The sequence below is a fragment of the Longimicrobium sp. genome, from assembly GCA_036389135.1.
In the GTDB taxonomy this organism is placed as follows: Bacteria; Gemmatimonadota; Gemmatimonadetes; order Longimicrobiales; family Longimicrobiaceae; genus Longimicrobium.
The window spans coordinates 1-174000 of the sequence record DASVQP010000076.1; the positions used below are offsets into that span (position 1 = coordinate 1).

Below are 174000 nucleotides of genomic sequence, written 5' to 3' on the forward strand. Positions count from 1 at the left end.
GTGTGGCGGAGCCGCGGTGGATTTTCTCGTCCGCGGCTCCGCCTCTTCGCTTCGGGTTCATCGTCGTCAGTTCCTGAAGAACCAGCGCACCCCATACAGCGCGCGCGAGCCGGCGATACGGGTGCCGGGGATGTCGAGGCCGGGCGCGTTGAAGGCGTTGTCGAGGCGGTAGAAGACGCGCACGTCCACGATGCGGACCTGCACGAAGAGGTTGAAGACGGTGTAGCGCGGGGTGAGGACCGTCGTCTCCTCGGTGTCGCCGGGGAGGGTGCTGCGGCCGCGGCCCACCGCCTCGATCCGAAACAGCGGCTCCAGGTTTCCGTCGCGGTAGACGTTGCGGAACTCCAGCGCGCCCCGGCCGAAGTAGGTCGGGAGGTAGCGCCGCGTCACCGTATCCAGGCGGCGGACGAACCAGCCGTCGAAGCGCACGGTCTCCCAGAAAACCGGCGCGGACGCGTACCCCTCCAGCGCCGTGACCGCGCCGCCGTCCGCGAGGCCCGCGCCTCGATCGAACGAGAGGCCGTAGGGCGCGACCGACTCCACGTCGTGCGCGACGAACGCGGCGCCGAGCTGGTACGGGCCGCGCGCCAGCTCGGCCCCCGCGCGAAGGCCGGCGAGCGTCGGCTCCAGGAGGCGGATCACGCCGATCGTGTCGGGCACCTCGAGCGGGGGGCGACCCACGAGCCCGCCAAAGGTGCGCAGCGAGAGCGCGGTGTCGGCCAGGAACGGGATGGCGCGCACGCCGGCGCCGATCTGGCCGAAGACCGTGACGCCGGCGAAGGGACCGGCCCGCACCATCGCGTCCGTCTCGGTGCCCGCCTCGCCGCCGAGCGTGCGCAGGCGCACCTCGCCGCGCGCCGTCAGCCAGGGGAGCGGCGCCAGGACGGCGCGCGCGGAGAGCTCGCTGGCGTTGGGCGCGTACGACCCCTCGTTGCCCCGGTGCAGGCGGAACGCGCCGGAGACGTTGCCGATGCCGATGTCCATGGTCGCGCGGCCGAACCCCTGCACGGAGCTGACGTCCGCGTTGATGGAGTCGGCCGCGGCGGGCGACTCGCGGCTCTGCCCGATCCCCGCATCCACCCAGAGGCGGTTCAGGAAGCGTCCGCGCCCGCGCAGAACGATCTCATTGCGGTCGAGGCTCTCCTGCAAAAAGATCGCGCTCCCCGCCTCCTGCTCCGTGTCGATGGCGGAGCGGCGGTAGTCGAGCTGAAGGCCGAAGTCGGGGCGGAACTGGTAACTAAGGCGGCCCATCAGCGTGTTTATGCTGAATGGGTCCAGCCGTCGGAATCCTGCGCTCTGCGACAGGTCGAGCCCCGCCTGCATCATGAACCGCCGCCCCAGCGGGCGCGAGAAGTAGCCGCGCAGGATCCGCGAGTTGAAGTCGCCGTCCGCGCCCTCGATCATCGCGAAGGCGCGCGCGTCGGGGAGGCGAAAGGTGGAGATCTCCACCCGCACCTCGTTCAGGTCGCGCTCCACCCGCAGCGCGGTAACGTCCACCAGCGGGATGCGCTGCAGGTCGAAGGAGGCGCCGTTCAGCGCGCGCATCTCCCAGCCGTCCAGGAAGACTCGGAAGCGCCCGCCGCCGCCGCCCAGAAGCGCCACTCCCGCCGGCCGTCCGAAGTTGCCCGACCGGGTGATCAGGATTCCCGAGATGCGGTCGAGCAGCTCCAGCAGCGTGAGGCTGTGGTAGCGGCCCAGCTCCTCGCGCGTGAACTCCCACACCGCAGCGCCGAAGCTGGGCGCTCCCGCCGCGACCGGGAACTCGGGAAAGTTGGGCGCAGGCGTGAGCGTGTCCGCCGCCGCCGAGTCGCGCGCCGTGCTGTCGGGGCGCGGCCGGTCCGGCAGGGTGTCGGCGCGCAGTGCCTCGGGCGGCACCGTCACCTGGATGGTGTCGCGGCGCGGCGGACGAGGCACGGTGTCGCGCGGTGCCGGGCGCGGAACGGTGTCGCGCGGAACCTGCGCGGCGAGTGGAGACGCCGCGAAGTGCGCACCGAGGGCCGCCGCGATGATGGCGGCGGCCCGGAGCGGGGCGCAGGGGCGGAGGATCCGCGTCAACCCGTCCCCGCGCGCGCCAGCACCCAGTCTACGAAGAGGCGCGTCGGCACCCCGGTGGCGCCTTTCACCTGGTACGACAGCTTCCCCTCGCCCCACGCGGTGCCCGCCACGTCCAGGTGGGCCCACGGGTACGACACGAACTCGCGCAGGAACCAGCCGGCGGTGATGGCGCCGGCCGGGCGCCCGCCGCTGTTCTTGATGTCCGCGTAGTCGCTGCGGATCTGCTCGCGGTACTCCTCGTACATGGGGAGCTGCCAGCAGCGCTCGCCCGTGCGGTCGCCCGCGGCGCGCACCTCGGCGATCAGCGCCTCGTCGTTGCCCATGACGCCGGTGGCCTGGTGCCCCAGCGCGATGACGCAGGCGCCGGTCAGCGTCGCCGCGTCCAGCACGGCAACCGGATCGAAGCGGCGCGCGTAGGAAAGGGCGTCGGCCAGGATCAGCCGCCCCTCCGCGTCGGTGTTCACCACCTCGAACGTCTTGCCGGAGTGGGCGCGGAAGATGTCGCCCGGCTTCATGGCGCGTCCGCCCAGCAGGTTCTCGCTGGAGGGGACGATCCCGATCACGTTCGCCCGCACCTTGAGCTCACCGATCGCCTGCATGGCGCCGAGGACGCCCGCCCCGCCGCACATGTCGAACTTCATCTCCTCCATCCCCTGCCCCGGCTTGATGGAGATGCCGCCCGCATCGAAAGTCAGCCCCTTACCGACAAGCACCAGCGGCCGGTCACCCTCGGCACCGCCGCGGTGCTCCAGCACGATGAAGCGGGGCTCCTCGTCGGTGCCGCGCGCCACGGCCAGGAGGGCGCCCATCCCCTCAGCCTCCATCTCCGCCGGGCCCAGGATGGTGACGTTCATCCCGTGCTCGCGACCGATCCGCTCGGCCACATCCGCCAGGTAGGTGGGCGTGGCGATGTTGCCGGGGAGGTTGCCCAGGTTCCGCGCCAGGTTCTCCGCGCGCGCCGCGATCTCGCCGATGCGCGCACCCTCCGCCGCGGCGCCTTCATCCGCGCCGTCGGGGAGGAGGATGGTGACGGAACCGAGCTCGACCGGCGCGGACTGGCCTTCGGGGAGCGCCTTCAGCTCGGTGAAGGTGTAGGCGCCCAGCACCACGCCCTCGGCAACGGCGCGAGCGGCCTCGTGCGCACCCACCGCGCTCGCGGGAAGGAGGACGGTGGCCTCGGCGGCGCGCGCCTTCGCTGCCTGCTTGGCGGCGATCCCGCCCAGGCGGCGCAGCTTCTCCGCCGTCAGCGCGTCCGCCTTCCCCACGCCTGCCAGCAGGATGCGCTCGGGACCGGAGGCGGGGTAGAGGAGGACGCTCTCCCCTTCCTTGCCGGTGAGATCGCCGCGGGCGTGCGCGGCGGCGGCCTCGGCGCCGAGGGCCGCATCGGGAGCGGCGCCCTCGAAGACGGGGGCCACGAGCAGCGGGGTCCGCTGCCCGGCCGGGCCGGCGCGGCGAACGGAGATCTTCATCAGGATGCTTTGCTTGCCATGGGAAAACGAACCGCCCGGCGTCGCTTGGATTGCCGGGCGGCACGTACACCCTACATGTGGGCGATGATCCGGCGGCCGAACTCGGAGCACGACACCTTGGTGGCGCCCTCCATCAGCCGCTCGAAGTCATAAGTAACGGTCTTGGCGCTGATCGCGCCTTCCAGCCCCTTGATGATCAGGTCCGCAGCCTCTCCCCAACCCAGGTAGCGGAGCATCATTTCGCCCGAGAGGATCACCGAGCCCGGGTTGACCTGGTCCTTGCCGGCGTACTTGGGCGCGGTGCCGTGCGTCGCCTCGAAGATGGCGTGACCAGTAACGTAGTTGATGTTCGCCCCGGGGGCGATCCCGATGCCGCCCACCTGCGCCGCGAGCGCGTCGGATACGTAGTCGCCGTTCAGGTTCAGGGTGGCGATGACGTCGTAGTCCCTGCCGCGCGTCAGGATCTGCTGCAGGAAGGCGTCGGCGATGGAGTCCTTGATGATGATGCGCCCGTCGCCCTCGGCCGTCTTCTGCGCCTGGTTGGCGGCATCCTCACCCTGCGCGTCCTTGATGCGGTCGTACTCGGCCCAGGTAAAGACGCGGTCGCCGAACTCGCGCTCGGCCAGCTCGTAGCCCCACGTCTTGAAGGCGCCCTCGGTGAACTTCATGATGTTCCCCTTGTGCACCAGCGTCACCGAGCGCCGCCCGTTCGCGATGGCGTACTCGATGGCCGCACGCACCAGGCGCTCCGTCCCCTCGCGCGAGACCGGCTTGATGCCGAAGCCGCTGGACTCGGGGAAGCGGACCTTCTTGAAGCGGTCGCCAAAGTTCTCGGCCAGCAGCTGGCTGAAGCGGGCCGCGTCGGCGGTGCCTTCCTCGAACTCGATGCCGGCGTAGATGTCCTCGGTGTTCTCGCGATAGATCACCATGTCCACGTCGCCCGGGCGCTTGACGGGCGAGGGGACCCCCTCGAACCAGCGCACCGGCCGCACGCAGGCGTACAGGTCCAGCACCTGGCGCAGCGCCACGTTCAGCGAGCGGATGCCGCCGCCCACGGGGGTGGTCAGCGGCCCCTTGATCCCCACCAGGTATCCGCGGAAAGCGTCCAGCGTGGCGTCGGGGAGCCAGCTCCCGGTCTGGTTGAACGACTTCTCGCCGGCGAGCACCTCCATCCAGTGAATGCGCCGCTTGCCGCCGTACGCCTGCTCCACGGCGGCGTCGAAGACCGGCTGCGAGGCCGCCCAGATGTCGGGCCCGGTGCCGTCGCCCTCAATGAAGGGGAGGATGGGCTGGTCGGGAACCTGAAGCGCGCCGTCGCGGATCTCGATGCGCTCGCCGCCCGCGGGGGGAGTGGGCTGCCAGTCGGACATGGTTTCGGCTCGGGGTAAGGTTTGGGGTGGACGGAAGTGCTAAGTGCTAAGTGCTGAGTGCTTAGTGCCTAGTGCCCAGTAAACAAGCGCTTGGTCCGCACGCGGGAGCCACTGAGCACTTGGCACTGAGCACTTGGCACTGCTGTTAAAAAAGGCGCGGCGGGCACTCCGCCGCGCCCCCGAAGGCGGTGGTCCGCCGATGTCGCTACCGCTCCGCGATGGGCTTGACCTTGAGGTCGCGCGGGCCCACGTACTCCGCCTCGGGGCGGATCAGGCGGTTGTTGGCGTACTGCTCGAAGAGGTGCGCCGTCCACCCCGGCGTCCGCGCCATGGCGAACACGGCGGTGAACAGGTCCATCCCGATGCCGAGCGTCGTGTAGACCGAGGCCGAGAAGAAGTCGACGTTGGGGTAGATCTTCTTTCCCTTGGCCTCCATCTCCTCGCCCATCACGCTGCGGATCTGGTCCGACAGGTCGAGCCACTTGGTCTCGCCCGCTTCGGCCATGATCTTGTCGGCCAGCTCGCGCAGCACGGTGGCGCGCGGGTCGGTGGCCTTGTACACGCGGTGGCCGAAGCCCATCACCCGCCGGCCGCCGGCGAGCGCGTCCCGCACCCACTCCTTGGGCGTGGTGCCGCTCTCGTCGATCTCGCGGAGCATGTTCATCACCTCCACGTTCGCCCCGCCGTGCGACGGACCCTTTAGGGTGCCGATCGCCGAGGTGATCGCGGAGTAGACGTCCGACAGCGTCCCCGCCGTGACGCGCGCGGCGAAGGTGGAGGCATTCATCCCGTGCTCGGCGTGCAGCACGAGCGCCACGTCCATGGTGCGGATGCGCGTCTCGTTGGCCTCTTCGCCGTTGAGCATGTAGAGGAAGTTGGCCGCCGTGCCCAGCTCGTCCTTGGGCTCCACCGGCTCCAGCCCGCGGCGGATGCGGTCGTACGCCGCCGTCACCGTGGGGAGCTGCGCGGTGAGCAGGATCGCCTTGCGGCGCAGTTCCGGCTCCGAGTTGTCGTCCGAGTCGGGATCGTACATCCCCAGCGCGGAGGTCACCGTCCGCAGCACGGCCATCGGGTCCGCGTCCTTGGGAAAGGCGCGGATCATGTCCATGATCTCGGGGCGAACGCGGCGCTGCGCCGCGATCTGCCCGTTCAGCTCGTCCAACTGCTGCTGGGTGGGGAGCGAGCCGTTCCAGAGGAGGTAGCAGACCTCCTCGAAGGTGGTGTTCCGCGCGAGGTCGTCGATGTCGTACCCCCCGTAGATCAGCTCCCCGTTAGCCCCGTCGATCCAGCTCAGCCTGGACTGGCCGACGACCACCCCTTCGAGACCCTTGGCGGCCATTTCCGCTTCCTCAAGCGCTTGTGCGAACGTAAGTTTGGCGACTCCCCGCCGGTGTACCGCGGTGCCCCGGCGGGCGCCCCGCGGCGGTGCAGCATCCGGGCCAGCGGAGGCGGGCCAACATAGCAACGCCCCCAGCGCCTCGCAAGGTGAAACCGGGCACCGTGAAACGGCGTGCGCGGGGCGGCGCGGTCGGCGCGGCCCCGTTTTTCCATGTGCTGTGCCCCGTGCACGATTCCACTGACTCGGAGCTGATCCAGCGCATCCTCGACGGCGAGGGCGAGCGCTACGCGATCCTGGTGGAGCGCTACCAGGATCCGCTCTTTCGTCATGCGCTCGGCATGGTGGGCGACGCGGACGCGGCGGCGGACCTGGTGCAGGACTCGCTGGTGAAGGCGTACACGCGCCTCCACACCTGCAACGACCCGTCGCGCTTTGCCGCCTGGATCTTTCGCATCCTCCGCAACCGCTGCCGCGACTGGCTCAAGAACCGCCGCCAGCACACCGTCGAGCTCAAGGACGACACCGCCTCCACCTCCGACGACGACGACCCCGGCACCGTCCTGGAGCGGAGCGAGCTGGGCCGCGTGGTGGAAGCCGCCCTCGCCCGCCTCCCCGAGGCCCAGCGCGAGGCCTTCCTCCTGAAGCACGTGGAGGGTCTGTCGTACGAGGAGATGGCCGACCGCCTGGAAACGGGGATCAGCGCGCTCAAGATGCGGGTGATGCGGGCGCGGGAAGCGCTGCAGCTGCTGCTGCGGGACGTGGTGTGAGGGAGGGGGCCCCCTCCCCCCGACCCCCTCCCCCGCCTGCGGGGGCGCAGGCGGGGGAGGGGGAGAACTGCAGTCCGCGCCGCATGGATCTGGTAGGGGCGCGATTCATCGCGCCCACCCTTGCCCCACCCCGACCCTTGCCTTCGCACCCATCCCGTAGGGGCCGCCCCGTGTGGCTGCCCGTGCCTGCCCCCAACACCACCGCCCGCACATCCGCGCAGGCCTCACGTCCCCTCTCCCACGGCTGTTTGTGGGAGAGGGTGGCAGCTGTAAGCTGCCGGGTGAGGGCCTCCTACTCCCCCGCCCGCGACGCCTCCCGCGGATCGGCCGCGTCCGCCGCGCCGGTCTCCTCATCCACCGCGCGGGCGTCTTCGGCGCAGAGGGTGGTCTCCGGGATCACCTCCAGGCGCTCCCACTCGATGTCGCGGCCGCAACTGGCGCACTTGCCGAAGTTCTCGGGATCGTCGTAGAGCCGCCGGAGCGCGTCGTCGATGGCATAGAGACGGCCGCCCTCCATGCTGGTGATCATGAAGTCCTTTTCCTTCTCCTGGCTCTCCGTCGCGAGGTCGGCGGGGTGGACGCGGTACTGGCTCAGCTCGCCCGCCCGGTCGCGCAGGTCCTGCACCTCCGCGTCGTGATGCCCGATCGCGTCCAGCACCTGCTCGCGCTCGCGGATGAGGAGGCCCTCCACGGTCGTGCGCTGTTCTTCGGTCAGCATGCGTGCTCCTGTCTGTCGTCGTGAGCGGCGCCGTGCGGGCCGCGTGACGCGGTCGTCTACAATGTCCGTGCCTGATGGTAGAGGCGGTGCCGTACAGGGGTGCGGAGCGGGGCCGTGACACGGGCGTGATAAATCACATGCGTACGTACAAGAAAGCGGAGGCGCCGAGAGGAGTTCTCTCAGCGCCTCCGCGTCTCCGCGTGAGCCTGTTTCGTTTTCGCCAGCTACGCGGCGGGCGGGAGGAGCGTGGCGGTGAGCCAGGCGCTCAGCAGGGGGAGGAGGTGCTCGTCCTTGCTCAGCGACGCCTGCGCGCCGACCTCGCGGGCGCGCGCCGCCAATCGATCGGGCGCGATGCCGCTCACGAACACCGTGGGCGTGGTGGAGAAGTCGGTGATGCGGCGCAGCTCCTGGTGGACCTGGAAGCCGTCACGGCCGGGCATCTCCACGTCCAGGAGGAGGGCGTCCGGGCGGGTGGCGGGCCCGCCCTGCGCCCAGGCCAGAAGCTCGTCGCCGGTGCCGAACCGCACGACCTCGAAGCCGTGCCGGTCCAGCCACATGGAGACCACCTCGGCGTGGATCTCGTCGTCGTCCGCCAGGGCGACCAGCGGGCGCTTCGCGTTCGGGAGTGCCATCGAAGTGTGCCTTGGTTCTTATCGGTCGCGCGCGATGCGCTCGCGCCAGAAGTCCGCCGCGCTGGTCAGCGCGCTCTCCGTGAAGCGCACGCCCAGGGTGGCATAGAAGCCGCGCCCGCCCTGCTGCGCGAAGTCGGGATCGATCAGGTTGCCGAAGCGGTAGCCGCCCTCCACCTCAACCCGCGGCCCCAGCGCGGCCACCAGCGCCGGCGCCAGGTTCCACCGGGAGGCGCGGCCGGTCGCGTCCAGCAGCACGCGTCCGTCCATCCGCATCGAGAGCGGGCCGCGGATCTCCTGCTGGAGGCGCGCGCCGCCGAAGTGCGCCAGGTTGGACACGGCGCCCAGCCCCGAGCTGCTGTCCTGGCGCGAAGCCCAGCGCACCGCGTAGCGCGCGCCGATCTCCGTACCCTTGCGCACGGCCCACAGCGCGTCCGTGGCGCCGATCAGCCGCCGCTCGGAAAGTGCCGACGAGCCCACGCTCCCGGCGAGGAGCGGGTTGACCGTGTTCCGCCACTCCAGCTTGGCGAGCACGTTCAGGTCGTTGTGCTGCGCCGGGCGCATCGCCAGGCCCAGCAGGGAGCGGTCGCGGCGGGCGAGCTGCATCCCGTTGCCCACGTTGCGGTTGTCCTGCCACCAGTCGTGCCGCGTGAGGAGCGCCGCGGACGAGCCGATGGGAAGGTCGCCCGCCACGTCGATGCGGTAGCCCTGGGCCTCGGCGCCGCCGTGCAGCTCCGCCCGCGCCGAGAAGCGCAGCGCGCTGTCGGTGGGGAGGTACTCGACCCCGGCGCCCGTCGACCAGCGGTCGCGCTCCGTCTGCGCGAAGGGAAGGGCGCGCGTGGGGTCCAGGAGCGAGGCGCGGTTGAGGCCGAAGTGGCGCTCGGCCAGCACGTTGAGCGCCCAGCCGCCATTCAGGCTCAGCCGCTGGTTCCAGCCCAGCACCGCGGAGTGCGAAGCGCGCTCGGTGTCGGCGCGCTCCAGGCCGCCCCACATCTGCCCGCCCAGGATGGCGCCGGTCCGCACGTTCACGGAGCTGAGGCCGTAGCTGCCGGCCGAGTCGCCGTGCGTCGTAACCCAGCGGTGCGTGCCCTCGATGCGCGTGCTGCCGAAGACGCGGTACGATGCGCCGAGGCCCATCTGGTCCGGCCGCGAGGGAAGCGTCGTGCTCCCCAGCACCGGGCGCCGGTCGGAGAGGACGTGCGCGCCCTCCAGCCACACGTCGGCGCGCGGCGTCACCGACAGCGTCATCTTGCCCAGCGCGGAGGCGGCGGTGCCGCTCCCGTCGTTGTCGCTCGTCATCCCCGCCTCGGTCACCAGCGGGCGGCCGGCCACCACGTTGCGGCTGCGCAGCATGGTGCTGGCGCGCTCCATCCCGAAGCCGTCGAAGCGCTGGCGGTCGTGCGTGATGCTGAAGCTGTTGGCGGGGGAGAGCCGGAGCTCGCCGATGGCGCGGATCTCCTGCACGCCGGCGCTGAGGCGCGGGTCGGTGCCCGGCGCGAAGCCGGCGCCAACCTTGAGCCACTCGGCCCCGATCCGCGCGCGGTCCTTGAACAACGACACGGAAGCTTCCGCGCGGCCGGCGAAGGCCGACGAGTCGGGCCGCTGCGAGCGGAGCATCTCGCCACGCAGGGAGAGGGAGCCGCGGCGCAGGCGCACCCCGGTGCCCAGCAGGTCCTGCCCGCCGAAGCCGGACGTCGGCTCGCCGCCGTCGCGCACGCCCATCACCGAGAAGGCCAGCGAGTCGCCGGTTGCGCCCATGCGAAGGATGCGGGCGGCGTCCACCTCCATCCGCACGCCGCCTACGAAGCGGGCCTCGCCGCCCGAGCGGCTCTCCAGCATCGCCACCACGAACACCGGGTTGCCGGCAAGGTCGTTGGTGGGAACCGGGTGCTGCAGGAGCACCTCGCCCGTGGCGTAGTCGATCTGGTAGTCGGACCAGCGGACCAGCTCCTGGCGCGAGATCACGCGGGCCGCGTTCTCACGGGCGCGCACCTCAACGGCCACCCGGTCGGTGCCCGGGCGCACGGAGTTTCCGAAGCGGTACGGTCCGGAGGTGCCGTTGCCGCGCACCTGGCGCTGGGCGAGCACCTGGTCGGTCATGCTGCCGAAGCCGCGCCACGTCACCGCGCCGGTCGCCACGCGCCCGGTTACGCCGGTCAGCGAGCGGCCGTACGTCCCCAGCCGCGGGTCGCCGCCGAAGTCGCCGGTCTCCACGTCGCCCATCGCCACCCAGTCGTAGCCGCGCTCCACGCGCGCCGAGACCTTCTGGGTGGAGGAGGAGAGGACGCGCCGCTCGCTCCCGTCGCCAAAGGTGGGATAGCGCGACTCGTCGTTCGGGTCGTAGCCGCGGGCGAAGAAGTCGTCCGCCTGGCTGCCGCGGCGCGAGTCGTAGGAGACGCTCACCGTGGTCTCGCGGCCCACCGAGCCGCGCACCGTCACCGCGCCGAACGCGTCCGGCGCCGCGCCCACGCCGATCTGCCCCACGCCCGTCGCGATCAGCGGGCGGGTGGAGGGAAGGACGCGCAGCGGGATGCGGCCGGCGGCCTTTCCCGAGGAGAGGCGGAGTTCGCCCGGGCCGACGATGTGGCCGGGGCGCACCGGCACGAAGAGCATTCCCGCGCTGTCGGCGCGCAGCTGCTGGCCGGGGGAGGCCGGCTCGCGGTCCGCGCCCAGCGGCTCGGCGCCGGAGCCTTCCACCGTGACGGCGATGCCGCCGGCCAGCGGGACGCCCCACGTGTCCAGCACCCGCACCCGCACCGTGTCGGCGCGCGGGGCGCCGGCGTGCAGCGCGGCCACGGTGCCGTCCACTTCGAAGCGGCCGGCCTCGCCGGAGACGTGCAGGGCGAGGCTGTCCGCGCGCTGCTGGCCCCACGAGTTCTTCATCTCCACGCGCAGGCGGTGCGGACCGGCGCCCACCTGCACGCCGATGAAGTCCGCCACGCCGTCGGGGCGCAGGGTGGCCTCGGCGATCGCGGAGTCGCCGTCGAAGAGGCGCACCGTGGCGCCCGGCTCGCCGCGCACGCCCACGAAGACGCGGTTGGTGGCGATCACCGCGCCGTCCGCCGGGGCGAAGAAGCGCACCGCCGGCCCCGTCGCGAAGCTGCTGGCGGCGTCCGCCTGGCGGGCTTCCTCGGTGCGCGCGGGGGCCACACGCGGGGCGGCGGGGAGCGAGTCCTTTTTAACCGGCGCGTCGGCGGAGGGCGCGACCGGCGCGGCGGGGCCGCCGCCGACGGTGCGCTCGGCCGGGGCGTTGGGGCCCGTGACCGTCACGGTCGCGGCGCCGCCGCGCGGCACCAGGCGGAAGTCCACGCGCGGCGTCGTCCACCCTTCCATCCGCACGCGAACCACCGCGTCCTGGGGGCGGGCGAAGCCGAAGCCGGCCGGCACGCCCACCGTGTCCACGCGCAGGGCGTGCGTGCCGACGCGCACGTCGCGGAAGGAGAAGCGGCCCTCGCGGTCGGTGGTCACCACCTCGCCGTCGGCGCTCCACACGTCCACGCCCGCCACGCCGCGCTCGCCCGCTTCCTGGCGGCCGTTGTCGTTGGCGTCCATCCACACCTTGCCCACCAGGGTGCGCACCTGCACCGCGAAGCCGCCGCGCATCCGCACCCAGGCGCTGGCGGTGTCGCTGCGCAGCGTGCCGCCCTCGGCCGTGGCCGTGGCGCGGTTCTGCAGAGCCCGCGCGTCGCCCGGCGACACCACCGTCGCCACGTACGAGACGGTGCGCGTGGCCAGCGCCGGCAGCTCGCCGATCCAGAAGCGCACGGTGTTCCCTTCCACCCGCGCGCTGTCGGCGCCGGTGAGGCGCCCTTCCACGTAGCGCAGCCCCGCGGGGAGGATGTCGATCACCTCGACGTTGCGCAGCGCCACGCTCGCCTTGTTCTGCACGGCGACCGTGAAGGGGATCGCCTCGCCCATGGCGGCTTCCAGCACGCCGGCCGTCTTGGTGACGACCAGCTCGTCGCCGTTGAAGCCGAGCGCCTTCAGCCCGCCCGCCTCGGCCGTCACCGGTGACGCGTTGGCCGCGCGCAGGGTGGCGCGGTTGACGATGGCCGCATCCTGGGGACGCGCCACGACGCGCACCGTCAGCACGGCGCTGCCCGTCTCGCCCGGGCGCAGCGAGCCAAGGCTCCAGCGGACCACGCGGCCGGCCACTTCGGCGCCGCGCTCGGCGCGGATGAACTCGAGCCCGGCCGGCAGGGTGTCTTCCAGCACCACCTGGTGGGCGGTGACGGCGGAGCTGTTGGTCCAGGTCAGCCGGAACTCGGCCGTCTGCCCCACGCGAACCGTGTCCGACCCCGCCAGCTCCTTGGCCAGCGCGAGCTGCGCGCGGACGAGCTGCGTCTCCACCACGGGCGAGTTGGCGCCCATCGGCGGAGTGTCGGGGAGGCGCTCCACGTTCATCGTGGCGGAGTTGCGGACGGGCTCCGAGCCCGCCTCCGCGCCCACCACCGCGCGGAAGGAGATGCCACCCGCCGCGCCGGCCGCGATGGCGCCGACCCGGACGCGCACCAGCTGGCGTCCGCCGGCGATGCGCTCCACCGAGCCCGCGTCGCCGTCGGCGGCATCGGTCAGCGGCGCGCCGTTCAGCGTCAGGGAGCCGGGGACCGCGCTCAGCACGGAGGCGAGGGTGTCGGTCACCTCGGCCGCGCCGGAAGCGGCGTCGCCCGCGTTGGCGTAGGTAAGGGTGTAGCGGAGGGTGTCGCCCGGCGTCGCGTCGGAGCGGTCCACCGACTTGCCCAGCGAGAGCGCGGCGAGCGGGCGGCGCACCGTGACGGTGTCGCGCACGGAATCCGTGACGGTCGGGTCGGCCGTGCTGGTCGCCTTCACGTCGATCGCCGTGGAGCCCATGTCGGGCGCGTTGCTGGGTACTTCAACCACGAGAAGGAGCGCCGCGGACTCGCGCGCCCCCAGGGGGACGGGACCCGAGACGAGGAGATCCCCCGCCCCGAGCACCCCATTTCCATCGGTGTCCAGGTACAGGCGGATGGTCCACCCCGACGGCCCGCTGGCCGCCAGGGTGTACCGGTCCGCCCCATTGCCCACATTCTCCAGCCGGTGCGCAAAGACACGCCGCTCGCCCGGGACGAGCGCCGCCGACTGGGGCGCGGTGATCCGCACCCCCGCCGTGATCTTCACCACCACCGTCGCCGTCGCCTCCGCCGTGCCCACGAACCCGTCCTGGGTGCCGAAGGTGGCGGAAACGCGGTTGACCACGAGGACCGTGTCCCCGGCCTGGGCCGTGGCGGCGCGGGGCGCCCCCACGGTTGCCAGGCCGGCCACCCATGCGGCGGCCAGGGCCCGGCGGACCCAGCGGGTCCGGCTCGGGTCGCGGGCGACCATGCGGGTGAGAGTGCCAGTAAAGGACATTCGGATCGGTTCCTGTTTACGTGATCAGATCGTCGGTTGACTACTTGACCCGCACGCGAATCCAGAAGAACCTGCTCGCGCCCGGCGCCAGCGTACCGGTGAGCGCCGCGCTCACGGTGCCGCTGCTCTCGGTGATCGTCCACCCCGCCGCATCCGACGACGTGGAGACGTACGTCACCTGGCTGGGCAGCGCGTCGGTGATGCCGAAGCCCGTGCCCGTGAGGGTTGCCGCGGCGCCGCCGGTGTTCGTGACGGTCACCTTGTACTGGATGTACTGCCCCGGAAGCACGCGGTCGGAGGAAAGCGGCCCGCCGATCGCCGTGGTCTGGTTGTCGTCGAACACTTCCTTGGTCATGCTGATCGCCGCGCGCACCACGCGGATCACCCGGTTGCCCGGATCGCTCACGCTCGCGTTGTTCGCGGAGGTCGCGGTCAGCACCAGGCTCTCCGTGGCGCCGGCCGCGGCGCTGTTGGATACGGTGTAGACCACGTCCACCGTGGTGCTGCCGCCCGCGGAGAGCGTCACGGAACCGCCGGTCCCCGCCGCGCCGTTCACGGACACGATGCTCAGGATGGTGCCGGCCGTGGCCGAGAGCGTATACGTGTCGGTGCGGTTGCCGGTGTTCTGGACGGTGAAGGTCTCCGTGTACGTGGTCGGCCCCGTGCCGCTGGGAAGCCGGTCCACCGTACCGCCGTCCGGCGTCACCACGACCGCCGCGGCGACCGCCGGAAGCACGTTGGTGGTGGAGCTGTCGGTGGCGCCGGTCACAGCCGGCGTGCGGCGCGAAGTGGCGGTCAGCGACACGGGGATCGTCTGGCCACCCTGGCCCGGAGCCACCGTGTAGACCACCGTCACCACTATGCTGGTCCCCGCCGAGATCGGCGTGCCGGCCAGCGCCGCGTTCAGCTCGGCCAGGGTCGCGTAGGTGGTGCTGCCGATCTTGTAGCCGGTGATCGTCACGCCCGCGGCCGCCGTGGTGGAGGCGGTCACGCTGTCGATACCGTTACCAGTGTTGAGGATGGTGAACCCGATCTCGTTGCCCGTGCTGGGCGACGCGGGGGTCACCGACACCGGCGACTGCACGTCGGGGCCGGCCTTGAAGCCGACCAGGACGCTGACGCTGGCCGTGGCCGGCGAGTACGTGTTGCCGTTCGCGTCGGTCCAGGTTGCGCTCGCCGTGTTGGTGATCGTCGTCCCTTCCGGGGTCGGCGTCACCACCTGGGCGTGAGCGGGCCTGGCCGCGAACGGGGCGAGCAGCAGCCCCGCAAGGGCTACCCGCCGTAGAGTCTTGTTCATCTCCTGTGACCTTGGACTGGGGAGTGGGGATGGGATGGGATGGGCTTACTGGCTCCGCTCGGGAGACGAGCTCCCGAAGCGGGTATCGAACTCCGCGACGACCGTGGCCCCGGGAGCCACGAAACCGCCGACGGTCCAACGCACGTGCGTGTACTTCTCCGGCGCGGCGGCGCGCCGCACCTGCCGGCCGTCCACGACTACGGTCTCCATCGGCTGGACGGAGAAGGTCTTGCCCCCGTCGATGGAGTACTCCGCCCGCGCATCCGTGCGGGCGGTCCGCGCCGAACCGGCCACGAAGGCCATCCCGGGCGCGATGGGGTTCGCAAGCACCGGCCGCACCGGCGTACGCTGCGGGTTGGTGAAGGCGATGCGGTAGCGCACCACGTCGCCCGGACGGACGCGGTCGTCGCCGCGCGGCGTGCCGCGGGCGGCCAGGTCGGCCGCGGTGCGGTTCTGCGCCGTCACGCGCAGCGGGCCGGGCGCGGCGGGCTGCTGCGCCGCGGCGGGGGCCGCGGCAAGGGCAAGCAGTACCAGGAGGCGTGCGATCGACTTCATGGGAACCTCGCCTTTAGGGATGAGATCGGCCCGCAGCGGACCGGTGAGTGTACTCTTTCGGTGGTTCTGGCAGGGCCCCATGAAGCGTGTCGTTCATGGCCGGCCCGGCGTGCGGACGGGAGTTCGCACGTGTACTCCTAATACAAGCGGCGGGCCGTGGCGCCCGCCGCCTTAACTCATTGCCAATCAGTCACTTAGGGAGAACAACGGAGGGTTCCGGCAAGGAACGTGTGCCCAAACGGGAACGGGGGACGTTCCCATTTGGGCACACGTAGTCTGGAGGGCTACCCGCGGACCGCGCCTACCTTTACCTCGAGCTGGTACGGCTGGAGCTCGCATCCGGAGCCCGTGGGTAGGTAGATGACCTCGGTCCGCCGCACGTTCGGCTCGGCGAAGACGCCCACGCCGCGGAACTCGCCCACCCGCGTCACGTCGCCCGCGCGCAGCAGGCGCGGCAGGCCGAACTTCACGAAGCGCCGTCCTTCGAAGACCACCGGCTCGTCCGCGACGAACCAGGGTGCGGCCGCGGCGGATTCGCCCTGCGGAAGAGCCGCGGTGAACGGCTGTCCGGCGACGGTCGTGTCGCCCGACAGCGGGTCGCGCTGCGCGGCTACGTTCGCCAGCGTCCCGTTACTGATCACGCACACCTGGATCTGCTCGAGCTGCGGCGTCACGGGCTCGGGAGCGGGCGGCTCGGGCGCGGGGGGCTGCGGCGCGGGGAGCGGAGCCGGCGGAGCGATCGGCTTCGGCGCGCGCGCCGCACGACGGCCCAGACCGACCTTGAGGCCGATCACGGCGCGCGGGGTGAACGTCAGGCGGTCCTCTCCCGCGGCACCTTCAACTACGTGGGCGGGCGAGTCGTACGCGTGCACCGCGATTTCGCCGAACGCCTCCACGTCATCGGTGACGCGGGCCAGGCTGATCCCCGCCCCCGCCACCGCCATCCCCGTGGTCGAGTAATCCGGGTCGGTGGATACGCAGACTCCCGACGGCGTCCACGACTCGTGGGGGACGCACGACTCTTCCCCGCCGGGCGCCATGAAGTCGCCGATGTCGGCCGTGTAGCCGCCGCCGCCCACGAAGAGGTAGACCGTCTGCAGGAGCCGGTTGGGCGTGGAGAGGACGAACGGACGCATCACCAGGTCCACGTCGTACAGGTAGCTGTTGACGACGCGCGTGCTCTGGTCGAGCCCGCCCTGCTCGGGGAGGTTCTGCGGGAGGTACACCCCGTGGACCCGCACCCCGAAGCGCGGGTCCAGCCAGAGCTGCGCGAATCCGCCAAAGGTCGGCGCGTACCCAGGGTCCCATCCCTCCTCGCCTTCCGCGCCGGGGGTGGTGAACCAGTCCGTGGTGTACGACCCGCCTGTGTGGATCCCCACGTCCACCAGCGCGGTGTGCCCCGGCCCCATCCCCTCCTGCGCCGCCGCCTCCCCCGCCCCGCCCGCCGCCAGCGCAAAGGCGAGCGCCACCCGCAGCCACCTGGTGCGCGGACGCACGGAGACGCAGAGCGCGCGCGGGGAGCTCTCGCTCGCGCCGCTGCACGTCTGCGTCACGTCCGTGGCCTGGGGCACGCGCACGGGTGGGGAGGGGTTCATTTTATTCGCGCTATGAAGGCGAACTGCCCGTCCGAGAGGGAGGCACCCGCGGGGAGGTCGCCGGACAGAGTCCACACGATCCGCCGCACGCAGCTGTCGTAGCCGCCGGTCACCATGCACGCCGCGTTCCCGCCCGGTGTGATCGCCGCCCCGGTGCTGTCCCGGTACGCGACGGCGGCGGTCAGCCCCGACGGCAGCGTCTGCGAAACGCTCCCCACCTTGAACATCACCTGCGTGGGCACCGAGTCCGTGACGGTCACGGCGCGCGCCGCGTACTCGCCCACGTTCGCGATCTTGAGCGTGTAGGTGAGGTCCGTTCCCGAAGCGAGGGTGCCGGTGGGCGACACCGTCTTGCTGAGGGTCAGCACCGGCCGCACGCGCCGCACCTCGGCGAAGCCGTCGTCGCGCAACAGCGTGTCGCTCACGGCGCGCGCCCTCAGGAACTGCGTGTTCACCGCCGTGTCGCCCGCGAGGACGCGGTACCACACCGTGTAGACCGTCGTCGTGCGTCCGCCCAGCGGCACCGTTGCGGTGGCGTACGAGGCCGGCGTCGCGATCCCCGGACCGGTCACGCTGTCCACCGCGATGAACACCGCCGCGGCTCCGGTGGCCGTGGTGCGAAGCGAAAGGGCGTACGTGCCCGGTGCCGGCGACAGGTTCTGCACGTTGAACGCCTGCCCGTACGCGCCGCCCGGCAGCCGCGGCGTCGGCGAGGCGAGCCCGTCCGGCGTCACCGAGATCGAGGACTTCATCGTCGTCGTCACCCGCGAGGCCGGCGCGGTGCCGTTGTTGTTCGTCGCGTCGCTGTCGTAGCTGCTGGAAGACGCGGCTCCCACGTTCACCATCGACCCCAGCGTCGCCGGCGCCACCACGACCACGGTGTCCGTCCGCACCGCTCCCGAGTCCAGCGTCGCGAGCGAGGGCCAGGTGAGCACCCGTCCCACCAGCGTGGGGGTGCGCGTGGCGCGCACAAAGGTCACGCCCACCGGGAGGGTGTCGCTCAGGACGACGCCGTATCCTCGTTCCGGCCCCAGGTTGCGGACGGTGAGCACGTACTTGATGGTGTCGCTCACCACCACCGAGTCGGGCCCCGTCTTGGTCACCGAGAGGTTCGCGGTGCCCACGGTCACGGTGGCCGAAGCGGTCTGGCCGAGCTGCGTGGTACCGGTGATCGCCCTGACGCTGTTCGTGTACTGGCCCGCGGCCGCGATTGTGGCGGTGTACTTGAGCGTCAGCGATCCCTGCGCGGGGATGGCGTACGGCGTCGGCTGGCTCCCCCGCCACACGATCGTTCCCGTACTTCCGGAGGCGGGGAGCGAGCCCGTGGTCACCTGGCTCCCCGGCGCGATCCCGCCGTAGACTACCCCGCTAGGGAGCACGTCGACGATGGAGTCGACTTCGGAGTTGTAGGAAGACGGGTTGGAGATGACGACCGTGTACGTGACGGTGCTGCCGGACGGGACCGCGGTCGGCGTGACGGACTTCGTGACGACGAACGGGTTGGTGGCGCCCGGATAGCTGATACCCACCCCTCCCGCGAAGTTCTGGTAGTTCGACGAGTACTTGAGCTGCGTGCCGCTGTTCTGGTTGGAGTACGGCCTCGCCAGCGTGGTGACCCCCGCGCACAGGTACTTGAAGTAGTAGCGTATGACGATGGTGTACCCGTTCCCCGTGGCGCTCGCGGTGGCCGTGAAGTACTGCTGGTTCTCCGTTCCCGTGGGGATCGCGGGGACGTTGGACGACGTCACCGTCGTGCGGACCAGCTGGAAGCAACCGCCGCTGAATGTGTTGTTGCCCGCCGGCTGCAGGTTGTACGTGTCGTTGGCGCTGGCGCCGCCGAAGTCGTATGAGACGTCCATGGTGATCGTCTGCCCCACCACCGCGCCGGCGCCCAGCGTCGCGGTGTTCACGATGCCGCCCGCCTGGGCGCTGATCATGCTGCTGGTGGTGACCGTGCCGATGCCGGTGGTGGAGCCCGCGGTGTTGTCGCTCACCGACACCACCAGCGCGTTGCTGATCCCAAAGGTGCACGGATAGCTGACGAACCACCACAGCGTGCGGCTCGCGCCCGGGGCCAGCGTACCGATCCACTGCCCGGCCGCCTGCCCGCCCGCCAGCGTGATTCCTCCCGCGAAGCCGGAGATCGTGCTGCGCAGGTTCGTCTGCGTCGTCCCGGAGGTGTTGGTCACCTGGAAGGAGACGTAGGCGGCCTGGGGCCCGGTGCAGGGGGTGTTGCTGTCCAGCGTGAGCCGTGGGCTGCTCACCATGGTCACCGACACGCCTGGCGCGGCCCACGCGCCGGGCGCGAAGGCCAGCAGCGCGAACGCCACGGCGAACAGGATGGTTCGGAGTCTCGCAGACATAGGCAGAGGCTTACTCAGTACCGAGGGAGCCGGGCGGGAAAGATATGCGGGCCGCGGGTGGGACCGGCGCGGAAGAGTCATACAAGATGCGCACCGTTTGGCTCAAGTTCCGCAACGTGTTGTGGCGCCGCCATTTGCGCATTACCGCCACGCCGGGAACCGGGATGCGCGTTCCCATCAGGGAACATGCTTACGTTCCCGAACCGGAACGAGCGCCGAAGCGCCCTTGGAGGCCCGGCATCCGCATACGTTACTTATCACGGAATCGCGAACGTTCCCCTTGCCACGGAGGCACCCACTCGCTTAACTATTGCACGCCTGGCATAACTTGTAACCACCGCACGCCTGGAGTGACGATGTCGAGCGATCCGACGGACGTGGAAGCGGCAAGGCGCGCCGCGCAACGGGCAGCCGCACGAAAGCGCCAGGCGAGCTTCAGGGCCCGCGAGCGAGCCCGCGGCCTGGAGATGATCACGCTCAAGGTACCCGCTCCCATGCGGGGCGCGTTCGCCCGTCTCGCCACGGTGGTGCAGTCCGACCACGACGCGCTGGACGGCTCGTTCGACGAGATCCGCGACGCGCTCGCGGCCTGGCGCGCCCGCCCCATCTCATCCGATGCCCCAGCCGCCGAGCCACCCGCGGCGAGGCCGCAGCCTGCCGATGCCGCTCCTCCGCCGGCTGCGGCTCCTCCCGCGGAGGAGACCGGCCCGGATCCGTACGACACGTGGGTGGACCTGGCGGGGCTCTGGTCTTCCTCGGCCATCGTCGGCTCGCTGACGGATTTCACGGTTGTCGTGGCCGACCTGGAGGGCTCCCTCTACACCCGCTGGACCGCCCAGCAGCGGCGCCCGAGCGGCTACGTGACGGTCGACGCATACGTGCGCGGAGCCCGGAGCGGTCCCCAGGACGCCGTCGTGAGCACCGGCCGCATGATCCTCGGTGGCCGCGACCTGGAGCTGCGCGCCGTCGTCACCTCCCCCGCGCGCATGGAGGCGACCCTCACCGAGCACACGGCGGACGGCTCACAAACCGTTCACGAGGCGGTCTTCACGCGAGCCGGTTGATCACACCCCGTCATCCTGAGCGACGCGCCGCACGGTCCTCTTCTCGGCTCCAATCTCCGGCGCGGAGCGAAGGATCTACTGCGCGTTCCGAGGGGCTCGTCCTTACCCGCTGGCCTCTTGCCTCGCCGGCTAGATTCTTCGGTCGCCGCGAGAGCCTGAGCGAGAATGCGAACCCCGGCGTAGGCGGCTCCCTCAGAATGACAGAACCCGCGAGACCGCTTCAGCGGTCTTCCCGTAGTTCCAGCCGGGGGATTCTCCCCCGGCGTTCATCCCCCGGCGTTCGCCCGCCGAAACGAACAAGGGCACCTCCCGCGAGGTGCCCTTGTTCTATTTGCATGCTGCGGGTGGGACTCGAACCCACACGGGATTACTCCCGATCGCTTTTGAGGCGATTGCGGCTACCATTACGCCACCGCAGCCAACTGCTCACGTCCGCCGCCATCCGGGCGACGAGGCCACCAATGTAACCGGCGGCGGGTGCGGATTCAACGTCCGCGTGCGCCGCCCTCCTGGTCGATGAGCTGCAGGGCGTACGTGGCACGCTGCAGCGCACGCATCGGCTCGCCCATCGCCACGCCCTCGCGGGCGCCGCGGAGGAGGTGCCGCGCGCGCAGGAGGTTGGCGGAGGGGTTGGGGGTCGTGTCGATGCGCCGCTCGGCGTCGCGCACGGCGCGGAGAGCGACGGCCAGCGGAGCCCACGCGCGCGCGGTCTCGGCCAGCAGCACGATCTCGCGAACGGCGCCCGCCGTGTCGCCCGCGGCCATGCGCGTGCGGGCGCGGGCACTCCCCTCGCGCATCTCCAGCTCCGCGCGCGCGAGCTCGGGGAAGCGGCCGCCCTCGGTGCGAAGCGCGGCGCGCTCGACCCATTCGTCCGCCGCGGCGAGGGCGACCAGCAGGAGACGCGCATCGGGGTGGCGCAGGGCGGCCGCAGCCTCGCGGGCGGCGCGGTTCTCCAGCAGGAGCGCTCCCTCGATCTCTCCCGTCTTACGCACGCGCGAGGCATCGGCAAGCGTGGTGCGTGCGGCCGCCCCCTCCGGTGCGCTGCCGGGGAGCGAGCCCAGCCAGGTGCGTGCCGTGGGGAACCCCGCCGGCTCCACCACCGCCACCCACACCGAGCCCCCTGCCTCCCGCACGAACGACCCGGGGGCGGTGGGAAGGTCGGCGCAGGCGGCCGCGGTGCACGCGAGCGCGGCGGCGAGCGCCCGGAGCGGAGGGCAGAAGCGATGCGGCATACGGATCGCCATCGAAAGCGGGGTCCAGCCGGGGAGAAAATCCAAGCTAAACAGGGGTTTGTCCCCCGTCAAGCAAGGGGCGGGCCGTGGCTTGACACCCCTTCTCGGCGCGGGCTAGGTTGTTCGGACGTTCGATACATCCGCCCACTCAACCCGGAACATGACGGACGAGCGCAGCGCGTACGACGAGAAGCTGGAGAGCATCCTGCGGACGGCCGCGGCGATCTTCGCCGAGAAGGGCTATCACCAGGCGAGCATCCGCGACATCGCGCGCGCCACGGGCGTATCGCTTTCAGGGCTGTACTACTATTTCAACAGCAAGGAAGAGCTCCTCTTCCTCATCCAGGACCACGCCTTCGGCACGCTGCTGGACAACCTGGAGCGTCTGGTGGCGGACGAGGCGGACCCCCAGCGCCGCCTGCGCCTGCTGATGGAGAACCACCTGCGCTACTTCATCGCCAACACGCCGGAGATGAAGGTGCTGTCGCACGAGGGCGAGTCGCTCACGGGCGAGTTCCGGCGGCGGGTGAACGCGAAGAAGAAGCGGCTGACGGAGCTCGCCATGGAGATCCTCCGCGAGCTGCGGCCGGACGGCGGGGTGGACCTGCGGGTGGCCACCTTTTCGCTGTTCGGGATGATGAACTGGCTGTACAACTGGCACCGCCCGGAGGTGGACGTCCCCATCGACCAATTGGTGGACGACATGCACCGGATCTTCGTGGAGGGCTTCCTCCCCCCGGGCGCCGCCATGTCCGACGCCGCCCGCGCAGCCGCGCCGGGCGACGCGCACCCCGCGATGTGGCGCTCCGAGCAGCCCTGACCGGCGCGCACACCGTTACTTATTACAACACCCGGAGCAAAGATGGCGAACGCGACCACCGAAACGCAGGGCGACACGAAGACGCTGGTGCACTACGAAGTGCAGGAAGGCGTCGCGATCTTTACGCTCGACGATCCGCCGGCGAACACGTACACGCACGAGATGATGGTGCAGATCGACGCCGCCATCCTCCGCGCGCGCTTCGACCCCACGGTCGACGTGATCGTGATCGTGGGCAAGGGGGAGAAGTTCTTCTGCGCGGGGGCCAACATCAACATGCTCCAGCAGGCGGACCCCACCTGGAAGTACTACTTCTGCCTGCACGCCAACGAGACGCTGCTGCGGCTGGAGCACACGCCCAAGCTGGTGATCGCGGCGCTCAACGGCCACACGGTGGGCGGCGGGCTCGAGATCGCCATGGCGGCCGACCTGCGCATCGCGCGGCGCGGCGCGGGCAAGGTGGGGCTGCCCGAGGTGGCGCTGGGCGTGCTCCCGGGCACGGGCGGCACGCAGCGCCTCACCAAGCTGGTGGGCACCTCCAAGGCGATCCAGCTGATGGTGGAAGGGACCAACTTCGACTTCGAAGAGGCCGAGTCGCTGGGGATCGTCAACAAGGTGCTGGACGCCGGCTCGCGCGACGAGTTCCTGGCGCAGGTGCTGGAGTACGCGCGCCAGTTCACGCGCCCCGGCAAGGCCACGTTTGCGGTGGGCAACATCAAGCGCTCCTGCCAGAGCGGCGCCGAGCTCCCGCTGGAGCAGGGCCTCGCGCTGGAGCGCGAGCTGCAGGCGCTCCTCTTCAACTCGCAGGACGCCAAGGAAGGGCTGAACGCGTACGTGCAGAAGCGGACGGCGCAGTTCACGGGCAAGTGATAACTGCAGGGATTACGGATTAGGGATTAGGGATCAGGGAACAGCAGAAGCACCGCTCCTGGCCGGGGCTGTCCGCTTCGAGTTTCCCTGATCCCTATTCCCTATCCCCTGAATCCCTATTCCCTAGTCTTGGTACCCATGGCAGACCACATGATGGACATCCAGCCCGGACAGCTCTACATCGGCGGCGAGTGGCAGGCCGCGGAGTCCGGAGACACCTTCGATACGATGAATCCGTCCACGGCCGAGCCGCTGACGCAGGTGGCGGCGGCGGCGGAGGCGGACGTGGACCGCGCCGTACGCGCCGCGCGCGAGGCCTTCGAGAACGGCCCCTGGCCCGGGATGGACGCCCGCGCCCGTGGCCGCATCCTGTACGCCATTGCGGACGGGCTGGAGGCGCGCGCGGACGAGCTGGCGCGCATGGAGGCGATGGACAACGGCAAGCCGGTGAACGAGGCGCGCAAGATCGACGTCAAGGAGTCGATCGACTGCTTCCGCTACTACGCGGGGTGGGCGGACAAGATCGAGGGCGAGGTCATCCCCGTGCCCGGCCCGTACCTCAACTACACGCGCCGCGAGCCGATGGGCGTCTGCGGAGCCATCATCCCGTGGAACTACCCGCTGCAGATGGCCGCTTGGAAGGTGGCGCCGGCCATCGCGTGCGGGAACACGATGGTGCTGAAGCCCGCCGAGCAGACCCCGCTCACCGCGCTGGAGCTGGCGCGCGTGGCGTCCGCGGCGGGGCTCCCGGCCGGGGTGCTGAACGTGCTCACCGGCTTCGGCGAGTCCGCGGGGGCGGCGCTGGTGAGGCACCCGGACGTGGACAAGATCGCCTTCACCGGCTCCACCGAGGTCGGCAAGATCATCCAGCGCGAGGCCGCGGGGTCGCTGAAGCGCGTGTCGCTGGAGCTGGGCGGCAAGAGCCCCAACATCGTCCTGGCGGACGCGGACCTGGACGCCGCGGTCAAGGGCGCCTCGATGGCGATCTTCTACAACGCCGGCCAGGCGTGCACCGCCGGCTCGCGACTCCTGGTGGAGGAGTCGGTCCGCGACGAGTTCGTGGAGAAGCTGCTGGCGCGCGCCGGCAAGCTGAAGGCGGGCGACCCGCTCGACCCCAAGACCCGCCTGGGGCCGCTGGTGTCGCAGGAGCAGATGGACCGCGTGCTCGGCTACGTGGAGAAGGGAAAGGCGGAGGGCGCCGAGCTGCTGACGGGCGGCGAGCGGGTGGAGGTCAACGGGATGCGAGGCTACTTCCTGAACCCCACCATCTTCGACCGCGTGACGCCGGAGATGACGATCGCGCGCGAGGAGATCTTTGGCCCCGTGCTGGGCATCACGACGTTCAAGGACATGGACGAGGCGATCCACATCGCCAACTCGAGCATCTACGGCCTGGCCGCCGCCGTGTGGACGCGCGACATCGGCAAGGCGCACCTCGCCGCGCACCGCCTGCGCGCCGGCACGGTGTGGATCAACACCTACCACAACCTGGACACCGCTTCCCCCTTTGGCGGCTACAAGCAGAGCGGCTACGGCCGCGAGCTGGGGAAGCACGCGCTCGACCTGTATACGCAGGTGAAGAGCGTGTGGGTGAGTCTGGGGTAAACTGAAAGTGCTAAGTCCTAAGTGCCAAGTGCTGAACTACGATTCACCAGCACCCAGCACTTAGGACTTAGCACTTAGGACTTCTTTTTCATGACCGACGCATACATCCTCGACGCCGTTCGTACGCCCGTCGGCAGGTACGGCGGCTCGCTCGCTTCCGTGCGGCCGGACGACCTGGCGGCGCACGTCATCCGCGCCCTCGTGCAGCGCACCGGGGTGGACGCGGCGCGCATCGACGACGTGATCATGGGGTGCGCCAACCAGGCGGGCGAGGACAACCGCAACGTCGCGCGCATGGCCGGGCTCCTGGCCGGGTTACCAGTAACGGTGCCGGGACAGACGGTGAACCGGCTCTGCGGGTCGGGGCTCCAGGCCGTCCGCTCCGCCGCGCACGCCATTCGCGCCGGCGAGGGGGAGCTGTTCGTGGCCGGCGGGGTGGAGAGCATGACCCGCGCGCCGTGGGTGATGCTCAAGCCGCAGGAAGGGTATGCGCGCGGTGTGCCCGAGATGGCGGACTCGCTCCTGGGGTGGCGCTTCGTCAATCCGAAGATGCCCAAGGAGTGGACCGTCTCTCTGGGCGAGACGGCGGAGATCGTGGCGGAGGAGTTCGGCGTGTCGCGCGCGGACCAGGACGCCTTTGCGCTCGCCAGCCAGCAGCGCGCCGCCGCCGCCATCGCCGCCGGCCACTTCGCGGGCGAGATCGTCCCCATCGAGATCCCGCAGCGCAAGGGTCCGCCCAGGGTGGTGGAGACCGACGAGCACCCGCGCGCCGACACCACGCTGGAGTCGCTGACCGGCCTGCGCGCCGCCTTCCGCGCGGAGCGCGGCACCGTGACGGCGGGGAACGCGTCCGGCCTCAACGACGGCGCCTCCGCCCTCCTCGTCGCCTCCGCCGCGGTGGCGGAGGAAATGGGGCTGAGGCCGATGGCGCGCGTGGTGGCGAGCGACGTGGCCGGCGTGGAGCCGCAGCGCATGGGGATCGGCCCCGTGCCCGCGACGCGAAAGGCGCTGGCCCGCGCGGGGCTGCGCATCGAGGACGTCGGGCTGGCGGAGATCAACGAGGCCTTCGCCGCGCAGTCCGTCGCCTGCGTCCGCGAGCTGGGGCTGGATCCGGAGATCGTGAACGTCTCCGGCGGAGCGGTCGCGACGGGCCACCCGCTGGGCTCCTCCGGCGCGCGCATCCTCACCACGCTGGTGCACGAGATGCGGCGCCGCGGCGTGCGCTACGGACTCGCCACCATGTGCATCGGCGTGGGCCAGGGGATTTCGATGATCGTGGAGCGCGTCGAGTGACCGACACCGTCCTGCTCCGCGTCGAGCACGGCGTCGCCTGGATCACCCTCAACCGCCCCGAGCGCCTCAACGCCTTCGCCGGCACCATGCGCGACGACCTGCACGACGCCATCGCCCGCGCCGCGGACGACGAGGCGGTGCGGGTTCTGGTCATCACTGGTAACGGCCGCGCCTTCGGCACCGGCGCGGACCTGGAGGTCACCGGCGATCTCGTGGACCGCGGCGACAGCGAGGCGTTCGAGCGGCTGGTGGAGTCCGGGATGCGCGCGGTCCGCCGCCTCCGCGCGGTGCGCCAGCCCGTGATCGCGGCGGTGAACGGCCCCGCGGCGGGCGCCGGCGCGTCGCTGGCGCTGGCGTGCGACGTCCGCATCGCGTCGGACAAGGCGTCGTTCGGGCTGACCTTCAACCGCATTGGCCTTCACCCCGACTGGGGCGGCAGCTGGTTCCTCCCCCGCCTGGTGGGCGCCGGGCGCGCCGCGGAGCTGATCCTCTCCGCCCGCATGGTCCCCGCGGACGAGGCGTTGCGGATCGGCCTCGTCGAGCGCGTCGTCCCCGCGGACCGCTTCGAGGACGAGGTTCGCGCATTCGCGGCGGAGCTCGCGGCCAAGCCGCCGCTCGCCCTCGCCGCCGCCAAGCGCACGCTAGCCCGTTCCCTGGACGCCACGCTGGACGAGATCCTCGCCGCCGAGCGCGACGAGCAGATGGCCTGCTTCCGCTCCGCCGACGCGCGCGAGGGGATCGCCGCCTTCAACGAAAAGCGCCCCCCCGTCTTCCGCGGCGAATGACCGCCTCCCTGCCCTGATGAACCGACTCCACTTTATCACATCCGCCGCACTGGTCGGCTCCACCGCGTGCCAGGCGCAGATCCCCGCGCCGCGCGCTCCCTGGGTTGTCATCTTCGAAGGCGGCCAGGCGCTCGCCTCCGTCGACACGTCGCGGCTCTCGGTGCGCGGGGGCGTCGCGGACGTGTGGCTCCGCTTCGACTATGCAGAAGCCGCAGCCGACTCCCTGCCGGGAAGCAAGCCGTTCACCCGCGTGGACGCACACCAGCGGATCACCTGTGCCGCCGAGCGCGTAGACGACCTCGCGATGGAGACCCGGGACGCCGCGGGCCGCATCGTCGATCGCGGCCCGGGCACTCGCTGGCATACGTTCCGTGAGCACCCGTTTGGCCAGTACGTGCTCCCTGCCCTATGCAAGCGCCTCCCCGAGCTGGTACGATGAGAGCACGAAAATTCGGAGTCGCGTTACTGGTAACGGTAGTCGCGTGCAAGGCGCCCGACGTGCCGCGCTCGCCCGCGCCGTGGATCACGCTGGGCGCCAGCAACAACGTCGTCACCTCGCTGGACACCTCGCGCATCGTCCTGGAGACGGGGACGCGCGTCGTCTGGATCCGCCAGACGGAGGCCGTCCGTGCCGCGCCCGACGCCCCGGCGACCTCCACCCTGAAATCCGAATCGCGCCACCGCATCAACTGCGGTACGCGCGTGGTGACGGACCTGGGCGCCGCGGCGGATTCCGCGGGGGCGCCGCAGCCGTTCGCGGAGCACAGGTACGGCAAGCGCGTCTTCGGAACCGTGTGCAACGCGCTCGGCAACCTCCCGGCGCGCAACTCCAAGGGCTGACATGAGCGAGCTTTCCAACTCCCGCGTCGCCGTGATCGGCGCCGGCACCATGGGGCACGGGATCGCGCAGGTGTGCGCGATGGCGGGCTACGGCGTGGCGCTCTTCGATCCCATGCCCGGCGCCGTCGACCGCGCCCTCGCCCGCATCGGCGAGAACCTGGACAAGGGCGTGGAGCGCGGCAAAGTCGCCGCCGCGGATGCCGCCGCCGCTCGCGGCCGCCTGCGCGCCGCCGAGACCCTCCGCGCCGCCGTGGCGGACGCGGGGCTGATGATCGAGGCCGTCCCCGAGGCGATGGAGCTCAAGGAGCGCATCTTCCGCGAGGCCGACGAAGCCGCCCAGGCGGACGCGATCCTGGCGAGCAACACGTCATCGCTCAGCGTGTCGCGGATCGCGGCGTCGACGGCGCGGCCGGAGCGGGTGGTGGGGCTGCACTTCTTCAACCCCGTCCACATCATGAAGCTGCTGGAGGTGGTGCGCGGCCGCGACACGTCACAGGTGACGGTCGATGCCTCACTCGCCTTCGCCGCGCGCATCGGCAAGGAGGCGATCATGGTGACGGACACGCCGGGGTTCGCGTCGTCGCGCCTGGGCGTCGTGCTGGGGCTGGAGGCGATGCGCATGGTGGAGGAGGGCGTCGCCTCGCCGCAGGACATCGACCGCGCCATGGAGCTGGGCTACAACCACCCCATGGGTCCGCTCAAGCTGACCGACGTCGTGGGCCTGGACGTGCGCCTTGGGATCGCCGAGTACCTCCACGGCGAGCTGGGCGGCGAGCAATACCGCCCCCCGGAGATCCTGCGCCGCATGGTGGCCGAGGGGCGGCTTGGGAAGAAGAGCGGGCGCGGCTTCTACGACTGGGAGGGGAAGTGATGGAGACCGTCCGCATCGAGCGCGACGGCGCCGTCGCCATCCTGACCGTCGACCGCCCCGAGAAGCGCAACGCCCTCAACGCCGCCGTGCGCCGCGAGCTGATCGCCGCCCTGGACGAGCTGCGCGACGACGCCGAGGTGCGCGTCCTGGTGCTCACCGGCGCGGGGGAGAAGGCGTTCGTGGCCGGTGCCGACATCGGCGAGTTCGCCGAGCGCACGCCGCTCGAGCAGCGCGCCGTCATGACCGGCCGCCGCGTCTTCGACGAGATCGCCGCGTACCCGAAGCCGGTGATCGCCATGATCAACGGCTTCGCGCTGGGCGGCGGGTGCGAGCTGGCGCTGGCCTGCGACCTCCGCATCGCCGCGGACACAGCGAAGCTGGGGCAGCCGGAGATCAACCTGGGGATCATCCCCGGCGGGGGCGGCACGCAGCGGCTTCCGCGCGTGGTGGGCACCGGCCAGGCCATGCGCCTGGTCCTCACTGGCGAGATCATCGACGCCACCGAGGCGCTGCGCATCGGCCTGGTGGACCTGGTGCACCCCGCCGCCGAGCTGCGCGAGCGTACGCTGGAGCTGGCGCGCGGCATGGCCGCCAAGTCCCCGGTCGCGCTGCAGATGGCCAAGTCCGCCGTCCGCGCCGCCGCCGAGATGCCCATGGCGGCCGGCCTCGCCTACGAAACCGAGCTATTCGCCACCTGCTTCGCCAGCGACGACAAGCGCGAAGGGGTGGCCGCCTTCCTGGAGAAGCGCCCGGCGAGCTTCACGGGGCGATAACGGGTATTGGGGCTGCCACGGAGGCCCGGACGCACGTTTCGGCGCATCCGGGGCCATGGCTGGCCGCGGGCGCGCGGGGGGTGCATGTTCACCGCGCAGCCCACCTCTTTCCATCCCTCCAGGAGCCACACCCCATGTACACCCTGAACGTCACGAACCACTTCTGGCGCCCGATCATCGTGAACAACAGTGCAGGCGCCAGCTTCACCGTCCAGCCGGGGTCGAGCGGGCAGCCCAAGGGGGCGCTCGGCGACGCGACCATCACCGTGCCGGGGCTCGGGGAGATGATGGTGCACGACATTGGGGACCGGCAGATCGGCGGGTACAGCAAGGCCACGTGGGGCGTGCTCCTGTCATACCAGGGCGAGGAGATGGTCTTCCGGTACGAAGGCGGCGGGCAGCTCACCATCGCCTTCAACGACCTCGGGCAGGCGGAGCTCCAGTCCAACGGCGGCATCTCGCAGGTCGACCTGGGCGCGTTCGTGCTTCCCGGCTAACCCTCCATCGCAGATCCATGCTCGATACCTTCAACGCCGAGACCTTCCAGCCCTACGTGGGCAAGACCTTCCGCGTGATCGTGGACGACCGGCACTTCATGCCCGCGGAGCTCCTTTCCGTCACCCTCTGGGGCGACGACAGCGACGGAAAGCGCCATCCCTTCACCCTGCTCTTCAGCGCGGACCGCGGCCACACGATTCCGCAGGCCACCTACACGGTCGACACGGAGGGCATGGAGCCGTTCCCGCTCTTCCTCGTCCCGCTGCAGCCCGAGAGCGACGGGACGCGCTACGAGGCGGTCTTCAGCTGAAACCCGCCTCACACAGAGACACGGAGGGGCACTGAAAGAACGGAAGAAGCTCTTCTCCGTGTCTTTCAGTGCCCCTCCGCGCTCTCTGTGTGATGGTTTTTCCTACGCGGAGCCCGTGGGCGGCCGCTCCATCAGCAGGTACACGCCCTTGTCCTCCACGAGTTGAAAGCCGAGCCGCTGATATAGGCGCAGCGCCGGGTTCATCCGCTCCACGTGGATGCTGACCGGCTTCCCCGCCGCGTCACCCCGCGCCAGGACGCCGCGGAGGAGCTGCGTACCGTATCCGCGCCCGCGGTGCTCCGCGAGCAGGGAGATGTCCACGATGCGGATCTCGCGCGCCCACTCGTCCACGTACAGGCGCCCGGCGGGGCGGCCGCCCACCAGCACGAGGTCGAACGACGCGCCGGTGTAGTGCTCCCGCCACCATGCGTGCTGCGCCTCGAACTGCTGCCGCAGAAACGCCTCCTTCTGCTCCGCGGTCCAGGGCACCTGCGCCAGCTCCTCCTGGCGCGACTCCGCGTACACGCGCAGCAGGAAGGGAAGGTCGTCATCCCCCGCCGGACGGAGCGTCACCTCCTCCACCTGTCGCCCCACGATCATCGCTCACACATCGATTCGGGGTGGATCGAAACGGGTGCGGCCGCGCAGGAACACGCGGCCGCACCCCACACTTTTCACGCTTACATGTTCTCACGCTGGCGCCAAGCGCGCGGCAAAGCGGCCGCACCTCGGCACCAGCCGCCGCCGCTCAGCCGCGCGGCGGGAACACGCCCTGCATCGCGATGTTGAAGTTCAAGGTGAGGTACGGCATCATGTTGTTGTGCGGCTGGTCGCCGCCGGCGGGAGCGATGGTATTCGGATCCATGCTCACCGTCGTACCCGGCGGAGTGGCGAACGAGAGTCCACCCACCGGGCGCGCGATGGAGGTGTTCGCCGGGAGCTTCGAGTTCGCCAGGTTCGACTGCGCCATGAGCGCGTGGGAATGCGCCGGAATCTCGCTCTCCAGCAACGTGATGGTCTGGCTTCCACTCATCTCCCCCAGAGAGTGCGGCGACAGCCCGGATCCCTGCCCCGGGTGCATCGGCGCACTTCCTTGCAGATCGGGCAGCGCGAAGGTGCTCTTCCCATCCCCTCCGTACACGGTGCCCAGGAGGGAGAACAGCGCGGTGTTCTGCGAGAGCGGCAGGAGCTGCCCATTGCACCACGCCCAACCCTTGGGCGGGAAGGTGAACGGGAAGATGCGGATCTCTGCCACGAACGGATCGGCCATGTCTGTGTCTCTCTCAGGTGGGGGATGGAAAGATGCCGTACAGCGAGAGAATGAAGTTGAGGCAGAGGTACGGCTGGAAGTTGCTGTGCGGCTGAGAGCCGCCCACCGGCCCCACGGACTGCGGCGCCATCGCGTTGTTGGGCGGGACCGTCCGGTACTGGTCGATGACCGAGGGCTGCGCCAGGAGGTGTGTGCCCGGGGCCGCGTAGAGCGCGTTCTGCCCGGCCGCCAGGAAGGCGTGGGTGTGCACCGGAATCTGGTTGGCGGTCAGCGTGATCTCCTCCGCTCCGCCGCTCTCCGCCAGCACGAAACCGTTTCCCTGGTGGATCGGAAGGCGGCCGCGCAGATCCGGAATTGCGAAGGTGCTCTCCCCATCACCGCCGTAGGTGGTGCCGATGAGCTGGAAAAGCGTCTCGTTTTCCGAGATCGGCAGGAGCTGCCCTGCGCAGAAGATCCAGCCCATGGGGGCGAAATTCCCCGCAAAGATCCGGATCTCGCCCACGTATGGTTGCGCCATCGCGGTGTTCTCCTAGTTGGGCGAGGGGAAGATCCCCTGCAGGGCGATGCAGAAGTTAAGCGCGAGATACGGCTGCATGTTCAGGTGCGATTGGCTTCCCCCGACGTTCCCGATCGTTCCAGGGGCCATCGCAACGAGAGCGGCCGCGTCGGAGTAGATCTCTCCGGAGGAGGTCGCCAGCATGTTCCCGGTGGGTACCGGTGTGGCCGCCGTCACGGAGAGGGCATTGGCCACGTGCACGTGCGTGGGGAGCTCCGCGATCGAAAGGGTGTGGCTCTGCTCGCCACCCGTTTGACCGAGGGTGAACCCCGAACCGGTGTGGATCGGCGTCTTCCCCTGCAGGTTGGGGAGGGCGAAGGTGGTCTGCCCGTTCCCCCCGTACGTGGTGCCGAGCAGCGAGAAGAGCGCCTGGTTCTGGTTGATCGGCAGGAGCTGCCCGTTGCACATCGCCCACCCCTTGGGCGCAAAATTGAACGACATGACGCGGATCTCCGAAAGGAACGGCTCCGCCATACGCCCTCCGTTGCTGTTGGTTAGAATACGGAAGAAAAGCCCAGCCGCCTCCACACGTCCCGGAACCGGGCGCCACTCTCGCCCCCGCGGTTCCCCTGCACTCCTCCGCGTCTAAAAAGAAGGGCGGGGTGGCGCACCCGCACCACCCCAGCCTTCCTCGGTGACTCCCGCGCGGCCCCGGCGGGACCGCGCAGGAGCATTCCGTCAGGGGGTGGCGCAGGTCGCCGACGTGTAGTTGACCGTGCTGCCCACCACCGCGTCCACCGTCGCGCCGCCGATGTCGCGCGACGACACGAAGTTCTTGACGTTGTTCGGGTCCGTGCCGCTTCCGGTGAGCCCCTGGATCTGGAACGTTCCCGTGTTCCACTGCTCCAGCCCGTAGTCCACGATCCCGCCCGCTGTCGCGGTGATCTGGTTATTCGTCAGGTTCACGCAGGTGCGGGTCGTATTCTGATTGTCGGCGTTCCCCGCCGTCAGCAACAAGCCGTACGCTGGGAAGGTCCCACCCGCGGTTACCGTGTTGTTGCGGATCGTGAGGTCCGCGGCTGCGGACCGACCCTGCCCGCGCGTGGTGCCTCGCATCCCGATCGCGTACGCCGTGACGGTGTTGCCGTTCACGTCCACGATCGCCCGCCCGTCGCTGCCGCCGGTGGGGAAGCCAGAAGCCTCGATCGCGATCCCAATCCCGTTGTTGTTCCCCTGCGAGGAAGTGATGTTCGTGTTGCTGGCGATGGTGCCCCGCATGAGGCCGCCGCCGTTCGAAATCACGTTGACACCATTCCCGACGCCGCCCTTGATCAGCGGGTTGCTGGTGACCGAGAAGGTGGTGGTGTGGTTACCGCTGCCCGAAAGGTTGATCGGTGCCTGGTTCCACCCCGCCGTCCCGCCGAAGCTGCTCCCGGTGATCGAAACGTCCGAGAAGCTGTTGTCGCCGGCGTCCACCTGGATGCCGTCCGTACCGTTCGCCAGGACGTCCTGGGTGAAGGTGCTGTTCTGCACCACCGTCTGGAAGTTGGCGGTCGACCGCAGCGACACCGTGATGCCGTCCGACGGGCCGGCGTTGACCGCGGGGGACCCCGGGTTGATGAAGCTGCTCGAAGAGATCAGCAGCCGGTCCGGCGCACCCGGCGCCGCGTTGGTCGCCGTGCTGTTGCGGATGAAGACGTTGTGGTTCGCCGAGCCCGAGCCCGTCACGGTGGTGTTCGTGATCGAGTTGGCCGTTCCCGCCGCCGTCGTGCCGAACAGCCCGAAGATGTAGATCCCGCTCTCGTTGACCTCGTTCCCGGCCCCGCTGATGGTGCTGTTGCTCAGCGTAAGGCCGGTCACGTTGGTGCCGTTGATCCCCTGCTCCGCCGCCCCGCTGATCGCAATCCGGTCAAGGAGCACGCTGCGGACGCCGTTCAGCTTGATGGCTCCGTTGCACAGCGTGTTCGTGGTGCCGTCGCAGACACCCGAGCCGCCCGCGTCCGTCGAATTGGCGTTCGTCAGGTTCATCCAGCTCAGGCTGATGTTCTGGGCGCTGGTGAGATTGATCCCGGAGATCGAGGTGTTCTGGATCGTCCCGCCCGTCCCCGCGGACCCGGTGCCGCTCACCGTGAGCCCCGCCGTCGTGCCGGTGTTGTTCAGCACGATGCCGTTCGGTGCGCCGTTGGCCGAGACGCTGCGGAACACCAGCCCGCCGACTCCGATGTTGACGTTGTTGACCCGCAGCGCAGTCCCCGTCGTCGTCGAGAGCACGTTCGCGGCGTTCGACGCTATTACCGTCCCGGCCAGCGAAGTGTGGGTGGCCTCGAAGGCGTTCTGCGTCGTGGTGTTCAGCGCCAGGACTCCGCTGAACGTCGACGTGCCGCCGGTGTTGTCCTGCAGGTAGATCCCCCGCTTGGCGGCACCCTGCGTGACTGCGCCCTTCACCACCAGAGTCGGCGAGCTCGCGTGGACGTAGACCGCCGTGCCGGACGGGTTGGAGATCGCCAGGTTGGTACCGAAGGTGAAGGTACCCGCCGAGCCCGCGAGGATGTCGATCCCCGCGTCGCCGCCGTTCAGCACCGACGACGCCTGCACGCCGTCCAGGTTGTAGCTCCCGTCCGCGTCGCTGAACTGGAGCCCCGTGCCGTTGGTCGCGGAGAGCTGGCCGGTCATGGTCAGCGTCCCCGAGTGCCCGCCCGTGACGTTGAGCAGCGCGAAGTTGTTGCCCTGCGACACGTTGCCGGAGAGCGCCAGCGTCGACGTACCCCCGCCGACGTTGACCGCGGCGCCCGCGCCGCCAGCGATGGTGCCGCCGTAGGTAAAGGACCCCGTCGAGGCGCCCGTCACGGCCAGCGCGTCCGAGGTGGCGCCCGAGAGCGCTCCCGAGCCGAAGCTGAACGTGCCGGTAGTCCTGACGCCGCTCAGGGCGATGTTGCCGGCACCGCCGGTGGAGGTCACGCCCGTGAGGCTCCCCTCGAGAGTGCCGGTGGTCAGGTTGAGCGCGCGCCCGTTGGTGTTGATCCCGACTTCCGAGATCCCCAGCGCCCCGAAGCTGGTGCCGGCCAGCGCCGTGCCGGTCGCGGTCACGTTGCCGAAGTTGAAGCCGCGCAGCGTGTTGTTGGCCGCGGTCGCGCTGCCGACGTTGGCCAGCGTCACTGCCGTGCCGCCCGCCGCCGTCACGTCCAGCGCCGAGGCGCTGCTCATGGACGGCTCGGCGCCCGAGTCCGCGGGCCAGGTCACGCCCGCTATGGAGCTGAGCGAGGCCGTGGCCCGCTGACCGATCAGCTTCTGCCCGTTCAGGAGCGTCACCGGACCGGCGTACGTCCCCGCGTACAGGAAGATGTTGTCGTTGGCGGCCGGGTTGTTCCCCGTTCCGTTGTTGATCGCCGCGAAGCTCGACAGCGAGTTGAACGGTGCGTCGTAGCGCCCGTCACCAGCTGCCGCGGCCGAGTTGATGAACCAGATGGGCGTCCCCACCGTCAGCGAAACCGTCGCCGCGGCGGAGGTCCCGAAGCCGTTGGTCACCGTGTAGGTGAAGCTCGCCGGCCCGTTGTAGCCCGCGTTGGGCCTGAAGGTGAAGGTGCTGTCCGCGTTGAGCGTCGCCGTGCCGTTGGACTGGCCCGTGATGGCGAGCACCTTGCCGTCGCCCGTGTCGTTCGTCGTCACGCGGAACTGCGTGCTGGTGGCCGTGTTGACCGGCACGTTGCCCACCAGCTGCGGCGAGTACGTGTCGTTCACCGCGCTCGGGCGCGCGCCTACCGCGATCGTCACCTGTCCGTCCGAGAAGCCGCGCGCGTTCGTCAGCCGGTACCGGAAGACGTAGTTGCCGGTGAACCCGTCCGGCGGCGTGAAGGTGACGCTTCCGTCAGCACCCACCGAGAGCGAGCCCGTGGTGCGGCCCGTCCCCGGGAGCGGGCTGACGGTGCTCCCCGCCGCGTGGGTCGTCACCGACCCGCCGAGGCTGTCCGCGCCGAATGAGGTGATCGTCGCGGCCGGGAAGCCGAGGTTGTCGTTGGAAAGCAGGCCGGGCGCCGCAAGCGTGTACGTCTGCGGGTTGCCGGCGGTGCTGTAGAAGGCGTGGAACGGCTGCCCCGGCACGCTGTTCGACGCGGGACCCTCGTTTACCGCCGTCGGCGACGCCTGCACCTCGAAGGAGTTGCTGGTGCCGGCCTGCGCGCCCGCCGTGTTTGTGGCCGTGAGCGTGAAGCTGCCCGGCGTCCCAAAGGTGATGGCGTGCGAGGTCAGGACCCCGGCCGTGAAGGCGCCGGAGGTGGCGCCCGCCGTGATCGCGCCGCTGGGCGTGGAGGTGAAGCCCACCGTGCCGGTGAAGCTGGTGACCGTGTTGTTGAACTCGTCCTGCGCGGTCACCCGCACGTTGAACGGCGTGTCGTCGAGCTGGGCGCCGATGCTGTCGATGCGGAAGTGGTGCAGCGGGCCGTGCGTCACGTTGAACGCCGTGCTCGTGGTGCCCGTCAGCGAGCCGGAGGTGGCGGCCAGCGTGTAGCCGGTGCCCACCGCGTTGATGCTCAGGTTGGAGAAGGTTGCCACGCCGTTCACCGCCGCCACCGTGGTGGTGCCGGAGAGCGTGCCGCTCGACGGGTTGGTGCCGATGGCGAGCGTCACGTTGTCCGTGGCGGTCGTCACCAGGTTGCCGTTGGCGTCCACGATGGACACCTGCACCGCCGGAGTGATCGGGGCGCTGGCCACCACGTTGGAGGGCTGGACCGTGAAGGCCAGCGCCGCCGGGGCGCCCGGAGTAATGTCGAAGGCGCCGCTCGTGGCGCCGGTCAGGCCGGTCGCGCTGGCGGCCAGCGTGTAGCCCGTCCCCGCCTTGTTGATGGAGAGGTTGGGGAAGGTCGCGATGCCGTCCACCGCCCCCACCGTCACCGTCCCGCCGAGCGTGCCGCTCCCCGGGTTGTTGCCGATGGCGATCGTCACGCCGTCCGTGGCCGTGGTGACCGTGTTGCCGTTGGCGTCCTGGATGGCCACCGTCACGGCGGGCGTGATCGACGCGCCAGCCACCGTGTTGGTGGGCTGCTGCACGAAGCCCAGCTTGGCCGCCGCGCCCACCTGTGTGGTGATGGGGCCGCTGGTTCCCGTCACCCCGTCACCGTCGGTGGCGGTCACCGTGTGCACCGTGCCGGCCGTCGTGCTCGTCGTGAACACGACGGTGGCCTCACCGGTCGACATCGTCTGGCTGGTGGGGGTGGCGAAGGAGCCGCCGTTGGTGCTGCTCCACGTCACCGTGCGGTTGGCCACGGGCACCGCGTTGCCGTTGGCGTCCACCAGCTGCGCGGTGATCGTGACCGTGGCCCCCGCGACGGGGTTGATCTCCGAGCGCAGCACCACGTACGACGCCGGGGCGCCGGGCGTGAAGGCCACCGTCGTGGTGTTGGCGAGGTTGAAGCTATCCAGCTTGGCCGTGATCTGCACCGTGTTGGCGACCACGGTGCCGGAGGTCAGCGTGGCGGTGTAGGTGCCGTCGTTGTTGTCCGTCGTGGCGCTCATGGTGCCGCTCGAGGTCTCGATGAGCACCGTTCCGCCGCTCGCCGTCAGGTTGTTCCCGTTGGCGTCCTTGAGCTGCACCGTGATGGTGGAGGTGCTCGCCCCGTCGGCCACGATGGAGGTCGGGTTGGCCGTGATGGTGCTGGTGTTGTGCGACGCCGCACCCGCGGTGACGTTGAACGCCGCGCTGGTGCCCGTCAGGCTGCCGGAGCTCGCGCCCAGCGTGTAGCCCGTGCCCGACTTGTCGATCGACAGGTCGGAGAAGGTCGCGACGCCGTTGACCGCCACCACCCGCTTGGTGCCCGAAAGCGTGCCGCTCGACGGGTTGGTGCCGATGGCGACGGTCACGCTGTCTGCATAGCCCGTGACCAGGTTGCCGCTGGCGTCCGTGACCGTCACCTGCACGGCGGGAGTGATCGCCGCGCCGGCCGCCGTATTCGACGGCTGCACCGAGAAGATGAGCTGCGAAGCCGCGCCGGCCGCAACCGAGACCGTGTTCGAGGTGGCGCCGGTCAGCCCGGTCGCCGAGAAGGAGAGCGTGCGGTCACCCACCGTGCCGGTGATCGACAGGTCGGTGAAGGTGGCCGTGCCGCTCGCGTTCGTGTTGATCGTGGCAGTGCCGCCCAGCGTGCCGCCGCCCGAGGCGATCGCCGCCGTGACGCTCACGCCCGCCTGCGCCACCGGGTTGCCGTTCGCGTCCTGCAGCTGCACCACCGGCTGCCGCGGGAAGGCGGCGCCGCTCTGCACGCTGTCGGAGGGCTGCGTCACGAGGACCAGCTTCGCCGCCGCGCCCGCCGTGACGTTGAACGCGCTGCTCGTCGCACCCGTCAGGCCGCCGCTGGCGAAGGCCAGCGTGTAGCCCGTGCCCGCCTTGTCGAGCGAGAGGTTGGAGAAGGTCGCGACGCCGTTCACGGCCGCCACCGTCGTGGTGCCCGACAGCGTGCCGCCCGCCGGGTTGGTGCCGATGGACACCGAGACGCTGTCCGCGGCGGTGGTCACCACGTTGCCGTTGGCGTCCTGGATGGCGACCGTCACGGCCGGCGAGATGGACGAGCCGGCGGCCGTGTTCGTGGGCTGCTGGGTGATGGCGAGCTTGGCCGCCGCGCCCACCTGCGTCACGATGTTGCCGCTCGTGCCCGTGCGATTGAGCGAGTCCGTCGCGGTCACGGTGTGCGTCACGCCAGCAGTGGTGCTGGTGGTGAAGACCACCGTCGCCGTGCCCGCCGAGTCCGTCGTCGAAGCGGCGGAGGCGAAGGAGCCGCCGTTCGTGCTCGTCCAGTTGACCACGGTGCCACCCGCGGCCACCGCGTTGCTGTCCGCGTCCACCGTCTGCGCCGTGATCGTCACCGGCGAGCCGGCCGCGACCGACGAGGCGCTGGAGGTGACGACGTATCCCGCCGCGGCGCCCGCGGTGAAGGTCACGTCGGCCGTGTCGGCCAGCGCGGTGCCGTTCAGCGTGCCGCTCACCCGCACCACGCCCACCGTGGCGCTGGTCAGCTTCGCCGTGTAGGTGCCGTTGTTGTTGTCCGTCACGGCCGTCAGCGTGCCGCCGCTGGCGTTCAGGACCACCGTGCCGCCGCTGCGCGTGATCGGCGTGCCGTTGGCGGAGCGAAGCTGGACGGTGATGCCCGACGTGTCGCGCACCGGCAGCGTGGCCGGCGAGGCGGTGATGGTGGAGCTGTCCGCCGAGGCCGTGCGCACCGTGAGCGTCATCGTCCCGGAGCTGCGGTTCGGCGTGGAGCCGGTGATCACCACCGTCCCGTCCGCCACGCCCGTCACCAGCCCGTTCGTGCTCACCGTGGCGACCGCCGGGTTGGCGCTCGACCAGGTCACCGTGCCGCCCACGGGGCGGCCCAGCCGGTTGCGAACCGTGTCCGTGAGCTGGAGCGTCGCCCCGGCCGAGATCTCGGCGCTGTCGGGGTACACGTCCACCCACCCGTTGGGGTGCTGCACCGGCGAGCTCACCCACAGGAAGAAGGTGAAGCTCTCCACCGCCGCGTCCCTGCGCAGCTTCCACCGGCGCACCGCCGAGGTCCCCTGCGGCTGGATGATCTCGCCGTACGAGAAGTACTTCTGCGGCTCGCTCGTGATGAACGGCTGCGCGCCGTCGTGGTTCACCGCCGTGACGGTGCCGTTGTTGGGCGTCGCGGAGGTGTTCCGCGGCTCGGCGTCGAAGAACACCTTGACGGAGTCCATGGCGACGCCGTCGTGCGTGCCGATCGCCTGCCCGATCAGGTTCTTCACCCGCATGTCGAACGCGAACGTGTCCGCCGCCACCGTCACGTTGTCCGTGATGAGCGAGACGTTCACGTGCTGTCCGCCGTAGTAGATGCGGTCGCCCTGCGCTCCGGCGGGCGCGGGCGCCCCTGGCTCGGAGCAGCGCACCGTGGCGGAGCGCGTGTTCGCCACGCACTGCAGCCGCAGCGGCCCCTCGGCGGGCGCGGTGCCGGGAACGACCGGCTTGCCCACCGGGCGGTCGCCGGACGCCTGGCCCACGGCCACGCGCATGATCAGCTCCGCGTCCGCGCGGGTGATCTGCCCGTCACCGTCCGCGTCGCCGCGGCCGGGGACGTCGAAGGTGGCCGGGATCGGCCGCCCCGCCAGGTAGGCATAAACGGCGAGGGCGTCGGCCGATGTGATTCGGCCGTCGCCATTGACGTCACCCACCAGGCCAGGGTCACGCTGCTGGGCCAGTGCGGGGATCAGGGCGCCCAGGAGGAGCACCCCGGCCAGCACGGCCGCCTTGAGTGAAAAGCGACGCATCATCGTTCTATATCCTGTCGAAAGAGACCGGCGGAGGGATTTACCGGGCGGGGTAGGCGGACACGATCAGCGGCGAACCGGCCGCGACCATGGGGGCGAGGTCGCTGAAATCGTTGGCGCCCACCAGCTCCTGGAAGTCCAGGCTGAAGGTGCGCTGGCCGGCCGGCTTCTTCGACGCGAAGCGGAGCGTGGCCATCGCCACGTCGTCCAGCCCGCCCGCGGCGGCTCCGGCGAAGCGCACCTGCCCGGGCGACACCTCGTGCCAGGCGCCGTCCACCCCGGCGGGGAAGTCGGCCCCGAGCACGGAGAGCTGCGTGGTGTCGTAGGCGAGCTGCGCCTGGAAGCTGGCGATGGAGGCGCTGGTCTGCACGCGGCGGAGGCGGACCTCGGCGTACGTGGTGACGGGGCCGGCCTCGGTCACCACCAGCACCGGGTGCAGCCCCGCCTTGAGCCCCGCAAAAGGATCGCCGGGATTTGCCTGCTTGGGCTGCACCACGTCCTGACACGCGGCCACCAGGGCGAGCGCGGCCAGGGCGAGTGCCGGACGGATGCGGAAGAGCTCGAGCTTCATGGGGGTACTCCGGTGGGGGTCGCGCGACGGGAACGGGAAAATCCACGGAGGGGACCACTACGGCCGCGAGGGGCGGCCGAGGCGCGTGGTATCCGGGGAAACGAGAGTTTGGAGAATACGGGTGCTGGAGCCCGGCGCTGGGTGGGACTGGGCGCGCCCGGGGGTCGGCGCTCTAGTGTAGTGGCTGCACCACGTTTGCGCAACAGTGCAGGCGGCAAAAGGACGGAGTTGCCGATGCCCGCAAACGTCGCCGCCGTACTCGTTTGTCCCGCTGCCGCTCCGCTGCGGTCACAGCGCGCGGAGCGGGATTCTCACTTCCGTCGTTTCCCACGCGATGAGCACCACTCCCGCGCCATCCGCCGCCGGCTCCATCCGGATGGTGAGCTGTTCCACCGGAGCCGTGAGGGGTCGGGCGGAAACGGGGATGCGGGCGACGTCCTGCGCGGGGTCGTAGTCGCGCCCCGAGCCGCCGGTGCGGCGGTTCAGGATCAGCGTCCAGCCGGCGCGCGTGGGGAGGGTGTAGAGGGCATAAACGCCCGGATCCACACGCGTGCCGCCGATTTCCAGCGCGCGGTCCGTGTACAGCCGCGTGGGCAGGTTGGCGCCGGTGCGCCACACCTGGTCCCACGGCACCAGCACGCCGCCCACCGCCGTTCTCCCGCGCAGCGAGGGGCGCCCGTACGCCACCGAGACGTGCGCGCCGCCGACGCGCAGGCTCACGGAGTCGCGCGGGGAAAGCTGTCCGATTCCCCGCCCCGCGCGGTCGCGCGCCGCGAATTCCGCGGCCAGCGCGGGCACGTCGGCCCCGGAAACACGGGCGCCGGCAACCTTTGCCGTGCTACGCAATCCATCCCAGCGCAGCAGCCGGCCGTCGGTGTCGGTCCACGCGCGCATCTCGCCGTCGATGGAGTGCAGCGAGACGCTGTCGCCCCCTTCCGGCCGCACCTCCACCGCCACCACCGAGTCCTCACCCACCCCGAAGAGGTGGAAGCGCGCGGTTCCGCCCCGCCCCGCGCGCCGTGCGTAGCGGATCGCCTGCTCGCGCAGCGCCAGCGAGTGCCGCAGCAGGGGGAGCGCCGGGCCGGGTGCGGGGATGCGGAAGCTTTCGCGGAGGGTGTCGCGCACGTACACCTGCGTGATGGTGTCCCGGCCGAAGTCGTCGGTGAAGGTGTAGGGCGTCAGCGGCTGGTCGGCGCCGATGGTGTGCAGCTCCACGTGGAGACGGCGCACGGAGCCGTCCGGCGCCAGCTCCGCGGTGTAGCGGCGGGTGGCGGTGCGCGGCTCGCGGATGACGAGCTCGCCCACGAGCCGGTCCGCCGTGCGGGTGTAGCGCTCCACCGCCACCGTGTCCGGCCCCAGCATCACCACGAACGCGCCCGGCTCCGGCGCCGCGGGCGAGGGCGCGGCGGGGGCGCACGCCGCGAGAAGCGAGAGAACGGCAACTGCAGGGCTCACACAGAGACACAGAGGCACAGAGAGAGCTTCCGTGCCTTTCCTCTGTGTCTCTGTGTCTCTGTGTGAGATCATGGGAATCATGCGTCCCTCTGGAGCGCGCGGCCCACGCGTTCGCCGGCTTCGCGGAGGCGGTCCTCGTCGGCGATCAGGGCGAAGCGGACGTGGCCCTCGCCCTCCGCGCCGAAGCCGAGGCCGGGGGAGACCACGACGCCCGCCTCGCGCAGGAGGAAGCGCGCGAACTCGATGGAGCCCATCCGCACGAACGGGCCGGGGATCGGCGCCCACACGAACATCGTGGCCTGCGGGGGCGGCACGGGCCAGCCGCCGGCGTTCAGCGCGCCGATCAGCGCCTCGGCGCGGCGGCGGTAGGTATCGCGTAGCTCGGAGACGCACTCCTGCTGCGAGCGGAGCGCGTGCGCCGCGGCGATCTGGATCGGCTGAAAGATCCCGTAGTCCAGGTAGCTCTTGATCTTGGTGAGCGCGCCCACCATCGCCCGGTTCCCCACGCAGAAGCCGACGCGCCACCCCGCCATTCCGTACGACTTGGACATCGAAAAGAACTCCACCGCGACGTCCTTTGCGCCCGGCACCTGCAGAATGCTCGGCGGGCTGCCGGTGAAGGAGAAGTCCGCGTAGGCGAAGTCGTGGATCAGCAGGAGCCGCTCGCGCCGGCACACCTCCACCGCGCGCTCAAAGAACGCGGGGTCCGCGGAGAGCGTGGTGGGGTTGTTGGGAAAGGAGAGGAGGAGCGCCTTCGGCCGCGGCCAGGTGGAGGCGCACGCCTGCTCCACGGCGGCCAGGAGCGCGCCGCCCTCCACCTTCCCCTCATCGTCGCCCACCAGCGGGATGCTGTGCACGCGGCCGCCCGCGAAGACGACGGAGTAGCTGTGAATGGGGTACGCCGGCGAGGGGACGATCACCGTGTCGCCCGCCTCCAGGATGGCGAGCATCAGGTGCGCGATCCCCTCCTTGGCGCCGATGGTGACCACCACCTCGCTCTCCGAATCCAGCTCGACGTCGTAGCGGCGGGCGTAGTGCTCGGCCATGGCGTCGCGCAGGCCGTAGATGCCGCGCGAGGCGCTGTAGCGGTGGTGCTTGTGGTCGGCGGCGTGGGCCACCATCTCGTCCACGATGTGGCCCGGCGTGCCGATGTCGGGGTTCCCCATCCCCAGGTCGATCACGTCCTCGCCGGCGGCGACGCGCTCCATCTTTTCCGCGTTGATCTGCGCGAAGACGTACGCGGGAAGGCTGGCGAGCCGCGGGAACTCGGCCGCGCTCTGTGGGGGCCAGGCGGGTGCGTCTGTGCTCATCAATGCTCCGTGAGAGAAAAAACCATCACACAGAGACACAGAGGGCACTGCAAGAACGGCAGGAGAAGTTCTCCGCGGCTTGCAGTGCCCTCTGTGTTCTCTGTGTGATGCTGTTGTTACTTCGTGAACTCCGTCACGTCCCGGATCTCGATGGGGGCGACGTTGACGGCGCGGAGGCCGGCCTCCACCACTGAGCGGTCGCCGACGACGACGATCACGGCGTTGCCCGGGCGGACGTACTGGTTGGCCACGCGGCGCACGTCGTCCGCCGTGACGGCCATGATGCGCTGCACGTAGGTGCTCAGGAACGACGGCTCGATGCCGTAGGTCACCAGGTTGGCGAGCTGCCCGGCCACCTGCGGATTCGTCTCCACCGTCTGCGGGAAGCCGAGCGCAAGGTAGCGCTTCGCCTTGTCCAGCTCCTCGGCGCTCACCGCCTCGGTGCGGATGCGGCCCAGCTCGCGCATGAACTCCACGACCGAGCTGTCCGTCTTGGCCGTCACCACCGCCGCCTGCGCGGTGAAGGGGCCCGCCGCCTGGCGCATCTGGTAGCCCGAGCGCGCGCCGTACGACCAGCCCTTCACCTCGCGCAGGTTGGTGTTGAGGCGGCTGGTGAAGGAGCCCCCCACGATGGTGTTCAGCACCTGGAGCGCGTAGTAGTCCGGGCTGCTGCGCGACACGCCAGGGTGGCCGATGCGGATCTCCGACTGCGCGGCGCCGGGCTTGTCCACCAGGTACACCACCGAGCGGGCGATGGTGGGCGTCGGCAGCGCCGCCGCCGGGGCCGAAGCCGCGCCGGAGGCGCGCCAGGCACCCAGCGCGCTCTGCACCACCGGCTGCAGCGCGTCGGGATCCACGTCGCCCACCAGGATCAGCGTGGCGTTCTCCGGGCGGTAGCGTCCGCCGTGGAAGCCCTGCACCCGCGCGCGGTCCAGCCGGCGGGTGGCCTCGGTGGTGGCGAAGCGGCCATACGGGTGCTGCGCGCCGTACACCAGCGCCGGAAAGGCGTTGTTGGCGATGGCGCCCGCCTCGTCGCGGTTGCGTGAGAGCGCCACCAGACGCTCTTCCCTGAGACGTCCCACCTCGCGCTCAGGGAAGTCGGGGCGGGCGACGATGTCTCCCATCAGACGCAGCGCCTGCGGGAAGTTGTTGCTCAGAGCGTACAGGTTCACCTGCGTCGCGTCCCACCCGGACGACGCGCTCAGGCTGGCGCCCAGCGTCTCCAGCGCGTCGGCCAGCTGCAGGGCGTTGCGGCCGGCGGCGCCCTCGTCCAGCATCGACGCGGTGAAGGAGGCGAGGCCGGGGAGGTCCGCCGGGTCGTCCGTGTTGCCGGCGCCGCGCACCACCAGGGTGGCGTTGACGGCCGGCACCTCGGTGCGCCGCACGTACATCACCGTGAGCCCGTTGGCCAGCTTGCGCACCACCGGCGTGGGCGGCGCGAGCGCGGCCACCGGGCCGGGACGCGGCGGCGTGGTGGGGAACGGCGTCTGCGCCGCGGCGGGAAGGGCGGCGACGAGAGCCGCTACGAGGGCTGCGGTGCGTCTCATCAGTCGGTCTCCTTGGCGGCAAGCTCCGTCTTCCCGGTGGGGACGAAGCTGATCACGATCCGGTTCTTCCCCGTGAGGTACTGCCGCGTCACGCGCTGCACGTCGGCCGGGGTGACGGCGCGGTAGCGGGCGAGGTCGCGGCCCACGTAGCCCGGATCGTTGAAGTAGTACTGGTAGCTGTTGAGCTGGTCCGCCTTCCCCGCCACCGTCTCCAGCGACGACACGAAGCCGGTGACGATCTGGTTCACCACGCGCTGCACCTCGTCAGCCGCGGGCGGAGCCTGCGCCAGCCGGTTGACCTCCTCCGTCACCGCCGCCTCCATCGAGTCCAGCTGCGTCCCCTGCTTCCCGCGGACGGTGACCCAGAAGTCGCCGGAGAGGAGGTTGGCGTTGTTGAAGGAGGTGGTCTGCGACGCCACCTGCTGGTCGTACACCAGGCGCTTGTACAGGCGGGCGCTCTTGCCGTCCGTCAGCAGCGCGGCGGCGACGTCGAGCGCCGCCTCGTCCGCGTGGCCGCGGGGCACGCCGCGCCAGATGACGCTCACCTGCGGCAGCGTGACGCGGTCTTCCTTGGTGATGTAGCGCGTCTGGGCGATCTGCGGCACCGGGATGCGCGGGCGCTCCACGGCCGGGCCGCGCGCGATCCCGCCGAAGAGCCGCTCCACCATCGGGCGGATCTGCGCCGTGCTCACGTCGCCCGCGATGGTCAGCGTGGCGTTGTTGGGGGCGTAGTACATCCGAAAGAACTCGGAGACGTCCTCCACCGACGCGGAGTCCAGGTCGGCCATGGAGCCGATGGTGGACCACGAGTACGGGTGCCCGGCCGGGTACAGCGCCGACGACGCCGTCTCCCACAGCAGGCCGTACGGCTGATTCTCGTACGACTGGCGGCGCTCGTTCTTCACCACGTCGCGCTGGCCGGTGAGCTTCTGCGCGTTGAACGCGTCCAGCAGCCCGCCCATGCGGTCCGCCTCCAGCCAGAGCGCCAGCTCAACGGCGTTGGAGGGGACGATCTCGTAGTAGTTGGTGCGGTCCGTGTTGGTGCTGCCGTTGTTCTGCCCGCCCGCCGCTTCCAGGAAGTTGTCGAAGTCGCCTTCCTTGACGTTGCGGCTCCCCTCGAACATCACGTGCTCAAAGAGGTGGGCGAAGCCGGTGCGGCCCGGCTTCTCGTAGCCGGACCCCACGTGGTACCACACGTTTACGGCCGCCACCGGGGTGGAGTGGTCTTCCGCCACGATCACCCGCAGCCCGTTGGGGAGCGTAAAGGTGGTGTGGGGGATGCTGACTTCCTGCGCCGCGGCGGGGGCCGCGGCCAGGCTCAGCAGGAGCGCGAGGCGTTTCATCGAGCTGCCTTTCTGCTGGATGGGTGGTGCAAAGGAAGTGCGTGTGGAGCATACTCCGGCGCCGGGCGCGGCGCCAGACGGTGGTTCAACACCAGGGGTCTGGAGCGGGTTCCAAACTGCTGGCCTCACACAGAGACACAGAGGGGCGGAGAAAGAAGGGGAAGGGTTCTCTGTGGCTTGCGGCTTCGGCACGACGTGTTCGGGTATGAGCAATGCTCAGTGTGGGAAACAAATGGGACTTGCGCAAAGGGGCGCGAGGGGTGATTAGTAAGTGGACCACAACAATCCTGGGCGACGTGTGGGAGGGCTCTCTTCCCGCGCCAAACGCCGCACACGCTTTCCCCGCGTGGAGGTCTGATGCCGTTCATCACACATGGGCCCGTTCTCAGGACCCTGCCGCCGGATCAGATCGTCCTCGTCCTGCTCGCGCTCGCCGTGGTCGTCGCGGTCGGGACCGGATTGGCGTACGCGCGCTGCCGCCGGCAGGAATGCGAGTTCGACCGCATCCTGCGGGTCGTGCTGCGGCGCGGGTAGTGCGTTATAGGTGATGGTTACGCGTTACACGTAACGAAGCCGGTAAGGTCGAAAGAGGCACGGAGAACGGTCGTTCTCCGTGCCTCTTGTTGTATCTGTCGTCAGGCGTGGGCCAGGGCAGCGGCGCTCTCCGCCGCCAGAAGGGAAGAAGGGCAGTACACCGAGGCGGAGGTCTACATGCGAGCCGCGCTGCGCGAGTATCCGGTGCATCACCGCGCGGTGCCGTGGCTTGCGCACGACTGGAGCTTCCTGCTCGTCCACCTGGGGTTCTACAGGGAGGCCCGCGTGCTGCTCGAGGCGATCGTCCCCCACATCGCCCGGCGCGAGCTGCAGGTGGTGGTGTGGGGCACACTGGGCCGCGCATCCGCCGGCGCGGGGATGCGCGACCGGTATGAGGAAGCCCGCGCGCGCGTGCTCTCGCTCATTGGGCTGCACGAGGAGTACGCCGCGGCGGCGCTCGCGCACCTGGCGGTGGGCGCGCAGTTCTTCGGCGAGTGGGACGCGGCGGAGAGCATGGCCGCTCGTGCCGTCGAGATCGCGCGAGCCCGACAGCAGACCGATGTGGAGAATGGTGCGCTCGAGATCCTGGATGCGATCAGCACGCGCGCCTCTCCCCCGCCGCAGGCGGAGCTCCCGCCGCGCAGCCGCACCCCGACGATTCAGCAGCGGATGCTGCGACGGCTGGAGGAACGGTCGAAGCCGGTTCGCCGCGAGGTACTGCGCGACCCGGAAGCCGGCGGGCGCCCCGCGCACCCGCCGGTCGTCGGCCAGCCTACGAGACCTCACATGGATCCGGGCCAGTGACGCCTGACCCGATGGTCCACCCGCCGGAGAACTCGGCGGAGCACTCTTCCGTGCTCGTCGTCGCGCCATCCTGATTGGTGGTGGTATCGGAGGTGACGCCTCCGGAGCCGGCCGTCCAGCCACCGCCGAGCTCGTGCCGCGGCGCGGACGGGTCGATCACCGCCGGAGCGGTTACGGTTTCGGTACAGGCAGCGGCTGCGAAAAGGGCGAGTGCGGAGACGATCCGGGTGGCACGTCGCGTCATGGGAGATCCTATGGCAGATTGAGGAACGTTGCGGGCATAACAACATACATAATCCGCCAGCACTGCCCCTCAGACATAATCCGCCACCACCCTCCGCACGTCAGCCGCACTGGTTTGCAGCGTCACTCATTGATTTCGCGAACCACGCGGCACGGGTTGCCCGCGGCGAACACGCCCTCCGACACGTCCCGCGTCACCCGCTTCGCAAGTGGCGAAAAGACACGCTCCGGTCACGCAAAAGCGTGCCGGAGCGTGTGTTGGCCTGCATTGCCCCCGGAGGATTCGAACCTCCACTAACGGTTCCAAAGACCGCTGTGCTGCCATTACACCAGGGGGCACCGACTTCCGCGTGAAAGCTAGGCCGTCTCCGGATCGGGGTCAACCCGCGGGGCGGGGAGGGCGGTGAGCGTGTGCGCGGACCAGCACGCCAGCCCCAGTGCCTCCACCCGCGCTCGCGCCGCGTCCCGGGCATCGTCCGTGTGGAAGACGCCGAAGACGGAGCCGCCGCTCCCGGCCAGGAGCGCGATCCGGGCGCCCGCGTCGCGCATGGCTGCGAGGGCGTCGTTCAGCACGGGGATTCGCTCCGCCACCACCTCACCGAAGTCGTTCATCGCCAGCCGCTCCACCGCGCCCCAATCCGCCAGGTCGGCGGCGTCCATGGCGAACGCGCGCGGCGGCGGGGCGGGTCCGCGGCGCTCGGCGGTGGCGGCGAAGGCCTCCGGAGTGGGCATGGCGACGCCGGGGTGCGCCACCAGCACGGCGCGCTCGGGAAGCGGGGGAAGGACCAGGAGGCGCTCTCCCCTTCCCCACCCGAGCGCCAGTGCGGAGCCGCAGAGAAAGAACGGCACGTCGCTTCCCAGCTCGATCGCCATGCGCAGGAGCGAGGCGCGGTCGACCGGCTCGCCGTGGAGCGCGTTGAGCGCGCGGAGGGTGGCCGCCGCATCGGAGCTTCCGCCGCCCAGCCCCGCGGCGGACGGTATGCACTTCTCCAGGTGGATGGCGATGGCTGGGAACTCGCCGAGCTCCTCGTAGAAGCGGTGCGCCGCCCGGACCGCCAGGTTGCGCTCGGGCGGGCCGGTATTGACGGAGCCCTCCACCGTCAGCGCGATGCCAGGATCCCCGCGGCGCACAGTTAGCAAGTCGGCCAGCGAGATGGCGCAGAAGAGCGACTCGAGCGAGTGGTAGCCGCTCGCCTCGCGGGCCAGGATCGCCAGGCGGAGGTTGACCTTGGCGGGCGCTTCGACGGAGACCGCGTCAGGCACGCCCCAGCCCCGGCTTCGGCGGCGCGAGTTCGGGGTCGGCCTCGACCTCGGCTTCCACGCGTTCCGCGCTCCCGCGCAGCTCGCTCCAGCTCAGCTTCAGCTTGGCGATGTAGTATAGCCCCACCGCCGTCACGCTCAGCCATCCGCCCACGTGAAAGGAGAGCGCGAACGCCACCGAGCGCGACTCGTCCACCCCCCAGAGATCGAGTCCATACTTGCTGGCCAGCTCGAACGGCCCCCAGAAGCCGGGCGCGGAGGGGAGAGCGACGGCGATGCTGACGAACGACTGGAGGAAGAGCGCCCCGGCGAATCCCGGCTCGTCGATCCCGAACGCCATGAAGGCGAGGTAGAAGGAGATCCCGAGGAAGAGCCACTGGAAGACGACCCACGCGAGCGACTGCGCCAGGAGCCGCGGGTCTCGCAGGGCGCCGAGGCCGCCCACGAAGGCGTGCAGCGCATCGAGCACGTGGCGCCGGATGCCGGCCGGCAGGATGCGCGCGGCGACCGCGTCACCAATCCGCAGGCTGCGCTCCGGGAAGGCGGCGAGCACGATGAGCCCCGTCCCCAGCACCGCCGCGATCACCGCCACGCCGCGCGCCGCCCGCTGTGCCAGCGCCACCCCCTCCGAATTACCCGGGAAGCCTTCGAAGGCGATCACCCCAAAGAGGAGGACGATGCACACGATGGCGTCCAGCACGCGCTCCACCACCAGCGTGCCGAAGACGCTGCCGACCTTGATCCGCCCCACCCGCGCGCACACCAGCGCCCGCGCGAACTCGCCGACGCGGGCGGGGAGCAGGTTGTTGAGCGCGAACCCCGCCGCCGTTCCAGCGATGCGCGGCTCAAAGGGGATCTCCGGGCGGATGGGTGCCAGGAGCGCCTTCCAGCGCATGGCGCGCACGTGCAGCCCGAGCGTGGAAACCACGATCGCGGCCAGGAGGAGCGGGAGGTTGGCCGAGCGGACGTGCCCCCACACCTCGCCCCACTCCACCTCGTGCAGCGCCAGCCAAAGAAAAAAGGCGGTCGCCGCGACCCCGACGATCACCCTGACATAAGATTTCATCCTGATCCCGAAAACAGGGCTTCACACAGAGACACAGAGGGCAACCGAAAGAACAGAAAGAGGTTCTCTGTGCCTCGCGGTTCCCTCTGTGCCCTCTGTGTGATGGTTTTTATGCGGTCTCGCCCGCTCCGACCTCGAGCAATCCGAACAGCTCGTCCATCACGTCACGGAGCGGCGTGCCGGCCGGCGCGAGCGCGACGGCCCGGTCGCGGAGAGCCAGCGCGGCCCGCAATGCATCCTCGGGCGTGTACAGGAGCGACTCGATGGGGACGACGCTGGGCTCCTCCTCAGGCTCGGCGGGCGAGCCGCCGGGGAGCGCGGCGCGCAGGCTGCGCAGGGCGGCGCGCGCCTCCTCCACCGACGTCGCCGTGCGCAACGCCGCCGATGCCGCGTGCGCCGCGCCCGCGATGGCGTTCATGGCGTACGTCCCCGCCAGCTCGGCCACGTGCGAGGCGAGCGAGGCGAGCTGCCGCGCCACGCGCCCGAAGCGGCGGCGCGCCTGCGGAGCCCCCGCGATCAGCGCCTCCGCCCGGTCCAGGAAGCCCGTCGCCTCCATGCGGAGGAAGGCGTCCACGTCGTCCTGCAGCCCGTTCCCCTCCGCGTCCACCACGGGAGCGGTGGGGGAGGAGACGATGTGCGGTCCCGCGTCCTCGAAAAAGAACCGGCTGATGGGGATGACCCCGGCGTCGCTCTCGTCCTCCGCCCCCTCGGCGCGGTCGCGGATCTCTCGGAAGCGGTCCAGCTCCAGCATGGTGTCCAGCGCGGCGCCTGCGCCCAGCAGGTCGGCCGCGGCGCGCAGGGCGTCGCGGGCCGCGGTCAGGAGCTCCTGCGCCTCGCCGCCCAGCGGGGTGGTGCGCGTGAAGGCGTCCGCGGCGGTGTCCTCGATCCCCTCCAGCACCTCCAGGACGGGCCCCAGCGCGCTCACTCCGGTCACCCCGCGCACGGGTCGCATCCGGCGCAGCACCGAACGGAGCGGCTCCCGGCCGGTTGGCGCCGCCGCCAACTCCACCAGGGCGCGGTCCATCTCGTCCACCACACCGCCGATCTCTCTCCGCACGAACTCCAGCATCTCCCCCTCGGGAGGCGCGCCGTCATCCGCGCGGTGATGGGCGCCGGTGCCCTCCCAGCGCGCCTCCGCCGCGGCGGCCAGCGCCTCGTCGCCGGGTCCGCCGTCGGCGTGCGATGCAACGAGGCGGCGCAGGTCGGCGGCGGTGGCCCTCACCCGCTCGCCCATCGCGCCGTCCCATGGCAGCGTGCCGTCGCGGACGGAGCGCGCCGCGTCCTCCAGCCGCTCGGCCACGCGCGCCACGCCCTCCACACCGGCGATCTGCGCGCTCCCGCGGACCCCGCGCGCCAGGCGGAAGAGCCGGTTGGCGTCCGGCGTGTCGGAGGCGGCGACGAGGGCGTCGAGCTCGTCCAGGAAGTCGCCCGCTTCCCTGGCGAAGTACTCGCTCAGCGGCTGGGACATGGGATGGGGCCGGGGTATGGGATGTCGGTCACGTGCGCGCGCGGCGGAGGATCTCGGCCATTTCGCGCGTGGCGCGCTCGATCCCCACCAGCACCGCGCGCGACACGATGGAGTGCCCGATGTTCAGCTCTTCGATCTCGGCGATGGCGGCCACCGGCGTCACGTTCTCGTAGGTGAGACCGTGCCCCGCATGCACCGCCAGCCCGGCCGCGCGGGCCAGCGCCGCCGCATTCGCCAGCCGCGCGAGCTGTTGCGCGCGCTCGGCGCCGCGGGCGTTGGCGTACTCGCCCGTGTGCAGCTCCACCGCCTCCGCGCCCAGCTCCGCGCTGGCGCGCACGGCGTCGTCGTCCGGATCGATGAAGAGCGAGGTGCGGGAGCCCGCGATTTTCAAACGCTGGAGCGCGGCGCCGATCTCCCGACGCGCCTCCTCCGTCCCCAGCGCGAGCCCGCCCTCGGTGGTCACCTCCTGGCGCCGCTCGGGCACCAGGGTGATCTGCATCGGCCGCCACTCTTCCGCCAGCGCGAGCACGTCCGACGCCGCCGCGAGCTCCAGGTTCACGCCGGTGCGCGCGGTCTCCAGCAGCAGGCGGACGTCACGGTCCTGGATGTGGCGCCGGTCCTCGCGCAGGTGCACGGTGATGCCGTCCGCGCCGCCCAGCTCGCACAGGACAGCGGCGCGCACCGGGTCCGGCTCGTCGGTGCCGCGCGCCTGGCGGACGGTGGCGATGTGGTCGACGTTTACGTACAGCCTCATGCCGGGAGGGTGCGTGAGTGCGTTGGGACTGAGTGCAAGGTGCTAAGTGCTAAGTGCTGGGTCCTGAAAAGCGCACTTGGGTCACTCGGCGTCATTCAGGAGCGTCGCGACACGGGCGGCGGACTCGCGCGGCAGGCCGGCGTCCCGCGCCAGTTGCAGGGCCTCGCGGGCGAGGAGGGAATATAGCGGCCGGTCCGCGCCGGACAACCGCGCCAGGTGCAGCCGCACCGTCTCCTCGTCGCCGCGCGCGACGGGGCCGGTGAGCGCGGCGGATGGGTCGCGTGCCGCCACGTTCTCGATCGCGCCGGCGGCGAGCGACGCAAGCGCGGTCCGCGCCTCCTCCGGCGGCACTCCCGCCTCCGCCATCAGCCGCTCCGCCACGCCCAGCAGCACCACGGCGTAGTTGGCCGCGAAGACCGCCGCCGCGTGGTACAGCGGCTTCCCTTCGGAGGGCACGATCAGCACGCGCCCGCCGCATCCACGCACGATACGCTCGGCCAGCGCACGCGCGTCGCCCTCCCCCTCCACGCCAAAGGTGGCGCCGAGCAGGCGGTCCGCTCCCGCCACCGGATCGGCAATCGCCGCGAGCGCGTGCATCCCGCCTACAGGGTGCCCGTGCTCGGCGAGCGGCGCTAGCGCATCCACCGACAGCGCGCCGCTCGAGTGCAGCACGGGGACGGTTCGCGGCAAGGGAAGCTCCGCCAGCGCCGCCGCCACACCGGGAATCGCCGCATCGGGAACGGCCAGCACGATCCCGGTGAGGTCGTCTGACGGCACATCCAGCCCCGCGCGGTACGACGCGGGGGGAGGATCGTCTTCGAACAACGGGTGCGGCGGTGGATCGGCGCGGCGTCCCGAGTAGGCCAGCGACGCAAAGGCGCCGGAGCGGTGCAGGGCGAGCCCGAGGGCCAGCCCCAACCGTCCGGCGCCCACGATCCAGAGCCGTTCTGCGCTCAACCGTCGCCGTACACGCGCACGCCGCGGCTGCGCAGCCGCCCCAGCGTGGCCACCGGCACGCGGGCGCGGAGGCGGACCTCGGTGCCCTTGTCCTCGCGCTCCAGCACCTCGCCTTCGCGGTACACCTCCGCCAGCAGCCCGCCCTGCGACGAGGGGAGGGTGAGCCATACGTCCGGGCGCAGCCTCTTCACCTCGTCGTTGAGGAGCTTCGAAAGGGGCTCCAGCTTCCCTTCTTCCACAGTGGAGACGAAGATCGCCGGCGGCGCGTCGGGGCCCTGCACCCGCGCCCGCAGCCCTTCTTCCTCGTCGTGCGTCAGCCGGTCCACCTTGTTGAAGACGAGCACCGTCGGGTGGTCGGCCAGGCCGAGGCTGGCGAGCACCTCTTCCACCACCACGCGCTGCTCCTCCCACGCGTGGTGCGACGAATCGATGACGTGCAGCAGCACGTCCGACTCGCGCGCCTCCTCCAGTGTGGCGCGGAACGACGCGACCAGGTGGTGCGGGAGCTTGCGGATGAAGCCGACCGTGTCCGTCACCAGCGCCACCGCCCCCTCGCCGGCGTCCACGGTGCGCGTGGTGGGGTCGAGCGTGGCGAAGAGGCGGTCCTCCACGAACACGTCCGTCCCTGACAGCTTGCGCAGGATCGACGACTTGCCGGCGTTGGTGTAGCCCACCAGCGCGGCGCGGAGCTGCCCCGTGCGTCCCTTGCGCTGCGTGGCACGGGTGCGGGCGACGCGCTCCAGCTCGTCCTTGAGGCGGACGATGCGGTGGTCGATCATCCGGCGGTCCGTCTCGAGCTGTGTTTCGCCGGGGCCGCGCATGCCGACGCCGCCGCGCACGCGCGAAAGGTGGCTCCACATCCGCGTGAGGCGCGGGCGCAGGTACTGGAGCTGCGCCAGCTCCACCTGGGCGCGCGCTTCGGCGCTGCGGGCGCGCGTGGCGAAGATGTCCAGGATCAGCTCCGCGCGGTCCATCAGGCGCGTCCCCACCAGCTTCTCCAGGTTGCGCCCCTGCGCCGGCGAGAGCTCGTCGTCGAAGATGATCAGGGTGGCGCCCTCCGCCTCCACCTGCAGCTTGAGCTCCTCCGCCTTCCCCTCGCCGATGTAGAACTTGGGGTGCGGCGAGTCCAGCCGCTGGATCATCGACCCGACCACCTCCACCCCGGCCGTGTCCGACAGGCGCTCCAGCTCCTCCAGGTGCTCCTCGGTAACCTGCGCCGTCTCCGACTTCGACGGCGCCCCCACGAGGATCGCCCGCTCCCGCGGGACTGCGAGCTCGATCAGCTTGTTAGAGATGGTTGCGTCTCCGTGTGTGTCTGTAGCGGCGCAGGCCGAAGTGCCTCGAATCGCCGCGCGTCAGAGATCATCCCGTCTCAGGCCCGTCTCACGCGCAAGTTGTGCGAGCGCTCGCGGTCCTATTTCGACATCGTCGTGCCACGCGAACACGATGTTGTCCCATCCCTCACGCTCCAGTGTCCGGTGCGAACCTCGTTGCCGCTTTATCCTCCAACCGATCCGGAAGAGTGCCGCAAGTACGCGTTTGGCCTTCGAGGAAGGCCAGGCGCTCATGCGGCCAGGAACTCGATTCGAAGCGGGTCAGGCACAGGTTCTCCATGTTCCATTCGGTCAGCGATCACGTGCAGAGCCAGCGCCTGCACGTTCAAAACCGCTTCAGCACGCGTCGCGCCGTACACCATGACGCCGCGAAGCGCCGGGATAGACGCGAGCCAGCGCCCGTCCGTCTCCCGTTCGATCTCGATGTTGAGTTCCATTGTTGCCTCGGCGGATGGTGCTGGACGCATGGAGACATGCTTCAAGAGCGGGGCCAGCCCGCCCACGACGGCTACACCCCCGCCAGCTCCTCCCCCATCCGCTCCCACGATTCGTAGGCGGCGGCGAGGCTGGATTGGGCGGTGCCGAGCTCGGCGGTGAGCTTGCGGGCGCGCTCGGGGTCGCTGCCGGGGGCGTAGAGCGCGGAGTCGCCGAGGGCGGCTTCGATCTCGGCGATGCGCGTCTCCAGCTTGGCGATGTCGGCTTCGAGGCGCTCCATTTCGCGCTCTCGGCGGCGCTGCTCGTTCTTGGAGAGGCCGGTTGCGACTCGTGCGGGCGCGGAGGCGGCGGCGGACGACGCGGCGGCGCGGGTGGCGGGCGCGGCATCGGCGCGGCGCTTCACGTGCTCCGTCCATTCGTCGTAGCCGCCGGCGAAGTCCTCGATACGGCCGTCGTGGAAGCCCCAGACGCGCGTCGCCGTGGCGGAGAGGAAGGCGCGGTCGTGGGAGATCAGGATGACGGTGCCGTCGAAGTCCTCCAGCGACTCCTCCAGCGCTTCGCGGCTTTCCAGGTCCAGGTGGTTCGTGGGCTCGTCCAGCAGGAGGAGGTTGGCGCGCTCCAGCGTGATCTTGGCGAGCGCGACGCGCGCCTGCTCACCGCCGGAAAGGTCGCCCACGCGCGACTCGGCGTCGTCACCGCTGAAGAGGAAGCGGCCCAGGTGGCTGCGCAGCTCCTGCGTGGTGATGCGCGGCGCGACGAGGGCCACCTCCTCGCGAATCTTGTGGTCGGGGTTCAGGTGGGTGAAGTCCTGGCGGTAGTAGCCGGTGCGCACCCCCGCGCCCAGCACCACCGAGCCCCGCGCGGGTTGCGCGACGCCCGCCAGCACCCTCATCAGCGTCGACTTGCCGCACCCGTTGGGGCCGATGACGGCGATGCGCTCCGTCCGCGACACCTCGCCCGAGAAGGGGGCGAAGAGGACGCGGTCCCCGTACGCGCACTGCACGCCGTCCATCCGCATCACCGTGCCGCCACTGCGCGAGGTCTCGCCGAAGCTGAGGGCCATCGCGCGCTCGTCGCCCGAAACCGCGGATACGCGGTCCATGCGGGAGAGGAGGGTGCGGCGGCTCTTGGCCTGCTTCGTCTTCTGCCCCGCCAGGTTGCGGCGGATGAAGTCTTCGGTGCGGGCGATCTGCGCCTGCTGCCGCTCGAACTGCTTCTGCTGCACCATCCGCCGCTCCTCGCGCTGGGTGAGGAAGGCGTCGAAGTTGCCCGTGTAGGCGTACGCCGTTCCCTCTTCCAGGTGGAGGATGTGATCCGCGAGCCGCTCCAGGAAGACGCGGTCGTGCGAGACGACGAGCACCGTGCCCGGGTAGGCGCGCAGGTACTCCTCCAGCCACTCGGTGGAGCGCAGGTCCAGGTGGTTGGTGGGCTCGTCCAGGAGCAGGACGTCGGGCTCGGCCAGGAGGGTCTGCACCAGGCGCAGCCGCCCCAGCTCGCCGCCGCTCAGGGCGCGGACGGGCTTGGGCCACGTGTCCTGCGGAAAGCCGAGACCCTCGAGCGTGGCGTCGGCGCGGGCGCGCATCTCGTAGCCGCCGCGGCGCCTGAACTCGTCCATGTGGCGGTCGTACGACTGCAGGAGCCGGTCGGCCTCGGCGGACCCTGACGGGAGCCCGGCGAGGCGCTCCATGTCGTCGTGGAGGCGGCGCTCCATCGCCACCAGCTCAGCGAAGGGGGCCATCGCCGCTTCGTGGATGTTGGCGTCGCTCTGCTCGCCTCGGTTCTGGCGCATCAGGGTGAAGCGCAGCCCCGGGTGGCGCCAGATCTCACCCTCGGTGGCGTCGTGGTCGCCCGTCATCATGCGGAACAGGGTGGTCTTCCCCACCCCGTTCCGCCCCACGATCCCCCAGCGCTCACCCTGCGCGACGGTGAACGACACGTTGCGCAGGACCCATCGGTCGCCGAACTGCTTCCCCGCGTCCTGCAGCCGCACCAGCGTCATCGCACGCCGCCGGAGAGCGTAAAGGTTCCCGTCTTACGGAACGGCACCTGCCGCCCGCCGAAGGAAGTGCGCACGTTCACGTTGCCCACCGCGCGGTACTGGAAGCTGCCGCGGCGGAGGAGCTGCTGCCCGGCGCTTCCGAGCTGGCTGAAGGAGAACTCCACCGGGATCTGCACCGTCTCCGTGTCGTTGGCGCCGATGGTGAACCGCTCCGTGTGAACGCCCTGCGCGAAGCGCGTCCACGCGCTGTCGCCCTGCGCGTCCGGGTTGCGCAGGAACAGCTCGTACTCGAGGCTGTCCGCGCGGAAGCCGACCGGGTTGGGGTTCTCGATGCGAACGTTCACCAGCACCGTTCCGCCTCCCAGCCCCAGGCTGCCGAGCTGAATCCCCTCCAGCTCCACGCGTGGCTGGCGGAAGCCCGCCGTGCAAGCCGAAAGCGCCACCAGCAGCACGAGCGCGAGCGATGTCCACACAGTACGAATCTTCATATCCTCTCCTGTTTATCGGGATGTTCCATGCAGCGAAGGTGCCCGCCGCCACGCAGCCCATTCGTCACCGTCGAGCGCCTTCACCGGCTTCCCTCCCTGGAGCAGAAGCCCGCGCCCGCACCACTCCGCCACAAACTCAAGGTCGTGGCTGGAGACGAGGACGGCCGCTCCGGCGCGGCGGCGCGCATCCAGCTCCCCCACCAGCCGCTCCGCCGAGGTGCGGTCGAGGCCGTTGAGCGCCTCGTCGAGCAGTAGAACCCGAGGCCCGTGGAGGAGCGCGGCGATGATCGCCGTCTTGCGCCCCATCCCCTGCGACAGCTCGCGGCACAGCGTCCCTTCGGCACCCGTGAGGCCGAGCAGCTCCACGAGCCGCGCCGTTTCCGCCTCCGCATCGTCCATCCCGCGGGCGGCGGCCACGAAGCGGAGCATCTCCGCCACCGTGAGCTCGCCGTACAGGAACGGGTGCTCGGGGACCACGCCCATACACCGCGCCGCGCGCACGGGGTCCGAAAACGGGTCCGCGCCGCAGATGCGCACCGTTCCGCCGTCCGGCAGCCGGTCCCCGGTGATGCAGCCGAGGAGGGTGCTCTTCCCCGCCCCGTTCGCGCCCAGCAGCGCCACGGCCTCGCCCGGCCGCAGCACGAAAGAGACGCCGTCCAAGATAGGGCGCCTGCGGTAGGCCTTGCGCAGGGACTCGACGACGAGCGGGAGCGGAGTGGTGGTCACGGATGTATGGGTGGCGCGGGGGGCGGCATTGGAGGCCCCCTCCCCGCTCGTTCCTCGGTGCCCCTCCCCCAAAACAACCTGGGGGAGGGTACGCACGCATCTGCCCGCGCTGCACGGATCTGTAGGGGCGCGATTCATCGCGCCCACCCCTCGCCTTCCCCGACCGCTGCCCACCGCACCGTCACCGGTAGGGGCAGACCTGCGTGTCTGCCCGTGCCCTCCCCCGCTCGCCGCCCGCCCCGCACACCGGGCGCATCACCTGCCCGCCGCCGCCAACGACGCACCCGCCGCCGCCAGCGCACCGACCGCCGCGCCCGCGACCCACGGCCACGCGGGCGAGGTGTCCACGGCGAAGCTCCAGACGAAGGCGACGGGGATCACCACGCCCATCGACAGGCCGAACCCCACCGCCCAGCGCCCCAGCAGCCGGTCCGCGGTGCGCAGGCCAAGGGCGCGGTCGATCCAGCGGAGGCGGGTGCGCTCGGCGCGGCCCAGCGCGATGAGGGCGACGGACTGCATCACCAGCACGCCGCTGCACGCTGCGGCCACCCAGCGCCTCACCTCCGGGTCCCCACCGGCGCGGAGGAGGGCGAGGGCGGCGATGATCCCCACCGGCGCGGCCAGGCGCCCCGCCCACCGAAATCGGAGGCTCACCACCACGGCGTCGCGCGCCCGCACGGCGCCCGCCCCTCGCGGCAGGAGCGCCGGGAGCCCGCGCCCGATCACCAGCTCCGATGCATCGTTCGTCGGCGGCGGCGCGTAGGCGAGCTCGCCCGAGAGCGGGGCGAAGCGCGGCAGGGCACGTGCGAAGCGGCGGGCTCCGAGCGCCACCCAGAGCACCACGAGGAGCGCGATCACGCCCATTCGGACCGGTACGTTCGGGCCGAGCGCCACGCGGGCCGCCAGCGCGCCCGCAACCAGCGGCGGGAGCGGCGCCCACACCAGCGACGCGGCGGCGCTCAGCCCCGCATCCGGCCCCAGCAGCCCGCGGATCGCACTCCGCTTCCCTTCCGCCATCCGCACGGCGGCGCCGGAGGTGGTGGCGAGCGACGACGCCCACGCCACCAGCGCGCCTGCCGCCAGCATCGCGAGCGGCGCGCCGATTGGCTGCACGGTGCGGATGAACGGGAGGAGGAAGAGACCCATCACCGCAAGTGCGGCCAGCAGCAGCCGGAGCGCACGGTGCGCAAAGAGCGCCGCGGGCGGGATGCCCAGGCGGCGCAGGAGCGAGTCGTCTTCCGGGCGGAAGAGGATCGGGTATGCCTGGAAGGCGATGGGAGCCGAGACGAGGAGCCCCAAAAGGATCTGCCCATCGCCGGTCGATACGGTCGGGCGGAGCGCGTCGCCCGCGAGCCAGACGCCGCCGACCACCAGCGCCGCCGGGAGCGCGAACCCGGCCCACACGCCCATGCGCGGCCTGCGGATGGCGTCCGCCAGGCGGCGCGCGTCGAGGCGCAGCAGGAGGGCGAGAGGCGCCGTCACGCCGAAGCCGGGCGCCGCGAGACATGCGAGCCGAGGCGGAAACGCAGCGCGCACATTTGCCCAGCGCTCACTCGATGCCGCCGCGCTCCCGCATGCGCGCGGCGATCTTGGCCTCGTAGCCGCGATCCGAGGGCTCGTAGAAGCGCACCCCCGCGATCTCGTCCGGCAGGCACTGCTGCGGGGTGTAGCCGCCCTCGAAGTCGTGGGCGTACTTGTAGCCCTCGGCGTAGCCCCAGTCGCGCATCAGCTTCGTGGTCGCGTTGCGCAGGTGGAGCGGGACGGGGGCGTCCGGGTGCTCCCTGGCAGCGTCCGTAGCGGCGTGGAGCGCGACGTAGGCGCGGTTCGACTTCGGCGCGTTGGCGACGTACAGGATCGCGTTCGAGAGCGGGAGGAGACCCTCCGGGAGCCCCATCCGCTCGAACGCCATCAGCGCCTGCGTCGCGACGATCCCGGCCTGCGGATCGGCCAGGCCGACGTCCTCGTACGCCGCGGCCACCAGGCGGCGGAAGAGGGTGCGCGGATCCTCGCCGCCGTTGAGCATCCGCATCGCCCAGTACAGCGCCCCCGAGCCCGAGGACGAGCGCAGCGACTTGTGGAAGGCGCTGAGCATCTCGTAAGCGAGGGTGGCGTCGTAGCGCGCCGTGCGCTGCTGGAGCGCCTCTCGCGCCACCTCGGCCGTCACCGTGCCCGTGCCGCGCACCAGACGCGCGGCCGTTTCCAGCCCGTTCAGCGCCTGCCGCGCATCGCCGCCGGAGGTGTGGATGATGAGGTCCTCGGCGTCCGTGTCGAGCGCCACGCTGCCGCCAAGTCCGCGCTCCGCATCGGCCAGCGCGCGGCGCAGGACGTCGCGGACGTCGTCGTCGCTCAGCGAGCGGAGGACGAGGACCTGCGAGCGCGAAAGGAGCGCGGGGTTGATCTCGAACGCGGGGTGCTCGGTGGTGGCGCCCACCAGCGTCACCAGTCCGCTCTCCAGCGAGGGGAGAAGAAAGTCCTGCTGCCCCTTGTTGAGGCGATGGATTTCGTCGACGAAGAGGAGCGTGCCGTCCCCTGCCTTCTTCCGCGCCGTGGCTTCCTTCACCACGTCGCGCAGCCGCGGCACGCCCTCGCTGACGGCGTTGAAGGGGACGAAGGTGGAGTCCGCGTCACCCGCGATCACGCGCGCCAGCGTCGTCTTGCCGCTCCCGGGGGGGCCGTGGAGGATGAGGTTGGGGAGGTAGCCGGTCTCCAGCAGCTTGCGCAGGGTGCCGTCGGGCCCGGCGAGGTGCGGCTGGCCCACGATCTCGTCCAATGTGCGCGGCCTCATGCGCTCCGCGAGCGGCGCGTCGGCGGCGGGCGTGGCGGGACGGGGGCGCTCCTTCGGCGCCTCGGGCGCACCGAACATGTCCAGTGAGTCGCTCAATGGACGATCCCGTGCACGAGGTGAGAGGCCAGCAGGTAGAGCCCCGCCCCGCCGAACACCGCCAGCGCCAGCGGCCAGCTCCGCCCCTTTTGGACCTCGGGGATCAGGTTGGAGGCGGCCACGTACAGCGTCACGCCCGCGCTCAGCGCCAGCCCGTGCTCGGCAAGCACGGCGATGTAGCGCGTCAGCAACACGCCCAGCACCGTCGACACCCCCAGGAGCGCCACCGCGCCGATCGCGCGCCGCCGCGAGTTGCCGCTGGCGAGCATGATGGAGGCGACGGTGATCCCCTCCGGAATCTTGTGCAGGAGGATGGCGACGAAGACGAGCAGCCCCAGCCACGCGCCCACGCCGAATGCGCTGGCGATGGCGACGCCGTCGAAAAAGGTGTGCAGGAGGAGTCCCACCAGCGCCGTGATCCCCACCCAGCGCCCCACCATCTCGTGGTGGTGCGTTTCCTCGCCGAAGTGGAAGTGCGGCGTGACGACGTGCTGCGTGAGGTGCACCAGCAGGTAGCCGACGAGCACCGCGAGGGGGGCGCCGCGCGCCTCCAGCGCCTCGGGGAGCATCCCCACGCAGACGGTGGCCAGCATGAAGCCGCCCCCGAAGGCGATCAGCATCCGCTGCGCCTCCGCGCTGCGCGGGCGCGCCGCGGTGATCAGGAGCCCCCCGGCGAGATTCGCCCCCGCCGCGGCGAGGGCGTACAGCAGAGCAGCGTTCAACGGCCCGTGGTCGAAAAAGAAAGGTTGTTCCGGCAGCCCGAATTGACCACGCACCGGCCCCGCTGTCAACGACGAGAAACAACGGCCACACACAGAGACACAGAGGGCACCACAAGAACAGCAGGAGGTTTTCTCTGCGCCTTGTAGTTCCCTCTGTGGCCTCTGTGTGAGGCTTTTCCCAGCTACGCTTCGAGGATCACGACGGCGCCGGCGGTGTCTTCGGAGTGGGTCATGGTGAGGTGGATGAGGACGGCGCCACGTGCTGTTGCGGCATCGGCGGCACGGCCGGAGAGGCGCAGGGTGGGCGCGCCGGAGGGGAGGGAGACGACCTCCACGTCCGTCCACTCGCCGCCGCGGCCCACGCCGGTGCCGAGCGCCTTGAAGAACGCCTCCTTGGCGGCGAAGCGCGCGGCGTACGACTCGGCCGGGTGGCGGCTCCCGGCGCAGCGGCGCGCCTCCGCGGCGGAGAAGAGGCGGCGCAGGGCGCGCTCGGGGCGCCGCTGGATCATCGTCCACACGCGCTCCACGCTCACCAGGTCCATCCCGAGGCCCACGATCATCCGAGCCAGCCTTGCGCGCGAGGGGAGGAAGGGTGCAACGTCCCGAAGATAGGCGCCCGGTGCCCACCGCTCAACGCCCGCGCGGCACGCCATTCGCACAGCGGGGCCGCGGCCGGGGAGGGTTCGGCGTGCATCCATTCCGAGCGAAGAGGCAGACGCGGCGTGGCGAGAAATCCGTGGAAGGCCCGAGCCCGGCTGCTGGGCACGGTTGCGATGGCGGCAGCGCTGGGGATCATCGTGGGGTACCTCCTGTTGCAGGTGACCATCATGCGCTGGTCCACCAGCACCTGAGCCCCCGCGCGCGCCAACGCTGTCCTGGTGTTTTTACGATGAAGTCGATCCTGGCCGTACTCACCCTCGCCGCGGCACTCGCCGGCGGCGTCCCCGTCCACGCGCAGCTTTCCGCCGCCGGCTCCCCGGGCGCGGCCTCGTCCCGAGTGGCCGAGCTGGAGCGCGACCTGCGCGCCATCCTGCGCGGTTCCGGCATGGGGGGCGCGAGCCACGGCGTCCTGGTGGTGTCGCTGGACCGCGGCGACACGCTCTTCGCCCGGAACGCGGACGCGCGGCTCACCCCCGCCTCCACGCTGAAGCTGTTCAGCACCGCGGCGGCGCTCCACTACCTGGGGCCGGAGTTCCGCTGGACCACCTACCTCCTGGCGGAGGGGGAGGTGCGCGGCGGCGTTCTGGCGGGCGACCTCGTCCTGTTCGGCACCGGCGATCCCACGCTGGGGAGTAGGCGCTTCCCCGGCACCTCGCGCGCCCTCGATGCTCTCGCGGACTCGCTCCGCGCACGCGGCGTGCGCGAGGTGTCCGGCGGCGTGGTGGCGGATGGCTCCTTCTTCGACCCGCGCCTGCGCGGCCAGGGGTGGACCGCCGAGGACCTCGTGAGCTGGTTCGGTGCGCCGGTCTCCGCACTCGTGACCGTCGAGAACCTCGCCGGCGGCCGCCCGGTGGACGAGCCGGTGCGCGTGGCCGGCGAGCGATTCCGCACGGCACTCGCCCGCGCCGGGATTAGGGTGCGCGGCGGCGTGAGGACGGTTCGCGAGCCCGCGCTCTCGCGTGCAGGCTTCCACGCTCGGGGGCCCGCGGCGGGCGCGCACGTCCTCGCCACCTACTGCTCGCCCGCGCTGCGCGACGTGGTGCGCGTGACCAACCACGTCAGCCACAACCTCTTCGCCGACGAAGCGCTGCGGACGGTCGGCCGCGTGGCCGGCGGCGAGGGCTCCTTCGAGGCCGGCGAGCGCGCCGTCGCCCGCATGCTTTCCCACACCGATCCGCCGCGGATGCTGGACGGCTCCGGCCTCTCGCGGCTGGACCGCGTGAGCGCCCGCACGGTCGTCGCGCTGCTGGCCGCGATGGCGCGCTCCCCTGAGGCCCCCGTGTTCCGCGCCTCCCTCCCGGTCGCGGGGAGCGAGGCGGGGCTGCGCCGGATGTACGGCACCGCCGCCGCCGGCAATCTCCGCGCGAAAACGGGCACCCTCGCCACCGTCTCCGCCCTCTCCGGCTACGTAACGGCCGCCGACGGCGAGCGCCTGGCCTTCAGCATCATCACCAACGGCGTCCCCCGCACCGCCCTCGCCAAGGAGGCCGAGAACCGCATCGGCGCTCGCCTCGCGCAGTTCCGCCGCTGACAGCTGAACTGCGTCTCACACGGAGGGCACAGAGTTGACTGCAAGGCGCAGAGAAACCCTTTCCGTTCCTCTCGCCGTGCCCTCTGTGTCTCTTTGTGAGGCCGCTGTTAGATCATCCGCCGCGCGCACACGAAGATGCGGCGCAGCTCGCGCTCGTAGTTGCGGCGGCCCATCATGTCGTTGCGCGCGACGCCGCCGTTGCCCAGCGACGAGTGGATGATGCGCGAGCCGCCCGTGGACATGGTGACGTGCGTCACGCGGCCGCCAGAGTCCTCCGCGAAGAAGAGGAGGTCGCCGGCCTTGAGCCGCGAGAAGTCCTCGCCGGGATCGATCTCGACGCCGCTGCGCGACTGCTGGTCCGAGTCGCGGGGGATGGTGGTGCCGTGGAGACGGTGGATCGCCTGCACGTAGCCGGAGCAGTCCACGCCACCCATCGTCACCCCGCCCCACAGGTACGGCGCGCCGAGCCAGCGCGACGCCGTCTCGCACATCGCCTCGCCGACCCCGGGAAAGGACATGGGACGCAGCGCCGCGGGGAAGATGTCTCCGTGGGGCGTGCCGATGCGGCCGTCGGGGAGGCGCACCAGGCCATCCGGCTCGCGGATCACGCGCGCGCCCCAGGGGAGGAAGATGATGCGCTCCCCGTCGTGCCCGATGACCTCGGAGCCGAGCGAGATCCACGGCTCACCCGCGCCGCCGACCTCCCAGGAGCGGGCTTCGTGCTCGTGCTGGAGCGCCAGGTACCCCGCGTGGATCCAGCCGATGTAGCCGTCGTACGCGCGGCACTGGAGCCAGCGGCCGACGCTGCGCAGCACCACCAGCCGGTTCCCCAGCACCGTCTGCGAGATCTGCGTCTCGCGAACGGCGGGGCCGGAGAGCATCGGCGCCACGGCGGAGGTGACGAGCGCGTGCACCATCTCCTCCGGACCCGTGTCCGGAAGGCGCTGCACCTCGTCGCGCACCTCGCGCCACCCGGTGAGCCCCGCGATGCGCAGCCGCAGCTCGTCCGCCGCGTTTGCCTCGGAGGTGACGCCCACCAGCGCGACGGCGTCGCCATCCACCTCCACCGAAACCTCGAAGACGGCGGTACGGGGGTCGGGCGCGAACTCCTCGCGCACCGCCTCCACCAGCGCGGTCGTCTCGTCCACGGCGCTCCTCACCAGGTCTCCGGACGGGAAAGGACGTCCATCACCACGGCGATGTCGTCATCAGTGTTGTAGAGGTGTGGCGAGATCCGGATGGCGCCCTCGCGCAGGACGCAGTTCACGCCCGCGCGCCCCAGCGCCCGGAACGCGCGCTCCGCGTCCGGGGGACGGAAGCAGAAGATCCCGCTGCGGTGCTCGGGACGCAGGTCGCTGACGATCTCCGCCGCGCCCGTCGAGCGGAGCCACTCCACCAGCGGGTCGAGCAGCTCCAGCACGTGCCGCCGGATGTTCTCGGGACCGATGTCGTGGAGAAGCGTGAGCGACTCCGTCATCCCCGCGATGTCCTGGAAGGGGAGCGTCGCCACCTCGAAGCGGCGTGCCGTGTCCCAGAACTTGTAGCGGTAATCGAGGAGGCGGCTGTAATCGAGCGTCCCCGCGATCGCCGTCCACCCCACCACAGGCGGCTCCAGCTGCGTGACCAGCTCGCGACGCACGTAGGCGAAGCCGGTGCCGAAGGGGCTGCACAGCCACTTGTGCCCGCCGGTCGCCAGGACGTCGACGTTGGCGGCGCGCACGTCCACCGGCACCTGGCCGAGCGACTGGATCGCGTCCACCACGAAGAAGATCCCCTGCTCGCGGCACACGCTCCCGAAGCGCTCCAGCACGGCGTTGTACCCGGACGCAAACTGCACGGAAGAGAGCGCAAAGATGCCGACGCCGCCGCGCTCCAGCTCCGCCAGGATGCGCGCCTCGTCCGGCCGTCCGAACTCGTCGGCGGGGACGAGGTCGAGCGTGACACCCGCGTTGCGCGCAAGCTGCATCCACGGGTACACGTTGGCCGGGAACTCGCGGTCGCTCACCACCACGCGCTGCCCCGGCCGCAGCGGCAGCACGTGCGCGGCCAGGTTGATCCCGTAGCTCGTGTTGGGGAGGAGGGCGATCTCGTCCGCATCGGCGCCGACGAGGCGCGCGGCGGCCTCGCGCGCGCGGGTGAGCGTCGGCTCGAAGTCGTCGCCCGTCAGGTCGTGCGCGGACGCGCGGCGACGGTTGAACGCGTCGATGGCGCGGACGGCGCGCTCTGGAAGGGGCGCCACGGCGGCGGCGTTGAGGTACGGCGCGCGCGTGGCGGTGGGGAACTCCCGCTCGCGGAGGGCGCGTACGTCCAGCGCCGGTGCGGCGGTCTGCGCGGTTGCGGCCAACGGGTCGATCTCCTCGGGGGTGAGGCCAAACGATAACCCTGCCCTGGGTGCGCAACAAGGTTGCCGCTGGGCACGCACGCGGCTGGCCGGGGTACCTGATGCAGGGAAAATCCACGGTTCTACGGCCGAAACGGGCCGCGCGCCCGGCCACGCTCACCCATCCACGACCTCGTGAAGATCACCGCGATTCAGCCTCAAAAGAACCACGCCGAGCGGCTCAACGTGCACGTGGATGGCGCCTTCCGCCTGGCGCTCGCCGCGGAGATCGTGCTGGCCGAGGGGCTGCGCGTGGGCGACGAGATGCCGGAAGCGCGCATCCTGGAGCTGGAGGCGCGCGACCAGACGTGGAAGGCGCGAGAGGCGGCGCTGCACCTCCTCGCCTTCCGCCCGCGCACCGCCGCCGAGCTTCGCCGTCGTCTGCGCGAAAAAGGCTACGCCCCCGAGGTCACCGACGGCGTCGTCGAACGGCTGGGCGAGACCGGAGTGGTGGACGACTCCTCCTTCGCCGAGATGTTCGTGCGCGACCGCGTCCGCCTGCGCCCCAAGGGGAAGCGCATCCTCGCCCAGGAGCTGCGCGCCAGGGGCGTCGACGGCGAGATGGCGCAGGCCGCCATCGAGGACGTGATGGAGCGCGAGAACACCACCGACGCCGACCTCGCGCGCCAGGCCGCCGCCCGCTGGCGTCCCCGCCCCGGCGAGGACCCGCAGGCCTCCCGCCGCCGCCTCTACGGCTTCCTCGCCCGCCGCGGCTTCGCCAGCGAAGCGATCATGGCCGTGCTGGACGAAGCGCTGGCTCCGGAGGCGGGGGAGTTTCAATAACGAGGGCCATACGGCTATTCCAACTCGTTCGGGTCGCCTCATTTGTAATGGTAGCGTCCCTGGAGGCAAACGAGCGCGCCTTCAACAACCCTGTAGACGAAGCGGTGCTCGTCGGTAAGCCGGCGGGACCAGACGCCCGCGAACTCGCGTCTCAGCGGCTCCGGTTTCCCGATACCCTGAAACGGGTCGCGGCGGGTCTCCTCGACGAGCCGCATCAGGCGGTCGGCTACCCTCGAATCCTCCTGCTCCCAGTAGTGAAGATCCTCCCAGAACTGGGGCTGAACGAGCAGGTGCCGCTGGGATCGTCCCACAGCGGCACCTGAATCCAACTCTGTCTTGGGCCTTTTCCGTTTAGCCAAGGCCCGCTCGCCTGCGGAGATCCTCCACCGTCATGATCGTCCCCTCGCCCGCACGCGAGTTCAGCAATGCAGCGCGCAGCCGCGCCGCATTGGCCGGTGAAGCGAGCAAGTGTTCTGTATCGTTGCGGCTGGAGGTGCGCACGTGCGCGCCGAAACGAAACCGGAGGCGCAGGTGTCTTACGGCGCGCTTCGCGGCGGAGGCGAGTGCTTCCGCCCTGGTAGCCGGGGTGTCGATTACGTGTTTCGTCACGACGGTGCGTACCTCGTTTGGCGTGTCCTGCCTGGTTGCAGATACCCCGGTCCATCGTAGGCGGTTCCTGCAAACGGGTCAACATTTCGTCCTCGCATTCTCGGTATTCGGGCGCTCGGACGTCTGTGTTGCGTAGAGCTGTTCGCGTGAGATGCAATGCGGTTCCTCCGCGCGTCCGCGTCTCCGCGTGAGATTGCAGTTTCGGCGCCCGGCGCCCATGATTGCCGGGCTATACGTGCTGATCCACTCCTCTCGCGGAATCCATGAAGAAGCTCGGGTACGCCGTGCTGGCGCTGCTGCTGCTCGTCGTTGCGGGATTGGGGGGCACAAGATGGTACATGGGCCGCGCGGAGCCGGACCCCGGGCGCGACGCGGCGCTCGCGGGGCTGGGCGCGCCGGTGGAGGTGTGGCGAGACTCGCTGGCGGTGCCGCACGTGTGGGCGCGCAGCGAGGCGGACCTCTTCCGCGCCATGGGCTACGTCCACGCGCAGGACCGGCTCTGGCAGATGGAGCTCTTTCGGCGCGTGGCGGACGGCCGCATGGCCGAGATCCTGGGCCCCGACCTGGTGGACACCGACCGCTTCCTGCGCACCGTCGGGATGGGCCGCGCCGCCGCCGAGGACGAGCGGATGCTCGATCCCCGCGCCCGCGCGCTCCTCCAAGCGTACGCGGACGGCGTGAACGCCTGGATGCGCGGAAACCCCGGGCCGCTCCCCCCCGAGTTCATGGTCCTCCGCTTCCGGCCGGAGCCGTGGAAGGTCCGCAACACGCTCTCCATCGCCAAGATCATGGCGTGGGACCTGGCCGGGTGGGAGCTCGACCTCGAGCTCCAGCGCGCCGTCGACGCCGTGGGCCCGGAACTCGGCCGCGACCTCCTCCCCGCCTATCCCGACTCCGGCATCACCATCATGGAAGACGTGGCGGTGGCGCCCGCCGCCGCGCCCGCCGCCCCCCGCGTCTCGGGGATGCCGATCCCGTCGATCCCGCCGCTCGCCGCGGCGCTGCTGGACGGCGCGTCCGCGGCGAGGGCGTCGAACGCGTGGGTGATCGGCGGGTCGCGGACGAGGTCTGGTAAGCCCATCCTCGCCAACGACATGCACCTGGCGCTGCGGGCGCCGGCGCTCTGGTACCTGGCCGCGCTGCACGGCGGCGGATTGAACGTGGCGGGGATGACCCTTCCCGGCGTCCCGGTGGTGATCGCCGGGCACAACGACCGCGTGGCCTGGGGCTTCACCAACGCCATGGTGGACGACGTGGACTTCTTCATCGAGGAGACCGATCCCGCCGACAGCACGCGCTACCGCACGGAGCGGGGATCGGAACCGTTCATCGTCCGCCACGACACCATCCGCGTCAAAGGCGAGGCGCCCGTGGTGCACCGCGTCCGCGCCACGCGCCACGGCCCCGTGCTCTCCGACGTGGAGAAGCGCTCCGGCGGCCGCGTGCTGGCGATGAAGTGGACGGCGCTTGATCCGTCGCGCGAAGTGTCGGCCTTCTTCGGGATGAACCGCGCGCGCAACGCCGCTGAGTTCGTGGCCGCCATGCACGACTTCCGCACGCCGCACCAGAACGTCGTCTTCGCGGACGTGGAGGGCGCATTCGGCTACCAGATGGGCGGGCGCGTCCCCGTGCGCCGCAACGGCGGCGGCGTCCTCCCCGCCCGCGGCTGGACGGGCGAGGGGGAGTGGACGCGCTACCTGGAGATCTCCGAGCACCCGCGCCAGTTCAACCCATCGCGGGGCTACATCGTCACCGCCAACAACCTGCAGTCGCGCGTGCTGCACGCCCGCATTGGAACCGAGTACGTGGGCCCCGCGCGCGCGGAGCGGATCACGCAGATGGTGCGCGAGGGAGGCCGCATGACCGCCGCCGACGTCGCGCGCCAGCAGATGGACGTGCGCGACCTCTTCGCCCTGCGCCACCTTCCGCTCGCCATCCGCGCCGCCGGCCTCGCGCGCGACACCGCCGCGGCGCGCACGCTGCGCACGTGGGACGGAAGCGCCACGCTGGACTCGCGCGCGGCGCCGCTCTTCTACACCTGGTTCGACGCCCTCCGCAAGCTCGTCGGGGACGACGAGTTCCGCGGCAAGCCACCGTACTTCGGCCGCGGCACCCTGGACCGCCTCCTGGCTCACGGCGGCGGCGCATGGGTGGACGACATCCGTACTCCGAAGCGCGAGACGCTGGACGAGCTCTCCGCCGAGGCCATGCGCCAGGCGGTGCGCACGGTGGCAGGGCGTAGTTGGGGCGAGATGCACAGCACGCGCATGGATCACCCGATGGGCGTCGTCAGCGCGCTCGACCGCGCCTTCGGCCTCAACATCGGCCCCTTTCCCTCCCCCGGCTCCTCGAACACGGTGAACGCGCTCGGTCTGGGCCGGCGGCAGGCGCCGTACGTCAACAGCTACGGCCCCAGCCAGCGCCACGTAGTCGACATGGCGCGCGTGGACGACGAGGGAGGCTTCATCATCCCAACGGGTCAGTCCGGCATCCCCACCTCCCGCCACTACCGCGACCAGACCCCGCTCTGGCGCGAAGGCCGCCTCTGGCGCATCCCCCTCGACCGCCGCAAGGCCGAGGCGCGGACGGTGGCGCGGCTCACGCTGCGGCCCCGGTAGTTCCAGAGGAGAAACGCCGCCGGACCGGTGTCCGGCGGCGTTTCTCGTTCAGTTCAAGAGGCGGGTGTCCCCGGCTTCTGCTCGCGCATGGTTCCAGCGAGCGCGCGCAATGCCCGGTTCACTGCATCCGAATCTGGAAAGACTTCGGCTACGTCAGGATCGAGTAGCACGATGTTGACGGAGCGCGCGTACCGTTCCGCGTACTTTCCCCGCACTCCACCGCGGAAATCATAATCCGGAAGCATCTCGTCATCGGGCTGCGTGACGGTGCTAGTTGGGTCCTTCTTCATACTTCCTCCGTTCGCGGCGGGATGCCAACCGGGCGCTGATCACGCGAACCAGGCCGCCGGCCAGCGGTATCGACCACCAACCTCGGCTTCGTCAGTGCACCAGCGGAAGCCGCTCCACGCTGTACAGGGCGGCCTCTAGAATGGCGGCGGCGGTGTTGACGTTCTCGCTTTCCGTGGGGGCGCGGCTCCGTTCAAAGACGCCCGAGCTCCACCCGCGGACCGGGCTGAGGGCGGGCGCGACGGCCTCGGCGCCCAGGCGGGTGTAGGGGCTGGGAAGGAGCGCGTGCCAGGCAAAGGCGGCCTTGGCGCTGATCCAGCGCGGCCCGTCCAGCACGGTCTCGCTCCCCTGCACGCCCACGGAGAAGGGGTTTCCGCGGTAGCTGATCGCGTAGTAGTAGAAGTAGTACGGGGCGATGGGGACGTGGTCCTCGCTCACGAAGGTGACCTCGCCGGTGCGCCGGTACCGCTCCTCCTGCGCCTCCAGAGAACCGGTCGCGAGCTGCTTCATCTCGCGGTTCCACCCCAGCTCCATCCCCATCAGGATGAACGGCTCGCTGGTGAGGAAGTCGTCGCCACGCCGGTCGGCCAGGAGCGGAACGCCGTAGACCTGAATGGGAAGCGAGTTCTCGCGCAGGCTCAGCGCCCGCTCGGCGCGCTGGCCCCAGAGCGCGTATCCGTACGCCGCGTACTGCTCGTATACCAGCCGCCCCTCCTGGTATCGCATCAGCTGCCCCGCTGGGGTGAGCTCCGCGCCGGAGAGATACCCGTCGCGCACCATCTCCGCGAGCTTCATCCGCGCCACGATCCGCCGCACCGCCGGAGCGTACTGCGGATGGCGCGTCTCGATGATCTTGAGCCACACCAGGAACCGCCCGACGTCGGTCGTGGACCATCCGAACCCGCGCTCCCCCACCGTCTGGTCGCGATCGTCGCGCCCGGCCACTGCACCGGTGAGGGTGGAGTAGTTCTTGTTCGGCGCCACCTCATCGAAGAAGCGCAGACCCTCGATCGTCTGCAGTGCCCGCGTCATGCGCGTGTCGAAGTCCTGGGGCGTGATGATTCCCAGCTCGCGTGCGCAGTGGAACGCCGCCAGCCCGCTCGCCATATCCCAGACGGTGGCGTACGTGTAGCTCCTGACCGAGTTGACCAGCCCCGTCTGCGGCTGGTACTCGCGGTCCACGTACGTCCACGCGCCGCGCGCCGCCTCCAGCAGGAAGGCCTGGTCCGGGTGCGGATCGGGCCGGCCGGGGCTCGGAAGCTCGGGGAGCAGCGAATCCGGCGCGTCGTCGGCGCACGCAGCCGCCGCGACGGTGATGAGCGCGGCGGCGGCGAGTTTGATGAGTTTTCGCGAACGAGCGGGCACGGGGGACTCGGAAAGGGAAACGAATGGAGCGTCGGCCGGGCGGAGTTTTGATACGTCAATGCGGCAGCGCGCGAGACATCCCTCGGCGCGGACACCTAATTCGGGCTCTCGGGCCGCAGTAGATCTATTACAGCATTGACGATACGATCCCTGGATGCGGTGCCCAGCACACCGACCCGGCGGACCGCGAGCGATGCGCTAAGAGTAAAGAGCTTCGCCGGACGTGCATAGCTGGTGTGCCGCAACGCGCCTGCGGTGAAGTCAACTCGGGTGAGTTCGACAGCACTCGGATCAGCGTATGCGTTGCTCGTAAGCTGGCAGAGCACGACATCACCCCGCCCGGCGTCCGCGAGCACGACAGCCGGGCGCAACTTGGCCCGCGATAAATCAGAGTACGGGAACGGGATCAAGACTACGGCTCCCGCTGCAAATACGCCCATGCGGCGTCCTCCTCCTCGCGGTTCCAATCGGACAGTGCACCCTCGCTGAGCAACAACGATGAATCTGGCACCGCGACATTCGCCTTCTCGTCGAGCACCGTCACGAGGGCGCGGCGGCTCTCGCAGAGTGACAGCGGCTCAAGCAGTCGCACGTGTCCGCTGGGAGTGATGACGGCTTCTACTGTTCGCGGCATTTGGCTCCTCCGGCTGGAGTTCACACGGCCAATCTACCCGATAACCGCCAGCGCTCCAATACTGCGCCACACATCCGTCACCCGGTGAACACAGTGAGTTCCGGTGTGGCCCCAAAGCGGATGGGGAGCACGGAGGTGCCGATCCCGCGGGAGACGTAGAGTGGCGGCGCGCCGTCGCCGCGGAACCAGCCGCGCACGTAGCGGCCGCTCCCCGGCGGAACGAGCGGCGCCCAGCCGCCGACGGTGACCTGCCCGCCGTGCGTGTGCCCTGACAGCATGAGCGTGATGCCGGCGACGTCCACGGGCTCGCTCGGGATGGCGCCGACGGGGTGCGCGTGCGCGGCGACGGTGTCGCGGTAGGCGGGGGAGTGGGCCAGGAGGAGGCGCACCGGTGCCGACTCGGCGCCACGCAATGCGGCGCGGAGGTCGGGGGCGCCCACGAGGTCGTCCAGACCCGTGATCGCGACGGGTCCTGACGGGTGGGGGTGCACGGCGGACTCGTTCACCAGGAGCCGCGCGTTGTGGCGCTCGTAAACGGCCGCGAGCGCGCGCAGGTCCACGCCGCTCCAGTGCTCCCAGTTGCCCAGGATCGCATACTTGGGGAGGCGCGGGTCGAGGAGGGCGAGGAAGGCGTCCAGCGTGGGGAGGGCGTCAGGCTGGTCTACCGAGTCGCCCGTCAGCAGGGCGAAGTCGGGGCGGGCGCGCGCGGTCTCGGCGGCGATGCGGCGGTGGATCGAGCCGATCCCGCGCAGGTGCAGATCGGTGATCTGGACGAAGCGGAGGGACGCGTGCCCCCGCGGGAGGGAGAGACGGTGGCGCGTAACATCGAGCGAGCGCGGCTCCCACCACGCCGCGTCGGCGCCGAGCGCCGCGGCACCCAGCGCCGCCGCCGCTCCAAGGAAGCGGCGGCGGTTCACCGGGGTGCGGAGCCGTTCACGCGGCGGCCGTGCGGCGCGTGGCCGTGGGACCCTTGTCGGCGCGCCGCGCCAGGTACGCCACCCCCGCGACACCCGCCGCCATCAGCAGGACACTGATGAGCTGCGCGACCGTGAGCACCCCCAGGAAGCGGTCGTCCTTGGCGCGGAAGATCTCCACGATGAAGCGCTCCACACCGGCCAGCGACACCCACACCATGAAGAGCATCCCCGGCGTGGCCAGGCGCGGCTGCACGCGCTTCAGGATGAAGAAGATGATGAGCGACATCCCCACTTCGTAGAGCTGCGTGGGGTGCACCGCGTAGACGGTGTCGGCTGGCACGCTCGCCGGGATGTCCACGCCGAACTCGCGCAGGTTGGCGGCCGTCGAGGGAGGCGCGCCGTTGGGGAAAGCCACGGCCCACGGCAGGTCGGAGGGGCGCCCGTAATCGTCGCCCACCAGGAAGCACCCCATGCGCCCGATGGCGTACCCCACCGCCAGCGCGAGCGCGGAGGCGTCCGCCATGCGGCCCAGCGGCATCCCCGTCTTCTTCACGCGCCACGCGATCACCGCCGCCGCCAGGATCAAGCCGCCGTACCACACGAGCCCCGAACGAGACAGGAGGGCGCGCATGGGATCGGCCATCGTGTCCTGCCAGTTCAGGATCATGTAGTAGATCTTGGACCCCAGGATCCCGAAAACGGCGGCGTATCCCACCATGTCCCACGCCTGCTCCGGGTCCAGCCCCACGCGGGCCAGCTCGCGCGACGCCACCCACCCGGCGACGAGAAAGGCCAGCGCCATCATCACCCCGAAAGAGGTGACCGTGAATCCGCCGATCTGGATCAGAACCGGGTACATGGGAGCTCGAATGAGGGATGCCGCGCGGAGTGGTCTCCGTGGAAGGAGGTAAGCTAACGTTTTTCCCGCGCGCGGGTAGAGTGCAGCCCGCGCCGGTTCTTCAGCAGGGTTGACCGGGTTCGCCCCGGCGGCTACCTTGCAGTTACTGGCGGATTACGGTGTTCTCCCCGGAGGTGTCCACACCACTTCCAGGCGGCGCACGGTTTCCATCCGCCCGGCAATCTCGCAAACCCGCACCAGGAGAGGCCATGTACACCACGAAACCGTGGGGGGAAGAAGATCCGACGACCACGCATGCGATAGGCGAGGAAGACCCCGACACGACCCACGCGCTCGGCGAGGAAGACGATTGGCCCTACCCGGACAGCTCTTCGTCCGCGTTCGGCAGCTTCTGACCGCTGGCGCTCCGCGAGCGTGACGAGGGCGTGGGAGCGATCCCGCGCCCTCTCTCTTTGCGCCGCCCGTACGGCGGCCCACAACCGACTGGACTCTGCCTTGATCCTGATCGCGGGGGGCGACGCCGACCCCAACGTGGAGACCCTCGTCCGCGCCGCGGAGGCGCGGGGCGTGGAAGTGTGCGTGGCGCTCACCGGCGCCGCATCCAACCCGCGCCTCGACTGGGACGTGCAGGCCGACTTGCTGACGATCGGCGGGCGGGCGGTGGCGCCGCGGGCGGTCTTCATCCGCAACGACGTCTTCCAGCACATGGCCGACCCGCGCCCGGAGACCTCGTTCCGCGCGCATGCGTGGCACGCGGCGCTGCACGGCTGGGCGCTGGCGCACAACGACGTCCGCCTCCTCAACCGCCGCTACCGAGGGCAGACCAACAAGCCGTACATGCTGAACGTGGCGGCGCGCTGCGGGCTCCCCATCCCCGCTACACGCATCACCAACGACCTGGATGCGCTGGAGCGGGAGGGCGGCGCCGCGGACCGCATCGCCAAGCCGGTTCCCGGCGGCGGCTACTGCAACCCGCTCGCCGAGGTCCTCTCCACCACGGAGCGGCGGGACGGACTGGCCGCGGCTCCCGCCATCGTGCAGGAGCGGCTGGTGGCGCCTGAGGTGCGCATCTTCGGGATCGGCGATCGCTTCATCCCCTTCCACGTCCGCTCGGAGGCGCTCGACTACCGCACCTCTACGGACACCCGCGTCGAGCCGCTCCCCGTGGAGGGCATCGACCCGGCCCTCCTCACCGCGCTCCGCCGCCTCATGGACGCCCTGGAGATGGACTTCGCCGCCGCGGACTTCAAGAGCTCCCCCGCGACCGGCGGTCTCGTCTTCCTGGAGATCAACTCGTCCCCCATGTTCGCCGGCTTCGACCGCGCCGGCGGCGGCACGGTGACGGCGGCGATCCTGGACCGGCTGATGGAGGGGAGTGCGTTAGTGCGTTAGTGCGCGGAGAGGGTCCCAAAGGTCCCTTCCCCCCCCTTGTGTCATCCTGAGAGAGCCGCGTCCTCGACATCTGCGGTGCGCGCCTGGCTCCTTGCGGCGAACGAAGTATCTAGCCGGCGAGGCAAGAGGCCCGCGTGATCCGCCGGTCCCTCGCCAGGCATAGTAGATCCTTCGCTCCGCGCCACAGGACGGCGCGCGGGAGAGCACGGAGAAGCGCGTCGCTCAGGATGACGAATTGGGAGTATACTCGCGGTCCACGCGCACTCACGCACTTCCGCTCATTCCTCCACCAGCTCCGCCGAATCCTGAACCGCGCCGCGGGCGCGGGCGAGGCGGCCGGCCCAGACGGTGACCGAGACGCCCGCGAAGATCAGGAGCGCGGCGGGAAGAAGGCGGGCGGAGGGGCGCTCGTGGAGGAGCCAGGTCGCCAGCACGGCGGTGAGGATCGGCTGGATGTAGACGAAGACGCTCACCACGCTGCTCTCCACCCGGGTGAGCGCGTAGACGTTCAGGTAGTAGGCGCCCACCGTGGGTCCGACCACGATCCAGGCCAGCGCCGTCCAGGTGACCGCTGTGGCGCGCCCCGCTTCGGCCAGCAGGGGGGCGGCGCCCCACGGCATCATTCCCGGAACGCCGAAGACGAAGACCCAGGTGATGACCGTCAGCGGGTGATAGCGCTGCACCAGCCCGCGCGAGATCACCAGGTACACGGAGAAGCAGGCGACGTTGAGCAGCGCCAGCAGGTTGCCGAGCGCGGCGCCGGTGTTCCCGCCCATCCCCACCAGGTAGAGCGCCCCCGATGCCGCCAGCCCGATCCCCAGCCACTTGGCGGGCGTCGCGCTCTCCTTCCTAAGCAGGATGGCGATGAGCAGCGTCATCGCGGGGCCCGCGGCGGTGAAGGTCTGCGCGGCCGTGGCCGTGGTCAGGGTGAGCGCGGTGATGTAGAGGAGCTGGTTGGCGATGACCCCGAAGACGGAGTACAGCGCCAGCTCCAGGTAGTCGCGAAGGGAGCGGACGCGCTCCCCCACCAGCACGCGGTGGAGCACCAGGAAAAGCATCGCCGCAAAGGTCACGCGCAGCATCGCCAGCGCGGGGCTCGAAAGCTCGCGGAGCGCCACCTTCACCGCGATGGGGAGCGTGGAGAAGAGCACCTGCACCAGCACCAGCGATAAGTACACCTGCCGCGACTTCAAGACGGCACCCTCTCCGGCGAACGAAAAAAGAAAATCCGGCCCGGCCCCCGGCGGGGGGCGGGACCGGTCCAGGGGTGCGGGTACACCGGCGCGGCGGCGAGGTTCGCGCGGGGTGCGCCCTGTCAGCGCGCGGGGCGGGTGCGTATCTTGCGCGCGCCGCGGTCAGCCCGCGGACCACAACCCGACCCTACGCCGGAGGAGACATGCCGAGTCACGAACACGACCACCCGACCCACGAACACACCCCTCACGCCGAGGACGGGCTCGGGCTGCTGGTCGGTTTCCGCATCTTCGAGGACGAAGGGGAGCTGTACCTGGCCGAAGCCGAGATCAGCCCGTACGTGGACGATTCCAATTCGCTCGGCGTGACCATGGTCTTCCACCCGCTCACCGGGATCGATCCGACCACGGACGAGGGCGACGACGAGCGCGAAGCCTTCCCCTTCGACTTCGACGACGAGCTGACCCGCGACGAGACCGCCCCGCTGCGCGACCAGGCGCAGGCGATCCTCCGCCAGCTCAGCCAGATCCCCGAGGAGTCGCTGCGCGAGTACCTGCGCGTCGCCCGCGAGGAGCAGAAGATCGAGGAGGAGGAGTAGGCAGGCATCGCAGGCCCTCTCCCCGCTCGTTCCTGCTGCCCCTCCCCCAAACTTCTGGGGGAGGGGCGTTTGCGTGCATCCGCGCGGAGTGGTGATGACGGCGCGGGGGAGAGCACGGGCAGCCACGCGGGGCTGCCCCTACCAGTTGTCGCCGTGGTTCGATCGCGTCGGACCCGCGCAGATATCGGCAAACGGGCGAAGTGCACCCTTTCCCCCGCTTGCGGGGGAAAGGGGGAACCCGCGTGCCTCGACGGTGGCCGAGGCACGCAGACCTCTCCCCCTCACAGCACCGCCTCCAGCACCCCCCGCAGCGTCTTCGCGAACCCGCCCACGAAGTCCATCTTCCCGCGCCGCGAGGCGAGGAACGGGTCCATCACGGTGCAGCGGATGACGCTGACGCCGCCCGCGCGCTCGTAGTCTTCGCGCGAGAAGCCGAGTGCTTCGAGAATGGGGTCGGCGGCGTGGCCGTACTCCCGCGCGCGCAGCACGGTCTTGGTGACGAAGTAGTCGAGCTGCCGCGCGGAGCGCTCCTCGGACACGCTCATGGCGCCGTACACGCGCCCGGCGAAGTCGTTGGTCGCCTCCAGCGTGGTGAGCGATGGGTGGCCGATCGCGAAGCAGACGATGTTCAGGTCCGGCAGGGGGAGCGGGAAGAGGGTAAACGGGCCCCAGTCGCCGCTCGACAGGCGGCGGTGCAGGAGGAGGGCCCCGCGCGCCGTCTCGCCGATCAGCCGGCCGTAGCCGCTGGAGTCGAGCGGGAGCACCTTGTGCGACATCCACACCCCCGCCGCCGCCGCGCCCGGCTTCGACCCCTCGAAGATGAAGCGCCCGATGTACCCCCACTCCGACGCGCCGCGGTGGAACAGGTACGGCGCCTCCACCGCCACCAGCTCGCGCACCCGCAGGTCGCGAAAGGAGACCGCGCCCGCCGGGTACGGGATAAAGCCCAGCTTGTGCGGGTCAATGGTGACGGTATCGGTGCGCTCCATTGCGCAGAGGCCACGGTACACTCCCTCTTCGGGCCACGCCTCGGGCGCATAGTCGGCGAGCGCGTCCTCGTAGGAGCGTCGCCGCCCGTCCGGCCCGCGTGTGATGGACGCCGCGTAGCCGCCCCACGCCGCGTCCGCGTGCAGGTGGAAGGCGACGCCGCGCTCCCGCGCCACCCGGTCGCGCACGTCGGCGATCAGGTCCAGGCGGTCCACCGCGCTCTCCTCCGTCGTCCCGATCACGGAGACGCAGGCGATGATGGGCTGCTTGCGGTCCGCCAGGGCGTGCACCGTCGCCTCCAGCGCGGCGGGGTCCATGCGAAAGCGCCGGTCCACCGGGACGTGGATGAGCTGCCGCCCGCCGATCCCCAGCGCGCGGCAGATCTTCTCCCACGAGTAGTGCGCGGTGGAGGGGACCAGCACCGCCCCGTCCTGCAGCGCGTCGCCGAACTGCTGCGACAGGCGCCGCCCGAACTCCTGGTAGCCGAGCCCGGCCAGCGAGTGCTGCGCCAGCGCCTCCACCGCCGCCGCGTCATCCCCGAGCCGCGCGCGGAAGGCGTCGGCCAGGTCCATGGCGTCCTCGGGCGCGACGTTGAGGAGACCCCACAGGTCCATGTCGTCCAGCGACGCGCGTCCACCCGCGGGAGTGCCCACCGACAGCCCGCCGACCCCCGCCTCCTCCGCCGCCCAGCGCACCGCCATGGGAAGGTACTTCACGTTGCGCGCGACCCAGAGCGCCTCGAAATTCGCGACGGTGCCGCCCGAGGTGAGGTGCCCCCACTGCTTGGCGGGATCGTAGCCGATCATGCGCGCGAGCTGGTCCGCCACCTCCAGCTCCATCCGCGTGGTGACGGGCGACGCCTCGGCGGCCACGTTGTTCGGGTTGTACAGCATGGTGGCGAAGTAGCCGATCAGGCTCGCCATCGTCAGGTCGCTGGACATGTGCCCGATGTAGCGCGGGCTGAAGAAGGGCACCCCCGCCTTGAGCTCGCCCAGCAGCCCCATCAGCTCGGTGGAGAGCGTCGAAAGCGAAGCCTGGTACTCGGGCGCTAGCCTGTCCATCTCCCGCACCTGGAAGCCGTCCTCCGGGTGGAAGTTGCGCCTCCAGAAGACGTGGTCGCGGAACGCCTCCAGCAGCAGCCGCTCGAAGATGTCCGCGTTCTCGCCCTTGGGCCCTAAAAAGATGGACGCGAGGTCCACGGGGGCCTCGCGCCGATAGTTGTTGTGATCGTTCATTTCTTCGACTCTCGTTCATCCCGCCGCGGCGAGCCCGCGCGGGCCGCACGATCTAGCCCCCCCGTGCTTCCAACGCAACCCCAACCGCGCCTCACACAGAGCCACAGAGAGAACGGCGAGAACAGAAAAGGAGTTCCTTTGCGGCTTGCGGTTCCCCTCTGTGCCCTCTGTGTGAGGCTGTTTTCTTTTCACCCGCCGGTGCGCGGACCGTTCGGGCCGGTGACGTCGGACTTGGCGCTGTCTGCCTGGACGGCGGCGGGGGTGGGCCGGTCCTGTCCGGCGGACGCGGGGGCACCGTCGGCGCCGGGCTCGTGGTGACCGCAGGCAGAGCACAGCAGAAGGGCGGCGATCAGAAGTCGCATGGTCTCGCTCCGGTTCAGTCGGGAAGGATCAGCTTGCGCACCTTTGCATACGCCGAGCCCAGCACCACGAGCTGCGACGAGGTCCCCCGCGCCGCCACCCGCCCCGCGTCCAGCGCGCGGAGCAATCCGTCGCGCGTGGGCTCGAACGGGGGCACCTCCACGAAGGCGGCACCGATCTCGGCCAGCGTGTGCGCGTCCGAGCCCGCGCCGAGGCGCTTTCCCGCCGCGCGCGCCCACGATTCGCCCCTTTCGTTCAGCTCGGGGCGAAAGGTACGCGCGTTGTGCGCCTCCACCACGTCCACCAGCTCCGCGATCTCGTCCAGCAGCTTCCCCGCCCCGCTGCGGCGCGTGTCGAAGGGGTGCGGAACGTACACGACGCCGCCCTGGCCCCGGATCGCCTCGCACGTCTCGCGCAGCGGCGTTCCACGGGGGATCGCGTCGGTGAGGAAGATGCCGATGATGTCCGGCCCCTCTCGCGTCTTCACCTCCTCGCCCACTAGCACGCGCCCGGGCGCCAGGTCGCGCAGGCGGAGGGCGCCCTCGATGCGGTTGTGGTCGGCGATGACCACGCGGTCGATCCCCCGCTCGTCCATCGCGGCGAGGATCCCCTCCAGCGGGTTCAGCGAGTCCGGCGAGTGGCGGGTGTGGACGTGCATGTCCACGCGCAGCAGCTCAGCCACGCGCGCGCCGCGCCAGCTCGGTCCACACCTCGCGCGAGCGGCGGTCCAGCTCCATCAGCGTCCCCGCGTTGGAAATCACGAAGTCGGCGCGCGCGCGCTTCAACTCGGACGGCATCTGCGCGGCGATCATGCGGCGCGCCTCCTCCGGGTCCATCCCGCGGTCGCCCACCAGCCGCGCCAGGCGCACCTCCTCCGGGGCGTCCACCAGCACCACCGCGTCGAAGTCGTCCACCAGCCCCGCTTCGAAGAGGAGGGGGATGTCCGCCACCACCACGCGCTCCCCCCGCTCCTCCGCGGCGCGGTACGCCTCCTCGCGTAGCTCGGCGACGGCGGGGTGCACGATGGCCTCCAGCCGCTCGCGCGCGCTCGGGTCGGCGAAGACGATGCGGCGCAGCGCGGCGCGGTCCAGCCCGCCCCCGGCCTCCACCACCTCGTCGCCCCACTCCTCCGCGATGCGGGCCAGCGCCGGCGTCCCCGGCTCCACCGCCTGGCGCGAAAGGACGTCGGCGTCCACCACGGTGGCGTCGAGCGAGCGCCAGATGCGCGCCACCGTGGACTTGCCCGCGGCGATGTTCCCGGTGAGCCCCACCTTCAGCATCGCGCTCACCGGCGCACCGCCGGCTTGCGAAGCTGCGGCTCGGAAACGATGTCGTCCGGCGTGTTGGGGAGGCGGTCCCTTCCCGCGGAGCCCACGAAGTACGCCTTGCGGGTGACGCGCAGGTAGAAGGGCGTTCCCCACGGGTCCTGCGCCGCATCTTTTTTGAAGTTGCGCCGCGCCACGAACTCCGCGAAGCCGGCCGGGTCGGGGATGTTGCGCCCCAAAGTCTCCTCCTCGTGCAGGATGCCCGCGATCTCGTTGACGCGGTTGCGCGCGGACCATTCGTAGAACGGGTTCAGCGCCGGCTGCACGTGGGGCATGGCCCGCGCGCGAAGCTGCGGCACGAGCACAACGGCGCCGATCAGGAGAAGGAGGAAACCGAGCAGCTTGGACATCGAATGGCTCCGGACGGGAAGTCGTGGCGCGCGCGACGGCGCGGGCCGGGTGCTACGAGGGGCGGGAGAAGATCTCCGCCCCGTCCGGCGACGGGTGTACGACGGCGCGTCCCGCGGCGGCCAGCCGGTCCAGGTGGGCGCGCGTCTCGCGGAGCGCCAGCATCCGCGTGGAGGGGGCGAGATCGCGTCCCGGGTAGCGCCACTTCACCACCTCCCAGGTGCTCATCGGCCCTCCGTCCAGACACGCGTCCACCGCTTCGGTCTCGGCCTCGGCGGCGTCGCGCAGCTCGCCGATCCGCTGCGGGCCCGTCGGCGCGCCGTGCCCCCCCAGGATCAGGACGGGCGCGAGCGCCTCCAGCCGCTCCAGTGCCGCCACGTAGTCACCCACCGGGTCCGCGCGCTGGCGGTTCACTCCCAGTGTGGGGGTGATGCGGGGGAGGACGGCGTCGCCCGCGATCAGCACCCCGTCCGCCGGGCGGTGGAGCGAGACGTGCCCCGCCGTGTGCCCCGGCGTCCACACCCACCGCCACCCCGGCGCGCCGGGCAGGTCGCCGTCCTCGCCGCGAAGGAGCACGTCGGCCGCGACGGGCGGGGCGAGCGCCTCGGAGCCGGAGATGGCGGCCTCCACGGCGCGCACCATCTCGGCGGGAGCCCCGGCGCGGCGCAGGAGGCTGGCGCGGTACGCGGCCTCGTCCTCCGGGTGGGCGGCGGCGAAGGCCATCCGCTCCGCGTCCAGCGCCCCCATCGCCACCGGCGCGGGCGCCGCCTGGAGCGCGCGGGCGGCGAGCCCCACGTGATCCCGGTGCATGTGCGTGATGAGGTGCAGGCATACGCCGTTCCACCCCCCCGCCGCCTCCCTCACGCCGCCCTCCAGCGCCTCCCACGCCTCGTCCGTCCCGATTCCGCCATCCACGAGCATCCACCTGTCCGCCTGTAGGCGCACCAGGTACGCGTGCACCTGGAACGGCACGAACGAAAGCGGCGTCGTGATGCGCCAGACATCCGGCGCTGCGGGGTGTGCGGGCAAGTACGCCTGGCGCGCGGGTGGAGATCATGGGTCGAGGGTGTGTCTTCAAATATGGGTCCGAGTGCCGCAGTGGCAAGCCGCACGTTCGCCGCGCCACGAACGGCAGGTCTCACGCGGAGACGCGAACGCGCGGGGAGAGGCACAGGTGGCCGGGGAGCCGCTGCTCCCCCAGCGCGGCGCGTCACCATCGGCGATTTCGTTCGTTCCTGCATATCGCTTCCTGTCCCCCGGTTGACTTGCAGCGCCCCGAGGGGCTAAAATCCAGGGTTGTCCCGAAAAACCCCAGTGCCGCCCCTGGAGCAGACCCGACCCACCGTGCTGTGCCGCACCCGCTGCTGATCGATTCGTTCCGGTCCGTCCCCGCCTTCCAGGCGCTGGCGGCTAGCCTGCCGCGGGCAGGGGGGAGCGCGCTTGCCTCGGGGCTCGCCGGCTCCGCCCCGCTGGTGCTGGTGTCCGCGCTTCACCGCGCCCGTCCCGAGCGGATCTGGACGCTGGTGGCCCCCGGGCCCGAAGCCGCCGAGCAGGCCACCGCCGACCTGGAAGCGCTCCTGGGCGAGGGCGCCGTCTTCCTGTACCCGCAACGCGAGTCGCTGCCGTACGAGGAGGGCGAGCCGCACCTGGAGATCGGCGGCACGCGCGTGGAGGCGCTGGAGGCGCTCCTCTCCGGTCGCGCCTCGCTCCTGGTCACCACGCCGCGCGCGCTGCAGGAGCTGGCTCCCGCCGTGGAAGGGTTGGACGACCTGCGGCTGGAGATCCGCACCGGCGAGGACGTGCTCCTCCCCGAGCTGGCGGCGCGGCTGGAGGGGATGGGCTTCGAGCGGGTCCCTACGGTGGAGGCGGTGGGGCAGTTCGCGCTGCGCGGCGGCATCGTGGACGTCTTCGGCTTCGGCGCGCCCGAGCCGGCCCGCATCGAGTTCTTTGGCGACACCGTCGAGTCGATCCGCTTCTTCGACATCCTGACGCAGCTCTCCGTGCGCGCCGTGGACGAGCTGCAGCTCCTTCCCGTGGACCTGCGCGCGCAGGCCAGCGTGGGAGCGCGCTCCGCACGCGCCACCGAGGGGAGCGAGCGCAAGTCGCTGCTGGAGTACCTGCCGCAGGACGCGGTGGTGGTGCACCTGGCAGGCGGCGGCACGCGAGGCGAGCTGGACCGCACCTGGCAGGAGGTCCGCCGCCTCCACGCCGCCGAGGCGCAGCGCGGCAACCGCCCGGAGTTGCCGGAGACGCTCTTCCTTCCGTCCGAGGAGGCGGCGCGCAGGCTGGAAGGGTTCGCCCAGCTCTTCATCGAGGACACGGGCACCCTCCCCACCCAGACCACGGCCCGCTTCCGCGCCCTGCCGCCGGAGGCCATCGACCGCGACATGGGCCGCCTGGGCGACGTGCTGCGCGGGGCCGCGGCGCGCGGCGAGCAGACGCTGATCCTGTGCGACAACCAGGGGCAGCTGGAGCGCCTGCAGGAGCTGCTGGACGAGCTGCGCATCGCGCGGCACGTGGAGCTGGGGATCGGCTCCATCGGCGGCGGCTTCGTGCTGGCGGACGCGGAGCCACCGCTGCGGCTGCTGACCGACCACGAGATCTTTCGCCGCTCGCGCCGCGTGCGCAGGCGCAGGAGGTTCCGCGGCGGGGCGGCGCTGGAGAGCATCGCGGCGCTCAAGCCGGGGGACTACGTCGTCCACATGGACCATGGCGTGGGGCAGTTCCGGCGGATGGAGCTGGTGCGCGTGGGCGAGGAGCAGTTCGAGACGCTGGTGATCGAGTACGCGGGGGGCGAGCTCCTGCGCGTGCCCGTGCACCGGGTGGACCTGATCGAGCGGTGGGTGAGCGATCCGGACGAGAACGCGCCCGCGCCCAAGGTGCACCGCATCGGCGGCAAGGACTGGAGCCGGCAGAAGCAGCGGACGAAGAAGGCCATCGAGGAGATGACCTCGGAGCTGCTGGAGCTGTACGCCGCCCGCGCCGCGGAGAAGGGGTACGCGTTCTCCGCCGACACCCGCTGGCAGCGCGAGATGGAGAGCGCCTTCCTCTTTGAGGACACGCCCGACCAGCGCCAGGCCACCGAGGACGTCAAAAAGGACATGGAGTCGCCCCGCCCCATGGACCGCCTGATCTGCGGCGACGTGGGCTACGGCAAAACGGAGATCGCCATCCGGGCCGCGTTCAAGTCGGTGCAGGACGGCAAGCAGGTGGCGGTGCTGGTGCCGACGACGATCCTCGCCGAGCAGCACATGCACACGTTCAGCGAGCGGCTGGCCGACTTCCCGGTGCGCATCGAGGCGCTCTCGCGTTTCCGCACGACGAAGGAGCAGACGGAGGTGCTCAAGCGCCTGCAGGCAGGCGAGGTGGACATCCTGATCGGAACGCACCGCCTCCTGTCGCACGACGTGCACTTCAAGGACCTGGGCCTCATCGTCGTGGACGAGGAGCAGCGCTTCGGGGTGAAGCACAAGGAGCTCCTCAAGCAGCTCCGCCGCACGGTGGACGTGCTGACGCTGACGGCCACGCCCATCCCGCGCACCCTGCACTTCTCCATGCTTGGGCTACGCGACATGACGCTGATCCAGACGCCGCCCCGCGACCGGCAGCCGGTGATCACCCACGTGCTCCCGTGGGCGGACGCGATCATCGAGGACGCCATGCGGCGCGAGCTGGACCGTGGCGGGCAGGTGTTCTTCGTCCACAACCGGGTGGAGACGATCGACACCGTCGCGCAGCGGGTGCAGCGGCTGATCCCGGAGGCACGCATCGCCATCGCGCACGGGCAGATGCGGGAGAAGGAGCTGGAGGCGGTGATGACCGCCTTCCTGGACGGCGAGCGCGACGTGCTGGTGGCCACCGCCATCATCGAGAGCGGGCTGGACGTGCCCCGCGCCAACACGCTGATCGTGAACCGCGCCGACCACTTCGGCCTTTCGCAGCTCTACCAGATTCGTGGACGCGTGGGCCGAAGCCACCACCGGGCGTTCTGCTACCTGCTGATCCCGGACGAGATCCAGGAAGACGCTGAGAAGCGGCTGCGCGTGCTGGAGCACTACACCGAGCTGGGGAGCGGCTACCGCATCGCGCTCAAGGACCTCGAACTGCGGGGCGCGGGTAACATCCTCGGCTCGCAGCAGAGCGGCTTCGTGCACGCGGTGGGGCTGGACACGTACATGCGGCTGCTGGACGACACCATCAAGCAGCTCAAGGGCGGCAAGGGCGAGAGCCGCGTGCAGCTCGCCGAGGTCTCGGTTGACGGCGCGGCGCTGATTCCCGACGACTACGTGACGGACGAGGCGCAGAAGCTCAACTTCTACCGCCGCCTGTCGCGCGTGGAGACGGTGCAGGCCGCGGAAGCCATCCGCGGCGAGCTGCGCGACCGCTTCGGCCCGCTGCGCGAAGAGGTGGAGACGCTGATCGCCACGGCGCAGCTCCGGCTGCTGGGCGGCGAGCTGGGGATCGAGCGGATCCTGGTGCGTCCGTGGGACGTGCGCATCAACTTCCGCCGCGGCAACGTGCCGCGCATGGCGTCGCTGCAGACGGCCTTCTCCGCGCACCAGCTCGCCGTGGAGATCCGCCGCCCGATGCCGCTCTCGATCGCCCTTACCCGCCACGGCACGGAGCCGATCCTCCCCACCCTGCTCGCCTCGCTGCGGGACCTGGTGGCGGAGGTCGCCAAGGCCGCCGCGGCGTAGAACGGAAGTGCTAAGTCCTAAGTGCTAAGTCCTGAACAGCACTTCGCACCTAGCACCTAGCACTTAGCACTCAGCACTTGGCACTTAGCACTTAGCACTTTTCTTCCCGCAGTCCCAGGGCGCCCCGGCCATCCGGCCCGCGCCGCAGTCCCCTCACCCGGTTTTGGAGATCGTGATGAAGTTTACCCGTTGGGCGTTCCCCGCCGCCGCCCTCGCGCTCGCAGGGTGCGGCTCGTTCGGCAAGGCCATGTCCTCCCACACCGACGTGGTGGCCCAGGCCGCCGGCAAAGAGCTCAAGGTCGAGGAGGCCGCGTCGCTGCTGGCCGCCAACCCGCAGATCCAGCCCACCGAGGAGCTCGTCGGCGAGCTGGCCAAGATGTGGGTGGAGTACACCCTCCTCGCCACCGCCGCCGCCGAGGACACCACCCTCGCCGTGCTCGACTTCGACAAGCTGATCGAGCCGACCCGCGAAGAGGTGATCCTCCAGCGCTTCGTGACCAGCAACGTCCGCGTGGACACCATGTTCACCGAGGCGCAGCTGGACGAGAAGTGGAACACCGAGGGCCCCGGCCCCCAGGTGCGCGCCCGCCACATCCTGCTCAAGGTGGCGGCCGACGCGGCCCCCGCCGCGCGGCAGGCGGTGCGCGCCCGCGCCGAGCAGCTGCAGGCGCAGGCCGCCGGCGGCGCCGACTTCGCCGCGCTCGCCCGCCAGCACTCCGAGGACACCTCCAAGGACCAGGGCGGCGACCTCGGCTTCTTTGGCCGCGGGCAGATGGTGCCCACCTTTGAGCAGGCGGCATTCGCGCTGCAGCCGGGGCAGGTGTCCAAGGTGGTGGAGAGCCCCTTCGGCTATCACGTCATCAAGGTGGAAGAGCGCAAGTCGCAGCCGCTTCCGGCCGAGCAGCGCCCGCAGTTCCGCCAGATGCTGGCGCGCCAGACGCAGGGCCAGGCCGTGCAGAAGTTCGTCGACTCGCTGACCGCCGCCGCCAAGGTCGAGGTGCAGACCGGCGCGGTGAAGCAGATCAAGGAGATGGCGACGATGGAGAAGCTGCCCCTCAAGGGCCGCGCCGCCAACCGCGCCCTCCTGGAGTACCGCGGCGGCGAGATCACCTCGGGCGAGGTGGCGACGGTGATGGAGCAGATCCCGTCCGCGCAGCGCAAGCAGGCCGCTTCGGCGCCGGACGAGCAGGTGGAAGGCTTCCTGAAGCAGCAGGCCACCCGCGAGATCCTCCTCGCCGAGGCCAAGCGCCGCAACTTCAACCTGTCGCGCGCGGCCAACGACTCCATCCGCACCGACGCGCGCGCGGCGATCCGCGGGCTGCTGCAGGGCACGGGGCTCGGCTCGCGCCGCATCCCCAAGGGCTCGGCCGGCAACGCGGCGATCGAGGAGCAGGTGCGCCAGCTCATCCAGGCCTTCCTCTCCGGGCAGGTGCAGCTCTCGCCGCTGGGCCGCCTGGGGCAGGCGCTGCGTGAATCGTACGGCTCCGAGGTCAACGAGGCCGCCTTCGCCCGCGTGGTGGAGCGGATGAAGGCGATCCGCGCCACGCAGCCGCAGCTCCCGCAGGGTCCGCAGGGGATGCCGCAGCAGGGGATGCCGCCCCAGGGGATGCCGCCTCAGGGCCAGCCGCAGCAGGGCCAGCCGCAGCAGGGCCAGCCGCAGGCCCCGCAGCAGCAGGGCGAGCCGGGCGAGCAGGTTCCGCAGGGTGCTCCGCAGGGCGGACAGCCGGCGCCGGCGCAGCCGTAGCAGGTGGGGGGCGCCGCGGGGGAACCCCTGCGGCGCTCCGGCATACAAGAGGGCCGGCCCGGGCGGTGCATCCGCCCGGGCCGGTCGCTTCCGGGTGGCAGGGGCCGCCCGACTCCCGCAGTCCCAAGACCAGCTCATGCGCAACCGAATCGCGGCGCTCGCCGCCATCGCCACCCTCTTCGCCGGCTCGCCGCTCGTGGCCCAGACCGTCCCCGCCGCCCAGCCGGGCGAGGAGCTGGTGGACCGGGTGGTGGCCGTAGTGGGCGACACCACGCTCCTCTTCTCGGACGTCCAGCAGGGGCTGGAAGCGTACCGTGAGTCTGGGCGCGAGATCCCCGCCGACCCGGCGCAGCGCGCCGCGCTCATCCGGCAGATCGTGGATCAGCGCGTCAGCGACCTGATCCTGCTGGAGGCCGCGCGCGCTTCCGGGCTGACGGTCAACGAGCTGGAAGTGAACGAGGCGGTGGAGCGGCAGCTCACCCAGGTCAAGCAGCGCTTCAACGGCTCCGAGGCGGAGCTGTCGCGCGCGCTGCAGGCCTCCGGCCGTACGCTGGAGGAGTACCGGCGCGACCTGACGCGGCAGATCTCCGACCGCACGATGATCGACCGGTACGCGCGCCAGGAGATCGCCAAGCGCCCCCGCCCCACCATCGCCGACGCGGACGCCCGCGAGTTCTTTGAGGGCGTGCGCGCGTCGGTGGGCACGCGGCCCGCGAACGTCTCCTTCGAGCAGGCGCTGGTGAAGCCGCTCCCCTCCGACTCGGCCAAGGCGCGCGCGCGCCGCACCGCCGAGGAAGTGCTGGCGGAGCTCGGAAAGGGCGGCGACTTCGAGGTGCTGGCGCGCCGCTACTCGGCCGACGCGTCCAAGGAGCAGGGCGGCAGCCTGGGATGGTTCCGCGAGGGGCAGATGGTGCGTCCCTTCGAGGTGGCGGCCTTCTCGCTGCGCCCCGGCCAGACGTCGGGGATCGTGGAGACGGAGTTCGGCTTCCACATCATCCGCCTGGACCGCATCCGCGGGCCGGAGCGGCAGGCGCGCCACATCCTGATCCGCCCGGAGATCACCCCGGAGGACATCGCCGCCGCCCGCACCCGCGCCGACTCCATCGCGACGGCGGTACGCGGAGGGGCTTCGCTGAGCACCTTTGCCGCGGCCACCAACACGCCGGCGGACCAGCGCGTGAACCGCAACATCCCGGTGGCGCAGCTTCCGCCCGCGTACGCCGCCCCGCTGGCCACCGCCGAGGCAAATACCCTGGTGGGGCCGTTCGAGGTGGCGAGCGCGCAGGGCGCTCCCTCCTTCGCCATCGTCCGCGTCACGGAGCGCCAGGCCGAGGGGCAGTACGAGTACGCCGACGTGGTGGACCGCGTAAAGGAGCGCATGGCGGAGCAGCGTCTGGAGGAGCAGCTCCTGGCCGAGCTGCGCCGCACCACGCACGTCGTCATCAACCTCTGAGGCGATGGCGGACGAAGCGCTCCGTGTAGACGTCCTCCTTCACCGGCTCTGCCTTACGAAGAGCCGCAGCGAGGCGAAGACGGCGTGCGAGGCGGGCGCCGTGTCGCTGGACGGCCGCAACGCGCGCCCCAGCGACACCGTGCTCCCGGGCCGGCGGATCACCATCCGCTATCCGCGCCGCACGCTGCAGGTGGAGCTTGTGGCCCTCCCCGGCAAGAGCGTCTCCAAGGCCGCCGCCCGCGACCTCTACAAGGTCCTGAGCGACGAGCGCACCAAGGACGAGCTCGCATTCTGAAAAGCAATCTCACACAGAGCCGCAGAGGGAACGGACAAGGGCACAGAGGACCCGCACGGGGTCCTTTGCTGTTCTTGCTGTTCCCTCTGTGTCTCTGTGTGAGGCGCGGTTGCCCAACCCGAACGCACGAAGACGCATGATGAAACGCCCCCGTATCGCCGTGACGCTGGGAGATCCGCGCGGGATCGGGCCGGAGGTGGTCGCGGCGGCGCTCGCGGACCCGGAGGCCGCCGCGGCGGCGGAGTACGTGCGCGTGGGGCCGGAGCACCTGCTGAGCGGGGCGGAAGACGTCGCGGTCGGGCGGTGGGCGGTGGAAGATGGCGTCGCGGCGGCGGGGCGGATCGCGGGGGAGGCGATCAGGCGGGCCACGGAGATGGCGTTGGCGGGGGAAGTGGACGCCGTGGTCACCGCGCCCATCGACAAGTCCGCCTTCCACGCCGGCGGGTGGCGCTACCCGGGGCACACCGAGATGCTGCGCGACCTCGCCGGCGTCTCCGAAGTGGCGATGATGATGGCGGCGGAGCGGACGGCGCTCGGCGGGCCGTTGCGCGTGGTCCTCGCCACCACGCACCTGGCGTTGCGCGACGTCCCCGCCGCGCTCTCCGCAGGGCTGCTGGTGCGGCAGGCGGAGCTCACGCACCGCGCCCTGCGCGACCACTGGGGCATCGCGGAGCCGCGCGTGGCCCTGTGCGCCATCAATCCGCACGCGTCGGATGGCGGGCTCTTTGGGGACGAGGAGGAGCGGATCGTTGAGCCGGCGCTCAGGATGCTGGCGGAGCGCGGCGTGAAGGCGTTCGGACCGGTTCCGGCCGACACGGTGTTCACCCGCGCCGTCCGCGGCGAGTTCGACGCGGTGATCGCGCCGTACCACGACGTGGGGATGGCGGCGTTCAAGACGGCGGCGTTCGGCAGCGGGGTCAACGTCACCCTGGGCCTTCCCTTCCCCCGCACCTCGCCGGACCACGGCACGGCGCTGGACATCGCGGGAAGGGGAATCGCCGACGGGTCGTCCATGCGCGAGGCCGTGCTGCTGGCCGTTCGCATGTGCCAAACCGTTTGACAGCGGCGCAAAACCCGGCTAAGTTGGACCCACACCGACAGTTCCCTCCAGCAGTGCCCCGGTCCTCCCGTGATCAGGCTTTCATCCGTATCCAAGGAGTACGCGCGCTCTGGCGCCGCGCTCCGGGACGTGTCGTTCCACGTCCGCAAGGGAGAGCTCGTCTTCCTCACCGGCCACTCCGGCGCGGGGAAGAGCACCGTCATGCGCCTCATCCAGATGGCCGAGATGCCGTCGAGTGGCGAGGTGCGCGTCTCCGGCTTCTCGTCCAAGCTCATCCGCCAGCGCGACATCCCCATGCTGCGCCGCAAGATGGGCGTCGTCTTCCAGGACTTCCGACTCCTGCGCGACCGCACCGCCGAGGAGAACGTCGCCTTCGCGCTTGAGGTCACCGGAAAGAAGCGCAGCGCGATCGCGCCGCTCGCCCACCGCGTGCTCACGCAGGTGGGGCTGGCGCACAAGGCGCGCGCGTATCCGGACGAGCTCTCCGGCGGCGAGCGCCAGCGCGTGGCCATCGCGCGCGCCCTGGTGAACGAGCCCCTGCTTCTCCTCGCCGACGAGCCGACCGGGAACCTGGACGAGTGGGCGGCCAAGGGCGTCTTCGAGATCTTCCGCGAGATCAACTCGATGGGGATGACCGTCCTGATGGCCACCCATGACCTGGACCTGGTGCGCGCCCACCCGCAGTACCGGGTGATCGAGCTCAGCCAGGGCGCCGTCGTCTACGACAGCGCCCCCACCCCCGCGGCACGCGAACCCCAGCAGGCCTGAACCCCATGTCGTACGCGCTACGCGAGGCGCTCGCCGCCTTCCGCCGCACGCCGCTGCTGACGATGCTGTCGGTGGTGGCGATCGCCTTTTCGCTCTTCATCGTCGGGCTTTTCGGCCTCACCGCCTTCAACATCTCGCAGGCCGTGCGCGAGGTGGAGAACAAGGTGGAGGTGGTGGGCTACCTCCGCGACGATGCCACCGCCCTCCAGCTGCAGGGAGCGCAGGACGAGCTGCGCCGCCTCCCCGAAGTCCAGGAGCTGCGCTACGTCACCAAGACGGAGGCGCTGGCCACCGCGATGGAGGAGATGAAGGAGTTCCGCGACGTCTTCACCGACCTGGAGAGCAACCCGCTCCCCGCGTCGCTGGAGGTGCGGCTGCGCCCCGGCCAGAGCTCGCCCCAGGCGGTGTCCCGCGTGGCGAAGCGGCTGCAGGCGTACGCCTTCGTGGAAGAGGTGGACTTCGGCGACGGATGGGTGGAGAAGATCTACACCATCCGCCGCCTCTTCGGCGCGGCGGCCACGGCCATTGGCGGGGCGTTCGCGCTGGTGGCGGGGATCATCATCGCCACCGCCATCCGCATCGCGGTCTTCGCGCGGCGCGAAGAGATCTCCATCATGCGCCTGGTGGGCGCCACTGACGGCTTCGTGCAGCGCCCGTTCGTGCTGGAGGGGATCATCACCGGGCTGCTGGGCGGCATCGCGGCCGCGGCGCTCACCTGGGTCGCCTTCGCGGCGCTGAACCGCTACCTCTTCGCCCTCAAGTGGCTCCCCTCGGAGTGGATCGTAGGAGTGGTGGTGGCGGGGACGGTGTTCGGCTTCCTGAGCAGCATCGTGGCGGTGCGCCGCCACCTGGAGGCGGTCTGACGGTGCGCCCCGCCCGCGCCGCTGCCGCGCTCCTGCTGGCCGTCGCCCTCCCCCTCGCCGCGATCGCGCAGCAGCGCGCCCCGCAGCAGGAGATCTCGGAGAGCCAGCGCCGCCTCCAGGAGATCCGCCGCGAGCGCCAGGAGTTGCGCGGCGAGCTGCAGCGCATACGCGGGCAGGTGCACGACGTCAACGCGGAGCTCAACATCATCCGCCGCCAGGCCACCGTCTCGGCCAGCCTCGTTGGCGAGCTGAACCTGCAGCTCAACGAGACGCAGAAGAAGATCGACGCCACCACCGCCGAGCTGACCACCACGCAGATGCGGCTGGCGGAGAAGAAGTCGCTCCTCAACCGCCGCCTGCGCGACCTGTACAAGCGCGGCCCGCTGCACGCGGCGGAGGTCCTCCTCTCGTCGCGCTCGTTCGCGGACCTCCTCAACCGCTACAAGTACCTGCACCTCGTGGCCCAGCGCGACCGGGGGCTGGTGCAGGAGGTGGAGGAGCTTTCGCGCCAGCTCACCCTGCGCGAGCAGGAGCTGCGGCGCAGCTACTCTGACATCCAGTACCTGCAGAACGAGCGCAGCGACGAGCACCAGCAGCTCCGCAGCCTGCAGGGCGAGCGGGGCGAGACGCTCAACGTCCTCCAGAAGCACGAGCGCTCCACCACCGCCCAGCTCGCCGAGCTGGCGCGTGACGAGCGCCGGCTGACCGGCCTCATCGCCACGCTGGAGGCCCGCCGCCGCGAGGCCGAGCGCCGCGAGCGCGACCGGGTGGCCGCCGCGGCCGCCGCGCGCACCCGCGCCGCCGCCGCGGGCCGACCGGCTCCCCCCGCCGCGGCGCCGGTGCGCGCCCCCGCGTCCACCATGACCACGGCGGACGTCGGCAACCTCGCGTGGCCGGTGGGGGGGCGCCTGGTCTACCGCTTCGGACGCGTGACGCAGCCCAACGGCACCGCGATTCGCTACAACGGCGTGGGGATCGGCGCGGCGCCGGGCTCGCCGGTGCGCGCGGTGGAGGGCGGCACCGTGGAGATGGCCGCGCCCTTTGAGGGCTACGGCCCGACGGTCGTCGTGAGCCACGGCGGCGGATACTACTCGCTCTACCTGTACCTGAAGCAGGTGCAAGTGCAGCAGGGCGCCACCATCGCCAGGGGCCAGGTGGTGGGCACCGTGGGCGGCGAGCACACGCCGGAGGGGGCGCACATCGAGTTCCAGATCCGCGCGCCGGGTGGGCAGGCGGTGGATCCGCTCACCTGGCTGCGGGGGCAGGCGCGCTGATGGCGCTCACACCCGTATACGGCCACGAGGACGTGCGCGGCGTGCTCGTGGCGGCCGTGCGCGCCGGGACGCTGGCTCAGTCGCTCCTCTTCCACGGCCCCTCCGGCGTCGGAAAGCAGCGTGTGGGGCTCTGGCTGGCGCAGCAGATCATGTGCGAGGCGCCGGCGCCGGACGGACTGGCGTGCGGGCGATGCCAGAGCTGCCGGATGGTGCCGCGGCTGGAGCACCCGGACGTGCACTGGTTCTTCCCTCTCCCCCGCCCCGACGCAGCTACGCCGGAGAAGCTGCGCGAGAAGCTGGAGGAGTCGCGTGGGGTGGAGCTGGCCTCCCGCCGCGCGGACCCGTTCCACGTCCCCGCGTACGACCGCGCCCCGGCGTACTTCATGGGGACGATCCAGAACCTGCAGCGCTTCGCCAGCGTGCGCCCGGCGATGGGGTCGCGCAAGGTGTTCGTGGTGGGCGACGCGGAGGCGATGGTGCCGCAGGAGTCGTCGCCGGAAGCAGCCAACGCCTTCCTGAAGCTGCTGGAGGAGCCCCCGGCGGACACCACGCTGATCCTGACCTCCTCCAACCCCGGCGCGCTCCTCCCCACCATCCGCTCGCGCGTCCTGCCGGTGCGCCTGGTGCCGCTCCCCGCGGAGATGGTGGCGGACTTCCTGGAGCGCGAGAAGGGGATGCCTCGCGCGGATGCGGAGCGCGTGGCGGGGATCTCGGCGGGGGCGATCGGCAAGGCGCTCCGGCTCCTCCCCGGGGCGGGCGGCGCCGGTGTCCTCCAGCGCCAGCGCGAGGCGGGACGGTCGCTGCTCCAGGCCGCCACCTCCACCTCGGCCGCGGACCGCCTGGCGGCGGCCAACGCCGTCGCCCCCGCCGGCGCGCGCGGCGAGTTCACGGGCACCCTGGAGGCGCTCTCTCTCTGGCTCCGCGACCTGATGGCCGTCGCCGCCGGTGCCCCCGACGCCCTCGCCTACACGGACGACGCCGCGCTCCTCAACGGCATCGTCACCCGTGGCCGCGTGGAGGCGGAGGGCGTGGCCTCGGCGTTGATGCGCGTGCAGGAGGCCCGCGACCTGGCCTCCGGCAACGTCAACCCGCAGCTCATCGTCGCCGATCTGCTGCGGGGGATTCGGGCGGATCTGCTGCGGGCGGGGTGAGGGGGCGCCGAACCAGGGCACCAAACGCCTGTGCCGCATCACCGGGGGATGAATCCCCCGGCTGGAACGACGGGAAGCCCACTGAAGTGGGCTCGAGAGACGCGAGATTGGACCCGGAGTCCGCGCAGGCGGACTTTGTGCTGTTGTCGCAGCGAGTTCACTCGCCAGGGGGGCCCGAGCAAATTCGAGCACAGGACACTTGCGCGGCGCCCCGGTCCTCATCGGACGGGGCGCCGCGTGTCGTTGGGACGCAGGGGAGAGGCACCGGTGCCACACCAGCAAGATCAGGAGAATGCGATGAGCGGCGAGAGCGGATTCACACACCTGGACGAGCAGGGGCGGCCCCGCATGGTGGACGTAGGGGACAAGAAGGTGACGCGGCGGACGGCGGTGGCCGAGGGGTGCATCCGCATGGCGCCCGCGACGTTGGAGGCGGTGGTGGAGGGACGCGCGGCCAAGGGCGCCGTCCTCACCGTCGCGGAGATCGCGGGGATCATGGGGGCGAAGCGCACCGCGGACCTGATCCCCCTCTGCCACCCCCTCCCACTCACCTCCGTGGGGGTGGTGCTGGAGGTGGACCACGCGCTCCCCGGACTGCGCGCGACGGCGACCACGCGCACCGAGGGCAAGACCGGCGTGGAGATGGAAGCGCTCACAGCGGTAAGCTGCGCGCTTCTCACCGTTTACGATATGTGTAAAGGAATGGACCGGGGAATGGCCATCGTGGAGGTACGTTTGCTGCACAAAGAAGGGGGGCAGAGCGGGGTCTGGACGGCGGCGGCCGGGGCTTAGCCCTGGCACGGCGCTTCCCCGCACGCTGAGAACCAGAACCCCCGGAGGCTGGCATGCAGTCTCTCCTGTTGAGGCTTCAGAACGACATCGAGTCCCGGAAGCAGCCCCGCCTGGAGCTGTTCCCGGTGTTGCGCAGTGCAGTCTTAGGTGGGCTGGTGGTGATCGCCGCGTTCGTGATGGGCGCGCGCACCGCCAGCAGCAGCGACGCAACCGGCTCCGTCATCCGCGCGATGGTGGACCCGGCGCCCGCCGGCATCAAGGACCTGCAGACGGCGGAACTGGAGAAGCTCCGGCGCACGGTCAACTATTCGGCCCGCTACGCGATTCCGGCCGACATGGCGGCGCGCATCGAGGAGATCGCGCGCTCGGAGGACATCGAGCCGGACCTGGCGTTCGGCCTGGTGCGCGCCGAGAGCGAGTTCAACCACCGCGCGAAGAGCAGCGTGGGCGCCGTGGGCCTCACGCAATTGATGCCGTCCACCGCGAAGTATTTCCGGGTGAACGGCACCACGCGGCACAACCTGTACGACCGCGACACCAACCTGCGCATCGGCTTCCGCTACCTGAGGACGCTAATCGTCAGGTACGACGGCAACGTGAACCTGGCACTCCTCGCCTACAACCGCGGCCCCGAGCGGGTGGACCAGATCCTTCGCAACGGCGGCAACCCGAACAACGGCTACGTCGAGATGGTCCGCCGCAAGAAGCCCGGCCGCCACAACCCGTAGCGGCGCCCCACGATGCAAGAACGCCCGGCCTTCGCGAGGAGGCCGGGCGTTCTTGCGTGTGGACCGTAATCGGTGCAGTTCTCCCCCTCACCCGCCCTGCGCCCCCGCAGGCGGGGGAGGGGGCGGGGGGTGGGGGCCCTCACACCGTGAACGAGCTGCCGCAGCCGCAGCCGCCGCTGGCGTTCGGGTTGTTGAAGGTGAAGCCGGAGCCCTGGAAGGTGGAGACGAAGTCGATCTCCACGCCAGCCAGGTACTGGAGGCTGAACGGGTCCACGAAGAGCCGCACCCCGTTCGACTCCAGGACCATGTCGTCCTCGCCCGCTTCGTCCTCGATGTTGAGGCCGTACTGGAATCCCGAGCACCCGCCCGGAAGCACGCCCACGCGGAGCCCAGCGGACTCGGTGGCACCCTGCTCCTCCATGTAGCGGCGAACCTCGGTGACCGCCGTCGGGGTCACCGTGACGGGGCTGGTGGCGGTCTCTGTAACTACGTTCGCGGTCGCGTTATCGGTCTGCATCGCTGCCCCCGCAGTGTATGGTGTGTCGCGGGCTGAACGACTCCCGCCGCATCGGTCACTTGTTACCCTTTTGCGCGTCGCAGGTTTCGGTCCGCGGCGCCGAAAGGGGTTGGGACCAAGATAATCAGACCGTCAACCCCGCGACAGCGCCAGTATCCGCTCCACCGCTTCCACAAGCGACTCCACGATCTGGACGTGCGGGGGCGTCTCCGCATCCGTCTCGGGGCCACGGACGAGGATGGCCGTGCCGCCGAACCGCTCCGCCGGGGCCACGTCGCGCAAGCGGTCGCCGACGAAGAAGGCGCCCGCCAGCTCAAGGCCGTGCTCGCGCGCGGCGCGCAGGAACATCCCCGCGCCGGGCTTGCGCAGCGCCTCGGGGTCTGGGTCGCCGGGGGCGTGCGGGGCGTGGTACTCGCCGTCCAGCCGCGCGCCGGCGCCGGTCAGGAGCTCCACCAGCCGCGCGTGCACGGCGCGGTACTGCGCTTCGGTGAAGTATCCCCGCCCGATTCCGGACTGGTTGGTCACCAGGAAGACGGGGTGCCCCGCCCCGTTCAGCCGCGCCACCGCCTCCGCGGCGCCGGGGAGGATCTCCACACCGGCGGGGTCCGACAGGTAGTGGCGGTCGGCGATCAGCGTGCCGTCGCGGTCCAGGAAGACCGGTGGCTTCAACCCGCGGTGATGTTGAAGCCGGCGTCCACGTACATCGTCTCGCCCGTCATCCCAGAGGAGAGGTGCGAGGCCAGGAAGAGGGCGGCGTTCCCCACCTCGTCCGGCTCCACCGTGCGCTTCAGCGGCGAGCGCTCGGCGGTGATCCGCATCAGGTCGCGGAAGTGGGCCACGCCGCGCGCCGCCAGCGTGTTGATGGCGCCGGCCGAGACGGCGTTGATGCGGATGCCGCGCTGCCCCAGGTCGATCGCCAGGTAGCGCACGCACGCCTCCAGCGCCGCCTTCGCCACGCCCATGACGTTGTACCCTGGCACCGCCTTCTGCGACCCGTAGTAGGTCATGGTGACGATGCTCCCGCCCTCCGGCATCATCGCCGAGGCCGCGCGCGAGAGGGCGACCAGCGAGTAGGCGGAGATCTCGTGCGCCGCGAGGAAGTCGTCGCGCTGCGTCTCGATGAACGGGTTCGCCATCGCGGCCTTGGGGGCGAAGGCGACGGAGTGCAGGAGGAAGTCGAGCTGCCCCCACCGCTCCTTGAGCGTGCCGAAGACGGCGGCCACCTGCGCCTCGTCGCGCACGTCCAGGTCCATCAGCGGGACGTCGCCCAGCTCGGACACCGTGCGGGTGACGCGGTCGCGCATGATCTCGCCCTGGTAGGTGAAGGCCAGCTCCATCCCCGCCCCCGCCAGCGCGCGCGCGCACCCCCAGGCGATGGAGTTCTGGTTGGCGACCCCGATGATCAGCCCCTTCTTCCCTGCGAGCAGCCCCGAGAGGGGCGACGATTCGGTCATGGCGATGTTCCCGTTGGGGAGATGAGAGACGGCGGCTCAGGGACGAGCCGGAGCCGGATTCGCGGGCCGTGCCGGAGGCGTGGTCGCCGGTGGCGTCGTCGAGGCCGGCGGCGTGGCGGCGGGCTGCGGGGCCGGAGCCGCGCGGGGCGTGCGCAGGCGAAGCTCGCCCCCGCCCGCCAGCCCCACCAGGTTGCGCACACCCTCCACGCGGATCGTGTACTGCGCGTCCGGCCGCAGCGCACCTGTTACACGCACGGTGATGGTGCGCGAGGGCACCGGCCCGCGCGCGGCGGCCGGCGCCCCTCGCCGCGCCGTGTCGCCCGCGACGGGGGCGCGAGCCGTGTCGGGGGCGGCCGCGGGGACGTCCGTGGGCGCGCCGATCGACACCGATGCGATGCGCACCGGCGTGCTGTCCGGCGCCAGGAGTCGCACCTGCGTGGTCGCGATACGTTGCGCCGGATCCAGGAAATCGTCGAAGCGAACCGCGATCGCCGAGTCGGCGCCCGTGGCCTCCAGCGCCCGGGGGGCGGAGGTGTCGGGCGCCACGATGCTGAGCTCCACCGAGGGTTGCGCGCCCACCGCCACCCGCGCGACCGTGGTGTCGCGCGACTCGAAGGGCTCCAGCGACCGGTTGGCGTTGGGGTCGCTGAAGGCGCGCACCTGGTACTCCCCCGCGGGGATCTGCGCGAAGGCAAAGGTCCCCGCCTCGTCCGTCCGGGTGGCGTAGACGAGCGAATCGGGGCGCAGGATCGCCTCCACGCGCACACCCTTCGCGGGCTGCGCCGTCTGCCGCTCCAGCACCGTGCCGGACAGGAACGTCTCCGGGATTTCCGGGCCGGTGGAGAAGACCAGCCGGATCGGCTCCTGGATGCGGTTATTGAAACGATCCTGAACCGTGGAGTCGATCACCACCTGGTAGATGCGGTTTGGCTCCCAGCCGCGGCGCAGCGAGACGCGCAGCTCGCCGCCGTTCTTGTCCACCGCGACGGCGCTGGTGCGAGGCGACACCGAGATCGCCTCCTCCAGCCGCTCCTCCGACAGCCCCTCGTCGAAGACGAAGACGGCGGGCGTGCGCAGGTTGGGGGCGCGGGCAAAGGTGTCCGGCCGCGTGGTGAGGAGCTGCGGCCCCACCTTGTCCTCGTCGCCGCCGGTGGGCGCCTCAATGTGCGCGCACGCCGCCGCCAGCAGCGCCGCGCACATCCACAGGCGCTTCACGAGCCCCCCTCCAGCGCCGCGAGCTTGTCGGCCAGCTTCGCCCGCTGCTCGCGGAACGCCGCCACCTTTTCGCGCTCCTTCTCCACTACCTCGGCGGGGGCGCGGGCCACGAAGCTCTCGTTCCCCAGCTTCTTCTCGGTGCCCGAGATCAGCCCGTCCAGCCGGCCGCACTCGGTACGCAGGCGGGCGCGCTCCTTGTCCAGGTCGATCACGCCGGCCAGCGGCACGAAGAGCTCGGTGCCAGAGCGCAGAACGGCGTTCGCGCCCACCTCGCCGTCCATGGCACCCCACTCCACCGTCTCCACGCGCGCCAGGTCCAGCAGGGCGCGGGCGCTCCCCTCAATGGCGGCGCGGGCCGCGCCGCCCGCGGCCGGGATGCGCAGCAGGATGCGGGTGCCCGGCGCAATCCCGTACTCCGCGCGGATGTTGCGGATGGCGCCGATCGCCTCCTGCACCTCCGCGAAGCCGGCCTCCGCCGCCGCGTCCTCGGCGCCCGGGGTGGGCCAGGGCGCCACGATCAGCGCGGGCCCGTCGCCGGCCGCGCGCGGCAGCTTCTGCCACACCGCCTCGGTGATGTACGGCATCACCGGGTGGAGGAGGCGAAGCGCGCCGTCCAGCGCTTCCGCCAGCACGGCGCGGGCGGTGCGCTGGCTGGCCTCGCCCAGGTCGCCGCGCAGGCGGGGCTTGGCCGCTTCCAGGTACCAGTCCGCCAGCTCGCCCCAGAAGAACTGGTAGCCGCGCAGCGCCGCGTCCTGCAGCCTGAACTTCTCCAGCGATTCCGTCGTCTCGCGCACCGCCTTCGACAGGCGCGACAGGATCCAGCGGTCCGCCAACTCCAGGTCGTCCTGCACCTCGGCGAGGGGCACGCGCTCGCCGTCGCCCAGGTTCATCAGGGCGAAGCGCCCCGCGTTCCACAGCTTGTTGGCGAAGTTGCGCGCCGGCCCGAACGACTCTTCCAGGTTGTCGGGGTTCACCCCCTGGTCCATCCCCGCCGCCGCGCCGGTGATCATGGTGTAGCGCAGCGCATCGGCCCCGAAGCGCGCCACCACGTCCAGCGGGTTCACGCCGTTGCCGAGCGACTTGCTCATCTTCCGCCCCAGGTGGTCCCTCACCATCCCGGTGAGGTACACGTCGCGGAAGGGCACCTCGCCCATGAACTCCAGCCCCGCCATGATCATCCGGGCGATCCAGAAGAACAGGATGTCGTGCCCGGACACCAGCGTGTGGTTCGGGTAGAACGTACGCAGGTCCGCCGTATCCTCTGGCCATCCCAGCGTGGAAAAGGGCCACAACCAACTCGAGAACCAGGTATCCAGCACGTCCGTGTCCTGCTCCAGCTCCGTGCTTCCGCACTTCGTGCAGGCCGTGGGGTCCTCGCGGGCCACGATCATCTCGCCGCAGCCGCAGTACCACACGGGGATGCGGTGCCCCCACCAGAGCTGGCGGCTGATGCACCAGTCGCGGATGTTCTCCAGCCAGTACTCGTAGGTGCGCCCGTAGCGCTCCGGCGTGAAGCGCACGCGCCCGTCGCGCCACGCCTGGAGCGCGGGGTCGGCGAGCGGCTTCATCCGCACCCACCACTGGTCGGAAAGGCGCGGCTCCACCACCGTGTCGCACCGGTAGCAGTGCGGCACGGAGAGGGTGTGGTCCTCCACCTTTTCCAGCAGCCCCAGCTCCTCGAACGCCGCCACCACGGCGCGGCGCGCGTCGTAGCGGTCCAGCCCGCGGAATGGCTCCGGCACGGCGTCACTCATGGACGCCTCCGGAGTCATCACGTCCAGCGCTGGGAGGCCGGTGCGCTGCGACACGTCGAAGTCGTTGGCGTCGTGGGCCGGCGTGATCTTCACCGCCCCCGAGCCGAACTCCGGGTCCGCGTAGTCGTCCGCCACCACGGGGATGCGGCGGCTGGTGAGGGGAAGGTCGAGCTCCTTCCCCACGATCCCCGCATAGCGCTCGTCGGACGGGTTCACGGCCACGCCGGTGTCACCCAGCATCGTCTCCGGGCGCGTGGTGGCCACCACCAGGTACGCGCGGCCGTCCGGGAGGCGCGGCAGCGATCCGCCGTCCACGCCCTCGGCCACGGGGTAGCGCAGGTGCCAGATCTTCCCCTGCTTCTCCTCCGGCTCCGCTTCCTCGTCCGAGAGCGCGGTGAGGCAGCGCGGGCACCAGTGGATGATGCGGTGGCCGCGGTACACCAGCCCCTTCTCGTGCAGGCGCACGAACACCTCGCGCACCGCCTTCGACAGCGATGGGTCGAGCGTGAAGCGCGTGCGCTCCCAGTCCGCCGAGGAGCCGATGGCGCGGAGCTGCTGGAGGATGGTGCCCCCCGTCTCGCGCACGAACGCCCACACCCGGTCCACGAAGAGGTCGCGGCCCAGGTCGTAGCGCGTCTTCCCCTCTTTCGCGAGGATGCGCTCCACCACGTTTTGCGTGGCGATGCCGGCGTGGTCGGTGCCGGGGATCCAGAGCGCGTTCCTCCCCTGCATCCGCCGCCAGCGGGTGAGGAGGTCCTGGATGGTGTTGTTGAGCCCGTGCCCCATGTGGAGCACGGCCGTCACGTTGGGCGGCGGGATTGGGATGACGTACGGCTCGTCCCCGCTCCCGGCGTCCGCGCGGAAGAAGCCCTGCTCTTCCCACCAGCGGTAGAGCTCGGCCTCGGTTTCCTGCGGGTTGTACTGCGGCGGGAGCGGCTCGGCCATTCCCCTCGTCTCCGATAGGAAAAACGGGGCTTCGGACCCCGTGTGGGTCTCTCGTGAAGAAGGGCCAATCTTACCCGCCGCGCCGGGATGGGTCAAGCGACCGCCGGCTTCGGGACTCCCTGTTGTTTCGCGCATGATGGCACCTGTGTGCTCTCGTTTCGTGGGCCGGGCGGGGTGCCCGGCTCCGGGAAAACGAAACCGCCCCCCGGATCGGTCCGGGAGGCGGGCACGGGGCCACGCCGCGCGCAGGCGGCAACGCGTCGTTTCAGACGCGCGCGCAGGCCCTCCGCGCCCCGGAACGGATCCGGGGGCCGGTAACTCGGCGAGTGCGAAGTGCGTGCGTCATCATTCTTCCGTCAGGTTCTCTGTGGCTTCCTTTCAAGCGTAACCCTGATTGCCGCGCGTGGTCAAGCCCCTGAACAGCCTCACACAGAGGGCACAGAGGGAACTACAAGGCGCAGAGAACTTCTTCTGCTGTTCTTTCCGTACGCCTCTGTGTCTCTGTGTGAAGCTATGGATGCATGGGCCCGGCGCGGAAGCCAGTCACCTCGATCTGGACGTCGTGCGCGGCGCGGAGGCCGGCGCGGCCGCGCAGGGCCAGCTCGGCGGCGGGAACGCGCGCGACTTCCTTGCCGTTCACGAGGAAGACGGCCTCTTCGGCGCCCACCTGCACCGCGAGCTGGTTGGGGCGCCCACCGCCCTCGGCGTCGCGGCGGATGGCGGGGTGGCGCGTCCAGTCGCGCACGATGGGCGTCTGTGCGCCCTGGCGGCGCTTCACCAGGAAGCTGCCGTCGCCGCGGGTGAGGAAGTAGGTGTAGACCTGCCCCGCCTCTGGCCCGTCGAGGCCCGTGCCGCCCAGCACGAGCCCCGTGCCTTCGTGCAGGCGCCCGCTCCGCTTGCGGATGGTGGCGCGCACTTCGTACGGCGGCTCCAGCTCGGGCGCGTCCTCCTCCCACATCACCGCGTGCGCGGCCGTTTCCACCACCAGCGTGTCGCCCGCGCGCGCGATGCGGGCGGACGACGGGTTGGCGCGCCAGGCGTGTGCGGCCGGCGCCTCCGGCGGGAGGGCGGCGGTGCGGGCGGGCTCGGGGCGGGGCTCGGCCCCGCAGCCGGCGAGGGCCAGGAGCGCGGCGAGGGCGAGGGGGCGGTTCATGGCTCCAGCGACTTGCGAAGCTCGTCCAGCGGCAGGTCGCGGACGCGGATCTCCAGCGGGATCACGTACTCCGTCTGCGTCTGCGTGCGCACGCGAAAGGTGTCGCGCAGCCGCACGGGCATGTCCGTCCGGATCGGGATGCGGGTGTTGATCGGAAGGCGGACCATGTAGGTGCCCAGCGGGCCCCGCAGCGGCACGTTCACGGTGGTGTTGATGGGAAAGGTGGTGTTCAGCTTGATGTTGTACGTCTGGTCGAACGGTACGTCGAAGTGGAGCGGCGTTCCCGACGGCACACGGACCTGGTACTTGATGCTCGCCTCCGACTTTCCGAGCCGTTCCACCATCCTCCCCACCGCGGGCGCCGCGAGCCGCTCCGGATGCCGCAGCCGCGACAGGAGCACCGCGTTCATAAGCAGCGACAGCACCGCCACCGCCAGTGCCACCGGCGCGATCCATGTGTTGCGGGCAGGACGCGGATCGTTCAAGCGCGCTCCATGATGGAGGATCGGGTACGGGCCTACGGGGGATGATAACGCGGGGGCGTGGCGCGGCGCGAGGGTGGGGGCGGTGACGGTTTGACGTTGCAAGGAACGCCGGCACCCGAACACCGGGGGATGAATCCCCCGGCTGGAACCACGGGAAGGCGGCTGAAGCCGGCTCGAGAACGCCGGGTACGGTGCAGGCCCGTGACACGGGCGCGATGAATCGCGCCCCTACAGGGATCGGCGCAGAGACAGAGGCCCGGAGAGGATATATCCTCTCCGGGCCTCGGGGTCCACGATGCGGCTTGAAGATCTCAGCCGACGACCTTGCGGACCTCTTCGGCGAGGCGGGGGATGATCTGGTTGAGGTCGCCCACGATGCCGTAGTCGGCCACCTTGAAGATGGGGGCCTCGGGGTCCTTGTTGATCGCCACGATGTAACGCGACGAGCGCATGCCGGCCAGGTGCTGGATGGCGCCCGAGATGCCGACGGCGAAGTACAGCGTCGGCGACACGGTCTTCCCGGTCTGCCCCACCTGCTCGGCGTGGGGGCGCCACCCGGCGTCCACCACGGCGCGCGACGCGCCGACGGTGGCACGGCCGTGGAAGGCGTCGGCGAGATCTTCGAGGATCTTGAAGTTCTCGGCGCTTCCCAGCCCGCGCCCGCCGGCCACGATCACCGGCGCCTCGGCCACGTCCATCTTCTCCCCCGCCGCCGCGCGGATCTCGCGGACGATGACGCCGAAGTCCGCGCCCTCCAGCGAGACGGCGAGCGGCTCCACCGTGCCGGCCTTCGCGTTCTCGGCCGGGTTGAAGGAGTTGGGGCGCAGCGCCAGCACCGCGGGCTTGCCCGTGACGGTGACGCGGGCGTTCAGCTTGCCCGCGTACTTGGGCCGCGTGGCGACCACCTGCCCGCCCTCCACTTCGAGCGAGGTGACCTCGCTGAGGTACTCGACGCCCATGCGCGCGGCGACGCGCGGGGCCAGGTCACGGCCCAGCGAGGTGGCCGGGAAGAGGGCGGCCTCGCACCCGTTCTCCTTGAGGTAGCTCGCGATCACCGTGGTGAACGCCTCGGGGTGGTACTTGTCGAACGACTCGCTCTCGCCGGCCAGCACGCGGTCCGCGCCGTAGCGGCCCAGATCGGCGGCCACGCCGGAGGTGCCGGGCTTCCCCAGCACGGCGGCGACCACCTCGGTGCCCAGCCCGTCCGCGAGGGTGCGGGCGGCGGTCACCACCTCCTGCGCCACCTTGCGCAGCTCCCCCTCGCGCGTCTCCGCGAACGCGAATATTGCCATGGATCGTCAGTTCCGTTGCAGGTGATGGGGAATGGGGATTGGGGACTGGGGAATGGTAAAAACCAGGCAGCTACCATTCCCCATTCCCCACTTCCCCATTCCCCTTACAGTACCTTGGCCTCTTCGCGAAGCAGCCGCATCAGCTCGGGCACGGCGTCGGCGCCCTGGCCCACGATGCGGCCGGCCTTGCGCTCAGCCGGATAGGAGAGCTGCTGCGCGGCGACGGCGGTGTCGCCGGTGGCGGCGGGCTTCTCCTCGAGCGGCTTCTTCTTGGCCGCCATGATTCCCTTGAGCGACGCATACCGCGGCTCGTAGGCGCCCTTGGTGAGGGTGAGCGCGCACGGCATGCGCAGCTCCACCACCTCCGTGCCGCCCTCGATCTCGCGCTGCGCCACCACCTTGCCGTCCTGCACCTCGAACTGCGTGACGGCGCTCGTCACGGGGATGCCCAGCAGCTCGGCGGTCATGGGCCCGACGGCCTGGAGGTCGTCGTCCACGGCGCGCAGGCCGAAGAGGAGGAGGTCGTACTCGCGCCCCTTCACCTCGTCGGCCAGAGCGCGGGCCACGGCGAGCCCTTCGAGGCCGCCGGCGGCCTTGAGGAGGACGGCGTTGTCGGCGCCCATCGCCAGCGCGGTGCGCAGCGTCTCGGCCGATTCGGCGCCGCCCACCGTCATTACCGTCACTTCGCCGGAGCCCGCTCCCTCCTTGTGCTTCAGGGCGGCTTCGACGGCGAACTCGTCGTACGGATTCAGCACGAACTTCATTCCCGCAGGGTCGACGGTCCCCCCGTCGCCCGCAATGCGAAGGCGCGCCTCGGTGTCCGGGACGCGCTTCACGCACACGATGCTCTTCACGCGCGCATCTCCTCAAGCGTCTGGTGATCGTTTCGGATGCCGCCCGGCGGCTCCGAAGCCGGGCAGAATAGCCGGACCAGGCCGGACCGGCAAGCCTTCATGGGAACAGGGGGGTCCGGGCGAGTGAACTCGCTGCAACAACAGCACAAAGTCCGCCTCCGCGGACTCCGGGTCCAATGCCGGCGTGCACGAGCCGGCTTCAGCCGCCTTCCCGCCGTTCCAGCCGGGGGCTTTAGCCCCCGGTGGGTTTCCCCCGGCGCCCCCAGCCCCAAACCAATAGGCGCGGACAACCCTCATCCGCGCCTCTCTCCGCGTCTCCGCGCCTCCGCGTGAGCCCGTCGTTTACGGCCGCGCCGGTGGCCGCGCGTTCGGGTTGGTCTCCGGGAGCGGTGCGGCGGTGTCGCCGCGCGCGGCCGCGGGGGCGCCGGGGTTGGGCGCGCCGGGGAGCGTGGCGCCGGGGGGAGTGGTGTCCGAGCTGGACAGGTTCTCCAGGTGGATCGTGGTGTCCACCAGGCCCGCCCGCGCCGCCTCCTCCGGCGACATGGCCTTCGCGGCCGCCTGCACCTGCTGCGTGGACGTGCCGTCCATCAGGTCTTCGTTGGTGGTGTCGATCGCGGCGGCGGGCGCGTTCGCCTCGTCGTCCTCACCGCTCCCTCCGCAGGCGGCGGAGAGCAGCAGGGCGCCCACGAGGGCGGCACGGAAAAGCATCATCACGAGCTCCTTGGGGCAGGTTGTGCCGCTCTCAGGCCTGGGCCGGCTCCGCGTCGCCCAGCCGCTCCACGTAGAAGCGGCGGACGCGCTCGGCCACCTCGGCGGCGCGCTCCCAGTGCGGGAGCGGCCCCGTGGGCAGCCCGACCACCGTCACGTTCGGACGCTCCTCCAGCTCCGGGAGGCGCTTCATCTGCACCGTGCGGCGGCTCTCGGCGGTGCCGTGCACCACCAGGATCGGCTGGCGGAGGCGCAGGTACGTTTCCATCGCCTCCTTTACGAAGAGGCGGCCGTTCACCACGTCGTCCAGCGGCCGGGCGGCGCCCTCCACCCGCGCCGTCTCCACCGCGTATTCCACGAACTCGTCCGGCACCCCGAAGTCGGGGGTGAAGAGCTGGTCGCGCGCGAACTCGAAGATGCGGTCCGGCGTGGTGAGGCGCTCGTAGAGGGCGCGCTGCACGCCGGGGAGCATGAAGGCCAGCTTCGACCGCAGGCGCCCCACCTCGGCCGGATCGTCGCCCAGGCCGGCGGGCTCCAGGGCGACCAGCGACCGCACCAGGTCAGGGCGGCGGCGGGCGACCTCGGCGGCGTAGGTGGCGCCCAGCGACAGGCCGATCACGTCCGCGCCGCCGGCGGGGCGCACCACGCGCTCCAGGAAGTGCTCCAGCTGGTCTTCCAGCACGTCCGGCGTGTACATGATCTCCGGGCGGTCACTGTGGCCGAAGCCCACCCACTCCAGCGCGAAGATCGGCCGGTCGCCGCGGGCCAGCGCGCGGACCAGGGGCCGCATCTCGTGCGCCGAGGCGACCGCGTTGATGGAGTGCACGAAGACCAGCGGCCTCCCCTCCCCCTCGCGGCTGTAGAAGGCGTAGTGCACGTCGCCCCAGGGCACGTACTCCAGCCGCATCCCCAGCGCGTTGGGGAGCTCGGTCACGGGGCGCTGGCGCGACCTTCCCGCGCCCACCAGGAAGACGCCGTACGCCGCCAGAGCCGCCGCGGCGGTCAGCCCCGCGGCACGCCCCGCCTGGCCCAGCCGGCCGCGCGAGGGCTTCTCGCCGCCCGCCGCATCCAGGCCACGTTCCCGCCGCCGTTCCCGGCGCGCTTTCTCTTGGTTCTCGTCGCGATCCGCCATGACTCCATTCCCCTTGCAAACAGGAGGCCCGGCGCTCACCGCCGGGCCTCCACCCCGTTCCGAACCTCGCTGAATCCGTTTACCGCAACGACGTCTGCGTCCCCGGCTGCACCTCGGCCACGGTGGCGCCGGGCACCGGGTTCCACAGCGAATTGGCCCCCTTCATCGCCCAACCCATCGGCTTGGAGCCCAGGAAGAAGAGGAGGATCACCGCCACTCCCGCCAGCGTCACCGCCCAGCGGGTGGGGCCGGGGAGCCAGGCGTGGCGGTGGTCGTCGCCCGAGCGCGCGGGGCGCATGTACATCACCACGATCACGCGCAGGTAGTAGAAGTACGAGATCAGCGACGCCAGCACCAGGAGCACCGCCACCGGGGCCAGCCGCGCCTCCACCGCCGCGCGCAGGATGTACAGCTTCCCCAGGAACCCCGCCGTGAGCGGGAAGCCGGCCAGCGAGAGGAGGAAGATGGAGAAGAGCCCCGCCATCAGCGGCTTCTGCGACGCGAAGCCCGCCCAGTCCTCCAGCGCCACCCGCTCCTCGCCGTTCTCGCGCGAGTTGGCGATCACGATGCCGAACGCCCCCACCGTCATGATGGTGTAGACGACGAGGTAGAACAGGAACGCCGCCACCCCGCCCGGCGACACGGCCAGCAGCGCGACCAGCAGGTAGCCGGCGTGCGCGATCGACGAGTAGGCGAGCATCCGCTTGACGCTCCCCTCGGTGAGCGCGATCAGGTTGGCGCCGAACATGGTGATGACCGCCAGCCAGAACACCGGCTCGCGCCACACGTCCGCCGCGCCGCCGAAGCCGATCACGAACATGCGGATGAAGGCCGCGAAAGCCGCCGCCTTCACGCCCGTCGACATCAGCGCCGTGATCGGGGTGGGCGCGCCATCGTACGCGTCCGGCGTCCACATGTGGAAGGGCATGGCGGCCACCTTGAAGGCGAAGCCCACCATCGTCAGCGCCATCCCGGCAAGGAAGATCCCGCCGAATGGAGCCGCCCCGCCGATCACCGCCTGCCCGATCCCGCGCAGGTTCGTGGTGCCCACCGTCCCCCACACCAGCGCCAGGCCGTACAAAAAGAAGGCGCTGGAGAAGGCGCCGAGCAGGAAGTACTTGAGCGACCCCTCGGACGAGCGCGGGTCCAGCCGGTCGAAGCCCACCAGCACGTAGATGGCCACCGACATCACCTCGAGCCCCACGAAGAGGAGCATCAGGTCGCGCGCGCCGCCCATCAGCATCATCCCCAGGGTGGCGAACAGCACCAGCACGTGGAACTCGCCGCGGTTGATGCCGCGCCGGTCCAGGTAGCCCATGGAGAGGAAGATGGAGAGCGCCGCCGACCCCAGGTAGATGAAGTTGGTGATCATCCGGAAGTTGTCCAGCGCCACCATCCCCACGTCCGATCGGTCGGCCACGTCCACCAGCGCCAGGTTGGCCACCGCCGTCAGCGCCAGCGTGGCCAGCGTAAGCCAGGCCACGTTGGGGCGCGACGGCTCCGACCGGCTCCCCTTCTGGAAGACGTCCACCATCAGCACGCCCATGGCGCCCAGCGCCAGCACGATCTCCGGGAGCAGCGCCCAGAAGTAGTGCGACTGGCGGGCCAGGTCCAGCACGTCCGGACGCCCGAGCGACCGGAAAAGGTCAGCGAACATGAAAGCGGTTCTCCCCTACGGTTGGACGGCGACGGGGGCCCCGAAGCCCTGCGGCATCCGCGAGTCTTCCACCTGATCCAGAACGCGCTGGGCGGAAGGCTCCATGCGGTCCAGGAACGGCTTCGGGTACACCCCCAGCCACAGGATCAGCACCACCAGCGGCAGGAGGATGGCCAGCTCGCGCCGGTTGAGGTCCGGCACGTGGCGGTTGGCCGGCCGGTCCAGCGCGTTGAAGATGGTCTTCTGCACCATCGGCAGCATGTAGTACGACGCGAAGATCACCCCGGTGGCGCCGATCAGCGCGGCCCACGGCTGGCTGCGGAAGGCGCCCAGCAGCACCAGGAACTCGCCCACGAAGCCGCTCGTGCCCGGAAGCCCGATGGTGGTCATGGCCGCGAACACCAGCATGATGGAGAAGACCGGGAGCGACGCCGCCAGCCCGCCGAAGTCGGCGATCTCGTACGAGTGGCGCCGCTCGTACAGCATCCCCAGCAGGAAGAAGAGCATCGGCGTGGAGAGCCCGTGGCCGATCATCACCAGCAGCGCGCCCTGCATCCCCTGCACGTTGAAGGCGAAGATCCCCAGGATCACGAAGCCCAGGTGCGCCACCGAGGTGTACGCCACCAGCTTCTTGGCGTTGGGCTGCACCGCCGCCACCAGCGCGGCGTAGATGATCCCCGCCAGCCCCAGCACCATCGCCCACTTGATCACCCCACCGCTGTCCGCCACGTCCGGAAAAAGCGGCAGGGCGAAGCGGATGAAGCCGTACGTCCCCATCTTGAGCAGCACCCCCGCCAGCACCACCGACCCCGCCGTGGGCGCCTGCACGTGCGCGTGCGGCAGCCAGGTGTGGAAGGGGAAGATCGGCACCTTGACCGCGAACGCCAGCGCGAACGCCAGGAAGAGCATCGTCTGCTCCACCCCGGTGAGCTGCAGCGTCAGGAAGTCGAAGTACGAGAAGCTGGGCGTCATCCCCCCGCTGGAGCCGTTGAAGCGCCAGAAGAGGTACAGGATCGCCACCAGCATCAGCAGCGAGCCGACCGCCGTGTAGAGGAAGAACTTGACCGCCGCGTAGATGCGCTCCTTGCCGCCCCAGATCCCGATGAGGAAGTACATGGGGATCAGCACCATCTCCCAGAACATGTAGAACAGGAAGAGGTCCAGCGACACGAACACCCCCACCACCCCGCCGGTCAGCGCCAGCAGCGAGGCGTAGAAGCCGCGCTCGCGGTCGCGGATGTACGTCCACGACCCCAGCACCATCAGCGGCAGCAGCAGGGTGGTGAGCAGCACCATGAAGAGCGAGATGCCGTCCATCCCGATCCGGTAGTGGATCCCCCACTCCCGGAACCAGGTGAAGTCCGCGCAGTTGCTCATCGGCACCACGCGGTCGATCCACGTCCCCATCCCGTTGCGGGCTTGGGCCGCGCTCATCCGGCACGAGCCGACCGGATTGAAGGTGAAGAAGAGCGGGATGGATACCGCGAACTCGATCAGCCCGGCCCCGAGGGCCACCCGCTTCGCGTTCCCCTCCCCGGCCAGGTACGCGGCCAGCGCGCCCAGCATGGGGAAGACGATCAGGAACGTCAGGATCCAGTGGCTCTGGTAGAAATCGTTCATCGTTCCCGGTGCGTCAGAGCGCGAAGGCGCCGAGGAGAAGGAGCACGCCCAGCACGAGCACGAACGCGTAGGTGTTGGTCTGCCCCGTCTGCAGCCTGCCGAACACGAGGCCGAGTGCCTGCGAGGTGCGCCCCGCGAAGTCCACCAGCCCGTCGATCACGTGGCGGTCGAAGCTCGCCAGGAAGCGCGCCGACGCCCGCACCGGCCCCAGCACGGCGCGGTCGTAGAATTCGTCGATCCACCACTTGTTGTAGAGCGTGCGCTCCATTCCGTTGCGGTACGACGGCTCCGTCTCCGCGTTGCCCAGCACCTTTTTGCCGAGCAGCACGAACGCCGTCGCCAGCCCGCCCAGCCCGATGACGATGGCCAGGATGATGGGCCACGCCGCGTGGTGCGCCTCGGGGATGTTCTGCAGGTTGGCGCGCACCACCTCCTCGGACCCGGCGATCACCGGGTGGAGCCAGCGGTGCAGCGCCCCGCCCTCACCGTCGAAGTTGAAGAGGCCGACGATCGGCACCTCTTCCTCCACGTTCAGGAAGCCGCCCAGCAGCGAGAGCGCGGCGAGCACCACCAGCGGCAGGCTCAGCGTCCAGTCGCCCTCGTGCAGGTGCCGCTCTTCCGTCTCGCCGCCGCGGAAGCGGCCAAAGAAGGTGTAGATCATCAGGCGGCCCATGTAGAACGCAGTCATGAACGCCGCGATCGAGAGCGTCCCGCCGATGAAGCCCATCCAGGTGGCGCCCGAGATCCCGAACAGCTCCGCGCGCGACAGCGGCGATGCCCCCTCCGCGCCCAGCCACGCGGCGCCGATGATCTCGTCCTTGGAGAAGAAGCCCGCAAAGGGCGGCACGCCGGCGATGGCCAGCGTCGCGATCCCCATGGTGATGAAGGTGACCGGCAGGTACTTCCGCAGCCCGCCCATGTTGCGCATGTCCTGCGCGTCGGCCGGGTTGTGCGTGTGGTGCAGCGCCGCGTGCATGGCGTGGATCACCGCGCCCGAGCCCAGGAAGAGGCACGCCTTGAAGAAGGCGTGCGTCATCAGGTGGAAGACGCCGGCCACGTACGCGCCCATCCCCACCGCCGCGAACATGAAGCCGAGCTGCGACACGGTGGAGTACGCCAGCACCTTTTTGATGTCCCACTGCTTCAGGCCGATGGAGGCCGCGAATATCGCCGTCAGCGCGCCGATGATGGCGACCACCAGCGACGCCGCGGGCGCCAGCGTAAAGAGCACGGAGGAGCGCACCACCAGGTACACGCCCGCCGTCACCATGGTGGCCGCGTGGATCAGCGCGGAGACCGGCGTGGGGCCGGCCATGGCGTCCGGCAGCCAGATGTAGAGCGGGATCTGCGCGCTCTTGCCGGTGGCGCCCAAAAAGAAGAAGAGGCAGACCAGCGTGGCGACGGCGCCGCCGTACACGAATTCCTTTGGAGCCGCCGCCGACACCCCGGCGAAGTCCAGCGTCCCCAGGTGCGCGAAAAGGAGGAACATCGCCATCAGGAAGCCGAAGTCGCCCACGCGGTTGGCGATGAACGCCTTCATCCCGGCGGCGGCGTTGGCGCGCTCGCTGAACCAGAAGCCGATCAGCAGGTACGACGCGAGCCCCACCCCCTCCCACCCCACGAACATCAGCGGATACGACGACCCCAGCACCAGCACCAGCATGAAGAAGACGAAGAGGTTCAGGTACGCCATGTAGCGCGGGTACCCGGGGTCCTCCTTCATGTAGCCGACGGAGAAGATGTGGATCAGCGACCCCACCCCCGTGATGATCAGCGTCATCACGATGGAGAGCGGGTCCAGCAGCAGCCCGGCCGTGACGTTCAGCGTGCCCGCGGGGATCCAGGTGAAGAGCTCGGTCGCGGCGAACTCGTGCGCGCCCTGCATCTTCAGGAAGTTCACCACCGCCAGCGCGAACGCCAGCAGCATCACCCCCGGCGCAACGATGCTCGGCAGGGTGTGCGTCCACGGCTTGGGGCCGTGCGCGTGCCCGTGGTCGTCGTGCGCGTCATGCCCGTGTGCGTCGTGCCCGTGCACGTCGTGGCCGTGCGGGTGCACGTCGTGCGCGGCGTCCACGGGGCTGGGGCGCGTGCCGTGGTCCATCCCCTCCTGCTCGCTCGGCGCGGCGCCCGCCATCGCCAGGGCGGGCTGGTGCGCGGGGGCGTGGGCGTGCTCGTCGTGGTGCGCGTCCCAGTACGGGTCGCCCACGGGGGGGAGCACGGGAAGGGCGCGGCGCGCGGCGATGATCGCCACGATGCCGTTGATCACGAACCCGAGCAGCGGCAGCGCCAGGATCGCCCAGGGAAGGACCGGGTGGAAGGCGGCGCCGTGCGCGCCCTCGGCGCCTGCCTGCGTTGCCGCGTGCGCGGCCTCTTGGAGGATCGTCACGGGACGCTTACCACCGGAGCAGGCTGAAGTTCTTGACGTCCACCGACTCCCGGTGACGGAAGGCGGCGATGACGATGGCCAGACCGACCGCGGCCTCGGCGGCCGCCACGGCGATCACGAAGAAGACGAACACCTGGCCCTGCACCCCCGCGAAGGGGGAGAGCGCCACGAACGCCAGGTTCACCGCGTTGAGCATCAGCTCCACGCACATGAACAGGATGATGATGTTGCGCCGCACCACCACCCCCGCCACTCCCACGGAGAAGAGGAGGGCGCTGAGGATGAGCGGGTACTCGACCGGGATCTCGGACATGGGCCTTTACACCTTGCGCTTGGCGAGGACCACCGCCCCGATGCACGCGATCAGGAGGAGGATGGCCGTGGCCTGCAGCGGGATCATGAAGTCCTGGTAGAGCGGCATGCCGATGAGCCCGACGGTGCCGTTCATGGCCTGCGCGTTGTCCAGCGCGGCGCGCCCGGCCTCGTTCCCCAGCGGCGGGCGGTAGCCGCGCACGAAGACGCTGGTGAGGATGCCGAACACCCCCAGCCCCACCACCACCGCGGCCCCCTGCCAGGGCACCCCGCGCATGTCCGCCTCGGCGTTGTGCCCCAGGTTCAGGAGCATGATCACGAAGAGGAAGAGCACCATGATGGCGCCCGCGTACACCAGGATCTGGATGATCCCGATGAAGTAGGCGCCCAGCAGGGTGTAGATGGCCGCGACGGAGAAGAACGTCCCGATCAGCCAGACGGCGCTGGCCACGGGGCTCCTTCGCGTCACCATCGCCAGCGCCGACCCGCCCGCGCACGCGGCGAAGAAGAAGAACAGGATCTGGTTCATGGGTTCCGGAATCGGGTCCGGGTTCGAGACTAAAAGTGCTGAGTCCTAAGTGCCAAGTCCTAAGTGACTGCGGTTCAGCACTTGGCACTTAGCACTTAGCACTTCCCTTCGTTCATTCCCCTGCCGGGTCCGACGGGTCCCAGAGCAGCGTCACGGGGTGCGTCTGCTTCTGCAGGCGGTCCAGGTCGTACACGAAGTTCGAGCGGGTGTACTCGCCGTTCTCGTAGTGGTTGCCCACGTGGATCGCCTCCACCGGGCACACCTCCTGGCACATCCCGCAGAAGATGCAGCGGAACTCGTCGATCTCGTAGACGATGGGGAAGCGGTTCCCCTGGTCGTCCTCGCCCGGCACCAGCGTGATGCAGTTGGCGGGGCAGACCGTGGGGCACAGGCCGCACGCCACGCACTTGGGGCGCCCGTCGTCGTGCGTCTCCATCACGTGCGTCCCCCGCCACCGCGGCGACAGGGGCTTCTTCACGTCGGGGTACTGGATGGTCTGCGTGCTCCGGTCCCCGGCGTTGTTCACGAGGTGCCGGAACGTGAGCGCCATCCCCTTCAGCGAGGCTCGCAGGTAGCTCGACTTCCCCTGCGGGCGACGCATCACCTTTACGGTCGCGGCCATTTGTGTACAGCTCCTTACGTTTGTGCGGCGCCGCCCACCGGCACGCGCGCGGTGCGCCGCCGGGCCAGCTCCTGGGCATGCGCCCGCTTCGCTTCCATCGCGCCGGTGCCGCTGAGCACGTGGCCTTTGTCCAGCACGTAGAGCACCGCCGCCAGCATCGCCCCGTTCACCACCGTCAGCACCAGCCCATACAGCGGCACGAATTGCCTGTCCAGAATCTTGGGCCCGTACAGCCGCTCAGGACGCACGCCGAACGAGTCCAGCGCGAGCACGGTGGCGGCGGTGATCACCACGGCGGCGAGCGCGGCGGGGAGCATCACCTTCCACCCCAGGTCCATCACCTGGTCGTAGCGGAAGCGCGGCACCGTCCAGCGCACGATCATGAAGACCATGATGAAGAAGAAGGTCTTCGCGGCGAACATCCCGAACGTCAGCAGCGTCAGCCACCACTCCGGCCGCGCGCCCACCCACTGGCCGCGCGCATCGAAGCCCAGCATGTCGTCGCGACCCCAGCCGGGGATGTCCCACCCGCCCAGGAAGAGCGTCGCCATCAGCGCGGAGACGGTCAGGACGTGCGCGTACTCCGCGATGAAGAACATGGAGAACTTCATCGAGGAGTACTCGGTGTGGTACCCGGTCACCAGCTCGCTTTCGGCCTCGGGAAGGTCGAAGGGGAGGCGGTTGGTCTCCGCGAACGACGCGATCCAGAAGAAGAGGAACGACACCGAAAACGGCAGCGCGAACCAGAGGTTCATCTCCTGCTGCCGGTACACGACCTCGGGAAGGGAGACGTTCCCCACCACGAAGAAGACGGACATCAGCGCCAGCCCGAGCGCGATCTCGTACGAGATCATCTGCGCGCCGGCGCGCAGGCCGCCGAGCAGCGCGTACTTGTTGTAGCTGGCCCACCCGGCGATCACGATGCCGTACACGCCCAGCGACGAGAAGGCGAGGAGGAAGAGCACCCCAACCGGCACGTCCGCCACCACCATCGGCACCACGCTGTTCCCCAGCCGCAGCGGCGACGCGAACGGGATCACCGCGAAGGTGATGAGCGCCGGGATGATGGAGAGCATCGGGGCGAGGGTGAAGAAGACCCCGTTGGCCTCGGCCGGGTTGGTCTCCTCCTTGAGGATGTTCTTGATCCCGTCGGCCAGCGGCTGCCCGAGCCCGCCGGGCCCCACGCGGTTGGGCCCGAGGCGGTCCTGCATCCACGCGCTGACCTTGCGCTCCAGGAGCGTCAGGAGCGCCACGACCACCATGAGCACCGAGAACACCAGGATCACCTTGATCAGCGAGGCGATCAGGAACCCGGTGTCGCCGAGTGGCTGGAGCTGGGAAACGTTCTGCTGCATTCTGGGCTTCGAGTTGTAAGGAAGTCCTAAGTCCTGAGTCCTAAGTGCTGAGTCCTGAACAAGGGTTTTCACCCAGGACTCAGCACTTAGCACTTAGCACTTCTTTTCTCAGTCCCCCGCCTCCGCGAACGACGGCAGCACCGCGCCGCCCTGCGCGAGGTCCGTGTAGCTGAGCCCCCCAAACTCGGGGCGGACGGAGGCGAGCGCTTCAAAGGCGTCGGCGGCGGTGCCGACCGGGGCGGCGTCGCTGATGCCGGCCAGGAGCACGCCCAGGATCTGCCACGCCGGACGCGCCATCCCCGGCGCCTGGATCGCGGGCCAGAAGCGCTGCACCCGCCGCTGTATGTTCGTGAACGTCCCCTCCATCTCCGCGAACGTCGTCGCGGGGAGGATGAAGTCGGCGTTGCGCGCGGCGGGCGAGGCGAAGTGCCCCACGTACACGTAGAGCGACGCGTTCGCGCCGAAGCCCTCTGGAGCGTCGGCCAGCTCGTCGCCCAGAACAAAGAGGACGCCGCGGTGCGCGGCGGCCTCGTCCAGCCCGCCCGTCGCGCTGGTGCCGCCCGCGCGCTTGAAGCCGAAGAGCTCCACCCCGTGCACGTTGGCCGCGCGGTCCGGCCGCAGCGCCAGCGTGGGGAAGCCCGGAAGGACCACTTCCTCGCCCGCCTCGCAGCGGTAGACTCCCGCGCCACCGCCCACCACGTCCATCACGCGGCGCAGGGCGCCGGCGTCCTCGTTGGCCATGAACGGCGAAACCACGGCCCGCGCGTCGCGAACCGGCACGTCGCGCAGGGCGCCGGCAAGGCGGGTCAGCGCGTCCGCCCACGACACGCCCACCAGGCGGTCGCCGTCGCGGACGAGCGGGGCCTCGATCCGGCCCTCGCGGTTGATCCACTCGTAGTTCAGCCGCCCGTAGTCGCACATCCAGTGGGCGTTGACCTCCGGGTTGGGGCGCGGCTTGATGCGCATGACGGCGTTGTCGCGCGTCTCCAGGCGGACGTTGCACCCCTGCGTGCAGTTGGGGCAGATGGAGGGCGCGCGGTCCAGGTCCCAGGCGCGCGCCTTGTGCAGGAAGTCCTTGGAGACCAGCGCCCCCACCGGGCACAGGTCCACGATGTTGTCCGCCCAGATGTTGCCCTCGAGACCCTCGTCGAAGAAGGTGTCGATGACGTTCTTGTGGCCGCGCTGCACCACGGCGAGCCGCTCGTCCTGCGCGACCTCGCGCATGAAGCGCACGCAGCGGGTGCACATCACGCAGCGGTCCGCGTTGAAGAGCACGTCGCCGCCGAAGTCGTCGCGCCCCTGCACGCGCTTCGGCTCCTTGAGGCGGCCCATGGCGCGCCCCTCGGCCGCGGTGTAGTCCTGCAGCTTGCACTCGCCGCTCTGGTCGCACACCGGGCAGTCCAGCGGGTGGTTGACCAGGTAGAACTCCAGCACGCCCTTGCGGGCCTCCAGCGCCTTCTCGCTCTGGGTGTGGATGACGTTGCCGTCGGCCACCGTCGCGGTGCAGCTGGGCTGCAGCTTGGGCGCCTTCTCCACCTCCACCAGGCACATGCGGCACTGGGCCGGAGCCGAGAGCCCCGGGTGGTAGCAGTAGTGCGGAACGTCGATCCCCGCGCGTGCGGCGGCGTCGATGATGCGGGTTCCCTTGGGAACCTCGAGCTCCATTCCGTCGATGGTGCAGCGCACCGTCTCCGGGTTCGCCTTCGGCGTGGCGTCAGCCATGGCCGCGTCTTCCTTTCCTCAGAGGGCGATGGCCGAGGCGACCGGCACCCCGGCGCCCGCGTGCATCATCTCCAGGTAGTCGCCCCGGAACTTCTCGATCGACGACACGATGGGCGCCGCCGCGGCATCCGAGAGCACGCAGATCGTCTTCCCGCTCATGTTGTCCGAGATCGAGATCAGCGTGTCCAGGTCTTCCTGCGTGCCGCGCCCGTTCTCGATGCGGCGGAGGATCTTGGCGGCCCACGCCGTTCCCTCGCGGCAGGGCGTGCACTGCCCGCAGCTCTCGTGGGCGTAGAAGTCCACCATGCGGCGCACCTGCTTCACGATGTTGGTGGTGTCGTCCATGATGATCACGGACCCGCACCCCAGCATCGTTCCCGCGGCGGCCATCGCCTCGTAGTCCATCCCGATGTCCAGCTCGTCCGCCGTCAGCATGGGAACGGAGGAGCCGCCGGGGATCACCGACTTGATGGGCCGCCCGCTCGCGGTGCCGCCGCACACGTCGTAGATGAACTCGCGGAAGTTGAAGCCCATCGGCACCTCGTAGTTGCCGGGGCGCTTCACGTGGCCGCTCACGCAGAACAGCTTGGTGCCCGTGCTCTTTTCGGTGCCCCACTGCTTGTACCACTCGGCGCCGTTCTGCACGATGTGCGCGGCGGCGATCAGCGTTTCCACGTTGTTGATGGCGCTCGGCTTCCCGAACGCCCCCGAGATCGCGGGGAAGGGCGGCTTGATGCGCGGCTCGCCGCGGCGCCCTTCCAGCGAGTTCATCAGCCCCGTCTCCTCGCCGCAGATGTACGCGCCGGCGCCGATGTGCAGGGTGATGTCCAGGTCGATCCCGCTCCCCATCACGTTCTTCCCCGCGTACCCGGCCGCGTACGCCTCCTCGATGGCGCGCGCCAGGATCTGCGCGGGCTCAAAGAACTCGCCGCGGATGTAGATGTACGCGTGCTCCGCGCGGATGGCGTAGGCGCCGATCAGGCACCCTTCCACCAGCGCGTGCGGCGTCCAGCGGATCAGCTCGCGGTCCTTGAAGGTGCCGGGCTCGCTCTCGTCCGCGTTGCAGAGGAGGTAGTGGGGCTTGTCCGACTTCTGGGGCATGAAGCTCCACTTCACGCCCGTAGGGAACCCCGCGCCGCCGCGCCCGCGCAGCCCGCTGGCCTTGACCTCGTTGACGATCTCGGCCGGCGTCATCCCCAGCGCCTTGCGGAGCGGAGCGTAGCCGCCGCGGGCCTCCCACCCCTTGAGCGTCCGCGCTTCCGGATCGCCGAAGTACTTGGAGAGGACGAGCACCTCACTGGGGTGCCGGTATGGATATGCCATCGTTCAGCTCCGGGGCTGATTCAGGACTAAAGTGCTAAGTGCTAAGTGCTAAGTGCTAAGTGCTAAGTGCTAAGTGCTAAGTGCTAAGTGCTAAGTGCTGTTCAGGACTTAGCACTTAGGACTCAGGACTTCCTTTACTTCAGCGACTCCAACACCGCCGGCACTTCCTCCGGCCGGATGTTCTCGTAGAAGCGCTCGTTGATCTGCACGACGGTCGGGAAGCCGCAGGCGCCCAGGCACTCGGCCTCGATTACCGTGAAGCGGCCGTCCTCGCTCACCATCCCCATCTCGGTGCCGGTGTGCTCCAGGAACGCCTCGAGCACCGCGTCGCCGCCGCACAGGTTGCACGAGATGTTGGTGCACACCTGCACGAGGTACTTACCGACCGGGCCCAGGTTGTACATCGTGTAGAACGACGCCACGCCCCGCACGTACGCCGGCGGCAGCTCGAGCCGCGCCGCCACCTCGTCCATCGACTCCGGCGAGAGGTGGCCGCGGAGCTCGTGGGCCAGGTGCAGCGCCGGAAGGAGCGCCGCCTGCCGGTCCGGGTAGCGCGAGAGCACCTTTTGGAGGCGCTCCTCGTAAGGGCCGGCGAAGATGGGGCCCTCCGGCTGCTTGGGCGGCACCTGGTACGGCATGCTGCCGGCGACCGAGGCGTGCCCGCCGTCCTCCGGGCGGATCCCCACGTAGCTGATGCCGCGCACGTCGTCCGCCGTCAGGGCCGGGAACTCGCCCGTGTCGCCCGCGAAGCCCGGGTTCTGCTGGGCGGCCGGCCACGACGAGGGGGGAGAGTCCAGCTTTCCTCCATGCTGCGTCATCGGTCGATCTCTCCCAGCACGATGTCCAGCGACGCGTTCACCGCGATCACGTCGGAGAGCAGCGCCCCCTCGATCATGTGCGGGAGCGCCGCGATGTTGATGAACGACGGGCCGCGCACGCGCCAGCGCACCGGCTTGCTGCCGCCGTCGGAGACCACGTACATCCCCAGCTCGCCCTTGGACGACTCCACCGAGAACCACGACTCGCCCACGGGCGCGCGCACCCCCTCCATCACCAGCTTGAAGTGGTGGATCATGGACTCCATGTCGTTCATCGCCGCCGTCTTGGGGGGCAGGATGACGCGGGGGTCGTCCACGTTGATGGGGCCGCCAGGAAGGCGGCGGATGAACTGGCGGAGGAGGAGCACCGACTGCCTCATCTCCTCCATGCGGCACAGGTAGCGGTCGTAGATGTCGCCGTGCTCGCCCACCGGCACGTCGAAGTCGTACGAGTCCATGTCGTAGTACGGGCGGTCCTTGCGCACGTCGTACGGCACTCCGGAGGCGCGCAGGTTGGGCCCGCTCAGCCCCCAGTTCACCGCGTCCGCCGCCGAGATGGAGCCCACCCCCTGCGTGCGCCCGATCCAGATCCCGTTGTTGGTCAGCAGGGTGTCCACCTCGTCCAGCACGGGGAGGAACCCTTCGATCCACTTGTCGAGCTGGTCGATCCACCCCGCCGGCAGGTCCGCCATCATCCCCCCGATGCGGGTGGACGAGGTGGTGATCCGCGCGCCCGTGAACGACTCGTGCAGGTCGTAGATCAGCTCTCGCTGCTGGAAGGTGTACAGGAAGACGGTGAAGGCGCCCAGGTCGATGGCCGTGGTCCCCAGCCAGAGCAGATGGCTGAAGATGCGGTCCAGCTCCATGCACATGAGGCGCACCACCTTGCACCGCTCGGTGACCTCCACGCCCATCAGCTTCTCCACCGACATGGCGTAGGCGCAGTTGTAGATCAGCGGCGCCAGGTAGTCCATGCGGTCGGTGAGCGGGACGACCTGGTTCCAGTCCCGGTACTCCCCCAGCTTCTCGAACGACGAGTGCAGGTAGCCGATGTGCGGGATGCAGCGCACGACGGTCTCGCCGTCCAGCTCCAGCACCAGGCGGAGCACGCCGTGCGTGGCGGGGTGCTGCGGCCCGATGTTGATGAGCATGTGCTCGCCCGCGATGTCCTCCTGCACGCGCGCCTCTTCGCCCACGTAGGGGACGATGGGGGCGTGCACGAGGGAGCCCCCCGAGGAGAGCTCCGGGTTGCGGGCGACGTTGTAGACGACCCTGCGCAGTTTGCTCGACATATCAGCCCGCTCCTCCCATGCCGCCGAACTGGCCCTGCTGCCCGGAGTTCGTCTCCGACTTGCCGAACGGGTCGGGGACGCTCTGGCCCAGCACGTGTGCGATCTCCAGCTCGCGCGGCGAGTAGTGGTCCTCGGTGCGCAGGTTGAGGGCGCGCCGCGTCTGCTCGGCGCGGCTGAAGCGGCCGCGGAGCGGAAAGTCCTTACGCAGCGGGTGCCCCTCGGCGTAGTTGTACGGCATCAGGATGCGGCGCAGGTCCGGGTGCCCCGTGAAGACGACGCCGAACATGTCGTACACCTCGCGCTCCAGCCAATCGGCGGCGCGCCACAGGTAGTACACGGACTGGATCTCCAGCCCGTCCAGCGGCAGCTCGGCCTTGACGCGCAGGTTCAGCTTGTTCTCGATGGACCAGAGCTGGTACACCACCTGGATCATCCGCCCGCCGCCGTAGTCGACCGCGGTGAGGTCCTGGAGGAAGTCGTAGCGGTGCCCCGGCTCGTCGCGCAGGAACTGGAGGATCTCCAGGTTGCGATCCGGCAGCACGTATACGATGTGCTCGTCGCCGCTCACCAGCTCGTGGCGCAGCACCGCGTCGCCGAAGCGCTCGCGGAGCGCCTCCACCGAGGGGTGCGGCGGAAGGTCGCCGGCCTGCGGAGGCGCGCCTGCATCGCCCGCGTCCGAGGGCCGCGGGCCGGCGTCGAGATCGTCGAGGCCTTTCTTGAATGCGTCGTTCTGGGTCATAGTCCTGAAGTCCTAAGTCCTGAGTCCTAAGTCCTGGAGCGCGAAGTTCAGCACCTAGGACTTAGGACTTAGCACTCGCAGTTTATGGCCTTCTGTCCTGCACCCGCACCACCGCCCCCGTCGACATCAGTCCGCCGGGGCGGTTCTGGTTCGTCGAGTTGCCGAACTGCACGGTGATATTGTTGATCACCTCGTCCGGCAGGTAGCTGGCGCCCTCCGGGAGCTGGTCCACCGCGTTCCACTCGTCCTGCGCCGTGGGCGACGAGCGGCGGATCTTCTCCTGGATCATCAGGATCCCGTACATCAGCCCCTCGGGCCGCGGCGGGCAGCCGGGTACGTACACGTCCACCGGGATGATGGTGTCGATCCCCTGCACCATGCTGTACACGTCGAAGACGCCGCCCGTGGACGCGCAGGCGCCCATCGAGATCGCCCACTTGGGGCTCGGCATCTGCTCCCAGATCTTGCGCAGCACCGGCGCCATCTTGTACGACACGCGCCCCGCGCAGATCAGCAGGTCCGCCTGCCGGGGCGAGAAGCTCATCCGCTCCATCCCGAAGCGGGCGAGGTCGTAGCGCGTGGCGGCGGTGGCCATCATCTCGATGGCGCAGCACGCCGTGCCGAACGGCATCGGCCAGATGGAGTTCTCGCGCGCCCAGTTCACCACCGTGTCCAGCCGGGTGGTGAGGAACGACGGCGAGCCGGAAAAGATACCGCCCTCGGGGGCGGGCATGACCGCGTCGGCCGGCTTGACGATCGGCTGCGGATTGGTGTTCTCGTTCAGTCCCATTCCAGCGCTCCCTTCTTCCACTCGTAGACGAGCCCCACCGTCAGGATGAAGATGAAGATCATCGCAGAGGCGAAGCCCTCCCACCCCAGAGGCCGCAGCGATACGGCCCAGGGAAGGAGAAACACGGTTTCCACGTCGAACACGATGAACAGGATCGCCACCATGTAGAACTTCACCGAAAAGCGCTCGCGCGTGCCGCCCAGCGGGTCCATCCCGCTCTCGTACGGGGCGGACTTCACCTTGGTCTTCCCCCCGGGGCTGAGCACCGTGGAGAGCACCACCATGAAGATCGCGTTGGCCACCGAGATGGCCAGCATGATCAGCGCGGGAAGGTACGAGCGAAGCATGTCGGCGTACGCCCTGTGAGGCGGTAGTTTGTGAAATCCTTCACTTGTGTGGAGCCGGGCCAATGTACGACGCGTCCGCCCCACGGTCAAGCGAAGAACGGGGCCTTTTCCCCCTTGCCGCGCGGGGGGGCTGGCGCCTAGCTTGGCGCCCCTGTCCCCGGCCCCGCGGCGGTGCCCACGGTACCCCCGCCTTCGGATGTCGTTCGGGGTTGCCGCGCCACGTGCAACTTCCGCTCCCTCACCTGTTTCACAGCCTCCCCCATGAGCCTCAAGTCCGATCGGTGGATCCGGCAGATGGCGCGCGAGCACGCGATGATCGAGCCCTTTGAGGACGCGCAGGTGAGGAAGGGGACGATCTCGTACGGCGTGTCGTCGTACGGCTACGACATGCGGGTGGCGCGCGAGTTCAAGATCTTCACCAACGTCAACAACGCCATCGTCGACCCCAAGAACTTCGACGACAGGTCGTTCGTGAACTTCGAGGGCGACGTATGCATCGTCCCCCCCAACTCGTTCGCGCTGGCGAGGTCGGTGGAGTACTTCCGCATTCCCCGCAACGTGCTGACGCTTTGTGTCGGTAAAAGCACTTATGCCAGATGTGGCATAATCACGAACGTAACTCCTTTCGAGCCAGAGTGGGAAGGCTTCGTGACGCTGGAGATCTCGAACACGACGCCTCTCCCGGCGCGCATCTACGCCAACGAGGGGATCGCGCAGGTGCTTTTCTTCGAGTCGGACGAGCCGTGCGAGGTCAGCTATGCGGACCGCAAGGGGAAGTACCAGGGGCAGGTGGGGGTGACGGTCCCGCGGCTGTGAGGTGGGGCGCAGGACTCCAGCCAGGCCCCCCCGGCGGTTAATACCGCAGCAACAACCACGTGAAGCCTGCCTTCGCAGGCTCCGGGGGGCGGGGTTGGTGCGGGGCGGCAGGGAGGGTACGGCGGCCGGTCGCCGGGGGCTGAAGCCCCCGGCTGGAACCACGGGAAGGCGGCTGAAGCCGGCTCGGGAAACGCGGCATTGGACCCGGAGTCCGCGAAGGCGGACTTTGCGTTTTTCCAGCGGCGGATTCATTCGCTCGTGGAGCGCACTTCCCGCCCCGCAGAGCTGGAAGCGCCATAAGAATCCCACCCCCGGGTCCGCGCAGGCGGACTTTGTGCTGTTGTTGCCGCGAGTTCACTCGCCAGCCCTGCTGGGGGGCAGCCCATACGCCACGGCCCGACTCCTGCCGAGGCCAGGGTAACGGACGTGTCCGCGCCGATTTCGCATACCGCATCCACGATGACCACCCAGCTCCCGGTGACACCCCAGCATCTCGACGCGATCCGCGAGATCGTGAACATCGGGGCGGGCCACGCCGCCACCAACCTGTCGCAGCTCACGGGGCTCACCGTGATGATCTCCGTGCCGCGCATCCAGTGGGTGACGCGCGCGGCGCTGATCGCGTCGCTCCCGGGCGACAGTGAGCTGGTGCTGATCAGCGTTCCCATCGTGGGCGTGTCGGACGAGGGGGGCGAGCAGGCGGCGCTCGTGCTGGCCAAGGAGACCGCGCTGCGCATGGTGGCGCTGATGATGCGCCGCGACCCCTCCCGCCACACCGAGATCGGGGCGCTGGAGCTTTCGGCGCTCAACGAGATGGGGAACATCGTGTGCGCGGCGTACGTGGGGGTGCTGGGGACGTTCCTCAACAAGGGCGTGATGATCGGCACCCCCGTCCTCACCGCCGGCGACCGCGAGGTAGTAGGGCGCGACGCGGTGGACGGGCTCCTGATCGAGACCGACTTCACCTTCCTGGACACGACGTTCGAAGGGGTCTTCGTCCTGAGCCACGCCGACGTCTCCTTCGCCTCGCTCCTGCGCGCGCTCGGCTTCAAGGACGTCGCCGAGAGCGCGTCCTGACGCCGTGACGCCCTTCTCCGCCGCGGCGCGCACGGGGCACTGGAACGCGCTCGGGCGCGGGACGTGGGACGTGCTGGTGATCGGCGGAGGGATCACGGGCGCCGGGGTGGCACGCGACGCCGCCGGGCGCGGGCTGCGGGTGGCGCTGGTGGACGCGGGCGACATCGCGCAGGGCACCAGCAGCCGATCGTCGCGGCTGATCCACGGGGGCCTCCGCTACCTGGAGACGTTCGACTTCCGTCTCGTCTTCGAGGCCAGCGCGGAGCGGCGCCGCCTGCTGGCGCTGGCCCCGCACCTGGTGCATCCCCTTCCCTTCCTCTTCCCCGTTTTCCGCAACGGCCCCGTCGGGCGCCGCAAGCTGCAGGCGGGGATGTGGCTGTACGACCTCCTCTCCCTCTTTCGCAACATCTCGCGGCACCGGATGCTCTCGCCGCAGGCCGTGGCGGCCGCGGAGCCGGCGCTGCGTACCGAGGGCGTGAGGGGCGCCGCGCTCTACTACGACGCATCGGTGGACGACGCGCGGCTGGCGCTGGCCAACGCCCGCGGCGCCCACGAGTCCGGCGCCGCCGTCGTGCCGCACGCCGAGGTGACCGGCTTCCTGCGCGAGGGGGCGCGGGTGGCGGGTGTGCGCGTGCGCGACCGGCTGGGCGGGGGCGTCGCGGAGGTGCGCGCGCGCGTGATCCTGAACGCCACCGGCCCCTGGAGCGACATCGTGCGCCGCCTGGCGGACCCCGGCACGAAGCCGCGGCTGCGCACCACCAAGGGTGTCCACATCATGGTGCCTGGCGAGCGGCTGGGGAACCGCGGCGCCATCACCTTCCGCTCCCCCGTGGACGGGCGGGTGATGTTCGTGCTGCCGTGGGGCGACTTCTCGTACGTGGGGACCACCGACACCGACTTTCGCGGCTCCCCCGCCGACGTGCGCGCGGACGAGGCCGACGTGCGCTACCTGCTGGAGTCCGCCAACTCCATCTTCCCCGCGGCGCGGCTCACGGCGGAGGACGTGGTGAGCACCTGGGCCGGCCTGCGCCCCCTCCTGGCGCCGCTCGACACCGAGGGCGGCCGTTCGGAGAGCGCCACCTCGCGCGAGCACGAGATCTGGCAGGACCGCAGCGGCCTCCTCAACATCGCGGGCGGCAAGCTGACCACCTACCGCGTGATGGCCGCCGAGGTGGCGGACGAGGCGGCGCGCATCCTCCAGGAACGGCACGGCGTCGCGAGCGGGAGCTCCCTCACCGAAGACCTCCCCCTCCCCGCCGCTCCCACTGAGCCGTGGGACGACTTCGCCGCGCGCATCCGCCAGGAGGCCGCCGCCGTGGGTGTGGACGAAGCGGCCGCCACGCACCTGGCCCGCTTCTACGGCGACGAGGCGGGCGCGGTGCTGGACGAGATCAGGCGCGAACCCGAGCTGGGCACGCGCCTGGTCCCCTCCCTCCCCTACCTGCGCGGCGAGATCGCGCGCGCGGTACGGTGCGAGATGGCGATGACGCTGGAGGACCTGCTGGTGCGCCGCCTCCACATCTTCTACGAGGCGCGCGACGGCGGCCTTTCCGTGGCGCGCGAGGTGGCGGAGCGGATGGCGGCCGAGCCGGGGATCGGCTGGAGCGCGGCGGAGATCGAGCGCCAGGTGGAGCAGTATCGCCGCGCGGTGGAGGCGACGCGCGGCTTCGGCGCCGCCTGAGCCGTGATCCGCCCCACGCGCGCCTACCCCAACGACCGCCGCAAGCGGGCGCGCAAGGCGTCACTCCGCTACCGGATCAGCTCAGCGGCGCAGCACCCGCTCCGCAGGCTGCAGATCGCGCTCCTCGTCCTCTTTCTGCTGATGGCGGGGAGCACCCTCTTCTACCGCTTCGTGGAGGGGATGGGGTGGGTCGATGCGCTGTACATGACGGTGATCACCGTCGCCACGGTGGGTTACGGCGAGACGGAGCCGCTGTCGCAGGGCGGGCGCCTCTTCACCATCGGGCTGATCATGGTCGGCGTCGGCGTGGGCGCGTGGGCCGCCGGCAACGCGATCGAGGTGATGCTGGGGCAGACGTACTGGCTGACCGTGGAGAGGCGGAAGATGACGCAGCGCATCGACAACCTGAGGGACCACTTCATCGTCTGCGGCTACGGGCGGCTGGGCACCCGCATCGTGCGCGACCTGATGGTGCGCGGCGAGTCGTTCCTGGTGATCGACGAGAAGGAGGAGTTCGAGGAGCGCCTGCTGGCCGAGGGAATCCCCCACCTGATCGGCGACGCCACGCACGACGGCATCCTGGAAGCCGCCGGCGTGGCGAGGGCGCGCGGGCTGGTGGCCGCCCTGGATTCCGACGCCAACAACGTCCTCACGGTGCTCACCGCGCGCGGCCTCAACCCCAAGCTCCTCGTCGTCTCGCGCGCCAACAGCGACGCATCCGAGTCGAAGCTGCGCCGCGCCGGCGCGGACCGCGTGGTCACCCCCGAGGACATCGGCGGGCACCGGCTGGCGCTTGCCCTCCTGCGACCCGCCGTGCACGACCTGTTCAACGAGATGTTCAGCTTCGGGATGGACGTGGCGGTCGACGTGGGGCAGATCACCATCGCGCCCGAGTCCCCCTTTGCGGGCCAGACGGTGGCGCGCTGCGATCTGCGCCGCATGCGCAACGTGAGCATCCTGGCCATCCGCGACACCGGCGGCACCTTTGCCCTCAACCCCGACGCCCAGCGCGTCCTCAGCGCCGGCGAGACGCTGATCGTCATCGGCCCCGCCGAGGCCGTGTACGAGCTGGAGGCGATGTACGGAGGGGAGTGAGGGCAAGGGACGGGTCCGGCGGCCGGTCGCCGGGGGATGAAATGAAAATGAATCCCCCGGCTGGAACCACGGGAAGGCGGCTAAAGCCGGCTCCAGAAACGCGAAATTAGACCCGGAGTCCGCGCAGGCGGACTTTGTGCCGTTGTTGCCGCGAGTTCACTCGCCACGATCAGCCACTCGCCAGATCATACACAACGGGCCCGGCAGCGCGCCGGGCCCGTCGTCGTCATACCACCGCGCCTGCGCCGGAGTGCACCCGCGGCGCATTCCGGTCACGGCGTGCGCAGCGGAACGTCGAACCTCCCCTCGCGCACCTCGAGGTCCGGTAATCCCCTGCCCGCCAAAATGGTGCGGAAGGTGCCGCGGAGCCGACCATTGCCCGCGTCCGTGATCGTTACCGTCGCGGAGACGTTGTCCCAACTGTTCGGCGGGGGGGGATAGACGGTCGACGCACCCGGCCATTCCCCAGCCGAATAGGTTACGAAGGTGCAGCGGTCGCACCCCTGGCCAAACGTGTACGTGCCCACTTCGGAGTCGCTCAGCGACAGGATCAATTGTTCGTACCGGTTGCCGGACACGACGATGCCATCGACCCCCACGCTCCGGCCGAATTCCGGATGATGGTAGACGGTAGCGGACGCGCACACGGGCGAAGGCCCCGTTCGACATTCACCCCGTACACTGAAGCGCTTCCCGCCATCGAACGTGGCGATAAGCTCTCCCTCGGTGCCGGTGAGCTCCCGGGTGCCGGAGGGGTCCTCGCAGCCGGCGGCGAGGAACAGGCAGAGTGCCGCGAGGGCATGGCGTCTCAATTCAGAACTCCTGGGTTGATGGTTCCCACCGGAAGCGGGCGGTAAGTGCGCCAATGGGCCGGCGCGGCTAGTACGCTGCAAGCTCCCGGCTCGCGCCGGGCCCGTCGTCGTCATTCCACCGCGGGTTCCGCCGGGGCGTACCCGATGCAGCGCAGCACCGGGATCGGCGGGTACTTGCGGAAGCGCGGGTCCACCTCGGACAGCTCGCAAAGATAGAAGCGCGAGCCCTTGCGTGTGTCCACGATGCGCACGTTGCGGCAGCTCTCGCAGAGGCCGGCGGGCGGGGCGTGGGGCGTCAACCGGCGACGCGGGAGGCAGGGGGCGGCTCCGCCGCGCGCGGACGGAGCCACGTCTGCAGGGCGTAGCTGAAGAATAGGAACACGGCCCCGAAGCCCAGGAACAGTAGGATTCGGTAGATCGCCTCCAGCGCCGCCAGGTCCACCAGGAAGAGCTTCGAGACGACCACCAGCAGGGTGGCGAGCGCCGTCTTCTCCACCAGCGGGCGGGCGCGCCACATCCCGAAGAGGAGCAGCCCCAGCGCGTACGCGCCCCACGCCACCGTCGCGAACCCCTCGCCGCCGTCCATCCGCGCCAGCTCGCGCCAGAGGAAGCAGAGCAGGGCGCCATGGACGAAGTAGCGGTAGGCGAGCATCTCCCCGTGCCGGTGCACGAGGTACGACGCCGCGAACCCGCACGCCAGCACCAGCACCGCCGTGGACGAGCTCGCCAGCCCCGCCCCCGGGTCCACGGCGAGGCGGATGATCAGCCAAGCCCCCGCGCCAACGTACGCCTTGTGCGCCGTCCAGCGCAGCGCGACCCCGCCCCCCTTCCCGGCGAGCGCGTGAAGCGCCAGCGACTGCGCCGCGATCCCGGCCAGCAGCACGTTCCCCTTCAGCGCGCCGATCATTCCCACCGTCAGCATCACCGACGCGGCGAGCGCGAGCACCCGCGCCAGCCGCCGGTCGCGCGACCAGAGGAGGTAGGCGGCGGCGGCGTAGAGCGCCGAGACCGCCGTCGCCGTGGCGCCCCAGCGCTCGCCAGGAAGCGTCCACACCAGCCCGGTGACCAGGAGCGCGGCGCCCGGCGGCACCAGCGCGACGCCGTACCAGTGCATCGCGTCCAGGTCCGACCAGCGCCGCTCGCCCGTCAGGCGCAGGCGTACCAGGAGCGGCAGGAGCCCCGTACAGGCCCACGCGAAGACTGCCGCGCCCTGCAGCACCCACGCGTCGGCGGTGACGAGGCGGTCCGGAAGCGCCACGTGGTACGCGTAGCGGCACAGCAGCACCCACCCGAAGGCCAGCGTCGTCCACAGCACCCAGCGCCAGCTCCGCTTCAGGTGCAGCGCCGCCGTCCAGCCGATGATGATGCAGGTGTAGATGGCGAGGCCGCGCGGCGTGCCGTAGGAAAGCCCCAGCAGCAGCGGCGTCCCCAACCCGCCGATGGCGCCCATGATGCCGAGCGCCGGCTCGTCCTTGCGCAGCGCCAGCCAGAAGGCGAGCGCCGTGACCGCGACCGCGCCCGCGAACGCCGCCGTGTAGCCGACCAGCGAGTACAGGTTGAAGGCGGCCCATCCCACGATGTAGAAGACCGCGATCCCGCCCCCTACCAGCACCGAGCCAAAGCGGCGCTTCTCCCCGATGCGCAGACCGGCCGCCAGCAGCGTGACGCCGACGGCGGTGCCGAAGCCCACGCGCACCCCCGGCGTGGTCCACCCCATGTCGATGGAGTAGCGGAAGAGGAGCGCGACGCCCAGCAGGAGGAGCCCTATCCCCAGCCGGTTCAGCCAGAGCTGCCCGTCCCAACGGATCGCCTCGCGCGGGACGCGCCCCGCCGCGGCGGGGCGCACGGGAACGCGCGGCGGGAGCGCGTGCGCAGCCGAGCCGGCCTCCGCGGCGGGGAGGCGGCGGGCCAGCTCTTCGACGGTGCGTTCCAGCCGCTCCATGCGGGCGGCGAGGGCCTCGAAGTCGTGCATCTCATCCATCCCGGGTCGCAAGCTCCCGCTGCTCGAGGAGGTCGTCCTCGGCATCTTCCCATCTGCGAATCGACTCTGGAATCTCCGGCGGCTCCACGGCGTAGCCCGTCGCATCCACCAGCTCCTGCGGCGCGACCCGCCCGCCCGGACCCACGAAGAGCGCCTTCACCATGGCCACGGCCATCGTCTGGCCGCCGCGGGTGAAGCGCTGTTCCATGAAAAACCAGCGGTCGTCCCACCCCACCAGCCGCGTCCTCAGCTCGTAGCTCTGCCACGGCGCCAGCGAGCGGCGGTAGCGGATGGCGAGCGATGCGACCACCGGGTTCCAGCGCCGCCGGCGCACCTCGCGCACCACGCCCAGGCGCACCAGCAGGTCCAGCCGCCCCAGGTCCATCAGCGTGAGGTAGCGGCCGTTGTTCATGTGGAGGTTGGTGTCCAGGTCGTTCGGAAAGACCCGGAACTTCACCACGGACTCGTCCAGCGGCTGGAGCCGCGCGCCGCGCATCCCCCAAAGGAGCACGTAGAAGAGCCGGAGGATCAGGTTCATTGCGCTTGGGACGGGGGTACGGCGGATCGGGCGCGGGCAATCTAACCAAAGACGGGCGGAGAGTGCACCCCGCCCACCCGTATCTCAGCCAACGGCAGCCGCTTGCGTCCGCGCCACCCAAGGCGCGCGCCCGCGCCCCGCGATCTCCCACTCCGCCGCCACCTCGTCGCCGCGCACGCCCCACAGCCGCTCCTGCAGGTTCACCGACACGCACACGTGGTTGGGGACGATGCGCACCCGGTCGCCGACGCGCGGGCGCCAGTCGGTCGCGCCCAGGTCGAGCAGGCCGTGCTCTTCGGAGACGGCCTTGACCACGACCTCGGGGTGCTCCAGGAGCGCGCCGTAGCCGCCACCGGTGGCGCGCAGCTCCTCCTTGGCGAGCGCCTTGGAGCCCGCATCCACCACCGCCTGCCCCGCCACCGCCGTGCTGACCACTGTGGCGAGCACGGAGTACGCGCACTCGTCCCACACACACGCGCCGATCTCGGCCGTGGTGCGGTCGTTGAAGATGTTGGTGCCGGGGCGCAGCTCGGTGATCCCCGCCACCTCGTGCGAGCGCCAGAAGGTCGGCGTCGATCCGCCGCTCACCACCCGTGGCCGCAGCCCGGCATCCGCCAGCGCCGCGATGCGCTCGGCGAGGCGGGCATTGAGTGCGGCGAGGGCCTCGTCCTGCTCCGCGACGGGGCCGCGGATGTGTCCCGGGTAGAACATGATACCCCGGTACTCCACCCCGGGTGTCTCGCTCGCCCGCCGCGCCAGCTCCACCGCGTGCTCCGGCGACCCGAGGCCGACGCGTCCCATCCCCGCGTCGAGCTCCACCAGCACCCCCGCCGTCCGCCCGGCCCGGCGCGCCGCCTCCGCCAGCGCGTCCAGCGCCTCCGCCGAGTCCAGCCCTACGGTCAGGCGCACGTGCCCGGGGAGGCGCATCAGCCGCTCCAGCTTGCTGGCGCCAAAGGGCGGATACGCGAGGAGGATGTCGTCCACCGTCGTCGCCATCACCTCCGCCTCGCGCGGCGTCGCCACCGTTACGCCGACGGCGCCCAGCCGCACCTGCTCGGCCGCCAGCTCCGGCGTCTTGTGCGTCTTCGCGTGCGGCCGCCAGTCGAGCCCATGCGCGCGGCAGTACTCGGCCGCGCGCCGCAGGTTCGCCTCCATCCGCTCCACGTCCACCAGCGCCGCGGGCGTCTCCAGATCGTCCAGCCTCATCTTACTCCTTCCCCTTGTCATTCTGAGGGAGCCCGCCCACTCCGTCATCGGCGAAGCACACCCAAACTCCTGCGGCGACCAAGGAATCTAGCCGTAGCCGGGCCGGGACCCGCGCCTCACGCCGTCCCCCTCGAAACGCATAGTAGATCCTTCGTTCGGCGCCAGAGGGTAGAGCACGGCGGAGGACGGCGCAGCGCTTCACTCAGGATGACAGAAGGGGGTATGCGCCATCCCGCGTCTGTGTCAGTCCGGTCCGGCGCCATAGCGCGGCGTGCTCTGCGTGAGCGCCTGCACGAAGCCCGTCCGGCGGAGATAGCCGTTCTCGCGCATCACCTTTACGAGCTGCGCCTTTTCGCGAAGGAGGAGCATCTGCTGCTCCGGGCCGGCGATGTTGAGCTCGCGGTTCAGCTCGGCCAGGCGCTCGAGGTGCGCCCGCTCCAGGATCTGCGACACGCTCCCGCGAAAGAACGCCTCGGCCGGCACCATCGACGCGATCTCGGGGTCGCCGCGCAGCTCTTCGAGGAGCGGCTGCACCTCGGCGGGGAAGCGGGTGAGCCACTCGCCTTCGGCATCACGCTGACCCTCGGCGTCCAGAAGCCCCTGAAAGAGGGTTCGGTGGAGAGGGAGCAACAGGGCGTCCGCCTCCACGTGCTTCGCCGCCTCCTCCACCCAGCGTTCGTCGTGCACCATCAGCAGGAGGAGCGAGCGCTCGGCGTTGGTGCGCATGTCCTTGCGCGCGGGCCTCTGCGCGAAATCCTCGGCGCGGCGACCTTCGTCGCGGCGGCGGCGCTCGAGCGGGCCGGGCGCGCGGGGATCACGCGCCGCGGCCTCCGCCACCTCGCGCTCCAGCGTCTCGCGCGGAACGCCCGTCTTCTCGGAGATGCGCTGGATGTACACGCCGCGGACCAGCTCATCGGAGGCGGCGCGGACGGTGGGGAGGAGGGAGTCGATCGCCTGGCGGGTGCCCTTGATGCTGGAGAAGAAGTCCTTGCGCTCCAGGATCTGGATCTTGCGCTCCATCACGTCCACCGCGTCGTCCAGGAAGCGGCGGAGCGCGGCCTGCCCCTTGTTGCGGACGAGCGAGTCGGGGTCCTCCCCCTCCGGCAGCGTGGCGACGAGGACCTCGAGGCCGGCGCGCAGGAGCTCGTCGCCGGTGCGAAAGGTGGCCTTGAGGCCGGCCTTGTCGCTGTCGTACAGGAGGATGGCGCGCGGGGCGTAGCGGGCGATCAGCTCGCACTGCTCCTGCGTCATCGCCGTCCCCAGCGGCGCCACGGCGTTACCCACCCCGTGCGCGGCGAGGGAGACGTAGTCCATGTACCCCTCCACCACCAGCACCGCCTCTTCCTTGCGGATGGCGCCGCGACTCCATCCCAGGCCGTAGAGGACGTTGCCCTTGTGGTAGACGGGCGACTCGGGGGAGTTGAGGTACTTGGGCGTGCGCTCGTCCGCCTCGCCAAGGATGCGCCCCCCGAACGCCACCACGCGCCCGCTCAGGTCCTCGATGGGGAAGATGATGCGCGCGCGGAAGGCGTCGTAGGGGTCACGCCCGTTCTTCGACTCCTTCGCCAGACCGAGCGCCAGCAGGCGCCCGTTGTCGATGCCGTGCTTGCGCGCGGCCTCGCCCAGCGCGGTCCACTCCTCGGGCGCCCACCCCAGACCGAAGCGCTCCGCCGTCTCGCGGGTGATGCCGCGCCGCTCCAGGTACTCGCGTGCCGGCTTGCCGCGCTCGTCGTCCCAGAGCCGCTTCCTGAACCAGTCCGCCGCGAAGGCGTTGACCTCGTACAGCGGCTGGTTGGGATCGACTTCCTGGCGCCGCGCCCGCTCGTCCGGGATCTCGATCCCCACGCGCTCCGCCACCGTGCGGATCGCCTCGGGATAGCTCATCCCCAGGTGCTTCATCAGAAAGGTGAAGACCGTCCCCCCCTCCCCGCAGACGAAGCACTTGTAGTACCCCTTCGCCGGATCGACCGAAAAGTTGGGCCCGTCGCCGCCGTGCAACGGGCACGGCCCGCGGAAGGTCCTCCCGGAGCGCTTGAGGCGCGTGTGCTCCGAGACGATCTCCACGAGGTCCGCCTGCTGTCGGACCTGTTCGACGAGGTGATCCGGAATGGGCAAGGGCGCAGGGATTAGGGATGAGGGGATGAGGGGATGAGGGATGAGGGACAACCATGGGGATCGGGGAAACGGCGTGCTGCCGCCGTTGCAGTTCTACATCCCCCATCCCCCATCCCCTCATCCCTGTAGTTCAACCAAATTCCACCACCGTCACCCCCGTCCCGCCCTCGAACAGCTCACCGGTTCGCGAGGTCAGGATGCGGCGGTCGTTCTTGATCAGGTCGCGGACGTGGGCTCGCAACGCGCCGGTGCCCTTGCCGTGGATGATGCGGAACGACGGGAGGCCCGCCAGGATCGCGTCGTCCACCGCGCGGCCGAGCACCGTCTCCACCTCGTCCACGCGCATCCCGCGCAGGTCCACCTCCGGATGCGCCTCGCTGGTGTGCGAGTAGTAGCCGGCGGTCGGCTTGCTGCGCTCGCGCTGCTGGTCGCCGGCGGGGAGCGGGGACAGGTCCTCGCGCGGCAGGAGGAGGCGGATGGAGCCCGCTTCCACCAGCGCCTTTCCGTCGCGCACCTCCACCACCGTGCCGGTGCGCCCCAGCGACTCGATCCGCACGCGAACGCCCGCCTCCAGCGCCACCGCGCCGGCCGGGCGGTCGGGGTGCGCCCCCGCCTTGTTGCGCTCCTGCGGCACGCGCTCGCGCTGGCGGGTCGCGGCCTCCTCCACGCGGCGGCGGGCGGCGCGGGCGGCCTCCTCCAGCTGCGCCGCGTCGGCCACGCCTCGCACCTCCTGGATGGCGGCCTCCACCTCGGCACGCGAGCGGAGGAGGAGGTCGCGCGCCTGCTGCCGCGCCCGCCGCTCCGCATCGCGCTCCTTCTCCTTCAGCGAGCGCTCCCGCTCCTCAAGCGCCTGCTGCAGCGCGCGCGTCTCCGCCAGCTGGCGCTCCAGCGCGACGGTGGCTTCCGAGAGGCGCAGCTCCTTCGCCTCCAGATCCAGGAGCAGGCGGGCCACGTCGCGCTCGCCCTGCGGCAGCGCGGACTCCGCGTGCTCCAGCACCGACTCCGCCATCCCCAGCCGCCGCGCGATCGCCAGGCCGTACGAGCGGCCGGGGATCCCCTTCACCAGGCGATACGTGGGCTGCAGGCGCTCGGCGTCGAACTGGAGCGACGCGTTCACCACTCCGCGCTCCTCGGTCGCCAGGAGCTTGAGCTGCCCCAGGTGCGTGGTGGCGACGGTGAAGGCGGAGCGGCGCGTCAGCTCGATGAGGATGGCGCGGGCCAGCACGCCGCCCTCCACCGGGTCCGTCCCGCTCCCGATCTCGTCCGTCAGCACCAGCGCCTCCCAGTCCGCGCCGTCCAGCGCCTCGCGCAGGTTCTTGAGGTGCGCGGAAAAGGTGGAGAGCGACGCCTCGATGCTCTGCTCGTCGCCGATGTCGGCGAACACCTGGCGGTAGACGGGGAGCTTCGAGCGCGGCCCCACCGGCGGGATGATCCCGCTCTGCGTCAGGAGCGAGATCAGCCCGATCGCCTTCAGCAGCACCGTCTTGCCGCCGGTGTTGGGCCCTGAGATCAGCAGCGTCCGCTCCCCCGCGTCCATCCGCAGGTCGAAGGGAACGACCGCCGCGCTGCGCGCCTGGAGCACCGGGTGGTATCCGTTCACCACCTCGTACTCCTCCGTCCCCGCCGGGAGGAGCCGCGGCACGTGCCCGTCCGACTTGATGGCGTAGCGCGCGCGGGCGTACACCGAGTCCAGCGCCACCATCGCGTCCAGCGTCGCCAGCAGCTCAGGCTGCATCGGCCGCAGCCGGGCGGAGAGCTCGCGCAGGATGCGCGTGACCTCGCGCTGCTCCGTCGCCTCCAGCTCGCGGAGGCGGTTCATCATCTCCACCGCGACGGGCGGCTCCACGAAGAGGGTCGCCCCCGTTCCGCTCTCGTCGTGCACGATCCCGCCCACCTCGCCACGCCCCTCGCGGCGGATGGGGATCACGAAGCGCCCCTCGCGCACCGTCACCGACGCGTCCGGCACCTGGTAGTGCGCCGGGAGCGACGAAACGTAGGCCGCCAGCTTCTCCACCAGCCGGTTGCGCGCGCTCTTGATCTCGCGCCGCGTGCGGTAGAGGAGCGGCGAGGCCTCGTCGCGCACGGTGCCGTGGTCGTCGATGGTGCGCCCGATCTCCGTCTCCTCCTTCTCCGCCTCCACCAGCGCGCCAGCGAGCATCGCCAGGAGCGGAAAGCTCGCCGCCTGACCCTGGATCGCGCGCCGCGTCACCCGCGAAGATGCGAGGAGCGTCGCCACGTCGCGGAGCTGGCTGCCGTCGAGGACGGAGCCTTCCACGCGCAGCTTGCGGAGCGGGTCGCGCACGTCCGGGATCGCCGGGATGTACCACCCCGAGTCGCCGCGGAGGAAGCCGCGCATCTGGTCCACGCGCGCCAGCTCCGGCTCGATCCACCCGAGGTCGGCCGAGGGCTCCAGCGCACGCACCGCGTCCCCGCCGAGCGACGATGATGCGTAGCCTGCGACGATGCCCAGCGCGTCGCGGTACTCCAGGACGTTGAGAGCGTGCGGATTCATCCGGATCTGCGTGCGTTCATCCCGCAAGGTACGTCGTGCGCCACTCCGGCGCGACGGGTCAGCACGCTGTATACCCCCGCCCCGCCTCCCCGGTTCTTACCGAATAATAACCGAAGATCCAGCGCGGCGAAAGCATCCCATTCAAAACATCACACAGAGACACGGAGGGACCAGAAAGATCCGGGAGAACAGAACGAGAGCCTCTTCTTTTCTTGCCCCTTCCCTCTGTGTCTCTGTGTGATGGCTGTTTGGAAACACGACGGCCCCGGCGCATCGCACCGGGGCCGTTCGTCATCGGCTGCGCTCTTCAAGGTCGCCCCAGCGCAGCTTGCGGCGCAGGGTGGAGAAGAAGCTGCGCTCGGGGAGGCGGACGAGGGACACGCGCTCGTCTGCGCGTCGCACCACGACGCGTGCGCCGGGGATCAGCCGCTCGCTCTCCTGACCGTCGATCGTCAGGATCAGCTCCTCGGTGGGCGAGAGCACCTCCACCGTCAGCGTCTCCTCGGCGGGGAGGACGAGGGGGCGCACGCTCAGCGTGTGGGGAGATATCGGGGTGGCGATGATGCAGTCCACGTCGGGGTGGACGATGGGGCCGCCCGCCGAGAGGGAGTACGCCGTTGAGCCGGTGGGCGTCGCCAGGATGATGCCGTCGGCGCTGTAGCTCCCCACCTCCTCGCGCAGCGCCGTCACCTGCAGCCGGATCACGCGCGCCGAGCCGCCCTTGTGCAGCACCGCGTCGTTCAGCGCCAGGTACTCCCCGCGCGCCACGCCGTCCGGCCCCACCGAGCGGATGTCCAGCGCCATGCGCCGGTCCAGCTCGAAGTCGCCGCGCAGCCAGCAGTCCAGCGCCACCTCCAGCTCGGAGGGCGGCGCGGTGGTGAGGAAGCCCAGGTGTCCCAGGTTGATCCCCAGCACCGGGACGGAGTCGCGCGCCACCAGCCGTGCGCCCCTCAGCAGCGTCCCGTCGCCCCCCAGCGTGAGGAGCACGTCGAGCGTGGGCACCAGGCCGGGCGTCAGGACCGCCGAACCGGGGGCAGCCTCCAGGAGGTCGTCCTCCAGGAACAGCTCCAGCCCGCGTTCCCGGACGAAAGCCAGGAGGCGGGCCAGCGCCGCTTCGAGCTCGTCGTACCGCGCATGGCCGACGACGCCCACGCGCCACGGCCCCGCGCCGTCAGGCGGTCTCAAGCAGCTTCCGCAGCGGCTTGCCCACCAGCGTGCGCGCCCGCGCCGCGATCCCCTCTGGCGTGAGCCCCAGCTCGCCCAGCAGCTCGGCGCGCTCGCCGTGCTCCACGAAGCGGTCCGGAAGCCCCATCGAGGCGCAGCGCACCCCCGGCCAGCGCTCCGCCACGTGCGCCGCCGCGTACGTGCCGAAGCCGTTCACCACCGTCCCCTCCTCCACCGTCAGCAGGTGCGGGTGCGCGGGGAAGAGGCGCTCCAGCGTCCCCTCGTCGAGCGGCTTCACGAAGCGGGCGTTGACCACCGTGGCCGAGACGCCTTCGCGCTGCAGCATCTCCGCGGCGGCCATCGCGGGGGCAACCATCGTTCCCACCGCCAGGATCGCGACGTCCTTGCCGGTGCGCAGCGTCTCCCAGCTCCCGTGCACCACCGGCTCGATCTCGGCGATCGGCCTCGGCAGCGCGGGGACGTTGTCGCGCGGAATGCGGATGGCAAAGGGGCCGTGCTTCCCCTCCAGCGCCAGCTTCATCAGCCCGATCAGCTCGTCCGCGTTGTGCGGCGCCGCGATCGTCATCCCCGGCACCGCCAGCAGGTAGGCGATGTCGAGCCCGCCGTGATGCGTCTGCCCGTCGTCGCCCGCGATGCCGGCGCGGTCCATCACGAAGCACACCGGCAGCTCCTGCAGCGCCACGTCGTGCACGATGGAGTCGTACGCGCGCTGGAGGAAGGTGGAGTAGATCGCCACCACCGGCTTGATTCCCTGCGTCGCCAGGCCGGCGGCAAAGGTCACGGCGTGCCCCTCGGCGATCCCCACGTCGAAGAAACGCTCCGGGTGCGCCTTCTGGAAGATGTCGGTGCTCGTGCCGCCGGCCATCGCGGCGGTGATCGCCACCACGTCCTTGTCCTCGGCGGCCAGCTCCGTCAGCGCCTGCCCGAAGACGTTCTGCCAGCGCGGGAGCCCGGCGGCGGAGACCTTGAGCGGCGCGCCGGTGGTGCGGTCGAAGCCGCCCTGCGCGTGCCACTTCACCTGGTCCGCCTCGGCCGGCGCGAACCCCTTCCCCTTGGTGGTGAGCACGTGCACCAGCCGCGGCCCCTTCATCTTGCGCACCTGCTCGAAGATGTCGACCAGCGAGGCGACGTCGTGCCCATCTACCGGACCCACGTAGCGGAAGCCCAGCTCCTCGAAGAGCATCCCCGGGACGAACATCCCCTTGAACGCGCCGTCCGCGCGCACCGCGAAGTGCTCCACCATCTCGCCGATGGTGCCGATGCGCGGCGCGGCGTGCACCAGCCGCTTCACCTCGTCGCGGATGCGGTTGTACAGCGGCGACGTCCGCACCTCGGTCAGCCGCTTGTGCACCCCCAGGTACTTGTGCAGCGCCCCCACGTTGGGGGAGATCGACATCTGGTTGTCGTTGAGGACCACGATCAGGTCGCGGTCGGTATCGCCGGCGTTGTTGAGCGCCTCGTACGCCAGCCCGCACGTCATGGAGCCGTCGCCGATCACCGCGATCGCCTCGTAGTCGTCGCCGCGCAGGTCGCGCGCGGCGGCGATCCCCACGGCGGCGGAGATCGAGGTGGCGGCGTGCCCGGCGCCGAAGACGTCGTACTCGCTCTCGTCGCGGCGCAGGAAGCCGGAGAGCCCGTGGCGCTTGCGGATCCCGGGCATCCCCTCGTTGCGCCCTGTGAGGATCTTGTGCGGGTACGCCTGGTGCCCCACGTCCCAGATGAGCTGGTCGCGCGGCGTGTCGAAGGCGCGGTGCAGCGCCACGGCGAGCTCCACCGCACCCAGGTTGGAGCCGAAGTGCGCGCCCTTGTGGGCCGCCACCACGTCGATCACGCGGTCGCGCACTTCCTGGCAGAGGGCGGGAAGCTCCTCGGCTGGCAGCGCGCGGACGTCCGCGGGTAATTTCACTCTGTCGAGAAGTGCCACGGGGCTCCTTCCACTCTCAAGGGTCGGCCGGAACGGCCGCATCCGAACAATCTAGACCATGAGCCGCGCTCAACCAACCTCCGCCGGTCACAGCCGCGGCACGGCTTCCACTTTACAGTACAAAGTATCCACGTCCGCGTCAACCTTCTCCGCGCGCACGGCACTAGCCGAGCAGGTCGTACAACCGAAGGTGGTGGAAGTTGAACACGTCCACACCTTCCGATCGGAGGTACTGCGAGAGACGGAAATCGTCCGTCAGGACGAGATAACGGCCCTTCGCCTCGCGCAGCACGGCCGTATCGGTGATCCCGAAACGCGGGAATGCGGGGTCCTCTGCGAGTTCCGACGCGGGTGTGTGTTCTTCGCCGAAAAGTCCAAGCCCCGCGCTAAGCGCCGCGAATACACCCGACCGGGTACGACCCGCCAGCTGCCCCGCGAGGTTGCTGACCTCGGTCAGGATGTGCGGTGTGGTGACGATCTGTCTGAAGTGCTCTATAAACGCCACGAGGAGATCGTGATCCCCGGACGTGAACTGCATTGTTCGCTTGAACTTTCCGATCTCACGCGGATCGTGCGCGCCCACGAAGTACATCAGGAGCAGGTTGGTGTCGATGAGCACCCCCGATCCACGATAGCGCGCCACGGTAGCGGCGGGGATCATGCGACGGAACGGATCTTCATCGAGCGGACCTCGCCCGTCTCGCGGTCCACCTCGAAGATCTTGTAGTCCCGCCCGCTCCCCGCACGCGCGAGCGCCACGAACGGATTGGCGGGGCTCGGCCAGCTCAACGTAATCAGCCAGAACCGCTCGTCAGACGAAGGCTCCACTTCCTCCAGCAGGAGGCTGCTCTCGCCCCGCTCCCCGTACATCTCCTTCGCATAGCGCACGGCCGCCTGAACCGCCGTCTTCACATCGATCATCGTTCACCTCCGACCCTTGTTGGGGAGACGATTCCGTTTCTTCCTCTGTGTCTCTGTGTGAGCTATGCAGTTGCAGTTCTCCGCCGCTCCGCTCGAGCCCCATTGTTCTCAACTCCGCCGCTCGAGCACGAAGCGCGCGAGCGCCTCCAGCTCCGGCGAGGCGATGCGGGCGGCGCGCAAGGCGAAGATCGCCTCCTCTACCCGGCTGGCGGCGAGGGCGCGGGCGCCCGCGATGCCAAAGAGCGCCGGGTACGTCGCCTTCCCCACCGACTCGTCCTTGCCCGCGGTCTTTCCCAGCGCCTCCGCGCTGGCGGTGACGTCCAGCACGTCGTCCACGATCTGGAAGGCGAGGCCGACGTCCTCGCCGTACACCGTGAGCGCGGCCAGCACCTCCTCCCGCGCCCCGGCGGCGAGGGCGCCGATGCGGAGAGAGGCGGCGAGGAGCGCGCCCGTCTTGCGCCGGTGGATCGACTCCAGCGCGGCGGCGTTGACGGGACGCTCCTCGCTCTCCAGATCCAGCACCTGCCCGCCCACCATCCCGGCCGCGCCGCTCGCCCCGCACAGCTCGGCCGCGAGCCGCGCCCGCCGCTCCCGTGGAAGCTCCAGCGCGCGTGCGGCGCCGTCCAGCACGGACACGGCGGCGGGGATCAGCGCCGCGCCCGCCAGCGTCGCCCGCGCCACGCCGAACACCACGTGCAGGGTGGCACGCCCACGGCGCAGGGCGTCGTCGTCCATCGAGGGGAGGTCGTCGTGCACCAGGGAGTAGGTGTGGACGATCTCCACCGCCGTCGCCAGGCGGTACACGCGCTCGTCCGGCTCGCCGGCGGAGGCGCGCCAGGCCGCGGCGCACAGGATGGGGCGCAGGCGCTTCCCCGGCGTGGCGAGGGCGTAGCGGACGGGCTCGCGGAGGGGGAGCGCCACGGAGCGCGTGAGCTCCCGCGCGACCTCTTCCAGCGCATGGTTCACGCGGGCACGCTCGCGCGCGAGGAAGTCGTCGAGCCGCGCCGAGGCGGGGCCGGCCAGCGTCACCGCTCCTCCGCCATCGGGTCCTGCCGGAACCCGTCGCCCTCCTCCACCAGCAGGCGGATGCGCTCCTCGGCGCCGTCCAGCACCGCCTCGGCGCCGCGGAGGAGGCGCACCCCCTCCTCGAAGAGCGCCAGTGACTCGTCCAGCTCCAGGCCGTCGCCTTCCAGCTGCTCCACGATCTCGCCCAGGCGCTCCAGCGCGCCCTCCAGCCTGGTTTCGCTCATCGGTCCGTCGTGGGCTCGGCGCGGCAGGGGACGGTGCCGTCCGCCACGCGCAGGTCGAAGCGCCCTCCCGGCGCGAAGTCGGCGCGGGAGCGGAGCACCCGCCCCTCCGGCGACAGCGGAACGGCGAAGCCGCGCGCCAGCGTAGCCAGCGGAGAGAGCGCGTGCAGCCGCCCCGCCATCGCCGACACCCGCTCGCGCCGGCCGCGCAGCCCACGCTCCGCCGCGTCGCGCAGGTCCAGCCGCGCGGAGAAGACCGCCTCGCGCCCCTCCGCCACCTGCTCGCGCGCCGCATCCACCAGCCGCGCGCGCAGCTCCGCGACCTCGCGCCGCACGCGGTGGGCATCGGGTACGGCGGCTTCGGCGGCGGCGGACGGGGTGGGGGCGCGCAGGTCGGCCACCAGGTCCGCGATGGTTACGTCGGTCTCGTGCCCCACGGCCGAGATCACCGGGATGGGCGACTCGGCGATCGCGCGCGCCACCACTTCCTCGTTGAAGGCCCACAGGTCCTCCACCGAGCCGCCGCCGCGCCCCACGATCAGCACGTCCGCGCACCCGGCGCGCCCCAGCCGGCGGATGGCGGCGGCGATCTCGGCCGGGGCGCCCTCCCCCTGCACCCGCGTGGGGGCGAGCACCAGGCGCGTCCACGGAGCCCGCCTGCGCACCACCGCCGCCACGTCGCGCAGGGCGGCGCCGTCGCGCGAGGTTACAACCCCCACGCACGCCGGGTGCGCGGGAAGAGGGCGCTTCCGCTCGGGCGAGGTCAGCCCCTCCAGCTCCAGGCGGGTGCGCAGCCGGTCGAAGGCCAGCTTCCAAAGCCCCTCGCCACGCCCCTCCAGCTCCGCCACCACGAGCTGGAACTCGCCGCGCGGCTCGTACAGCGTCACGCGTCCCAGCGCGCGAACCTCCATCCCCTCGGCCGGCGCGGTGGGGAGGCGGCGGGCCTCGTCGCGCCACATCACGCAGCGCAGCTGGGCGTCGGGGCCGCGCAGGGTGAAGTAGACGTGGCCGGAGCGCGCCTTGGTGAAGTTGCTGACCTCGCCCACGACCCACATCGGCGGGAGGACGCTCTCCACCAGCTCGCGCGCGGCGGCGTTGACGTCGGCCACCGTCCACTCCGGGCGTGCTGCGCGGGGCGGGGGGAACCCCGCGTCCGCGTCGCGGGCGGCGACGGCGCGCGCCACCTCCTCGTTGCGGGCCTCGTTCATCCCGCGCCTGGGCCGCTCGCTGGCGCCCGCCGAGGAGAAGAGGTCGTACGTCACGCGGCGGTCCCGGCGCGGCGGCGGGCACGGGCGGCGGCGCGGCGGGCCGCCTCCACCGTGTTGCGCAGGAGCATGGCGATGGTCATCGGCCCCACCCCGCCCGGCACCGGCGTGATGGCGGAGGCCACCTCGCGCACCGCGTCGAACTCCACGTCGCCGCGGATCACGTAGCCGCGCGGGTCCGCGGGGTCCGCCACGCGGGTGGTCCCCACGTCCAGCACCACGGCGCCCGGCTTCACCATGTCGCGCGTGATCAGCCCCGGCTTCCCCACCGCGACCACCAGGATGTCCGCCATGCGCGTGTGCGAGGCAAGGTCCACGGTGTGGCGGTGGCAGAGGGTAACGGTGGCGTTGGGCCCCGGCGCCATGAGGAGCGACGCCAGCGGCTTGCTGACGATCAGCGACCTCCCCACCACCACCGCGTGCCGCCCGTGCGTGGGCACGCCCTCGCGGCGGAGGAGCTCCATGATCCCCGCCGGAGTGGCGGGAAGGAAGCCCACGGGATCGCCCACGAAGGCGCGCCCCACGTTGAGCGGATGGAAGCCGTCCACGTCCTTGGCGGGGTGCACGCGCTCCAGCACCGCCATCGGATCGATGTGGGGCGGAAGAGGGAGCTGCACCAGGATGCCGTGCACCGCCGGGTCCGCGTTCAGGCCGTCGATGACGCCGAACAGCTCATCGGCGCTGATGGTGGCGCCCAGGTGAACTAGGCGGTCGTTCATCCCCGCTTCCTGGCACGCGCGCGTCTTGCTGCGCACGTAGACCTCGCTGGCGGGATCGTTCCCCACCAGCACCACCACCAGGCCGGGTACGACGCCCTCCTCGGAGCGGAGGCGCTCGACCTCGGCCGCGACCTCGGCGCGGATCTCCCGCCCGATGCGGGTGCCCTCGATGATGCGCGCGCTCACTTCTTCCTGAACTCCCCCTGTAGGACCCGTTCGTACGGCACGCTCACCCGTTGGATGGAGCGGGCGTGCCCCGTCTTGTCGTCCACGTCCACCACCGCGCCCTGCAGCGTCAGCTCCTCGTCGGCAGGCTGCAGCCGCTCGCCGCGGGCGAGGGTGCGCTGCCGCTCGATCGAGAGTTCCGCCTTCATCCCGATCACGCCACCAAGGCCACCGGTGAGCCCCAGGTCGGTGATCTGCGCCGTCCCACCCGGCAGCACGCGCTCGTCCGCCGTCTGGCAGTGCGTGTGCGTTCCCACCACCGCCGCCACGCGCCCGTCCAGATACCGTGCGAACGCCTGCTTCTCGCTCGTCGCCTCCGCGTGGAAGTCGACCACGATCACGTTCGCCTCGCCGCGCAGCTCCGCGATCAGCGCGTCCGCCATGCGAAACGGATCGTCCAGCGGAGGCATGAAGGTGCGCCCCTGGAGGTTGATCACCCCCAGCCTCACCGCCCCCACCTTGACCACCGTGTGCCCGCGTCCCGGGTTGGGAGGCGGGTAGTTGGCGGGGCGCAGGAGGCGCGGCTCGCGGTCCAGGAGGGGGAGGATCTCCTTCTTGTCCCACACGTGATTGCCGGTGGTGATGACGTCCACCCCCAGCTCCAGGAACTCGCGGACGGTGTCGGGCGTGATGCCAAACCCGCCGGCGGAGTTCTCGCCGTTGAGGATGACGGCGTCCGCCCCCACGTCCTTGCGCACGAGCCGCAGGAGCTGCGTCACCACGCGCCGTCCCGGCGACCCGATGACGTCCGCCACGAAGAGGATCTTCACTCGCCCGGCCTCACCCCGTTTTGCGTGATCCTGTACCTCGACGCGGGCAATCTATCGCGCGTCCCAACCTCCGCACACCCCCGCCTGCGGCATCCGCCACCGGGCCAGCATAGTCGTGCGGCCGGTGTCCCAAAAACCATCACACAGAGGGCACAGAGGGCACTGCAAGACGCAGAGAACCCCTTCTCTGTTCTCTCCGTACCCTCTGTGTCTCTGTGTGAGGCGCAGTTAAGAGGGCCCAGCTCCACACGGAAGCCGGGCCCTCTGAATGGATCGAGGCAAGCGGATCAGCGCGCGAAGTCTACGGCCTTGGTCTCGCGCACGACGACGACCTTGATCTGGCCGGGATACTGGAGCTCCGCCTCGATGCGCCGCGCCGTCTCCTCGCTCAGCCGCGACATCTCCTCGTCGGTCACCTGCTCCGGGATGACCATGATGCGCAGCTCGCGACCCGCCTGGATCGCGAAGCACCGCTCCACGCCCGGGAAGGAGAGCGCGATCTCCTCCAGCTTCTCGAGGCGCTTCACGTACGTCTCGAACATCTCGCGGCGGGCGCCGGGGCGCGAGCCGCTGATGGCGTCGCCGGCCGTCACCAGGAACGACTCGGGAAAGAGGTGCGGCTCCTCGTCGTGGTGCGCCTTGATGGCGTTCAGCACCTGCGGGGGCTCGTTGTACTTCTTGGCCAGGTTCCAGCCCAGCTCCACGTGCGTCCCCTCGTGCTCGTGGGTCATCCCCTTCCCCACGTCGTGCAGAAGGCCCATGCGCTTGGCGAGCGTGGCGTCGAAGCCCATCTCGGCCGCCATGTTGCCGGCCAGGATCGCCACCTCCTTGCTGTGCAGAAGCTGGTTCTGCCCGTACGAGGTGCGGAACTTCAGGCGTCCCAGCACCTTGACCACCTCGGGGTGCACGCCGTGGATCCCCAGCTCGTACAGGATCTCCTCGGCGGCCTCGCGCATCCCGTTCTCCACCTCCTTGCGCGACTTCGCCACCACGTCGTCGATGCGCCCGGGGTGGATGCGTCCATCGGAGACCAGCTTCTCCAGCGCCAGCCGCGCCGTCTCGCGGCGGATGGGGTCGAAGCCGGAAAGCACCACGGCCTCGGGGGTGTCGTCGATGATGACGTCGATCCCCGTGGCCTGCTCGAACGCGCGGATGTTGCGCCCCTCGCGCCCGATGATCCGCCCCTTCATCTCGTCCGAGGGCAGCGCGACGACGGAGACGGTGGTCTCGGCCGTGTGATCCGCCGCGATGCGCTGGATGGCGAGGGAGATGATCTCCTTCGCCTCGCGCTCCGCGTTGCGCCGGGCCTCTTCCTTGATCTCGCGGATGCGGTGCGTGGCGGCGGCCTTGGCCCCCTCCTCCATCTCGTGCATCAGCTGGCGGCGCGCCTCGTCCGCCGTGAGCCCGGCGAGCGACTCCAGGCGGTGCTGCACCTCGCCGGCGCGCCCCTGCAGCTCCTTTTCCTGCTCCTCCAGCCGCTTCTCGCGCCGCACCACGGCCTCGGCGCGCTGCTCCTGCGCCTGCCCCTTCTCGTCCAGGAGGTGGAACTTGCGGTCGAGCGCTTCCTCGCGCTCCTGGAGGCGGCGCTCCACCCGCTCCACGTCGTCGCGGCGGCGGGCCTCCTCGCGCTCCCACTCCTCGCGGGCGCGGATCGCCTCCTCGCGCCCCTTCAGCACCTCGGCCTTGCGCAGCGTCTCGGCGTCGAGCACGGCGGCGCCCCGAATGCGCTCCGCCTCGTCCTCGGCGGTGGCGCGGCTCGCGCGGAGGCGGCTTTCGAGAACGTTCTTCCCCACGAAGAAGCCGGCGGCCGCTCCCACGAGGAGGGCCACGGCGATCAGCAGGATTTCCATTGTGATTTTATTCCAGGGCGGGCCGGGGCCCGCGGCTTGTCACAAAAAAGTACGGCGGCAGACTCGTTACCGACCCGCCACCGTCCCGTACGCGCATTCCCCAGCGCGGCGGCGGGGAAGCCGCATTCTCAACTTAGGTGCGCGCCAGCTTCCACCGCAACCCTGTCGTGGAAACGGATGAGTGCCGCTCAACCCCTTCGTGGGGTGCCGCGGGGGCGCTTCGCCGCGTCGTCCTCGCCTGCTTCTTCCAGGATGGCGGCGAGGTCGGCGGTGCGCTGGGCGATCTCTTCGCGGAGTCGGCGCAGCTCCTCGCGGGCGTGGAAGAGCTCGTCTGTGATGGAGAGCGCGGCGAGGGTGGCGGCGCGAAAGGGCTCCAGCGTCTGGTAGCCGGGGAGGCCGCGCAGGGTGCTGTCCACGTGGGCGGCGATCGCGCGCGTGTCCTCCGGCGGCAGCTCGGAACGCAGGACGTGCTTCTCCCCCGCGATCTCCACCGTGACGGAGTGGCGCGTGAGGGGGCGGCGCGTGCTTTTCATCGGCGTGCCTCCAGCATGGCGAGGCGGGCCAGCAGCGCCTGGATGCGCTGGCGGGCCTCGTCGGTGCGGCTGCTGAGGAGGGCGTTCTCGGCGCGCAGCCGGCGCAGCTCGCCGCCCGCGTCGTCGGGGGTGGCGGCGCCCACCGCTTCCAGCTCGCGGCGCAGGCGGTCGACCTCGGCCTCCGCCTCGCGGGCGCGGCTGCGCCAGTCGGCGACGGCGGATGCGGCGGAACGCGCGGCGAGCTCCAGCCGTTCCCAGCCGGCGGCGGGCCCTGCGGATTCAGCGGCGTCGGATACCATGGCGCTCCTCCAGGGCACGCAGCACCCGCTCCACCTCGGCATCCACCTCGGCGTCGGTCAGCGTGCGGTCGGTGGCGCGGAAGCGGAGGCGCCAGGCCACGCTGCGCGTCCCCTCCGGAAGTCCCTTTCCTTCGTACAGGTCGAACGGCGCGAGCCCCTCCAGCAGCGCGGACGCGGCCTCCACGATCGTCGCGCCCACCTGCTCGGCGGAAACGGCGTGCGGCACCAGGAGCGCCAGGTCGCGCTCGGAGGCCGGCTGCGTGGGGAGGGGCGCGTAGCGGATGCCGCGCCGGTCCATCGCCGCGGCGGGAAGGCGCAGCTCCAGCGTCCAGACGGGCGCGGCCCACGCGGGCGCATCCACCCCCTCGCCCGCCCCGCCTCCGCCCAGGCTCCCGTCCGGCCCCACGACGGTGAAGCCGGCGCCCAGCACGTCCACGCGCGCGTCCGGGTACTCGCGCGCGAGCTCCTCCAGCATCCCCTTGAGGTCCCACACCTCGTAGGCGCCGGCCTCGCCCGTCCAGTGCCGCGGGGCACGCGCGCCGCTGAACGCCGCCGCCACGCGCCGCTCCTCGTGCGGCATCCCGCCCGCCGGCCCGGCGCTGAAGGCGGTGCCGATCTCGAAGAGACGCACGTCGCGCACGCCGTGCGCGAAGTTGTGCTCCACGCGGCGCAGCAGGCCGGGGACGAGTGAGGTACGCAGAAAGCCTTCCTCCGCCGAGAGCGGGTTGAGCACCCGCACCTCGCCCGCGCTCTCCGGCACGAAGCCGGTGGTGCGCGCCTCCAGGAAGCCCCACCCCACGAAGCGCTCCGCGATCCGCCGCTCCACCTCCACGACCGGCGCCTCGGGGACGCTGCTGGGCCGGAACGGCGCCAGCTCGTCGGGGAAGGAATCGTAGCCGCGCCGCCTCGCGATCTCCTCGATCAGGTCGATCTCCTCCTCCACGTCGCCGCGGAAGCCGGGGACGACGACGCGCATCGGCGAGGCGTCTGCGTCCACCTCGAAGCCGATCTCCGCCAGCAGCGTCCCGATCTCCGCGGGCGCGACTTCGGCGCCAAGGACGCGCTTCACCCGCTCCGGACGCAGCGCAACGACGCGCCGCTCCCAAGGACGCGGGTTGAGGTCGATCGCCCTCCTGGCCCACCCACCCGCCACCGCTACGATCAGATCCACCACGCGCTCCAGCGCTCGCGCCTGCCCCTCGGGATCAACGCCGCGCTCGAAGCGGTACGACGCATCGGTGGAGAGCACGAGGTGGCTGCGGGTGCGGCGGACCGTCTTCGGCTCGAAGAGGGCGCACTCCAGGAAGATGTCCGTCGTCCCTTCATCCACCTCGCTGTTCGCGCCGCCCATCACCCCCGCGATGGCGACCGCGCCCTCCGCGTCCGCGATCACCAGGTCGCTGGCGACGAGCGTGCGATCCATCCCGTCCAGTGTGGCGATCGTCTCGCCGTCGCGCGCGCGGCGGATGCGGATCTCGTCGCCACGCAGCTTCGCCAGGTCGAAGGCGTGCAGCGGCTGGCCCAGCTCGAGTAGGACGTAGTTGGTGGCGTCGACGATGTTGTTGATCGGGCGCAGCCCCACCGCGCGCAGCCGCGTCGCCAGCCACTCCGGCGACGGCCCCACGCGCACGCCACGCACGATCGTGCCCATGTAACGTGGGCACCCCGCCTCGTCCTCAATTCGTACCAACACGTCGGCCACCTTGCCGTGCGAGCCGCCGGATCGGATCTCCAGCCGCACGTCCGAGGCATTCGGGAAGGCAGGAAGCTCCACCCCCGCCACTCCTCCCGGAGCCAGCTCGCGCGCCACGCCCACGTGCGACAGCAGCTCGCCGCGGTTGGGCGTGACGTCGATCAGGAGGCGGTAATCGTCCAGCCCCAGCGCGTCCACGAAGCGGGTGCCGGGCGTGTACTCGCCGTTCAGCGTCATCAGCCCGGAGTGGTCGCGCCCCAGCCCCAGCTCGCGCGCGGAGCAGAGCATGCCCTCGGAGACCTCGCCGCGCAGCTTGGCCTTGCCGATCGCCATCCCGCCGGGCAGCGTCGCCCCGACCGGCGCGAACGGGTAGAAGCGGCCCGCCTCCACGTTCGGCGCGCCGCACACCACCTGCACCGTCTCGCCGCCGGCGTTGACGCGCGTGACGCGCAGCCGGTCCGCGTTGGGGTGCTGCCACACCTCCTCCACGCGCGCGACCACCACGTCGCCGATCCCCGCGCCGAGGTGCGTGAGCTCGTCCACCGGCGCGCCGAGGAGGGCGAGGCGGTGGGCGATCTCCTCCGCGGTGCCCCGGAGGCCGGGCGCGAGGGACTTGAGCCAGAGGTACGAGACGTTCATGGAAACGGCAGGGAATGGGGATGAGGGATGGGGGATGGGGGACAGCAGCTGCGCTCCCGGATCGTCCGTCCCTATCCGCGTGACATCTACGAATCAGGCGAGATCACAAGCGGATCGCGCCGCAGATACAGCTCTACGAACTCTTCGAACGAGCCGGCGATCGGCCGCAGCTCCGCTGATCCGAAGCTCACCGCCACCGGCGCCGCCTCCTCCGCATCGGCGGACAGCCGGACGACGTATGCCCAGGTCCACATCGCGTAGTCGCCGATCACGAACCACCGCTCCGCGCCGGGCGCGGGCACCCACGCCTGCGCTAGCGTACTCACCTCGTCGAGTGGCCAGAAGCGGATCAGGTCCTGGTCGAGAGCGGGACTATCCCCATCCACCGCGATCCCGCCGACGTAACGGAAATAGTGTCGCAGCCCCGCCGGAAGCCTCACTCCATGCCGCTTCTCGAACCCGCGCACCTCATCCTCCCCCGCCCCACCGGCGCTCCTGATCTCCTGCTCCTCCCACCGCTCCACGAGCCGAACGAGAAACGCGGAACGGCGATCTAGCGGCTTCATCGGGTCCCCCCATTCCTCATCCCCCATCCCTCATCCCTGCAGTCAAGCGAACTGCCCCAGGAACCTCACGTCCCCCTCGTACAGCAGCCGGATGTCCGTGATGCCGTAGCGCAGCATCGCGATGCGTCCCGGCCCCATCCCGAAGGCATAGCCGGTGTAGAGCTCGGGATCGATCCCGGCGTGCTTGAAGACGTTGGGATGCACCATCCCGGCGCCCATGATCTCCATCCACCCCGTCCCCTTGCACGCGGAGCAGCCGGAGCCGCCGCAGATCATGCACGACACGTCCACCTCCGCCGAGGGCTCGGTAAAGGGGAAGTACGAGGGGCGGAAGCGCGTCTTTGCGTCCGGGCCGAAGAAGCGGCGCACGAACAGGGCGAGCGTCGCCTTGAAGTCGGCGAATGTGACGCCCTCGTCCACGGCCAGCCCCTCGATCTGCTCGAAGGCGGGCGCGTGGCTCGCGTCGAATGGGTCGCGGCGGTACACGGTGCCCGGGATCACCACGCGGATCGGCGGCGCGTGCGCCTCCATGATGCGCGCCTGCATCGGAGAGGTGTGGGTGCGCAGCAGCGTCCCCTCGCCCAGGTAAAAGGTGTCGTGCATGTCCGCCGCGGGGTGGTCGAGCGGGAAGTTGAGCTTGGCGAAGTTGTACTCCACCGTCTCCACCTCCGGCCCCGCCACGCGGCTGAACCCCAGGTCGCGAAAGATCTCGCAGATCTCGTCCACCACCTGGCGCACGGGATGGATCCCGCCCCGCCACGGAGCGCGCCCGGGCAGCGTCAGGTCCTCGCGCGGCCCCGCGTCCGCGGCGGCGGCCTGGGCGGCGGTCCGCGCGTCGAAGAGCGCGTTGAGCGCATCGCGCACGCGGTTCCCCTCCGCCCCCACCACGGGCCGCTCCTCGGGCGACAGCTCGCCCAGGCGGCGCAGTATCCCCGTGAGCCGCCCCTTCCGGCCGAGCAGGTCGATCCGCACCGCCTCCAGCGCCTCGGCCCCGCCCGCCGAGGCGATCGCCGCCCCGCCTTCCGCCTCCAGCGCGCGCAGCTGCGCGATCAGCTCTTCCGTGATGCTCATCTTACGTATTCCGCCTGGACGGCAACGGGGCCGCTGCGAAGGTCATTGCCCGATGATCGTGTACCCGCCCGCCTCGCGCACCCAGTCGAGCAGAGGCGTGGAAAGCAGGTACACGATGACGCAAAGCACGATCGTGCACACGATTTCGAGCGCCCGAAGTCTGGGCCGCTCGCGAACGATGGTGAGCCGGCGTCGGTTCATCGCGCCCTCCGGGTTGATCGTGCTCCGCCGCCACAATCTGAGAGCCGCCACCGCATTTAGCTACCCCGCAAAACACGAGCGGCGCCGTGGAGGTCCACGGCGCCGCTCGGGAACGTCGAAACAGGACCAGCTCAGCCCTGGTTCGCCGTGGCGGCGCTGGCGAGCTGCTCAAAGGCCTGCGGCTCGCGGATGGCGAGGTCCGCGAGCACCTTGCGGTCGATCTCGATGCCGGCGCGCTTGAGGCCGTTCATGAAGCGCGAGTACGACAGCCCGTTCATGCGGGCGGCGGCGTTGATGCGGATGATCCACAGGCGGCGGAACTCGCGCTTGCGGTTCTTGCGGTCCCGGTACGCATAGCGGCGGGCCCGCTCCACGGCTTCCTTCGCCGTCTTGTACAGGTTCTTGCGGCGGCCGAAGTAGCCCTTGGCGTCCGCCAGGATCTGCCGCTTCCGCCGCAGGCGGGCGACGTTGTTCTTTACGCGAGGCATGAGTCCAAACCCTCTCTATTCGGTTGCGAAAGCGCGCGTCAGGCCAGGAGGAGGCGCTTCACGCGCTTCTCGTCCGGCTTGGCGAGCATGGTGGTGCCGCGCAGGTTCCGCTTCCGCTTCGGCGACTTCTTGGTCAGGATGTGGCTGTGCATGGCGCTCCCACGCTTCACGCGGCCCTTGGCCGTCACCTTGAAGCGCTTCGCCGCACCCCGGTGGGTCTTCATCTTCGGCATCGGATGACTTCCTTTATTTCGACTCGGCCGCGGGCGGCGCGGGTCGTTCGGGAGCCCGCGGCGCAACCGGCGCGGGCCGTTGAGATGCACCCGCTGCCGCGGGTGCGGGGCGATCGTCCCCTCCCGGGTTCGCGGGGGCGGGCCGATCGGAACCTCCAGACGGGCTGGAGGGAGGCTTCAGCGGCGCGATCATCATCACCATGCTGCGCCCTTCCATCATCGGGTGCGACTCTACCTTGCTGATGTCCTGGAGCGCCACCGACACGCGGTCCAGCACCTGGCGGCCGAACTCGGGATGGGCCATCTGGCGCCCGCGGAACATCATGGTCAGCTTGACCTTGTTCCCCTCTTCGAGGAAGCGGCGGGCGTGGCGGAGCTTGAAGTCGTAGTCGTGGTCCTCGATCCCGGGACGCATCTTGACTTCTTTGATCTGTACGTGGTGCTGCTTCTTGCGCGCCTCGCGCTGCTGGCGCTGCTCCTCGTACTTGAACTTGCCGTAGTCCATGATGCGGCAGACCGGCGGCCGGGCCAGCGGTGCGACTTCCACCAGGTCCAGCCCCTGCTCTTCCGCGATCTCCTGCGCCCGTTCGATCGGCAGGATCCCGAGCTGCTCGCCTTCCGGGCTGATCACCCGGACGGGGCTGATACGGATCTGCCGATTCACCCGCACTTTCTCTTGGATGGCGCCGCTCTCCGAATTCGGGGGAAACAAAAAGACGGATCTGAAACGTTCAGATCCGTCCACGCGCACACGCACTCCGTGCTCCGGTGGAGACGGACGGGGCGAGGCGCGATGCGCGGACCCGGCAGCATTCGCCCCCGCTGGGGAGACGAAGCCGAAAGGTGGAGGGCCTGCCGGCCCCCACTTGTACAGCATTGGAGCCAGGGAATCTATCCCCGCGCTCCCCACCTGTCAACCGGCGGGTCAGTGCGGCGTGTAGATGAAAAAGAACGTGACAGCCGCGGTCATCCCCACGGCGAACAGCGCCCACGGCCATCCCGCCTGGGCTCCAACCCCGGAGTCCAGCATCTCATGGTCCACCCGCCGGTGAACCTCCGGCGCGACCTCGTCGTCCACGCCCGGGATCTCTCTCGCGATTACAAGCATGCCGGCCTTCAAGGCAACCGGCGTGCCGTTACACGCCACAAACGGAATAGTCCGTCTGTAAAAAAATGACACTACCCCATGTAGGCCCACCTGAGTTATACTTGACCAACCTTGACCAACTCCGGAGGAAGAAATGAGCTCCACCGTGAACCTCTACGAGGCGAAGACACACCTCTCGCAGCTCGTGGAGCGCGCCGCCGCCGGCGAGGAGATCATCATCGCGAAGGCCGGCCGCCCGGTCGCCCGGCTGATGCCCCTCCCCCCGCCATCGGCCTCCCGCGTTCCAGGAGCGCTGAAAGGGCAGATCTGGATCTCGGACGACTTCGACGATCCGCTTCCGCCAGACATCCTCGCCACCTTCAACGGCGAGACCACCGGCGACGAGGTGTCGTGAGACTACTCCTCGATACGCACGTCCTGCTCTGGTGGAGCACCGACTCCCCTCGACTCCAAGAGAGCGCGCGCGACGCGATCCGGAGCGCGGGACGCGTCGTGGTGAGCGCGGCGTCGGCCTGGGAGGCGGCTATTAAAGCGGGAGCCGGGAAGTTGACCTTGAACGTGCCGTTCGAGGCGGTCGCGGAGGTGAACGGATTCGAGAAGCTGCCGATCACATTCGCGCACGCCGCCGCGGTCGCCACGCTCCCGGAGCACCACCGAGACCCTTTCGACCGCATGCTCGTGGCGCAGGCACGGACGGAGGGCCTCACGCTAGTGACACACGACCGCGCGCTGGAGCCGTACGGAATCCCGATCCTCTGGACGTAGCAGCGAGGTCCCTAAAAAGCCCCGCCCCCCTTCGAGAGGGGGCGGGGCTTCCTTCACCGGCTGGGTTACGAAGCCTTTCGGCTCAGTACATGTCGCCCATGCCGCCGGGCATGCCACCGCCGCCGCCACCACCGCCGCCACTCTTCGGCTCGGGGCGCTCCACCACCACCGACTCGGTGGTGAGGAGGAGGCCGGCGATGGACGCGGCGTTCTGGAGCGCCGTGCGGGTGACCTTGGTGGGGTCGATCACGCCGGCCTGCACCAGGTCCTCGTACTCGTCCGTACGGGCGTTGTAGCCGTACGCGTTGCTCTCGTTGTCGCGCACCTTGGCGACCACGATGGAACCCTCGACGCCGGCGTTCTGCGAGATCTGGCGAATCGGCTCCTCGAGCGCGCGCTCGATGATCCGCACGCCGATCTGCTCGTCCGCGTCGTCCAGCTTGAAGCTCTTCAGCACGGCCTGGGCACGAAGGAGCGCCACGCCGCCGCCGGGGACGATCCCCTCTTCCACCGCGGCGCGCGTCGCATGGAGGGCGTCCTCCACGCGGGCCTTCTTCTCCTTCATCTCCGTCTCGGTGGCGGCGCCCACGTGGATCACCGCCACACCGCCGGCCAGCTTGGCGAGACGCTCCTGCAGCTTCTCGCGGTCGTAGTCGCTGGTGGTCTTGTCGATGGCGGCGCGGATCTCGTTGATGCGGCCCTTGATCAGGTCCTGCTCGCCGGCGCCGTCCACCACCGTGGTGTTGTCCTTGTCGATCACGATCCGCTTGGCGCGGCCGAGGTCCGACAGCACGGCGTTCTCAAGCTTGAAGCCGACCTCTTCCGAGATCACCTGGCCGCCCGTGAGCACCGCGATGTCCTGCAGCATGCTCTTGCGGCGGTCGCCGAAGCCCGGGGCCTTGACGGCCGCGACCTTGAGGGTGCCGCGCAGCTTGTTGACGACGAGCGTGGCCAGGGCCTCGCCCTCCACGTCCTCGGCGATGATCAGGAGCGGGCGGCCCATCTGCGCCACCTTCTCCAGCACCGGGAGGAGGTCCTTCATCGACGACACCTTCTTGTCGTGGATGAGGATCATCGCGTCCTCGAGCACCGTCTCCATGCGGTCCGGATCGGTGATGAAGTACGGCGACAGGTAGCCGCGGTCGAACTGCATCCCCTCCACCGTCTCCAGCGTCGTCTCGAGGCCCTTGGCCTCCTCGACGGTGATCACGCCGTCCTTGCCCACCTTCTCCATCGCGTCGGCGATGAGGTTGCCGATCTCCTCGTCGGAGTTGGCGGAGATGGTGCCGACCTGCGCGATCTCCTTCTTGCCGGCGGTCTCCACCGACATCGACTTCAGCTGGGCCACCACCTGCTCGACGGCCTTGTCGATGCCGCGCTTGAGCGACATCGGGTTGGCGCCGGCGGTGACGTTCTTGAGGCCCTCGCGGAAGATGGCCTGGGCGAGCACGGTGGCGGTGGTGGTGCCGTCGCCGGCCAGGTCGCTCGTCTTGGTCGCGACCTCCTTCACCATCTGAGCCCCCATGTTCTCGATGGGGTTCTCCAGCTCCACTTCCTTCGCCACGGTCACGCCGTCCTTGGTGATGAGCGGCGAGCCGAACTTGCGGTCGATCACCACGTTGCGCCCCTTGGGGCCCAGGGTGACCTTTACGGCCTCCGCCAGCTGGTCCACGCCCTTCTTGAGCGCGGCGCGGGCGTCGGTGCTGAAAACCAGCTCCTTGGCAGCCATATTGTCTCTCCTATCTAGAGTTGCGTACGCGAAAGTTCACTCGGGAATGCGACGCGGTGGGCTCAGCCCACCACCGCGAGCACGTCGGACTCGCGGAGGATCAGGTACTGCTCGTTCTCCACCGTCACCTCGGTGCCGCTGTACTTTCCGTACAGCACCTTGTCGCCCACCTTCAGCTCCATCTCGACGCGCGCGCCGTCTTCCACCTTGCCCGGCCCGACGGCGACGACTTCGCCCTGCTGCGGCTTTTCCTTGGCGGTGTCGGGGATGTAGAGCCCGCCACGCATCTGCTCCGTGTCCTCGAGCGCCTTGACGACGACGCGGTCGGCGAGCGGCTTGACCTTGATCTCAGTCGCGGTGGCCATATGGATGACCCTCCCTGGATTGAGTAGTGAGTTGTGGACTTCTGTTAGCACTCTCACCCTGAGAGTGCTAACGACGCGGCAAGATAGCACCGCGCGCCGCGCTGTCAAGCACGGCCGGAACGGTGCGCCCCCTTTGCACGCGCCGTTCCGCGGGACTGCGCCAATATGGCTCCCCGGGTGCGCCGGAGCGGCGGAGTGGCTGTCACTTTGGGAGTGGGCGCCGTTGTGGCGAGCGGGCGCGCCCCGGTAGCTTGGCGATCCACCGCATCCAACCCACACACGAGCGTCTTACGTCATGAAGAATCTTTTCGAACCGGCACGGGCTGCCGAATTGAAGGAGAGGCTGCTGCGGCTGCGGCCGGACAGCGAGCGCCAATGGGGGAAGATGAGCCCGGCGCAGGCGGTGGCACACTGCTCCATCGCGATGGAGATGGCGTTGGGCGACACCCGGGCGCCGCGCATGCTGGCGGGGCGCATCTTCGGGAGGATCGTCAAGGCGCTCGCCCTCCGCAACGACGCCCCGATCCGCCGGAACACACCTACGGTGCCGGAGCTGGTCGTCGCGGACGAGCGCTCGCTAGACACCGAACGCCAGCGCCTCTCGGTCCTGATCGACCGCTTCACCGCCGCGGGCCCGGCGGGATGCACCACCCACCCGCACGCCTTCTTCGGCCGCCTGACGCCGCAGGAATGGAGCGTTCTGATGTACAAGCACGTGGACCATCACCTGCGGCAGTTCGAGGCTTAGAGCGCGTTAGTGCGCGGTCCCTGCCGCCTTCCTGTCATCCTGAACGAGCCGCTTCTCAGGACTGAATCATCGCCGAAATCGGGCGGCGAGTGAAGGCTCCAGCCGGCGAGGCAAGAGGACGGCTCGTTGAGGCGAACCCCCTCGGCACGCGCAGTAGATCCTTTGCTCGCGCCAGAGTGTGGAGACCGCGAAGCGCGTCGCTCAGGATGACAGAATGCCGCGAACACCGATGGACGCGAAACGCCCCTCCCCCAGGTTGTTTTGGGGGAGGGGCAGCGAGGTGACGAGCGGGGAGGGGGCCCGCGTCGTCATTCCGCCCGAAACGGCACCTCGATCACCAGCCCGTCGTACGCGGCGACCACCTCGGGGAAGACGGCGCGGGCCTCGCGCTCCAGCACACGCGGATCGTCGGCGTAGCGGGGGGAAAAGTGGGTGAGCGCGAGGCGCAGCACGCCCGCGTCCGCGGCGACCTGCGCGGCTTCGCGGGCGGTGGAGTGGCCCGTGGAGACGGCGCGATCCGCCTCGTCCTGCGCAAAGGTGGCCTCGTGGATCAAGAGGTCGGCGCCAGCGGCGATCTCGCGCGTGGTGGAGGTGGGGCGGGTGTCGCCGGTGTACACCACCTTGCGGCCCGGGCGCGGATCGCCCACCACGTCGGCCGCGCGGATGGTGCGGCCCTCCACCTCCACGTCCTCTCCGTGGTGGAGCTTGCCCCAGAGCGGACCCTCAGGAACTCCCAGGTCGCGCGCGAGCTGCGCGTTGAAGCGTCCCAGCCGCTCATGCTCCACCACCGCGTATCCAACCGCCCGCCCCGCGTGCTTGGCGGCGAACGGGACGATGTCGTACACGCCGCGGCCGATCTTCTCCCCCGGCTCCACGCCTACGATCCGCACCTCGAAGGGAACGCGCTCGACCCCCAGCTCCACCGCCTGCTTGAGCGTCGCCTCGGTGCCGCGCGGGGTCCAGAGCGTCATCGGCTCCTCGCGCGCCTGCAGCCCCAGCGTCCTCAGCAGCCCGATCACCCCCAGGAAATGGTCGGCATGGAGGTGCGTGAAGAAGATGTCGTGGAACCCGAACCCGGTGCCGAACTTCATCATCTGCCGCTGCGTGCCCTCACCGCAGTCGAACACCAGCACGTCCCCCTCGCGCTGCACCACCAGCGACGAGACGTTGCGGCCCACCGTGGGGCGCGCCGCCGCGGTGCCGAGAAAGGTTACGCGCATGGAACAGCAGTGCGTGAGTGCGTGAGTGCGTGAGTGCGCAATGGCACTTCGCGAAGGCGGGCGAATGCGGCCGCGCAAACAATGCGCGCGCACCGGGACCGCGGACCCACACCGGCACCAACGCACTCACGCACTAACGCACTAACGCACTTCTTCTCCCTCATGCCTGCACCACCTCGACCTTCAGATGCGGCTCGATCTCGGTCTTGGGGATCAGCGCGGGCCAGTACGCCATGATCTCCTGCACCGCCGGGCGTCCGCCCGCGAAGCCGGTTACCGAGGGCGGGCCGGCCAGCACGAGCGGCGCGATTTCCTTGGTGAAGCGCTCCACGGCCGCCCGGTCCTGGCCGCGCACTCCCCAGCGCACCGTGACTTCGGGCAGGTCGCGCGGCATGGGGCCGGCGAGGGGGCCGTGCGTCGCGTTCCAGCCGACGTATTCGGTCAGCACCTCGTCGAACTTGAGGCCAAGCCGGTCCAGCCGCTCGCGCAGCACGCGGTCGGCGAGCTGCGCCTTCTCCACGGCGTCGGGCCAGGAGTAGACGAGGGTGCCGGTCGCCTTGTAGCCGTCGGAGTAGGCGATGCTCACCTTGAGCATGTCCGTGCGCGCGCCGCCCTTCACGCCGAAGACGCGCACCCGGTCCGGCCCGTCGGCCTCCAGGCGGATGCTGGTGAAGTCCGCCACCACGTCCGGGGTGATGTAGCTGCGCGGATCGCCCATCTCGTAGACGAGCTGCTCCTTGACGGTGGGGAGCGTCACGCGCCCGCCGGTGCCGTCGTGCTTGGTGACGATGAACGACCCGTCCGGAGAGGCTTCGATGATCGGGTAGCCGATCTGCGCCAGCTCCTTGATCTCGCGCCAGTCCACCATGTGGTTGCCGCCGCTGGCCTGCGCGCCGCACTCGTTGATGTGTCCCGCCACCACCCCAGCCGCGATCCGGTCGTGGTCGTCCAGCGACCAGCCGAACTCGTGGATCATCGGCCCGTAGGTGAGCGCCGTGTCCGTGGAGCGGCCGGTGATGACGACGTGCGGGTCCTGCCGCAGCGCCTCGACGATCGGCCGCGCGCCGATGTAGGCGTTGGCGCTCTGCACGCGGTCGAGGACGGTGGAGAGGGGCTCGCCCGTCTCCATGTTCTTGAGCTCCACCCCGTGCCCAAGCAGGTCGGGGAGGCGCTCCAGGATGTCGTCGCCGGTGATGGTGCCGATGCGCGCGCGGCCGCCGAGCCCCGCCTTGCGCGCCTCCTCCAGCACCGCGTCGCGGCACCCGATCGGGTTGACGCCACCCGCGTTGGCGATCACGCGGATGCCGCGCTCCACCACCGCCGGCAGGATCTCGCCCATCAGCGGCACGAAGTCGCGCGCGTACCCCAGCGCCGGGTTGCGCGAGCGCTGCTTCTGCATGATCGACATCGTGACCTCGGCCAGGTAGTCGAGCATCAGGTAGTCGATGGGCCCGCCCTCCACCTGCTGCTTGGGAGCGTCCAGCTGGTCCCCCCAGAACCCCTGCCCGGAGGCGATGCGGATCTTGTCTTTCATTCTGCTCTGAGAAGTGCGAGTCCGGCTGCGCGCCGGGGCATTGTTCCGGAAAACGATCCGGAGGCCGCACCGGGCAGCCTCCGGACAGGATAATTCAACCGTGCCTCCGCCGCGGCAACCGGCGTGCCCCGGGTGCTACGCGCGATCGTATGCGACGCACGCGCGGATGTCTTCCCTCGTGAGCTCCGGGAAATCACGGAGCACTTCCTCCTCCGTCATCCCTGAAGCCATGTACTCGAGCACGTCCGCCACGGTGATCCGCAGGCCGCGGACGCACGGTTTCCCGCTGCGCTTTCCAGGCGATGGTAATGCGGTCCGCGTGATCCATCGTTCTCCCTTCTGCCCACCGGCGGGCAATCATAACTGACTCATGCCGGCCCGAGCACCTCGTCCACGCGTATCTCACGACCGAGGACGGGTGAGGCGAACACCTCGCCGTACCGATACTCGCGCGATACCGCGTACTCGCCACCGACAGGGGTATGATGCACGATCACACTTGGTGCGTTCACGTCCGCGATCCAGTACTCACCGATAGCGGCACGTGCGTACAGCGCGGCTTTTTCCAGGTCTCGATCCAGCGAGCTGTCCGCCACCTCTACCACGAGGAGCGCGTCCCATGGACCCGCCTCACGCGAGCGGTAGCGGTCGGGATGAAGCCGCAGCACCACCAGATCGGGCTCGGGAACTTCGCCCGAGTGGAAGCGGAGAGGGCTCTGCACGCGCAGGATCGCACGGCCGCGCACCTCGGCACCCAAGAACTCGGTGAGCAGATCGACCGTGTAGACGTGCCGGTGACCGATCGGCGTCATACAGACCAGATCTCCATCGATCAGCTCCAGGCGCTCGTCTTCGTCGAGGATGCCGCCCGTCGTCATGCGGAGCACGTCCTCGTAGGTCCACCGCCGCGGCGTCCCCCACGCTTTCTTTTCGCGCACCATCCCGTCGATCAGCTCGATTCCGGATTCGGGAAGGATGCCGAGTTCCCCCATCCGGTAGTACTCGTCGACAGTCCACAGTCTGCGTTCGGTTTTGGTGGTGGTGCGCATAGCTGTCCTCCTGCGGAAGCAGACAACCCCTTCGAGCGATCAACTTTTCCGTCGTCCGAACGATGCCGGCGGAACGCCGCCGCTCCCGCGCTACAGGGCCGACCGAGGCTTGATCACGTCATCCACGGACACGGTCAAGCCGTTCAGCACCGGCGAGCTCCACGACTCCCCGGCACCGTACACCTGAACCTCGGTGTACGCGCCGCCGGCCGGCGTCTGGTGGATCAGGACGTGGTCGCGCGTGAGGTCGACCAGCCAGTACTCCGGGATGCCGGCGGCGGCGTATCGCTCCGCCTTGACGTGCCGATCGTAGCGGATGGAAGACTCGGCAACTTCGACCACCACGAGCGCATCGTGATGAGTGGGGTGCGCGTCCTCGTACTCGCGCGGCTCGGGGCGAAGCACCGCCACGTCCGGCTCCGGATCGTAGTCGTCCGGGAGCCAGAGGGGCTTTTCGCTCCGCACGATCACGTCTGCCGTCCGCGCTATCAGCAGGCGGGTGATGCGGGTGACGCACGCGGCGTGACGGCTTCCAGCGGGGGTCATCTCGATGATCTCGCCGTCGATCAGCTCCACGTGCGCGTGCTCGCCCAGCACGCCGATCTCCGCCAGCCGGTAGTACGTTCCACGGTCGAAGCGGACGGGCTCGCCCGCCCTGTACACGATGCCGTCCAACAGCTCCGCGCCGCGCCGGGGGAGGATGCCCGCCTCCTCCATGCGCGCCACCTGCTGCTCCGTGAACCGGTAAGGCTGCACGAACTGGACGGCCATGATCGCCTCCTAGATGCCCGGCGGCAGGACGAACGAGCCGAGGTGAGGGCCCGGGTTGTTGAGAGAGGTGCGCAGGGCCAGTGCCAGCGCGGCGCGCGTCTCGTCCGGGAGCACCACGGCGTCCACGAAGCCGCGGGCCGCCGCGTAGCGCGCGTCCAGCTGCTGGTCGTAGTCGGCGCGCACGGCGTCCATCTTCGCCTGCAGCTCGGCGTCGGGGGCCTTGCCCGCCTTCTTGAGCTCGTCCAGTTGCGTGCTGAACAGGGCGGTGACGGCGGACTCGCCCTCCATCACCCCCATGCGGCCCGTGGGCCAGGTGAAGATGAAGTCCGGGTCGAAGCCCTGCCCCGCCATAGCATAATACCCCGCACCCGACGCGTGGTTTATCGTCAGCACCAGCTTGGGCACGGTGGCGGTGGCCATCGCCTCCACGAAGCGCGCGCCGGAGCGGATGATGCCGCTGTGCTCCGCGTCGGTGCCCACCATGAAGCCGCTCACGTCCTGCACGAAGAGGATGGGCGTGCCGTGGCGGCTGAGCGTGTCGATGAAGAAGGCCACCTTTTCCGCGCTGTCCGCGTACACGATGCCGCCGAACTTGGGGCGGCCTCCGTGCGGGTCCTTGAGCATTCCGCGCGCGTTGGCGATGATGCCCACCGGGATCCCCGCGATGCGCCCGTGGCCGCAGATCATCTCCGGCGCGTAGTCCGCCTGGAACTCGTCGAATTCGCCGCGGTCAAGGATGCAGCGCAGCACCTCGCGCACTTCGTACGGCTGGCGGTGGTCGGCGGGGAGGAGGTCGTACAGCTCCGCCTCGGCGCGGGCCGGCGGGGCCGCTTCGCCGACGGGGAGGGCGGTGGCCGGTGCGCGCGGAAGCTCGCGCACCAGGTCGCGGATCTTGGCCACGCAGGCGCGGTCGTCCGCCACGCGGTAGTGCGCCACGCCGGAGATGGCGTTGTGCGTGTACGCGCCGCCCAGCGTCTCGCTGTCCGTGCTCTGCCCCGTGGCGCCCTTGACCAGGTTGGGCCCGCCGAGGCCCATGAACGACGTCCCCTCCACCATCAGGATCACGTCGGAGAGGGCGGGAAGGTACGCGCCCCCCGCGATGCACGGCCCCATCACCGCGGCGATCTGCGGCACCTTGAGGTAGCGCCGCATGATGGAGTTGTAGTAGAAGAGCCGCGACGCGCCGTACTGCCCCGGAAAGACCCCGCCCTGGTACGGCAGGTTCACCCCCGCCGAGTCCACCAGGTACAGGATGGGGACGCGGCAGCGCATGGCGATCTCCTGCGCGCGCAGCATCTTGGTTATCGTCTCCGGCCACCAGGAGCCCGCCTTGACGGTGGCGTCGTTGGCCACGATCACCACCTCGCGCCCCGCCACGGTGCCGATGCCGGTGACCACGCCGGCGGCGGGTGCCTGCCCGTCGTAGCGGTCGTGGGCCACCAGCAGGCCGATCTCCTGGAAGCGCGTGCGCGGGTCCATGAGCAGGGCGATGCGCTCGCGCGCCGTCAGCTTGCCGTCGGCGTGCTGCTTGTCGATGCGCTTGGGCCCGCCCCCCTGGCGGAGGCGGGCCTCGAGCTCGCGCAGCTCGGCGGCGAGCGCGCGGGCACGCCCCGGGGCCGGGGCCGCGGGGGCGCTGGGTGCGGCGGGAGCGCTCACGCCTCGGCGGTCTCCCGGTCGCGCCCGTGCTGGGCGTACCAGTCGCGGATGTACTCCACGGCGGCGGTCGTGGGGGTCCCCGGGCCAAAGAGCCGCCCGATCCCCTGCACTTCCAACGCGCGCATGTCCTCTTCCGGGATGATCCCGCCGCCGGTGAGGAGGACGTGGTCCACCCCCTCCGCCTCCAGGAGCTGCTTGACGCGGGGGAAGAGCGTCATGTGCGCGCCGGAGAGGATGGACATCGCCACCACGTCCACGTCTTCCTGGATGGCGGCGCTCACCACCATCTCGGGCGTCTGGTGGAGCCCGGTGTAGATGACCTCCATCCCCGCGTCGCGCAGGGCGGCGGCGATCACCTTGGCGCCGCGGTCGTGGCCGTCCAGTCCGGGCTTGGCGACCAGCACCCGGATCTTGCGTTCAGGCATCGTGTTACGGATCTGAGAAAGGTGCGCTTTGCCCGCGGGCGGAAGTCCGGGAAGATAGTGCCGGGGCGCGGGTTGCGGCAAGCGAACGGGGGAATGGGGAATCGGGAATGGTTGGCACGGTTGTATGCACTGCCGGCTCCGCGCAGATCCGGTAGGGGCGCGATTCATCGCCCCCGTGCCCAACACCGCACCGCCGCCCGCTGTTACGCACCACGCACCACACCCGTAGGGGCAGACCTGCGTGTCTGCCCACCGCCCGCCCCGCCTCGACCCCCGCCACACGCATCGAATCCCGTAGGGGCCGCCCCACGTGGCTGCCCGTGCATTCCTCCCAGCGAGGAGCCGTGTTCCTCGTCGCCTGTCCCCGCCGTTCCCCGTTCCCCCGTAGTTACCGGCGCGCAATGCAGATCAGATCCTCGCTCGTATGGACGAACGGCGCCAGCTCCCAGTCTCCGTACCACTCGACGGGGGTGAGGCCGGCGGCGCGGAGGAGGACCGACCATTCGGTGGCGCTGCGAATGCGGAGCTCGTGGAACTTCTCGCCCGATTTTCCACCCCGGCGCCAGCGCGTCCACTCGCGGCTCACCCCGTCGACGGCGTCGAACTCGCGCTCTACCCAGACGGTGGTGCCGTCCTCCGCTTCCCACCAGTCGCGCTCCGTGTAGCCGCCAACGGCGTGGTCGCGGTGCATCGTCTCCAGCACGAAGAAGCCGCCCGGGCGCAGCGCATCGTGCGCGCCGCGTAGGACGCGCAGGTCCTCCTCGTCGGAGAGGAAGTAGCCCAGGGAGGAGAAGAGGGAAAGGACAGCGTGGAAGCGTCCGCGGAAGGGGATCTCGCGCATGTCGCCGCGCAGCCAGTCGACCGCGACGCGGGCCTGATCGGCGCGGGCGCGGGCGCGGCGAAGGAGCGGCTCGGAGAGGTCCATCCCCGTGACGCGGAACCCCGCCTCGGCCAGGGCGACGGAGTGGCGGCCCCATCCGCACGCCACGTCCAGGATCTCGGCGCCGGGCTCCAGCGGCACCATCTCGCGGATGCCGGCGACCTCGCGGGCGGTGCGCTCGGGGGTGAGGAAGTCGCGGTACAGGTCGATGAAGGTCTCGTCGAAGTACCCCTCCCACCAGCGGTCCTGGCTAGCCGGCACGGCCCAGCCGCTCCGGAAGCTCGTGGATGCCGCGGATGCGGTCGCCGTGCTCCTCGGTGAAGCGGCCCAGCGGATCGATCAGAAAGGTGTGCATCCCCACGTTGCGCGCGCCCACGACGTCGATCTCGTAGATGTCGCCCACGTACGCCGCCTCGTGCGGCTCCACCCGCATCCGCTCCAGCCCCATGTGGAAGATGCGCGGGTCCGGCTTCTCGACACCCACCAGCCCGGAGTCGATCACGAACTCGAAGTGCGGGCGCAGGCCCAGCGACTCCAGCAGCGCCTCCACCCGGCCGTCGGCGTTGGAGATGACGCCCAGGCGGTAGCCCATGCGCCGCAGCTCCTCCAGCGTCTCGATGGTGTTCTCGCGAACGCGGCTCCACAGGTTGCGTTCCGCGTGGCGCGCAAAGAGCCGCTCCGCGACCGGGGGGAAGTGCGCGTCCTCCACGCCCAGCGTGCGAAAGATCGCGGCGAAGTAGACCTCGCCGCGCTTCCGGTCGTCGCCCGCGGTGCCAGAGCGCACCATCTCGTCCAGGACGAGCTTGGCCTCGTACTCGGCGGCGAGGATGTCGTCCTCGCTCGCGGTGATCCCCGCCTCGGCCAGGACCTGCACGAGGAAGGGATGGTCCAGCCAGACCAGCGTGTTGCCTGCGTCGAAGATGATCGCTTTCATGGGGTCTCGGTTGCGGTCAGCGCGGCATCTGAAAGGTGACCTGGCGCAGGCGGGCGCCGCGGGCGATGCGGCGGATGGCCGGGAGCGCCGCTTCCGCGCGGCCACGGTCGAACGGGCCGGCGAGGACGACGACGGAGTCCCCGGGCAATTCCGGATAGACGCGGCCGTTTGCGAGGCCCGCGGGGTGCCCGGCGGCGGCGATGCGGTCGCGCAGGGTCACGGCGCGCTCCACTTCGTCCGGGGCGCGGGTGGCGGCCGCGATGATCCAGAGCTGCTCGTTGAAGCCGATTCCGCCGCGCAGCCGCACGGCGCGCAGCGCTTCCTGGCTCGCGAGCTCGCGCGCGGCGGCCTCCTCCGGCGGAATGGGCGGCGGATCGGGCTGCACGGGGGCCGAGACTGGCGCCGGCTCCGGCGCGGCGGGCGGTTCGCCGTCGCGCGTCCAGTACACTCCGGCGAGCGTCACCAGGACCGCGATGCCGATCCACTTCGCCAGCGGGGTGCCGCGGCGTTCGCCGTTTTCCGCCTCCTGCGGGGGCGCGGGCTGCGCGTACGCCGGGGGCGCGGGCACGCTGTACGCCGGCTGCGGCGCGTGCGGTTGCGGCGCGTAGGCATGCACTGGGATCGGCGGCGGCACCACCGGCTGCGGAATCGGCGACACGACCGGGGGGGACGGGACCGGTGGCGTCGGCGGATACGCCAGCGTCGGCGCGGCGTCCAGGGCCGGGGGCGCGGGCGGGACGATGGCGAGAAGGCGGAGGACGGCGTCCGCGTCCGCGGGGCGCTGGAGCGGATCGCGGCGGAGCATGCGCAGCAGCGCGTCGCACATCGGCACGGCGACGCGGGGGCGCAGCGCGTCCACGGCGCGGGCGGCGACGGCGTCGTCCGCGGCGCTGTTGATCCCCTCCGGGTAGCGCCCCGTGAGCATCTCCAGCGCGACGATCCCCAGCGCGTACACGTCGCACGCGGGGGTGAGGTGCGGCGAGGCGGCGAGCTGCTCGGGGGCGGCGTAGCGCGGCGTGTACGGCGATGGGCTGAGCTGCGTGATGCGCGTCTCCGGCTGCTCGCCCGCGGAGAGCTGCGCGATGCCGAAGTCGAGCACCTTGACCTCCCACCCGCCTACCGGATCCGCGACCAGGAAGAGGTTGCGCGGCTTCACGTCGCGGTGCACGATCCCCACGCGGTGCCCCGCGGCCAGCCCCATCGCGGCCTCGCGCACGATCTCCAGCGCCTCGTCGGTGGACATCGGGCCGTTGGCGGCGGCGATGCGCTCGGCCACGTCCTTGCCCGGTAGCCGCTCCATCACCAGGAAGTCGAGCCCCGACCCCGGATCGGTGCCAAAGTCGTGCACCGTCACCACGTTGGGGTGGCGGAGGGTGGCGGCGGCGCGGGCCTCGCGGCGGAAGCGGGCGCGCAGCACCTCCTGCTCGGCCGGGTCGGCGGAGGCGGCGGTGAGCACCTTGACCGCCACGTCGCGTCCCAGCCGCTCGTCGTGCGCCCGGAACACCGCGCCCATCCCCCCGAAGCCCAGCGCCTCACCGATCCGGTAGCGGTCGGCGAGGAGGCGGCCCTGGAGGAGGGTGGCGAGTGTGGTCAAGAGAAGTGCGTTAGTGCGTGAGTGCGTTAGTGCGCCGGAGAAAGGAAGCTACTGCGCCCGCCCGCGCCGTGGAAGAACTGCGGCCTCACACAGAGCCACAGAGGAAACGACAAGAACACGGAGAACCTCTTCCCTCCTTGCTGTCATCTCTGTGTCTCTGTGTGAGGCCCGCTGTTCCTTCGGTACATGCAGAAACCTCCCCTCCGGCGAGGTGCACCGGAGGGGAGGTTCTTTTTCGACGCTACGATTTTAGAAGAAGACCGGCTCCTGGTACGCCCCGAACACCGCTTCCATCGAGTGGCGGATCTCGTGGAGCGTGGCGTACGCCCTCACCGCGTCCAGCAGGGCGGGCACGACGTTTTCGCCGGCGCGGGCGGCATCCTGCAGCACCTGGAGCGTGCGATCGACCTCGGCCTGGTCGCGGCGGGCGCGCATGGCGGCCATCCGCTCGCGCTGGCGGCGCTCCGCTTCCTCGCCCACCTTGAGGAGCGGGATGTCGATCTTCTCGCCCTCGATGGTATAGTGGTTCACACCCACGATGACACGCTCGTTGCGCTCGATCTCGATCTGCTGGCGCATCGCCGAGCGCGCGATCTGCTGCTGGAAGTAGCCCCGCTCGATTCCCGGCACCACCCCGCCCATCCCGTCGATCTCGGCGAAGATCGCCTCCGCCTCGGCTTCCATCTGGTCGGTGAGCGCTTCCAGGTAGTAGGAGCCGGCCAGCGGGTCGATGGTGTTGGCCACACCCGTCTCGTGCGCCAGGATCTGCTGCGTGCGGAGGGCGATCTGCACCGCCTTCTCGGTGGGGAGCGCCAGCGTCTCGTCCATCGAGTTGGTGTGCAGCGACTGCGTGCCGCCAAGCACCGCCGCCATCGCCTGGTAGGCCACGCGCACGATGTTGTTCTCCGGCTGCTGCGCCGTCAGCGTCACGCCCGCCGTCTGCGCGTGGGTGCGCAGGCGCCAGCTCTCCGGGTTCTTGCTGCCGTACTTGTCGCGCAGGTGGCGCGCCCAGATGCGGCGGCCGGCGCGGAACTTGGCGATCTCCTCGAAGAAGTCGTTGTGCACGTCCCAGAAGAAGGAAAGCCGCGGCGCGAAGTCGTCCACGTCCAGCCCGCGCGCGATCCCGCGCTCCACGTACTCGAAGCCGTTGCGCAGCGTGTACGCCAGCTCCTGCGCGGCGGTGGCGCCCGCCTCGCGGATGTGGTAGCCGCTGATGGAGATCGGGTTGTACTTGGGCGCGTTCTTCGACGCCCACTCGAACATGTCGATCACCAGCCGCAGCGCCGGCTCCGGCGGGTACACCCAGGCGTGCTGCGCCTGGTATTCCTTGAGGATGTCGTTCTGGACGGTGCCGCGCAGCTTGTCGGCCGAGATCCCCTGCTTCTCCGCCGCCACGATGTAGAAGGCGAAGAGGATGATGGCCGGGCCATTGATGGTCATCGACACCGAGACCTGGTCCAGCGGGATCCCGGCGAAGAGAGTCTCCATGTCGTCCAGCGACGAGATGGCCACGCCGCACTTCCCCACCTCGCCCAGCGAGCGGGGATGGTCGCTGTCGTAGCCCATCAGCGTGGGAAAGTCGAAGGCAACCGAGAGCCCCGTCTGCCCGCGCTGCAGCAGGAAGTGGTAGCGCTCGTTCGTCTCCTCGGCGGTGCCGAAGCCGGCGAACTGGCGCATCGTCCAGAAGCGCGTGCGGTACATGGTGCCGTACGGCCCGCGCGTGAAGGGGAACTCGCCGGGGAGCCCCACCTTCTCGTTGTAGTAGCGCGCCTCCTCGGGCGACGGCTCGGGGCGGTCCAGCGGGGTATAGAGCGGCTCCACCTCCACGCCGCTCACGCTGGTGAAGCTGTCGTCGCGCTTGGCGGCCCGCTCGTAGGCGCCCTCCCAGGCGGCGAGCCCGCTGCGCAGGGATTCCAGCTCCCGCTCCTTCTGGCGGATCTGCTCCAGGAGGTCGGCCGGCGGCACGCGCTGCTCCACTACGCTCATGATGATTCTCCCCTACCGGGTTGGCACCCCAAGTTCACCCACGATACGCTCCGCCACGGTGTACGGCGAGTCGGTCCCCGCTTCCAGGGCGGCGAGGGAGGCGCGGAGGATCTCGTCCCCGTTCCCCCGCTCCCACACCAGACGCTGCAACCGCCGCTCCACCACGGCGCGCACCCGCTCGGCAAGGCGGTGCTGGCGCCGGCGAGACAGCTCGCCGGACTCGTTCAGATACACCTGATGGCGGTCGAGCGTTCGCTGCAGCTCTTCAAGTCCCTCGCCGCTCTGCGCGACGGTGCGGATGACGGGGATCGCCCATCCGCCCTCATCGCGCGCGTGGGCGCGCAATCCCTCGCGGGCATGCTTCTGCACCGTCTTCAGCGAGACGCCGTGGTGCCCCGCCGAGGCCGGCATGTCGCCCAGCCGCATGTGGAGCATCACCTCGATCTCCTGCGCCAGTTTGTCCGCTCCCGGCCGGTCAGCCTTGTTGATGACGAAGACGTCCGCGATCTCCATCAGCCCCGCCTTCATGGCCTGGATGGAGTCGCCGCTCTCCGGCACCAGCACGACGACGCTGGTGTCGGCCGTCCCCGCGATGTCCAGCTCCGTCTGCCCCACCCCCACCGTCTCCAGGATGACGCGCACGAAGCCGAAGGCGTCCAGCAGGTCGGCGACTTCCTTGCTGGTGGTGGCCAGGCCGCCGAGCGCCCCGCGGGTGGCCATCGAGCGGATGAACACCCCCGGATCGGTGGAAATGTTGTTCATCCGGATGCGGTCGCCCAGCAGCGCTCCCCCGGTGAAGGGGGACGACGGGTCCACGGCCACGATCCCCACCCGCTCTTCGCGCTCGCGGTACATCATGGCGAGCTTGGAGGTGAGGGTCGACTTGCCGGCGCCCGGCGGCCCCGTGATCCCGATGCGCTGCGCACGCCCCAGGTCGGCGTGCAGCTCGTGGAGGAGCCGCTCGAAGCCGGGGCGCGTGTCCTCCACCAGCGAGATGGCGCGGGCCAGGGCGACGCGCTGCCCCGCCCGGAAGCGCTCCAGAAGCTCCTGGTGCGGCGAAGCCTTGATCGTTTCGGTCATGGGGCGAAAGGTGCCCCGCGCGCGGGGGAGATGTCAAGCGGGCACAGCGGTACGCCGACGAGTGCCGCATCCGGGCGACACCCGTCGGCTCCATCACGTGAGATCGGGAGACCTGAGTGTTGGCATCAGGCGAAGCCCGGCCTCCATACGGCACGGAAGCCGGCGCGTCCTCATCCGCCAGCTCATTATGCGGTGCCAGGATGTGATTGCATCCCGTAGCGCCTGTTCACTTCGCGCCCGCTCCGAACAAGGCGGAGTCCCAACGCGAGCCTGACGCGCCGCGCCCTCAACTCGGTGTCGGAGCGTGCGCCCCAGCCCAGGCGGTAAAGCTGGAACACGCACCCCGGGCGGATGGGCACCGCGATTCGTTGAGGTACCGGCACCGCCGGTTCGTTCTTCAGCATGTAGATCCGGACGCCCCAAACCGTTGCCTCGGTGGGACGCAATTCTCCAATGCCGAGATACCGCGGCTCACCTACCTGCACGTAGGATCGTCCGTGGAATGGAATCGATGCTTTCCGCCTCCACCACCTACTGTGGAATGCGTAAGCCGCGCCGGGCGGATACGCGTCAGCAAAAAGGATGGTGGGCGTAACGCCAGCGAGCACCGTATCCCGCTCGTTGCGATACACAGTCTCGGCTACATATACCAACTCAAGCTGATCATTCTTGATGACGCAGATCGGAACCTCTAGCTCCCTGTACGTTATCGGCGGTCTCAGTCGCTGCGCGTTCGCCCGCACACTCAGGAGCAGGAGCGACATGAGCAGAGGCGCTACGCGGACCGCCCGAGGTATGCGGCTCACTGGATCACGGAGCCACCGCGGGGCCCGACGGCCAGCTAGGGTTAGTGGAACACCTGTCATTCAGATGCGTCATTACGGTTTCGGAGAGCCCGGGGAGCGTTTGATTCGCGGAGGTGGTGTCCGCCGTGGCGCCGGGCGAAGATGGCACGGTGCGCTCGGCCACATACTGATGAAGCGCGTACACGATCTCGTGGCCGCACCGGGCACTGGCCTTCAGCGCGCTATCTGCCCTCGCCAGGTCACCGGCGTCGCGTCGCTGCAGCCGCCGGTCGTACGCGGCGGTAAGTTGCTCGTCCACGAGGCGCTGCAAGTCGCCGAGCTTGCTGAGCGGCACTTCGTACGGCGACTGCTCCGACGCATCCGTAACGCGGCGCACGGTGAGAAGATTGCTTTGACGGTGCTTCTCCCATTCGACATACGCCTGTACGTAAGCCGCCCTTCTCGCCATCAGTTCGGGGAGATCGAGGTTGCGCCGGAGCGCCGACAGCAGCAACTCGGCACGCACTCGCCGCTCTTCGAGTTGCGCAGAAAAACTTTGCACCGCCATGAGCCTGGCTTCGCTGGTCACGCGCGCACGCTCCTCCCGCTCTCGGACCTCTGTCCGCGCCTGTGTGATGCGATCGGTGAGAAGCACTCCCAAACACCACGTCAGGAGAAACCCAACGACCACGGCCGTGAGCTGGTGATTCAGAACGCGTGCCCACCACGGGCCGGGCAGGGGTCCGAGCCTTCGCAACTGCTCGCGAATCTCGCGTACGAGATCCTCCAGTCTGTCTTTGGACGGATCGGGAGTCATCGAGTGCCCCTGCAACGTAGTAGGCGGGTGGAGCGCGAAGCGTACCGAACCGAGAACCCCGAATCCGATTTCGCACCGGGCGGCATACAAGTTCCCGAGCCGCCAATCCGCGGTAACACCAAAAAGTGCGTGTGACAGCAGATCCAGCCGCCTCGCACCGGCTCACCGCAACCCAATCACGCCCCGCGCGATCCGGCGCCCCGGCTCACTTCACGTAGAATAATCGCTCCCGCCCGTGCACGACAGCGGGGCCGCGGAAGCCTTCACGGCCGCAGCACCGCCAACCAGAATAATGTGTGAGTTCCGCTCAGTGGTGCGTTATGCATGGTATTGCCGTTTTCGAGCGGAGGCCGTTTTCAGTCTTTCGCCCGGGCCTGTCGCAGATGATCTTGCTGATGTAGTCCGTGGCTCCGCACAGTGCGGCGCCACCGCTGCGCACCGCCCGGTGTGCCGCGTCGCGGTCCCGTCCGGAACTCCTACCTCTGCTCCTGGAGGCACCTCTTGAACAACCGTCTTTCCTCGACCCTCGCACGCACGGCGGCAC

The 174000-nt window shown here is 70.4% G+C and carries 158 protein-coding genes and 2 tRNA genes; 40 read left to right on the top strand and 120 right to left on the bottom strand.

The window, feature by feature from the left end; translation table 11 throughout:
- Nucleotides 1-66 precede the first annotated feature (66 nt).
- From VF584_17535 to VF584_17550, 4 genes are all read right to left on the bottom strand, one after another.
- The gene (locus tag VF584_17535; protein HEX8211983.1) at nt 67-2055 is read right to left on the bottom strand and encodes a TonB-dependent receptor plug domain-containing protein; all 1989 of its coding nucleotides are present in this window, start codon (nt 2053-2055) and stop codon (nt 67-69) included.
- Nucleotides 2052-3524: a leucyl aminopeptidase gene (locus VF584_17540; GenBank protein HEX8211984.1), complete on the bottom strand. Its 1473-nt coding sequence runs from the start codon at nt 3522-3524 to the stop codon at nt 2052-2054. The genes VF584_17535 and VF584_17540 overlap by 4 nt, the downstream gene beginning before the upstream one ends.
- A 71-nt stretch (nt 3525-3595) precedes the next feature.
- Nucleotides 3596-4894 carry an NADP-dependent isocitrate dehydrogenase gene (gene icd, locus VF584_17545; GenBank protein HEX8211985.1) on the bottom strand — a complete coding sequence of 433 codons (1299 nt, stop codon included), beginning with the start codon at nt 4892-4894 and terminating at the stop codon, nt 3596-3598.
- Nucleotides 4895-5099: 205 nt separating this feature from the next.
- Entirely contained in the window at nt 5100-6233 is a 1134-nt protein-coding gene (locus VF584_17550) for a citrate/2-methylcitrate synthase (GenBank protein ID HEX8211986.1), read from the bottom strand.
- 224 nt (nt 6234-6457) lie between these two features.
- Between VF584_17550 and VF584_17555 the strand changes: the two genes are divergently transcribed.
- Nucleotides 6458-7000 (top strand): sigma-70 family RNA polymerase sigma factor, encoded by a 543-nt coding sequence (locus tag VF584_17555; protein ID HEX8211987.1) that lies wholly within the window; start codon nt 6458-6460, stop codon nt 6998-7000.
- 292 nt (nt 7001-7292) lie between these two features.
- Here the strand turns inward: VF584_17555 and VF584_17560 are convergent, their stop codons facing one another.
- The 7 genes from VF584_17560 to VF584_17590 all read right to left on the bottom strand — a co-directional run bounded on the left by VF584_17560 (nt 7293) and on the right by VF584_17590 (nt 19527).
- Complete coding sequence (locus VF584_17560) at nt 7293-7718, bottom strand: TraR/DksA C4-type zinc finger protein (protein HEX8211988.1); 426 nt, start codon at nt 7716-7718, stop codon at nt 7293-7295.
- Between the two features lie 224 nt (nt 7719-7942).
- On the bottom strand, nt 7943-8350 hold the full coding sequence (locus VF584_17565) for a response regulator (protein HEX8211989.1): 408 nt from the start codon (nt 8348-8350) through the stop codon (nt 7943-7945).
- Nucleotides 8351-8368: 18 nt separating this feature from the next.
- Nucleotides 8369-13717, bottom strand: a complete 5349-nt coding sequence (locus tag VF584_17570) for an SdrD B-like domain-containing protein (GenBank protein ID HEX8211990.1) — start codon at nt 13715-13717, stop codon at nt 8369-8371.
- A 40-nt stretch (nt 13718-13757) separates the two neighbouring features.
- Nucleotides 13758-15014: a hypothetical protein gene (locus VF584_17575; GenBank protein HEX8211991.1), complete on the bottom strand. Its 1257-nt coding sequence runs from the start codon at nt 15012-15014 to the stop codon at nt 13758-13760.
- A 45-nt stretch (nt 15015-15059) separates the two neighbouring features.
- Entirely contained in the window at nt 15060-15569 is a 510-nt protein-coding gene (locus tag VF584_17580; GenBank protein HEX8211992.1) for a hypothetical protein, read from the bottom strand.
- 284 nt (nt 15570-15853) lie between these two features.
- Nucleotides 15854-17164 carry a hypothetical protein gene (locus VF584_17585; protein ID HEX8211993.1) on the bottom strand — a complete coding sequence of 437 codons (1311 nt, stop codon included), beginning with the start codon at nt 17162-17164 and terminating at the stop codon, nt 15854-15856.
- Nucleotides 17161-19527 (bottom strand): hypothetical protein, encoded by a 2367-nt coding sequence (locus VF584_17590; protein ID HEX8211994.1) that lies wholly within the window; start codon nt 19525-19527, stop codon nt 17161-17163. The genes VF584_17585 and VF584_17590 overlap by 4 nt, the downstream gene beginning before the upstream one ends.
- Before the next feature lie 356 nt (nt 19528-19883).
- On the opposite strand from VF584_17590, the gene VF584_17595 reads away from it, so the two are divergent.
- Nucleotides 19884-20591 (top strand): hypothetical protein, encoded by a 708-nt coding sequence (locus VF584_17595; protein HEX8211995.1) that lies wholly within the window; start codon nt 19884-19886, stop codon nt 20589-20591.
- A 336-nt stretch (nt 20592-20927) separates the two neighbouring features.
- On the opposite strand, the gene VF584_17600 is transcribed toward VF584_17595, so the two are convergent.
- Both VF584_17600 and VF584_17605 read right to left on the bottom strand, forming a co-directional pair.
- Nucleotides 20928-21010: transfer RNA gene (locus tag VF584_17600), tRNA-Leu, on the bottom strand.
- 66 nt (nt 21011-21076) lie between these two features.
- Nucleotides 21077-21835 carry a hypothetical protein gene (locus VF584_17605; protein HEX8211996.1) on the bottom strand — a complete coding sequence of 253 codons (759 nt, stop codon included), beginning with the start codon at nt 21833-21835 and terminating at the stop codon, nt 21077-21079.
- 148 nt (nt 21836-21983) lie between these two features.
- On the opposite strand from VF584_17605, the gene VF584_17610 reads away from it, so the two are divergent.
- The 11 genes from VF584_17610 (at nt 21984) to VF584_17660 (ending at nt 30488) form a co-directional block, all read left to right on the top strand.
- Entirely contained in the window at nt 21984-22643 is a 660-nt protein-coding gene (locus VF584_17610) for a TetR/AcrR family transcriptional regulator (GenBank protein HEX8211997.1), read from the top strand.
- A 42-nt stretch (nt 22644-22685) separates the two neighbouring features.
- Complete coding sequence (locus tag VF584_17615) at nt 22686-23513, top strand: enoyl-CoA hydratase/isomerase family protein (GenBank protein HEX8211998.1); 828 nt, start codon at nt 22686-22688, stop codon at nt 23511-23513.
- A 150-nt stretch (nt 23514-23663) separates the two neighbouring features.
- Nucleotides 23664-25118, top strand: coding sequence for an aldehyde dehydrogenase family protein (locus VF584_17620; GenBank protein ID HEX8211999.1), 1455 nt, complete (start codon nt 23664-23666; stop codon nt 25116-25118).
- A gap of 90 nt (nt 25119-25208) precedes the next feature.
- On the top strand, nt 25209-26411 hold the full coding sequence (locus tag VF584_17625) for an acetyl-CoA C-acyltransferase (GenBank protein ID HEX8212000.1): 1203 nt from the start codon (nt 25209-25211) through the stop codon (nt 26409-26411).
- Complete coding sequence (locus tag VF584_17630; GenBank protein HEX8212001.1) at nt 26408-27196, top strand: enoyl-CoA hydratase-related protein; 789 nt, start codon at nt 26408-26410, stop codon at nt 27194-27196. Before VF584_17625 ends, VF584_17630 begins: the two co-directional genes overlap by 4 nt.
- 16 nt (nt 27197-27212) lie before the next feature.
- The gene (locus VF584_17635; protein ID HEX8212002.1) at nt 27213-27635 is read left to right on the top strand and encodes a hypothetical protein; all 423 of its coding nucleotides are present in this window, start codon (nt 27213-27215) and stop codon (nt 27633-27635) included.
- Entirely contained in the window at nt 27632-28036 is a 405-nt protein-coding gene (locus VF584_17640) for a hypothetical protein (protein ID HEX8212003.1), read from the top strand. Before VF584_17635 ends, VF584_17640 begins: the two co-directional genes overlap by 4 nt.
- Nucleotide 28037: 1 nt before the next feature.
- The gene (locus VF584_17645) at nt 28038-28907 is read left to right on the top strand and encodes a 3-hydroxyacyl-CoA dehydrogenase family protein (protein HEX8212004.1); all 870 of its coding nucleotides are present in this window, start codon (nt 28038-28040) and stop codon (nt 28905-28907) included.
- Entirely contained in the window at nt 28907-29680 is a 774-nt protein-coding gene (locus tag VF584_17650) for an enoyl-CoA hydratase-related protein (GenBank protein HEX8212005.1), read from the top strand. The genes VF584_17645 and VF584_17650 overlap by 1 nt, the downstream gene beginning before the upstream one ends.
- 134 nt (nt 29681-29814) lie before the next feature.
- A complete protein-coding gene (locus VF584_17655; GenBank protein ID HEX8212006.1) occupies nt 29815-30177 on the top strand; it encodes a hypothetical protein in 363 nt (120 codons plus the stop codon).
- Between the two features lie 17 nt (nt 30178-30194).
- Nucleotides 30195-30488 carry a hypothetical protein gene (locus VF584_17660; protein ID HEX8212007.1) on the top strand — a complete coding sequence of 98 codons (294 nt, stop codon included), beginning with the start codon at nt 30195-30197 and terminating at the stop codon, nt 30486-30488.
- A gap of 102 nt (nt 30489-30590) precedes the next feature.
- Here VF584_17660 and VF584_17665 read toward each other — a convergent pair whose 3' ends face one another.
- From VF584_17665 to VF584_17710, 10 genes are all read right to left on the bottom strand, one after another.
- A complete protein-coding gene (locus VF584_17665; GenBank protein HEX8212008.1) occupies nt 30591-31088 on the bottom strand; it encodes a GNAT family N-acetyltransferase in 498 nt (165 codons plus the stop codon).
- Nucleotides 31089-31236: 148 nt separating this feature from the next.
- Complete coding sequence (locus tag VF584_17670) at nt 31237-31758, bottom strand: tail fiber protein (protein ID HEX8212009.1); 522 nt, start codon at nt 31756-31758, stop codon at nt 31237-31239.
- Nucleotides 31759-31771: 13 nt separating this feature from the next.
- Nucleotides 31772-32275, bottom strand: coding sequence for a tail fiber protein (locus tag VF584_17675; GenBank protein ID HEX8212010.1), 504 nt, complete (start codon nt 32273-32275; stop codon nt 31772-31774).
- Between the two features lie 12 nt (nt 32276-32287).
- Nucleotides 32288-32788, bottom strand: a complete 501-nt coding sequence (locus VF584_17680; GenBank protein HEX8212011.1) for a tail fiber protein — start codon at nt 32786-32788, stop codon at nt 32288-32290.
- A gap of 204 nt (nt 32789-32992) precedes the next feature.
- The gene (locus tag VF584_17685; protein ID HEX8212012.1) at nt 32993-40525 is read right to left on the bottom strand and encodes an invasin domain 3-containing protein; all 7533 of its coding nucleotides are present in this window, start codon (nt 40523-40525) and stop codon (nt 32993-32995) included.
- 37 nt (nt 40526-40562) lie between these two features.
- A complete protein-coding gene (locus VF584_17690; protein ID HEX8212013.1) occupies nt 40563-41093 on the bottom strand; it encodes a hypothetical protein in 531 nt (176 codons plus the stop codon).
- A 288-nt stretch (nt 41094-41381) separates the two neighbouring features.
- Nucleotides 41382-42548 (bottom strand): DUF2911 domain-containing protein, encoded by a 1167-nt coding sequence (locus VF584_17695; protein HEX8212014.1) that lies wholly within the window; start codon nt 42546-42548, stop codon nt 41382-41384.
- A 77-nt stretch (nt 42549-42625) separates the two neighbouring features.
- Nucleotides 42626-43858 (bottom strand): aminotransferase class I/II-fold pyridoxal phosphate-dependent enzyme, encoded by a 1233-nt coding sequence (locus VF584_17700; protein HEX8212015.1) that lies wholly within the window; start codon nt 43856-43858, stop codon nt 42626-42628.
- 116 nt (nt 43859-43974) lie between these two features.
- Nucleotides 43975-45405, bottom strand: coding sequence for a pitrilysin family protein (locus VF584_17705; protein HEX8212016.1), 1431 nt, complete (start codon nt 45403-45405; stop codon nt 43975-43977).
- Nucleotides 45405-46748, bottom strand: coding sequence for a pitrilysin family protein (locus tag VF584_17710; protein ID HEX8212017.1), 1344 nt, complete (start codon nt 46746-46748; stop codon nt 45405-45407). Before VF584_17710 ends, VF584_17705 begins: the two co-directional genes overlap by 1 nt.
- Nucleotides 46749-47105: 357 nt before the next feature.
- Here VF584_17710 and VF584_17715 point away from each other — a divergent pair, with 357 nt between their 5' ends.
- A complete protein-coding gene (locus VF584_17715) occupies nt 47106-47282 on the top strand; it encodes a hypothetical protein (protein HEX8212018.1) in 177 nt (58 codons plus the stop codon).
- Between the two features lie 177 nt (nt 47283-47459).
- The gene (locus tag VF584_17720) at nt 47460-48086 is read left to right on the top strand and encodes a hypothetical protein (protein ID HEX8212019.1); all 627 of its coding nucleotides are present in this window, start codon (nt 47460-47462) and stop codon (nt 48084-48086) included.
- 511 nt (nt 48087-48597) lie between these two features.
- Here VF584_17720 and VF584_17725 read toward each other — a convergent pair.
- The 16 genes from VF584_17725 to acpS all read right to left on the bottom strand — a co-directional run bounded on the left by VF584_17725 (nt 48598) and on the right by acpS (nt 62979).
- Nucleotides 48598-48668, bottom strand: a tRNA-Gln gene (locus VF584_17725).
- 18 nt (nt 48669-48686) lie between these two features.
- Nucleotides 48687-49592 carry a 4-(cytidine 5'-diphospho)-2-C-methyl-D-erythritol kinase gene (ispE, locus tag VF584_17730; protein ID HEX8212020.1) on the bottom strand — a complete coding sequence of 302 codons (906 nt, stop codon included), beginning with the start codon at nt 49590-49592 and terminating at the stop codon, nt 48687-48689.
- Nucleotides 49585-50655 (bottom strand): lysylphosphatidylglycerol synthase transmembrane domain-containing protein, encoded by a 1071-nt coding sequence (locus tag VF584_17735; protein HEX8212021.1) that lies wholly within the window; start codon nt 50653-50655, stop codon nt 49585-49587. Before VF584_17735 ends, ispE begins: the two co-directional genes overlap by 8 nt.
- A 109-nt stretch (nt 50656-50764) precedes the next feature.
- Nucleotides 50765-52123 (bottom strand): Hpt domain-containing protein, encoded by a 1359-nt coding sequence (locus tag VF584_17740; GenBank protein HEX8212022.1) that lies wholly within the window; start codon nt 52121-52123, stop codon nt 50765-50767.
- Between the two features lie 28 nt (nt 52124-52151).
- The gene (locus VF584_17745) at nt 52152-52877 is read right to left on the bottom strand and encodes a pyridoxine 5'-phosphate synthase (GenBank protein HEX8212023.1); all 726 of its coding nucleotides are present in this window, start codon (nt 52875-52877) and stop codon (nt 52152-52154) included.
- Between the two features lie 81 nt (nt 52878-52958).
- The gene (locus VF584_17750; GenBank protein ID HEX8212024.1) at nt 52959-53834 is read right to left on the bottom strand and encodes a DUF2520 domain-containing protein; all 876 of its coding nucleotides are present in this window, start codon (nt 53832-53834) and stop codon (nt 52959-52961) included.
- Nucleotides 53831-55078 (bottom strand): GTPase HflX, encoded by a 1248-nt coding sequence (hflX, locus tag VF584_17755; protein ID HEX8212025.1) that lies wholly within the window; start codon nt 55076-55078, stop codon nt 53831-53833. The genes VF584_17750 and hflX overlap by 4 nt, the downstream gene beginning before the upstream one ends.
- A 111-nt stretch (nt 55079-55189) precedes the next feature.
- Nucleotides 55190-55402, bottom strand: coding sequence for a type II toxin-antitoxin system HicA family toxin (locus VF584_17760; GenBank protein ID HEX8212026.1), 213 nt, complete (start codon nt 55400-55402; stop codon nt 55190-55192).
- Nucleotides 55399-55605, bottom strand: a complete 207-nt coding sequence (locus VF584_17765; protein ID HEX8212027.1) for a type II toxin-antitoxin system HicB family antitoxin — start codon at nt 55603-55605, stop codon at nt 55399-55401. Before VF584_17765 ends, VF584_17760 begins: the two co-directional genes overlap by 4 nt.
- A gap of 71 nt (nt 55606-55676) precedes the next feature.
- Entirely contained in the window at nt 55677-57602 is a 1926-nt protein-coding gene (locus VF584_17770) for an ABC-F family ATP-binding cassette domain-containing protein (GenBank protein ID HEX8212028.1), read from the bottom strand.
- Nucleotides 57599-58090, bottom strand: coding sequence for an LEA type 2 family protein (locus VF584_17775; GenBank protein HEX8212029.1), 492 nt, complete (start codon nt 58088-58090; stop codon nt 57599-57601). The genes VF584_17770 and VF584_17775 overlap by 4 nt, the downstream gene beginning before the upstream one ends.
- 12 nt (nt 58091-58102) lie before the next feature.
- Nucleotides 58103-58816, bottom strand: coding sequence for an ABC transporter ATP-binding protein (locus VF584_17780; GenBank protein ID HEX8212030.1), 714 nt, complete (start codon nt 58814-58816; stop codon nt 58103-58105).
- A gap of 255 nt (nt 58817-59071) precedes the next feature.
- A complete protein-coding gene (locus VF584_17785; GenBank protein ID HEX8212031.1) occupies nt 59072-60298 on the bottom strand; it encodes a hypothetical protein in 1227 nt (408 codons plus the stop codon).
- Between the two features lie 67 nt (nt 60299-60365).
- Nucleotides 60366-61697, bottom strand: coding sequence for a replication-associated recombination protein A (locus tag VF584_17790; GenBank protein ID HEX8212032.1), 1332 nt, complete (start codon nt 61695-61697; stop codon nt 60366-60368).
- Nucleotides 61694-62419: a ZIP family metal transporter gene (locus tag VF584_17795; protein HEX8212033.1), complete on the bottom strand. Its 726-nt coding sequence runs from the start codon at nt 62417-62419 to the stop codon at nt 61694-61696. The genes VF584_17790 and VF584_17795 overlap by 4 nt, the downstream gene beginning before the upstream one ends.
- A 182-nt stretch (nt 62420-62601) precedes the next feature.
- Nucleotides 62602-62979 carry a holo-ACP synthase gene (gene acpS, locus VF584_17800; GenBank protein HEX8212034.1) on the bottom strand — a complete coding sequence of 126 codons (378 nt, stop codon included), beginning with the start codon at nt 62977-62979 and terminating at the stop codon, nt 62602-62604.
- 162 nt (nt 62980-63141) lie between these two features.
- Here acpS and VF584_17805 point away from each other — a divergent pair, with 162 nt between their 5' ends.
- Complete coding sequence (locus VF584_17805; GenBank protein ID HEX8212035.1) at nt 63142-63270, top strand: hypothetical protein; 129 nt, start codon at nt 63142-63144, stop codon at nt 63268-63270.
- Nucleotides 63271-63308: 38 nt separating this feature from the next.
- Complete coding sequence (gene dacB / locus VF584_17810; protein ID HEX8212036.1) at nt 63309-64610, top strand: D-alanyl-D-alanine carboxypeptidase/D-alanyl-D-alanine-endopeptidase; 1302 nt, start codon at nt 63309-63311, stop codon at nt 64608-64610.
- Between the two features lie 107 nt (nt 64611-64717).
- Here the strand turns inward: dacB and VF584_17815 are convergent, their stop codons facing one another.
- Together VF584_17815 and VF584_17820 are read right to left on the bottom strand one after the other, a co-directional pair.
- Nucleotides 64718-65770 (bottom strand): C40 family peptidase, encoded by a 1053-nt coding sequence (locus VF584_17815; protein HEX8212037.1) that lies wholly within the window; start codon nt 65768-65770, stop codon nt 64718-64720.
- A complete protein-coding gene (locus VF584_17820; protein ID HEX8212038.1) occupies nt 65767-66954 on the bottom strand; it encodes an aminotransferase class V-fold PLP-dependent enzyme in 1188 nt (395 codons plus the stop codon). The genes VF584_17815 and VF584_17820 overlap by 4 nt, the downstream gene beginning before the upstream one ends.
- Nucleotides 66955-67125: 171 nt before the next feature.
- Here VF584_17820 and VF584_17825 point away from each other — a divergent pair, with 171 nt between their 5' ends.
- A complete protein-coding gene (locus tag VF584_17825) occupies nt 67126-67773 on the top strand; it encodes a regulatory protein RecX (protein HEX8212039.1) in 648 nt (215 codons plus the stop codon).
- 38 nt (nt 67774-67811) lie between these two features.
- Here VF584_17825 and VF584_17830 read toward each other — a convergent pair whose 3' ends face one another.
- On the bottom strand, nt 67812-68132 hold the full coding sequence (locus tag VF584_17830) for a Txe/YoeB family addiction module toxin (protein ID HEX8212040.1): 321 nt from the start codon (nt 68130-68132) through the stop codon (nt 67812-67814).
- Nucleotides 68133-68645: 513 nt separating this feature from the next.
- Here VF584_17830 and VF584_17835 point away from each other — a divergent pair.
- Nucleotides 68646-71000: a penicillin acylase family protein gene (locus VF584_17835; protein HEX8212041.1), complete on the top strand. Its 2355-nt coding sequence runs from the start codon at nt 68646-68648 to the stop codon at nt 70998-71000.
- A gap of 53 nt (nt 71001-71053) precedes the next feature.
- Here VF584_17835 and VF584_17840 read toward each other — a convergent pair whose 3' ends face one another.
- From VF584_17840 to VF584_17860, 5 genes are all read right to left on the bottom strand, one after another.
- Complete coding sequence (locus VF584_17840) at nt 71054-71290, bottom strand: hypothetical protein (protein HEX8212042.1); 237 nt, start codon at nt 71288-71290, stop codon at nt 71054-71056.
- 91 nt (nt 71291-71381) lie between these two features.
- Nucleotides 71382-72653 (bottom strand): DUF3131 domain-containing protein, encoded by a 1272-nt coding sequence (locus tag VF584_17845; protein ID HEX8212043.1) that lies wholly within the window; start codon nt 72651-72653, stop codon nt 71382-71384.
- Between the two features lie 412 nt (nt 72654-73065).
- Entirely contained in the window at nt 73066-73287 is a 222-nt protein-coding gene (locus VF584_17850; GenBank protein ID HEX8212044.1) for a hypothetical protein, read from the bottom strand.
- Between the two features lie 77 nt (nt 73288-73364).
- Nucleotides 73365-74204: a metallophosphoesterase gene (locus tag VF584_17855; GenBank protein HEX8212045.1), complete on the bottom strand. Its 840-nt coding sequence runs from the start codon at nt 74202-74204 to the stop codon at nt 73365-73367.
- Nucleotides 74205-74220: 16 nt separating this feature from the next.
- A complete protein-coding gene (locus VF584_17860) occupies nt 74221-75063 on the bottom strand; it encodes a prolipoprotein diacylglyceryl transferase (protein HEX8212046.1) in 843 nt (280 codons plus the stop codon).
- 248 nt (nt 75064-75311) lie between these two features.
- Between VF584_17860 and VF584_17865 the strand changes: the two genes are divergently transcribed.
- The gene (locus VF584_17865) at nt 75312-75458 is read left to right on the top strand and encodes a hypothetical protein (GenBank protein ID HEX8212047.1); all 147 of its coding nucleotides are present in this window, start codon (nt 75312-75314) and stop codon (nt 75456-75458) included.
- Nucleotides 75459-75558: 100 nt separating this feature from the next.
- Nucleotides 75559-76455 carry a hypothetical protein gene (locus VF584_17870; protein HEX8212048.1) on the top strand — a complete coding sequence of 299 codons (897 nt, stop codon included), beginning with the start codon at nt 75559-75561 and terminating at the stop codon, nt 76453-76455.
- A 278-nt stretch (nt 76456-76733) separates the two neighbouring features.
- Here the strand turns inward: VF584_17870 and VF584_17875 are convergent, their stop codons facing one another.
- The gene (locus tag VF584_17875) at nt 76734-77648 is read right to left on the bottom strand and encodes a DMT family transporter (protein HEX8212049.1); all 915 of its coding nucleotides are present in this window, start codon (nt 77646-77648) and stop codon (nt 76734-76736) included.
- 203 nt (nt 77649-77851) lie between these two features.
- Between VF584_17875 and VF584_17880 the strand changes: the two genes are divergently transcribed.
- On the top strand, nt 77852-78247 hold the full coding sequence (locus VF584_17880; protein ID HEX8212050.1) for a hypothetical protein: 396 nt from the start codon (nt 77852-77854) through the stop codon (nt 78245-78247).
- 281 nt (nt 78248-78528) lie between these two features.
- Here VF584_17880 and VF584_17885 read toward each other — a convergent pair whose 3' ends face one another.
- From VF584_17885 to VF584_17910, 6 genes are all read right to left on the bottom strand, one after another.
- A complete protein-coding gene (locus tag VF584_17885) occupies nt 78529-80469 on the bottom strand; it encodes a pyridoxal-dependent decarboxylase (protein HEX8212051.1) in 1941 nt (646 codons plus the stop codon).
- Between the two features lie 188 nt (nt 80470-80657).
- Nucleotides 80658-80831 (bottom strand): hypothetical protein, encoded by a 174-nt coding sequence (locus VF584_17890; GenBank protein HEX8212052.1) that lies wholly within the window; start codon nt 80829-80831, stop codon nt 80658-80660.
- A 14-nt stretch (nt 80832-80845) separates the two neighbouring features.
- Nucleotides 80846-81511, bottom strand: a complete 666-nt coding sequence (locus tag VF584_17895) for a PHP domain-containing protein (GenBank protein ID HEX8212053.1) — start codon at nt 81509-81511, stop codon at nt 80846-80848.
- Entirely contained in the window at nt 81504-82109 is a 606-nt protein-coding gene (gene coaE / locus VF584_17900; GenBank protein HEX8212054.1) for a dephospho-CoA kinase, read from the bottom strand. Before coaE ends, VF584_17895 begins: the two co-directional genes overlap by 8 nt.
- 5 nt (nt 82110-82114) lie before the next feature.
- Nucleotides 82115-82504, bottom strand: a complete 390-nt coding sequence (locus VF584_17905) for a hypothetical protein (GenBank protein HEX8212055.1) — start codon at nt 82502-82504, stop codon at nt 82115-82117.
- Nucleotides 82505-82556: 52 nt separating this feature from the next.
- Nucleotides 82557-83531 (bottom strand): MBL fold metallo-hydrolase, encoded by a 975-nt coding sequence (locus tag VF584_17910; GenBank protein HEX8212056.1) that lies wholly within the window; start codon nt 83529-83531, stop codon nt 82557-82559.
- Nucleotides 83532-83851: 320 nt separating this feature from the next.
- Here VF584_17910 and mfd point away from each other — a divergent pair, with 320 nt between their 5' ends.
- The 11 genes from mfd to VF584_17965 all read left to right on the top strand — a co-directional run bounded on the left by mfd (nt 83852) and on the right by VF584_17965 (nt 97327).
- A complete protein-coding gene (mfd, locus tag VF584_17915) occupies nt 83852-87199 on the top strand; it encodes a transcription-repair coupling factor (GenBank protein ID HEX8212057.1) in 3348 nt (1115 codons plus the stop codon).
- 175 nt (nt 87200-87374) lie between these two features.
- Nucleotides 87375-88943 carry a peptidylprolyl isomerase gene (locus tag VF584_17920; protein HEX8212058.1) on the top strand — a complete coding sequence of 523 codons (1569 nt, stop codon included), beginning with the start codon at nt 87375-87377 and terminating at the stop codon, nt 88941-88943.
- A 136-nt stretch (nt 88944-89079) separates the two neighbouring features.
- The gene (locus VF584_17925) at nt 89080-90396 is read left to right on the top strand and encodes a peptidylprolyl isomerase (GenBank protein ID HEX8212059.1); all 1317 of its coding nucleotides are present in this window, start codon (nt 89080-89082) and stop codon (nt 90394-90396) included.
- A gap of 4 nt (nt 90397-90400) precedes the next feature.
- A complete protein-coding gene (locus tag VF584_17930; protein ID HEX8212060.1) occupies nt 90401-90691 on the top strand; it encodes a S4 domain-containing protein in 291 nt (96 codons plus the stop codon).
- A 136-nt stretch (nt 90692-90827) separates the two neighbouring features.
- Complete coding sequence (gene pdxA / locus VF584_17935; protein ID HEX8212061.1) at nt 90828-91751, top strand: 4-hydroxythreonine-4-phosphate dehydrogenase PdxA; 924 nt, start codon at nt 90828-90830, stop codon at nt 91749-91751.
- A gap of 69 nt (nt 91752-91820) precedes the next feature.
- Nucleotides 91821-92519 (top strand): cell division ATP-binding protein FtsE, encoded by a 699-nt coding sequence (ftsE, locus tag VF584_17940; protein ID HEX8212062.1) that lies wholly within the window; start codon nt 91821-91823, stop codon nt 92517-92519.
- Between the two features lie 5 nt (nt 92520-92524).
- On the top strand, nt 92525-93382 hold the full coding sequence (locus tag VF584_17945; protein ID HEX8212063.1) for a permease-like cell division protein FtsX: 858 nt from the start codon (nt 92525-92527) through the stop codon (nt 93380-93382).
- 2 nt (nt 93383-93384) lie between these two features.
- Nucleotides 93385-94656 carry a peptidoglycan DD-metalloendopeptidase family protein gene (locus tag VF584_17950; GenBank protein ID HEX8212064.1) on the top strand — a complete coding sequence of 424 codons (1272 nt, stop codon included), beginning with the start codon at nt 93385-93387 and terminating at the stop codon, nt 94654-94656.
- Nucleotides 94656-95807: a hypothetical protein gene (locus VF584_17955; GenBank protein HEX8212065.1), complete on the top strand. Its 1152-nt coding sequence runs from the start codon at nt 94656-94658 to the stop codon at nt 95805-95807. Before VF584_17950 ends, VF584_17955 begins: the two co-directional genes overlap by 1 nt.
- Nucleotides 95808-96104: 297 nt before the next feature.
- Entirely contained in the window at nt 96105-96599 is a 495-nt protein-coding gene (gene moaC, locus VF584_17960) for a cyclic pyranopterin monophosphate synthase MoaC (GenBank protein HEX8212066.1), read from the top strand.
- 53 nt (nt 96600-96652) lie between these two features.
- On the top strand, nt 96653-97327 hold the full coding sequence (locus tag VF584_17965) for a transglycosylase SLT domain-containing protein (protein HEX8212067.1): 675 nt from the start codon (nt 96653-96655) through the stop codon (nt 97325-97327).
- 139 nt (nt 97328-97466) lie between these two features.
- Here the strand turns inward: VF584_17965 and erpA are convergent, their stop codons facing one another.
- The 25 genes from erpA to ndhC form a co-directional block, all read right to left on the bottom strand.
- On the bottom strand, nt 97467-97844 hold the full coding sequence (gene erpA / locus VF584_17970) for an iron-sulfur cluster insertion protein ErpA (GenBank protein HEX8212068.1): 378 nt from the start codon (nt 97842-97844) through the stop codon (nt 97467-97469).
- Nucleotides 97845-97976: 132 nt separating this feature from the next.
- On the bottom strand, nt 97977-98513 hold the full coding sequence (locus VF584_17975) for an HAD family hydrolase (GenBank protein ID HEX8212069.1): 537 nt from the start codon (nt 98511-98513) through the stop codon (nt 97977-97979).
- Complete coding sequence (locus VF584_17980) at nt 98510-99298, bottom strand: enoyl-ACP reductase (GenBank protein ID HEX8212070.1); 789 nt, start codon at nt 99296-99298, stop codon at nt 98510-98512. The genes VF584_17975 and VF584_17980 overlap by 4 nt, the downstream gene beginning before the upstream one ends.
- Nucleotides 99299-99334: 36 nt before the next feature.
- Nucleotides 99335-100513, bottom strand: coding sequence for a carboxypeptidase-like regulatory domain-containing protein (locus VF584_17985; protein ID HEX8212071.1), 1179 nt, complete (start codon nt 100511-100513; stop codon nt 99335-99337).
- The gene (locus VF584_17990) at nt 100510-103212 is read right to left on the bottom strand and encodes a valine--tRNA ligase (protein ID HEX8212072.1); all 2703 of its coding nucleotides are present in this window, start codon (nt 103210-103212) and stop codon (nt 100510-100512) included. The genes VF584_17985 and VF584_17990 overlap by 4 nt, the downstream gene beginning before the upstream one ends.
- A gap of 511 nt (nt 103213-103723) precedes the next feature.
- Nucleotides 103724-104365 (bottom strand): hypothetical protein, encoded by a 642-nt coding sequence (locus tag VF584_17995; protein HEX8212073.1) that lies wholly within the window; start codon nt 104363-104365, stop codon nt 103724-103726.
- Nucleotides 104362-104850: a hypothetical protein gene (locus VF584_18000; protein ID HEX8212074.1), complete on the bottom strand. Its 489-nt coding sequence runs from the start codon at nt 104848-104850 to the stop codon at nt 104362-104364. Before VF584_18000 ends, VF584_17995 begins: the two co-directional genes overlap by 4 nt.
- Nucleotides 104851-105161: 311 nt before the next feature.
- Nucleotides 105162-106142: an electron transfer flavoprotein subunit alpha/FixB family protein gene (locus tag VF584_18005; protein ID HEX8212075.1), complete on the bottom strand. Its 981-nt coding sequence runs from the start codon at nt 106140-106142 to the stop codon at nt 105162-105164.
- A 104-nt stretch (nt 106143-106246) separates the two neighbouring features.
- Nucleotides 106247-106996 carry an electron transfer flavoprotein subunit beta/FixA family protein gene (locus VF584_18010; GenBank protein HEX8212076.1) on the bottom strand — a complete coding sequence of 250 codons (750 nt, stop codon included), beginning with the start codon at nt 106994-106996 and terminating at the stop codon, nt 106247-106249.
- Nucleotides 106997-107338: 342 nt separating this feature from the next.
- Entirely contained in the window at nt 107339-107707 is a 369-nt protein-coding gene (locus tag VF584_18015; protein ID HEX8212077.1) for a hypothetical protein, read from the bottom strand.
- 31 nt (nt 107708-107738) lie between these two features.
- Nucleotides 107739-108836: an alpha/beta hydrolase gene (locus VF584_18020; protein ID HEX8212078.1), complete on the bottom strand. Its 1098-nt coding sequence runs from the start codon at nt 108834-108836 to the stop codon at nt 107739-107741.
- Nucleotides 108837-108915: 79 nt separating this feature from the next.
- The gene (locus VF584_18025) at nt 108916-110493 is read right to left on the bottom strand and encodes an NADH-quinone oxidoreductase subunit N (protein ID HEX8212079.1); all 1578 of its coding nucleotides are present in this window, start codon (nt 110491-110493) and stop codon (nt 108916-108918) included.
- A 15-nt stretch (nt 110494-110508) separates the two neighbouring features.
- Entirely contained in the window at nt 110509-112113 is a 1605-nt protein-coding gene (locus VF584_18030; protein HEX8212080.1) for an NADH-quinone oxidoreductase subunit M, read from the bottom strand.
- Nucleotides 112114-112126: 13 nt separating this feature from the next.
- Nucleotides 112127-114499 (bottom strand): NADH-quinone oxidoreductase subunit L, encoded by a 2373-nt coding sequence (nuoL, locus tag VF584_18035; protein HEX8212081.1) that lies wholly within the window; start codon nt 114497-114499, stop codon nt 112127-112129.
- Nucleotides 114500-114506: 7 nt separating this feature from the next.
- Nucleotides 114507-114812 carry an NADH-quinone oxidoreductase subunit NuoK gene (gene nuoK, locus VF584_18040; GenBank protein ID HEX8212082.1) on the bottom strand — a complete coding sequence of 102 codons (306 nt, stop codon included), beginning with the start codon at nt 114810-114812 and terminating at the stop codon, nt 114507-114509.
- Between the two features lie 6 nt (nt 114813-114818).
- Nucleotides 114819-115340: an NADH-quinone oxidoreductase subunit J gene (locus VF584_18045; protein ID HEX8212083.1), complete on the bottom strand. Its 522-nt coding sequence runs from the start codon at nt 115338-115340 to the stop codon at nt 114819-114821.
- 112 nt (nt 115341-115452) lie between these two features.
- Nucleotides 115453-115962, bottom strand: coding sequence for an NADH-quinone oxidoreductase subunit I (locus tag VF584_18050; GenBank protein HEX8212084.1), 510 nt, complete (start codon nt 115960-115962; stop codon nt 115453-115455).
- Between the two features lie 14 nt (nt 115963-115976).
- The gene (nuoH, locus tag VF584_18055; GenBank protein HEX8212085.1) at nt 115977-117317 is read right to left on the bottom strand and encodes an NADH-quinone oxidoreductase subunit NuoH; all 1341 of its coding nucleotides are present in this window, start codon (nt 117315-117317) and stop codon (nt 115977-115979) included.
- 108 nt (nt 117318-117425) lie between these two features.
- Complete coding sequence (locus VF584_18060; GenBank protein HEX8212086.1) at nt 117426-119039, bottom strand: molybdopterin-dependent oxidoreductase; 1614 nt, start codon at nt 119037-119039, stop codon at nt 117426-117428.
- Nucleotides 119040-119057: 18 nt separating this feature from the next.
- Entirely contained in the window at nt 119058-120362 is a 1305-nt protein-coding gene (gene nuoF, locus VF584_18065) for an NADH-quinone oxidoreductase subunit NuoF (GenBank protein ID HEX8212087.1), read from the bottom strand.
- 134 nt (nt 120363-120496) lie between these two features.
- Nucleotides 120497-121180: an NAD(P)H-dependent oxidoreductase subunit E gene (locus tag VF584_18070; protein ID HEX8212088.1), complete on the bottom strand. Its 684-nt coding sequence runs from the start codon at nt 121178-121180 to the stop codon at nt 120497-120499.
- The gene (gene nuoD, locus VF584_18075; GenBank protein ID HEX8212089.1) at nt 121177-122472 is read right to left on the bottom strand and encodes an NADH dehydrogenase (quinone) subunit D; all 1296 of its coding nucleotides are present in this window, start codon (nt 122470-122472) and stop codon (nt 121177-121179) included. Before nuoD ends, VF584_18070 begins: the two co-directional genes overlap by 4 nt.
- A gap of 1 nt (nt 122473) precedes the next feature.
- Nucleotides 122474-123211 carry an NADH-quinone oxidoreductase subunit C gene (locus VF584_18080; GenBank protein ID HEX8212090.1) on the bottom strand — a complete coding sequence of 246 codons (738 nt, stop codon included), beginning with the start codon at nt 123209-123211 and terminating at the stop codon, nt 122474-122476.
- Nucleotides 123212-123293: 82 nt separating this feature from the next.
- Nucleotides 123294-124001, bottom strand: a complete 708-nt coding sequence (gene nuoB, locus VF584_18085; protein ID HEX8212091.1) for an NADH-quinone oxidoreductase subunit NuoB — start codon at nt 123999-124001, stop codon at nt 123294-123296.
- The gene (gene ndhC, locus VF584_18090) at nt 123992-124348 is read right to left on the bottom strand and encodes an NADH-quinone oxidoreductase subunit A (protein ID HEX8212092.1); all 357 of its coding nucleotides are present in this window, start codon (nt 124346-124348) and stop codon (nt 123992-123994) included. Before ndhC ends, nuoB begins: the two co-directional genes overlap by 10 nt.
- 261 nt (nt 124349-124609) lie before the next feature.
- Here ndhC and dcd point away from each other — a divergent pair, with 261 nt between their 5' ends.
- The 4 genes from dcd (at nt 124610) to VF584_18110 (ending at nt 129017) form a co-directional block, all read left to right on the top strand.
- Nucleotides 124610-125164: a dCTP deaminase gene (gene dcd / locus VF584_18095; GenBank protein HEX8212093.1), complete on the top strand. Its 555-nt coding sequence runs from the start codon at nt 124610-124612 to the stop codon at nt 125162-125164.
- A 459-nt stretch (nt 125165-125623) separates the two neighbouring features.
- Nucleotides 125624-126241, top strand: a complete 618-nt coding sequence (locus VF584_18100; GenBank protein HEX8212094.1) for a chemotaxis protein CheC — start codon at nt 125624-125626, stop codon at nt 126239-126241.
- Nucleotides 126242-126245: 4 nt separating this feature from the next.
- A complete protein-coding gene (locus VF584_18105; GenBank protein ID HEX8212095.1) occupies nt 126246-127922 on the top strand; it encodes a glycerol-3-phosphate dehydrogenase/oxidase in 1677 nt (558 codons plus the stop codon).
- Nucleotides 127923-127925: 3 nt separating this feature from the next.
- A complete protein-coding gene (locus tag VF584_18110; GenBank protein ID HEX8212096.1) occupies nt 127926-129017 on the top strand; it encodes a potassium channel protein in 1092 nt (363 codons plus the stop codon).
- A 272-nt stretch (nt 129018-129289) separates the two neighbouring features.
- On the opposite strand, the gene VF584_18115 is transcribed toward VF584_18110, so the two are convergent.
- From VF584_18115 to VF584_18245, 27 genes are all read right to left on the bottom strand, one after another.
- Entirely contained in the window at nt 129290-129829 is a 540-nt protein-coding gene (locus tag VF584_18115; GenBank protein HEX8212097.1) for a hypothetical protein, read from the bottom strand.
- A gap of 110 nt (nt 129830-129939) precedes the next feature.
- Nucleotides 129940-130128 carry a hypothetical protein gene (locus tag VF584_18120; protein HEX8212098.1) on the bottom strand — a complete coding sequence of 63 codons (189 nt, stop codon included), beginning with the start codon at nt 130126-130128 and terminating at the stop codon, nt 129940-129942.
- On the bottom strand, nt 130125-131801 hold the full coding sequence (locus VF584_18125; GenBank protein HEX8212099.1) for a DUF2339 domain-containing protein: 1677 nt from the start codon (nt 131799-131801) through the stop codon (nt 130125-130127). The genes VF584_18120 and VF584_18125 overlap by 4 nt, the downstream gene beginning before the upstream one ends.
- A 1-nt stretch (nt 131802) precedes the next feature.
- Entirely contained in the window at nt 131803-132348 is a 546-nt protein-coding gene (locus tag VF584_18130) for a thioesterase family protein (GenBank protein ID HEX8212100.1), read from the bottom strand.
- Between the two features lie 84 nt (nt 132349-132432).
- A complete protein-coding gene (locus VF584_18135; protein HEX8212101.1) occupies nt 132433-133554 on the bottom strand; it encodes an alanine racemase in 1122 nt (373 codons plus the stop codon).
- A gap of 243 nt (nt 133555-133797) precedes the next feature.
- Entirely contained in the window at nt 133798-135669 is a 1872-nt protein-coding gene (gene dnaG / locus VF584_18140) for a DNA primase (protein ID HEX8212102.1), read from the bottom strand.
- Nucleotides 135670-135799: 130 nt separating this feature from the next.
- A complete protein-coding gene (locus VF584_18145; protein ID HEX8212103.1) occupies nt 135800-138181 on the bottom strand; it encodes an endonuclease MutS2 in 2382 nt (793 codons plus the stop codon).
- A gap of 291 nt (nt 138182-138472) precedes the next feature.
- Complete coding sequence (locus VF584_18150) at nt 138473-139366, bottom strand: NAD(+)/NADH kinase (GenBank protein ID HEX8212104.1); 894 nt, start codon at nt 139364-139366, stop codon at nt 138473-138475.
- Nucleotides 139353-141332 carry a 1-deoxy-D-xylulose-5-phosphate synthase gene (gene dxs, locus VF584_18155; protein ID HEX8212105.1) on the bottom strand — a complete coding sequence of 660 codons (1980 nt, stop codon included), beginning with the start codon at nt 141330-141332 and terminating at the stop codon, nt 139353-139355. Before dxs ends, VF584_18150 begins: the two co-directional genes overlap by 14 nt.
- Nucleotides 141333-141453: 121 nt before the next feature.
- Nucleotides 141454-141909: a PIN domain-containing protein gene (locus tag VF584_18160; protein ID HEX8212106.1), complete on the bottom strand. Its 456-nt coding sequence runs from the start codon at nt 141907-141909 to the stop codon at nt 141454-141456.
- Nucleotides 141910-141947: 38 nt separating this feature from the next.
- Entirely contained in the window at nt 141948-142211 is a 264-nt protein-coding gene (locus VF584_18165) for a hypothetical protein (GenBank protein ID HEX8212107.1), read from the bottom strand.
- Between the two features lie 108 nt (nt 142212-142319).
- The gene (locus tag VF584_18170; GenBank protein HEX8212108.1) at nt 142320-143240 is read right to left on the bottom strand and encodes a farnesyl diphosphate synthase; all 921 of its coding nucleotides are present in this window, start codon (nt 143238-143240) and stop codon (nt 142320-142322) included.
- A complete protein-coding gene (gene xseB / locus VF584_18175) occupies nt 143237-143461 on the bottom strand; it encodes an exodeoxyribonuclease VII small subunit (protein HEX8212109.1) in 225 nt (74 codons plus the stop codon). The genes VF584_18170 and xseB overlap by 4 nt, the downstream gene beginning before the upstream one ends.
- A complete protein-coding gene (gene xseA, locus VF584_18180; protein ID HEX8212110.1) occupies nt 143458-144720 on the bottom strand; it encodes an exodeoxyribonuclease VII large subunit in 1263 nt (420 codons plus the stop codon). Before xseA ends, xseB begins: the two co-directional genes overlap by 4 nt.
- Nucleotides 144717-145628 (bottom strand): bifunctional 5,10-methylenetetrahydrofolate dehydrogenase/5,10-methenyltetrahydrofolate cyclohydrolase, encoded by a 912-nt coding sequence (locus tag VF584_18185; protein ID HEX8212111.1) that lies wholly within the window; start codon nt 145626-145628, stop codon nt 144717-144719. Before VF584_18185 ends, xseA begins: the two co-directional genes overlap by 4 nt.
- A complete protein-coding gene (locus VF584_18190; GenBank protein ID HEX8212112.1) occupies nt 145625-146437 on the bottom strand; it encodes a TIGR00282 family metallophosphoesterase in 813 nt (270 codons plus the stop codon). Before VF584_18190 ends, VF584_18185 begins: the two co-directional genes overlap by 4 nt.
- 287 nt (nt 146438-146724) lie before the next feature.
- A complete protein-coding gene (gene rny / locus VF584_18195; GenBank protein ID HEX8212113.1) occupies nt 146725-148287 on the bottom strand; it encodes a ribonuclease Y in 1563 nt (520 codons plus the stop codon).
- Nucleotides 148288-148475: 188 nt separating this feature from the next.
- Complete coding sequence (locus VF584_18200; protein ID HEX8212114.1) at nt 148476-148820, bottom strand: cell division protein ZapA; 345 nt, start codon at nt 148818-148820, stop codon at nt 148476-148478.
- A complete protein-coding gene (locus tag VF584_18205) occupies nt 148817-149119 on the bottom strand; it encodes a hypothetical protein (protein HEX8212115.1) in 303 nt (100 codons plus the stop codon). Before VF584_18205 ends, VF584_18200 begins: the two co-directional genes overlap by 4 nt.
- Entirely contained in the window at nt 149100-151451 is a 2352-nt protein-coding gene (gene pheT / locus VF584_18210) for a phenylalanine--tRNA ligase subunit beta (GenBank protein HEX8212116.1), read from the bottom strand. Before pheT ends, VF584_18205 begins: the two co-directional genes overlap by 20 nt.
- Nucleotides 151452-151537: 86 nt before the next feature.
- The gene (locus VF584_18215; GenBank protein HEX8212117.1) at nt 151538-152017 is read right to left on the bottom strand and encodes an SMI1/KNR4 family protein; all 480 of its coding nucleotides are present in this window, start codon (nt 152015-152017) and stop codon (nt 151538-151540) included.
- Between the two features lie 42 nt (nt 152018-152059).
- The gene (gene pheS, locus VF584_18220) at nt 152060-153088 is read right to left on the bottom strand and encodes a phenylalanine--tRNA ligase subunit alpha (protein ID HEX8212118.1); all 1029 of its coding nucleotides are present in this window, start codon (nt 153086-153088) and stop codon (nt 152060-152062) included.
- Between the two features lie 42 nt (nt 153089-153130).
- Nucleotides 153131-153289: a hypothetical protein gene (locus tag VF584_18225; protein HEX8212119.1), complete on the bottom strand. Its 159-nt coding sequence runs from the start codon at nt 153287-153289 to the stop codon at nt 153131-153133.
- Between the two features lie 131 nt (nt 153290-153420).
- Nucleotides 153421-153777, bottom strand: a complete 357-nt coding sequence (gene rplT / locus VF584_18230) for a 50S ribosomal protein L20 (protein ID HEX8212120.1) — start codon at nt 153775-153777, stop codon at nt 153421-153423.
- Between the two features lie 38 nt (nt 153778-153815).
- Nucleotides 153816-154010 (bottom strand): 50S ribosomal protein L35, encoded by a 195-nt coding sequence (gene rpmI, locus VF584_18235; GenBank protein HEX8212121.1) that lies wholly within the window; start codon nt 154008-154010, stop codon nt 153816-153818.
- A 13-nt stretch (nt 154011-154023) separates the two neighbouring features.
- The gene (gene infC, locus VF584_18240; protein ID HEX8212122.1) at nt 154024-154674 is read right to left on the bottom strand and encodes a translation initiation factor IF-3; all 651 of its coding nucleotides are present in this window, start codon (nt 154672-154674) and stop codon (nt 154024-154026) included.
- A 261-nt stretch (nt 154675-154935) separates the two neighbouring features.
- Nucleotides 154936-155118, bottom strand: a complete 183-nt coding sequence (locus VF584_18245) for a hypothetical protein (protein ID HEX8212123.1) — start codon at nt 155116-155118, stop codon at nt 154936-154938.
- 133 nt (nt 155119-155251) lie between these two features.
- Here VF584_18245 and VF584_18250 point away from each other — a divergent pair, with 133 nt between their 5' ends.
- Complete coding sequence (locus VF584_18250) at nt 155252-155512, top strand: type II toxin-antitoxin system Phd/YefM family antitoxin (protein HEX8212124.1); 261 nt, start codon at nt 155252-155254, stop codon at nt 155510-155512.
- Complete coding sequence (locus tag VF584_18255; GenBank protein HEX8212125.1) at nt 155509-155883, top strand: type II toxin-antitoxin system VapC family toxin; 375 nt, start codon at nt 155509-155511, stop codon at nt 155881-155883. Before VF584_18250 ends, VF584_18255 begins: the two co-directional genes overlap by 4 nt.
- An 82-nt stretch (nt 155884-155965) precedes the next feature.
- Here the strand turns inward: VF584_18255 and groL are convergent, their stop codons facing one another.
- Entirely contained in the window at nt 155966-157612 is a 1647-nt protein-coding gene (gene groL / locus VF584_18260; protein HEX8212126.1) for a chaperonin GroEL, read from the bottom strand.
- Nucleotides 157613-157674: 62 nt separating this feature from the next.
- On the bottom strand, nt 157675-157959 hold the full coding sequence (gene groES / locus VF584_18265; protein HEX8212127.1) for a co-chaperone GroES: 285 nt from the start codon (nt 157957-157959) through the stop codon (nt 157675-157677).
- A gap of 313 nt (nt 157960-158272) precedes the next feature.
- Between groES and VF584_18270 the strand changes: the two genes are divergently transcribed.
- Nucleotides 158273-158725 (top strand): DUF1569 domain-containing protein, encoded by a 453-nt coding sequence (locus tag VF584_18270; GenBank protein HEX8212128.1) that lies wholly within the window; start codon nt 158273-158275, stop codon nt 158723-158725.
- A gap of 308 nt (nt 158726-159033) precedes the next feature.
- Here the strand turns inward: VF584_18270 and VF584_18275 are convergent, their stop codons facing one another.
- The 12 genes from VF584_18275 to VF584_18330 all read right to left on the bottom strand — a co-directional run bounded on the left by VF584_18275 (nt 159034) and on the right by VF584_18330 (nt 173456).
- Entirely contained in the window at nt 159034-159945 is a 912-nt protein-coding gene (locus VF584_18275) for a ribonuclease Z (protein HEX8212129.1), read from the bottom strand.
- A 160-nt stretch (nt 159946-160105) separates the two neighbouring features.
- Entirely contained in the window at nt 160106-161479 is a 1374-nt protein-coding gene (locus VF584_18280) for an acyclic terpene utilization AtuA family protein (GenBank protein ID HEX8212130.1), read from the bottom strand.
- A 368-nt stretch (nt 161480-161847) separates the two neighbouring features.
- Nucleotides 161848-162528: a Uma2 family endonuclease gene (locus VF584_18285; GenBank protein HEX8212131.1), complete on the bottom strand. Its 681-nt coding sequence runs from the start codon at nt 162526-162528 to the stop codon at nt 161848-161850.
- A gap of 90 nt (nt 162529-162618) precedes the next feature.
- Nucleotides 162619-163299: a Uma2 family endonuclease gene (locus tag VF584_18290; protein HEX8212132.1), complete on the bottom strand. Its 681-nt coding sequence runs from the start codon at nt 163297-163299 to the stop codon at nt 162619-162621.
- Between the two features lie 9 nt (nt 163300-163308).
- Nucleotides 163309-164955: an acyl-CoA carboxylase subunit beta gene (locus VF584_18295; GenBank protein ID HEX8212133.1), complete on the bottom strand. Its 1647-nt coding sequence runs from the start codon at nt 164953-164955 to the stop codon at nt 163309-163311.
- On the bottom strand, nt 164952-165380 hold the full coding sequence (locus VF584_18300) for a cobalamin B12-binding domain-containing protein (GenBank protein HEX8212134.1): 429 nt from the start codon (nt 165378-165380) through the stop codon (nt 164952-164954). Before VF584_18300 ends, VF584_18295 begins: the two co-directional genes overlap by 4 nt.
- A gap of 388 nt (nt 165381-165768) precedes the next feature.
- A complete protein-coding gene (locus VF584_18305) occupies nt 165769-166521 on the bottom strand; it encodes a methyltransferase domain-containing protein (GenBank protein ID HEX8212135.1) in 753 nt (250 codons plus the stop codon).
- Nucleotides 166511-167194: an HAD-IA family hydrolase gene (locus VF584_18310; protein ID HEX8212136.1), complete on the bottom strand. Its 684-nt coding sequence runs from the start codon at nt 167192-167194 to the stop codon at nt 166511-166513. The genes VF584_18305 and VF584_18310 overlap by 11 nt, the downstream gene beginning before the upstream one ends.
- Nucleotides 167195-167210: 16 nt before the next feature.
- A complete protein-coding gene (locus tag VF584_18315; protein ID HEX8212137.1) occupies nt 167211-168788 on the bottom strand; it encodes a serine/threonine-protein kinase in 1578 nt (525 codons plus the stop codon).
- Nucleotides 168789-169037: 249 nt separating this feature from the next.
- A complete protein-coding gene (locus VF584_18320) occupies nt 169038-170774 on the bottom strand; it encodes a methylmalonyl-CoA mutase family protein (protein ID HEX8212138.1) in 1737 nt (578 codons plus the stop codon).
- Nucleotides 170775-170786: 12 nt separating this feature from the next.
- Nucleotides 170787-171854 (bottom strand): methylmalonyl Co-A mutase-associated GTPase MeaB, encoded by a 1068-nt coding sequence (meaB, locus tag VF584_18325; GenBank protein HEX8212139.1) that lies wholly within the window; start codon nt 171852-171854, stop codon nt 170787-170789.
- 810 nt (nt 171855-172664) lie between these two features.
- Nucleotides 172665-173456 (bottom strand): hypothetical protein, encoded by a 792-nt coding sequence (locus tag VF584_18330; protein ID HEX8212140.1) that lies wholly within the window; start codon nt 173454-173456, stop codon nt 172665-172667.
- Nucleotides 173457-174000 lie beyond the last annotated feature (544 nt).

Bases quoted from the DNA above. Each gene is read 5' to 3' on its own strand.
- VF584_17540 (HEX8211984.1), bottom strand. From the start codon at position 3,524: ATGAAGATCTCCGTTCGCCGCGCCGGCCCGGCCGGGCAGCGGACCCCG.
- icd (HEX8211985.1), bottom strand. From the start codon at position 4,894: ATGTCCGACTGGCAGCCCACTCCCCCCGCGGGCGGCGAGCGCATCGAG.
- VF584_17550 (HEX8211986.1), bottom strand. From the start codon at position 6,233: ATGGCCGCCAAGGGTCTCGAAGGGGTGGTCGTCGGCCAGTCCAGGCTG.
- VF584_17560 (HEX8211988.1), bottom strand. From the start codon at position 7,718: ATGCTGACCGAAGAACAGCGCACGACCGTGGAGGGCCTCCTCATCCGC.
- VF584_17565 (HEX8211989.1), bottom strand. From the start codon at position 8,350: ATGGCACTCCCGAACGCGAAGCGCCCGCTGGTCGCCCTGGCGGACGAC.
- VF584_17570 (HEX8211990.1), bottom strand. From the start codon at position 13,717: ATGTCCTTTACTGGCACTCTCACCCGCATGGTCGCCCGCGACCCGAGC.
- VF584_17575 (HEX8211991.1), bottom strand. From the start codon at position 15,014: ATGAACAAGACTCTACGGCGGGTAGCCCTTGCGGGGCTGCTGCTCGCC.
- VF584_17580 (HEX8211992.1), bottom strand. From the start codon at position 15,569: ATGAAGTCGATCGCACGCCTCCTGGTACTGCTTGCCCTTGCCGCGGCC.
- VF584_17585 (HEX8211993.1), bottom strand. From the start codon at position 17,164: ATGAACCCCTCCCCACCCGTGCGCGTGCCCCAGGCCACGGACGTGACG.
- VF584_17590 (HEX8211994.1), bottom strand. From the start codon at position 19,527: ATGTCTGCGAGACTCCGAACCATCCTGTTCGCCGTGGCGTTCGCGCTG.
- VF584_17595 (HEX8211995.1), top strand. From the start codon at position 19,884: ATGTCGAGCGATCCGACGGACGTGGAAGCGGCAAGGCGCGCCGCGCAA.
- VF584_17605 (HEX8211996.1), bottom strand. From the start codon at position 21,835: ATGGCGATCCGTATGCCGCATCGCTTCTGCCCTCCGCTCCGGGCGCTC.
- VF584_17610 (HEX8211997.1), top strand. From the start codon at position 21,984: ATGACGGACGAGCGCAGCGCGTACGACGAGAAGCTGGAGAGCATCCTG.
- VF584_17615 (HEX8211998.1), top strand. From the start codon at position 22,686: ATGGCGAACGCGACCACCGAAACGCAGGGCGACACGAAGACGCTGGTG.
- VF584_17620 (HEX8211999.1), top strand. From the start codon at position 23,664: ATGATGGACATCCAGCCCGGACAGCTCTACATCGGCGGCGAGTGGCAG.
- VF584_17625 (HEX8212000.1), top strand. From the start codon at position 25,209: ATGACCGACGCATACATCCTCGACGCCGTTCGTACGCCCGTCGGCAGG.
- VF584_17635 (HEX8212002.1), top strand. From the start codon at position 27,213: ATGAACCGACTCCACTTTATCACATCCGCCGCACTGGTCGGCTCCACC.
- VF584_17640 (HEX8212003.1), top strand. From the start codon at position 27,632: ATGAGAGCACGAAAATTCGGAGTCGCGTTACTGGTAACGGTAGTCGCG.
- VF584_17645 (HEX8212004.1), top strand. From the start codon at position 28,038: ATGAGCGAGCTTTCCAACTCCCGCGTCGCCGTGATCGGCGCCGGCACC.
- VF584_17650 (HEX8212005.1), top strand. From the start codon at position 28,907: ATGGAGACCGTCCGCATCGAGCGCGACGGCGCCGTCGCCATCCTGACC.
- VF584_17655 (HEX8212006.1), top strand. From the start codon at position 29,815: ATGTACACCCTGAACGTCACGAACCACTTCTGGCGCCCGATCATCGTG.
- VF584_17660 (HEX8212007.1), top strand. From the start codon at position 30,195: ATGCTCGATACCTTCAACGCCGAGACCTTCCAGCCCTACGTGGGCAAG.
- VF584_17665 (HEX8212008.1), bottom strand. From the start codon at position 31,088: ATGATCGTGGGGCGACAGGTGGAGGAGGTGACGCTCCGTCCGGCGGGG.
- VF584_17670 (HEX8212009.1), bottom strand. From the start codon at position 31,758: ATGGCCGATCCGTTCGTGGCAGAGATCCGCATCTTCCCGTTCACCTTC.
- VF584_17675 (HEX8212010.1), bottom strand. From the start codon at position 32,275: ATGGCGCAACCATACGTGGGCGAGATCCGGATCTTTGCGGGGAATTTC.
- VF584_17680 (HEX8212011.1), bottom strand. From the start codon at position 32,788: ATGGCGGAGCCGTTCCTTTCGGAGATCCGCGTCATGTCGTTCAATTTT.
- VF584_17685 (HEX8212012.1), bottom strand. From the start codon at position 40,525: ATGATGCGTCGCTTTTCACTCAAGGCGGCCGTGCTGGCCGGGGTGCTC.
- VF584_17690 (HEX8212013.1), bottom strand. From the start codon at position 41,093: ATGAAGCTCGAGCTCTTCCGCATCCGTCCGGCACTCGCCCTGGCCGCG.
- VF584_17700 (HEX8212015.1), bottom strand. From the start codon at position 43,858: ATGAGCACAGACGCACCCGCCTGGCCCCCACAGAGCGCGGCCGAGTTC.
- VF584_17705 (HEX8212016.1), bottom strand. From the start codon at position 45,405: ATGAGACGCACCGCAGCCCTCGTAGCGGCTCTCGTCGCCGCCCTTCCC.
- VF584_17710 (HEX8212017.1), bottom strand. From the start codon at position 46,748: ATGAAACGCCTCGCGCTCCTGCTGAGCCTGGCCGCGGCCCCCGCCGCG.
- VF584_17715 (HEX8212018.1), top strand. From the start codon at position 47,106: ATGCCGTTCATCACACATGGGCCCGTTCTCAGGACCCTGCCGCCGGAT.
- VF584_17720 (HEX8212019.1), top strand. From the start codon at position 47,460: ATGCGAGCCGCGCTGCGCGAGTATCCGGTGCATCACCGCGCGGTGCCG.
- VF584_17735 (HEX8212021.1), bottom strand. From the start codon at position 50,655: ATGAAATCTTATGTCAGGGTGATCGTCGGGGTCGCGGCGACCGCCTTT.
- VF584_17740 (HEX8212022.1), bottom strand. From the start codon at position 52,123: ATGTCCCAGCCGCTGAGCGAGTACTTCGCCAGGGAAGCGGGCGACTTC.
- VF584_17745 (HEX8212023.1), bottom strand. From the start codon at position 52,877: ATGAGGCTGTACGTAAACGTCGACCACATCGCCACCGTCCGCCAGGCG.
- VF584_17760 (HEX8212026.1), bottom strand. From the start codon at position 55,402: ATGAGCGCCTGGCCTTCCTCGAAGGCCAAACGCGTACTTGCGGCACTC.
- VF584_17765 (HEX8212027.1), bottom strand. From the start codon at position 55,605: ATGGAACTCAACATCGAGATCGAACGGGAGACGGACGGGCGCTGGCTC.
- VF584_17770 (HEX8212028.1), bottom strand. From the start codon at position 57,602: ATGACGCTGGTGCGGCTGCAGGACGCGGGGAAGCAGTTCGGCGACCGA.
- VF584_17775 (HEX8212029.1), bottom strand. From the start codon at position 58,090: ATGAAGATTCGTACTGTGTGGACATCGCTCGCGCTCGTGCTGCTGGTG.
- acpS (HEX8212034.1), bottom strand. From the start codon at position 62,979: ATGATCGTGGGCCTCGGGATGGACCTGGTGAGCGTGGAGCGCGTGTGG.
- dacB (HEX8212036.1), top strand. From the start codon at position 63,309: ATGAAGTCGATCCTGGCCGTACTCACCCTCGCCGCGGCACTCGCCGGC.
- VF584_17835 (HEX8212041.1), top strand. From the start codon at position 68,646: ATGAAGAAGCTCGGGTACGCCGTGCTGGCGCTGCTGCTGCTCGTCGTT.
- VF584_17840 (HEX8212042.1), bottom strand. From the start codon at position 71,290: ATGAAGAAGGACCCAACTAGCACCGTCACGCAGCCCGATGACGAGATG.
- VF584_17850 (HEX8212044.1), bottom strand. From the start codon at position 73,287: ATGCCGCGAACAGTAGAAGCCGTCATCACTCCCAGCGGACACGTGCGA.
- VF584_17860 (HEX8212046.1), bottom strand. From the start codon at position 75,063: ATGTACCCGGTTCTGATCCAGATCGGCGGATTCACGGTCACCTCTTTC.
- VF584_17865 (HEX8212047.1), top strand. From the start codon at position 75,312: ATGTACACCACGAAACCGTGGGGGGAAGAAGATCCGACGACCACGCAT.
- VF584_17880 (HEX8212050.1), top strand. From the start codon at position 77,852: ATGCCGAGTCACGAACACGACCACCCGACCCACGAACACACCCCTCAC.
- VF584_17885 (HEX8212051.1), bottom strand. From the start codon at position 80,469: ATGAACGATCACAACAACTATCGGCGCGAGGCCCCCGTGGACCTCGCG.
- VF584_17890 (HEX8212052.1), bottom strand. From the start codon at position 80,831: ATGCGACTTCTGATCGCCGCCCTTCTGCTGTGCTCTGCCTGCGGTCAC.
- coaE (HEX8212054.1), bottom strand. From the start codon at position 82,109: ATGCTGAAGGTGGGGCTCACCGGGAACATCGCCGCGGGCAAGTCCACG.
- VF584_17905 (HEX8212055.1), bottom strand. From the start codon at position 82,504: ATGTCCAAGCTGCTCGGTTTCCTCCTTCTCCTGATCGGCGCCGTTGTG.
- VF584_17920 (HEX8212058.1), top strand. From the start codon at position 87,375: ATGAAGTTTACCCGTTGGGCGTTCCCCGCCGCCGCCCTCGCGCTCGCA.
- VF584_17925 (HEX8212059.1), top strand. From the start codon at position 89,080: ATGCGCAACCGAATCGCGGCGCTCGCCGCCATCGCCACCCTCTTCGCC.
- VF584_17930 (HEX8212060.1), top strand. From the start codon at position 90,401: ATGGCGGACGAAGCGCTCCGTGTAGACGTCCTCCTTCACCGGCTCTGC.
- pdxA (HEX8212061.1), top strand. From the start codon at position 90,828: ATGATGAAACGCCCCCGTATCGCCGTGACGCTGGGAGATCCGCGCGGG.
- VF584_17945 (HEX8212063.1), top strand. From the start codon at position 92,525: ATGTCGTACGCGCTACGCGAGGCGCTCGCCGCCTTCCGCCGCACGCCG.
- VF584_17955 (HEX8212065.1), top strand. From the start codon at position 94,656: ATGGCGCTCACACCCGTATACGGCCACGAGGACGTGCGCGGCGTGCTC.
- moaC (HEX8212066.1), top strand. From the start codon at position 96,105: ATGAGCGGCGAGAGCGGATTCACACACCTGGACGAGCAGGGGCGGCCC.
- VF584_17965 (HEX8212067.1), top strand. From the start codon at position 96,653: ATGCAGTCTCTCCTGTTGAGGCTTCAGAACGACATCGAGTCCCGGAAG.
- erpA (HEX8212068.1), bottom strand. From the start codon at position 97,844: ATGCAGACCGATAACGCGACCGCGAACGTAGTTACAGAGACCGCCACC.
- VF584_17980 (HEX8212070.1), bottom strand. From the start codon at position 99,298: ATGACCGAATCGTCGCCCCTCTCGGGGCTGCTCGCAGGGAAGAAGGGG.
- VF584_17990 (HEX8212072.1), bottom strand. From the start codon at position 103,212: ATGGCCGAGCCGCTCCCGCCGCAGTACAACCCGCAGGAAACCGAGGCC.
- VF584_17995 (HEX8212073.1), bottom strand. From the start codon at position 104,365: ATGAACCGCCCCCTCGCCCTCGCCGCGCTCCTGGCCCTCGCCGGCTGC.
- VF584_18005 (HEX8212075.1), bottom strand. From the start codon at position 106,142: ATGGCAATATTCGCGTTCGCGGAGACGCGCGAGGGGGAGCTGCGCAAG.
- VF584_18015 (HEX8212077.1), bottom strand. From the start codon at position 107,707: ATGATGCTTTTCCGTGCCGCCCTCGTGGGCGCCCTGCTGCTCTCCGCC.
- VF584_18020 (HEX8212078.1), bottom strand. From the start codon at position 108,836: ATGGCGGATCGCGACGAGAACCAAGAGAAAGCGCGCCGGGAACGGCGG.
- VF584_18025 (HEX8212079.1), bottom strand. From the start codon at position 110,493: ATGTTCGCTGACCTTTTCCGGTCGCTCGGGCGTCCGGACGTGCTGGAC.
- VF584_18030 (HEX8212080.1), bottom strand. From the start codon at position 112,113: ATGAACGATTTCTACCAGAGCCACTGGATCCTGACGTTCCTGATCGTC.
- nuoK (HEX8212082.1), bottom strand. From the start codon at position 114,812: ATGTCCGAGATCCCGGTCGAGTACCCGCTCATCCTCAGCGCCCTCCTC.
- VF584_18045 (HEX8212083.1), bottom strand. From the start codon at position 115,340: ATGAACCAGATCCTGTTCTTCTTCTTCGCCGCGTGCGCGGGCGGGTCG.
- VF584_18050 (HEX8212084.1), bottom strand. From the start codon at position 115,962: ATGGCCGCGACCGTAAAGGTGATGCGTCGCCCGCAGGGGAAGTCGAGC.
- nuoH (HEX8212085.1), bottom strand. From the start codon at position 117,317: ATGCAGCAGAACGTTTCCCAGCTCCAGCCACTCGGCGACACCGGGTTC.
- VF584_18060 (HEX8212086.1), bottom strand. From the start codon at position 119,039: ATGGCTGACGCCACGCCGAAGGCGAACCCGGAGACGGTGCGCTGCACC.
- nuoF (HEX8212087.1), bottom strand. From the start codon at position 120,362: ATGGCATATCCATACCGGCACCCCAGTGAGGTGCTCGTCCTCTCCAAG.
- VF584_18070 (HEX8212088.1), bottom strand. From the start codon at position 121,180: ATGACGCAGCATGGAGGAAAGCTGGACTCTCCCCCCTCGTCGTGGCCG.
- nuoD (HEX8212089.1), bottom strand. From the start codon at position 122,472: ATGTCGAGCAAACTGCGCAGGGTCGTCTACAACGTCGCCCGCAACCCG.
- VF584_18080 (HEX8212090.1), bottom strand. From the start codon at position 123,211: ATGACCCAGAACGACGCATTCAAGAAAGGCCTCGACGATCTCGACGCC.
- nuoB (HEX8212091.1), bottom strand. From the start codon at position 124,001: ATGGGACTGAACGAGAACACCAATCCGCAGCCGATCGTCAAGCCGGCC.
- ndhC (HEX8212092.1), bottom strand. From the start codon at position 124,348: ATGCTTCGCTCGTACCTTCCCGCGCTGATCATGCTGGCCATCTCGGTG.
- dcd (HEX8212093.1), top strand. From the start codon at position 124,610: ATGAGCCTCAAGTCCGATCGGTGGATCCGGCAGATGGCGCGCGAGCAC.
- VF584_18100 (HEX8212094.1), top strand. From the start codon at position 125,624: ATGACCACCCAGCTCCCGGTGACACCCCAGCATCTCGACGCGATCCGC.
- VF584_18125 (HEX8212099.1), bottom strand. From the start codon at position 131,801: ATGCACGACTTCGAGGCCCTCGCCGCCCGCATGGAGCGGCTGGAACGC.
- VF584_18130 (HEX8212100.1), bottom strand. From the start codon at position 132,348: ATGAACCTGATCCTCCGGCTCTTCTACGTGCTCCTTTGGGGGATGCGC.
- VF584_18135 (HEX8212101.1), bottom strand. From the start codon at position 133,554: ATGAGGCTGGACGATCTGGAGACGCCCGCGGCGCTGGTGGACGTGGAG.
- VF584_18145 (HEX8212103.1), bottom strand. From the start codon at position 138,181: ATGAATCCGCACGCTCTCAACGTCCTGGAGTACCGCGACGCGCTGGGC.
- dxs (HEX8212105.1), bottom strand. From the start codon at position 141,332: ATGCGGCCGTTCCGGCCGACCCTTGAGAGTGGAAGGAGCCCCGTGGCA.
- VF584_18165 (HEX8212107.1), bottom strand. From the start codon at position 142,211: ATGATCGATGTGAAGACGGCGGTTCAGGCGGCCGTGCGCTATGCGAAG.
- xseB (HEX8212109.1), bottom strand. From the start codon at position 143,461: ATGAGCGAAACCAGGCTGGAGGGCGCGCTGGAGCGCCTGGGCGAGATC.
- rny (HEX8212113.1), bottom strand. From the start codon at position 148,287: ATGGAAATCCTGCTGATCGCCGTGGCCCTCCTCGTGGGAGCGGCCGCC.
- VF584_18200 (HEX8212114.1), bottom strand. From the start codon at position 148,820: ATGAAAAGCACGCGCCGCCCCCTCACGCGCCACTCCGTCACGGTGGAG.
- VF584_18205 (HEX8212115.1), bottom strand. From the start codon at position 149,119: ATGGTATCCGACGCCGCTGAATCCGCAGGGCCCGCCGCCGGCTGGGAA.
- pheT (HEX8212116.1), bottom strand. From the start codon at position 151,451: ATGAACGTCTCGTACCTCTGGCTCAAGTCCCTCGCGCCCGGCCTCCGG.
- VF584_18215 (HEX8212117.1), bottom strand. From the start codon at position 152,017: ATGAAGCCGCTAGATCGCCGTTCCGCGTTTCTCGTTCGGCTCGTGGAG.
- pheS (HEX8212118.1), bottom strand. From the start codon at position 153,088: ATGAGCATCACGGAAGAGCTGATCGCGCAGCTGCGCGCGCTGGAGGCG.
- VF584_18225 (HEX8212119.1), bottom strand. From the start codon at position 153,289: ATGAACCGACGCCGGCTCACCATCGTTCGCGAGCGGCCCAGACTTCGG.
- rplT (HEX8212120.1), bottom strand. From the start codon at position 153,777: ATGCCTCGCGTAAAGAACAACGTCGCCCGCCTGCGGCGGAAGCGGCAG.
- rpmI (HEX8212121.1), bottom strand. From the start codon at position 154,010: ATGCCGAAGATGAAGACCCACCGGGGTGCGGCGAAGCGCTTCAAGGTG.
- VF584_18245 (HEX8212123.1), bottom strand. From the start codon at position 155,118: ATGCTTGTAATCGCGAGAGAGATCCCGGGCGTGGACGACGAGGTCGCG.
- VF584_18250 (HEX8212124.1), top strand. From the start codon at position 155,252: ATGAGCTCCACCGTGAACCTCTACGAGGCGAAGACACACCTCTCGCAG.
- groL (HEX8212126.1), bottom strand. From the start codon at position 157,612: ATGGCTGCCAAGGAGCTGGTTTTCAGCACCGACGCCCGCGCCGCGCTC.
- VF584_18270 (HEX8212128.1), top strand. From the start codon at position 158,273: ATGAAGAATCTTTTCGAACCGGCACGGGCTGCCGAATTGAAGGAGAGG.
- VF584_18275 (HEX8212129.1), bottom strand. From the start codon at position 159,945: ATGCGCGTAACCTTTCTCGGCACCGCGGCGGCGCGCCCCACGGTGGGC.
- VF584_18280 (HEX8212130.1), bottom strand. From the start codon at position 161,479: ATGAAAGACAAGATCCGCATCGCCTCCGGGCAGGGGTTCTGGGGGGAC.
- VF584_18285 (HEX8212131.1), bottom strand. From the start codon at position 162,528: ATGCGCACCACCACCAAAACCGAACGCAGACTGTGGACTGTCGACGAG.
- VF584_18290 (HEX8212132.1), bottom strand. From the start codon at position 163,299: ATGGCCGTCCAGTTCGTGCAGCCTTACCGGTTCACGGAGCAGCAGGTG.
- VF584_18300 (HEX8212134.1), bottom strand. From the start codon at position 165,380: ATGCCTGAACGCAAGATCCGGGTGCTGGTCGCCAAGCCCGGACTGGAC.
- VF584_18310 (HEX8212136.1), bottom strand. From the start codon at position 167,194: ATGAAAGCGATCATCTTCGACGCAGGCAACACGCTGGTCTGGCTGGAC.
- VF584_18320 (HEX8212138.1), bottom strand. From the start codon at position 170,774: ATGAGCGTAGTGGAGCAGCGCGTGCCGCCGGCCGACCTCCTGGAGCAG.
- meaB (HEX8212139.1), bottom strand. From the start codon at position 171,854: ATGACCGAAACGATCAAGGCTTCGCCGCACCAGGAGCTTCTGGAGCGC.
- VF584_18330 (HEX8212140.1), bottom strand. From the start codon at position 173,456: ATGACTCCCGATCCGTCCAAAGACAGACTGGAGGATCTCGTACGCGAG.